194 protein-coding genes, 3 tRNA genes and 5 pseudogenes (1 of these 202 cut by a window edge) are annotated in these 230,686 nt (G+C 44.6%); 101 read left to right on the top strand and 101 right to left on the bottom strand.

The features are described 5' to 3' along the window. The 4 genes from MKHDV_RS03710 to MKHDV_RS03695 form a co-directional block, all read left to right on the top strand. On the top strand, nt 1-341 hold the 3' portion of the coding sequence (locus tag MKHDV_RS03710) for a fumarate hydratase (protein WP_160712384.1). Its footprint begins 496 nt before the window's first position; the window shows 341 of its 837 coding nt (coding positions 497-837); its start codon lies off the left edge, out of view; it ends in the stop codon at nt 339-341. Then, on the top strand, nt 341-886 hold the full coding sequence (locus tag MKHDV_RS03705) for a Fe-S-containing hydro-lyase (protein ID WP_160712382.1): 546 nt from the start codon (nt 341-343) through the stop codon (nt 884-886). The genes MKHDV_RS03710 and MKHDV_RS03705 overlap by 1 nt, the downstream gene beginning before the upstream one ends. Nucleotides 887-909: 23 nt before the next feature. Continuing rightward, nucleotides 910-2,226, top strand: coding sequence for a malic enzyme-like NAD(P)-binding protein (locus tag MKHDV_RS03700; protein WP_160712380.1), 1,317 nt, complete (start codon nt 910-912; stop codon nt 2,224-2,226). 110 nt (nt 2,227-2,336) lie between these two features. Beyond that, nucleotides 2,337-3,689: an SLC13 family permease gene (locus MKHDV_RS03695; protein WP_160712378.1), complete on the top strand. Its 1,353-nt coding sequence runs from the start codon at nt 2,337-2,339 to the stop codon at nt 3,687-3,689. Between the two features lie 168 nt (nt 3,690-3,857). On the opposite strand, the gene MKHDV_RS03690 is transcribed toward MKHDV_RS03695, so the two are convergent. The 3 genes from MKHDV_RS03690 to MKHDV_RS19075 form a co-directional block, all read right to left on the bottom strand. Next, complete coding sequence (locus MKHDV_RS03690) at nt 3,858-4,295, bottom strand: hypothetical protein (protein WP_160712376.1); 438 nt, start codon at nt 4,293-4,295, stop codon at nt 3,858-3,860. A 185-nt stretch (nt 4,296-4,480) separates the two neighbouring features. Then, nucleotides 4,481-4,951 carry a GntR family transcriptional regulator gene (locus tag MKHDV_RS03685; protein WP_160712374.1) on the bottom strand — a complete coding sequence of 157 codons (471 nt, stop codon included), beginning with the start codon at nt 4,949-4,951 and terminating at the stop codon, nt 4,481-4,483. A gap of 37 nt (nt 4,952-4,988) precedes the next feature. Beyond that, nucleotides 4,989-5,111, bottom strand: coding sequence for a hypothetical protein (locus MKHDV_RS19075; RefSeq protein WP_256370002.1), 123 nt, complete (start codon nt 5,109-5,111; stop codon nt 4,989-4,991). A gap of 313 nt (nt 5,112-5,424) precedes the next feature. Here MKHDV_RS19075 and MKHDV_RS03680 point away from each other — a divergent pair, with 313 nt between their 5' ends. From MKHDV_RS03680 to MKHDV_RS03665, 4 genes are all read left to right on the top strand, one after another. Then, nucleotides 5,425-6,306, top strand: a complete 882-nt coding sequence (locus MKHDV_RS03680) for a DMT family transporter (protein ID WP_160712372.1) — start codon at nt 5,425-5,427, stop codon at nt 6,304-6,306. A gap of 110 nt (nt 6,307-6,416) precedes the next feature. Further along, complete coding sequence (locus MKHDV_RS03675) at nt 6,417-8,525, top strand: GAF domain-containing sensor histidine kinase (protein WP_160712370.1); 2,109 nt, start codon at nt 6,417-6,419, stop codon at nt 8,523-8,525. Between the two features lie 11 nt (nt 8,526-8,536). After that, complete coding sequence (locus MKHDV_RS03670; RefSeq protein ID WP_160712368.1) at nt 8,537-9,190, top strand: response regulator transcription factor; 654 nt, start codon at nt 8,537-8,539, stop codon at nt 9,188-9,190. Nucleotides 9,191-9,384: 194 nt separating this feature from the next. Next, nucleotides 9,385-9,948 (top strand): flavin reductase family protein, encoded by a 564-nt coding sequence (locus MKHDV_RS03665; RefSeq protein WP_160712366.1) that lies wholly within the window; start codon nt 9,385-9,387, stop codon nt 9,946-9,948. A 98-nt stretch (nt 9,949-10,046) separates the two neighbouring features. Here the strand turns inward: MKHDV_RS03665 and MKHDV_RS03660 are convergent, their stop codons facing one another. From MKHDV_RS03660 to MKHDV_RS03530, 27 genes and pseudogenes are all read right to left on the bottom strand, one after another. After that, a complete protein-coding gene (locus tag MKHDV_RS03660; protein WP_160712364.1) occupies nt 10,047-10,370 on the bottom strand; it encodes a putative quinol monooxygenase in 324 nt (107 codons plus the stop codon). 380 nt (nt 10,371-10,750) lie between these two features. Then, on the bottom strand, nt 10,751-11,989 hold the full coding sequence (sstT, locus tag MKHDV_RS03655; RefSeq protein ID WP_160712362.1) for a serine/threonine transporter SstT: 1,239 nt from the start codon (nt 11,987-11,989) through the stop codon (nt 10,751-10,753). A 367-nt stretch (nt 11,990-12,356) separates the two neighbouring features. Next, nucleotides 12,357-13,187, bottom strand: a complete 831-nt coding sequence (locus MKHDV_RS03650; protein ID WP_216846847.1) for a MerR family transcriptional regulator — start codon at nt 13,185-13,187, stop codon at nt 12,357-12,359. Nucleotides 13,188-13,665: 478 nt separating this feature from the next. Further along, nucleotides 13,666-13,932 (bottom strand): hypothetical protein, encoded by a 267-nt coding sequence (locus MKHDV_RS03645; protein WP_160712358.1) that lies wholly within the window; start codon nt 13,930-13,932, stop codon nt 13,666-13,668. 1 nt (nt 13,933) lies between these two features. Next, nucleotides 13,934-15,019 carry a hypothetical protein gene (locus tag MKHDV_RS03640; RefSeq protein ID WP_160712356.1) on the bottom strand — a complete coding sequence of 362 codons (1,086 nt, stop codon included), beginning with the start codon at nt 15,017-15,019 and terminating at the stop codon, nt 13,934-13,936. 347 nt (nt 15,020-15,366) lie between these two features. Continuing rightward, the gene (gene eutM / locus MKHDV_RS03635; RefSeq protein ID WP_160712354.1) at nt 15,367-15,657 is read right to left on the bottom strand and encodes an ethanolamine utilization microcompartment protein EutM; all 291 of its coding nucleotides are present in this window, start codon (nt 15,655-15,657) and stop codon (nt 15,367-15,369) included. A gap of 19 nt (nt 15,658-15,676) precedes the next feature. Beyond that, complete coding sequence (locus MKHDV_RS03630; RefSeq protein WP_160712352.1) at nt 15,677-16,321, bottom strand: phosphate propanoyltransferase; 645 nt, start codon at nt 16,319-16,321, stop codon at nt 15,677-15,679. Next, the gene (locus MKHDV_RS03625) at nt 16,322-17,848 is read right to left on the bottom strand and encodes an acetaldehyde dehydrogenase (acetylating) (RefSeq protein ID WP_160712350.1); all 1,527 of its coding nucleotides are present in this window, start codon (nt 17,846-17,848) and stop codon (nt 16,322-16,324) included. A gap of 827 nt (nt 17,849-18,675) precedes the next feature. Beyond that, nucleotides 18,676-18,927, bottom strand: a pseudogene (locus MKHDV_RS18840) (BMC domain-containing protein); the annotation flags it as partial. Between the two features lie 3 nt (nt 18,928-18,930). Next, a complete protein-coding gene (locus MKHDV_RS03615; protein ID WP_160712346.1) occupies nt 18,931-19,578 on the bottom strand; it encodes a cupin domain-containing protein in 648 nt (215 codons plus the stop codon). A gap of 66 nt (nt 19,579-19,644) precedes the next feature. Then, the gene (locus MKHDV_RS03610; protein WP_160712344.1) at nt 19,645-20,193 is read right to left on the bottom strand and encodes a BMC domain-containing protein; all 549 of its coding nucleotides are present in this window, start codon (nt 20,191-20,193) and stop codon (nt 19,645-19,647) included. 1 nt (nt 20,194) lies between these two features. Beyond that, a complete protein-coding gene (locus tag MKHDV_RS03605; RefSeq protein ID WP_254060402.1) occupies nt 20,195-21,529 on the bottom strand; it encodes a 4Fe-4S dicluster domain-containing protein in 1,335 nt (444 codons plus the stop codon). Further along, entirely contained in the window at nt 21,510-21,800 is a 291-nt protein-coding gene (locus tag MKHDV_RS03600) for a EutN/CcmL family microcompartment protein (protein WP_160712340.1), read from the bottom strand. Before MKHDV_RS03600 ends, MKHDV_RS03605 begins: the two co-directional genes overlap by 20 nt. Next, the gene (locus tag MKHDV_RS03595) at nt 21,794-22,099 is read right to left on the bottom strand and encodes a BMC domain-containing protein (RefSeq protein ID WP_160712338.1); all 306 of its coding nucleotides are present in this window, start codon (nt 22,097-22,099) and stop codon (nt 21,794-21,796) included. The genes MKHDV_RS03600 and MKHDV_RS03595 overlap by 7 nt, the downstream gene beginning before the upstream one ends. Before the next feature lie 17 nt (nt 22,100-22,116). Continuing rightward, nucleotides 22,117-22,956 (bottom strand): ethanolamine utilization protein EutJ, encoded by an 840-nt coding sequence (eutJ, locus tag MKHDV_RS03590; RefSeq protein ID WP_160712336.1) that lies wholly within the window; start codon nt 22,954-22,956, stop codon nt 22,117-22,119. Continuing rightward, on the bottom strand, nt 22,938-23,645 hold the full coding sequence (locus tag MKHDV_RS03585; RefSeq protein ID WP_160712334.1) for a hypothetical protein: 708 nt from the start codon (nt 23,643-23,645) through the stop codon (nt 22,938-22,940). Before MKHDV_RS03585 ends, eutJ begins: the two co-directional genes overlap by 19 nt. Nucleotides 23,646-23,657: 12 nt before the next feature. After that, nucleotides 23,658-24,140 carry a EutP/PduV family microcompartment system protein gene (locus tag MKHDV_RS03580; RefSeq protein ID WP_160712332.1) on the bottom strand — a complete coding sequence of 161 codons (483 nt, stop codon included), beginning with the start codon at nt 24,138-24,140 and terminating at the stop codon, nt 23,658-23,660. A 20-nt stretch (nt 24,141-24,160) separates the two neighbouring features. Further along, on the bottom strand, nt 24,161-24,514 hold the full coding sequence (gene eutS, locus MKHDV_RS03575; protein WP_160712330.1) for an ethanolamine utilization microcompartment protein EutS: 354 nt from the start codon (nt 24,512-24,514) through the stop codon (nt 24,161-24,163). A gap of 151 nt (nt 24,515-24,665) precedes the next feature. Continuing rightward, the gene (gene cutD / locus MKHDV_RS03570; protein ID WP_160712328.1) at nt 24,666-25,619 is read right to left on the bottom strand and encodes a choline TMA-lyase-activating enzyme; all 954 of its coding nucleotides are present in this window, start codon (nt 25,617-25,619) and stop codon (nt 24,666-24,668) included. A gap of 21 nt (nt 25,620-25,640) precedes the next feature. After that, nucleotides 25,641-28,193 (bottom strand): choline trimethylamine-lyase, encoded by a 2,553-nt coding sequence (cutC, locus tag MKHDV_RS03565; protein ID WP_160712326.1) that lies wholly within the window; start codon nt 28,191-28,193, stop codon nt 25,641-25,643. A 46-nt stretch (nt 28,194-28,239) separates the two neighbouring features. Continuing rightward, nucleotides 28,240-29,733 carry an aldehyde dehydrogenase family protein gene (locus tag MKHDV_RS03560; RefSeq protein ID WP_160712324.1) on the bottom strand — a complete coding sequence of 498 codons (1,494 nt, stop codon included), beginning with the start codon at nt 29,731-29,733 and terminating at the stop codon, nt 28,240-28,242. 54 nt (nt 29,734-29,787) lie between these two features. Beyond that, nucleotides 29,788-30,090 carry a BMC domain-containing protein gene (locus MKHDV_RS03555; protein ID WP_160712322.1) on the bottom strand — a complete coding sequence of 101 codons (303 nt, stop codon included), beginning with the start codon at nt 30,088-30,090 and terminating at the stop codon, nt 29,788-29,790. Between the two features lie 5 nt (nt 30,091-30,095). Next, nucleotides 30,096-30,395, bottom strand: coding sequence for a BMC domain-containing protein (locus MKHDV_RS03550; RefSeq protein WP_160712320.1), 300 nt, complete (start codon nt 30,393-30,395; stop codon nt 30,096-30,098). Between the two features lie 191 nt (nt 30,396-30,586). Then, the gene (gene eutM, locus MKHDV_RS03545) at nt 30,587-30,874 is read right to left on the bottom strand and encodes an ethanolamine utilization microcompartment protein EutM (RefSeq protein ID WP_160712318.1); all 288 of its coding nucleotides are present in this window, start codon (nt 30,872-30,874) and stop codon (nt 30,587-30,589) included. Nucleotides 30,875-31,843: 969 nt separating this feature from the next. Next, nucleotides 31,844-33,631, bottom strand: coding sequence for a sigma 54-interacting transcriptional regulator (locus MKHDV_RS03540; RefSeq protein WP_160712485.1), 1,788 nt, complete (start codon nt 33,629-33,631; stop codon nt 31,844-31,846). 10 nt (nt 33,632-33,641) lie between these two features. Continuing rightward, nucleotides 33,642-37,325, bottom strand: a complete 3,684-nt coding sequence (locus MKHDV_RS03535; RefSeq protein WP_160712316.1) for an ATP-binding protein — start codon at nt 37,323-37,325, stop codon at nt 33,642-33,644. Between the two features lie 104 nt (nt 37,326-37,429). Then, nucleotides 37,430-38,023: a GDSL-type esterase/lipase family protein gene (locus MKHDV_RS03530; RefSeq protein ID WP_160712314.1), complete on the bottom strand. Its 594-nt coding sequence runs from the start codon at nt 38,021-38,023 to the stop codon at nt 37,430-37,432. 620 nt (nt 38,024-38,643) lie between these two features. Here MKHDV_RS03530 and MKHDV_RS03525 point away from each other — a divergent pair. The 4 genes from MKHDV_RS03525 (at nt 38,644) to ald (ending at nt 44,557) form a co-directional block, all read left to right on the top strand. Beyond that, nucleotides 38,644-40,185, top strand: coding sequence for an aldehyde dehydrogenase family protein (locus MKHDV_RS03525; RefSeq protein WP_160712312.1), 1,542 nt, complete (start codon nt 38,644-38,646; stop codon nt 40,183-40,185). A 319-nt stretch (nt 40,186-40,504) separates the two neighbouring features. Further along, the gene (locus MKHDV_RS03520; protein ID WP_160712483.1) at nt 40,505-41,896 is read left to right on the top strand and encodes an APC family permease; all 1,392 of its coding nucleotides are present in this window, start codon (nt 40,505-40,507) and stop codon (nt 41,894-41,896) included. A gap of 149 nt (nt 41,897-42,045) precedes the next feature. After that, nucleotides 42,046-43,416, top strand: coding sequence for an aspartate aminotransferase family protein (locus MKHDV_RS03515; protein ID WP_160712310.1), 1,371 nt, complete (start codon nt 42,046-42,048; stop codon nt 43,414-43,416). Between the two features lie 28 nt (nt 43,417-43,444). Then, on the top strand, nt 43,445-44,557 hold the full coding sequence (gene ald, locus MKHDV_RS03510) for an alanine dehydrogenase (RefSeq protein WP_160712308.1): 1,113 nt from the start codon (nt 43,445-43,447) through the stop codon (nt 44,555-44,557). Nucleotides 44,558-45,350: 793 nt separating this feature from the next. On the opposite strand, the gene MKHDV_RS03505 is transcribed toward ald, so the two are convergent. From MKHDV_RS03505 to MKHDV_RS03450, 12 genes and pseudogenes are all read right to left on the bottom strand, one after another. Continuing rightward, nucleotides 45,351-45,776, bottom strand: a complete 426-nt coding sequence (locus MKHDV_RS03505) for a MarR family winged helix-turn-helix transcriptional regulator (protein ID WP_160712306.1) — start codon at nt 45,774-45,776, stop codon at nt 45,351-45,353. 271 nt (nt 45,777-46,047) lie between these two features. Beyond that, nucleotides 46,048-47,456, bottom strand: a pseudogene (hydG, locus tag MKHDV_RS03500) ([FeFe] hydrogenase H-cluster radical SAM maturase HydG). A gap of 124 nt (nt 47,457-47,580) precedes the next feature. Next, nucleotides 47,581-49,041, bottom strand: coding sequence for a sigma-54 dependent transcriptional regulator (locus MKHDV_RS03495; protein ID WP_160712304.1), 1,461 nt, complete (start codon nt 49,039-49,041; stop codon nt 47,581-47,583). A 4-nt stretch (nt 49,042-49,045) separates the two neighbouring features. Then, complete coding sequence (locus MKHDV_RS03490; protein WP_160712302.1) at nt 49,046-50,164, bottom strand: ATP-binding protein; 1,119 nt, start codon at nt 50,162-50,164, stop codon at nt 49,046-49,048. A gap of 15 nt (nt 50,165-50,179) precedes the next feature. Further along, nucleotides 50,180-50,695, bottom strand: a complete 516-nt coding sequence (locus MKHDV_RS03485; protein ID WP_160712300.1) for a 4Fe-4S dicluster domain-containing protein — start codon at nt 50,693-50,695, stop codon at nt 50,180-50,182. Further along, the gene (locus MKHDV_RS03480) at nt 50,695-52,086 is read right to left on the bottom strand and encodes a [Fe-Fe] hydrogenase large subunit C-terminal domain-containing protein (protein ID WP_160712298.1); all 1,392 of its coding nucleotides are present in this window, start codon (nt 52,084-52,086) and stop codon (nt 50,695-50,697) included. The genes MKHDV_RS03485 and MKHDV_RS03480 overlap by 1 nt, the downstream gene beginning before the upstream one ends. Next, entirely contained in the window at nt 52,086-52,676 is a 591-nt protein-coding gene (locus MKHDV_RS03475; protein WP_160712296.1) for a 4Fe-4S dicluster domain-containing protein, read from the bottom strand. Before MKHDV_RS03475 ends, MKHDV_RS03480 begins: the two co-directional genes overlap by 1 nt. Next, a pseudogene (fdhF, locus tag MKHDV_RS03470) lies at nt 52,661-54,761 on the bottom strand (formate dehydrogenase subunit alpha). Before fdhF ends, MKHDV_RS03475 begins: the two are co-directional and overlap by 16 nt. Before the next feature lie 520 nt (nt 54,762-55,281). Next, complete coding sequence (locus tag MKHDV_RS03465; protein WP_160712294.1) at nt 55,282-56,235, bottom strand: hypothetical protein; 954 nt, start codon at nt 56,233-56,235, stop codon at nt 55,282-55,284. After that, nucleotides 56,195-56,950, bottom strand: a complete 756-nt coding sequence (modB, locus tag MKHDV_RS03460) for a molybdate ABC transporter permease subunit (protein ID WP_160712292.1) — start codon at nt 56,948-56,950, stop codon at nt 56,195-56,197. The genes MKHDV_RS03465 and modB overlap by 41 nt, the downstream gene beginning before the upstream one ends. Further along, nucleotides 56,943-57,695: a molybdate ABC transporter substrate-binding protein gene (gene modA, locus MKHDV_RS03455; protein WP_160712290.1), complete on the bottom strand. Its 753-nt coding sequence runs from the start codon at nt 57,693-57,695 to the stop codon at nt 56,943-56,945. Before modA ends, modB begins: the two co-directional genes overlap by 8 nt. Before the next feature lie 32 nt (nt 57,696-57,727). Continuing rightward, nucleotides 57,728-58,834, bottom strand: coding sequence for a LeuA family protein (locus tag MKHDV_RS03450; protein ID WP_254060401.1), 1,107 nt, complete (start codon nt 58,832-58,834; stop codon nt 57,728-57,730). A 395-nt stretch (nt 58,835-59,229) separates the two neighbouring features. Here MKHDV_RS03450 and nifH point away from each other — a divergent pair, with 395 nt between their 5' ends. The 10 genes from nifH (at nt 59,230) to MKHDV_RS03400 (ending at nt 68,900) form a co-directional block, all read left to right on the top strand. Beyond that, complete coding sequence (gene nifH / locus MKHDV_RS03445) at nt 59,230-60,060, top strand: nitrogenase iron protein (protein WP_160712288.1); 831 nt, start codon at nt 59,230-59,232, stop codon at nt 60,058-60,060. Between the two features lie 85 nt (nt 60,061-60,145). Next, complete coding sequence (locus MKHDV_RS03440; RefSeq protein WP_160712286.1) at nt 60,146-60,493, top strand: P-II family nitrogen regulator; 348 nt, start codon at nt 60,146-60,148, stop codon at nt 60,491-60,493. A gap of 4 nt (nt 60,494-60,497) precedes the next feature. Next, a complete protein-coding gene (locus MKHDV_RS03435; RefSeq protein WP_160712284.1) occupies nt 60,498-60,872 on the top strand; it encodes a P-II family nitrogen regulator in 375 nt (124 codons plus the stop codon). 17 nt (nt 60,873-60,889) lie between these two features. Further along, nucleotides 60,890-62,527, top strand: a complete 1,638-nt coding sequence (nifD, locus tag MKHDV_RS03430) for a nitrogenase molybdenum-iron protein alpha chain (RefSeq protein WP_160712282.1) — start codon at nt 60,890-60,892, stop codon at nt 62,525-62,527. Between the two features lie 15 nt (nt 62,528-62,542). Further along, nucleotides 62,543-63,916, top strand: coding sequence for a nitrogenase molybdenum-iron protein subunit beta (nifK, locus tag MKHDV_RS03425; RefSeq protein WP_160712280.1), 1,374 nt, complete (start codon nt 62,543-62,545; stop codon nt 63,914-63,916). 82 nt (nt 63,917-63,998) lie between these two features. Then, nucleotides 63,999-64,304: a ferredoxin gene (locus MKHDV_RS03420; RefSeq protein WP_160712278.1), complete on the top strand. Its 306-nt coding sequence runs from the start codon at nt 63,999-64,001 to the stop codon at nt 64,302-64,304. Between the two features lie 3 nt (nt 64,305-64,307). Then, complete coding sequence (locus MKHDV_RS03415; RefSeq protein ID WP_160712276.1) at nt 64,308-64,763, top strand: GNAT family N-acetyltransferase; 456 nt, start codon at nt 64,308-64,310, stop codon at nt 64,761-64,763. Nucleotides 64,764-64,813: 50 nt separating this feature from the next. Beyond that, entirely contained in the window at nt 64,814-66,202 is a 1,389-nt protein-coding gene (gene nifE, locus MKHDV_RS03410) for a nitrogenase iron-molybdenum cofactor biosynthesis protein NifE (RefSeq protein WP_160712274.1), read from the top strand. Then, a complete protein-coding gene (locus MKHDV_RS03405) occupies nt 66,195-67,550 on the top strand; it encodes a nitrogenase component 1 (RefSeq protein WP_160712272.1) in 1,356 nt (451 codons plus the stop codon). Before nifE ends, MKHDV_RS03405 begins: the two co-directional genes overlap by 8 nt. Before the next feature lie 84 nt (nt 67,551-67,634). Beyond that, nucleotides 67,635-68,900: a radical SAM protein gene (locus MKHDV_RS03400; RefSeq protein WP_160712270.1), complete on the top strand. Its 1,266-nt coding sequence runs from the start codon at nt 67,635-67,637 to the stop codon at nt 68,898-68,900. A gap of 202 nt (nt 68,901-69,102) precedes the next feature. Here the strand turns inward: MKHDV_RS03400 and MKHDV_RS03395 are convergent, their stop codons facing one another. After that, nucleotides 69,103-70,701, bottom strand: a complete 1,599-nt coding sequence (locus tag MKHDV_RS03395; RefSeq protein ID WP_160712268.1) for a sigma 54-interacting transcriptional regulator — start codon at nt 70,699-70,701, stop codon at nt 69,103-69,105. An 813-nt stretch (nt 70,702-71,514) separates the two neighbouring features. Here MKHDV_RS03395 and MKHDV_RS03390 point away from each other — a divergent pair. The 7 genes from MKHDV_RS03390 to MKHDV_RS03360 all read left to right on the top strand — a co-directional run bounded on the left by MKHDV_RS03390 (nt 71,515) and on the right by MKHDV_RS03360 (nt 79,474). Then, a complete protein-coding gene (locus MKHDV_RS03390) occupies nt 71,515-72,435 on the top strand; it encodes a helix-turn-helix transcriptional regulator (RefSeq protein ID WP_160712266.1) in 921 nt (306 codons plus the stop codon). 257 nt (nt 72,436-72,692) lie between these two features. Further along, the gene (locus tag MKHDV_RS03385) at nt 72,693-75,380 is read left to right on the top strand and encodes an RND family transporter (RefSeq protein ID WP_160712264.1); all 2,688 of its coding nucleotides are present in this window, start codon (nt 72,693-72,695) and stop codon (nt 75,378-75,380) included. A 133-nt stretch (nt 75,381-75,513) separates the two neighbouring features. Then, a complete protein-coding gene (locus MKHDV_RS03380) occupies nt 75,514-76,344 on the top strand; it encodes an outer membrane lipoprotein-sorting protein (protein ID WP_254060400.1) in 831 nt (276 codons plus the stop codon). A gap of 14 nt (nt 76,345-76,358) precedes the next feature. Further along, complete coding sequence (locus tag MKHDV_RS03375; RefSeq protein ID WP_216846846.1) at nt 76,359-77,618, top strand: hypothetical protein; 1,260 nt, start codon at nt 76,359-76,361, stop codon at nt 77,616-77,618. A gap of 36 nt (nt 77,619-77,654) precedes the next feature. Beyond that, entirely contained in the window at nt 77,655-78,137 is a 483-nt protein-coding gene (locus MKHDV_RS03370) for a MarR family winged helix-turn-helix transcriptional regulator (RefSeq protein ID WP_160712262.1), read from the top strand. Between the two features lie 159 nt (nt 78,138-78,296). Beyond that, a complete protein-coding gene (locus tag MKHDV_RS03365; protein WP_160712260.1) occupies nt 78,297-78,896 on the top strand; it encodes a class I SAM-dependent methyltransferase in 600 nt (199 codons plus the stop codon). Between the two features lie 14 nt (nt 78,897-78,910). Then, on the top strand, nt 78,911-79,474 hold the full coding sequence (locus MKHDV_RS03360; RefSeq protein WP_160712258.1) for a flavodoxin domain-containing protein: 564 nt from the start codon (nt 78,911-78,913) through the stop codon (nt 79,472-79,474). A gap of 154 nt (nt 79,475-79,628) precedes the next feature. On the opposite strand, the gene MKHDV_RS03355 is transcribed toward MKHDV_RS03360, so the two are convergent. Both MKHDV_RS03355 and MKHDV_RS03350 read right to left on the bottom strand, forming a co-directional pair. Beyond that, nucleotides 79,629-79,706, bottom strand: a tRNA-Glu gene (locus MKHDV_RS03355). 133 nt (nt 79,707-79,839) lie between these two features. Further along, nucleotides 79,840-79,914 (bottom strand) — tRNA-Gln (locus MKHDV_RS03350). 339 nt (nt 79,915-80,253) lie between these two features. Between MKHDV_RS03350 and MKHDV_RS03345 the strand changes: the two genes are divergently transcribed. The 9 genes from MKHDV_RS03345 (at nt 80,254) to MKHDV_RS03305 (ending at nt 92,285) form a co-directional block, all read left to right on the top strand. Beyond that, entirely contained in the window at nt 80,254-80,715 is a 462-nt protein-coding gene (locus MKHDV_RS03345; protein ID WP_160712256.1) for a type III secretion system chaperone, read from the top strand. A gap of 536 nt (nt 80,716-81,251) precedes the next feature. Then, complete coding sequence (locus MKHDV_RS03340; protein WP_160712254.1) at nt 81,252-83,282, top strand: methyl-accepting chemotaxis protein; 2,031 nt, start codon at nt 81,252-81,254, stop codon at nt 83,280-83,282. 357 nt (nt 83,283-83,639) lie between these two features. Next, the gene (locus tag MKHDV_RS03335) at nt 83,640-84,155 is read left to right on the top strand and encodes a hypothetical protein (protein WP_371416007.1); all 516 of its coding nucleotides are present in this window, start codon (nt 83,640-83,642) and stop codon (nt 84,153-84,155) included. Nucleotides 84,156-84,427: 272 nt separating this feature from the next. Then, the gene (hydE, locus tag MKHDV_RS03330) at nt 84,428-85,486 is read left to right on the top strand and encodes a [FeFe] hydrogenase H-cluster radical SAM maturase HydE (RefSeq protein ID WP_160712252.1); all 1,059 of its coding nucleotides are present in this window, start codon (nt 84,428-84,430) and stop codon (nt 85,484-85,486) included. 1 nt (nt 85,487) lies between these two features. After that, complete coding sequence (hydF, locus tag MKHDV_RS03325; RefSeq protein WP_160712250.1) at nt 85,488-86,687, top strand: [FeFe] hydrogenase H-cluster maturation GTPase HydF; 1,200 nt, start codon at nt 85,488-85,490, stop codon at nt 86,685-86,687. 362 nt (nt 86,688-87,049) lie between these two features. Then, a complete protein-coding gene (locus MKHDV_RS03320; protein ID WP_160712248.1) occupies nt 87,050-87,637 on the top strand; it encodes a DUF4390 domain-containing protein in 588 nt (195 codons plus the stop codon). Between the two features lie 19 nt (nt 87,638-87,656). Then, on the top strand, nt 87,657-89,864 hold the full coding sequence (locus MKHDV_RS03315) for a PAS domain-containing sensor histidine kinase (RefSeq protein ID WP_160712246.1): 2,208 nt from the start codon (nt 87,657-87,659) through the stop codon (nt 89,862-89,864). 54 nt (nt 89,865-89,918) lie between these two features. After that, nucleotides 89,919-90,857, top strand: a complete 939-nt coding sequence (locus MKHDV_RS03310; RefSeq protein ID WP_160712244.1) for a TIGR01777 family oxidoreductase — start codon at nt 89,919-89,921, stop codon at nt 90,855-90,857. 42 nt (nt 90,858-90,899) lie between these two features. Beyond that, nucleotides 90,900-92,285 (top strand): sigma-54 dependent transcriptional regulator, encoded by a 1,386-nt coding sequence (locus MKHDV_RS03305; protein ID WP_160712242.1) that lies wholly within the window; start codon nt 90,900-90,902, stop codon nt 92,283-92,285. 297 nt (nt 92,286-92,582) lie between these two features. On the opposite strand, the gene MKHDV_RS03300 is transcribed toward MKHDV_RS03305, so the two are convergent. The 11 genes from MKHDV_RS03300 to MKHDV_RS03250 form a co-directional block, all read right to left on the bottom strand. After that, nucleotides 92,583-93,278 carry a hypothetical protein gene (locus MKHDV_RS03300; protein ID WP_216846845.1) on the bottom strand — a complete coding sequence of 232 codons (696 nt, stop codon included), beginning with the start codon at nt 93,276-93,278 and terminating at the stop codon, nt 92,583-92,585. 3 nt (nt 93,279-93,281) lie between these two features. Continuing rightward, on the bottom strand, nt 93,282-94,535 hold the full coding sequence (locus MKHDV_RS03295) for a murein L,D-transpeptidase family protein (protein ID WP_160712238.1): 1,254 nt from the start codon (nt 94,533-94,535) through the stop codon (nt 93,282-93,284). Nucleotides 94,536-94,732: 197 nt separating this feature from the next. Beyond that, nucleotides 94,733-95,305 (bottom strand): orotate phosphoribosyltransferase, encoded by a 573-nt coding sequence (gene pyrE / locus MKHDV_RS03290; protein ID WP_160712236.1) that lies wholly within the window; start codon nt 95,303-95,305, stop codon nt 94,733-94,735. Between the two features lie 30 nt (nt 95,306-95,335). After that, nucleotides 95,336-96,631: an adenylosuccinate lyase gene (gene purB / locus MKHDV_RS03285; RefSeq protein ID WP_160712234.1), complete on the bottom strand. Its 1,296-nt coding sequence runs from the start codon at nt 96,629-96,631 to the stop codon at nt 95,336-95,338. Nucleotides 96,632-96,714: 83 nt separating this feature from the next. Then, nucleotides 96,715-96,984, bottom strand: coding sequence for an FmdB family zinc ribbon protein (locus MKHDV_RS03280; protein ID WP_160712232.1), 270 nt, complete (start codon nt 96,982-96,984; stop codon nt 96,715-96,717). A gap of 363 nt (nt 96,985-97,347) precedes the next feature. Further along, a complete protein-coding gene (gene larE, locus MKHDV_RS03275) occupies nt 97,348-98,154 on the bottom strand; it encodes an ATP-dependent sacrificial sulfur transferase LarE (protein ID WP_160712230.1) in 807 nt (268 codons plus the stop codon). Then, nucleotides 98,148-99,320 (bottom strand): homocysteine biosynthesis protein, encoded by a 1,173-nt coding sequence (locus MKHDV_RS03270; RefSeq protein ID WP_160712228.1) that lies wholly within the window; start codon nt 99,318-99,320, stop codon nt 98,148-98,150. The genes larE and MKHDV_RS03270 overlap by 7 nt, the downstream gene beginning before the upstream one ends. Nucleotides 99,321-99,570: 250 nt before the next feature. Next, complete coding sequence (locus tag MKHDV_RS03265; RefSeq protein ID WP_160712226.1) at nt 99,571-100,926, bottom strand: tetratricopeptide repeat protein; 1,356 nt, start codon at nt 100,924-100,926, stop codon at nt 99,571-99,573. Nucleotides 100,927-101,254: 328 nt separating this feature from the next. Then, nucleotides 101,255-102,019: an ion transporter gene (locus tag MKHDV_RS03260; protein ID WP_256370003.1), complete on the bottom strand. Its 765-nt coding sequence runs from the start codon at nt 102,017-102,019 to the stop codon at nt 101,255-101,257. 401 nt (nt 102,020-102,420) lie between these two features. Next, entirely contained in the window at nt 102,421-103,800 is a 1,380-nt protein-coding gene (locus MKHDV_RS03255) for a sigma-54 dependent transcriptional regulator (protein WP_160712222.1), read from the bottom strand. Further along, nucleotides 103,800-105,659 (bottom strand): ATP-binding protein, encoded by a 1,860-nt coding sequence (locus tag MKHDV_RS03250; RefSeq protein WP_160712220.1) that lies wholly within the window; start codon nt 105,657-105,659, stop codon nt 103,800-103,802. Before MKHDV_RS03250 ends, MKHDV_RS03255 begins: the two co-directional genes overlap by 1 nt. A gap of 426 nt (nt 105,660-106,085) precedes the next feature. On the opposite strand from MKHDV_RS03250, the gene MKHDV_RS03245 reads away from it, so the two are divergent. The 3 genes from MKHDV_RS03245 (at nt 106,086) to MKHDV_RS03235 (ending at nt 107,874) form a co-directional block, all read left to right on the top strand. Beyond that, nucleotides 106,086-106,577, top strand: a complete 492-nt coding sequence (locus MKHDV_RS03245; protein ID WP_160712218.1) for a hypothetical protein — start codon at nt 106,086-106,088, stop codon at nt 106,575-106,577. Between the two features lie 446 nt (nt 106,578-107,023). Further along, entirely contained in the window at nt 107,024-107,176 is a 153-nt protein-coding gene (locus tag MKHDV_RS03240; RefSeq protein ID WP_160712216.1) for a hypothetical protein, read from the top strand. Nucleotides 107,177-107,211: 35 nt separating this feature from the next. Beyond that, entirely contained in the window at nt 107,212-107,874 is a 663-nt protein-coding gene (locus MKHDV_RS03235) for a hypothetical protein (protein ID WP_160712214.1), read from the top strand. A gap of 188 nt (nt 107,875-108,062) precedes the next feature. On the opposite strand, the gene MKHDV_RS03230 is transcribed toward MKHDV_RS03235, so the two are convergent. From MKHDV_RS03230 to pepT, 4 genes are all read right to left on the bottom strand, one after another. Then, nucleotides 108,063-108,665: a methyltransferase domain-containing protein gene (locus MKHDV_RS03230; RefSeq protein WP_160712212.1), complete on the bottom strand. Its 603-nt coding sequence runs from the start codon at nt 108,663-108,665 to the stop codon at nt 108,063-108,065. Nucleotides 108,666-108,882: 217 nt separating this feature from the next. Next, on the bottom strand, nt 108,883-109,851 hold the full coding sequence (locus tag MKHDV_RS03225) for a hypothetical protein (RefSeq protein WP_160712210.1): 969 nt from the start codon (nt 109,849-109,851) through the stop codon (nt 108,883-108,885). A gap of 167 nt (nt 109,852-110,018) precedes the next feature. Further along, nucleotides 110,019-111,332 (bottom strand): NCS2 family permease, encoded by a 1,314-nt coding sequence (locus MKHDV_RS03220; RefSeq protein WP_216846844.1) that lies wholly within the window; start codon nt 111,330-111,332, stop codon nt 110,019-110,021. Nucleotides 111,333-111,716: 384 nt separating this feature from the next. Further along, entirely contained in the window at nt 111,717-112,967 is a 1,251-nt protein-coding gene (gene pepT, locus MKHDV_RS03215) for a peptidase T (RefSeq protein WP_160712206.1), read from the bottom strand. Nucleotides 112,968-113,219: 252 nt separating this feature from the next. Here pepT and MKHDV_RS03210 point away from each other — a divergent pair, with 252 nt between their 5' ends. From MKHDV_RS03210 to MKHDV_RS03140, 15 genes are all read left to right on the top strand, one after another. After that, nucleotides 113,220-114,959, top strand: coding sequence for a sigma-54-dependent Fis family transcriptional regulator (locus tag MKHDV_RS03210; RefSeq protein ID WP_160712204.1), 1,740 nt, complete (start codon nt 113,220-113,222; stop codon nt 114,957-114,959). 198 nt (nt 114,960-115,157) lie between these two features. Further along, nucleotides 115,158-116,369: a diaminopropionate ammonia-lyase gene (gene dpaL / locus MKHDV_RS03205; protein WP_160712202.1), complete on the top strand. Its 1,212-nt coding sequence runs from the start codon at nt 115,158-115,160 to the stop codon at nt 116,367-116,369. A 33-nt stretch (nt 116,370-116,402) separates the two neighbouring features. Then, nucleotides 116,403-117,566 (top strand): Xaa-Pro peptidase family protein, encoded by a 1,164-nt coding sequence (locus tag MKHDV_RS03200; protein ID WP_160712200.1) that lies wholly within the window; start codon nt 116,403-116,405, stop codon nt 117,564-117,566. A gap of 14 nt (nt 117,567-117,580) precedes the next feature. Continuing rightward, nucleotides 117,581-117,751, top strand: coding sequence for a hypothetical protein (locus MKHDV_RS03195; RefSeq protein ID WP_160712198.1), 171 nt, complete (start codon nt 117,581-117,583; stop codon nt 117,749-117,751). A gap of 54 nt (nt 117,752-117,805) precedes the next feature. Then, on the top strand, nt 117,806-118,576 hold the full coding sequence (locus MKHDV_RS03190) for an aspartate/glutamate racemase family protein (protein ID WP_160712196.1): 771 nt from the start codon (nt 117,806-117,808) through the stop codon (nt 118,574-118,576). A gap of 94 nt (nt 118,577-118,670) precedes the next feature. After that, nucleotides 118,671-119,189, top strand: coding sequence for a TRAP transporter small permease (locus MKHDV_RS03185; protein WP_160712194.1), 519 nt, complete (start codon nt 118,671-118,673; stop codon nt 119,187-119,189). Nucleotide 119,190: 1 nt separating this feature from the next. Then, nucleotides 119,191-120,465, top strand: a complete 1,275-nt coding sequence (locus MKHDV_RS03180; RefSeq protein WP_160712192.1) for a TRAP transporter large permease — start codon at nt 119,191-119,193, stop codon at nt 120,463-120,465. Between the two features lie 48 nt (nt 120,466-120,513). Then, entirely contained in the window at nt 120,514-121,524 is a 1,011-nt protein-coding gene (gene dctP, locus MKHDV_RS03175) for a TRAP transporter substrate-binding protein DctP (protein WP_160712190.1), read from the top strand. A 226-nt stretch (nt 121,525-121,750) separates the two neighbouring features. Continuing rightward, nucleotides 121,751-122,953: a YgeY family selenium metabolism-linked hydrolase gene (locus tag MKHDV_RS03170; protein WP_160712188.1), complete on the top strand. Its 1,203-nt coding sequence runs from the start codon at nt 121,751-121,753 to the stop codon at nt 122,951-122,953. A gap of 10 nt (nt 122,954-122,963) precedes the next feature. Next, nucleotides 122,964-123,341, top strand: a complete 378-nt coding sequence (locus tag MKHDV_RS03165; protein WP_160712186.1) for a RidA family protein — start codon at nt 122,964-122,966, stop codon at nt 123,339-123,341. Nucleotides 123,342-123,689: 348 nt separating this feature from the next. Continuing rightward, the gene (wecB, locus tag MKHDV_RS03160; protein ID WP_254060399.1) at nt 123,690-124,859 is read left to right on the top strand and encodes a non-hydrolyzing UDP-N-acetylglucosamine 2-epimerase; all 1,170 of its coding nucleotides are present in this window, start codon (nt 123,690-123,692) and stop codon (nt 124,857-124,859) included. A 92-nt stretch (nt 124,860-124,951) separates the two neighbouring features. Continuing rightward, a complete protein-coding gene (locus tag MKHDV_RS03155) occupies nt 124,952-127,201 on the top strand; it encodes a glycosyl transferase family protein (RefSeq protein WP_160712184.1) in 2,250 nt (749 codons plus the stop codon). Next, nucleotides 127,201-128,943, top strand: a complete 1,743-nt coding sequence (locus MKHDV_RS03150; RefSeq protein WP_160712182.1) for a lipopolysaccharide assembly protein LapB — start codon at nt 127,201-127,203, stop codon at nt 128,941-128,943. The genes MKHDV_RS03155 and MKHDV_RS03150 overlap by 1 nt, the downstream gene beginning before the upstream one ends. Then, nucleotides 128,852-130,879: a tetratricopeptide repeat protein gene (locus MKHDV_RS03145; RefSeq protein WP_216846843.1), complete on the top strand. Its 2,028-nt coding sequence runs from the start codon at nt 128,852-128,854 to the stop codon at nt 130,877-130,879. Before MKHDV_RS03150 ends, MKHDV_RS03145 begins: the two co-directional genes overlap by 92 nt. Before the next feature lie 10 nt (nt 130,880-130,889). Then, nucleotides 130,890-131,924, top strand: coding sequence for a DUF4434 domain-containing protein (locus MKHDV_RS03140; RefSeq protein ID WP_160712178.1), 1,035 nt, complete (start codon nt 130,890-130,892; stop codon nt 131,922-131,924). Between the two features lie 156 nt (nt 131,925-132,080). Here the strand turns inward: MKHDV_RS03140 and MKHDV_RS03135 are convergent. The 3 genes and pseudogenes from MKHDV_RS03135 to MKHDV_RS03120 all read right to left on the bottom strand — a co-directional run. Beyond that, nucleotides 132,081-132,398: pseudogene (locus MKHDV_RS03135) on the bottom strand (5-methyltetrahydropteroyltriglutamate--homocysteine S-methyltransferase); the annotation flags it as partial. Nucleotides 132,399-133,080: 682 nt separating this feature from the next. After that, on the bottom strand, nt 133,081-133,356 hold the full coding sequence (locus MKHDV_RS03125; RefSeq protein ID WP_160712174.1) for a DUF6694 family lipoprotein: 276 nt from the start codon (nt 133,354-133,356) through the stop codon (nt 133,081-133,083). A 1,306-nt stretch (nt 133,357-134,662) separates the two neighbouring features. Beyond that, a complete protein-coding gene (locus tag MKHDV_RS03120; RefSeq protein WP_160712172.1) occupies nt 134,663-135,310 on the bottom strand; it encodes an OmpA family protein in 648 nt (215 codons plus the stop codon). A 248-nt stretch (nt 135,311-135,558) separates the two neighbouring features. On the opposite strand from MKHDV_RS03120, the gene MKHDV_RS03115 reads away from it, so the two are divergent. Next, nucleotides 135,559-135,744, top strand: coding sequence for a hypothetical protein (locus MKHDV_RS03115; protein ID WP_160712170.1), 186 nt, complete (start codon nt 135,559-135,561; stop codon nt 135,742-135,744). A 497-nt stretch (nt 135,745-136,241) separates the two neighbouring features. Here MKHDV_RS03115 and xsc read toward each other — a convergent pair whose 3' ends face one another. From xsc to MKHDV_RS03085, 5 genes are all read right to left on the bottom strand, one after another. Then, nucleotides 136,242-138,008 (bottom strand): sulfoacetaldehyde acetyltransferase, encoded by a 1,767-nt coding sequence (gene xsc, locus MKHDV_RS03110; protein ID WP_160712168.1) that lies wholly within the window; start codon nt 138,006-138,008, stop codon nt 136,242-136,244. 514 nt (nt 138,009-138,522) lie between these two features. After that, the gene (locus MKHDV_RS03105; RefSeq protein WP_160712166.1) at nt 138,523-138,831 is read right to left on the bottom strand and encodes a hypothetical protein; all 309 of its coding nucleotides are present in this window, start codon (nt 138,829-138,831) and stop codon (nt 138,523-138,525) included. Between the two features lie 545 nt (nt 138,832-139,376). Next, the gene (locus MKHDV_RS03100) at nt 139,377-139,763 is read right to left on the bottom strand and encodes a VOC family protein (RefSeq protein ID WP_160712164.1); all 387 of its coding nucleotides are present in this window, start codon (nt 139,761-139,763) and stop codon (nt 139,377-139,379) included. Between the two features lie 774 nt (nt 139,764-140,537). Continuing rightward, entirely contained in the window at nt 140,538-142,016 is a 1,479-nt protein-coding gene (locus MKHDV_RS03090) for an RHS repeat domain-containing protein (RefSeq protein WP_160712160.1), read from the bottom strand. 421 nt (nt 142,017-142,437) lie between these two features. Continuing rightward, a complete protein-coding gene (locus MKHDV_RS03085; RefSeq protein ID WP_371416006.1) occupies nt 142,438-142,740 on the bottom strand; it encodes a hypothetical protein in 303 nt (100 codons plus the stop codon). Between the two features lie 428 nt (nt 142,741-143,168). On the opposite strand from MKHDV_RS03085, the gene MKHDV_RS03080 reads away from it, so the two are divergent. After that, entirely contained in the window at nt 143,169-144,173 is a 1,005-nt protein-coding gene (locus MKHDV_RS03080; RefSeq protein WP_160712158.1) for a hypothetical protein, read from the top strand. Between the two features lie 269 nt (nt 144,174-144,442). Here MKHDV_RS03080 and MKHDV_RS03075 read toward each other — a convergent pair whose 3' ends face one another. Beyond that, a complete protein-coding gene (locus MKHDV_RS03075; RefSeq protein WP_160712156.1) occupies nt 144,443-145,357 on the bottom strand; it encodes a LysR substrate-binding domain-containing protein in 915 nt (304 codons plus the stop codon). A 102-nt stretch (nt 145,358-145,459) separates the two neighbouring features. On the opposite strand from MKHDV_RS03075, the gene MKHDV_RS03070 reads away from it, so the two are divergent. Then, nucleotides 145,460-146,254: a TSUP family transporter gene (locus MKHDV_RS03070; RefSeq protein ID WP_160712154.1), complete on the top strand. Its 795-nt coding sequence runs from the start codon at nt 145,460-145,462 to the stop codon at nt 146,252-146,254. Nucleotides 146,255-146,836: 582 nt separating this feature from the next. Here the strand turns inward: MKHDV_RS03070 and MKHDV_RS03065 are convergent. Then, nucleotides 146,837-147,286 (bottom strand): iron-sulfur cluster assembly scaffold protein, encoded by a 450-nt coding sequence (locus MKHDV_RS03065; RefSeq protein WP_160712152.1) that lies wholly within the window; start codon nt 147,284-147,286, stop codon nt 146,837-146,839. Nucleotides 147,287-147,337: 51 nt separating this feature from the next. On the opposite strand from MKHDV_RS03065, the gene MKHDV_RS03060 reads away from it, so the two are divergent. Further along, nucleotides 147,338-147,640 carry a hypothetical protein gene (locus MKHDV_RS03060; protein ID WP_160712150.1) on the top strand — a complete coding sequence of 101 codons (303 nt, stop codon included), beginning with the start codon at nt 147,338-147,340 and terminating at the stop codon, nt 147,638-147,640. Between the two features lie 185 nt (nt 147,641-147,825). On the opposite strand, the gene MKHDV_RS03055 is transcribed toward MKHDV_RS03060, so the two are convergent. Next, nucleotides 147,826-147,917 (bottom strand) — tRNA-Ser (locus tag MKHDV_RS03055). A 97-nt stretch (nt 147,918-148,014) separates the two neighbouring features. After that, nucleotides 148,015-149,694, bottom strand: a complete 1,680-nt coding sequence (locus tag MKHDV_RS03050; RefSeq protein ID WP_160712148.1) for an ATP-binding protein — start codon at nt 149,692-149,694, stop codon at nt 148,015-148,017. Nucleotides 149,695-150,200: 506 nt separating this feature from the next. Between MKHDV_RS03050 and qrcA the strand changes: the two genes are divergently transcribed. From qrcA to qrcD, 4 genes are read left to right on the top strand one after another with little or no spacing between them, the layout of a single operon-like run. Further along, nucleotides 150,201-150,833, top strand: coding sequence for a menaquinone reductase multiheme cytochrome c subunit QrcA (gene qrcA / locus MKHDV_RS03045; RefSeq protein WP_160712146.1), 633 nt, complete (start codon nt 150,201-150,203; stop codon nt 150,831-150,833). A gap of 14 nt (nt 150,834-150,847) precedes the next feature. Then, nucleotides 150,848-152,920 (top strand): menaquinone reductase molybdopterin-binding-like subunit QrcB, encoded by a 2,073-nt coding sequence (gene qrcB / locus MKHDV_RS03040; RefSeq protein WP_160712144.1) that lies wholly within the window; start codon nt 150,848-150,850, stop codon nt 152,918-152,920. Between the two features lie 12 nt (nt 152,921-152,932). Further along, entirely contained in the window at nt 152,933-153,697 is a 765-nt protein-coding gene (gene qrcC / locus MKHDV_RS03035) for a menaquinone reductase iron-sulfur cluster-binding subunit QrcC (protein WP_160712142.1), read from the top strand. A 5-nt stretch (nt 153,698-153,702) separates the two neighbouring features. Next, the gene (qrcD, locus tag MKHDV_RS03030) at nt 153,703-154,968 is read left to right on the top strand and encodes a menaquinone reductase integral membrane subunit QrcD (protein WP_160712140.1); all 1,266 of its coding nucleotides are present in this window, start codon (nt 153,703-153,705) and stop codon (nt 154,966-154,968) included. Between the two features lie 334 nt (nt 154,969-155,302). Here the strand turns inward: qrcD and MKHDV_RS03025 are convergent, their stop codons facing one another. Together MKHDV_RS03025 and rnhA are read right to left on the bottom strand one after the other, a co-directional pair. Then, nucleotides 155,303-156,280, bottom strand: a complete 978-nt coding sequence (locus MKHDV_RS03025) for a hypothetical protein (RefSeq protein ID WP_160712138.1) — start codon at nt 156,278-156,280, stop codon at nt 155,303-155,305. A gap of 253 nt (nt 156,281-156,533) precedes the next feature. Then, a complete protein-coding gene (rnhA, locus tag MKHDV_RS03020) occupies nt 156,534-157,001 on the bottom strand; it encodes a ribonuclease HI (RefSeq protein WP_160712136.1) in 468 nt (155 codons plus the stop codon). A gap of 304 nt (nt 157,002-157,305) precedes the next feature. Here rnhA and MKHDV_RS03015 point away from each other — a divergent pair, with 304 nt between their 5' ends. Then, a complete protein-coding gene (locus MKHDV_RS03015) occupies nt 157,306-157,788 on the top strand; it encodes a DUF1499 domain-containing protein (RefSeq protein ID WP_160712134.1) in 483 nt (160 codons plus the stop codon). 73 nt (nt 157,789-157,861) lie between these two features. Here MKHDV_RS03015 and MKHDV_RS03010 read toward each other — a convergent pair whose 3' ends face one another. The 3 genes from MKHDV_RS03010 to MKHDV_RS03000 are packed head-to-tail and all read right to left on the bottom strand — an operon-like array spanning nt 157,862 to nt 160,602. Next, nucleotides 157,862-158,368, bottom strand: a complete 507-nt coding sequence (locus MKHDV_RS03010) for a TPM domain-containing protein (RefSeq protein ID WP_160712132.1) — start codon at nt 158,366-158,368, stop codon at nt 157,862-157,864. A 47-nt stretch (nt 158,369-158,415) separates the two neighbouring features. Next, nucleotides 158,416-160,170: an aldehyde ferredoxin oxidoreductase N-terminal domain-containing protein gene (locus MKHDV_RS03005; protein ID WP_160712130.1), complete on the bottom strand. Its 1,755-nt coding sequence runs from the start codon at nt 160,168-160,170 to the stop codon at nt 158,416-158,418. Between the two features lie 12 nt (nt 160,171-160,182). Further along, nucleotides 160,183-160,602, bottom strand: coding sequence for a 4Fe-4S binding protein (locus tag MKHDV_RS03000; protein WP_160712128.1), 420 nt, complete (start codon nt 160,600-160,602; stop codon nt 160,183-160,185). 449 nt (nt 160,603-161,051) lie between these two features. On the opposite strand from MKHDV_RS03000, the gene hflK reads away from it, so the two are divergent. From hflK to MKHDV_RS02970, 6 genes are all read left to right on the top strand, one after another. Beyond that, complete coding sequence (gene hflK / locus MKHDV_RS02995) at nt 161,052-162,140, top strand: FtsH protease activity modulator HflK (RefSeq protein ID WP_160712126.1); 1,089 nt, start codon at nt 161,052-161,054, stop codon at nt 162,138-162,140. Then, entirely contained in the window at nt 162,140-162,988 is an 849-nt protein-coding gene (gene hflC, locus MKHDV_RS02990) for a protease modulator HflC (protein WP_160712124.1), read from the top strand. The genes hflK and hflC overlap by 1 nt, the downstream gene beginning before the upstream one ends. A 480-nt stretch (nt 162,989-163,468) precedes the next feature. Then, nucleotides 163,469-164,176: a LexA family transcriptional regulator gene (locus MKHDV_RS02985; protein ID WP_160712122.1), complete on the top strand. Its 708-nt coding sequence runs from the start codon at nt 163,469-163,471 to the stop codon at nt 164,174-164,176. A gap of 235 nt (nt 164,177-164,411) precedes the next feature. Further along, nucleotides 164,412-166,370 (top strand): response regulator, encoded by a 1,959-nt coding sequence (locus tag MKHDV_RS02980; RefSeq protein ID WP_160712120.1) that lies wholly within the window; start codon nt 164,412-164,414, stop codon nt 166,368-166,370. 22 nt (nt 166,371-166,392) lie between these two features. Then, nucleotides 166,393-168,264, top strand: coding sequence for an ATP-binding protein (locus MKHDV_RS02975; protein ID WP_160712118.1), 1,872 nt, complete (start codon nt 166,393-166,395; stop codon nt 168,262-168,264). Nucleotides 168,265-168,273: 9 nt separating this feature from the next. Then, nucleotides 168,274-169,746, top strand: coding sequence for a sigma-54 dependent transcriptional regulator (locus tag MKHDV_RS02970; protein WP_160712116.1), 1,473 nt, complete (start codon nt 168,274-168,276; stop codon nt 169,744-169,746). Nucleotides 169,747-170,180: 434 nt separating this feature from the next. Here the strand turns inward: MKHDV_RS02970 and MKHDV_RS19165 are convergent, their stop codons facing one another. From MKHDV_RS19165 to murI, 4 genes are all read right to left on the bottom strand, one after another. Next, nucleotides 170,181-170,519 carry a PAS domain-containing protein gene (locus tag MKHDV_RS19165; protein ID WP_371416010.1) on the bottom strand — a complete coding sequence of 113 codons (339 nt, stop codon included), beginning with the start codon at nt 170,517-170,519 and terminating at the stop codon, nt 170,181-170,183. Nucleotides 170,520-171,085: 566 nt separating this feature from the next. Then, nucleotides 171,086-171,244: a rubredoxin gene (locus MKHDV_RS02960; protein ID WP_160712112.1), complete on the bottom strand. Its 159-nt coding sequence runs from the start codon at nt 171,242-171,244 to the stop codon at nt 171,086-171,088. Nucleotides 171,245-171,332: 88 nt separating this feature from the next. Continuing rightward, nucleotides 171,333-172,160 carry an arylesterase gene (locus tag MKHDV_RS02955; RefSeq protein WP_160712110.1) on the bottom strand — a complete coding sequence of 276 codons (828 nt, stop codon included), beginning with the start codon at nt 172,158-172,160 and terminating at the stop codon, nt 171,333-171,335. Nucleotides 172,161-172,525: 365 nt separating this feature from the next. Beyond that, a complete protein-coding gene (gene murI, locus MKHDV_RS02950) occupies nt 172,526-173,356 on the bottom strand; it encodes a glutamate racemase (protein ID WP_160712108.1) in 831 nt (276 codons plus the stop codon). A 272-nt stretch (nt 173,357-173,628) separates the two neighbouring features. Between murI and MKHDV_RS02945 the strand changes: the two genes are divergently transcribed. Continuing rightward, entirely contained in the window at nt 173,629-175,293 is a 1,665-nt protein-coding gene (locus MKHDV_RS02945) for a FapA family protein (RefSeq protein WP_160712106.1), read from the top strand. 1 nt (nt 175,294) lies between these two features. Here MKHDV_RS02945 and MKHDV_RS02940 read toward each other — a convergent pair whose 3' ends face one another. Both MKHDV_RS02940 and MKHDV_RS19160 read right to left on the bottom strand, forming a co-directional pair. Next, nucleotides 175,295-176,251 carry a DUF362 domain-containing protein gene (locus MKHDV_RS02940; RefSeq protein ID WP_160712104.1) on the bottom strand — a complete coding sequence of 319 codons (957 nt, stop codon included), beginning with the start codon at nt 176,249-176,251 and terminating at the stop codon, nt 175,295-175,297. 60 nt (nt 176,252-176,311) lie between these two features. Further along, nucleotides 176,312-176,380: pseudogene (locus MKHDV_RS19160) on the bottom strand (hypothetical protein); the annotation flags it as partial. Nucleotides 176,381-176,631: 251 nt separating this feature from the next. On the opposite strand from MKHDV_RS19160, the gene MKHDV_RS02930 reads away from it, so the two are divergent. Together MKHDV_RS02930 and MKHDV_RS02925 are read left to right on the top strand one after the other, a co-directional pair. Beyond that, a complete protein-coding gene (locus MKHDV_RS02930; protein ID WP_160712102.1) occupies nt 176,632-177,396 on the top strand; it encodes a DUF4198 domain-containing protein in 765 nt (254 codons plus the stop codon). A gap of 1 nt (nt 177,397) precedes the next feature. Further along, complete coding sequence (locus tag MKHDV_RS02925; protein ID WP_160712100.1) at nt 177,398-177,883, top strand: hypothetical protein; 486 nt, start codon at nt 177,398-177,400, stop codon at nt 177,881-177,883. A gap of 211 nt (nt 177,884-178,094) precedes the next feature. Here the strand turns inward: MKHDV_RS02925 and map are convergent, their stop codons facing one another. After that, on the bottom strand, nt 178,095-178,874 hold the full coding sequence (gene map / locus MKHDV_RS02920) for a type I methionyl aminopeptidase (RefSeq protein ID WP_160712098.1): 780 nt from the start codon (nt 178,872-178,874) through the stop codon (nt 178,095-178,097). Between the two features lie 936 nt (nt 178,875-179,810). Here map and MKHDV_RS02915 point away from each other — a divergent pair. The 6 genes from MKHDV_RS02915 (at nt 179,811) to MKHDV_RS02890 (ending at nt 188,124) form a co-directional block, all read left to right on the top strand. Continuing rightward, a complete protein-coding gene (locus tag MKHDV_RS02915; protein WP_216846842.1) occupies nt 179,811-182,042 on the top strand; it encodes an ATP-binding protein in 2,232 nt (743 codons plus the stop codon). 137 nt (nt 182,043-182,179) lie between these two features. Continuing rightward, complete coding sequence (locus MKHDV_RS02910; RefSeq protein WP_160712094.1) at nt 182,180-183,622, top strand: sigma-54 dependent transcriptional regulator; 1,443 nt, start codon at nt 182,180-182,182, stop codon at nt 183,620-183,622. A 265-nt stretch (nt 183,623-183,887) separates the two neighbouring features. Next, nucleotides 183,888-184,865 (top strand): tripartite tricarboxylate transporter substrate binding protein, encoded by a 978-nt coding sequence (locus tag MKHDV_RS02905; protein WP_160712092.1) that lies wholly within the window; start codon nt 183,888-183,890, stop codon nt 184,863-184,865. 59 nt (nt 184,866-184,924) lie between these two features. Next, nucleotides 184,925-185,356 carry a tripartite tricarboxylate transporter TctB family protein gene (locus MKHDV_RS02900; RefSeq protein WP_160712090.1) on the top strand — a complete coding sequence of 144 codons (432 nt, stop codon included), beginning with the start codon at nt 184,925-184,927 and terminating at the stop codon, nt 185,354-185,356. 75 nt (nt 185,357-185,431) lie between these two features. Further along, the gene (locus MKHDV_RS02895; protein WP_160712088.1) at nt 185,432-186,952 is read left to right on the top strand and encodes a tripartite tricarboxylate transporter permease; all 1,521 of its coding nucleotides are present in this window, start codon (nt 185,432-185,434) and stop codon (nt 186,950-186,952) included. Continuing rightward, nucleotides 186,952-188,124, top strand: a complete 1,173-nt coding sequence (locus MKHDV_RS02890; protein WP_160712086.1) for a M20 family metallopeptidase — start codon at nt 186,952-186,954, stop codon at nt 188,122-188,124. Before MKHDV_RS02895 ends, MKHDV_RS02890 begins: the two co-directional genes overlap by 1 nt. Before the next feature lie 192 nt (nt 188,125-188,316). On the opposite strand, the gene MKHDV_RS02885 is transcribed toward MKHDV_RS02890, so the two are convergent. Beyond that, nucleotides 188,317-189,345 carry an ethylbenzene dehydrogenase-related protein gene (locus MKHDV_RS02885; RefSeq protein ID WP_160712084.1) on the bottom strand — a complete coding sequence of 343 codons (1,029 nt, stop codon included), beginning with the start codon at nt 189,343-189,345 and terminating at the stop codon, nt 188,317-188,319. 705 nt (nt 189,346-190,050) lie between these two features. On the opposite strand from MKHDV_RS02885, the gene MKHDV_RS02880 reads away from it, so the two are divergent. Next, complete coding sequence (locus MKHDV_RS02880; RefSeq protein WP_160712082.1) at nt 190,051-190,500, top strand: hypothetical protein; 450 nt, start codon at nt 190,051-190,053, stop codon at nt 190,498-190,500. A 266-nt stretch (nt 190,501-190,766) separates the two neighbouring features. Here MKHDV_RS02880 and MKHDV_RS02875 read toward each other — a convergent pair whose 3' ends face one another. Beyond that, a complete protein-coding gene (locus MKHDV_RS02875) occupies nt 190,767-191,714 on the bottom strand; it encodes a YceI family protein (protein WP_160712080.1) in 948 nt (315 codons plus the stop codon). Between the two features lie 723 nt (nt 191,715-192,437). Here MKHDV_RS02875 and MKHDV_RS02870 point away from each other — a divergent pair. The 3 genes from MKHDV_RS02870 to MKHDV_RS02860 all read left to right on the top strand — a co-directional run bounded on the left by MKHDV_RS02870 (nt 192,438) and on the right by MKHDV_RS02860 (nt 195,203). Beyond that, nucleotides 192,438-193,319 carry a helix-turn-helix transcriptional regulator gene (locus tag MKHDV_RS02870; protein WP_160712078.1) on the top strand — a complete coding sequence of 294 codons (882 nt, stop codon included), beginning with the start codon at nt 192,438-192,440 and terminating at the stop codon, nt 193,317-193,319. Nucleotides 193,320-193,588: 269 nt separating this feature from the next. Continuing rightward, the gene (locus tag MKHDV_RS02865; RefSeq protein ID WP_160712076.1) at nt 193,589-194,431 is read left to right on the top strand and encodes a nuclear transport factor 2 family protein; all 843 of its coding nucleotides are present in this window, start codon (nt 193,589-193,591) and stop codon (nt 194,429-194,431) included. Further along, nucleotides 194,400-195,203, top strand: a complete 804-nt coding sequence (locus tag MKHDV_RS02860; protein ID WP_216846841.1) for a 4Fe-4S binding protein — start codon at nt 194,400-194,402, stop codon at nt 195,201-195,203. The genes MKHDV_RS02865 and MKHDV_RS02860 overlap by 32 nt, the downstream gene beginning before the upstream one ends. A gap of 273 nt (nt 195,204-195,476) precedes the next feature. Here MKHDV_RS02860 and MKHDV_RS02855 read toward each other — a convergent pair whose 3' ends face one another. Together MKHDV_RS02855 and MKHDV_RS02850 are read right to left on the bottom strand one after the other, a co-directional pair. Next, nucleotides 195,477-195,746, bottom strand: a complete 270-nt coding sequence (locus tag MKHDV_RS02855) for a cupin domain-containing protein (RefSeq protein WP_160712074.1) — start codon at nt 195,744-195,746, stop codon at nt 195,477-195,479. Nucleotides 195,747-195,999: 253 nt separating this feature from the next. Continuing rightward, nucleotides 196,000-196,386 carry a VOC family protein gene (locus MKHDV_RS02850; RefSeq protein ID WP_174239227.1) on the bottom strand — a complete coding sequence of 129 codons (387 nt, stop codon included), beginning with the start codon at nt 196,384-196,386 and terminating at the stop codon, nt 196,000-196,002. 274 nt (nt 196,387-196,660) lie between these two features. On the opposite strand from MKHDV_RS02850, the gene MKHDV_RS02845 reads away from it, so the two are divergent. Beyond that, nucleotides 196,661-197,341, top strand: a complete 681-nt coding sequence (locus tag MKHDV_RS02845; RefSeq protein ID WP_216846840.1) for a Crp/Fnr family transcriptional regulator — start codon at nt 196,661-196,663, stop codon at nt 197,339-197,341. A 169-nt stretch (nt 197,342-197,510) separates the two neighbouring features. Here MKHDV_RS02845 and MKHDV_RS02840 read toward each other — a convergent pair whose 3' ends face one another. Then, nucleotides 197,511-198,167 (bottom strand): DUF2959 domain-containing protein, encoded by a 657-nt coding sequence (locus MKHDV_RS02840; protein ID WP_160712070.1) that lies wholly within the window; start codon nt 198,165-198,167, stop codon nt 197,511-197,513. Between the two features lie 466 nt (nt 198,168-198,633). On the opposite strand from MKHDV_RS02840, the gene MKHDV_RS02835 reads away from it, so the two are divergent. The 5 genes from MKHDV_RS02835 (at nt 198,634) to MKHDV_RS02815 (ending at nt 203,898) form a co-directional block, all read left to right on the top strand. Beyond that, a complete protein-coding gene (locus MKHDV_RS02835; protein WP_160712068.1) occupies nt 198,634-199,923 on the top strand; it encodes a hypothetical protein in 1,290 nt (429 codons plus the stop codon). A gap of 241 nt (nt 199,924-200,164) precedes the next feature. Further along, nucleotides 200,165-200,974: a DUF3100 domain-containing protein gene (locus MKHDV_RS02830; RefSeq protein WP_160712066.1), complete on the top strand. Its 810-nt coding sequence runs from the start codon at nt 200,165-200,167 to the stop codon at nt 200,972-200,974. Further along, nucleotides 200,967-201,413: a hypothetical protein gene (locus MKHDV_RS02825; protein ID WP_160712064.1), complete on the top strand. Its 447-nt coding sequence runs from the start codon at nt 200,967-200,969 to the stop codon at nt 201,411-201,413. Before MKHDV_RS02830 ends, MKHDV_RS02825 begins: the two co-directional genes overlap by 8 nt. Further along, the gene (locus tag MKHDV_RS02820; protein ID WP_160712062.1) at nt 201,414-202,568 is read left to right on the top strand and encodes an amidohydrolase; all 1,155 of its coding nucleotides are present in this window, start codon (nt 201,414-201,416) and stop codon (nt 202,566-202,568) included. Between the two features lie 109 nt (nt 202,569-202,677). After that, entirely contained in the window at nt 202,678-203,898 is a 1,221-nt protein-coding gene (locus MKHDV_RS02815; protein ID WP_160712060.1) for an L-serine ammonia-lyase, iron-sulfur-dependent, subunit alpha, read from the top strand. 71 nt (nt 203,899-203,969) lie between these two features. On the opposite strand, the gene rsgA is transcribed toward MKHDV_RS02815, so the two are convergent. Beyond that, nucleotides 203,970-205,079: a ribosome small subunit-dependent GTPase A gene (gene rsgA, locus MKHDV_RS02810; protein ID WP_162859827.1), complete on the bottom strand. Its 1,110-nt coding sequence runs from the start codon at nt 205,077-205,079 to the stop codon at nt 203,970-203,972. Between the two features lie 956 nt (nt 205,080-206,035). On the opposite strand from rsgA, the gene MKHDV_RS02805 reads away from it, so the two are divergent. The 4 genes from MKHDV_RS02805 to MKHDV_RS02790 are packed head-to-tail and all read left to right on the top strand — an operon-like array spanning nt 206,036 to nt 210,038. Continuing rightward, entirely contained in the window at nt 206,036-207,262 is a 1,227-nt protein-coding gene (locus MKHDV_RS02805; RefSeq protein WP_160712058.1) for a paraquat-inducible protein A, read from the top strand. After that, nucleotides 207,263-208,861, top strand: a complete 1,599-nt coding sequence (locus tag MKHDV_RS02800; protein ID WP_160712056.1) for an intermembrane transport protein PqiB — start codon at nt 207,263-207,265, stop codon at nt 208,859-208,861. It begins immediately after the preceding gene. After that, nucleotides 208,861-209,463, top strand: coding sequence for a membrane integrity-associated transporter subunit PqiC (locus MKHDV_RS02795; RefSeq protein WP_160712054.1), 603 nt, complete (start codon nt 208,861-208,863; stop codon nt 209,461-209,463). Before MKHDV_RS02800 ends, MKHDV_RS02795 begins: the two co-directional genes overlap by 1 nt. A gap of 50 nt (nt 209,464-209,513) precedes the next feature. Then, nucleotides 209,514-210,038, top strand: coding sequence for a hypothetical protein (locus tag MKHDV_RS02790; protein WP_160712052.1), 525 nt, complete (start codon nt 209,514-209,516; stop codon nt 210,036-210,038). Nucleotides 210,039-210,094: 56 nt separating this feature from the next. On the opposite strand, the gene MKHDV_RS02785 is transcribed toward MKHDV_RS02790, so the two are convergent. Further along, a complete protein-coding gene (locus MKHDV_RS02785; protein WP_160712050.1) occupies nt 210,095-210,493 on the bottom strand; it encodes a helix-turn-helix domain-containing protein in 399 nt (132 codons plus the stop codon). Between the two features lie 162 nt (nt 210,494-210,655). On the opposite strand from MKHDV_RS02785, the gene MKHDV_RS02780 reads away from it, so the two are divergent. Continuing rightward, nucleotides 210,656-211,273: a flavodoxin family protein gene (locus MKHDV_RS02780; protein WP_160712048.1), complete on the top strand. Its 618-nt coding sequence runs from the start codon at nt 210,656-210,658 to the stop codon at nt 211,271-211,273. A 79-nt stretch (nt 211,274-211,352) separates the two neighbouring features. Here the strand turns inward: MKHDV_RS02780 and sigZ are convergent, their stop codons facing one another. The 6 genes from sigZ to MKHDV_RS02750 form a co-directional block, all read right to left on the bottom strand. Next, nucleotides 211,353-211,901, bottom strand: a complete 549-nt coding sequence (gene sigZ, locus MKHDV_RS02775; protein WP_160712046.1) for an RNA polymerase sigma factor SigZ — start codon at nt 211,899-211,901, stop codon at nt 211,353-211,355. Between the two features lie 147 nt (nt 211,902-212,048). Then, nucleotides 212,049-212,396 (bottom strand): 2Fe-2S iron-sulfur cluster-binding protein, encoded by a 348-nt coding sequence (locus MKHDV_RS02770; protein WP_160712044.1) that lies wholly within the window; start codon nt 212,394-212,396, stop codon nt 212,049-212,051. A gap of 331 nt (nt 212,397-212,727) precedes the next feature. After that, entirely contained in the window at nt 212,728-213,924 is a 1,197-nt protein-coding gene (gene pgk / locus MKHDV_RS02765) for a phosphoglycerate kinase (RefSeq protein WP_160712042.1), read from the bottom strand. A 109-nt stretch (nt 213,925-214,033) separates the two neighbouring features. Next, nucleotides 214,034-215,029 (bottom strand): type I glyceraldehyde-3-phosphate dehydrogenase, encoded by a 996-nt coding sequence (gene gap, locus MKHDV_RS02760; protein ID WP_160712040.1) that lies wholly within the window; start codon nt 215,027-215,029, stop codon nt 214,034-214,036. Between the two features lie 516 nt (nt 215,030-215,545). Continuing rightward, nucleotides 215,546-216,364, bottom strand: coding sequence for an AraC family transcriptional regulator (locus tag MKHDV_RS02755; RefSeq protein WP_160712038.1), 819 nt, complete (start codon nt 216,362-216,364; stop codon nt 215,546-215,548). A 10-nt stretch (nt 216,365-216,374) separates the two neighbouring features. Then, nucleotides 216,375-216,974, bottom strand: a complete 600-nt coding sequence (locus MKHDV_RS02750; RefSeq protein ID WP_174239226.1) for a LysE family translocator — start codon at nt 216,972-216,974, stop codon at nt 216,375-216,377. 94 nt (nt 216,975-217,068) lie between these two features. On the opposite strand from MKHDV_RS02750, the gene MKHDV_RS19070 reads away from it, so the two are divergent. After that, nucleotides 217,069-217,200 carry a hypothetical protein gene (locus MKHDV_RS19070; protein WP_256370001.1) on the top strand — a complete coding sequence of 44 codons (132 nt, stop codon included), beginning with the start codon at nt 217,069-217,071 and terminating at the stop codon, nt 217,198-217,200. Nucleotides 217,201-217,235: 35 nt separating this feature from the next. On the opposite strand, the gene MKHDV_RS02745 is transcribed toward MKHDV_RS19070, so the two are convergent. Beyond that, nucleotides 217,236-218,696: an APC family permease gene (locus tag MKHDV_RS02745; RefSeq protein WP_160712036.1), complete on the bottom strand. Its 1,461-nt coding sequence runs from the start codon at nt 218,694-218,696 to the stop codon at nt 217,236-217,238. Between the two features lie 1,028 nt (nt 218,697-219,724). Here MKHDV_RS02745 and MKHDV_RS18665 point away from each other — a divergent pair. Both MKHDV_RS18665 and MKHDV_RS02735 read left to right on the top strand, forming a co-directional pair. Then, nucleotides 219,725-219,880 (top strand): hypothetical protein, encoded by a 156-nt coding sequence (locus MKHDV_RS18665; protein ID WP_216846839.1) that lies wholly within the window; start codon nt 219,725-219,727, stop codon nt 219,878-219,880. A 477-nt stretch (nt 219,881-220,357) separates the two neighbouring features. Continuing rightward, a complete protein-coding gene (locus tag MKHDV_RS02735; protein WP_160712032.1) occupies nt 220,358-220,894 on the top strand; it encodes a hypothetical protein in 537 nt (178 codons plus the stop codon). A 96-nt stretch (nt 220,895-220,990) separates the two neighbouring features. Here the strand turns inward: MKHDV_RS02735 and MKHDV_RS02730 are convergent, their stop codons facing one another. Both MKHDV_RS02730 and MKHDV_RS02725 read right to left on the bottom strand, forming a co-directional pair. Next, nucleotides 220,991-222,508, bottom strand: a complete 1,518-nt coding sequence (locus MKHDV_RS02730) for an L-lactate permease (protein WP_160712030.1) — start codon at nt 222,506-222,508, stop codon at nt 220,991-220,993. Between the two features lie 995 nt (nt 222,509-223,503). Then, on the bottom strand, nt 223,504-224,259 hold the full coding sequence (locus MKHDV_RS02725) for a sulfite exporter TauE/SafE family protein (RefSeq protein ID WP_160712028.1): 756 nt from the start codon (nt 224,257-224,259) through the stop codon (nt 223,504-223,506). A gap of 637 nt (nt 224,260-224,896) precedes the next feature. On the opposite strand from MKHDV_RS02725, the gene MKHDV_RS02720 reads away from it, so the two are divergent. The 3 genes from MKHDV_RS02720 (at nt 224,897) to MKHDV_RS02710 (ending at nt 228,498) form a co-directional block, all read left to right on the top strand. Then, nucleotides 224,897-225,829 (top strand): diguanylate cyclase, encoded by a 933-nt coding sequence (locus MKHDV_RS02720; protein ID WP_160712026.1) that lies wholly within the window; start codon nt 224,897-224,899, stop codon nt 225,827-225,829. Beyond that, a complete protein-coding gene (locus tag MKHDV_RS02715; protein ID WP_160712024.1) occupies nt 225,814-226,407 on the top strand; it encodes a short chain dehydrogenase in 594 nt (197 codons plus the stop codon). The genes MKHDV_RS02720 and MKHDV_RS02715 overlap by 16 nt, the downstream gene beginning before the upstream one ends. Nucleotides 226,408-226,938: 531 nt before the next feature. Continuing rightward, on the top strand, nt 226,939-228,498 hold the full coding sequence (locus MKHDV_RS02710; RefSeq protein WP_160712022.1) for an HD domain-containing phosphohydrolase: 1,560 nt from the start codon (nt 226,939-226,941) through the stop codon (nt 228,496-228,498). An 88-nt stretch (nt 228,499-228,586) separates the two neighbouring features. On the opposite strand, the gene MKHDV_RS02705 is transcribed toward MKHDV_RS02710, so the two are convergent. Then, nucleotides 228,587-230,173: a methyl-accepting chemotaxis protein gene (locus MKHDV_RS02705; RefSeq protein ID WP_160712020.1), complete on the bottom strand. Its 1,587-nt coding sequence runs from the start codon at nt 230,171-230,173 to the stop codon at nt 228,587-228,589. Between the last annotated feature and the right edge of the window lie 513 nt (nt 230,174-230,686).

Raw genomic sequence — 230,686 nt, 5'->3', positions numbered from 1 at the left:
AAGAGTTTGTTGTACGCCGTATGGCAGAAGCAGGCCCGAACCCTTGTCCTCCAACTATCGTTGGTGTGGGCATTGGCGGCACTTTCGATCTGGCTCCTTCTCTTGCAAAAGAAGCGCTTTTCCGCCCGCTTTCCGGTGAGAACCCAGATCCTGAATTAGCTGCAATGGAAAAAGAGCTGCTTGACGAAATCAACCAGCTTGGCATCGGCCCTATGGGTCTTGGCGGCAAGACAACATGCCTTGGTGTAAAAATCGCCATGCATCCTTGTCACATTGCAAGCCTGCCACTGGCTGTAAACGTTCAGTGTCATTCTTCCAGAATTAAGGAGGTTACACTCTAATGCCTACTTACAACATGACATCACCATTAAAAGATGAAGATGTAGCAAAACTGCGTGCTGGCGACGTAGTTAAGCTTTCCGGCACCATATACACAGCACGTGACGCTGCACATAAGCGTCTGTGCGACATGCTGGACAACAACGAAGAGCTTCCTTTTGAACTGAAAGGCGCTGTTATTTATTACGTTGGTCCTAGTCCAGCTCCAGAAGGTAGACCAATCGGCTCAGCTGGTCCCACCACCAGCTACCGCATGGACACATATGCACCGCGTTTGCACAGCCTTGGCGTTAAAGCAAGCGTTGGTAAAGGTAAACGTAGTCCTGAAGTCCGCAAGGCACTTGAGGAACACACCGGTGTTTACTTTGGCGCAACCGGCGGCGCTGGGGCTCTCCTCTCCCAGTGCATTACAGCAGCTAAAGTAATTGCGTTTGATGAATTAGGCCCTGAGGCAATTCGAGAACTGACTGTTGAAAACTTTCCACTGCTAGTGGTGAACGACAGCCATGGCGGCGAACAGTACGCTAAACCAAACTTCGAATTTTAACTCAACAGAAAAAGGAAAAGATAATGGCATTGTTCACTAAAGAAGAAGCGCTGGACTATCATAAGCTCCCACGTAGAGGTAAAGTTGAAGTTGTCCCTGTGAAGCCTTGTGCATCACAGAAAGACCTTTCCATGGCATATTCACCGGGTGTTGCTGAAGCATGTATGGCAATCCACGCAGACCCATCTGCTGCAGCACTGTACACTGGCAAATCCAACCTCGTTGGCGTTGTTTCCAACGGTACAGCAGTTCTTGGTCTTGGCAACATCGGTCCTCTTGCCGGTAAGCCAGTTATGGAAGGTAAAGGCGTTCTCTTTAAAACTTTCGCAGACATCGATGTATTCGATATTAACCTTGATGTGACTGACTCTGATGAGCTCATCAAAATTGTGAAAGCAATGGAGCCTACTTTCGGTGGTATCAACCTCGAAGACATCAAGGCACCTGAATGTTTCTACATTGAAGAAACATTGAAAAAAATGATGAATATCCCTGTATTCCATGATGATCAGCACGGGACAGCTGTTATCTCCGGTGCAGGTCTCATCAACGCATGTGAAATCACCAACCGCAAACTCGAAGACTTGAAAGTTGTTGTTGTGGGCGCTGGCGCAGCAGGTATTGCTTGCACCAAGTTCTACGTACAGATGGGTATTGACCCTAAAAACATCTTCATGTTCGATTCCCGTGGGCTTATCCATAAAGGCCGTACTGATCTTAATCCGTTCAAAGCAGAATTTGCTCAGGACAAAGATTACGGTTCACTTGAAGAAGTTATTAAAGGTACAGACTGCTTCCTTGGTCTTTCCAAGAAAGGTCTGCTTACTAAAGATATGGTTCGTTCCATGGCTAAAGATCCTGTTATCTTTGCAATGGCTAACCCTGATCCGGAAATCACCTACGATGATGCTAAAGAAGCCAGCCCTAACTGCATTATGGGTACCGGTCGTTCTGACTACCCTAACCAGATTAACAACGTTTCGGGCTTCCCTTACATCTTCCGCGGCGCACTTGATGTAGGTGCAACTATCATTAACGAAGAAATGAAAGTCGCAGCAGCACAGTCACTTGCTGATCTGGCAAAAGAGCCAGTTCCTAGCGAAATTTGTGATGCTTACGGCGTTAAGTCTCTTACCTTCGGTATTGATTACATTATTCCTAAGCCACTCGACCCACGAGTCCTTGAATGGGAAGTCCCAGCTGTTGCTCAAGCAGCTATGGATACCGGCGTTGCTACAATGCCTATCAAAGACATGGAAGCGTACAGAAAAGATCTCAAGCAACGTATCTCCGCTTCACATGCTCGTATCGCCCCATTCGTAGAAAGTTACTATAAATAATCAATGCCACAGAAAACCGCCTGCAGCGGCAACTGCAGGCGGTTCCTGAAAGCGCGAAATGTGTTCATACGATTCGCGCGACATCGTTCCCCCTTAACAGAGGATACGACATGAAAAAGTTTGCTTTTTTTCTCTCTATCGTCGGAGCTGTCCTACTTGTAGGTAGTTCCCTTGCGTTCGCTGCAGCTGCTCCTGCAGAAGCGTCTATGGATGCTTACATCACACTTGGCATTCTGTGTGTTTCTGCTGTGCTTTTCTTCTCTAACATCATCCCGCTCCCTGTAACAGCAATGCTTGTTCCTGTTTCATTGAGCATGTTCAATGTTATCCCTGCAACCGCTGCCTTTGCTAACTTTGGTAACAAATGGGTTGTTATCTTCATGGCAATGTTTATTGTCGGTGAATCTACCTTTATTACCGGTTTCGCAGATAAAATAGGTCAAGCGACAGTAAAACTATCCAAGGGCAGCGAAACTCGCCTGCTCGTATTAGCAATGTGCTCTGTTGGTGTACTCTCTGCGTTTCTTTCCAACACAGGTACAATCGTTGTTGCCATTCCAATGATCATGGGGATGTGTGCTTCTGCAAACATCAGCTCAAGTAAAATTCTTATGCCGGTTGCGTTCGCTGCGTCTCTCGGCGGTACCATGACTCTGGTTGGTACTCCACCTAACGGTCTGGTTAACTCCGTACTAGAAAAAATGGGACCTGCCGGAATCGAGCCATTCGGTTTCTTCGAATTCGCTAAAATTGGCGGCATCTTGTTTGTTGTAGGTATCTTATACTATGTCTTCATCGGACACAAATTCCTTCCTGACAACACAAGCGAATGTGAACAGGCAGAAATTATTAAACCGTCCCGCCCACACAAAATGTGGTGGTCCCTTATTATCTTCTTCTTCGTAGTTGTTGCTATGGCAACAAAAATTATGCCTCTGGTTACCGCAGCTATGCTTGGTGCATGTCTCGTAATCATTACCGGCTGTATCACCATGGAAGAAGCTTACAAAGCTGTTGACTGGACAACCATCTTCCTGTTCGCAGGTATGTTGTCCATGTCCACCGCAATGAAATCTTCCGGTGCTGCTCAGCTCATCGCTGACACAATGGTTCAATATGTAACCAGTCCTTACGCACTTCTAGCAGCGGTCTGCGCTGTTACGGCACTGGTCACAAACTTTATGTCAAACACGGCAACGGCAGCTCTTATGGCTCCGCTTGCTATTCCTATCGCAGTTAACAGTGGTCTTTCTCCACTGCCACTGGTTATGGGCATCGCTATGTCTGCATCTGCCTGTTTCCTTACACCGGTTGCTACCCCACCTAACACCATCGTACTTGGTCCGGGTAAATACACCTTTAGTCAGTATATAAAAGCTGGCTGGCCACTACAGGTCATCAGTTTTGTTATTATCGTCGCAGTTGTTCCATTCTTCTGGCCGTTCTACCCTGCAGCACAGTAATGTGCAGAACAGTTAGAGGAACACATCATAGTTCCAAACATATTAACAGGCTGAAACCTCCATAACGTTCCAAACAAAAAAAAAGCTCATCTTGCAGCAAGGATGAGCTTTTTTTTGTATTTTTTCTTTACGATTTTTTCTTTTCTTCAATCTGGTTAGAGACAGCCTTTAGATAACTGACCTAACCGCAGATTGTTGTATTGAGGCTTGAACAGAAACTGAACCAGTGGCACGAGATGTTGTTACAACTTGATTATGGTCGTTTGGTAATACGCTTGCCGAAGCGGCAGAAGAATAGTGAGAAGAAGCAATGCTTGAAACTGGTTTGCTACCATACATTTGCTGGTACGCTCTGTGCCGTTTCATCACAGCCTGTATTCCATTAGACATCACATAATCTTTTTCATCAAACAGATCAGTACCAGACGTAGTCGTTTCTTCTCTCAGCTCAGAATCTCTGACAGTCGTATATGAAAATGAAAGAGTGGCCTGTCGGTCAAGCGCATCATTTCCATCTACGAACATATTTTGCTGTTCTGCCAGTTGTTCTGCCATTACATCGGCAAACGATTTTTGAGAGCGCGCTGCTAATCCGGTACCTTGCATTTGATCCTCGTATTTACTGTAGGTTCTTACTCCTCATATCGTCTGAATTTCGCTGTTGATTAATAATCTTCAACACTAATTCCCACGCAATGCACAAGAATCAATTTTGTAGATTGCCACATTGGACATAAAAAAAGCTCCTGTGAGTATTCACAGAAGCTTTGTATCTATCTTTTTTTAAAACGCTATTCCCACGTATACGCCCAGTGTATATCCCGAATGTATTCCGCCATTTTTTGAGCATCACCGGCGCGTACAAGATCAATGATCACATTATGTTCATTGTAGTTCGCTTCTCTGAATTTTTCGCCCCAGTCGCGTTCTGTAAAAACAAAAAGACGCTCACGGTTCATATGCAACAAGTACACAAGATAGGGGTTGGGACATGCTTTAAGATACGCATTATGAAAATTCGAGTTGATTGCATTGCAGTCCTCATAGCGTGAACCCTTCGATGACATCATAATTCTGGAATTATACATTTCCATTTCCAGAATATGCTCTTCTGTCAAAAGTGGAAACGTTGAAATCACAGCTTGATATTCCAATCCGCCGCACACTTCAAAAATGTATTTCTTATCTTCATGCGTCAGAGCATTAACCACCACACCACGTTGCGGCAATATGGTTACAAAGCCCTCAACCTGCATCTGCAACAGAGCTTCCCGCAATGGCGTTTTACTGGTTCCAAGCTCATCTGCAAGTTTTTTTTATGCTGATGAGACGACCGGGTTCCAGCTTGCCGCTTTTCATATCTTCAAGAAGTTTTTCATACACAGCGTTTCGTAACAAACCGCCAGAGTCAGCATACATCATACCCAATCCTCTCCATTTATACTCATCTTTTGCCAGTTAACTCTGTAGCCATAAAAGACAAAAGCAGGTTGCATTTTAATTTTCCGTTTGGTAATTGTGAAGAAGATATTCTAGTATTCCAGTTATGGCAAATCGAATTCAGTTTTTTGATTTGCTTGTATATTAGATGGTTACATTTCCAAAATCATCTATTCAAACTGATATACTAGTACATTACTAATGGATCACAACTGATATACTAGCATATCATAAACAATCTTATCGTTGCTCTCCCTCTCGGATTGACTTCATTTGCATCGTAAAAGGAGAAATCATGCTGCGTTCAATTCCCATGCCTCGACAGCTCTCTGTCGGAGTCTTATACACCCTGCTTGGTGCCGTTTGTTTTGGAACAACAGGAACCATACAGGCTTTTGCTCCAGAAGGTTGTCAGCCTCTTGCAGTCGGAACCATGCGTCTTGTTGTCGGCGGACTTGTCATGCTGCTGTGGGTGCGTTGTCGCTCAGGATTCACCCATCATGTCCCATGGCCCAAAAAGGCTACGTTAACTGCGGCGGTAGGTATTATCGTTTTTCAAATTCTTTTTTTTCAAAGTCTTGTGCGAACAGGTGTTGCAGTAGGAACAGTCATTGCTATCGGGTTCGGTCCTATGGCTGGAGGGATTATAGAGTACTTGCTTCGTGGCTCTGTACCATCACGATCATGGTTCACTGCGACTGCTCTTGCCCTTTGCGGATTAGTTACTCTTTCAATAGATGATAAGGCAACTATTGACATGACAGGTGTACTTATGGCTCTTGGTGCAGGGGCGGGATACGCTCTATACGCGGCCAACAGTCAGACTATTTTGGCAGACCGTTCTCCGCAGGAAATGATTGCTGTTCTCTTTACCTTCGGTGGAATCGCCATGAGTCCTATTCTGTTTTTTTATGACATCTCTTGGATGTTTTCCATGCGCGGGTTCATTTCCATTGTGCTGATCGGTGTCATCGGAACAGCAATGGCGTATAGCTTTTTTGCAACAGGCCTAGCCACATTGCCTCTTTCTTCCGGTCTTACACTCGGGCTTGCAGAACCGCTCGTTGCGGCACTTTTCGGAATACTTCTACTCGGTGAACCTTGCTCTTTTCAAACAGTAATGGGCATATGCATCATATTCAGCGGCATGTTTGTCATAGCCCGAAATCCAACGTAACTCTCAGCTCTCCAAATGGGCAAATGCGGGCTGTGGTGTTTCTCTTTGCCAAACTAAGCATTTTGTCTGATGCTGCTCTACGGAAAAAGCAATATACATCTAGAAATAGAATGATACGCTGTATCCTCTTTTTTAAAGACAGGACACATAAACCGGACAGCATGATGGACAATAAGATACTACTACAAAAAGCTGCTGCTGCGATACGCGCGCAAAAGCAATCGGCAGCTATGCAGCTTGCTGAAATGTTTTTGGAACGGCAGCCTCAATGGCATAAAAATGAAAGTTGTACTGAGCTAGCAGCTCATATTTCTCATTTCATAGAACTTATTTGCGACTGTATGCACGACAGCACGCTGGCTCCGCTTGCTAGATTCTTTTCATCTGCTGCCTTAGAAAAAGTTAAACGCGGCATTCAACTTTCCGATGTGCTCGAAAGCGTTATGCTCGGGAAATTATGTCTGTCGACAGCAATTATGCGCGAGCTTCCATCCGGTGAAGAGCGTGATGCCATCCTCACTGCTGTTGAACTGCTCTATATCGACATCAATAAAATTACCGGTGAAAAATACTCCGAGTTGCTCACCCAACAGCGCAATGCAGAACACGAACGCACAAAGCTATTGCTCGAAGCAACACGATCCATCACAAATTTCACAGATTCGCAGGCGGCGCTTGACCATCTGGCGCGCGTCATCAGCGAGACCCTTTCTCAGGGATTCTGCATTATTTTCCTCCGCACCGGCGGTACAAAAGGACTCTCCCCGCTGGCGAGCTGGGGGCATGAATCTGAAGGCTATCAGCGCTGTTTCGATGGTGTCAGACTCTGCACAAAAGGAAGCACGATCACAGCCATTGGCGGGAAAACATTTGGTCTCTGTTCGCTTAATTCCGAAGGCTTTGCTGTTGCACAAGATATTCCAAAGCAAATCAACTCTGAAAGTATGGCAATGTTTCCAATCTATAGTAGTACAAACTGCCTGCACGGTATCGCCATGGTTGGTTCTGCTACGCCGGACTACGTGATCGCTCCTAAACAAAAAGAGCTTATTGAAGGGATCCTGCATACTGTTTCCGCAACCGTGGAACTTGCTGCCAGCGTTAAGGAAAAAGAACGTCAGCTGAAAGAAAGTGAAAGCCTCCGCCGTGTCGCCAACTTACTTCTACAACATCCTGAAACAAAAATTCATGACGTTCATACTGTCATTTGTGATGAAGCGAGAAGCATCGTGCAAGGCACGGGCAGTTCAATCCTTCTTAAAGAAGGGGACTACCTTCATCATTCATGCGGCACAGGCACCCCTCAACCGCCTATTTCTACTTTTCCCATAGCAACCACCAAGTACGGACAAATTCTCCAGCAGAGAAAAGCTGTCATCATTAAAGATGCACAAAAAGAAATTCCTGAAGATCAACGAAGCAATCTGGTACAAGCCATGCTTGTTGTACCACTCATCGAGTGTGGTAACCCAATAGGTTTACTACTTATTTCTAATAAAGAAAACGGATTTGACTTCATCGACAAGAACATAATGGAACTCTTTGCCGGTCAGGCAACGTTGGCTCTGCGAAATGTTACTTTGGCGGAGCAAAGCGATAAGCTCGTAGTTGCAGAAGAACGCCAGCGACTTGGACGTGAGCTGCACGACTCCGTAACACAGGCACTATATGCTGTTACCCTTTGCGCGGATGCAGCAAGCCGTTCCATGGCTCTGGGAAAAGAAAAGGTAGCCACGGAACAATTGCACGCCCTACGCGGAATGGCGCAACAAGCGATGCGAGATATGCGTTCGCTCATCTTCGATCTTCATCCTCCTGAATTGGAAAATGAAGGTCTGGTCGGTGCTATTCAGGCTCGAATGAACTCTGTTGAAATTCGCTCCGGCCTTAACGCCAAAATGTTTGTGAACGGAGAAGAGCGCAGGCTTGCGCATTCAACCGAAGAGGAAATGTTCCGCATTGCTATTGAAGCACTCAGCAACGCAACAAAACATTCACATGCAAATAATGTTTCTGTTACCATTACATACGAACCGGAACTCGTTTCCATGTCCATCAAGGACGACGGAAAAGGCTTTGCAATAGAACAGCTACCTACGGGCGGCATGGGGCTGCGTAACATACGCGAACGCGCCAATAAGTTGCACGCAACGCTGTCAATCGACAGCACAGAAAATGACGGAACAACTATTTGTGTTGTTGTTCCTGTAACCCGCTAGGAGCATTGAGCATGGCTGCACCAATTCGAGTTCTCATTGTAGACGACCACGATATTGTACGCATTGGACTGAAGGGATTTCTTTCAGGCTATGATGATATAGCAATTGCCGGAGAAGCCGCCAACGGACAGGAAGCTGTCGAACGCGTGGCAGAGCTTGCACCGGATGTGATCCTCATGGATATGGTTATGCCTGTCATGGACGGCATTCAGGCCATTCAGGAAATTCGCGACCGCAAATTATCCGGTAAAATTATTGTGCTCACCAGCTTTGCTACAGACGACAAAGTCTTCCCTGCCATCAAGTCCGGCGCGATGGGATACCTGCTAAAAGATTCTGCACCGGAAGACCTCCTCAATGCTATCCGTAAGGTACATAGCGGAGAACCGTCTCTGGCTCCGGATATCGCGCGTAAACTGCTAGCGGAACTCTCGCTACCGGATGCAGCAGAAAAACCGACTCCTGACCCTCTTACGCCGCGTGAAGTTGATATCCTACGTCTTGTGGCACAGGGAATGAGCAACAAAAGCATTGCGGCAGAAGTGTTTGTCAGTGAAGCAACCGTGCGCACTCATATGACCAATATCCTCTCAAAACTGCATCTTGCTAACCGTGTGCAGGCCACTCTCTATGCTTTACGAGAAGGACTAGCCTCCCTTTCATAGACAAAATTATGCAGCAAGGACATTCAGGGAAGTACAACATTTATCGTACATCATACTCTGACTTTAGTTCCGCCTATTTTTAGACCTCTTTCAAACTTCCTTCTGATGAGTAACTGGTGTTTATCACATACTGTTATTTCATCTGGAAGCATTCTTACCCTGCTTCCAGTGAATCATTCAGCAGGAGAATACAGGTGGAAAAAATTAATATCGGGTCACAAGGTTTTGCCCTTCCTATGCCTATGGCCATTTTAGGAACTCAGCATGAAGGCTGTCCAAACTACATGGCGCTTGCTTGGGTTACGCGAGTAAACTTTTCCCCGCCGTTGATCGGCATTGCCGTCAACAATGGGCATGCCTCGCACGAAGCTATCATGGAGACCGGTGAGTTCAGTATTAATTTTCCTTCCACTGAGATGGTCAAAGTTACAGATTACGTAGGTCTGGTTTCCGCAAGGAAGACTGATAAATCAGATCTCTTCGGGCATTTCTACGGTAAACTTCAATCCGCCCCTCTTATAAATGAATGCCCGCTGTCTCTAGAGTGCAAACTCCATAAGACGGTCGAAATGCCGACCAACACATTTTTCATTGGTGAAATTATCGGCACATGGTGTGAAGAACGATTTATGACCGAAGGCGTTCCTGACATCTCGAAAATTAAACCTTTTGTTTTAACCATGCCGGACAGTCGCTTCTGGGAAGTAGGACGTTGTATCGGGCATGCCTGGCGAGACGGAAAAGCGCTTAAACTATAATCCGCTACACACAACAGATTCCACATAAAAAGAGCTCCCGCAGTTACGACTGCAGGAGCTCTTTTTATTAGGCACACATTGTACGGATTCTTTGCTAATTACTGGCAGATTTCCCCAATCCTGGCTGCCATATGCCAAGTTTCAATTTGGGCCTCACCATCCACGAGTTCATTGAAAATAACTTGTGCTTTTTTAAGTTCTTCGCTGGCAAGATGATCTTTGAATGCTTTTTCAGAAAGGTAATGCTCATAGAAAAGGAATGAAGCCGGGTCAGATGCGTCCTGATGTACGCTGTACAACAAAAGCCCAACGTGATGATCACAATCCTGAACGAGTTGTTCAAGTGCTACTCGTAACTCAGTTTCTTTTCCCTGTTTAGCTCGCAGATGAGCTGTCACAACAAGAATATCTTTAAATTCCATGGAGAAATCCTCTAAATGGAGTCTTGGATCTGTCCGCGTGGCGACGTATGCCTTTTCATTGCGCACAGTACTAACTCGCTGTGTAATTAAAATAAAACTGCAGGCACAAACCAGACTCCGGTTGAATTACATTGCGTGACTGTATCCAAACCGCTGCACAGGTTCCATCGTATAAAAGAGGTAATCACAAAGTATAACCTCAGACTATTAGATCAGAACACTTACAACTTATGTCGTACAAAACGATACAATTTCGATCAAAATTCAAAAAAAAAGGGCCACGTAATAATACGTGGCCCTTGTACAAGCTATTGTCAAGACACTCAATTGTTCAAAATACCATCAAGCATTATGCTTGCGGCTTGTTTGAAGACAAAGAGTTACGCAGCAGCTGCGGTGCTTGCTTCAACTGTTTTTTCAGGGGAGGCAGCAATATCTGCAGCAGCGGTAAACAGAACGTCTGTAGAGCTGTTAAGTGCAGTTTCTGCGGAGTCCTGAATTACGCCGATGATAAAGCCAGCAGCTACAACCTGCATGGAGATATCGTTCGGTACACCGAACAGGCTACATGCGAGAGGAATAAGAAGCAGGGAGCCGCCAGCTACACCGGAAGCACCACATGCAGAAATAGAAGCAATCAGACTCAGCAAGAGAGCAGTAGCTAAGTCAACCTGAATGCCAAGAGTGTGAACAGCAGCCAGTGTCATTACAGTAATAGTAATAGCAGCACCGCCCATGTTTACAGTAGCGCCAAGAGGAATGGATACAGAGTAGGTGTCTTCATGAAGGTCAAGACGCTTACAGAGTTCCATGTTTACAGGAATGTTTGCAGCGGAGCTACGGGTGAAGAATGCGGTAATGCCGCTACCCTTCAAGCAGGTAAATACGAGTGGGTACGGATTCTGTTTAGTTTTGAACCATACGATAACCGGGTTCACAACCAGAGCAATAATACCCATGGAGATAAGCAGAACCATGATCAGGTGAGTGTAGCCAGCAAGCGCTTCAAAACCGGTTTCAGCAACAGTGTTAGCAACAAGGCCGAAGATACCGAGAGGTGCAAAGCGGATTACAAGCTTTACAATCCTGGATACACCGTTAGAAAGATCTGAAAGCACTGTCTTAGTTGCTTCACCAGCATGCTGGAAGAAGAAGCCAAGTGCGAGAGCCCATGCAAGAATACCGATAAAGTTACCGGAAGCAAGTGCATTGATTGGGTTATCAACAATTTTGAAGAGCAGTGTGTTAAGAACTTCACCAATACCACTTGGAGGAGTTGCACTGGTAGTAGTAGCAACAAGAGTAAGAGTGGTAGGGGCAACAAAGCTCATTACAACCGCAACTAATGCAGCCATGAATGTGCCGATAAGGTAAAGACTGATAATAGAACGCATGTTTGTATGCGCGCCTTTCTTCTGATTCGCGATAGATGAAGCAACAATAACAAAAACGAGTATTGGTGCCACAGCCTTGAGTGCTTTAACAAAAAGCTGACCCAAGACGTTTACAGATTTAGCAGCATCCGGAGCAAACATTGCTACGAGAACACCGGCACAAATGCCCAACACGATCTGCAGTACTAAACTGCCTGAAGCAATTTTTTTTATGATATCCATCATTTGACTCAATCCTTCCAAAAAATTTAAGAACGCTATACACCTAAAGTATGCCTCTTAGAAGACGCATCACAAATCTGTCAATAGATTATTTTCTACCCAAAATATGTAGATTTATTGGTATATACATAGAAAAAAGCTCTTACTATTTTTAGTAAAAGCTTTTTTTTATTCGAAAAGGTCTGCAATCAATACGTACGGTAATAAAAAAAACGTTTTATTCTCTTTGCCATTCAATAGCCGTACCTTTTTTGCCGAAAATGACAAAATTCGCAAAACTGTTATCGCCAACTTTTGCCCAAAAAAGTTGTACGTCAGCTCTGCATAACAAATTTCGTCAAGCAAGTGGTTTTTGACTGCATCTCAAACCCTATTTTGGGTCAGAAATATTTATGAGAATCTCAGTGACAAACTTATTGCTATCCTGAGTGCTCCAGTAATCCACAACGTATCGCTCATAAACTTCAGGCCCAAGCGTGTAATTATGTTCACTTGCCCAACGAGTTACTCGCTCATACGTATCGTTAATATTTTCGTGCGAACCTATATGATAGGCTGACACCATCATGCATCCACCAAAATGCGTCTCTATTTCCTTTTTGCACGTCTTAAGAGCACGTTGCAAAACAGAGATGTTAACGCAGTTACCATCCATTTTGTCTTTGTAATCAGGGAATTTTATAATTACAGGCCCTGTTATCTCGTTATCAATTGATTCGATAAAATTCGTGAACTCAATATTAATGATTGAGTCTCTGTAATCATATGCAAATTCCTGATCAAGAAAACAGAACGTATCCTCTTCAACAAACTTTACTGATATGTCCTGTACTTTGTAATGCAGTACAGATTCCGCTTCCACCACAAGCTCATACCAGTCTTTAACTGAAGTGAAATTTCGATCCACTTCTTCTTTAACCTGACATAATTCGTCAAGTTTCGACTTAAAAGATGCCCTGAGAGTACGATAGTCTCCGCTCTCCATTACATCTTTCATCTCAGAGAGTTTAAAGCCCATCTGCTTATAATATTTGATAACCGGCACAGCCAACAGCGAAGATCGGGAATAATATCTATAATTATTGCCGCACGATCTATCAGGCGTAATAATGCCTACTTTATCATAATGGCGAAGAGCTTTTTTGGATAAGCCGCATATTTTACTAACTTCTCCGATTGAATAACTACTCTTGGATTTCACAACCATCCTCCCGCTTGAACACAGCGCAAGTAAAACAGAGTATATGACTAAGTTACGTTCCACGTATTATAGTACAACAAAAACGTTGAACAAAACTGTCATAGCAGACTATCGGGCATGCAAAATGTAAAAAAGTAACACGTGCAAAAATATCGGGGGAGCACAGATCACATGCATTTTACAAAACAATTCATCCCTACATCCGGTGTAGTTGAATACCTCTTTGTTTCAGTCTGCGGTAAAAAACATTCAAACAACTTTCTACTTTCTGATAATAGTTTGTTATACTTATACAATTACCAGAAAACTTCAAGAAACACATGCAACACGCTCTTATACACACTTCTGCATCACATGATACTTATCCTCTACCCTAAGTGCATATAAAAAAAAATCCCCCTGATGAGGTTTTTAAACCTTCATCAGGAGGACAAATACACCAATTACTTCGAATCGTTATTGGTGAATCAACAACAAACTAATCACTAATGTAGTAGTTAATTGTTGCTGCACCATCTTCAGGAGCACAATAGTACACCTTCAATTCGTTACCTGAACCCATTTCAAAACGAGTTTCAGCTAACAGACCGTTTGCTTCTGCTGTCATAATGGCAGAAACCATAGAGTCGCGGTCAAATGCCTTAAAGTGACCGTATACACCTTTAAGTGCATCCATCACATCATCAACACATGCATCTTCAACAGTAGTAAAGTACTTCAACATTGCATAGTTAAGTGGCTTCATATTATACCTCTTCTTTCTGTTTGAACAAATCGAGCGGGTTCATTGCAACAGTAAAGATACCCACGATCATCAGAACAGCAGCTGCCCAAGCGATAGGTGCCATGGACCAGCCATCGATACCGAAGATTACACCGAGGATAATCCAGCAACCAAATGGTCCCCAGAAAGAGAATGTGCCGTTACATGACATACCGAGCGCAGCACCACACATGCCGTTACCACGGTACCAGAACATGAAGGTCAAGTATGCGCAAAGGCCACTAATCACGAACCAGTGAATGGAACCACTGTTTGTGAATGCTTCAATTACAAGACCTAAAGAATCCAAGCTACCGGACATAAATGCCATAGCTGGAATGAAAATAAACAGGGTGGACAATGCAGAGGTTGTCTGGCGGATGGTAATAGCAATTTCAGAATCAATCATGGATGTACCGTAACCACAAACACAACCTTCAAAGCCCCAACCAAGAGCAGCGATAAATGCGATACAAATACCGAGGAACTGGCCATCAGGTGCTTCGCCACCAAGACTGGTGCTTGCAATCATAAAACTTGCAAGGAAGCAGATACCGATGCCGAGCATCATGCGTGCATTAAGTTCCTGCTTGAACAGAACACGGCCCAGAATTGCGCCGATAGCAGGACAAAGAGCACTAATTGGAACAACAATAGAACCAGCAAGCTGGAGGCCTACAACGTAAGCGGTGGTAGCAATCGGGCCACCGATTAACGCAGCCAGAACCATTACACGGCCTGGTTTAGTGTTAAGACATCTAAAGAAGTCGCCAATACGGCCACGGGTTGTTGCAAAAAAGAGAGCCCAGATTGCGCTGAAGCTATCGTTAATAGCGGAGCCAACAGCACCAAGAAAATATGTTACAACAAATGCGGACAATCCAGCGGTGTTTGCGCCATACCAATCGCCCCATACACCTTTAGCCATACCAAGGGTAAGGAAACCGGTGTAAAGGCCATAGAAAACAGCTGATAACAACGCAATGACAATACCTTTAGTGCGGAAACTAGCATCAAGCTTTCGTTTCGCGACAACGGCTTCTCTGCTCTGTAAAACTACTTCACTCATAGATAAGAACCTTTTTTATTTAAGTTTCTTAATATCGGTTGTCCAGAATAGACAACACGCCCCTCTTTTCTCTCTCCACATCACTGCGCTCTTAGCGTGTTGCATCAGCCAGTCGAAACCATCGTGAAAGGTGAAGCTTGTAAACCTACAGACGCCTTTTCTCAGGTATACAGAACGTTCAAACTACACATCAGTCATGTAAAGTCCTCTAACGAGGTATGCACACTTTTACAACTGATATTCAGCGTAAGCCGAACGCTAACACCACCTGCCGGAATGGTTACGGAATGTGGAATTAGCAAAACGTGCAAAGAAAACAGATTCATTTGCACGTTTTGCAAAATATATTATTTGGAATCCTTCCGTATTGGAAGAATGGTTTCAACATCACCATGCGGACGCGGAATTACGTGTACGGAAACTACTTCCCCCACACGTTGTGCAGCGGCTGCACCAGCATCAGTTGCAGCCTTTACAGCCCCAACATCACCACGCACCATAACGGTAACAAGCCCGCTACCAATGTGTTCTTTACCCAGCAGGGTCACGTTGGCAGCTTTAACCATCGCATCAGTAGCTTCAATTGCACCGACGAGACCTTTCGTTTCGATCATTCCTAACGCGTCATGTTTAGACATATGTTCTCCTGTTCCGATATTAAATTGCGATATCAACAACGGATGAAGAGGTAAGGTTCATTGCGTTTGCTTCTTCGATATCAACATGAAATTCCAAAGCGGACTCATTGCTGACTCTAATTGCTACGTTATGAAAAATACCGCCTCGTACCCCGTCAAGCTCAATGCCGACTATTTGCCCATCCCGCACGCCATGCTCCGTTGCATCGTTTGAATGCATATGGATATGACGTTGAGCAACAATCAGCCCCTCTTTTGTCTGGACAGATCCTTTCGGACCTATAATTGTAATCCCCGGAGTTCCTTGTAGATCTCCGGATAACCTTGCAGGTGCCTTGACCCCTAATTTAAAGGAATCTCCCGCAAGAATTTCAACCTGGGTTTTACTGCGTACTGGTCCAAGCACTCGAACCTTCTCAATTGCACCCTTTGGGCCGCATATGGTTACAATTTCCTTGCATCCAAACTGCCCGGGTTGGGAGAGGTCTTTTAGCCTTGTCAGTTGGTACCCTTTCCCAAACAGCACATCCAAATCTTCCTGTGAAAGATGTACATGGCGATTGGAGATTCCGACTGCTATGCCCTCTTGGTGCGCTTCCGACTCATCAATTGCTGCTTCAACAGTTTTGAGGAGAAGTTTTAGCACCGCATCGTAGCTACTCATTTACGCTCCCTTGTGAAGAGCGTTAACCAGCGACGTAACCAAATCTATAAGGTGATCGTGTTCTATTGTGCTGCCAGTGTCAGAGCATCCACCCTTAGGAAACATGGTGTCTACAACAGGCTTCTTCGCGGTATATTCCGCGAGTTCAGGATAGTTGAACGTAGGATCATTTTCAGCAATTGTGCTGCAATCATGTAAACCGTACGCCACGCTCTTAATGTTAATAAGGTGCAGTGGTGTTACGTTTTCAGAGATTGAGCTGCCACCCCATGTTCCGCACCCGAGAGTGAAGGAAGGGGTAAGACCAGTGCTCACGCCGGTACCGCCGTGCGTGCCGCCTGTATTCACCAGAATTCTGGATGAAGGCTTTACACTGAATTCTTTTACGATATTTTCGTCTTCAGTATGCAGGCTCATTGTGTGCCCGATACCATTCTGAAGCAGCTTAATGCTCAACTTACATGCTTCGTGCCAGTCCTTAACGGTGTAGAACGCAAGTACTGTGGTGAGCTTTTCAAACGAGAGCGGGAAGCCATCCCCGACATCTTGCTGTTCGCCCATCAAGACTCTTGTTCCTTCCGGAATGGTGATCCCTGCGGCTGAAGCGATAACTTGCGGGGCTCTGCCCACAAATTGTGCATTCATCACATGGCCATTTTTAAACAGCAGTGAACATACTTTTTGTGTCTCTTCAGCAGACATAAAGTACGCACCCTGTTTTTTAAACTCAGCAACAGCAGCGTCTTTATTGCACTCTTCAACGATTACAGACTGTTCTGACGCGCAGATCGTACCGTAATCAAAGGTTTTACTGGCAATAATATTCTTCACGGCCTGAGGAATATTCGCTGTTCTTTCAATGTACGCTGGAGAGTTACCGGCGCCCACACCAAGAGCAGGTTTACCTGCGCTGTATGCGGCTTTGACCATACCGGGACCACCCGTAGCGATAATCATTTTGATTTCTTTAGAATGCATCAGCTCTTTTGTAGCAGGCATTGAAGGCTTGGAGACACAGGAGATAATACCCTGTGGTGCTCCAGCACTGACTGCCGCTTCGCACATGAGCCGTGCTGCTTCCATGGTGCATTTGCATGCAGCTGGATGCGGTGCAAAAACAATGGCGTTACGTGCTTTAATAGCAACCATTGCTTTATAGATTGTTGTGGAGGTAGGGTTTGTTGAAGGTGTAATCCCCATAAGCAAACCAACTGGTTCTGCTATTTCGATAACCTTACGAGCCCTGTCTTCACTAATAACACCGACAGTTTTCATGGGCTTGATTGCGTCATACAACAGCTGTGAAGCCATATGGTTCTTGTATGTCTTATCAGGCACATTGCCGAAGCCGGTTTCTTCAACTGCTAAACGGGCAAGCCGTACCGCATTCTCTCTTGCCACCTGCACCATGCAGCAGAGAATAGAGTCAATTAACTCATCGGTGTAACTTGCAATCTTTTCAGCAGCTATACTGCCCTGGCGGGCTAGATCCCGCGATTCCTGGACAGATAATAGATCGTAGTCCATTTTGTAGCTCCTCTAACATCTCATCATTTATTCAACGAAGCGTAGTAACGCTTGAAAACTTCCACCAGTGTGCGCTTTTTCACTTTGGAAAGTTTTTTGGATTCAATAGGGAGATCGGGATATTCACGAGCTAAGATTCGCAGTTTTGCTAATGTCAGCTTGGTTAATCCGGCAGCTACCCCATCAGCACCCTGCTCTGTCCACAATGCATCCACGTCTTTTTTACGTGCGACTGCACCCTTGGACATAACCGGTGCTTTTACGTTTTCCGGTTTGGAAACCGGAGGTGTCTGCCCAGCGGAAGGAAGGGCAGGCTTTGTTTTTTCAGAATCATTACCAGAATGTTTGCCGTCATTCTCAGCAGTGGTTTCTGTTACAGCAGTCGTTGTCGTATCCTTCGAAGTTGGTGGGAGTTCTGGCGTTACTTCAACAGAATCCTTCTTCGGTTCCGTAGAATCAACTTTCATTGATTCTACTTTTGACAACTCAATTTTTGATTGCTCAATATTTTGAGAATCTACTTTTTTAGATTCAACGTTTACCGTTTCCGGCTTGGTTGATTCAACCTGAGTTGGTGCGATCTTTTTCTGTGCAGCGTTGTTGACTTCAGGCTTACCCTTTTCAGATTTAGCAAGAGTCTCTTTCGCTACAACCGCAGTGCCTTTTGCCTCAGCGACTTCAGTCTTAGTCAGATCGGGTTTGACCAACTCAAATTCTGGTTCCGAGTCATTTACCTGTGCTTCAACAACACCGGACAATTCTGCGTCAGCATTATGTTTATTCTCTTCGCTTCTGCCAATCAGCGCTGAACTAAACATACTGTCGAACACTTCTTCATCCGGACGAGGAATCACATGACTGGAGTACAACGCATTGGCATCCAGCTGTAATAGAGCCGCCTTGGCAGCATCTACAGCAGCCGAAACCGCAGCCACATCACCGGTTACGGAAACAGAAACAAGTCCTGCACCGACGCAAGTTCTACCCAAAAGGCGAACGTTCGCGGCCTTAAGCATTACATCCGCACACTCAATGGCAGGGAGAAGTCCTTTTGTTTCAATCAAACCAAGTGACTTCATCTGTTATCCCTTTGACTGTGGAAATCTGGAGTAAAACAAACGAGCTTTGCCTGCTGCGTCCCAAACTACTTTTGCACCTGCCGGAATATAGAAAACGTCACCGGTTTCTGCTTTCACAGTCTGACCGTTAATGGTGATGTTTACTGTTCCTTCAAGTAAATGGCAGTTTGCTTCACAAGCAAAATCCTGTTCGAATCGGGAATGATCAATTTCAAAAAATCCAGATTGAATTCGACCATCGCCTTTACCGATTACTTCCTGAGAACACGCTTTTGCACCGGCTGTGCCGGTCTCAAACGGTTCCATCTCAATAGAATTACCTCGAACGATTTTTCCGCCGCCAACGGCTTCAGAAGTGAATCCTTTTCGAGTTAAATCTTTCAGAAATGCGTCAAGCATTCCTCGCTCATACATTGCTTTCAATGCTGAATAGATCAGATCACTGCTGATAGCCCCATCACATGATGATGCGGGAGTAGAATCATGTTCACATGCACGTTGCTGTGGTGCACCTACAACAATTTCTACGTCAGCAAGTTTTGCAGCATCTTTCGCAGAGGGGGTCAAAATAGTATTCGCATCGACATACAGTGTTGATTTGCCTTGTTTGATAAGGGTCTCAACGTCCTTTGCACAAACGACTTTTTTCATTTCTTCATACCTCCTTCTCTGTTTCTGCGCCCATAAAATTCAAACACATCTGTCACGGTACTTTGCTTACAGCAGTGCAGGTATCAACTTCTCTGAAGGAGAAGGAATAACCTCTGCATTTACCAGCAAGCCTTTTGTTTTCATTACTTCTTTTGCCTGATCAACGCCTGCACTTACCGCAGCCACATCACCGGTGAAAGTAAAGAATGCCTTGCCGCCCAAGCCTTGACCTAAGCGCAATTCAATAGGCTCTACATTCACAGCTTTAAGGACTGCGTCTGCAGCAATAACCATGGTTGATATGGAGAAAGACTCCACAATACCAATGGCACCCATATGTTCAGGCATTGTCGCGCCTGAAAGTGCAGGAAAAAGCTCCTGAGAAATGTTAGGGATCATGATAAAGTCGACCAGATATTCTCCGGCGTGCTCTTCACCAACCCTCACTGAGTTCTCCACGGAAGCAACGTCACCTGTGACAATGACAAAATATTTACCCGGACAAGTAGAGACTGCGGTAATAACATCAACTTCAGCGACCTTGATCATCTGATCGACGGTGTAGATACCCTTTGCAATACTTGTAAATTCAACCATTCCGATTGCGTTACCCATCTCAACCCCTTCTTATGACGATGTGATTATTCTCAATTCCGATAACGGTTCCGGCAATGCTTGAATGAACCGGAGCGCCGAGTTTGCCCTCAGCAGCAACGCCGATACACTGGCCTGCCTGCACATGGTCTCCAACAGAAACAGTCGGAATAGCAGGTGCACCAACATGGGAATCAATCGGAATGCAAACAGCCTCCGGCGCGCATACAACTTCCTGCAAAGGAGCAGCCTTGTCGTACGTGCTTAATCCCAACCGTGCTGTCAGACGCTTGCTCGGCACCTGACGGTATTCACGATTCTGCCGTGCAGCCGGCTCATTGCCGCTTGCCTGATAGCGAATATTCTGCTCAGCAAGATCACGCCTCAGCGCATCGTTTGCTAGCTTCGGATGCAGTCCGGCAGGACAGGAGAACAATTCGCAAAGGTTACACATGCAGCAAAGTTGCGCATGGCTTTTGCCTTCAACGTCATTAAGCCCATAGTTTTGAATTCGCATGGACTTATGAGGCTCGACATTATGCCCGATAAGGTAACGAGGGCATAAATCTGTACACATGCGACACTGCGCACATGCTGAAATATTAATGTGTCTTGCTTGTTCAATCGTGGTTGTTTTTTTGCGGATAAGAGAATGATCCTTTTTAAGAATCACAAAACCCTTATGCTTTTTACCAACATGACCACTCAGGTCAGTCATGACAGGTCCCATCATAGGGCCGCCGTCAATCACTGCGTAGTCGTCGAATGAATCAAGCCCGCTCTGCTTCAACACGTCCATAATCGGCGTGCCGACCGGAACTTTCACCGTCACTCTGTTCGGGATGTCCCCTGCAACAGTGATGAATTTTTCTGTTACCGGCAGACCTTTCGACGCGTTGAAAATGTTGAGAGCTGTTTCAGAGTTGATAACAACACACCCGACATTCAGCGGTATGCCTGCTTCCGGTACAGAACGTCCGGTCACGGTGTAGACTAAAATTTGTTCGTCGCCTGCAGGGTACACATCAGGAAGCGGTGTCACTTCTACAAACGGAGAGGCATTAAGTGCTTCAATGCGTTCCCGTAAAATGGAAATGACTTTCCCGTGCTTTTCTTTAATACACAGGTACGCTTTCTTTGCCCCTACGGCTTTTCCCGCACTCTGGAATCCCAGAATAATTTCATCAGGGTAGATTTCCATTAACTGCTGATCCACTCGCAATAACGGCTCGCACTCTGCGCCGTTAAGCAAAATGAATTCTGCGGTAGCGGAAAGTTTTACGTGGGTTGGAAATCCAGCACCACCTGCACCAATTACGCCTGCGTTATTAACTTGCTCAATCAGATTCACACGCATCTCCAAAACTTGGCAGCTCACAGTCATCATCGATAATGCCGACAATTACGGCATCCACAGGGATGTTGTCATCTTCCAACATTCTTCGGGCAGAAGATCCGGTTGTAATGATAACCCTGTCTCCGATTCCAGCACCGATGGTATCCACAACCATCATGCGCTCTCCGTTACGACTTCCACCAAGAAGTTCCACAAGCATCAGCTTGAAGCCTTTCAGAGTTTCCGCTTTGCGAGTTGACCAAACGCTGCCTATGAGTTCTGCAACTAGCATGCGTAATGTCCTTCTTTAAGCTTGAACTTAATCTCTGCCATTGCAGCTTCAACGGAAGCCGTGTCGCCCATAATGGCAAGCAGGATCATGTTCTGCGGGCAGTTGCCTTTGATATCTTCAACATCAACCCCAACGCTCTTCTCAGCAATATCCGCAGCAACAACCATATCGATCATTTTGCCCTGAATAAGACCGACCGCGTCGATTGGTTCATCTATTTCTGACTTACCGGAGCCTCTGCGCCGCAACAGAATGCTCAATGCTCCAGGAGACGGTGATTTAATTATGCGAAATTCCATAATGATACCCTTCTGAGCTATGCTTCCGCCTTACAGCTAAGAGCGATTCCTAACGGTGTGACGAACATTGGATTTTTTGGTTTATGCGTGTAGATACCAGTTCGTTTTTCAATGACGTCTTCAATCCCAGCCAAGCAGCATGTACCGCCAACGAGAGAAATTTCCTGAACATCGTACCCTTCGATATGAGTGTTGATGATGGTCGACATTTTTTCGATAACTGGTCGTAAAACTGGGAGAAGCTCTTTATGATTTTTAGCGTCGCGCTTAAAAGCATCAGCTTCATCAAAAGGCATTTTATATGCCCCGGAAATAACAAGGGAGAAATGGGTACCGCCCGTTGCTTCATCAGCAACATAGATAACTTTTCCATCCTTCAGGATGGAGATGCCGGTAGTGCCGCCACCGATATCAACCACGGCTCCATTAGAAATTTTAAGTACTTCGTTCGCTGCGGTCGGCTCATCAAGAAGCTGAGTCAATTCAAAGCCAGCGCTTTCCACAACGTTTCTGATTGCACCGGAATCCAGCCCGTCTGTTCCCGGAGGAATGGCAGAGGCAGCATAGAGTAATTCTGTGCCGAGTTTTTCTTCAACTTCTTCTTTCAACTCGCGGACAAGCTGCACAGCGCCGATATAATCCACAACCATTCCGTCGCGAACTACATCTGCGTATCTGTACGCACCGGCAACAGGTTTGCGGTTCTCATCAAGTACAGAGATAACCACACACGCTGTGCCCAAATCCACTCCTGTGTAATAGACAGAAGAACTATTCTTAATCGGCTTTTCAACTGCGTCTTCAAACTCTTGAACGAGCTGGTCGCAGAATTCAAAATTTACTCTTTTCTCTGACACTCTGTTCCTCCCAGTGCTGTGCATATCATTTGCGACAGAACGTTTCGGATCTGGTTGACCCGAACGCAGAAGTTGTTTTCATCGAGGCGAGTTCCGTAAAGTTCCAATACGGATGCTTCCAGCATGTGCATGGCACAGCGCAATTTATTCAGAAGCAAAATCTCTTTGCCATTGGGTGGACGCATATGTTCCGGAGTAATCTCGAAACAGTCTTCCAACGGGCTGGAAAAATTTTCTTTTGTGATGCCGTTGCACTCTTCAAATTCCAGATCCTGCAACTGTGCATCTTCATCAAGAATGGTCTGCATTGCAGCAACTTCTCGTTCAAGAGCGACAACACTTTGGGAAAGTTCAATATCTCGGCCCTGTAATTCACAGGCAATAAGAAGAAAGGTATTGGCGATGGATTTAAGCTCGCTGCGAAGTCGCTTCTTTTTCCAGTCGGGTTCGGTTTCAGCAGACTCGACAGCCGCAACAGCAGGCTTTTCAGCAGTTGAAGCTTGAAAGTACGTTGAAGAAGAAGATTCAGCGTGCTCAGAAGGAACACCGTCGATAAGGATGGTAATTCTTCTGTCATTCAGGAACTGACGTGCACCGGGAGTGAGTTTCATGTCCTTCGTAACATCGAAGTCCGTGAGGGCTTCTTTTCTATGCAATGCACGAAGGTCGTCTTCGGTAATAAACTTCATCTACTGTTCCTTTCACGTACGAGCATCAAACAGATGCTGTAATAACTCCGGAATCCCGCTTCCATTTGCCACACTGACATTGAAATATGGTTCCGAAACGCCAAAATGCTGTAACTGCTTCAGGCAAAATGCATTGTTTTCCGGCTTTACATCGCACTGGGTCACAACTCCGGTAACTGGGCATCCGAACACTTTTGCAAGTCCCGGAGCACCGGCAACTGAACGCTGTGACTGGCTGACAACAAACACCACATGGGATGCATTGTTCTGCGCTATGGAAATAAGATGGTTGTACATCCACGGGGTATCAAAATATCCACCCGGCACATCCACTGTATGTTTTCCATAAACAACTTCCTGCCCGCAGCGAACAGGTGAGCATCCAGAAAAAGGCACGTCACCGTGAACAGAATCATCATGCTGATTAAGCACGTTGGCGAGTGTCGTTTTACCGCTGCCTGTTGCCCCGATGAGCATGATTCGTCGTCGTATCATTCGCCGTATTACCAAACAGCCTAGGAGCGGGTAACAGTACCGGCGGTAAAGCCAAGATTGCGAGCAAGCACATCAACAACAGCCTGCAATGCAGTTTCCACGCTTTCAACGCTGCCTGTAAGAACAACAGAGCCAGTGAAACGGTCTAAAAAGCCGATCTCCACGTCTGCTGTTTTGGTGGCAATATCAGCGGCAATAATTGCGGTTTCAAAAGGAGACAGGGTCAAAATGCCCAGTGCGCCCTTTTCTTCCACGCCTAATCGCTCGTAAATATCCGGCATCGGAGCCGCGATTACGTGGGCGATTGTTACTTGCTTGCCGGGAACGGTTTCTTGAATGATTCGTTCCAACTCTTGGGATTGATTACTTTGCATCGTGAACTACCCTTAAATTTACCAACAAATTTACTCGCCATCCGGTTTTAAAACCCACCCTCTTTCCACAAATTCGCGGTCAAGGGGGCGTCCCCCTTGCGGGTGCAGGGCAGAGCCCTTGCCCGTCGGAGACTCGCCGAAGGCATGTTGCTTAATGTCGAATTACTGAAACTGGGAAATCGTGTGCTTTAAACTGGTTTTCAATTCTATCCAGATCAGCATCACCAAGGGCGAATTCACCTTTCATCGGGTAATCCCAGCCCAGCTGCTTGTATTTGTTCACGCCCATCTTGTGGTACGGAAGCATATCGACACCTTTGAAATTTTTACGTCCGAGGAATGGCTTTAAGAAGGCAATAAGCGCTTCAATATCCTCTGGTGCATCGTTCACATCTTTCATCAGCGGCAGACGGATTTTAACGTTATGACGCTTTTCAATAAGCGCTGTTACGTTCTCCAGAATGGTTTCGTTGCGCACTCCGGTCAGTTCGTAGTGCTTTTCTGAATTCATATGTTTGATGTCGAAGAGGAACAGGTCCACGAACTCAGCAGCTTTAAGCACTGCTTCTTGTCTTGCGTATCCGCAAGTTTCGATAGCAGTGTTGATGCCCCGCTGCTTACAGGTCATCAGTACGTTTGTAGCGAACTCTGGTTGCATCAGCACTTCTCCACCGCCTAAAGTAACACCACCGCCGGATACATCGTAAAAGGCTCTATCCTCTTCGATAATATCCATCACCTCTGAGGTGGTCTTCTTTTCACCGACGACGGAAAGTGCTGATGCAGCACAGACTTCTTCACATTTACCGCACCCTATGCAGTCAATGCTATCTGACATCTCATGCAGCGTTCCACCTGCCCCCATGGAATGAAGTCCCACAGGGCATACAGAGGCACACATGCCGCAATTGACGCAGAGATCCTGTTTGTAAAGGATCTGAAACTTACGTTTCTGGCCTTCGGGGTTTGAGCACCACTTACAACGCAACGGACATCCCTTGAAAAATACGAGGGTTCTAACTCCCGGACCATCGTACATGTTGTACTTCTGTACGTTGAAAATCAGTCCCTTTCTTTCAATCATGTCTGAATTAGATGTAGTCATGTGTACTCAAACCCCGTCTGGCTATATTTCTGTCAGCATGGTTCTGCTGATAATTTCGTCCTGAACGTCTTTGCAAAGCTCAACAAAGAATGCTGAGTAGCCTGCAACACGAACAACTAAATCACGATAGTTTTCCGGGCTCTTCTGAGCGTCGAGAAGAACATCGTTATCAAGGTAGTTAAACTGCATTTCGCCGTTGCCGAGCATGCTGGCGGTACGGATGAGAGTCAAAATACCCTCTTCACCCTGTGGTGTATCCAACAAGCCGGACATCAGCTTGAAGTTATGAACCATACCGATGTTCATGCTGTCGTTAGGCATTTTGGAAACAGATTTGATGATGGCTGTAGGGCCTTTGAAATCTGCGCCATGGCTTGGGCTGATACCGTCAGAAAGAGGCATCCAAGCTGCACGACCACCAGCAGATGCGCCGGTGAGCTGACCAAATGGGGTGTTGTTGGAAATGGACAGAGTACCGTGGCTCAATACTGAGTAGAGAGTTTTAAACTTGCGGTGTTCTGTTTCAGTAAAGTTAACAAGATCAGCAGCAATAAGGTCTGCGTAATCGTCGTCGTTACCGAACTTAGGAGCAGCAAGACAATCAGCTTTAATCTGCTCAAAACCAACGAAGTCAGCTTTAAGAGCTTCATTCATCTGATGAAGAGTGTATTTTCTTTCATCAAATACGAGGCGTTTGATTGCAGCCATTGAATCTGCGTAGGTAGCAAGACCACTCCAGATTACACCAGGACCAAAGTTGTACATTGCGCCGCCTGCGGAAACATCGCAGCCGTTTTCCATACAACCTTCGTACATGATGGACATGAGCGGCTTAGGAGCAAGCTCTTTATGAACACGCTGAGAGATAACGGTAGCGATGCTACTTTTCTCAGTGATGAATTTAATCTGTGCTTTAACAGCATCGTCGAACTGCTCGAAAGTCTGGAAGCTGCTGAGTTCGCCCATATCCGGACAAACCTGTTTGCCATACCAAAGCGGTACACCGTGGTTGAGAACAAGCTCAATACAAATAGGCCACTGGGTATATGCGGTGGATGTCCACTGGTAGAGACGACCGGATTTCTGCGGTTCTACACAACCCATGAGGCAGTAGTCGCGTGCGTCTTCAATGGAAACACCTTTAGCAAGCATCATCTTGATGTGGGTGTCATCAAAGTGAATTGCAGGGAAGCCCATGCCAGCGCGGATTACGTCAATAATCTTTCTGAGGTACTTCTGAGGGGATTTGTTATGTACGCGAGTTGCGAGTGATGGCTGGTACACTTTAACGTGGCGAACAGCATCCATAAGCAAGTAGGTAAGTTCGTTTGTAGCATCAAGGCCTTCGCGGGTTACACCGCCAACGCACATGTTAACAAACGGCTGGTAACCAGCGAAGAACTTAGAACCGCCTTCGTTAGTAATCCACATCATTTCAGACATTTTGATCAACATACAACCGGCAAGGTCGAATGCTTCATAGTCTGTCATGCGGCCAGCTTCGAGATCAGCTTTGTAGTACGGGTACATGTACTGATCGACTCGACCAATAGACATACCAGTCTGGTTTTCTTCAACAACCAGAAGGGACTCAATAGTCCATACAGACTGAATTGCTTCGCGGAAAGTAGAAGGCTTATGAGCAGGAACACGTGCGTTCACTTCAGAAATCTGCATCAATTCAGCTTTACGCTGAGGATTCATTTCCTGCTGTGCAAGCTGTGCTGCGTATTCTGACATTCTACGTGCGTAGATCATAAGACCTTCTGCAGTATCAATCAGCGATTTGTAGAAGTAAATTTTTTCGATATCTTCAGGGTTCTTGTAGTCCAATGTAGCAAGATGTTCGTTTGCTTCACGCTGAACATCGAGCATACCTTTGTTCATCAGGATAACGTCGTAACCAGGGTTGGAGTCACCACCACCGTTTACTGCGTGGTATGAACAATCGGATACGTAAGATTCGCCTGAAATTTCCCAAAGACCTGCTTCGCGGTACTGATCTTCACAATATTCATCAACGGATTTGCCAGCCCAGTACGGGAACAGCTCTTCACGCATGATTTTTTTGTCTTCTTCAGAGATGAAGAAAGGATCCTGACTACGAGTGCTGATGGTGTCGATTTCATCTGCCACCCAGCGCCATGCGATATCTGGAGAGAAAGCACCGGCACGAGGCGCGCCACAAGGTGCACCAACGATAAGTTCGTCATTCTGGATAACCAGAGGAGCAGTCTCACAACAATGCTTAAAGCATTTTGCACGAAGCAAAATTTTAGGCATGCCCGGATTTTCTTTAGCAATTTTAGTAATTGCACGAGCACGGTGAGTGGTGATGGTTGGAACCTGCTTAAGGAAGTTTTCTCTCAAGCGAACCTGACGATCTGTAGGGCCGTCAGGGATTTCAGTACCATGTGTAGTTGGAGCAAATTGAACAGGGGTGCCGTTGGCAGCCTGACGGTTCAAAATATCTTCAGTTACTTCTTCGAACATTTTTTTCAAAGAAGTACGTTCTTCCGGAGTCATGTTTTTTGTAGCTTCAGCAAGCTGATTTGATAAGTCCCGAATATCCACTACTACCTCACTTATATTTGAAATTTTTCAGAGTTAATTGTCGGCATTAGAGCTCTCCAATAGCCTCTTTCAAAATGCGATGTACTGCCTGCAATGAATTGGAGCTGAAATCACCAGAAGATACAGGTTCGACAAACTTTGCTGCCGGAGTATCTTTATGGAAAACTTCTGCATCCATTGATTCAACACCACGCACGCCGTATCCGACTTTGCGAAGGTAAATCAGGTTCATTGGCGATACGTTATCTGATGTAAAGCCCTTGCCTGCTGAGCCGCTGCCCAGAGTCATGGAAGGGAATAAATTCGTTGTTGCGCCCATGCTGCCAAACGCTGCAGGAGTGTTAACCAACACCCTGCCCACCGGCTTTTTAAGCGCAAACTGAGTAATTACATCTTCATCTTTTGAATGGATAACCAGAGTGTGCCCGCAGCGATCGCTAAGCAGCAGCTCTATGCATTTTTCGCATGCATGCATCCAGTCAGGCTCAATGTAAAAGCCAAGAACAGGACACAATTTTTCGCGAGAATACGGGTCAAATTCAGACACATATTTTCGAGCTGCGACCAATACAGTGGTGTTATCCGGTACTGAAAAACCGGCTTTACGTGCTATTTTGACGGCCGGTATCCCAATCAGATCATGATTTGGTTTTCCGTCGGAATGAAAAAGTAAAGATCCAAGCGTGCTAGCTTCGTTTTCAGACATAAAGTATGCGCCATTGCTTTGCAGTGCGCTTTTTACTTCACCAGCAATGCAACCATCGACAACAATGGACTGCCCTGCTGCTGAAACAACGCCGTAATCAAATGTTTTACTGGCGATAATGTCTTTAGCAGCCTGTTGAATATCTGCCGTGCGTTCAATAAATGCCGGACCATTGCCAGCACCGCCGTAAATAAGCGGCTTGCCGGATTTGCTTGCAGCGTCAAGCATACCGGGAACGCCCGTATTCAGAATGAGAGAGACTTCTTTGTGCTCCATCAGTTCCACGGTTCCGCTGGAAGCCACTGTATGCAAGTACGACAGTGCCCCTTCTGGAAGCCCGTGTTTCTGGGCAGCCTCAATCATAATATCAAGAGTCTTACTGATTGTTTTTTTCGCTCTCGGGTGTGGAGAGAAGACAATGGCATTGCCCGACTTAATTGCAATCAATGCTTTGTAGATTGTTGTTGAAACCGGACTAGTTGCCGGACACAACGCAACAATTACACCTACAGGAACCCCGACGTCTTTTGTCTGTTTCTCTCGGTCTTCACCGATGATACCTACGCAGCGCATTCCTCTCAACGCTCTGCGGGCAAAGCCACAAACGAACTCGTTTTTAATGAGCTTATGTTGCCAGTCGCCATAGTCCGTTTCATCATGGGACATCATAGCGAGAGCTTGTGTATGTTGTTCAAGCTCATCGGCCATACTCTCAACAATAACGTCTAGCTTTTCCTGAGAAAACGCCGCGAGCAGCTTCTGAGCTTCATACGCGTTTTCTGCAAGAATTCTGGCTTCCTGTATCGAGAGCAAATCATTGTCTATAATTGTCATCAAAGGCACTCCCACCAAGCTACAATCGTTCCTGAAAAACCGTATCTGCTGTTACTATGGAAGCAGTTTGTCCAAAGAGTAACGATTTGTAATTTTGTAAATATCCTGATGCGGTGAAGGGATAACAATGGAGCTGTGAACTTCAGCACCAAGTCTCTGCACAGCACCAACGCCAGCTTCTACAGCGGAGTTACAGGCAGAAACATCACCCTGAACCAGTACAGAAATGTAACCGGATGCGGTGTTCTCGTAGCCAACCAACTCAACGTTTGCTGCTTTAAGCATTGCATCTGCTGCTTCCAGCACATACACGAGACCAAAAACTTCAAGTAAACCCAGTGCGCTTGCTCTACTCATTATGCTTACTCCACATCAATATCGTGCACGGAAACAATGTCGCCAACTCGTGGCTCAGGACGTGCCATTACGTTTTTTGCTGTCACTGTTCCAATTTTAGCCGCTGCAGCTGCACCAGCTTCTACAGCTGCCTGAACAGCCGCTACGTCGCCCTTTACCATTACGGTAACGAGGGTAGAACCAATGTTTTCATATGAAATCAGCTCTACGTCTGCTGCTTTAAGCATGCAGTCTGCGCCGTACAACGCTGGAACCATGCCCAGTGTTTCAATGAGACCCAATGCATTTTCACCGTGATAACGCATGAAATGTTCTCCTTTGTTGTGGTTAACTCTGCTGTAATAAGAGTGAGTTATTATAAACTTCCCCTTAGGGCAGACTTTTTGGTAAAAAACAGCGCAAGCTTTCAGGCTGATAACAACGAAGAACATATCTCACGTGGATATTCAGCTATTTCAGGCAGAAGCCTGAACACGACACTGCTTGTGTTTGTTTTTTATTTGGAAGCGCTAGCCGGGAGAACGGTCTCAACATCTGAATGTGGACGAGGGATCACATGAACAGACATAACCTCGCCAACACGCTGGGCAGCAGCAGCTCCGGCATCTGTTGCAGCCTTTACAGCACCAACATCACCTCTAACCATGACAGTCACTAATCCCGCACCAATGGATTCTCTTCCCACTAAGGTAACGTTCGCAGCTTTCACCATGGCATCAGCAGCTTCTATTGACCCAACCAGTCCTTTTGTTTCGACCATGCCTAACGCATCATTCTTACTCATTTGACACTCTCCTTCACTATCCGGTTACATTGTTGTCGGTATGCATCGGCTCTAACTGCTTGATGCACCACCTCTTCAGCATGTCCTAACCACTCAAAATTGTGCGGAGAATACATGCTGAAAGAATAAACCAACTCACTAATTTCATACCAAGCCGTAGCGGGTTCACATTAAAATCGTAAACAAAAAAGGATGTTACGAAGATAAATTTTGAACAGTTACAAATACAGGTACATACATAGAAAGGGGAAACGCGGTATCGAATGCAGTGCCACTTCAGTCGCTTCTACTTTTGATCAAAAAACAATTTGATACATGCAGAAGCCGTTAGTATTCGGCACAATTCTTACGTTTTAAACAAGTAACACTTCAAAATAGTAAAGAAATTTTCGTAAAAGATTCACGAACCTTTTTTGAGTGTGCGTAACCGTAGCCCTGCCCCCTAGGGGGAAGGTCAAGATTTTTCTCTAAAACTTTCTATTTAGACACAATGTTGATTATTTACAGTTAGTTATAATAAAAGTGTTGTTAAAAAAATTTATATTGAGTTTTTTTGGAAAATTGTATGACCTCTTCTGTTTTGCTGCTTCATTCGAGAAAAAAATCTCTATTTACGTGACAAGTAACGCATTGTTTTTAAAACAAAATGAAACTGTTATACGCGAAAATGAAAACAATGATGCATCATGCTGTATAGAGTTTTCGAACAAAGCATAAAATCAGCGTGACGTCAGAGAGCTTCTACATAAACGCAACAAGAATAGTTTGTTACATGCAACGCATTGAACAAAAAAAAAGCTCTTACACTTTCGTGTAAGAGCTCGAATTACTTAGCGTCACTAAACGTGACTAGTATCCCTGCTGCCTACTGCTTGCCATCTGGCTTCTGCCATCCGTTGAGAATAACTCACTAGCTCAACAGATAAACCAGAAAAGGATGCAAACATTCATACTACAAACTTTTCAAACCTACCCATCAACAATCTTAAGAGTACGCATCTTACGAAACAAGGTTTTTCGATCAATCTGAAGCGTGGTAGCTGTTGCCATACGGCGCCAGTCGTTACGCTTAAGCACGTCAACAATGTATTGCCTTTCAAAACGTGCAATGGCTCGGTCTAACGGCTCTTGAGGAATGGAATTCTGTCTGGCTATATCTTTTCCGCTAATTATTTGCTCTCCGCCAAGAATGAGTGTGCCAAGGTGGAGGTATTGATGCAGGGCATTTTGTAGCTCACGAATATTCCCCGGCCAATCGTAGGCAATAAAGGCATTCAGCACCTCGGTTGTAATAGATGGGCAATCGTCCTGACGGGAGAACATACGCATGAAGTGCTCGATAAGCTGCGGAATGTCTTCTTTTCGATCCCGTAATGGCGGAATGTAGATAGGCACAACATGTATCCGGTAATAAAAGTCACTTCGCATGGCTCCGTCACGCACAAGCTCCATCAAATCACGGTTTGTTGCAGCTACAATTCGTGGCTTAACATGCACAACGCCAGTTCCTCCCACAGGAGTAAACCCGCCGCCCTCAATGGCTCGAAGTAGCTTAATTTGCCCAAGATGGCTTATCTCTCCTAGCTCATCAAGAAACAACGTACCGTTATCTGCCTGCTCTAAAAAACCTCTCCGGTTTGCCACAGCACCGGTAAACGCACCTTTTTTATGACCAAAAAATTCACTTTCAAATAAATGCTCTGGAACGGCTCCGCAGTTTACTGGAACAAAATTACCGTTAATTCGTGTGCTGTGATCATGCACAGCGCGCGATACCAGTTCTTTACCGGTTCCGGATTCTCCGTACACAATAACATTGTCATCAGTTCCTGCCGCTTTAAGAATCATTTCATAGAGATTCTGCATCGGTTCAGAATCACCTACGATATTTTCAAAATAATGCGCCTGCATTTTCTTTTTCAGCACAGAGTTTTCTTTACGGATGCCGAGCTCTTGCGTTTTACTTTTTGTAGCATCGGAAATGAAGCCCTCTACGGCATACACAGTGCCGGACTCATCATACAACCCAACGCCCTGCTCACGAACCCACTTGGTTTCGCCACTTTTTAAGGCAATGCGGTATTCACACTCAAAGCGTTCTTTAGCTTTCAATGCCTCCGCGATTCTGTTTCGGATACTCTCCTGATCTTTCTCCAGAACAACGGACATAAAAGGCTTAGCGTTTGTGCCAGTAAAATAGTCCGCAGAATACCCTGTGAGTGACTTTGTACCCACGCTCATAAGCTGCATTGTTCGGTCATTATCCATATGCCCACGGTATGCGATGCCAAACAAGTTATCCATCAATGTTGAGAGCTGTCTGTTTTTTTCAGAAAGCTGCTCACTTATTATGTTCTTCTGTTGTTCTAAAACTTCACGCATATCTTTAAGCTGAAGATGTGTTTGTACCCGCGCCATCACTTCTGTCTGGTGAAAAGGCTTAGTCACATAATCTACACCACCCGCTGCAAAAGCTCGGGTTTTCTGAAGTGGGTCATGCACACTGGAAATAAAAATTATCGGAATAGAGCTTGTTACGTCATTCTGCTGCAACTTTTCGCAAACGGTGAAACCGTCCATATCAGGCAGCATAATATCCAACAAAATGATGTCTGGTGAATGCTTAAACGCGTTTTTCAAAGCGGATTCACCAGTTTTTGAAACCAGCAAATCGTATTCTGTCTGGAGATTTTTTACCAGCACCCGCAAATTAATAGGGTTATCATCAACCACCAGAATAATTGGTTTATCTTTCATAGTACCATCTCTATCCATGTACTTTTGCCTGTTCACACTGCAATAAATACAAGTGTGCTTTATCGTATTCATAATCCATTACTAACGCATCCAACGTCGCAAAATCACAGGATGGCAGCAAAGGCTCTACCTGTGGAAGCAACTCTTCTATTTTTAACGGATTGGTTAGCTCCAAAGCGCTTGCTAGTTCCATAATCAGGGCCTGGTCAGCATCATTCAATATATCTGCTACATCTGTGCGTTCTTCAGGTGTTTCTTTATCAGGAATCATGGTGTGAATTTCTTCTACAACAAATTGTAATTCCCGCTCAAGCGTCGCCAACAATTCATCTACTGCTGACGAATTACCGACGCCGTTTGTCAGCCCGCCCGCGTGTAATTCTATTCTTTTTGCTAATGCCGCACACTCACCGGCTCCAACATTGGCTGCCGCACCTGTCAACGCGTGGGCTTCACTTTCCAGCCTGTTGTAGTCATGTTCAATTCGTGCGCTGTGCATCATGCTGACAGAATTTCCATGCTCTTTGGCAAACTGCTTCAGAAGCACATCATACTCAACCTGTGGAAGCCCGAGACGGCTAACCACCTCACTATCTATAGATGACGGTAAAATAAGACATGAAAGAGGTGCCTCAGGAGAGGCAACATAGTTATCGCCAATACTGGAATTCCCGAGCGCAGCGGTCATAACCGAATACAAAGAATCTTTCCCGAATGGTTTTGTCAGGAAGAACTCCATACCGGCCTTTTGCATACGTTGGCGGCTTCCCTTAATGGCATGTGCCGTCAACGCAACTATCGGAATATCTGTGATGCCGAGCTCATTACGGATGGCGGTAGCGGCCTCACAACCGTCCATCCGAGGCATCTGCACATCCATCAGAATGACATCATATGTATTCTCACGCACAGCTTCCACGGCATCGTACCCGTTCGCCACAAAGGTCAGATCAGCTCCCGTAGGATCTAGCAAAAGCTTTAAGATATCGCGGTTGGTCTGGGTATCCTCTGCAATAAGAACATCTACACCCTTAAATGCACTCTGATCGGAATGCTCGGTAAACGGCGTTGCAACTTCCAACGGCACAAGAGGTTCTGCTCCAAAAATATTACACAGAGCATGTTGCAACATTCTATGTGTTAATATCTCGGTGAATAAATGTACCTGTTTGGGAAGTGATCGTTTTGAAAGGGAAAGTTTGTCATTCTTTGCTGCCAGCATCAGCACTGGAATGTCGTCATTTGTGCCGGAACTGAACAACCGTTCCGGTCTCTCGGATGCAGCAATATTATGTCCGATACAAATAACATCCGGCTTAGGAGCGTCAGACTCCAAGCGCTGTATGGCGGCATCAACGCCGTATGCTATCTCTGCATCAACAGAAGCAAAGTTGAAATGGCGTTTCATGGCCATGCCGGAACGTTCGGATTTTGTAACAAGCAACGCGGTAAGGTCTGCAAGTTCTTCTGGAACAGGTGGTTGTTCCATCGCGTCTTTTTGGAGCAAGACAGGAACGGAGAACACAAACAGCGTCCCCTTGCCTTCCTCAGATTCTACTCGAATTTCACCGCCCATGCTTTCCACAAACCGTTTGCAAATACTCAGCCCCAGCCCTGTTCCGCCATAGCTGTACAAGTCGTTTCCAGAAAGCTGCTGGAACGGAACAAACAGCTGATCAAGGGAATCCTCCGGAATGCCGATGCCTGTATCCTGCACATAGCAACGCAACCAAATTTCCTGCTCACCTTTCATATGGTAATCGAATGACAGTGTAATCGTACCGCCGGAAGGGGTGAACTTGAGAGCGTTACTGGCTATATTCAAAATAATCTGCTGTAACTTTCCAGAATCACCGATCAGTTTTGCCGGAACCGTTGGCGGCAGATCAACAATAAATTCTAAATCCTGCGCAGCTGCACGCGCCAAGACAAGGTTACAAACCCGCTGTACGCAGTGATCAAGCATAAACGGCACGCGTTCCAGCACCACATGTCCTGCTTCAATTTTGGAAAAGTCCAGCAGGTCATTAATGATGTCCAACAGAGTGAAAGACGAATCAAGAATATTGCGCAAATATTTACGCACGACTGATGAGGATTCCAGCGACCGAACGTGTTCTGTAAATGCGATAATGGCATGAAGCGGAGTACGCAGCTCATGGCTGATACTGGTAAGGAACTGGCTTTTTGCTTTTGTTGCTGCGTCTGCATCTTCTTTAGAGCGTTGCAATTCTTCGTTCATACTTTGCAGATCCCGGGTTCGTTCTTCAACACGTGACTCAAGCTCAAGATTCGCCTTACTGAGCATCTCCTCGTACTGCATCCGTGTGGTAACGTTTCGGACTGAACCCACAAATTCCATTGGTTCGCCAAAGCTATTACGTAAATATTTACCTGTCACAGAACAACAAAGCTGCTCTTCTGACGATTGAAATACGAAGGCATAATCTTCTAGCTCACCTTCTTTACGCAGCACAGCCCACATGTCTTCCAGCACGGGCTGTTCAATGAAATCGGAGACAAAAAGACGTTGCGCTTCCTCAGGAGTGCACCCAAAAACGCGCTGCACTGAAGGGCTTATCTCCAGAATTTTTCCATCCAGCGTTGCCTGAAAATACACATCCTGAATATTCTCAAAAATACGCCGGTACCGTTCTTCACTTTTTCGAAGAGCAGCTTCTACACTGTCCCGCTTCGTGAGTTCCCGATTCAGTTCAAACGTCTGTTGCTCCACAATTCGTTTAAGGGAAATATTCCATAGCAACGTAAAGCACGTGGCAACCATTAAACTTAAAAAACAAGCAATCATAACAGCAATTGCACTGTTTGACATGGCACTGTTTTCAGTAACTTTAACCCACTTGCCCGTGATTGCGTTTTGTTCTTCCGGCGTAATGCGCTTCAAGGCTTTATTTAAAATATCGCGCAAAATTTGAAGATCTTTCCGAACTCCCATTGTAATGCCGGAATTTAAGGCAACACCGCCGCCCACCTGCAAGTTAAGAATGCCGCTCTGCTTAATTTTGTGCGTGATGCTGAACTGAAAATCAACCATAGCATCTGCCTGTCCGAAGGAAACGTGCTGCAACCCTTCCTGACTGTCTTCAACCACATCAAGCTTAATATCTTTATTGAATTCTTCCAGATAATCGTGCCAGACATACCGCTTCACTACCGCAACTGTCTTTCCCTTAAGGTCGGACAGCGTCAAATCTTCACCACTGCCGCGTTGCACAACAATGATACCCGGCATGGCAATATATGGTTCGGTAAAGGTAAGAAACTTAGAACGACTGGGGCTCTGGGCAAGGGCTGCAAGCATATCAAGTTTGCCAGCCTTAACTTCGGCAAGGACGCTGGGCCAGTCTCCGGCAACTGAGATATTGAAACTAAGTCCGGTCAATTTTTCGAGAATACGCAAGTAGTCGCTGGCAACTCCGGTATAACGCCCTTTGTCGTCCAGCCCTTCTATGGGAAAGAAGTTTTTATCCACACCAACATTTACAGTGTAGTTTTTGGACAACCAGTCACGTTCTTCGTCTGAATAGTTTGCCCAGACGAATTCTTTATTCTCAATAATCTTTTCTACCGCAGCTTCGCTATCATTAAGATGCTCCAGTACTTTCTGATACGTAAAATGTAACCCTATCAAAAGAAAGATTACGCCAAGAATAAGTAAATACCGCAACCGCATGTTGTTTCTCCTACAATCAATACAATGCCTTCGCCAAACAAGCGTTCTGTAAGCATCCTGAAAAAACGGCGAACAGTATCTGCCGAAGGCATTCTATCCTTCGCTTACAGAATCCAGTCTGTAATAGATGCATCCTGCTGTAAGTAGGCCGCAATAAGCGCACAGCCACTTCCACCCGGATGAATTCCATCACTCAAATCATTCATGTATGCGTCGCTACGCACAAGATGAGAAAAAATATCCACGTACTCCACGCCATACTTGCGACAAACCGCGGCATACGCTGAATTCAGTTCTTCAACACGTCCGCAATGTTCTGCCTGAACTACAGGAAACGGACTTAAAATACGTACGTTTTTCGCAAGGTGCATGGTGGTAACGTCTTCCAACAATGTTTCAAGATTCGCTACAGACTGCCCGAGTGGAATAATTGTCTTGCCTTGCGGAGCCGCCATATCAACAACACCAAAGCAAAACATCATACGCACATCAGCTTCAGGGAGTGCTCTGAGCTGCACTTCATCTTTCCACCGTGAAACAATGGCCTGACTGGTGTGTTTTCGCACTCCCAGATTGTAGAAGGTTGTTGGTGGCACTGGCAGCCCTAAAGTAGAGGCAAAGCGCCCTGTCCAACCCAACATGCTTTTGTCGTTCACACCTAAGGTCAGCGAATCTCCAAAGAAAAAGAAAGTCTTCATAGTGTCTCCTGCTTAGTAAATTGATTCAATTGAACCATACAAAGTAAAGCAAAGATCACACCAACCATTATTCTTCAATGCCTACTGAATTTATTCATTAAATCCTTCACCCACCGTGAAAAACTCACTCTCTTTGGCTCCATTTCACTATCCTTTGCAAGCGCAGCCAAGCGCCATGTGGCTTTTTTGCCCCGCCGTGATTCCCATGTATACGACACATCTTCAAAAATGTTTTTCGAGGGGCAAATATGCCCCGCCACACGTTATTAGAATCCGTGGCTTAGCAGCGGAGTCCCATTTTTCAAGGGGCTTCCTTGCCCCATACGACAGGTAGATAAAAAGAGCCACCTTGCAACGCAAACACAACATACTTCATAAACACTTGTTTTTAATGCAAATATAACGAAAGGGGCAAAGTTGGTCTCAACTTTGCTTTTAGAGAAGTGATTTCAGCATATATCTTCGGGAGCGGCATACGGGCATCATTATGGGATGAAGCTCCTGCCGTTTCCCATAATAATGATCATGGATATCGCGCCTTACATATAAGGCTGAGTGTTTAATTGAATCATAAAAATAGGTGCGGATGCGCCTGATTAGGACATCAAGGAGTCTCTCTCATGGCAAACGAATTTTACACCATCAAGCATTATATAAACGGTGAATGGCTTCAGGAAGAAGGAACAGAATTTACTCCGCTATACAACCCGTCCAACGGTGAAGTAATCGGCGAAGTTCCAATGGGCAGCGATGCACTCGCACAAACTGCTATCGATACTGCTGCTGAAGCTTTTAAAACCTGGAAGAATACCCCGATTGCAAAACGCATGGCGTACATCTTCAAAATGCGTGAATTGATGGAACGTGAGCAGGAAGCTCTTGCATACTCTATCGCAATTGATCAGGCGAAGCATATTTCTGAAGCACGCGGCGAAGTTCGCCGTGTTATCGAAATTCTTGAAGCGACAGCAAGCGTACCGACCCTTCTTCAGGGTGACACCCTCGACAACATTGCTATGAACATCAACGGCAAAGTTGTTAAAAAACCGTTAGGCGTATTTGGCGGCGTTGCGCCGTTTAACTTCCCTGCGCTTGTATTTGGCTGGTTTATCCCTGTTGCAATCGCAACCGGTAACACCTTTATTTACAAGCCATCAACACAATCTCCACTCTTCTTACAAAAGATGATTGAGATTTTCATGGAAATGAAACTCCCAGCAGGCGTTGTTAACGTAATCTATGGTAGCCGCACCGTTGCAGCACCTTGGTATGAAGATCCACGCGTTGCCGGTGTTTGCCTCGTAGGCTCCACACCGACTGCAAAAGCAATGGCTAAAGCAGCCGGTGGCAATGCAAAACGTTCCATGCTGCTTGGCGGCGCTAAAAACATGCTGCTCGTTATGGAAGATACCGACATGGATATCTTCATCGATAACTTCATCAACTCCTGCTACGGCTCCGCTGGCCAGCGTTGTCTCGCAGGTTCCATCATCGGTGTTGTTCCTGAAGTTTACGACGAAGTGTGTGAACGCATTCTGGAAGCTTCCAAAAAAGTTGTTGTGGGTAACGCTATGGACGACGGCGTCTACATGGGTCCACTCATCAGCAAAGCTGCAAAAGAAAACGTTGAAAAATACGTTGATATCGCACTCGAGCACGGCGGCGGTTGTTCCCTGCTTCTCGATGGACGTAATCCAGAAGTGCCGGAAAAAGATAAAAATGGCTTCTATGTAGGCCCTACAGTGCTCAAAGGTGTAACACCTTGTAACCCTGTGTTCTCTACAGAAGTATTCGGCCCGCTTGTATCCATCGTTAAAGTAGCTGACATGGATGACGCTTTGAACCTCATCAGCAGTTCAGAGTTCGGTAACGGCGCTTGTATCTTCACTCAAAACATGCACTACGCAGAAACCTTCAGCCGCGAAGCCGAAGTCGGCATGATCGGCGTAAACGTTGGTATCTGCGCTCCGCACCCATATCTACCTTTTGGTGGCATCAAAGGTTCCCTCATCGGAACCGACAAAGTTCAGGGAAAAGATGCAGTAGATTTCTACACCCAGAACAAGGTTGTCACCGTCCGTACATACCATCCGGATCCAGAAGTCCGCGCTGGTAAAGCAAAACCTGCAAGTTCTAACGTACGAAGCTGCGTAGCCTCGTAGTTACTCATGAACTTCGGGGAAGCCTGTGTATTTTCACAGGCTTCCCCACTCTATTTCTATAGGCGTCTGCCCGTTACCTATGCGTATTACTGTGGATACGATTATCCACTTCTTTTTTTGAAATTGCTTATATTTCAAAGTCATGCCTTGCAACGTAGACGCTTATGAATGTTCGCCATCGGAGGAAGTATCGCGCGAAAGCGCAAACAGTATATCCAAACGGGAGTTATAATGGCTGGAACATCTCAGAACTCAGAACGTGGCACACTAGAAAAAAAGTTTATCCCCGTGGCAGGTAGGAGCGCTCGCTCTTGGCTGTATCGTAGGCTGGGGTTGCTTTGTTCTTCCCGGCATTTCGTTTCTTCCTAATGCCGGTCCGCTCGCCACAATCATAGCGTTCGCAATTGGCGGCATTGTTATGAGCGTCGTAGCACTCAGCTACAGTCACATGATTGAACATTACCCTGTCGCAGGCGGCGAATTCGCATACGCATACGCAGGATTCGGCCCTATAGGTGCTTTTGCCTGTGGTTGGGCACTGGTACTCGGTTACCTTAGTATTGTTGGCATCAACGCCTCTGCTATTGCATTGCTGGCACGTTTCCTTCTGCCGGGTGTATTTGAATTCGGCTATCTGTATACCATCGCAGGATGGGATGTATATGTTGGTGAAGTACTCATCATGACAGCATCTATCCTCATGTTCGGTATCATGAACTACCGCGGAGTAAGCGTAGCTGGCAGCATTCAGCTTGTTCTCGCATTTGCCCTCACCTTTGGTGTTATCGCAATGACATTCGGTGTTGTTACAACAGACACGTTTGCTCTTTCAAACCTTGTCCCACACTTTGCTGAAGGCAAATCCCCGATTGCATCAATCATTACTGTTGTAGCAATTGCTCCGTTCCTGTTTGTTGGTTTTGACACCATCCCACAGGCCGCAGAAGAGTTCTCTTTCTCTCCGAAAAAAGCTCGTGTTCTTATGCTTGGCGCCATTGCCCTCGGCGCTATTCTCTACACAATGGTTACATTCTGTGTCGGCAGTGTAATTCCTTACAAAGAACTTCTTGGTCAGGACCACGCATGGGCTACCGGTGCTGTTGCCCACTTAGCACTTGGTAAATACGGTAGTGTAATTCTTGGTACCGCAGTTCTCGGTGCAGTTTGTACCGGCATGAACGGCTTCTACCTTGCAACAACCCGTCTTATCTTCTCCATTGCCCGTGGTAAATTTCTGCCACAGTGGTTCGGCGAAGTTCATCCGAAGTACCACACTCCGCATAACGCAATCCTCTTTACTATGGCTATCAGTCTTCTCACACCTTGGGCTGGTCGTGCCGTAGTCGGTTGGATTGTAGATATGTGTTCTGTAGGTACCGTTATCGCGTACCTCTTCACCTGCCTTGTCTGCTACAAAATGTTCGCTGCACGCGGTGAGAAAAACATCATCAGCATCCTCGGCGCTATTGCCTCCTTCATTATTCTAGGCATGCTCACCGTTCCTGGCTCCCCGGCCATTATCGGAACAGAGCCTTGGATTCTGATGGTTATCTGGATTGTTATGGGTGTCGGATTCTACATGATCCAAATCCAAACCGTACGAAACACTCCAGAGCTTGAAATTCGTGAAAGTATCTTCGGTGACAGCACTATTCCAGTGTTCTTTGACACAGAAGAAAAATCTGCCGCTCCACGAGCAACAGAAAACTAGCACACACGAAGCAGATCTACTGACTTTGCGACCGGAGAATCTTTAGAGAGGTTCTCCGGTCGTTAACGGTAAAACCTACAAATTTTATTCAGCAAGGTAATTGATGCATTTCACCTTGCTAACATCATGTGCCCACAAGGAAAAATTGTATGACTAATTCATTTGATCCAACCGAAGCTGTTAAGAATGATAAAGAGCGTTGCTGGCATCACATCACCCAGCACAAACCGTTTGAACAGAATGATCCGCCTGTTTTTGTAGAAGGCAAAGGCATGCGTATCACGGATGCTAAGGGAAATGAGTACCTTGATGCAGTTTCCGGCGGTGTATGGACTGTTAACGTAGGCTACGGTCGTGAATCTATTGCCGATGCAGTGCGCGATCAGCTTGTTAAGCTTTGCTACTTTGCAAACAGCGCAGGCAACGTGCCTGCTGCAAACTTTGCAGAACGCTTGGTTGATAAGATGCCCGGCTTCAGCCGCGTCTACTATTCAAACTCCGGCTCTGAGGCGAACGAGAAAGCGTACAAAATGATTCGCCAGCTTGCTCATTTCAATAATGACGGCAAGAAACACAAAATTATCTACCGTGACCGCGACTACCACGGAACAACCATTGCTGCTTTAAGCTCCACTGGTCAGTCCGAGCGTAAGTCACAGTACGGCCCGTTCCTCCCCGGCTTTGCGGAACTGGAACACTGTTGCTGCTACCGTTGCCCGTTCGGCAAAGAATACGGCAGTTGTAATATCGAATGCGCACGTGCTCTGGAAACACTTATCCTTAAAGAAAATCCAGATACCGTAGGCGGCATCATTCTTGAGCCAATCACTGCCGGTGGTGGTGTTATTCCTCCGGTTCCTGAATACTTCCCGATCATCCGCGAAATCTGTGACAAATACGATGTTCTTCTTCACATCGATGAAGTTGTATGCGGCATCGGTCGCACCGGTAAATGGTTCGGCTATCAGCACTACGATTTCACTCCGGACATCGTGACAATGGCAAAAGGCGTTGCCTCCGGTTACGCAGCTATCTCCTGCACAGTGACCACTGAAAAAGTTTTCGATCAGTTCAAAGCCGACCCTTCAGACCGCGAACGCTACTTCCGCGACATTTCCACATTTGGTGGCTGTACCGCTGGCCCTGCTGCTGCTTTGGAAAACATGCGCATTGTTGAAGAAGAAAAACTTCTCGAGAATGTAACCACCATGGGCGCATACATGCAGGATCGTCTCTTTGAATTAAAAGACAAGTACGACGTCATCGGCGATGTACGCGGAGTTGGCCTCTTCCAAGGTATGGAGCTGGTTCAAGACCGAGCAACCAAAGAGCCTGTTGATGAAACAGTGACCATGAAGATTGCCGGACACTGCATGCAAAACGGCGTTATCATCGGCCGTACGAACCGCTCTTTCGAAAAATACAATAACAACTTGTGCTTCAGCCCTGCGTTGATCTCCACAAAAACAGAGATCGATGAAATCGTTACCGCTGTTGATAATGCACTTGCAGCGTTATAAATAAACAAACCAGATTAAGGACATAACGATGATTATTGGTATTCTTAAAGAAATTAAGGTGAAAGAAAATCGCGTCTGCATGACTCCGGCAGGCGTTGTAGCAATGAAAGCTAACGGCCATGATGTGCTTGTTGAAAAAAATGCAGGCATCGGCTCCGGCTTTAGCAATGATGAGTACGTGGCAGCTGGTGCTACCATAATCGATACTCCTGCCGAGATCTGCCAGAAGGCAGAAATGGTCATGCACGTTAAAGAACCACAGCCTTCAGAATACGGCATGCTTCGCAAAGGCCAAATTCTCTTTACCTACCTGCACCTTGCAGCGGACGAGCCACAGACTCAGGGTCTTATCAAATCCGGCGCAACCTGCATTGCGTATGAAACCATTCAGAAAGCAGATAAATCCTTGCCGCTTCTTACCCCAATGTCTGAAGTAGCAGGCCGTATGGCAGTTCAGCAGGGCGCAAAAGTTCTCGAAGCTACCACCGGTGGTCTCGGCAAGCTTCTCGGCGGCGTGCCGGGTGTTGCCCCTGCTAAAGTTATGGTCATCGGCGGCGGCGTTGTTGGTGTTCAGGCAGCTAAAATGGCGTGTGGTCTTGGTGCACAGGTATTCCTTATGGATATCAGCCTTGACCGTCTGCGTTACCTTGATGATGTGATGCCTGCAAACTGCACCACCCTCATGTCTTCTAAAGGCGCTATTCAGAACCTTCTTCCAGAAATGGATCTCGTGATTGGCGCAGTGCTCATCCCGGGTGCAAAAGCTCCGGCAGTTATCACCCGTGACGACTTGAAACTTATGAAAAAAGGTTCTGCATTGGTTGATGTCGCAATCGATCAGGGTGGTTGTTTCGAAACTTCCAAAGCGACCACGCATACAGACCCAACCTATGAAGTGGACGGAATTGTTCATTACTGCGTCGCAAACATTCCGGGTGCAGTTCCAATGACATCCACAATGGCACTCACCAACGCTACACTCCCATACGCTATCGAAATTGCAAACAAGGGTTGGAAACAGGCCTGCATCGATAACAATGAAATCAAACTTGGCCTTAACGTTCACGAAGGCAAAGTTACCTACAAAGCAGTGTGTGATGCCTTTGATCTTACGCACACACCTGTAAACGACGTTTTGTAGTTGCCTATTACAAAGCAGATTATATAGACTGAGTGCCGCTTCACATAAGCCTCGACAATATGAAGCGGCCTCAGTCTTTGTTTAAGGAAAAAACACCCGTTGAGTGCTTTGCAATCAACAAAAAGCCGACTCATACGCAGCAAAATGCGTCTGCTTTCACGTGGATATAGGTACCAAAACTACATCCCCATAGAATCAATAATCATAACCCGTTATTGATTCACAAAAACCCCAACCTGACATTTTTTATTGGGGTGCATATCACAACAGCTCTTACGACACTGTCGCAAGAGCTGTTGTTTTCTAAATAAAACTCAACGTTCCAGAAGGTAAACGAGTTGGGTTGGGCAACACGTTTCATTGAGTAATTATTCAGAATTTTAATTTGTACACTCAAAAACATGCGTAGCTAGCGACTCTCATCACTAGTCAAATTGCTCTGGCGCAAGGTCTAACATATCAAGACCTTCAATCTTCATGGAAGAATTGTGCTGCGAGGATACAAACGTAAAGGTCGTTGAGCTTTTATGATCTTCCCTACATATTTCACATAAAAGCGCTCTACATTCATACTCCTGCTAACTGCAACAACGCCAGAGACAACTGATGAAGATTGGTATGACCAAAACAGATACGCCATCTTGTTTTAACCCGTTATACCTACGCAATCTCATCATTCAGGCGCAAAAAACATGCGCCCTTAAACATCAAAAATTTACGATACCATCAAACCGTCGCATTAAGCAGTCGCATTAAGCAGTCTCATACAAAAACAAGTATCAAGCCGCCTTTCTCATTCGCCGAACTCAATCCTTTCTAATGTAATTCTCTTTAAACAGGCTAATTCCTCATCTGAGAAACTTCCCGCAATCTGCGCCTCTAAAGAACAAGCCAATTCATCAAGGGGAGCTTTCAACGCTTGCCCATTCTCTGTTAAAAAAACGAAAGAAACCCTCCCGTCTTTCGAGGATTTTCTCAGTTTAACTAACTTTTTTTGAAGCAACTTCTTAAGAATCCTATGGACTGTCGGCAAATCTTTATTGCAACATTCAGCCAACGCGGACTGCGCGACTCCGTCCTCCTTCCACAAGCAATACAGCAGCGCCCATTGTTCTGTTGTAACATCGTAGGGTTTTAACCTTGCGTGGAATTCTACTTTAAACATCGCGCCCAATCGAACCATCAGCATACCGACTGACTCTAGACTATTAAATTTCATGAGCTCTACTTATTAAAAAGTTGTCATGACAAGTATCTTTGCAAAAAACATAAGTCAATACTTACATACCTGCATTGGAGCATGCAACCATGTGCAAGAATTTTTCAACTTAGGAAATTTTTTAGCACGCTCCAGTGAGATACATTTTGGGGATTACGTCTCGTAAACAATACGTTACCGTTGCTCTCAATAGGTTTCGCTCAGCTTGAGGTAGCTCATAAAAAAACAGAGCTACCATAAATGGCAGCTCCGTGCGCTAACCCCATTGTTACTACAAATACAAATCCCGTTCACCCTGTTCGATACGCGACAAACGGTCTTCCAAATTCTTTTGGCACGTTCCCGAGCCCTTTTCTACTTCGTCTTGAATAAGCTTGTGTCCAACATCGCGAGTAGCTTCGCTAGCGTAGTCCTGTAAGTACTCGTTGAACGTAAGTAGTGCATTGGGACGACAAAAATTCTGGATAAAGCCGTTTTTAGCCAACTTCATAAATTCTTCGCCCGTTCTTCCCTCGCGGTAGCAAGCAGTACACCATGATGGAGTATATCCGTGCTGCACAATTTCTTGAATAACTTCATCAAGATTACGATTATCACCAACACAAAACTGTTGGACTTCAGGGCGATCAAAATTCGGATCAGAATACGCACCTGGGTATGTGCGGGAACCCGCACTAAGCTGCGAAACACCTATATCAAGAAGCTCGCGTCGCATCTCCTTGTTTTCCCGAGTGCTCAGGATCAGTCCGGTAAAAGGAACCGCAAGACGTAACACAGCCACAAGACGCTTAAACTGGGTGTCTGAAATCGGATATGGAGGATTAAAAGCAATATCTGAATTCAAAGCAGGCTCAAGACGAGGGAAAGACAGCGTATGCGGCCCGACACCAAAACGTTTTTCCAACTCTGCTGCGTGAGCTAGTAATGCAATGATATCGAAACGGTAGTCATACAAACCAAGTAACGCCCCCATGCCTACATCATCAATTCCGGCCTCCATCGCTCTATGCATCGCATGGAGTCTCCACAGGAAATGCTTTTTATGACCTCGTGGATGAAGTTCTGCATATGTCTGGGAATGGTAGGTCTCCTGAAAACATTGGTACGTTCCAATACCCACCTCATGCAATTTACGGAAACCTTCAACGTCCAACGGAGCACAGTTGATGTTAACGCGCCGAATCTCGCCACTCTTTTCAGAAACTGTTTCGTAAACAGTACGCACGGTCTCCGCGATCCAGTCTCCACCAAATTTAGGATGTTCGCCGTACACCAACAACAAACGCTTATGACCGATATCCTCAAGAATGCTGACCTCTTTTTTTATTTCAGCAGGATTGAGAGTTCGGCGAACGAGTTCAGTGTTAGTGTCCTTGAATCCGCAATATGCACAGCGGTTACTACATTCGTTTGTAATGTAGAGAGGGCAAAAAGGACGACACGCTTACCGTAGATGGCTTGCTTGACCTTACCGGCAGTTTCCAGAATTGCCTCATTTAATTCCGGATCTTCAGTCTGTAACAAACAAGCTGTTTCTTCGAGAGTCAGCCCTTTAGCTTCAAGCGCCTTATCGAGGATTTCCTGAACGCGACCTGTGGATGCATCGGCGTTTTGATTTACAATGCCCCATATCGCCTTTTCATCAATAAAATTATCAAGACCCGTTGTATCGAGTTTCATTTTGTAATCTCCATAAAAAAACTGGCTTTTCAAATGCGAAAAACCAGCGTTTCCAAAAATATTGTAGCAGGCTGTGCCCGTCGTTTTTAAGCGTGCAAGCTGCTTTATACGCTAGGGTAGCCGACTATTTATCGTTAATATTATCGTCTTTTCTGTTCGAAATTCTGTAGTAAAGCATTCGAATAGATATTCCGAGCAACAAAGCGGCTTGTGTCTTATTGCCGGAGGTTGCAGCCAGAGCATCGTCTATTTCTTTTTCCGTTGGCTTTTTACGTCTTTTTTTAGACTTCGATGAAGGAATCACAGCAGCTTGCGATGAAGCTACTACGGCATACCCTCGATTATCGGTGAGAATTGTAGCCAGATGTTCTGGAAGCAATTCCGGTGCGTCATGCATAACCGAAACCCACTCTAATGTGTTCTTCAATTCTCGCACGTTCCCAGGCCACGGATGAACCATCAGCAACTGCGCAGCGTTCGGTGATATGTCCGTAAAATTTTTGCCACGCTTTTTAGCAAAATTGGTGAGAAATAGTTTCGCCAGCGGAACAATATCGTCAGGTCGCTCACGCAGGGACGGAACCATGATGGAACCGACTCGCAACCTGTAATACAAATCTTTGCGAAAAAGCCCTTGTTCCATACGCTCGTCTAAATCAAGATTAGTCGCGGCAATAATACGAATATCTGCATGAACTTTCTCCAAGCCGCCAACACGATAAAAACTTTTATCCTCGATGACTCGTAGTAGTTTGGCCTGCAACTCAACGGGGATTTCACCGATTTCATCAAGAAAAAGGGTACCACCTTTGGCAAGGTCGATCTTTCCTTTTGCCCCACGAGCTGCACTGCCTGTAAAAGCACCCGCCTTGTATCCGAATAGTTCACTTTCAAACAACGTGGCAGGCAGCGCAGCGCAGTTGATGGCAACAAATGGAAGAGAGGATTGATCGGGACCATAGTGGATTATCTTTGCCACAATATCTTTCCCGACCCCAGTTTCTCCCTGAATTAAGACCGGAAGTTCCCTGTCTTCATGGTAGCGTTTTGCCTGAGAAACAACCTGCCACATGGGTTCAGAGAAAATGCCTATATTATCAAGACCAGCCTGCTTCTCTAAAAGCTCTTGTAATCTTGTAAGCTCGGCTCTGAAATCGTTTGTTGCTTCGGCTACAACTTCGTCAAATTTTTTGGTCAGGCGGTCATTTTCTGCGAGCAAAGCCTGATGCTCTGCCACTCGATTCAAAATGGAACGAAGTTCTTCCATATTAATCGGCTTCGTCATGTAGTCATAGGCACCAGCACGCAATGCCCCGATTGCCAGTTCTAAATCCGAATGACCTGTGTACAAAACCACATCGGGGAAATATGAGCCGGACATACTCTTAACTTCCCGAACCAATTCAATGCCTGTTTTACCCGGCATCTGTATGTCAGAAAGCACCATTTCAAAACGATGATTGCGGCAGACATCCAAAGCACTTTCGGCATCAGAACATGATGTAACAGCATGACCCAACAGAGTCAGATATTCGGCAAGTGAATGACGAGTTGCCTCGTCATCATCGACAAGAAGAATACGCATGTTCTTATGCACCGCTCCAGCCTGCCGAAGGCAGGGTTACCTTTATCAACGCACCGCCCTCCGGACGATTTGAGGCAGTAATGGAACCACCTGCCGCTTGAACAATAATCCGCACAATAGACAGCCCAAGCCCCATGGAAGTTCCTGAAGATTTTGTAGAGAAAAACGGTTCAAACATTTTCTCAGCCAGTCCCTCATCAAACCCTAGACCATTATCAGACACAGTAAGTTCCACTAAGCCTGACTCGTGTGAAGCCACATCAATCTGAATAATCTTTTGTTCACAGTCTGTTCCATCAAGAGCCTGCATGGCATTCGCCACAAGATTGGTGACAAGCTCCTCAAAACGAATAGCCGTCCCTGTTACAAATGGAAGGTTCGGGGAAATATTTGCATCCAATGCAATCCCCCTCGCACTGATCTGCGCATTAATCAGGGAAAGTGCAGAATGAACAGCATTACCTAAATCACAACTCTCAGAAGTCGTATTCTGACTCTGACGAAGATGTTCACGCAAATGGTTCACAATAGAATCAATTCGATCAACCTGCGAAGCAATGTCCCCTAGCATTCTGGGCAACTCGCTCTCAGCAAATTCGGAGCGCTCTGCAAGTAGTTGGGCAGATGCCGTTAATATTCGGATAGCATTCAAAGGTTGGTTTATTTCGTGTGCAATGCCGCCACCGATCACCGCAAGGGTTGTAACCTTACTCGCTTGAGCCATTGCTATACGGGCTTCTGCGAGCGTTGCTTCTGCTTCGCGTTGAGCAGTCACATCACGCCCTACGGACTGGTATTCAACAATTTTGCCGTGTTCATCAAATATTCCCTTTGTAACGTACTGTACAAAGTGCATTCGACCATCAACACCACGATATCTTGGTTCTGTGACAATTTCTGGATTCTCTGGAGAAATGGAATAGACCAGATGGACAATTGAATCTCGTTCTTCAGGATCAAGAAGATCCTTAAAATTTGAAGCGAGCAACTCTTCAGGCTCTTTACCGTAAAAACGACAAAGGGCACTGTTGACAAAAGTCAGCTTTCCATCTGGACGAAACCGACGGATAAATTCCGTCTGCTCCTCAACGACAGCCTGATAAATAGAGTTCGTACGAGTCATTGCCCAAATATTCCTTTAGTTATGCCCGAAAGATATTTGAAGTGCGCTTTGGCGTCTTTTCGAGCCGGATATGCGTTTAAGCTCTTTCTTGGCTAAAATCCTCAGTGCCCCAGCTGGACACACTGCAACACACGCCGGTCCCCCGTCACGTTCCGTACAAAGGTCGCACTTATGGGCAACAGGCATATCTGAAGTCCCCGGAATATATCCCACCTGCATGGCTCCCACAGGACAAGCTGCCATACAAGCCTTACAGCCGAAACAACGTTCTGAATTCACCCGCACGGTCTTACCATCGGAGAGAATTGCTCCGGCAGGACAAGCCGCGACGCACGGAGCATCTTCACACTGACGACACTGAATTGGAGCTGTGACCTCCGCCTCGTGTACAATGCTTATTCTTGGAGAAAAGGGTAAGCCCTTTTCCCCTGCCTGTCCCATATCCTCATCCATATGAGCGCCGACACAAGCAACTTCGCACGCTCGGCAGCCTATACAGCGTGAAGGATCTGATAACACAAAAGAATGCATTAGTTATGGCTCCCTACATCATCCCCGTAACAGGTATGAAGCAGTTTATGGGAAAGATGTCCGAGCGGTTTTTCTAAATAGTTTTCATACAGAGCTGTCACAGACGGATTCCTATGTGAGGCTCTAACTGGCAGCTCTTTGTCGTGAGTATGCAAACTCTGACGACGACGCGCAATAGCATCTGCAATATCAATATGCGGAAGCAATTTCGGTTGTCCCCCGCCTGCAACACAACCACCTGTGCAACACATAACTTCCATAAAATCAAAATCAGCCTGTCCTGTGCGAACAGTCTCAAGAAGCTTTGCAGCATGGGCTAATCCGGAAACAATGACTGCCCGTACGGTCTTTCCTGCCACCTCTATTGTAGCACGGCGCACACCTTCATCAGTTTGAATAAAAGTAACACCACTTTCGTTAACTTCATTTCCTGTTGTAACTGCAATTGCAGTACGCAGTGCGGCTTCCATTACGCCGCCGGAAGCACCGAAAATAGTTCCCGCTCCAGAATAAAGTCCCAGAGGAGTATCAAACTCTTCTTCCGGAAGTGTGTCCAAGCGGATCCCTTTGCTTTTAAGCATGGCAGCAAGCTCAGTTACGGTCAAAACCGCATCAACATCAGGCGTTCCGGTGGACTGCATTTCAGGACGACCAGCCTCATATTTCTTTGCAGTACAAGGCATAATGGCAACACTGGCAATGTCTTCAGAATTCTTGCCCGCAATATCTGCACCGTATGTTTTAAAAAGTGCACCCGCCATTTGCTGTGGAGATTTGCAACTGGAAAGATGGGATACCTGATCAGACCATGCGGTTTCCATATAGCGAACCCACCCCGGGCAGCATGATGTAAACATAGGCAGATTCTCGCCGGACTCCAGACGTTCAAGCAACTCAGATGCTTCTTCCATAATGGTTACGTCAGCAGCAAAAATAGTGTCATATACAAAATCAAATCCGAGCCTACGCAAAGCTGCCGCAAGCTGCCCCGGAGTCAACGTACCGGGGGCAAATCCGAATTCTTCTGCAATGGAAGCTCGAACAGCAGGTGCACACTGAACCATGGAAACCTTAGCTGGATCGGCAAGCATACCTGCCACGTTTTTCTTATCAATCCGAAAATGTGCAGCAAATAGTATAGAAGTATCGTCTTCAGGCAGCCCGCGATCTTTTCGAATATTCGATAAGTCCTCTGCACAATCATCAAAAGGCGACAAAAAAGCTGAACATCGCTGAACACACTGACCGCATATTACGCAACGGGATGTATCAATAACCTGAGGTTCATACTGTTTCCCGATAATAGCATCTACAGGACACACTTCTACACAGCGACGACAGCCGGTACAAAGTAAAGGATCGATTGAAACGATTTGGGATGAAATAGTCATTAGAATTCTTCTCCAGCTCTGGCACTAAAGCCAGCCAAGGCCAGTGCTGCTTCAACATTGCGGCGGTGTTTAATTTTTGCAGGGTTAATTAAAATTAATGCATCCTTAGGACAAGCCTCGACACACGCGGGTCCAGCTTTACGACCTTTGCAGAGGTCACATTTACTGGCTAGCAAAGCAGGTTCAGTAGTAAAACTTTCAGGGGACTGAGGATCAGTCACTCGGCGCATGACCGGCTTTCCTGTTTCCCAAATTTGCGCCATTTCCATAGCACCTACTGGACAGGTAACCAGACAAGTTTTGCAACCGACGCAGCGGCTTTCATCAATCTGCACACCATTCTCGGTACGATAAATCGCAGCATTAGGGCACACCGCTGCACAAGGAGCATCTTCACAATGCCGACAACCGATCGGAACACGAACATCTCCCGCGCAGGTCAGATAAAGTCGCGGAGTAAGGGGAGCTTGGATACTTCCGACGGAAACTCCGCCCTGAACATGTGCGGCAGCACAGGCCAGTTCACATGCTCGGCAACCTATGCATTTGGAAGCTGTTGCGAGGATGAAGGGATTTAAACGGGTTGGCATGACAAATGTTCCTCTATGTCTACTGAATTCACTGCTTGCACATCATCAGAAATTTTACGGATAGATACAGCGCATACTTTAAGCTGTGGAGTACCGGTCACAGGATCGGCAGCTGATGTAGTAAGTATGTTGGCCGGACTCTCGGAGAAATGAAACGTCATAAAGACTAGTCCCGGCCGAACTCGGCGAGTCACCCAAGCCCTGCCCTTTGCAGCACCACGGCGGGAACAAACTTCAAGCAATTCTCCATCAACAATGCCATACGTTTCCGCGTCGGAAGGATGAACCTCTACCAACTCTTCAGGCCACGTGCCTGCAAGCCCAAAGCATCGTCTGGTCATTGTTGCAGTATGGTAATGCGCAACGACACGGCCTGTTGTAAGCGTCAACGGATATTCAGCGTCTGGAAGTTCAGCAGGTTCTCTATGAGTAAGCGGCACAAACTTGCCCGCGCCACGCATACACTGCCCAACATGCAATATAGGTGTGCCGGGATGCTGTTCATCTGGACACGGCCACTGGAGGCCACCGCTTTCCAGTCTTTTATACGTAATGCCAGTGTGGGTTGGCGTAAGCCTGCTCATTTCGTTAAACACAGCTTCCACATTGGCATATCGTTCCGGTCGCCCGATTCGTTCCAGCAATTCAGCAATTATTTTCCAATCAGGAAGACTGTTACCTACAGGAGAGACTGCTTGTCGTATTCGCTGAACTCTTCTTTCTGTGCTGGTGAATGTTCCATCTTTTTCCGCGAAACTAGCTCCAGGGAGCACAACATCAGCAAGTTTGGCAGTCTCAGTTAGAAAAATATCCTGAACGACCAAAAAAATCTACATGCTTCAGGCAATGTTCCACATGAGTAATATCAGGATCGCTACGCATTGGATTTTCACCAAAAACATACAAGCCTTTAAAGCGATCTTCCTCAATGGCTGTAAACATTTGAGGAATGGTCATTCCAATAGCGGATGGAAGCTCTACGCCCCATTCTTCTTCAAAGGTAGCCCTAACCGCATCGTCTTTCACCGGCCGATAGCCTGTCAGTACGTTGGGCAACGCGCCCATGTCACAAGAACCCTGAACATTATTCTGTCCACGAAGAGGGTTAACACCTGTTTTTGGACGACCAATATTACCAGTCAGAAGAGCGAGGTTTGAGACAGCCAGAACATTGCTTGTTCCGGTGGTATGTTGGGTGATCCCCATCGTGTAATAAAAAGCAGTATTTTTAGATTGAGCGATGCACTGCGCGGCCTTACGGATGCCTGCAACGGATACTTCTGAAACGGATGAGACTATCTCAGCATCAAAATCCCTAAGTCCCTTGCGGAACATTCCGAAACCCTCATTCTCTGCGGCTACGGTTGGGACATCAACCAGACCGGTATTAAGGATTTCGAGAGCAATGGCAGACAATAGCGCAGTATCTGTACCAGGACGAAGTCGCAGCCATACATCTGCCTCACGGGCGAGATCTATCTCACGAGGGTCAATGACAATCAGCTTAGCTCCATTGCGCTTGGCATCCATTATTCCCAGTCCGATTACCGGATGGCATGCCGTGGTATTGGTGCCAATGATGCAAACACAATCCCCCGCCCCCATATCCCACAATTCTCGAATCGAATTCGTCATAGATCCGCTTCCGAGTGATGTGGCCAGACCGGCCACAGTCGGAGCGTGTCAAAGTCGTGCGCAGTGATCGATATTATTAGTGCCGAATCCTGCGCGGAAAAATTTCTGAAAAAGATAGTTCTCTTCATTGGTGCAGCGGGCACTACTGAAACCGCCCAATGCGTCTGAACCATGAGAGGAAGCAATCTGAGAAAACCGCGTTGCAACCAGTTCAAGAGCCTCATCCCATGAAGCTGGAACAAGTTCTCCGTCTTTACGAATCAGCGGTGTTGTCAGCCGATCTTTATGATGAACAAAGTCAAATCCAAACCGCCCCTTTGAACAAAGTGCACCTTGGTTAACTGAAGGCTCTGGTCCCGGAGAAACGCTGACAATGCGCTCATCTTCAACATTCAAAGACAAAGCGCAGCCAACGCCGCAGTAAGGACAGGTAGTAGTAATGTGTTGCATAATTAGGATATCAGCATAATTCATGCCATTCAAAATTTTTACATTATTCAATAATAACAAACAATTAATCAGGTACAGAAAACAGCACTTCTGCAATACAAACAAAATTGCATGCAAAAGTTCTGCAAAGAAACAAATTGCATGCAATGAGTCAAGACTATTTGATCGCTCAAAGAATATGCTGGGCGGGTACAGAACAAAAAAAGCTCTTACACTTTCGTGTAAGAGCTTTAATTACTTGGCATCCCCAAGGGGATTTGCCCCCCTGTCGCCTGCATGAAAGGCAGGGGTAATATCGAACAAAAGCTGCTTATTCCTTTATTTACAAGGCATTAAAAAATGCACAGACAGCATTATCGACATGAAAACCATAGAAATTTACACTTAACTTATACCTGCCAACAACTTTTACCCATTCCAGTTTCAGAAAAAATAGCATTCGGCATTATAGTCATCGTCGACTCCATTCAAAAAGATCAGAATTAAAAATGCCGAAAACTTACACTGTTTACCAAGAAAATTACATCGAACAAGAGCTTGCCAACCCCAAAGCTGTTTCCAACTCAGAATGATATGTTTGTGACGTAATGTCATACTCGTCATAACTAAAGGTTCGCGACGAACCACCGGGCTCGGTTGTTACCCGTATTCCTTTCGATAAAAATTCTATCACCATAGGAACGAACTCTTTATCTTCATTCCCGCATAAACTTTCGCGCGTCGCTGGGGAAACTTCACTTTTCTTTCCGTTTAAAGCTGTAGCAACAACTTTTGTATGCATAGTTGTGATGCTGCGAAGGTCTCCATTTTCAGAGAAAACTAACGAATTATTGTCACCTATAATTCCGACTACATCATTATCGTATGCAGTTACTTTTCCAATTGATGTTTCTACTGAAGTAGGAACGGCAGGCTCTACGGAAAGAATTTTACCAGTATGGCTGAATTTAATCCCTGTACGAATTTGCATTTCCCCAATAGGGGTCTTTAGTAAGACATTTTCCTTAGGCCAAAGAGTAATGCTTTCCACGCTTCCATGCTCATAAAAACTGATATTGATACATCGTGCTGTTAGATTGCTTCCTGCTATCTCTATAGTAAGGTTCTCTGAAAGAGACATCTCGTCGTCCTCTCCCCAATAACCGGAAAGTTTGCCATTAAGGGGGAACACCCTTTTCACTGCGCCACTCTCATAAAAAGTGACTAGTTCAGCAGCTATCTCACCTATCGGAGTGAGTACAGGACTCTGAGTCTCTAACGGTAAGGAGCGCAATGCCCCGCTCCGGTAAAATGAAACCGCTTGAAGAGTTTTCTTACGCAAATCATCTGTTGAATATTGGGGAGTAAGCTTTCCAGCCTGCGTTTCAACTATGCACGGTGCTACAATCGAACACGCGGCAACGCTTCCATTTTCGTACAGCTCAATATTTTCACTAGTCGAAAGTTCTGATGCATACGGTTTGCACGGTGCCATAAGGAAATTCCTTTTTTTTAGTATTGTTGTTGCGAGCCCGCACATGTCCTCCAACCTCACCTGTTGAGCTTTTCCCTATGAAAACTAGCGAGATATAGCTGACAACAAGTAAGACCAAAGAAAGTATCGCCGCCGCCTCGTAGTTAATGCTTTCTGTATGTTCAAAAATAGCGATTGATATCACGCGGGTTTCATGAGGAATAGAACCACCAATCATCAGCGCAACACCAAATTCTCCCACTGTATGGGCAAAAATAAGAGCAGCAGACGCGGCAAGGCCACCACGACTATTAGGAAGCACAACGTAAAAGAACGTTTGAAGATTTGAGAGCCCTAAAGCACGCCCTGCCTCAATGAGGTCATCATCTATTTTTTCGAACGCTGCTTGCATGGGTAAGATCCCAAAGGGCAAACTGTACAATAACGAACCAAGAACAAGTCCGAAAAAAGAGAACGTTAAAGAAGAGCCTGTTAGTGATTTCCAAAAACTGCCAATCACAGAATAAGGTCCCATTACAAACAAAAGCCCGAAACCTAGTACGGTTGGAGGCAATACCATTGGCAAGTTACAGGCGGCCTGAATGTAACGTTTTCCCCGAAACCTGCCTTTTGCCAGCAAGTATGCAATAGGTACACATACCACCAGCAACACAATCATAACAATTGTCGCAAGCTTGAACGTTACCCATAGGGCGCTAATATCTTCACTACTCATAACCGTACCGCCTTAAGATAGAACGAGCTTCTTTACCTTCAATCCATTCAAGAAATTTCTGAGCACCTTCAACATTCCCAGACCGTATGACGCAAGCAGCCTGATTAATTTTTGCAGACTTTGGGATACCCCAATATTTTCCATGCATGCCTTTCTCTGAAAGAGCTTGCGATAATGCAATAAATGTCGCGTCTGCTACACCGGTATATCCATACTGGAATGCCGTGCCGACACTTTTTCCAAAAGCAATTTTCGACTCAACTTTTGAGTACAAACCTGCCGCCCGCAACGAGGCTTCCGCAGTTGCTCCATATGGAGCGGTCTTTGGATTCGAAATCCCTAAATGCATCAGGTCAGAAGAAACAAGCACATCTTCCCATGTAGGCAGCCTCTTCAGCTCTTTTTTCATAGACCATAAGACCGCGGTGCCCTTGGCGTAGATCTTTGGTTCCAGCGCAAGATTTTTATCAAATAACATGGCAGGACGCTTTTCATCCGCTGCTAAGAAAAGGTCATACGCCGCACCATTTATGATTTGTCCGTACAACATCCCTGTCGCCCCGAAGACACACGTAACTTTTGCTCCTGTCTTCTCATACTCAACCTTTAATTTTTTAAGCGTGTCTGTGAAGTTAGCCGAACAAGCTATAGATACGTTATCCACTCTTTCTGCTGCATTTAAGTGCACCGCAGCAATAAGGATCAACATGCATATTGTGTTATAAGTAAGAGCTTGTTTTAGCATAATAGTTCACCTCATCGAATTTTCATTTTGATTTAACAGACAGCCGTTACAGGAGGTTTTGCACGACACATGACACTCTTCCACACATCTCCAACTTCATCTTCAGTTAACGGGCGCTCCAACTTACGGGACAATTGACTCACAGCTTTGGTCACATCTTCAATATCTCTTTGAGCAAGAGAGCCATCGTCAGTCACCAGCCCGTACTCATTAAGAGCTATCAAAACAGCACGTTTGCCACTCTTGCTTCCAACACGCATCTTTCTTGTAATGCCCACTTCCTTTGGATCATATGGCTCAAATAAATCAGGAGACTTACTCAACGCGTGCACATGCAAACCTGATTCACAAGCAAAAACATCTTTCCCCACAATAGACTTTGTGCGCGGAATCGTAACATGCGCTACAGAAGCCACAAATTCACACAGTCCTTTAAGTACCCGTGGTGCATACTCAGTCGCATTTTGTTTTACTGCTAAATATGCCGCCAACTCTTCCGTTGCAGCTATTCCTGAACGCTCACCCACACCTAAAATACTTACATCAGCGTAGTCTGCGCCACTCTGAAGAGCAGTTATCGAATTTGCCGTAGCCATGCCAAAATCGTCATGACAATGAACAGCTATATCTACACTAAGTGCATCACGGAATCTGCTAATCAGTCGCACCATAGCAAGCGGAGTTAGCTGTCCCAAGGAATCTGCAAGCCGTACACGGGATGCTCCGTGTTTTTCTGCAACTAATGCCATGCGTAATGCGAACAATTCGTCAGCTCTCGACACGTCTTCAAGTCCGACGGAAATATAAGAAATGCCGCACTCTTTTGCGATTTCAATATTTTCTGCAAGAGATTGTAATAACGCTTCTCGCTGAGTGGATAATCTTTTTTCTATATGCAGATCAGATGATGGAACACCAATGTTCACTCGATCTACAGACAACTGCGCAGCGGTACGAATGTCTGCCTCTCTGCACGGCGACCATACGCTCAGTTTCGCAGTTACTTTTTTCTTTCGAGCATACGCTACAAAATCCGCCAAATCACTTTGCCCTACCCATCCCAACTCTATTTCATCTACACCGACCTGCAATAAGCCAGAAAATATTTTTTTTTCGTGTATTACTATCGAAATAGGCACCAAAAAGCTGAGCTCCTTCTCTTAAAGTAGTATCTAATAACATAGAACTTCCCTCTATAAGAATACTGAATGCATTTATAGACACGCTAGATAGAAACAACACTACCATTCAACATAAGCATTAATAGTGCCAACGTAGATATTACAGCAGATCATACGCTTATTGCCTATCTACAGAGAACTCATCCCTAATTATGCATACCTTTTTGTAGCTTCCTACATTTTTGAAGACATTTTTGTAGGTTCCTACATATCCAAATCTATCCACAAAAATGTACGTAAAATAGATAACTATCTGCTTTTAAAATACTTTTATTTAAAAAGTCTGTTTGGCACACCTTTCGCTTTATAGAGCACATAGTTGAAACAGGACCCTAACAGACTTGGAGACTAAAATGAGAAAAGTAGCAATCTACGGCAAAGGCGGAATTGGTAAATCCACTACTACCCAGAACACAGTAGCAGGGCTTTCCATGATGGGACGTAAAGTTATGGTTGTCGGCTGTGACCCTAAAGCAGATTCAACCCGCCTTTTGCTCGGAGGCCTCCAGCAGAAATCCGTGTTGGATACACTTCGTGAAGAAGGTGAAGATGTGGAATTGGAAGATATCCGTAAAGGAGGGTTCGGCAACACATGGTGCGTAGAGTCTGGTGGCCCTGAGCCGGGTGTTGGCTGTGCAGGTCGCGGAATCATTACTTCCATCAACATGCTCGAAAACCTCGGTGCTTATGAAGAGTCTGAAGACCTTGATTACGTTTTCTATGATGTTCTTGGTGACGTTGTGTGTGGCGGTTTCGCAATGCCTATTCGAGATGGCAAAGCCGAAGAAATCTACATCGTCTGTTCTGGCGAAATGATGGCCATGTATGCAGCAAACAACATTTGCAAAGGCGTCATGAAATACGCCCAGTCCGGCGGCGTTCGCCTTGGCGGTCTCATTTGTAACTCTCGTAATGTTGATAACGAAAAAGAGATGATTGAAGAATTCGCCCGCAAACTTGGAACACAGATGATTTATTTTGTTCCGCGTGACAACGACGTCCAGCGTGCAGAAATCAACAGAAAAACAGTTCTCGAATGGAACGATGCCGTGCCGCAGGCAGATGCATACCGTGGACTGTCTGATGCCATTGATAAAAACGAAATGTTCGTCATCCCGACTCCTTTAGAAATTGAAGAACTGGAAAGTCTGCTCGTTGACTTTGGCCTTATGGAAATAAGTTAGACGCCAACTCCGCACCACACGCACAACAAACTGGTCTTCAATCAACTGCATTGCACAATGCATAAACTGCATGGGGAGAAAGAATATGATGATTATGGTTAAAGCGATTGTTCGCCCTGAAAAAGTGGATGAGGTGCTCAAGGAGCTTATGGATAAGGGCTTCCCTGCGGTAACAAAATTCTCCGTTGCAGGACGCGGTAAGCAGCGGGGCATTAAAATTGGTGAAGTCACCTATGACGAACTGCCTAAAGTCATGCTGCTTTGCGTTGTCAAAGCTGAAGATAAAGATGATCTGATCGAAACGATTATGGACGCAGCACGCTCTGGCAAAAAAGGCGCATTCGGCGATGGCAAAATATTCGTCACAGCAGTTGAAGACGTATACACGATCAGTTCTGGTATCAAAGAAGCTTCTCCTGCAGCGGAGGGCTAGTCGCATGAAAGAGATTACCGCAATTCTGCGTATGGATATGATGAACCGCACCAAAAAAGCTCTTACAGAGCTTGGGGTGGATGCATTCTATGCATTTGAGGCTCAGGGCAGAGGCAAAGGCTTCGTTAACAAAAAAGTTCTGGCAGGCATGGAAGAAGGATATGAAGAAGCCGCAGCCGTGCTCGGCGAAAAGGGTAAACTCTATCCTAAGCGAGTTTTGGTAGCAGTCGTTCAAGACGTTGAAGTGGACGCCATAGTTCAAACCATTATTGCTACCAATCAGACAGGTAAACCCGGCGATGGCAAAGTTTTTGTCTGTCCTGTTAATGACGCTGTCCGTGTCAGATCAGGCGAACATGGCGAAAAATCCATAGCGTAAGCACCAAGGAGACTAAAATGAGTATCAAACCAAAATTGGTGCAGTGGGAACCTACAGACCTGAAAGAGGAACTTCTTAAAAAGTACCCTCCAAAAGTTGCCCGAAAACGCGCCAAACAGATAATGATCAACGAAGCAACAGAGTGTGAAGCACCGCCGGAAATTGTTGCTAACGTTCGTACCATCCCCGGTATTATCACCATGCGCGGTTGTACCTATGCGGGTTGTAAAGGCGTTATCATGGGGCCTACCCGTGACATTGTGAACATTACTCACGGCCCTATCGGTTGCGGATTCTACTCATGGTTAACACGACGTAACCAGACAGATCCCGGCGCTGATGGTGACAACTACATCCCTTACTGTTTTTCAACAGACATGCAGGATCAGGACATCATTTTTGGCGGTGAAAAAAAACTGGAAGCTGCCATTCAGGAAGCCTACGACCTTTTCCACCCCAAAGCCATCTGCATCTTCTCCACTTGTCCCGTTGGACTTATCGGTGATGATGTTCATGCTGTTTCTCGCAAGATGAAAGAAAAATTCGGTGACTGTAACGTCTTCGGTTTTTCCTGTGAAGGGTACAAAGGGGTATCCCAGTCTGCCGGTCACCATATTGCGAACAACCAGGTTTTCACACACCTCGTTGGTGAAAACAAAAAGCCCAAAGAAGGCAAATACAAAATCAACCTTCTCGGTGAATACAACATCGGCGGGGATGGTTTTGAAATCGACAGACTGCTTAAAAAGTGCAGCATTACAAACATCGCAACGTTTTCCGGTAACTCCACGTACGACCAGTTTGCATCAGCCCAGCACGCAGACCTCAGCTGCGTAATGTGCCACCGCTCCATCAACTATGTGGCGGACATGCTGGAAACCAAATACGGAATTCCGTGGATTAAAGTGAACTTCATTGGCGCAAAAAGCACAGCCGATTCACTAAGAAACATCGCGAAATACTTTGGCGATCCCAAATTAGTGACGAAAGTTAACGACGTCATTGCTGAAGAACTGCCTGAAGTTGAAGCTGTCATTAATGATGTGAAAGAGCGCACCAAAGGCAAAACAGCCATGCTGTTCGTCGGCGGTTCCCGCGCTCACCATTACAACGACCTTTTTGCCGAACTGGGTATGAAAACAATTTCTGCCGGATACGAGTTTGGCCATAGAGATGACTATGAAGGCAGACAAGTCATTCCAGGCATCAAAATTGATGCTGACTCCCGTAACATCGAGGAGCTGGAAATCAAGCCTTCGGCAGATGAATACAAGGCACGAAAAACTCCTGAACAGTTTAAAGCCCTTGAAGATGCAGGATTTAAATTCCGCCATTATGACGGACTCAACCCGGACTTGGACAAAGGTTCCATCATTATTGATGACCTTAACCAGTATGAGGCGGAAAAGCTTGTTGAGCTCTTAAAACCGGATCTGTTCTGCGCTGGAATTAAGGAGAAATTCTCCATCCAGAAGCTTGGTATCCCAATGAAGCAGCTGCACAGCTATGACTCAGGCGGACCATATGCCGGTTTTAAAGGCGCCGTAAACTTCTATGAAGAAATCGACCGCCTCGTGAACAGCAAGGTTTGGAGCTACATGAAAGCGCCTTGGCAGGAAAATCCGGAACTAACCGCTACGTTCGTATGGGAATAAGCAGGGAGAAATAGAATGTTACTCAGACATACACCTACAGAGGTAGCAGAGCGTAAGTCTCTGACTATTAACCCCGCAAAAACATGTCAGCCTATTGGTGCAATGTATGCCGCGCTGGGTATTAAAGGCTGCCTTCCACATAGCCACGGTTCGCAAGGGTGTTGTTCCTACCACCGCTCTACACTGACCCGTCATTACAAAGAGCCTATTTCTGCAGCCACAAGCTCTTTTACAGAAGGTGCATCAGTTTTTGGCGGTCAGGCAAACTTGATTCAGGCCATTAACAACATCTTCACGGTGTACGATCCTGAAGTAATCGCAGTGCACACCACTTGTCTGTCTGAAACCATTGGGGACGATCTTAAACAGATTGCAGCCAAAGCCATTTCCGAAGGCAAGGTGCCTGAAGGCAAAACCATTATCGGTGCTCCAACACCAAGCTATGTTGGCTCTCACGTTACAGGCTTTAGCAACATGGTTAAAGCGATGGCGCAGCTTGCAGAAGAAACAGACAAAAAAAACGGCAAGGTGAACATCATTCCGGGCTGGGTAGAACCTAGCGACATGGAAGAAATTAAGCGCCTTGCAACACTCATCGGTGTTGAAATCACCCTATTTCCGGACACCTCCGGAGTTCTTAACGCCCCTCTTACCGGCGAATACCACATGTTCCCGAATGGTGGTGTCACTGTAGAGGAACTCAAAGAAGCCGGACAGGCAACAGGAACTCTTGCCCTTGGAGAATGGTGCTCGGCTGATGCAGCACGCTGGTTGGATGCAAAACGCAAAGTGCCTTGTACTGTATTGGACATGCCTTTCGGCTTGGCCGCAACAGACCGTTTTATTGATACGTTACGTACCATTGCCGGTGCAAGCATTCCGGAATCCATCACCACAGAACGTGGCCAGCTTGTGGATTTAATTTCGGACATGCACCAGTACTTCTACGGAAAACGGGTAGCCATTTTCGGTGATCCTGATCAGGTAATTTCAATGTGCGAATTCCTCCGCTCCATTGATATGTACCCAGCATATGTTGTGACAGGTACACCGGGGAAAAAATTCGAAAAGCGAATTAAAGCCATCACAGCGGATATGCCATTTGAAGTAAAAGTTAAGGCAAAAGGCGACATGTTCCTCATGCATCAGTGGATGAAGAACGAGCCTGTAGATCTTATTATTGGCAATACCTACGGCAAGTACATGGCTCGTGACGAAGACACCCCGTTCCTTCGTTGGGGATTCCCGATTCTGGACAGACAGGGTCATCAGTATTTCCCGACAGTCGGTTACAAAGGCGGGCTGCGCTTATTAGAAAAAGTTCTCGACCTTCTATTAGCCCGCAAAGACCGCGACGCTCCTCAAGAGACCTTTGAGTTGGTTCTGTAGCATCGCACATAACAAACGTACCTGCACACGCTTCTGTTGTGCAGGATACGTACTCAACATTACGCAAAAAAAGGACAATGCAATGGCCACTCCTGAAAGAATGCTGATATGCTGCCAAAGCTTTCGCGCTGCGGGCAGCCCGAAGGGCATTTGCCACAAGCAGACCGATGGGTTCTTGCAATATATTGAAGAAGAAACTCTCGATCGAGGATTGGACGCCCTTGTTGTTGCAACCACATGTTTAAAACAATGTGAAGCCGGTCCTGTCATGGTTATTCAACCAGAAAACTGGTGGTACAAAGGCGTAGATTCTGAAGAAGCAATTGACGCAATTTTGGACTCTCTCGAAGACGGAAACCCGTGCGAAGAATATCTGATGGAATCGTAAAGAATGAACCTGCCACATGTGACCATACGCGAAGCCACCGAAGGCGATATTCCTCAGCTGTGTGACCTTCTACGGATACTGTTCACCATTGAAGCCGACTTTAAAAGCGATGCGGTGAAACAGCAGAACGGATTAAAACTCCTGCTACATTCGCCTTCCTCATGCGTCCTTGTGGCAGAGTTGAACAATAAAAATGTGGGGATGTGCACAGGGCAATTGCTTGTTTCAACAGCGGAAGGTGGTTTCTCCCTACTCGTTGAAGATGTCGTTGTGCACCCCCATTACCAACATGTTGGAATTGGAAGTTTACTTTTACAGGGCATTAACAGTTTTGCTCAAAAGCACAGAGCAAAACGCTCTCAGCTTTTGGCTGATGCAACCAATGCAACGGCCTTAGGCTTCTATAAAGCAAGAGACTGGAACAAAACGCAGTTAGTGTGCCTCTCAAAACACCACTAACCTAAACATACAAGATGTGATTTTTCGATGTATCAACTAAGGGGAATACAGTGAGTGAAGCCATTTTAGAAGAAAGAAGAAACCAGGTTCATCGTACAGGTCATGGCAATCCTGTTGAAATAGCATGTAACAAAGAATCCCTTGCCGGAGCTGTAAGCCAGCGAGCATGCGTCTTCTGCGGATCAAGAGTTGTGCTCTACCCTATTGCTGATGCATTGCACCTTGTTCATGGCCCTATTGGCTGTGCAGTTTATACGTGGGACATTCGCGGAGCACTGTCGAGTGGTCCGGAACTCCACAGACTTTCGTTTTCAACAGATCTGCAAGAGCTTGATGTTGTTTTCGGCGGTGAAAAAAAACTTACTGCGGCTCTTGATGAGCTTATAGACAGGCACAGTCCAAAAGCTGCTTTTGTTTATTCAACATGCATAGTCGGTATCATTGGCGATGACTTAGAAGCGGTTTGTAAAGCCATGAGCCTGAAAAAAGGTATCCCTGTTTTGCCCGTTATGTCTGAAGGATTTAAAGGCAACAAACGTGCCGGATATCTCGCAGCCTGCAAAGCCATGTTCAAGCTTGTTGGAACTCAAGACATTTCTGACATTCCAAAACTATCAGTCAATATTCTTGGTGACTTCAACTTGGCTGGCGAGATTTGGATTATCAGAAAATATTTTGAACGAATGGGAATTACTGTCGTCGCCAACATCACCGGTGACGGGCGCGTAAAAGATATCGGGCGCTGCCACGGGGCGTCACTCAACCTTGTTCAGTGCTCAGGTGCAACTTTGGATTTAGCGAAAATGATGCAGGAAAAGTACGGAACTCCATTCATACGGGTATCGTACATTGGCATCGAGGACATGGCAGACTCTTTATATCAAGTCTCAGATTTTTTTAAAGATGCCGATCCAAGTATCGTCGAAAAAACACAAACGCTGGTCCGTGAAGAATTGTCTGCACTTATGCCGGAGCTTGCCCGCTATCGTAGAGATTTGGAAGGTAAAAAGGTTGCCATGTATGTTGGTGGATCTTTTAAAGCGTTCTCACTCATTAAAGCATTCCGCCATTTAGGTATGAAGGTTGTAATGTGCGGTTCTCAAACAGGCACAAAAGAGGACTACGCAGAACTGGCGGAAATTTCAGATCCTGACACTATCTTAGTCGATGACGCCAACCCACTAGAACTGGCAGATTTTATTAAGGAAAAGAATGTAGATCTGTTTGTGGGTGGCGTAAAAGAACGTCCCATCGCATACAAGCTTGGTGTGGGCTTTTGTGACCATAACCATGAACGAAAAGAAGCGCTTGGTGGTTTCGAGGGGATGCTAAATTTTGCAAAAGAAGTGCACTCTTCAGTAATGAGCCCTGTGTGGAATTTTGTTCCAAGGCGTGCGAACCACAACAAGAAAGTGAAAAAGGAGGCGGGCAATGTCTAACACCAGTAATTATGTATCCACCACAAATGCTTGCAAGCTGTGCACTCCTTTAGGCGCATCAATGGCTTTCCGTGGAGTAGAAGGCAGCATCCCTTTTCTGCATGGCTCTCAGGGGTGCGCAACATATATGCGCCGCTACATTATCAGCCACTTTCGCGAATCAATAGACATCGCCTCTTCTGCTCTCGGCGAAAAAAACGCTATTTACGGCGGCGGTCCCAACTTAAAAAAAGGCATCCTGAACGTAATGATCAAATACGAACCCAAAGTGGTTGGTATCGCAACAACATGCCTTACAGAAACAATTGGCGACAACGTTCCCATGTTTATTTCAGAATTTAAAAACGAATTTGGAGAATTACCACTGCCGGAAATAGTACACGTTTCCACACCAAGCTATAGCGGTACACATACCGACGGTTGGCACGGTGCAATTCACTCCATAGCTGAGCAGCTATGCCTCGATAAGGCTCCAGAAAAACATTCAGTCAATATTCTTCCTAACATGGTTTCCTGTGAAGACATTCGGCACCTGAAAGATATCTGCGCCGATTTTGAAATAAAGCCGACAATATTACCTGACATTTCAGAAACATTAGATGGGATCACACTGGAAGATTATGCCAAAATTCCATCAGGTGGCACCCCTCTTTCTGAAATCAAAACAATGTCCGGTGCTAAGGCAACTGTTGAGTTCGGTCGCTGTCTCCCTAAAAAAACTGGCGGCATTAGTTTGCGCGACAGATTTAAGACTCCGAATTACCGTATCGGTTTACCAATGGGGTTACGTGAAAATGACGTCTTCTTTGAAACCCTTAGTGCCATATCTGGAAAAACAATGCCTGACCGGTATGTAATGCAACGTGGCAGGCTTGTAGACGCCTTCGTTGACGGACACAAGTACATATTTGGGAAACGTGCCGTCGTATATGGAGAAGAAGATCTCGTGGTCGGACTCAGTTCATTTCTGGCTGAAATAGGCATCGATGTCATTCTGGCAGGAACAGGTTCCCACGGCAAAAAATTAGAAACTCACATAGAAGCCGTCACGAAAGATGTAGCGAGATGCATGCCTGAAGTACATGAAGGTGTAGACTTTTTTGATATTTCAGCGCGAGCAGAAGAATTAAAACCAGATATTCTTATTGGTCATTCCAAAGGATACCAGTACGCAAAAGCTTGGAATATCCCTATGATTCGCGTCGGTTTTCCGATCCATGACAGATTTGGTGGACAAAGAATAAAGCACATTGGATATGAAGGTACTCTTGCTCTGCTTGACCGCATCATAAACGCGTTTATTGAAAAAAAACAGAACGACAGCCCTGTTGGATATGGTTATCTGTAACAATTAAAACTCTATTTAAATAAAATGGTTACCAAATAAATTTGTCAAATAGATTTTAGAAACACGATACATAGGTGCATTGCAATGAAAGATACAACTAACCATCCATGCTTTAATAAGGAAACAGCCGGAAGTTGCGGCAGAGTTCATTTACCAGTAGCACCTAAATGTAATATCCAGTGCAATTACTGTAACAGAAAATACGACTGTGTTAATGAATCCCGCCCCGGCGTAACAAGCAGCATTCTTAAACCATTTCAAGCTGCTGAGTACATGGACGCCGTTTTAGAAAAAGAGCCACGCATCACAGTTGCTGGCATTGCCGGTCCTGGTGATCCCTTTGCTAATCCGGAAGAAGTGCTCGAAACGATGCACCTGCTTAATGAAAAACATCCACAGCTCCTTTTTTGTCTCTCGACAAACGGTATGGGCATCCTGCCGTATCTTGATGACATTGCAGAATTGGGTGTGTCGCATGTAACCATTACGATGAGTGCAGTCGATCCAGAAATTGGTGCTAAAATTTATTCATGGGTACAAGACGGCAACACCATCCACTACGGAGTAGAAGGTGCCAGCATATTATTGGAACGCCAGCTAGAGGCTATTGCGGGTTTAAAAAAACGCAATATCATCGTAAAAGTTAACTCCATTGTTATCCCGGGAATTAACGACGAGCATATTGTAGAAGTTGCAAAAGTAGCATCTGAACTTGGTGCTGATATTCAAAATATCATTCCTCTGAAGCCAACGGCAGACACGCTTTTTGCCGAAATTGCAGAGCCAAAACATAATGTCATCAACCCGCTCCGCAAAGCAGCGAGTCCATATATAGCGCAAATGACACACTGCAAGCGGTGTCGCGCAGATGCCGTCGGACTGCTTTGCAACGACCAGTCGGCTACACTGTGTGGAACTCTACAGTCCTGCTCACAGCTCAAACCTTATCAGAAAGAAGCTCCCCGCCCCTATGTGGCGATATCTTCAAGAGAAGGTTTGCTTATCAACCAGCATTTTGGCGAGTCGAAATCATTCTACATTTGGGGTGAAGATGAAGATGGAAAGTTTAGCCTTGTTGAAGAACGTAATGTTCCACCAAAAGCCTGCGGACCAAAGCGATGGGAAGAGCTGGCACTTCTTCTCAGCGACTGCCGGACAATATTAACAGCAGCCATCGGTGAAGTTCCAAAAACTTACTTAGAAGAACATGGTATCTCTTCACATACAGTAAACGGGTTTATTCAGGATGGACTTGAAGCGGTGTATCACACTGACAACATCGAGTCGTTAAAAGGTCGTCGTTCCGGCATCGCGGGTGGATGTCAGGGAACAGGCACAGCGTGCGGCTAATATCTAACCGCAGTCTTACAATACAAATAAAATAAAAAGCCATCGCATATAGAGGTAACCTCTACGTTGCGATGGCTTTTTGACTTCGTAATTTCACTTGTGAGACCGTCCAAAATAAAATGTAACAAGTTGATTAAGCTAATCCCTTAAGCTGCCGCCCTAAAAGCATTAGCAATTGACACAAATCAGGAACACCACAATATTACTTGTTCCGAAGTCGAGCTCTTCCAACAGCAATAACTTCCTCCAAATGATAGCGCTTTACCCTATACCCCATTTGGCGAGGAGTAAGCCCCAAAGTTGCAGCAGCTTTGTATTGAATCCAGTCATTACTTCTTAAAGCTTGAATTATCTCATGTTGTTCTAATTTCTGTAGAGAAGTATGCTGAGGGGGCAAGGATTCATTAGTCTCTAATTTTTGTGAAACATCAGCTACTTCAACAACACCTGTTTCACTAGCAACCGCAAGCGAGCCCAAAAAAGGCGCAATAAATTCAAATGAAATATAATCAGAGTCTGACATTATTACGAGGCGTTCAATAAGGTTTTCCATTTCACGCACGTTCCCCGGCCAATCGTACTGGATAAGGGCATCCAAAGCACCGGCAGTGAGTGAAACAGTACGCCCATAATTGTTCGCTGCTTTTCGTAAGAAATGATTCAATAGGCCTGTGACATCTTCCCTACGTTCGCAGAGAGCAGGAATGACAATAGGAAAAATATTAAGCCGATAATACAAATCTAGGCGAAATTCATTTTGCTCCACGAGCTTCGCAAGATCTTTGTTCGTTGCTGCAATAATACGAATATCGACTGTACGAGTTTTGTTGGAACCAAGCCGCTCAAACTCTTTTTCCTGTAGTACTCGAAGCAATTTAGCCTGTAAATTTAACGGAAGCTCCCCTATTTCATCCATAAATATGGTTCCGCAATCTGCCTCTTCAAAACGGCCTTGGCGACTCGATGCTGCACCGGTAAAAGCACCTTTCTCATACCCAAAAAATTCTGCTTCCAATAAATTTTCAGGAATGGACGCACAGTTTATCTTCACAAAAGGATGCCCTTTCCGGTCAGAAAGATCATGAATTATACGTGCTATCAATGTCTTACCAACGCCAGATTCACCAAGAAGTAGTACAGTTGCCCGAGTCGGGGAAACCCTCTCCATCTGCCTCTGCACTTCCATCATGGCTGGACTTTTGCCAACAATAAATAATCCCTTGTTCTGCTGAGAAATCTGGTAACGTAGAGAAGCATTTTCACGCTTGAAGACAGCTTCACGTTCCATAACCTTTTTATTAAGGCTCAAAAATTGCCCAATAAGGGTGGCTACAATTTTCAAAAAATCTATATCTTCTTCAATAGAAATATGATCATCAAAAACTCTATCCACATTAAGAACCCCAATAGGATCTCCATGTAAAACAATAGGTACACCAATGAAGGATGTCATTCTTCGTTGGAGTTTTCGCGCACCTGTTTTATCTAAAAAAAGCGGGTTATTACTGATATCCGGAACATAAAATGGTTCGCTTGATCTAAATATTTTTCCGGTAACGCCTTCATCAAGACGATACACACCACGCCTTTTTTCCTCCAACGTTAGGCCATACGATGCATTAATGGCTAACTGTTGAATTTCTGGATCGTATAAGGTTACTGTTGCCCGCTGCATACTTAGTTTTTCAGAAAGCATACAGAGTACTCCATCAAGAGCAGCTTCAAGGTCCAGTGCCTGCTCCATGGTTTCGCAAATCGCAAGTAATGCTGAAAATTTAAGTATATGTATTGGTGAGCGCATACGTTCAATAATGCATATACTGACCCATATAAATTTTACTTAATAAGATAAGATAATTACAAGTAAATCTTTCTAAATTTCTCTTTTTTCAATCTCTAAACACAGTTTTGTTTTACAATTTTGTCATTTTTCTATTTTTTAACATTTTCTTTATTTTTAGTTTTCATAGGCAACACTCTTTTTAATAGCGAAAAAAAGAAATTATGTTCGCTATAGCTTTCGTAAATTTTTCAATTTTGATCTGTTTAAATAGATTTTTTAAATATTTTATAAAAAAATAAAATGCATTTTTAAATCAATAATCTTAGATGAATAAGAATAAAACAGTAGTAAGAGAACTTCATGCAGGCATTCCTTCAACATGAATCTAAGCCGATAATTTACTAGAACACCTTGGCAAAAGCACAATATTTACAATTTTGTTATATTTGGAAATTTTCCAACGAATCAATTTTAAAAACAAATGATCCTGAAAATATGTTTTCTCATGCACGATCAACTGACAATACGAAGTAACAGCAGTTAAGATGTATGCTTTCAAAGGCACTAAAAGAAGGAGATTACACCAAGCAACTTTTTTACCCTACTATGCTAAATAACTACCTCTTTTCACCATTCGTGTTGACATGATACAAAACATTCAGATATTGAGAATCAAAATCAACTTAAAATGCCAATGAGCGAAGAGCAGCGCAAATGAATAGAAGTCTTTTTCCGACTCGTAGTAACAAAGTGTGGAATCTGGCTGAAGCCTCTGCCAACAGTACTGTCAGAACGTTCGCCCCTTGTTGCGATTCTAATTCAAAAGCTGGAATGGAATCAGTATGGCGTGAGATTGAACTTAGACCCGGACTTCGAGTTAGCTCGTTTGAATCCACTCCTTCTTCCGATTTTTCGTTCAGTTACCAGAAAAAGAATAGTTATCTTGATTTTGGATTTTTCCTTGAAGGCGCAATCGTAAATAATCTTTATGAAACGACTACAGGGGCACACAGACTTGAGAACTTTGCGGGGTATGGAGGGTTAGGTTTTTTTCGAGAACTGAGCGGGATGGTTGAGTCTGCCGCACAAGTTAAAGCAAGAATTATTCATTTACACATTAGCCCTGAACTGCTGTATGAGCTGTTGGTTGAAGATATTCATGCCGTGCATGATGATTTAAAGAATTTGCTGGAAAATAAGAGTGATCAGGATTTCTTTCTACATCACACAATGGACCCCATAGTACATGCCGCGGCCAATGAATTGTTTTATGCACTCTCAGGCGGGCAGTGCAGCAGGATGTATCTGGAAGGAAAAGCCCTTGAGCTTATTGGACTGCAGGTTATGAAGCTGGAATCCTATTCAGGCGTGCATAATACTATTTTGACTCCGCGCGAAGTTGAGCAGATTAGAGACGTTCAGGAACATCTTAAAGAAAATTTTGACGTACCCCCAAGTATGGCTGAACTGTCAAAGGCCCACATGATGAGCATAAGTAAGATTCAGTCAGGTTTTCAAGAACTGTTTGGAATGTCTGTCTTTGGATTTTTAAAGGAATACAAACTTCGAAAAGCAAGAATGTTTTTTGAGGACGGTGATATGAATGTCAGTGAGGTGGCATGGGCTCTTGGATATACTAATTTGAGTCATTTCAGTGCAGCGTATAAAAAAAGATATGGCGTGCTTCCTAAACAGTTTTTAAATTCAGTGCGGGAAAGAAGAACAGCCGTTTCTGCTTGCGGATGTTTTTAGACTTGAAGTTATAGAATAGCTCTTCATTTAAAATTTTTTGCTATGAAAGGCGTGTTGCGTATGTATCGCAATACGTCTTTTCTTTTATACTGATTCTTTATCTTGTTCTGTCTTGCTTTGGGGTAAAAAAATTATGTTGTGGGGTAGTTTATCCTGCCATCCCAGTATAAGTCTAACAACAGGTATCCGGGTTAGGACATTTTTTTAAAACAACGGTTAAGCAGCTTAACCAAAATAATAAAATCGAGGTAGGCCGAATGAATAAGATAAAGCAAATGGCAATTTCTTTCGCTACAAAACGAAGTTGGGCAACAATTGTCCTGCTCATGATGCTAGCAATATTTACAGGAGCATTTTTTCCTAACGTGGTTATCGATACCGATCCGGAACACATGCTTCCGGCAGATGAATCATCACGAGTTTTTCATAATGAAGCCAAGGCTAAGTTCGCCCTGTCTGAGATTGTCGTGCTCGGAATTATCAACGAGGAGTCTCCACACGGTGTTTTTAATCCAGACACGTTAGGACGGGTCTATGAACTTGCTGAGTTCGCAAAGACTCTTCGTTGGGATAACCCAGATGATCCGTCGAAGAAAAGTGGTGTGATTGAGGTTGATATGGTTGCACCCTCTATGGTCGAGCATATCAATCAGGAAGAACCGGGAGTTATTTCCTTTGACTGGCTTATGCCGCGTCCACCCCGTACTCAGGCCCAAGCCGACACTGTTCGTGCAAAAACTTTTGCAAACCCAATGCTTTCAGGTCGTATGGCTTCAGAAGATGGCAATGCCATCTGCATCTATCTTCCTTTGACGGACAAATATCAGAGTTACAAAGTTTACTCAGCCCTTCAGGGCAAGATTGAAGAATTAGGTGGAAGTGACGAGTTTTATGTTACCGGATTGCCTGTGGCTCAGGACGCAATCGGCATTGAAATGTTTACGGAAATGATCATCGCCTCCCCTCTTGCCATGGGAACCATCTTTTTGCTGCTCTATTTCTTTTTCCGCAAGCTCTCACTGACCTTTTTACCCATGATTATCGCTACATTGTCAGTAGTTATAACCATGGGATCAATGATCGGTCTGGGATATGAAATCCACATTATGAGCTCAATGATTCCAGTTTTTTTAATGTCCATTGCGGTGGTGGATTCGATACATATTCTATCGGAATTTTTTGATTTGTATTCACCGGAGAAGGGCAGGAAACAAACTATTATAGAGGTTTTGAATTTTTTATTCATGCCCATGCTCTACACTTCGCTGACTTCTGCAGCGGGATTTATCTCGCTTGCTCTCACTCCCATCCCTCCGGTTCAGGTTTTCGGTGTGTTTGTGGGACTGGGCATAATGGTCGCCTGGCTTTTAACCATTATGTTTGTTCCCGCCTACATCATGGTTCTACCTGCTAGCTTTTTTAATAATTTCGGACTTGCCAAGCAAAGTGGCGGAGAAAAAACATTTCTGGATCGTATTCTGGAGAAGACCGGAAGAGTTTCATACCGTTATGCGAAGCCTTTGTTAGGTTTGCTCATGATTCTGCTGGTTCTCTCTGTATGGGGAATTAGCAAAATTCAAATTAATGATAACCCTGTCAAATGGTTTGCCCCCAGTCACCCCATTCGTATGGCTGATACAGCGCTGACCAAGCACTTTGAAGGAACGTATCCCGCGTATCTTATTCTTGAGAGTAAAAAGAATAAAATTTCTTATTCCGAGTCCGAGAAGCGTAAATTTTCTGAAAGATTCATGACTTTTGCCGAGACTCTTATTGCTGAGTCTCCCCACGCTCCCCAATTGGCAGCTTTATTTATGAATGAGCTGAACCACATGCCTGATTCTATTGATACGAGAAAGTCTTTCCTTGACCGTGCGGCAGGTTTGGCGGGTCGTAAAGCTGAAAAGGCCAGTGATGAGGACTTCTATTTGTATGACGAGTTTTCCAGCTTTTTTAATCTTGAAAAAGAAATGCAAAAACCTTTCAAAAACCCTGAAATGCTGAAGTACCTTGCCGGATTACAAAAGGAAATCAAAGCAGCCGGACTGGTTGGCAAAAGCATAGCTCCAACTGATCTTGTTAGTAAAATTAATCAGGAACTGACTGATGGAAAAGACGCCAGCTATAAGGTTCCTGAAAAACTTCAAGGGGTAGCTGAGTGTTACATGCAATTCCAGCAGAGCCACCGTCCTCATGATCTATGGCATTACGTAACTCCAGATTATACTGGAGCCTGCGTTGTTTTCCAGCTCTCTAGTGGTGACAACATGGTGATGGAAGCTGTGGAAACTTTTGTACACAACTACTTTGAACAGAATCCTCCTCCTTGTAACCTCTCCCATAACTGGGCTGGGCTGACTTACATCAATGTCGCGTGGCAGAACCAAATGGTGGAAGGTATGCTGCGTTCATTTCTCGGCAGTTTCGTTATCGTGCTACTCTTAGCAGCATTTTTGTTCAGGTCAGTAAAATGGGGCATGTTGTGCATGGTTCCGCTGACCATGACTATTGCACTCATTTACGGATTCATTGGACTTATCGGCAAGGATTACGACATGCCTGTTGCTGTTCTTGGGGTTCTTACTCTTGGGATGTCTGTCGACTTTGCTATCCATTTTGTGGAGCGCTGCAGGAATATCTATTCAAAAACTGGTTCATGGAGTGAAACCCTGCCCCAAATGTATGGAGCTCCTGCACGGGCCATCAGTCGCAACGTGCTGGTTATTTCTATCGGCTTTCTACCCATGCTTATATCTGCTTTGATCCCTTACCGTACGACAAGTATCCTGCTGTCTTCCATCATGATGCTTTCTGGCATTCTGACTCTTGTAGTCATGCCGGCCATCATTACTCTGGCCTCAAAATGGTTCTTTGTTAGTGAAAAAGTTTCTACTTCCAAGAAAAAGATACCGGCAACAGCCATCCCTTTGGAAGTGCATCGCTAACCCATCGCGCAAAGTCCCTAAAAGAAATTTCACCCCCCCCTTTTTGGTCCTGCTAAAGATGTCTTCGCAAGTCCATTAAAGGCATCTTCAGCTTCATAAAAACGCAATAACGCACAAGTAAAAGAGGTTCAAAATGGAGTATAGAATATTACTGGCTGCGGCCTTAATGCTTACTGTCTCAATAGGAGTTTCCCCAGCACGGGCTAAAACACTAAATGTTGAAGCTATAATTAACCATTCAAACCACATGGCTTTGTATCAGGGAAAAACCTGTAAAGGAAAGGTTCATTTAAAAATAACTGATCGTCAGGGCCGGACTCGGCTTAGAGATCTAAATATCCTTCGTATGGATGTGGGCGAAAATGACGGTAACCAGATGCATATGTCCTATTTCAAAGCTCCTGCTGATGTGCGCAAGATGGTTTTTTTGGTACATAAAACGACCCTTCCGGGCACGGACGATTCTCGCTGGTTGTATCTGCCCAGTCTGGACATGGTCAAAAGAATTGCTGCTGGAGACAAAAGAACCAGTTTTGCCGGATCGGACTTCCTTTATGAGGACATTTCCGGACGCAGTCTGCACGAAGATGTACATGAACTGACCGGGACAAAAAATGGATGTTACCTACTGAAAAACACTCCCAAGAGTCCAAATGATTTGGAATTCTCGCACTATATTGCTCATATTAACCGAGATACATTTATTCCTATGAAGGTTGAGTATTATAAAAATTCCAATGTTCTCTATCGTACTATGGAAGTGGTTAAGGTTGAAAAAATTGTCGCGGATAAAGACGGAGAAGTTGTTTCGTATCCAACGGTCACTTGTTCTAAGGTTAAAAATCATGAAACGGGAAGCGAAACCGTCATGACTTTTTCCGATATCACATACAACCATCCGGTCAAAAAAAGTGTCTTCAGTGAAAGATACCTGCGCAGACCCCCTAGAGAATTGATGCGATGAGATTTAAGGAGCTCATGCGTCTAGCTACGTGGCTTGGGCTGCTTACAACCCTTGCTGCTCCGGCAGCCGCAGCGCAGGAAGGAAGTATATTTGAGCAGTTCGCTCCTATTGAATTCAACGGATACATTGAGGCAAGAACTGGAGTACGTACTCAAAATGATCCCGAAGAGAAACCATTCTCAATGGCTGAAGTCAGGGTGCAGGGAGAAGTATTCACTTATACCGATTGGGCTGATTTTAAATACAAAGGTGATGTCCGTGCGGACGGTGTTATAAACAGAATTTGTTACGAAACTCGTGAATTGTGGATATTTTCCAGACCTACTGATTTCATGGATGTGAAAATCGGGCGACAGGTGCTTACTTGGGGGACTGGCGGACTGGTGTTCCTGAACGATCTTTTCCCCAAGGACTGGCGTTCATTTTTTATAGGTCGGGACGCAGAATATCTGAAAGCTCCTTACAGTTCTGCCAAGGTGAGTTTTTTTACCGAAGCGGTGAATATTGATTTGGTATACAGTCCGAAGTTTGAACCGGATCGGTATATAGATGGTGAATACATCTCCTATTGGAGCGGACTTGAAGACCGTCTTGTGGGGCGGGATGATATTCTTGAAACAGACATACCTAATGAATGGTTTAAGAATGACGAACTTTCAGCCCGCATTTACCGTAATATTAATAATTACGAACTAGCTCTGTACGGTTACTGGGGATACTGGAAACAGCCCGCCGGAATGAATGCCCATGACGAAGCAACCTTTCCTCCACTCAATGTCTACGGGGCCAGTGTCAGGGGGCAGGTCAGTGCGGGGATCGGTAACATTGAAGTTGCGTGGTATGACTCAACCGATAACCGAGGCGGGACTAATGCAGAAGTTGATAACTCGCAGATCCGATATCTCGTTGGGTATGCGCAGGAACTCTGGACCAATAGTAACTGTGAAGTACAGTACTATGTGGAGCAGATGCTGAACTATGAGACTTACAGGAATGTGCATGATCCTAAATATCCCAAGGATGAGTTTAGACATGTCATCACCTTACAATTCACCCAACAGATGATGAATCAGAACCTAACTCTTGGCCTGGATTCGTACTACTCTCCCAGTGATAAGGATGCATATCTGCGGCCCAACGTTCAGTATAAGGTATCGGACCAGACAACTATCGGGATCGGGGCCAACATTTTTATTGGTGCAACAGAGCAGACTTTTTTTGGTCAATTCACCAATAACTCAAACATTTATGCTTCGCTGCGTTACAGTTTTTAGCTTGACTCTTTTAGTTAAGCTGCTTATCGATAATAAATGAACAACAAAGAAGAAACAATCAAATATATGACTGGAAGACTTATACGGATAATCAACAAACACCTGCGTATTGAAGAGCAGCCTATTCCCATAAGCGAAGGGGTTGAACTCACATCCAGTGAGGTTCATTGCTTGCAGGCCATCGGATTAAACGAGGGAACCAATCTTAAATCAATTGCTTCGGTTATGGGTGTTTCTAAAAGTGCTGTTTCTCAAATGGTAAGCAAACTTGAGAAAAAGAAGTTGGTACGTAAAGACCGTGCTCTGGATAACAATAAGGAATTTCTTGCTTTTCTAACTGATTCCGGTTGGGAAGCTTTCAATATCCATCAGGAATTCCACGAACGACACATGCATAACCTACTGGGCAGACTGGATGAATTTTCTGATCCGCAGATTGCTTCCGCGTCCGCAATTCTTGCTGTTGTTGAAACTGTGGTAGATGAACGCATGTCCGAAATTTTCAGCAGACTCAAATAAAAGTTTGTCCAGAATAATACAACGTTACAAGGGGTATTCGTGACAGATTGCCCTTATTTATTTACGATAATGGTTAAGCTTCTTAACTAAAAAGCTAAGGGAAATGTAGAATCAAAATTGATTCATTTTTCCATAATGTCTAACGGTTGGAGAGCACAGATGAATACGAATTGTAAGACAGCGTTGCCTTGTACAGGAGGCCGTGGAGCACGCAAACGCGGTCCAACGAGCTACAAAATGCATGACTCAGACCTTGTTTTTGAGGCGCTGGGACTAGAAAATGGTGACGTATTCCTTGATATGGGTTGCGGCCCGGGAGATTACTCGCTTCATGCTGCAGGAGCTGTTGGAAGCAAGGGAACTGTGTATGCGCTGGATAGCAACATAAATATGCTCAAAGAAGTTGCGAAGCAGACTGCTGAAAATAGCGTATCCAATATCCGTACAATCCATGGAGAGATGTCTGACGTGCTGCCTTTTGAGGACGAAAGCGTGGATACATGCTTCATGAGCACCTCTCTGCATTGTATGGATTTACAGGCGTACGGAACAGCACTCTTTAAGGAAGTTCAGCGCATACTTAAAACTTCAGGGCAGGTTGCTATTCTTGAATGCAAAAAAGAGAAGGCTGATTTCGGACCTCCGCTGCATATGCGTATTTCATCAGAAGATATTAAGTCCTTTGTACTGCCTTTGGAGTTTCATGAGACCGCATATCTGGATCTCGGTTTTAACTATCTGATCAAATTTAAAAAGTAAGTAAAAGATTCTAAATGAATATTCTTAATCTGTACGCATCGTTGAACGGGCAGACTGAAAAGATTGCCCGTGAAATTGAAAAAACAGCACTGATGGGTGAGCATATAGTTACAACAGTTAATGTTAAAAAGCAGGAAGATATTATCGACCTGCTCGCGTATGACTTTATCTTTATCGGTTCCGGTGTGTATACTTGGCTGCCGGGAAAAGCCATGCTGGACTGGATGAAAAGACAAATGGATTACATCCGCAAAAATGATTTAATTCTTCCGGGATCGCCAAGAACTCCCGGAAAGTTTGTCTGCGTGTATTGTACTTACGCCGGACCGCATACTGGTGAGGCCGAAGCGATCCCAGCAATCAAATATATGGGGCAGCTCTTCGATCACTTAGGTATTACCATCGTCGACGAATGGAGTATTGTAGGAGCGTTTATTCCTAAAAAAATGCATCAATTGAATATTAGCGGTCGGCTTGGAAATATCGAAGGACGCCCGAATGATGAAGACTTGCGTCAGGTACGGGAAAGGGTAAAAGGCATGCTCAACTCATTACAGGTTTCTATTTCTTCAACATGATCCTGCTACAAACTTATGGAGACCTAGTTAATCCGTTATCCTGAATCAAAGAAGAGATGAATATGAGTGTCCGAAAGTTTGTAGCAAAATCACATATCTCAGGGGAATATAACAAAAAAAGCTCTTACATTTTCATGTAAGAGCTTAAATTGCTTGGCGTCCCCAAGGGGATTTGAACCCCTGTCGCCTGCGTGAAAGGCAGGTGTCCTGGGCCAGGCTAGACGATGGGGACGCTTGAAAACTTGCATTTTTTTCTAAAACATACGGCATAACCGCAAATGATAATTCAAATCGAACTAGATATAAACCTAAGTATGATTTGATTATCACCTAGCAACTTGGCCAGTTGCTATTTTAAAAAAAAATGGTTGGGCCACAAGGACTTGAACCTTGATTAACGGAATCAGAACCCGTCGTCCTGCCAATTGAACGATAGCCCAACAAGTTGTGAGATGTGTATCTATGGAAAACACAGCCTGCTGTCAACGGAAAAACTTAAAAAACTTTTTCTTAATGGACCTATCTTGATGAGGCTCTGATTATGACCTGAATTAGCAGACTGATAACTGTGTTCTGTCAGTATAGTTTTTTCTCAACCTCATGTTACACTTAACAAACACTTGGCAGTTTTGCTCCTATGGTAGGCTACTCAAAGAACCAATCAATAACTGCCAGTGTATCGAAAATTCATAAGAGATTTTCATTCAACAGATTTCATCCAATGTTATCTATTTTGCTCAAAGAAAAGTGGTTACGGCATATGACGATAAGGAACGATCATGGAATATAAAAACACGCTCCGAAATCTTCTCACTGAATTTGCAGAAAATATCGATCATGGGCCACTCACTTTTGATGAAAGTGGTTACAGCCGCATCACGATCAAAGGCAACTTATCAGTTCGCCTCGATATAGATGAAGCAAATGGGTCGTTGCAACTCGTAACGATTGTTTCGCCTGACAATCCCGAAATTTATGCCGATCTTTTGGAAATTAACGCGTTTCGCAATCAATTAGCAGGTGCCAGATTTGTTCTTTTACGAGAAGAAGGAAACATTGCGTTGCTGAAACACGTTGAAATAGAAGATCTCACCCTGCAAAAATTTGAATTGATATTTACAGAATTCCTAGCCATTGCACAAAAGTGGACAGAAACACTTGCACTAAGAGACCCTGAAGAAATAGACGATTCTGATAAAACTCAGCCTCTTGAAATGGACGATGTTTTTAACAGAGCATAAGCAATACAACACCGAGTGTAAGCACTCACATCTTTATATAAGCTTATTCCTATTTTTTGAAGGGATAAGCTTTTTTATTGCAATGTTAATGCAACAACATTATTAAATCAAACAGTTACAAGGGAAAGAATATTTACTGCTGTATCTGAAATGGGACTAGTACATCATCGTGCTTTAGCAACATCAGTTATTCATGCAAGATAAAATCACCGCATGAATTAACAGTAGTGCTGCAATAAAATAAACTTTTACTGACTATTGCCGATCGTTTTTAAGTGAAACAGCCTTCTATTGTGAGCTGTCACATCTTGCAACGCGAAAGTCAAAACGGCGGACATGCTAAATATTGGATTATTTTTTTCTTTATCGAGGTACTATATATCGGGAATAATATAGTTCTTAAAAGAAGGAACGACCCAATACTTGCGGAGCTATTCTCCGTTTTATTTTCGCTCCTATTGTCTACTTAATAAATAGACAAACGACACAGTCCTTTGTTTCCTACAGCAACGGATGAAATTCTTTGGGGTAATTTCATGTCTATTAAGAAACTTTTATTATTGGGGTTCAGCACGGCTATCGGGTTGTCGCTGCTGATTGGAATAATCGGATATAAATCCGCATTAGATTCCACAGAACAAATTAAAGAACTGGTTTTTTATGATGTAGCGCTTAGAGAACAGGCTTTGGAAATCAAAAATTCTCTGTTGCTCCATCGCCGCTATGAAAAAGACATTTTTCTTAACATTGGAAACAGGCAGAAACAACAAGGGTATCTTCGTAAACTGGAAAATGTAAGTGCCATTACACACAAGCAAATTGCCACCATTGAAGAACTGGAATCCGGGGTTGTTGAGCTCACAAGTCTGGAACGTAATGCAATCAAGACGTTTTCTTCTGCGTATTCACACTACCTAACGGGTGTCCAGAAAATTACACAACAGGCTATCAACTCAAATATCGATCCGGTTGAAGCCAACAAGCTGATGAAGCCCTACAAACAGCCAATACATGAAATGGAGAAGGCACTGAACCAACTCGGTGAATTCAGCCACAACATACTAATTAAAGAGAGTCAGGAATCGTTAGCTCTGCTCAACAATTCTGAAAACTTGATTAAGTTTGCCTGTGCTGTTGCGATTCTGCTCGGTGGGTTGATTGCTTTCATTGTGTTCCGCGCCATAAACAATCCCCTTACTGAGTTGACTATTTTTGCCAACAAAGTGGCAGGTGGTGATCTGAATGCAAAAACAAACAGTACTTTCTCTGGCGAAATGAGCGTTCTCCACGAAGCCATCAACCGCATGGTTCTTGAGCTCAAAGACAAACTCGGCTTTGCAGAAGGAGTTCTGAACGCCATCCCTACTCCATGTGGTATCGTCGGCTCAGACTTCAAAATGCTCTGGGCGAACCAGCAGCTCTGTAGTCTGCTGGAAAAAAAGGGTACCCCAGAAAGCTACAAAGGCGTCAGCTCTGGTGAATTATACTGGGATGACAAGAACAAGGAAACTCTCTCCGATAAAGCGATTAAAGAACGCAAACAACTTCATGTCACTTGCGAACGCCACCTCACCTCCGGACGAACTCTCTTCATCGATGTCACCACAACTCCTGTTTACGATCTAGATAAAAACATCATCGGCTCAGTATCATTCTGGTACAACCTCACCGAACTGAATAACCAGCGAAAAGTTATTGAAGAGCAAAATGAACGCATCAGCCGCGCAGCTCTGGAAGCTACATCTATTGCTGAACAGGTTGCCGAAGAAGCAGGTCAGTTAGAAATACAGATCAACCAGACCACACAAGGTGCTTCTATTCAGAGCGAGCGTATCGGTGAAACAGCAACTGCTGTAGAGCAGATGAATGCCACCACGCTGGAAGTTGCACGCAATGCAGCTCGCGCAGCTGAAGATGCTGATATTGCACAAAGAACAGCTTCCGACGGTGCAGGCATCGTCAAAAACGTTGTGCAGTCTACTGAAGAAGTACAGCAATATGCTGAAGACATGCGAGGCACCATCACAGAACTCGGCACTCAAGCCGATTCGATTGGCAGCATAATCAACGTCATTAACGACATTGCTGACCAAACAAACCTTCTTGCACTCAACGCTGCCATTGAAGCTGCACGCGCTGGCGACGCCGGACGTGGATTTGCAGTAGTAGCAGACGAAGTTCGTAAGCTTGCAGAAAAAACCATGCAGGCAACAAACGAAGTTGAAAGCGTAGTGAATGGAATTCAACAGAGCTCCAAATCGACACTGACTCAAATGGAAAACGTAGCAACACGTATTGGGCAAAACACTGAACTTACAATGAGCGCGGGCACTGCACTTGAGCAAATTGTTGAAGCAGGTACGCAAACAGCAGATAGAGTTCGTTCCATCGCGACCGCGTCAGAAGAACAATCCGCTGCATCAGAACAAATTGCGCGCGCATCTGATGAGGTAAACACCCTCACTCAAGAAGCAGCACAAGGCATGACCGCAGCAGCGGATGCTGTTACCGCACTTGCCGCACTTTCACAAAAACTTGAAGTTGTTATACGAGAAATCCAGCAATAGCTTCATGTTAAACAGAATGTCGCTGAGAACTGCATATCAATCAAAATGCATCAGGCCCGTATCCTGTTACGTTTGACGTAGTCCGGCATCCGTACAACATTCTGTCTTCTCGGAACAGACTCGAACCCGATCGATCTGATTCTATAAACAAAACCTCTGAGCAGCGATGTTCAGAGGTTTTTCATATTTTACGTACCATTCCCCTGCTTTCACCCTGAAATGCTTCTGAATACACATTTTACAGACCGCACTACACAAAGCTATGAAAGCAGGAATCAATATGTAGAAATGGGCACATTATTCGAGCTATGCGCCTATAACCTCATGATATTAAAGTTACTTTGCCATGTTTAAGAATTGGAAAAAGCATACTCTGTAGGCCCGCACACAATCTCTTCTCCACGACTCGAACCAGATCTCAATACAAAAATGGCGTACAATCCCCCATGCCCCATTGACCATATGACCTTCAAACGAATAGTTGCCATCCTGCGCCTTGCCGTGCCATACACTGGTTTGATCTTGAGTACCCGTGAATCAGCCGCGTTACGCCGAGAAATACTTGATATCGGTGTATCGCAAATTAGCGTTGACTCTCGCACCTATCCTGGCGCGTACAGTGACCCTGAATTTGACTGGCCCGAAGTGCAACAATTTTGCATCAGTGACAACCGAAGTTTAGATGAAGTTATCCACGATATCGTGGGTGCAGGATATCTTCCTTCATGGTGTACAGCATGCTATCGCCTTGGCAGAACTGGCGAACACTTCATGGATCTGGCTAAACGGGGATTATTCAGCAATATTGTCTGCCGAATTCACTCCTGCCTTTCAGGAATATTTAGAGGATTACGCGACAGAATCTACCCGTAACGCAGGCAAGGCCTGCATCAATAACGAGGTAGAGAACTGTCCCAAGGACAGACGCTCTGTCGTGGAATCCCGCCTTCAGCGCATCGAACAGGGAAAACGTGACCTCTACCTGTCAGCAACTGACTTTGCTATCTGTTCCAGACGCATAGTACGGCACGTTATTGCTATACGTCCGCAGCACTTCAGTTACATGCTTCAGCCGCCACCTTACATCTTAGGGTGTGGGCAATCCTAGCAGCGCGCAACTGCTATTCTTTAAGGAAGTTTTTTACATGTCTTTAACACGTAATGAGATTATTGAAATTTTGAAGAGCCCAGTCGCACAAGAAGGCACATCCTTCAGCGACACAGACAATTCCCTGTTTACAGCTGCAACAGCCACTGCTCGAGCATTGTTTAACAGTACTGTGTACCAACGGGGAATCATTGAGTTTTCGTCACATTGTAGAAAAAATTGTCACTATTGCGGACTCCGCAACAGCAACACAGACCTTCTACGTTACCGGTTGACCCATGATGAAATAATGCAGGCTGTAGATAATGCCGCCGCCATGGGAATGGGAACAATTGTTCTGCAAGCCGGAGAAGACGAAGACGTAAACCCTCACTTTGTTTACACTGTTGTCCGCGCCATTAAAGAGAAATACAATCTGGCAGTAACACTTTCTCTTGGTGACCATCCAGACGATGTCTACAGACTATGGCGTGACAGCGGCGCAGACAGGTATCTACTTAAAATAGAAACCACCGATACAGATCTCCACAGCCTCTACAGGCCGGGTCAACATCTGTACGATAGACTGAACCGCATTGAATCACTGCAGCGTTTCGGTTATGAAACCGGCTCAGGTATTATTATCGGGCTGCCTGGAATGACAGACGAAACTCTGACTGATGACCTTTTGCTCCTCAGTACAATGGGCCTGGACATGATAGCCTGCGGGCCATTTATTCCGCATCCTCAGACACCATTGCGTCACGCAGAACAAGGCACACTTGTCGAAAGTCTGCGCGTTACCGCAATTCTTCGTCTCTTAGCTCCGGCAACGAATATTCCAGCCACAAGCGCTTTGGACTCCTTGCGTTCAGTTAAAAACAACGATGGTCGTATACTGGGCTTAAATGCAGGCGCCAATGTCATTATGCCTTCCATCACGCCAGACGCTGTTCGAAGTCGCTACGCTATCTACCCCGGTAAAAATGATCCTGCGTTACCGCAAAACTCTACCGTCAAATTGCTTCAGTCCAGAGTTCAGGAAGCAGGGTTTACTCTCAGCACCCAAGCTGGCTCCAGCATGCGACGCACATTCCGGGCTCAACCGGTAATTTAGTATGAATACCAACACTGCTCCCAAAGGCGTACGCCTCATAATTACTCTCACTGGCCGTCGTAATGCCGGTAAGTCTGCTCTCATCAACGCACTTGTAGATCAAGAAGTTGCTATTGTTTCCGGCCACCCCGGCACCACTACAGACCCTGTAGGCAAACATTACGAACTACATCCAATAGGCCCTGTGACATTTTTCGACACAGCCGGACTGGATGACTACGGCACCATCGGTCTGCAACGCATGGCTGCGACACGTAAAGTGCTGCGCCGTACAGACATCGGTATTCTTGTAGTGACAGAACAAGGCATGCAACAGGAAGAAAAACGTTTGCTCAACGAGCTTACTGAAATGAATCTTCCTGTTATTGTTGTCTTCAACAAGTCCGACCTTGCGACACCGTCGCGTGAAGATTTGCGAGCCTGTTCCGGACATTCCATCGTAACAGTTTCAGCGACCACAGGTGAGAACATTGACGAGCTGAAGCGGTTCATTATTGCAACCGCTCCAAAAGAACTCATTGAAGATCCCCTGCTGGTAAGCGACATGATAGCTCCTGCTCAAACAGTACTGCTTGTTGCTCCTATTGATGGAGCTGCGCCCAAAGGGCGTCTCATCTTGCCGCAGGTTCAAGTACTGCGCGATGTGCTGGATGCAAATGCTCTGGCGCTTACAGTTAAAGAAACGGAGTTGTCTGTTGCGCTCAATGCACTTTCAGAACCTCCGGCTCTTGTGGTCACAGATTCACAAGTTATCCATCAGGTAGCAGAGATTGTACCGGACTCCATTCCGCTTACAACCTTTTCGACCCTTTTTGCTCGATACAAGGGCGACCTGCCCAAGCTTGTACACGGGGCAGCGTCGATAGATAACTTGAAAGACGGTGACAAAGTTCTTATGTACGAATCCTGCTCGCACCATGCGGTGGATGATGACATCGGACGCGTTAAAATTCCTAACTGGATAAAACAATACACTGGTAAAAACCTGACCTTCGAACTTTTCGCAGGTAACGACTTACCGGACAATCTAAATGCCTACAGCCTCGCCATTATGTGCGGGGGCTGCATGTCCAACCGATCTGAAATGATGCGCCGCATCCGCGATCTCAACGCACACAATGTACCGGCAACCAACTATGGTATTGCCATTTCAAAAATACAGGGCGTGCTGGAACGAGTGATCCGACCGCTTGGCATTTAGCCATACGTTAATAACATCCCCCGCATGGCGAATAACCATGCGGGGGATGTCTATATTCAACAGTAAAGCTCTACCCTAAGAATGATGTTCCACGTCACACTGATAGCAATAACAGTATTTCTGTAAGTAACTAACGTACTGCCGCCATATTAATACATCCTAAAAAGATGTCTTCTCTACCGTAATAAGATATGTTTTTTCCTATTATTGAACCGGCACCTTTACAAAAAATTTCTACGCTATCACATTGAAATAAATAGTAGTCATTATTCCCTCTGACAGCTTGCAAATAGCTGGACAGTATGCCAAAATCCGGCAGATTCAAATGCGATCAAATTGACCCTAACTCAAGCAGAGACTCTATGACTCGAGTATCATATTCCATACGCACTTTCCTGTTCTCCGCCTTGGCGCTCTGCCTATTCTGTGCGACACTGCCATCCCCTGCTCACGCCACATCTCAGGAAATGCGGCTTACTGCTTTTCGTATTTCTGAAACCGATGGCGCATTGATGCTCAATTTTGGTGTTGGTGTTACTCAGCTTAACCAACTTCGGGTATTGCTCAATGAAGGTGTACAGGTAGAACTTAACTGCCATGTTCGCTTATCCCGACCCCGCTCATATTGGTTTAGAAAGAGTTTAGCCGAAACAACTATTACAAGCACTCTCTACTACGATACTCTCACCAAAGAATATTTTCTCACCCTTCCGGACAACAAAGCACCGCACAGAAACAAAAGCCTGCGCAAATTGCTTGATGGGGCATGGAAATCCATCTCTCTTCCGGTGGGAAGCACGACCTTAATGACTTCCGGTAACGAATATAGAGTTACACTCAACGTCGAGATGGTTAACACCGACGTGCCGGAGTGGCTCACCAAATCATTCTTCTTCTGGTCATGGGATCCTGCACCCCCAATTCAATACTCAACGGATTTTACGTACTAGATAGTACGCAGGAAGATCTATGACCCCTAATGATCAGGGAACAATTATAGTCAACGCAATCGATGCGCGCGAAAAGAAACGTCGTAAGCGCGAACTCATTGTTGCGGCTGTAGTTTTTCTTGTTATTATTACCCTTACATGGATAGAGCTTAAATATCTTGGCGTGGATTCTTACTTTTTCCTCGCCCTGTTCAACTTAAACTTTATCCTCGTGCTGCTTATTCTCTTCATCGTTCTGCGTAACGGGGTAAAACTTATCCTGGAACGCCGCCGTAAGGTACTTGGCTCGCATCTACGAACGCGTCTTGTACTTGTATTCATGTGCCTTTCCCTTATTCCTACAGCGCTTATGTTCGTCATCAGTACGCAGTTTGTACAAACATCTGTGGACTATTGGTTTAAAAACCAAGTTGAAACATCCATGGAGACAGCGCTGGATATTGGACAGGCCTTCTATGCAGACTCCCTGAACGACCTCGAACACTTCAGTACCAATATCATCGGGCAGATCCGCAAGCGCAACTTTGCGTGGGGCGGTAAAGGCATGGACAGTTTCCTTCAGGAAAAACGCTCTGAATACAACCTTACCGTTGTGGGCGTTATGACTCCGAAGCGCACTGAACAGAACTGGCACGGCAGAAAAGATATTGAGAAAGTATGGGACGAAACCAAAAGCCGCATTAACTGGGGCAACTTGGAAAAGAACCCACGCTTCTGGTCACTTATCTGGCCGGGTGCAGCCTCTGACTACGCGGTAGGGGTTATGCCTGTTGATGAAGGCAAAACCGGCTACCTCGTGCTTGTTCGCAGTATCGGTAAAGATACTATGTTCAAGCTCGATCGTATTGTTCGTGGTCTCGACGAATACAAAAAGCTGAGAACCCTCAAGCGTCCGCTTAAAATTACGCTCTATTTCATTCTGGGCGTAGTTACCCTGCTTATTATCCTTGGAGCCATGTGGTTCGGCTTCCGCCTTGCTAAAGAGCTTGTTGAGCCAATCCTCGCCCTTGGTAAAGCTACTGAACGCATCTCTAAAGGTGACTTATCTGTACGTCTTGAAGATACATCAAATGACGAACTTGGTGTTCTTGTGGCCTCGTTTAACCGTATGGCCGGAGATTTGGAGCATAGCCGCAATAGCATCACAGATGCGAATACGAAGCTTGAAAGACAGAACCTCGATAAGGAACAGCGTAACCGCTACATTGAAGCAGTGCTCGATAACACAGCTGCGGGTGTAGTTTCCGTTGATTCTCTTGGACAAATTTCTACAATCAACAAAGCTGCTGCCAGCATGTTTGGCGTGTCTGCTCAGGCACTTATCGGGTGGAACGTCCGTACGCTTCTCCGAAGCCGTGTCGAAGGTGAACTTGTGGGCGAACTTGTTACCCATTTCCAAAAGTCACCTGAAGCACCTTGGAAACGCGAAGTTGCCGTAAACATAGGCGGACGAGAGCTCAAACTGCTGCTCAGTGCTATTGGTCTGCCAGCACACGACAGCGACCAGTTCGGTTTTGTAGCGGTAATTGAAGATATTACTGAGCTTGAAAAAATGCAGCGTATGGCTGCGTGGCGAGAAGTTGCGCGCCGCATTGCGCATGAAATCAAAAATCCGCTCACACCGATCAAGCTTTCAGCTCAGCGTCTGCAACGCAAATACGGCAAGCAAATCGAAGAACCAGCATTCAGCCAGTGTACCAGCCTTATTGTAAAAGAGGTTGAAGAGCTGCAAAACATGGTGCAGGAATTCTCAGCCTTTGCAAAACTGCCGGAAGTAATGCTCGCACCGGGACATATTGATCCGCTACTTCAAGAGCTTGTAACTCTGTACAAAAACTCGCATAGTAAAATCAGCTGGAATTATCAGCGAATGAACGACATTCCGGTCATTCAAATGGACAGCTCAGCTCTGAAGCGCGTGTTCTTGAATGTTATGTCCAATGCGGCAGAGATTCTTACCGACAAGGATAACGCTACTGTTACCGTTACCCTTGAATATAAACAAGATTTAGAGCTTGTACGTATTGATGTGGAAGACAACGGCCCCGGCCTTACTCAGGAAGAACGGTCCCGTTTATTTGAGCCATATTTCTCCCACAAAAAGGGTGGCACAGGTCTCGGTTTAACCATCGTTAAATCTATCATCAGTGACCATCGGGGGTACGTGCGTGCTAACAGTCCTGCACACGGTGGAACCATTGTCACGGTAGAGCTTCCTGTGGTATAACAATAGCGCACTCAAAATTAGAAAACGTTCCAACCCCAGACGGGAGCAAGAAACATGCGTGCTGTACTTCTTGGTGGTTCGGGTTTTATAGGCAGGGCACTTACAAGCCGTCTGCTCGAAAATGATATTCATGTGGTTGTAACATCCCGTAATCCTGAGCATGGTAGATACCTCATCCCAGAGGGACACTCCTTCCATGTTGATTTTGCGTTATGGGACGGAAAAAACCCCGAGCAATTGGCAACACATATTAAAGCAGCCGATGCAGTTATCAACTTAATTGGCTCAAATATTTCAGCAGGGCGCTGGACGGAAGAACGGAAAGCAGAGATCCGCGATTCGCGAATTTCTGCCGGTCATGCCCTATGTAAAGCTGTTTCTATACTTGAAGAGAAGCCGAGAGTTGTTATTCAAAGCTCGGCAATAGGATTTTACGGATCAAAACCGACTTCCCCTGAAGAAAGTTATGTGACTGAAGACAGTCCAGCTGGTCAGGGGTTTCTTGCGTCTGTATGTAAGGAGTGGGAAGATTCCACAGCCTGCATGGATGTGAGCGGAACCAGAAGAGTTATTATCCGAACCGGTCTGGTTCTCGGTAACGGCGGCGTTCTGCAAAAATTTATTCCACCATTCCGATTCGGCGCAGGTGGTCCATTAGGTAGCGGCAAGCAGGTTATGTCATGGATTCACATTCAAGATCAGGTCGACGCCATAATACACATTATGAAGACCCCAAGCTGCACTGGCGCAATTAACCTTACGTCCCCGTATCCAGAAACCATGAATGTTTTTTGTAAAACCCTTGGCGCTGTTATGGGTAAACCGTCATGGTTGCGTGTTCCGGCTCCTGTCTTGCGTATGGCCCTTGGTGAAATGGCAGAAGAACTTATCCTGCAAGGGCAGCGCGTGTTACCAGAAAAACTTCTCGAATCCGGCTTCTGCTTTTCGTACCCGATGCTGGATGAGGCGCTTGCCAATATACTCCGTCGTTAGGCGCACACTTACTTTTCAGTTTAATTACCCCATGGAGCTCTTATGCCTCAGTCCAAGGCTCGAATATTGATTATTGATGATGAAGAGGGAATCCGCTTCTCACTGCGCGGTATTCTGGAAGATGAAAACTACACTGTAGACGAAGCAGAAAGCGGCGAGCTTGGACTCGAAGCCGTTAAAGAACTGGCTCCCGATCTTGTATTTCTCGATATCTGGCTTCCGGGTATGGACGGCATGCAGGTGCTCACGAATATAAAACAGCACGACAAGACACTCCCCGTCATCATGATCTCAGGGCATGGCAATATTGAAACAGCCGTTAATGCCATCAAATACGGCGCGCATGACTTTATCGAAAAGCCGCTCTCTCTGGAAAAAGTTGTTATTGCCGCCGACAAGGCACTCGAATTTCAAAACCTGCGTAAAGAAAACCTCGCTCTCAAGTCACGAATCCGTATCGAACAAACAGTAGAGATTACCGGTGAATCCCCTCCTGTGGTTGATCTACGCGAGCAAATTGAACGTGTGGCACCAACAGACGCATGGGTGCTTATCACCGGTGAGAACGGCACTGGTAAAGAAATTGCCGCGCGTTCCATTCATGCACATTCACGCAGAGCGGATAATCCACTCGTCGCAGTCAACTGCGCAGCAATACCCGAAGAGCTCATCGAGTCTGAACTGTTCGGGCATGAACGAGGCGCATTCACCGGTGCAGACCAGTCTAAAACCGGCAAGTTTGAAATGGCTGACAACGGCACTCTATTCCTTGACGAGATCGGCGACATGAGCATGAAGACGCAGGCTAAAATCCTGCGTATCCTGCAAGAGCAAGCTTTCGAACGTGTTGGTGGCAACAAGACCATCAAGGTAAATGTTCGTGTTATTGCGGCAACAAACAAAACGTTGGAAGACGAAATTCGTGAAGGCAACTTCCGCGAAGATTTGTACTATCGCTTACGTGTATTTCCGATATACGTTCCGCCGCTTCGCGTACGCGGGTCCGACATCACATTGCTTATACAAAATTTCATTACAGCCCTTGTGGCTGAGCATGGCTTTAAGCCTCTCGATTTCGACGAAGACGCAACAACCGCCCTGCTCGAATATGGCTGGCCGGGCAACGTACGCGAGCTTAAAAACTTTGTGGAACGTATGCTCATCATGTACGGTGGACAGACCATTACCACCAAGCTTCTACCGCCGGAATTTCTACAGTTTATGCCGCAACCAGCGTCTGGAGGTGAGCAGCTCATATCTGGTGGTTCAGTAGACTTTAAAGAAGCTCGCAACCACTTTGAATCTGCATTCCTCGAAGCCAAACTTAAAGAATACGACGGGAACATTACACGGCTTGCAGAAGCAATCGGACTCGAACGCAGCTACCTGTACCGTAAACTACGGTCGTACAATATTCAGTCTGAATAACGCCCTTCGCTTTTTTGGGCACTACAGTCCACAAACTTAGACTTTTTCCTGACTCCGACAAGGCAAAGCACTGCCATTTAAGCGCACAGAAGTAAGCCCTCTTGAGCCGTTATGGCATATAGCTAACCATTGTCCTGAATCAACTGTCTTACACATCACGCAAAAAGGGTGGAGTTTTTAACTCCACCCTTTTCTATTCAAATTTTGTGCTTACACAGTAACTCGTTGTTTATGGCTTATATCTCGTCTGCATGACAATCTGTAAGTAAAACAACAAGAAAAGTTTTGTTGGTCAATCTACATGAGCTCTTTCATCGGATAGATTCGTTGCAGCAATGTAGTTTTGTTTTTTGTGATGCTCACTTGCAGCGCATATGCTTCATTCAGGAGCATGGCTTCCGGTACTTCGAAAGTGGTGACGATTCGTTTAAAGCGGTTAATGCTAAAGTTCATATCCTTTTGATTGGCATCAATCACAGTCACTTTGCCCTCTTTAGAGATCAAGGAAAGTACAATGGAGCCACGGATGTTGCCTTTAGCATTTTTATTATCGAGCTTAAGCGACAGACGTATGTTCCCACCTGTAGCTCTTTGCAGCTTCAAGTTGGACACTTCAACAAGGTCTGTATCGACTATTTTTAGAATAGAAGAAAGATCGATTGGGGGTGGTAATTCTGTTGAAGCTGCCACGCTCATAGAAGAAAACAGCGCCTGAAGTTCTTCAGGATCGTTGGACTGTAAAATTTGTTCAATGTTTTCAAGGCGCTCAACATACACTTTCAAATCGCGTAATTCTTTTTGCACGCCATGACGTTGAGTCATGAGGGCGGTATTCTTTTCCCAGAGTGATAAGCTCGTGAAAATTCCGCATGCTGCCACTAACACCACGCAGAACAAAACGACCAAGAGCATTCGTAAGCTAGACGAACTCACCCTGTATCGTCGTACGTTTGTATCATCACGCATTATGAGGACACTATACTTTTCACTCATCTATTAGGATCTCCACTCTTCACTTACAATGACCCAATGGTCACCTTTTGGCAGTAAGACCAGTGTCTTTCGTCCTTGGTCTGAATATCCGGTACTATCTTCATAGTATTGATTTATGCTTACTTCAAGCCCCCGCCGTGACATCTTCATTTTGATGTCAGAAAGCATAATCTTAGCAGGCTTTTTCTGTTCCCATAACACACGTTTTTGCTTTGCTATGGAATCTGAACCTCGCCGCGAACCTTGTACCGCATTGGCCGCATACTTGCTTATATATCCCTCGATTGCCCCGTTTTGCCAGTCGGTGACCCAATCATCAAGAAAGTTATGCACATTTGCAGCCACAGCGTCAAGGTACGCCTTTTCTATACCGATTTTCCTCTCTTTCCACTCCATACCAACGATTTTGAACTCACCGGCATCGTTCTTTTGCCAGTATAAACGGCGAACACCTTGAGAGACAAGGTTTGGAGCCCTATAGTACTGATCGAACCATGTAACCCAGTAGTCAGGTCCTTGAAGTACATTGACATCATTTGCCCATGTAATAACCCAAGGCAGACGAGAAAAAAGACGTTTTTTTCTTTCTGTAAAGGAAGAAAAAGTTTCATTCATACTCTTTGAATACGCCTCGGGAGAGAACATTTGCAGAAATTCAGGAGAACGATTCTGCCATGCGGCGAGCCACTGCTGTGTTTTTGCTTTCAGTTCCACAAATTCAGGACCTGCACGAAAGTACGGTACAACCTGTTCGGCCAAAATCACAGGTGTATTAATTGTTACTTTAGTATTCAGGTCTGCAATGTCCGGATTATTTAACGCAATACATCCTTTTGTCTCTCTTGGAACAATAGGAGCACCTCTTCCATGAATCCAGATACCATACCCATCCTTCTTACGAAGTCGATCTACTGGGTTGGGATAATTGAGAGTATATGCTTCATCACCATACAATGCGTAATCTAACCCGCTTGTACGGCGCTTTTCTACAAAGTAAATGCCTTCAGGAGTTTTTTTATCTCCTTCGCGCTGTTTATCGCCTTTTACCTGTCCGGAACTGCAAGGAACCTTATTGGACGCGAGTTCGCTGGCTTTCTGACCAAAAAATTGAGCAGATTGACTGGATTTATCGACAGTTACGAGCATGGGGAGTTTTGCGGATTCTTGAGAAACATAAGCCTGCCAACCTGCATAAGCAGGGACAACTGGAATGCTAAGACAAATGCATATCAAAAATAAGTACGAAATCAAGCGCATGAACATCCTTATTTCGAAGAAAAGCCCCCGCATACCGTGATTAGTATGAGGACTGTAGGAATTGTAAATTCAAACTGCCAAAGGACATGAGACAAGCAAACTTGTCAAGAAATTGCAGGCTAATGTAACATAAAAAAAGTGTAAAAAAAGAGTGCCCCCATATAGGGGCACTCTATATCATCTATGTAACGAATTCGTTAGCTAGTAGCGAGCGCTACAAGCTCTTTACGATCAAAGATAGATACAAGGTTATAACCGCGCTCTGCAAGCGCTTCACGGCCACCTTCATCGCGATCAAGCACTGCACATACACAAGACACTTTGAGGCCGGAAGCTTCAATGCGTTCAATTGCAGTAATAACAGAACCACCAGTGGTTACTACGTCTTCAAGCATAACAACCACATCGCCTTCTTCAAAGTTGGCAAGCCCTTCAACACCCTGACCGGTACCATGACCTTTAGGCTGTTTACGCACGATAAGTGCTGGAAGGTGTCCGCCCTTTTCATAAGAAATAACAGAAGTAGAGCTTACAAGCGGGTCTGCACCAAGTGTCATACCGCCCACGCCTTTTACTTCCGCAACATTCTCAAGGCTGGAAATCAATTCGTAAAAAAGGTTACCGATCAACCATGCACCTTCAGGGTGCAGAGCGGTCTGACGGCAGTCAAAGTAGTAATCACTCTTCTTACCTGAGGCGAGAGTGAAATCCCCTTCCTTATAAGACTTCTCGAAAAGAAGTTTTGCAAGACGTTGTTTGAGTTCTGCCATTTTCCGCTCCATAATTTTTTATCTATAAATCTAAGAATTGAATACGCGACCGAAAATTAACTCTTCATGACGCAGGTAGTAGCTTGCATCAAAGATTTCATCCATTTTTTCAGATGCAACGCGTGCACTGATTTCTGGATCTTTTCGTACGAGTTCTTCAAACAGCTGCTTAGTATCCCAGCTTTCCATAGCGCATTTCTGCACCATTACATACGCATCCTGACGACCCATGCCGGATTCAACAAGAGCGAGGAGTACACGCTGAGAGAAGAAGAGTCCCATTGAACCAACAAGGTTGCGATCCATGTTTTCTGGGATAACGCGCAGGTTGGAAACAAGGTTGGACAGACGGTTAAGCATGTAGTTCATGAGGATAGTAGTATCCGGCATAATCACACGTTCAACAGAAGAATGACTGATGTCACGCTCGTGCCAGAGAGCCTGGTTTTCCATAGCGGAAACAGAGTTGGTACGAACAAGACGGGAGAGACCAGTCAGGTTTTCAGCAGAAATCGGGTTCTTTTTGTGCGGCATCGCAGAAGAACCTTTCTGACCCTTGCGGAAACCTTCTTCAGCTTCAAGCACTTCGGTGCGCTGCAAGTGACGCAGCTCAACACAAAGACGCTCAATACCACCTGCTGCAACAGCAAGAGTAGTAAAGAAAGCAGCGTAACGATCACGGTTAATTACCTGTGTGGAGATTGGGTCCACAGCAAGGCCAAGTACTTCACATGTGATAGATTCAACTTCCGCCGGAATCATTGCCATAGTACCTACGGCGCCGGAAATTTTACCTACACGAATGCCTTCAACAGCAGCTTTGAAACGTTCATGATGACGTTTGAATTCTGCGTAGAAGCCAGCCATTTTCAGGCCGAAGCTTGTTGGCTCTGCATGAATACCGTGAGTACGTCCCATGCACAGACGACCTTTGTTCTCGTGCGCAATAGTTTTCAGTGTCTCAAGCATTTTTTCAAAGTCTTTGAGAATGATATCACCTGCGCGGGAAAGCAGAACGCCGTTAGCTGTGTCCACGATATCGGAAGAAGTACAACCGAGGTGGATAAAGCGAGCCGCTGGGCCAACTTTTTCTTCTACAGCAGTGAGGAATGCAATCACGTCGTGACGTGTGGTTTCCTCAATCTCAAGAATACGGTCCACGTCAAAATCGGCCTTCTCGCGAATCTGCTTCATACTTTCATCATCGATTTCGCCAAGGCGGTGCCACGCCTCACAAACAGCGATTTCAACTTCGAGCCAGACGCGGAATTTGTTTTCAAGCGTCCAGAGCTGACCCATTTCGGGGCGAGTATAACGATCGATCATTTTAGCGTTCTCTTACATAAGGTTGTGGTTAAAGATTGCTATGCATAAAAAAGGCAGCCAATACAGGCCGCCGAAAAAATCTATCAAGATGCAGAAGAGGATGAGGAATCGGAACATCCGGAAGAGTCGGATGGGACGTCCTTTTTAGTGGGATTCGAAGTCGCACTATTTTTCCCATACTCAGAAACGTACCAACCACCACCTTTAAGCACAAAAGTAGTGTTGGAGATAATACGTCCGGCTTCTCCGCCGCATACAGGACATTTAATGGACTCATCGCTCTCAGAGCAGGATGTAGTCCATTCTTCAAAAATTTGTTCGCAAGCATTACAGCGATATTCATAAATGGGCATGAAACCCTCCATCAACAAAACAAAACTTAAAAAATGCTAAACAGCGGCTTCAATGTTAATAAACATGAAACCGCTGCCAAGAAAAATGCCGTTCTACAGCCTACAAATGTAGCTGGAAAACATTATCGAAGCTGTAAGCAATCGATACTTTATCGTAAAAAAACTATGCTTTCTTAGCAGCAATAGCTTCTTTGATACGAAGTTTTGTTGCTTCTTTACGACGCTTACGACGACGATCGAGTTCTTTCTTACGTTCGTGTTTGTTATGAGCCATTATATTTCTCCTTGCGGTCTTTTCGAAAGTCGGGATGATACAGAAGAAGACCTATGTTGTCTAGTGATGCTATAGATTCGCAAATGATTCTATTTCCGGTCATAAAATCCGCTTATCCGTTCGGAACAGTGTATTTTTGCGAATTCAAATCCCGCGCTGCGCAGGGTTCCTTCAATGGCTTCGTGGTGTTTGAGCAACACGCCTTTTTCAGCGTTTGAAACTTGAAGTAGCTGCGATCCGTCATCTAAAATTCGAACTCTAAAATTTTGCAAGCCATACCGTTTGAGAGCAATCTCGCAGTCTTCTACCTGTTGCAGAAGCTGTTCGTCCGGCGTGGAGCCATACGAAAAACGTGTAAGCAAACACGGTGTCGCCGGTTGGTCAGCATGCTCCATCCCTGTAGCAACCGCCAACGTACGCACCTCGTCTTTCGTAATGGAACACAAAGCAAGCGGACTGACAATACCTAGTTCTTCCAAAGCCTTCAGCCCCGGTCGATATTCACCAAGGTCAGATGCATTTGTTCCATCAATAATTACAGGCTGTTCACCCTCACCGCCGTTAACCTGCGCCATCTCTTTGATGGTTGAAAACAACAGACGCTTGCAGTGATAACAGCGGAATTTATCATTTGCGGCGATCTCCGGAACAGAAAGCGGCGAAAGTCGCAGCGCCTGATACGGGATATCATGGGTTTGCAACCAGTTTAAAGCTTTTGCAGACTCTGCACGCGGCACATGTTCGCCGGTAATATGCACAGCCATAAAATCAATTTCCGCACGATGCATGACATGCGCCAGAAAACGGCTGTCTACACCACCGGAAAAGGCCAGAACGGGAGAAAAAAAGCCCTTGAGTTTAGACTCAAGGGCTTCAAGTTTAGCAGTATTTACCATGCGGGTATTTTTTCCACTGGTTCGCTCAAAAGAAACTCACCCTTTTGAATCCATTCTTTGAGTTTGTCTGCAATTTCAAGTGAAATTGGGTAGCTGGTCATTGGTACAGCTTCAACCTTTTCACCCATGATCTCTACTTCACCGGATTTCAGTTCTTCGTAGGTACAATGTTGCAGTACTCGTGGTAATCCGTTTGGATAATCGTGCCCGTAATCTTTTACCGGCATCTGGATGTCGCTGTCTGCAACACCTGTGTACCACGCCATTTCTTCGTTAAGAATCGGAATCGGAATACCGACACCAACACTCATGGTGTTACCGTACCCTAAGAAACTGAGGCCACGCAAGTATCTTGCATCCATTTGTTTTAAATCGCCTTTCAACTCCAGTGTTCCGGCAGGTGAAAGTGGGATGCCGCGTTCGTTACGTTTAGGGTTAGGCACATGCTGTGTACCTGCACCGATTACGTAGCCGATACCGCCACCAAGGAAGATACGAGTACCAAGCCCGATGGTTTTAAATAAAGGATCATTGAATAATGGTGACAAACACCCTGCAGTCGCAAAGTTCACATTACGCATATTCGGCTTAAGCGGCCCCATGTACGTATAAATGATACGGCTGGTAAGGTTCACAGCAGCATTGTAGTTCTGGTAGCAGTTACGCGGGTTGAACAACTCTGCATGCGGCAAATCTTTTATGGTAATATCTTTTTCATACAGCTTACGCGGATAACAATCCGTCCCGTAGCCTTCAGCACGCAGAGTAACTGCACGTCCGGCAACAAGGTCTTCGATTACGTTACCGCCGCCATAGTTAAACTGACCAGGGTAGACCTTGTTAAGCGGATCATCTTCCCGTGCTTCAGTTGCGCCTAAATACCCATCCACTGCGGCAAGCCCTGCATATGCAGGTACGCCGTTAAGAGTAACTTTGGATGCTTTAATGGTAGGCGGTTCCTGCTGCCCGATGTTGAAAAGAAGTCCGGATGAGCACATTGGCGAAAATGTGCCGGTAGTCACAACGTCTACCTCTTTGGCAGCCTTTTCTTTACCCATTGTACGAACAGCTTCAGTCATTTCTTCAGCGTTAAGTACAACAGCTTTACCGGAACGAATTCGCTCATTAATCTCAGAAATTGTTTTGTTTACTTTAGTGTGTGCCACTTCCGCCCCTCCTCAAGGAAGATATACTTTTTCATGGTGTGATTTGTTCTATATCAATTTTTGCAGATAACCTCAAGTAGTGCTCTTTCAAAAATGTGACTCTTGAATCGTAGTGTTTTTTGAGTACATTTCCCTTTATTTTCAGTAACAAAAAAAGACAGCCCTCGTTTTACCTGTTGTGCTGGTCTATAAAAAACTTTGCAACAACTTTGAAAAAAAGACTGCCTTTCACGTTCTCGAAGAACAAAATTTACATAAGTGATAAAACCTTTTTCGCGCCAGCATGATTCGGGTCCATAGCAAGACATATCTGCAAATGCATTTTAGCCATCACATGGTCGACAGCTTTATAAAAAATGAGTCCCATGTTGTACGCAATGGCTGTTTCTGTCCGCACAAAATCTTCGTTAAGTTGAATAACTTTCTTTAAATACATTGATGACTGTACAAACTCTTTGCCCTCCGCAGAAGCAATGGCAATGTTGTAGTACAAGTTCTCATCTCGACGGGAAACCTGCAATGCCCGCTTGTATTCATAAATAGCCTCACGCCACTTGCCCTGCTTACGCAGCACAATACCGAGGCTGTTGAAAGTTTCCACATCAGCTTTATCGAGGTTATCACCTTTGGCTCGCAATGCCCTACGCAGGTATTGCTCTGCCCGTGCCGGATCACGCTTTTCGTACGCGGAGGCTATCTGCTGGGAAACATTCCCGACATAATCTATTGCCTCTTTGTTAGCCTGTCGAAGCGCGCCTTCAAAATACACATCCGCACTTACATAGTTCCCAAGCTCAACATAAATATGGCCAATGTCCAGCTTGCGTTCCACGTTAAGCGGACTCATCTTATCCAACTTTGTAAGGCAATCCAGCTGCCGTTTTTTCACTCCGGCAACACCGTATAAATCTGCAAGCTTTTTAAGTGGATCAAGAAACAACGGGGCAGAATCTCCTGCTCCAAGATAACACTTGTGCGCAAGCTCGTACTTTTTCAACCCTTTATATGCATCTCCCATAACAAGAAGTGCTGCTGAAAAATTAGGCTTTGCGTTAAGCACTGTCCTGCCGACCTTGGCTGCATCTTCATATGCGCCCTGTTCCAGCATTGTTTTTGCAATATCAATAAGTTGCCCCATCTTACCCTGCGGCTTGATGCTATGTGCAACTTTTTCGATAAAGGTATTGATCGCAATAGGTTTAGTAATAAAGTTATCCGCGCCCAGTTCGTGCAAAAGAATAAACTGTTCACGCGGTGCTTCGGTCATTGTTATGAAGACCTTGCATTGCTTAAAGTCTTTCTTAATCCTGCGGACAAGAAAGGCCATCTCTTTATCTCTATGAATACGCTCAATAAAAACTAACAGTTTCTTACCGGCAGCAAGCTCTTTTCTAATTTGTTTAAGGGCGTCTTCAACTGTACTCACTTGCGAAAAACACTTATTTCGCAAGCCAAGATGCTTGTTGAGTGTTTGCCGCAAAAGTGCTGTAAAGTTGGTGTCTTCAGTCAAGACGATAGCATAGCCATTTTTTTTGGAAAAAAAGTCTACTATGCTAGCCTCGAACTTTCTAAATTCCATTTTAGCTAAAACACTTTCCATCGACATAAGAGCTCCAACCCGGGGCTAATTCTATCTGAATACTGTCACAGTTTAGCAACGGTATTTTATATACAAGACAGATGTAAAAGAAGAGATCACAGCCGCAGTGAATGTAGTTATCGATCATTCTCTATTGATAACATATGCACTGTGACCCCAAAGAAAGGTCGTGGGTGTATATTTTGAATCATTTCCCAGCAATCTAGCAATCTATGTATCTTGCTTCTATGAAAGATGAAATTTTGCTTTTGTGTACTACACGCATGGCATGTTAGTATGTGTCAATTAAAGTATCAACACCTAAAAATTACACTGTTCATCTATAGAAACACTGCTACAGTCGGGCTCCACAATGCTTGCAATATACAGCGTCATGTTCATGACCACTCATTCCACAGGAACCGCATGCCATTCCATGAATTTCCTTTTTCACATCAGAAAACTCTTGTGAAATAACGCCGGCGAGTATCACAATCATACTGTACCCGATCAACATAATAAGTGCTGCAACAGCCTTACCTAATACAGTCTGTGGAGTAATGTCGCCATAGCCTACTGTAGTCAAAGTGACGATTGCCCAATAAATTGAGGTGGGGATGGATGTAAAACCATGCTCCTGACCTTCGATCACGTACATAAGCGTTCCGAAGATAACTACGAGCACCATAATCCATAAAGACAATACGGCAATCCTGCGTCGACTGTTACGTAAAATCTGCACCATTAAATGCGTATCGTTCAAATACTGCAATAACTTTACTAGACGCAGGATACGTAACACGCGGAAAAGACGTAATAAGGCGAGGGAAGGGAAGAGAGGAAAGAGGATTGTTATCCATGTAGGCGCAACAGACAGGAAGTCTATCACACCGAAAGTACTGAATATATATGTTTTCGGCGAAGGTGTGCACCAAATTCGAAAGATGTATTCTATGGTAAAAAGAATCGTGAAAAAAAATTCCAAATAATTTACTGCATACCAATATTCTGCCGCAACAGAGGGGATTGAGTACGCAAGTACAACAAGTACTGACATCACAATACTCGCCACTAGGAGAATATTGAACACCTTGCCTAGAAGAGTATCCTGCAAGTACATCGTATCATATACTATCTGCTTTATTGACCTGCATTTCATATGTTTCCACCGCTCTGTTAAGTAATCTCCTTTAGTAAGACATAAATGCTGTTTTCTTCCAGTATTAACTAGACATATATAGATAAAATGAAAACAGCAGGCATCACAGTGCATATTCTTATAACGTGATGTGCCTATACAGATTCATTTGCCCCGCCCCCTAACCTCAACACAGCGTTAGTACGCACGTGAAATTACTATAAACAACTATTTCATTCTAAATTATACGACACGTTGTACACCATAAAAAAAGAAGGCAAAGCACACCGATCTATCGGAGCATTTTGCCTTCTAAATATTTAAATAACACCATTTGCAATTCATGCTGATATCAGCTGACTGCACAAATTTATCTACAATAATTACTTTTTTTTCTGCTCTTCAAGACAATACTTCTTAATCTTACTATGCAACGTAGCGCGAGTAATTCCAAGCGCACTGGCTGCATCCACTTTCTTTTTATGTTTTTTAAGTGCTGCCTGCACTGCGCGTTTTTCGAGACTCTCAAGCGAAACATCACCTAACGGCAAATCCACGCCGTCACTATTTTCACCATTCTGGTCAAGCAGCGCTTTTCGCAAGTTAGCTGGAAGCTCTTTATCGGTAATATAGTCAGTTGTGGCCATAATAACCGCGCGTTCCATGGTATTTTCCAACTCCCGAATATTTCCCTGCCACGGATTATTCACTAAGGCATCCATAGCCTGCGGGGAAAATCCGACAATTTTTTTGCCGTATTTTTCTGCATAAATATCCATGAAATATTCTGCCAACAATGGAATATCTGCCTGCCGCTCCCGCAACGAAGGAACCTCCAGACCGATAACATTCAGACGGTAATACAGATCTTCACGGAACGTTTTGTTTGCTACCTCGTCCTGCAAATCCCGGTTTGTTGCCGCGATTACTCGAATATCTACATGCAAAATAGCGTCACTACCTACACGCTGCAGTTCCCCCTGCTGCAATACGCGCAACAGTTTCGCCTGCAACGACAACGGAATTTCACCCACTTCATCCATAAAAATGGTGCCGCCGTTTGCTTGCCAGAACAAACCGTCACGACGTTTGTCCGCCCCTGTAAAAGCCCCTTTCTCGTGCCCGAATAATTCAGACTCGAGCAAGTTTTCACTCAAAGCTGCACAGTTAATTGTTACAAAAGGCTGAGTCGAGCGCCCACTAGCGCTGTACACTGCCTTCGCAACGAGTTCCTTACCTGTCCCGGACTCTCCTGTAATGAGGATAGGTGCGTGCGTCGGAGCTACGGTTGTGATGGTTTCCACCAATTCATGCATTCGTTCGCTGCTGCCAACCATGCCGAACTGGTTTTGCCCCGAGCTCTTTTCTTTCAGCGAGCGATTCTCTTCCGCAAGACGAGTATGATCCAGCATTCGTTCAATGGTGAGCTGCAATACATCAAAATCAAGCGGTTTAATAAGATAGTCATATGCGCCCTGTTTCAGGGCTAATACAGCAGTATTAATAGAAGAATACGCTGTCATAATAAGTACAGGAATCGAGGGATTGTGCTTTGCTATATGCTTCTGGGCTGTAATACCGTCCATACCGCCCATGCGGATATCCATAAGCACGCTGTCATACGGACGCTCCAGCGTCATAGCCACTGCTGTTTCTCCATCAGGAGCCTCAGAAACTTCGTATCCCCAGTCTTCAATAATAGTGCGGAGTACCGTGCGGTGCGAACCGTCATCATCAACAATTAGAATATGCGCTGGCATCATTACTCCTTATCTATGCAAGGTAGCTGTATCACGAATCGTGTGCCCTTCCCTTTATGGGAGAACACGCGAATAATTCCATTATGAGCTTCAATAATCTTATGTACTACGGATAACCCAAGCCCCGTGCCATGGGATTTGGTCGTAAAATATGGTTCAAAAATTCGTTCTTTTGTCTCAACATCCATCCCCTCACCGTTATCTTCTACAATAACGCTTATGGAGAGAGCCTCCGGCACCACTGTCACTTGTAAGTCGCCGCCTTCATCCATGGCATCAAGGCTGTTGAGGCATAGATTAAGAATAACCTGCGAAAACCTGTCCGTATCCAGCAAAACATGCGGCGTATCTTTGGGAATATAGACTGAAAGAAGCACGTCGCGCAGTTCAGCTTCCTGCGTAATCAGGGCTGTACAATGCTCAATGACATCCCCGACAGCTACAGGCTTCATCGTTAAATCAGAAGGGCGTGAAAGGCCTATCAAGTCTGTAATAACGCGGTTCAAGCGCTCTACTTCATCAATAACAATAGCGGCTGTTTTTTCTCCGGCACTGCCCTGTGTGAACTGTGACTTAAGATATGTTGCCCCGCCTTTAATGGAGCTGAGCGGGTTGCGGATTTCGTGCGCAACACCAGCGGCAAGAGAGCCGATAGCCGCAAGTTTTCCCTTACGCTCAACTTCTGTTTGCAGGCTATGCATTTCACGTAGATCTCGCATAAGAAAAACAGTGCCGATTATCACATCGTGCTCATCTTTAATAACAGAGCCGGTAACCCCCACAGGCAGTAGCGGCAACGCTTCTGTAGAAAGTTCGATTATCTGCTCACGGCGCAATTCCCCTTCTCGTGCTCTAAGATAGTACGGCACAAGATCAGGCAACAGCACCTGCGCAGCATCAAGCCCTGCGGTTATATCACCGTCACAGTGCAGAAGAATCCTGCTCAATTCGTTCATGTAGACGATCTGATCGTTACTGTCAGTCACAATCAGTCCATCCGGCAGATTGTACATAACTTCCTGAACCATGGCTTGGCTGCGTCCGGCTTTTCGACGTGAGAGCTGGGCACGGTGCGCCCAATATAATGATAGGAATCCCACAATCGCCAATATGAGCACACTGCTGCTGGTAACAACGGTTTGTACTGTGCTGGTACGCTGCAACTCGCGAAGCGGGCGGGCATCCAGTCCCACATAAATGACTGGTTGTTCCTTATCTTCATCTGTTGTTCCGAGAAGAGAACTTACTTCTTTTGCAAGGTTCTGCGTGTCTACCTTTCTCTCCACGGGAGCGACAGCTTGCGGTGAACCTCTTTTCTTCCGAAAGACCCTTAGAAACCGTTCGAGAGGTTTCAGTGTCGGCTCTTTTCGCAGTTTTTTCCAAATTTCTTTGCGAGTTAGCGGAGAGAACTCTCTGTAAGCTAGAAAAATTTGGCGCTCATTCGCGTTATAGACGGTTGAGCGTCCCTTTTCTCCTGCGCGAACTAAGGCGATACGCCGTAAAAATTGCGCCTCCATACGTTGCTGCCCTTTGGTAAAGCTGCTCTGCATGATGGTGCCGTCACTAAATGTGATCGCGATAAAGAAAATTTCAGGCCGGTCTGCCATTTCGTCAAGCAAGAGTTTTAGCCGGATTGTGGAGTTCATGCTCCGCAAATCCGTACGTACTCCCGCCTCTACAGACGTAATAAGTGATGCCCCTTTATCTTCGTACAGGCGCACATACTCTTTCGTATTCTGTTGAATGGAGTTGTAAGTGAGAAAAGCTACGCCCAAGCCCACAAGCAGGATAACGCCTACTATGCAATATGGTGAGAGCAGCCTGCTCGATGAAGTGTCGTTTCGTGTATTTTTTGAACGCATAGCGCCCTGTTCTCCAAGCCTCTTATGCATAAAAACGTATTATTTTATGCTATTATGATTTTATTTGTTCAATTTCTTTACGTTCTGGACAAAACGTAAAGATTTTATACATAGCGTCTCTACCCCGATACACGGGAAATAGCACTACATTTTTTATTTACCCGTAATACATGACAAAATTCAAATCTGTATTTTTTGGCACGCAGGTTGCTAATAGAGAACTGTAAGCAAGCTAGCTCCCCCGACTGGCTGCTGAAGCGTATAGAGCGTAGCGTCACTATAATGAGTTCACCCTCTCATTGTATGGCAACAAAATTGTTTTCAGGAAACGTGACGCTACGCCCTAAAAAATATTCAATGCAAAACCTTTTTTTCCTGCTCATTATCATAACAGTTTTGCATTTTTNACATATGAGGATTTTAACTATGACAATTCGTCTTTTCATTGCATTCATTCTTGTATTCTCAATCGCCAGCGGCACAATAGCCGACGCCACTGAAATTGCTGAGCACGAAAAAGCAATGGCTACTGAAGTAGAGCTATCTGCTACTCGGCAAAAAGAAGTGTACCAACGTAGTAAGGCGTACGCAGAAAAGACCCGCCCGATTCGTGAAGAATTGTGGGCAAAAAAAACTATGCTTCGAGCACTCACTAATAATCCGAATGCCGAAGTTAATGATATTCAAAAGATCGTGAACGCCATGAAGGAACTCCGCGCCAAGCTGCATGCAGAGCGTGTTGTGTTCGAAGAGGGAATGATGAAAAAGTACGGCTTCATCCCCTCCAAAAGCTGGATTGATAAAAACGATGCGTTCCGAACCGCTGACACTGATACTGATACCGCAACAGAAGATTCTCAGAAAACAGATGACAGCACCCCTAAATCGAAGGGCTTCTTCTCGAAGCTCTTCGACTAAAAAAACGGATTGCAGCAACAGCGCAGGCTATGCAACCAGCACGCCTGTTGCTGCACATCTGTGAACCTTAACGGTTCTTTACTACGCTACCTCACTGCAAAGTTGAGCAGGAGTTTTCGATAATACGGTTTGTTCTTCACTCGCGCACCAAAGGTGCATCTCCCTGCGACGGTATTGGTAATCGCACCGCAGCGGGGGGAGAGTGAAGGGCTTGTACAAGCCGATTACCATAATCCACTTTCCCTATTGCCACATACACAATTTCAGTGCCCCTGACTTTCCCGGTCAGGGGTTTTCTGTTTTACAAATCTCCCTGCCTGCGTCTTTATCTGTGCACATGAATACTGGTCTAATATATTCCCAAAGCGCATACTGACAGAGATTCAAACTACTTTTCGAATGATATTACGCAGAAAAATTACGATACCCAGTGCAGGCTGGTTACCATGGAAAAAAACATGCTTGCCGCCATTCTGGAAGGTTCAATACATCCACTGCCAATCACAAAGATTCCTTTTACAGACACAGCCGTTACGCAGGCAATGCACTTGCAACTGGGGGGACACATAACCGGAAAACAGGTTATCGTTATTGAGTAACACAGGCACACAGCCTCTTGATTCAGGAGTGTTTTATGATTCGCACAATACAAGTAATTTTAAGCATAGCTCTTCTTTCATGCGCTGTTTTTTCCAGTGCATATGCAGAAACACAGGTAGCGCTTCCGCCTCCTGTCATAAAAGAGTTGATACATGAATGGCCGGTTTCCCCGACTTGGGAGACAGCGCTTTACACCTTCCACAGAGAAGAATTCATCAACCCCAAAATTGTGGAAGAGATGCAGGGGCCGCTTGCTGACAGCGGACCACAGATAATTTCTATAAACATACATAACGCCAACATCAGCAATCAATTTTTCAGTGAAGTACGAGTGCGCACTACCAAAACGATGCCGTACGTCTACTATCAGGAACAGGACAAGGAGTTTGGCTACTCCCTTGTGGGAATAACAACGACTGGCATTCACATTGTGCACACGCAAAGTACACAGGGTGGCTCCGGCGTATTTCACACGCTTCTATTCTTTATCTATACAGATACGGATTCCATCTCATTCGGGCTGGAGGTAATACCTTCTGCCACGCCAACGCTTACGCTAATCGGATCCCTCCCTCTTGGAGATAGATTTGCCGGGACAATCACCTTTGCAGAGGACTTACTTACTGTGCTTCCACCAAAAGGGGGGACTCAACCTATTCCATTTTACAGTGGCGGCATAATTGTACGATTCGAATAAAAAAAGGATGAGCAATGTGCTCATCCTTTTTAGACTACGTTGTGGTCATATTATTTTACAGCAAAAAACAACATCCCATTTGTTACATCCGAGCTGTTAAAGCCCGTTTCTGCAATCTTTGAGACCTGTTTAAACCCCACCTCTTCAAGCAGTGCCAGAAACTCCGTTTCCGGTATGGCGCCGCCTTGTCATTTAAACCAGCAGTCTACCGCCTGCTCGCTGCACATTGCTGCGCCAACTAAAATCTGATCAGAAACATGAAGCCTACCGCCCTTTTTAAGAACCCGGTACGCCTCTTTAAGAACGCCTGCTTTATCCACTACAAGATTCAACATAGCATTCGTTGTAACAACATCAAACTGTGCATCATCAAACGGCAACGCTGTGTCTTCCAATACTTGAAAAGAAACGTTGGCTGTTTTTGAAAGTTCTTTATTGCTCTGCGCACGCTGGATCATCTCTTCTGAGATATCCACGCCGACAGATGTTCCGGAAGGTTCAACAAGCTTTGCAGCTAAAATCGTATCAACTCCGGCTCCACACCCCAGATCAAGAACATGTTCTCCGGGGAGGATGTCACTCAATGATAACGAATTTCCCACTCCGCAATACCACTTGGCAACATCGTCAGGTAGCAATTCAATCAGTTCTGCAGGATACTGTAAGCCCTGTAATCCTTCTTTTCCTGTCGGATATTGGAACTGATGTGTAAGAGATTCGGCAACATTTTTATATTTTCTTTTTACAACAGAAGTAATTTTCTGCGTAACTTCCGCACTGGGTTTTAGCATGCTCACCGCACTCCAGTTTCTATGCGTTAATGCATCACCACACAATATAGGCGTGGTGCCCTCTTCCATGACAATTAGTGCTTATAATACCTTGTTGAAAACAAATATGTCCATGTTTCTCTACAAAAAACCTTAGATAAGTACTCACTAACAAAAGTGCCCCTACAATATTGTAGGGGCACTTATAACAGTATTACTATTATAATAGAGTCCGGCATTACAAGATTTCAGCAACCTCTTCTATAGAATACAAGCACCTACGATATATTCCGTATCCCATGAAGCGAGAGTGAACAAATTTTACATCAACAGAGTCACGCAACATGCGTATAATGCTATGCAAATGCTTTGAGCTAATCAATTCTGCCAAATGAGAGCCTTCCGGTTCTTGATTCGCCAGATTGATAACCAAATGTGGTTTTTTATTGATAATACTGCGCAAGCCGTTCTTTTCCCCGACCTGACTACCCGGAAGCATCAGCTCTTTACGCTGATAAAAAACATTCTCCACTTCTGCTGCTAATTTTTCCAACGCGTGAGTGCCTTCCACGAGCTTAAACAGCTTTTCCAGAAACGGAACCAGACCATATGGACCGGAAAGGTTCATTGAACCAAAGCGCATTGCAAAAATTGCAAGAGCTGGATCAGGATCAATTACTGCCCCTAGCGCTGTCGGCAAGTATACGCCCAGCATGTCAAAGCGCATGACAAGACCAGAGTCAAACGAGCTCTGACAGTCAATGTCTGTAATATGGTAATCAGTCCGCGGTGCAACCGCCGAATATGTATTCTCCCGCATCGCTGTCTGCAAAAAATCCTTCACAACAACTTGCTCTTCGCAAGTGTACACAGTCTTTTCGTTGCAAGATAAGTACACGTCAATGCACGTCTTCAACTCTGCGAAGATGCCTACCCAGCGCTCTGGATCATCCATCAGTGTGTTATCAACACTCGGCAGCTCTACGTGGTAACTCTTAGTCAAATAATTCTGATTAAACAGCATATCGTACTTACCTGTTCTCAAACGAACAATCAGTAGCGCAATGCCTCTATAGTAAATATGCACCTCATCCGGACGAATTTGCATATCCAGAGAGGTGTCTTTCCGAACAAATTCAAGAAACGGATATAGAGGGCCTTTTTCGTGCAAATCATTCATAAATTTACTGCTCAGTTCACGGGCCATAGCAAACTCCTTTTCATAAAAAAAACCTACTACCACTATCCCAATAACAGCAGATAAAACCTATGATAAGCCTATGTGTCTCTTTGTAATAAGAAACAAAAAAGCCCCTTGCGCTAACACGCAAGGGGCTTTTGATTATCTATCGACTGAAAAATTTGTATGCAGAATTAATGCATCATAAATTTCAAAACAAACAGACCAACAAGGATGTATGCAAGATTAGGAATCTCAGCACGACGGCCTGTGAAGAACTTCAGTACTACGTAAGAAGTAAGACCAAAGATGATACCTTCAGCAATACTGAAAGTGTATGGCATCATAACGATACAGAGAAAAGCAGGAATTGCTTCGGTGTAATCGTCAAGATCGATTTCGCGAATCGGGCTCATCATGAACATACCAACAGTAATAAGAGCAGGCGCAGTTGCCTGAGCAGGAATTACGAGGAAGATAGGAGCAACGAGAAGAGCCAGAGCAAACATTGCCGCAGTAGTAAGCGCGGTAAGACCTGTACGGCCACCTTCAGCAACGCCTGCTGCACTTTCTACGAAAGTAGTAACAGTTGAGGTACCAAGACAAGCACCTGCGGTTGTTGCGATAGCATCTGCGAACAGAGCCTGTTTTGCGTTAGGAACACGACCGCGTTCGTCGAGCATGTTTGCTTTAGCAGTAACACCGATGAGGGTACCTACTGTGTCAAACATGTCTACAAACAGGAAGGTGAACAGAATAATGGCCATGTCCAAAGAGAACACATTGGAGAAGTCCAGTTGCATAAAGAGCGGAGCCAAACTTGGAACACTGAACAAGTGGTCAGTATTAAAAGCACTCAGATCTGTTACGCCAAGTGGAATACCAATAGCAGTTGCTACGAGCATACCGATGAGCAGTGCGCCTTTAACTTTTTTAGAGAAAAGCACGCCGATAACGATAAGACCGATAATACAGACCATAGGGCCTGCAGAGGCAATGTTACCAACAGTAACAAGGGTTGGCTCGTAAGGAACAACAATACCGGCACTCTTGAAACCGATAAGCGCAATAAAGAAGCCGATACCGGCAGAAATAGCGCGCTTTAAGTTTACAGGAATACTGTTAATAATTGCTTCACGGATGTTGGTACCAGTGAGGATAATAAAGATAACACCTTCAAGGAATACTGCTGTAAGAGCAGTCTGCCAAGTGTAGCCCATGGTAAGAACTACGGTGTAGGCGAAAAATGCGTTTAATCCCATGCCCGGCGCTAACGCGAATGGCAGGTTTGCAAAAAGCGCCATAATCAATGTACCAACAGCTGCGGCCACTGCAGATGCAGTAAACACCGCAGCAGGGTCCATTCCAGCAGCTCCCAGAATAGCCGGGTTAACAGCCAGAATGTACGCCATAGTCATAAATGTAGTCAGGCCCGCAGTCACTTCTGTACTTACAGTAGTGCCGTGCTCGGACAGCTTGAACTGACGCTCAAGAAATCCCTTGCTCACAACAAGATCCTCCTTACGTAGCAACCACCGCATTTCCTTTCCTCAACAATCCGTACAGTCCCCGCACGGAATGCCGCACCTTGTCAGAAGGTGCTCCCTGAAATGCGATCCTACTCGTTAACAACAGCAAAGCCGACCATTGGAAGTGGGTCGGCTCGGACTCCATGCACCAAAACGTATAAGAGCGCAAGAAAAGAGCCAACCTTGTCTCAATGTGTTTCACGCCTTGTGTCTCAACGTGTTTCAAAAACTGCACAGATAAAAAAGTTACCTCATTTACTCACAGTTACTATCTAACCACGTCAAGCAACCACCCTATATCTATAGAGCATCGCCTAATTGCACGGCACGAGCCAGCTCATATTTATTTATTGTTCTTTTTTCTTATTGCTGTGCCCACTTTTGACTTAACAGTACGCACACCTGCATTGCCTTTTCCATATCCTGAATACTTACCCATTCGTATGGGCCATGCACGTTCTGCATTCCACAAAAAATATTCGGGGTTGGGATACCTTTTTCGGTAAGTAGCGATCCGTCAGTCCCACCGCGAATAGGCTCTTCCACCACCTGCAAACCGACTTCTTCAAATACCTCACGCGCAATTTCTACAGGACGCATATCATCTTCAAGCCAGTACCGCATATTTCGATACTGTTCACTAAAAGCACATGTAATTTTTGCACGCGGCTCTGTTTTTGCGATCAGATCACACGTCTCGCGAATAAGCTGGCGCTGCTCTTCAAGACCATCCAACTCAAAATGACGTAAATTCATATCCAGCGAGCATACAGCCGCGTTGCCTGAAATTTCATCTACAAAGATAAAGCCTTCGTAGCCGGAAGTGGTTTCTGGCGTCATTCTGTTCTGAGGCAAGGTGTTAATAAGCTTTGCTGCAAGGAACAATGCGTTAACGAGTTTATCCTTGGCTGAACCGGTATGGATTGAAACACCTTCAAAAGTCACTGTGGCTTTGTCCGCAGAAAAACTTTCATAGGTCAGCGTTCCGGGGTCTTCTCCATCAATGGTATAGGCAAAGTCACATGCGAGATCTTTTATAAGCTCATCGCTAACGCCTTCGCCAATCTCTTCATCCGGTGTAAAACATACACAAATATCGCCGTGAGGAAGTTCCGGATGTTCTTTCAGCCAATGAACCAGTCCCATAATGACGGCGATGCCAGCTTTATCATCCGCCCCCAGCAATGTTGTACCGCTTGCAGTAACAATGTCTTCACCCTGCTTGTCTGCAAGCAGCGGGAAAGCGGTAGAGGAAATGACAAGCGCTGGATTATCCGGCAGCACAATGTCACTTCCATCCCAATTGTTATGCAGCAGCGGCTTCACGCCGGTAGCATTAAAAGAGGGAGCAGTATCCGCATGTGCCACAAAAGCAATGGTAGGAACTTTACTTTCTATATTTGAAGGAATGGTAGCCAGCACCGCGCCGTAGTTGGTAACACGCGCATCATCAATGCCCAGTTCGTGCAGTTCATCCGCAAGCATACGAAGCAACACGAGTTGACATTCTGTGCTTGGGCGGGAGGTTGAAGCAGCATCACTTTGGGTATCCACTTCACAATAGCGAAGAAGACGTTCTGTAAGAAACGAACACAAATCTTTATTTGTCTGCATAGCAAATGCCTTTATTAAATAAGTATGAATTAAGAGATCATACTCCACTGCAATATAAAGTAAATACTCTATAAAATATTATTTTCACATCACAACATTGTTCAAGAACGTTCCGTACAAGGAACAACTGACAAGAACAACCATGCGACACTATTGAATCAAACCTATTTTGTAGACTTACGCATCCTTTTGCACTGTGATTTCCCAAATTGAGAATTCTATGCAATACCATTCCCATATTGGGAGGGCTGTATGCTTATTAGTGTAAAGGATCAGATTCAATATTATGCCGATACAATTTCAACAGTTACAGGACTGGATGTTGAAGTTGTAGATACAACACTTGTCCGTATTGCAGGCACAGGGGCTTACGCCCATGGTATTGGCGCCAGTATTAAACAAGCTGGCAACCTGTTAAAGGCTACGCTCAAAGGCTCGAAGCCTCTCTTTATTGAAAATCCGCGAAAAAATGAAATTTGCAAAGGATGTCAGACAAAGGTCAGCTGTAAAGAGCTGCTCTCCATCTGTGCTCCGATTTCCGATGGCAACACAACATACGGCGCCATTGAACTCGTCTGTCTCTCCCCCGATGCACGCGAACGCGTAATCCCTCAACGAGATGTCTACATCAACTTTCTCCTTCTTCTCGCAAACAGTATTGCAGACCGCGTACGCGAAAAGCAGAAATTAGAAGACATCAGCGGATTGCTTGATGCAATGTCTGAAGTCGTTAACATGAACGACAAGGGCACACTTATCTACAATGCGCAAGAAGACGTCGTGTACAATAACCAACGTGCCCAAGAAATTTTGCAGAAGACGCTTGATTCTCAATTTGAGAATTTCTCTATCACGCCAACTGGCATTACCTTCTCCGGCCAAAACGAATATCTTGTAGAACAAGAAGACCGCCAGCAGTTTGTTGTAGGAAAAAAGCTCAACCTAAAATCCGCAACTAGCAGCTTTTCTTCCGTATTTGTTTTCGACACACTCCAGTCTGCCGTTTCTCATACACAGCACGGTATTGATGACGAAAACTGCTCACTGAACCACATCGTTGGCGGCTCACCACTCATTCATATCTTGAAAGAACAAATCCGCGCCACCGCCACCACCAACTCGTCTGTTCTAATCACCGGCGAAAGCGGCACCGGTAAAGAACTTGTCGCCCGTGCCGTCCATGCAACAAGCGACAGAGCAGGTGCTCCATTTATTGCCATCAACTGTGGCGCAATTCCAGACACGTTGCTTGAAAGCGAACTTTTCGGCTATGTTGGCGGCGCGTTTACTGGCGCACTTAGACAAGGCCAGATTGGTAAATTTGAACTGGCAGAGGGCGGCGTACTCTTCCTCGATGAAATCTCATCAATGCCGATCTATCTTCAGGTTAAACTTCTGCGCGTCCTACAGGAGCGCACAATCACACGCCTTGGCGCAACACGCTCCATCTCTGTAGATATCCGTATTATTGCAGCGACAAACGATAATATTCAGGACTTGATGCGCCAGAACATGTTCAGACCTGATCTATTCTACAGGCTCAACGTATTTCCTATCCAGACACCGCCCCTTCGCAATCGCCTTGATGACCTTAATCTACTCATCAACCACTTCACAGCAAAGTACTCTTCATTATTCGGTAAAAAGAAGATCACACTTCCGGCATCCATTATGAATAAAATGCGCAAGTACTGCTGGCCGGGGAATATTCGTGAGCTGGAAAATGCCATTGAATACCTTGTAAACATTACCGAAGATAACGGTAAAATTAACGAGCATGCTTTGTACGATGGCTTCCTGCAATCTCCAGTGGATGCAGAACGCATGGTCTCCGACATAGATTCACGCCCTGTTATTCCCCTCAAGGAACTAGAGAAACAAGCAATACACAGAGCACTGGATATCTACGGGGACAGTACTCAAGGGAAAAGGCAAGTTGCCTCAAGCCTCGGAATCAGTTTGGCGACCCTGTACAGAAAATTGGAACAGTAGATACGCACAGCTTCCACCTCACTTTCGCTATTCTCAAAATAAGAAATTTTCTCATTTTGAGAATAGCCCCTTCCTCTTTCGCATCACTCCAAATTTACACAACAATATGTTTTTACAGACTAAATGTCGTAAAAGCTCTTTTGGCACACTCTCTGCTTTATAAGTAGCAAATTAAATTTTCCACAAGGGAGAACTGAGTTGTCGAAGGTTAGAATTAAATTCAACGAAAATCCAAAAGCACCTACTGCTGGCGCTGATGTTTCTTTAATGAGTAAAGAAGTTGCTGAAAAAGTCCGTACTTTTCATCGCACTTTTCCAGCATATGCTCCTACACCGCTTGCAAGACTTACCAAACTTGCTTCCCATTTAGGCCTTGGTGAAGTGCTAGTAAAAGACGAATCCTACCGTTTTGGACTAAACGCTTTTAAAGTGCTGGGCGGCTCGTACGCCGTTGGTAAAATTCTCGCGGAGAAAATGGGCAAGGACATAAGCGAAGTAAGTTGTGAATACCTTCGCTCCAAAGAAGTCTCTGACGCTGTTGGTGACATTACATTCGCTTCCACTACCGACGGTAACCACGGACGAGGGCTTGCATGGGCTGCTGAGCAGTTCAATAAAAAAGCCATCATCTACATGCCTAAAGGTTCTGCACCTGTCCGACGCGACAACATCCAAGCACACGGAGCAGAATGTACCATCACCGAGTTAAACTATGATGACTGCGTACGTATGGCATGGGATGAAGCACAAAAAAATGGTTGGGTAACTGTGCAAGATACCGCGTGGGAAGGATACACAGAAATCCCTAACGCGATCATGCAGGGCTACACAACGCTTGCCCTCGAAGCACTGGAACAGATGCAGGACGTTGGCGTAGAACGCCCGACTCACATCCTGCTTCAAGCTGGTGTCGGTTGCTTTGCCGGCGCAATGCTTGGCTTCTTTATGTCCACATTTGGAAAAGACTGCCCAAAATTCATCATTGTTGAGCCTGATGCAGCAAACTGCTTCTACGTTTCAGCATGCGAAAACGACGGCAACCCTCACGCAGTTGAAGGCGACCTTCTTACCCTTATGGCTGGTCTCGCCTGCGGCGAACCAAACCTCACAAGCTGGGAAATGCTCCGCGACTACCCAGTAGCTTACGCCACATGTTCTGATGATGTTGCAGCCGTTGGCATGCGTATTCTCGGTGCCCCTATTAAAGGCGATTCACCTGTCACTTCCGGCGAATCCGGTGCTGCCACCGCAGGTTTCCTCCAGTGGATCATGCAAGACGAAGAAGGCCGTGAAGCTCGTGAACAGGTTGGCCTTGATGAGAACGCTAAAGTGCTGTGCATCAGCACAGAAGGTGACACTTCTCCTGAGTTATACCGTGATGTTCTTTGGTTTGGTCGGGATTACTTGTAGCCCCTGCATTCAGTTGCCCTAATGAGGTTAGATATGACTATTCAAGAATCTGGTTTTGTGAATGAAGAATTTGAGTCCAGAACTGCGCGCATGCAGAAATTAATGCGCGAGCGCAAGCTGGATGCAGTCTTTCTTACAACCGAACCGAACATCCGCTATTACACAGGATACTATACTCAGTTCTGGGAAAGCCCGACCCGCCCGTGGTTTTTGGTAATACCTGCTGAAGGTAAGCCTATCGCTGTAATTCCAGGCATCGGTGAAAGTGGTATGCGCGGTACTTGGATTGAAGATATCCACACTTGGTCATCCCCTGCACCGGACGACGACGGCATCTCACTTGTTGCCGGAGTTATTAACGCGCTCCCAACCCGCTTCGGTCGTATTGGAGCCACTCTTGGCTTGCAGTCCTATCTGCGTATGCCGACAGCAGATTATATTGATCTGTGCGGTCGCGTTAAAGGTAAAGAGTTCGTGGATATTGCAGAAGACATGCACTACCTGCGCTCTATCAAAACTCCGGCTGAAGTCGCAAAAATCCGCAGAGCATGCCAGATCACCAACGATGCGTTTGACGCAATTCCGTCCCACGCAAAAGTTGGTCAGACAGAACGTGACATCTGCACCCAGATGCGCATCAACATGCTCAAGGGCGGCGCTGAGTTTGTAAAATACCTCATCTCCGGCTCAGGACCTGACGGCTACAAAAGCATCATCATGGGACCTACATCTCGAGAAATCGAAGACGGCGACGTACTGATCATCGACACCGGTGCAGTATTCGACGGCTACTTCTCCGACTTTGACCGCAACTTTGCGTTCGGCAATTGCAGTGACGAAACCCAGCGTGTTTACGACTGCGTTTACGAAGCAACCACCGCAGGCTTCAACGCTGCACGTCCAGGTGCAACGACTACAGATGTCTACAACGCAATGTGGTCCATCATGGAAGCAGGCGGCGCACTCGGCAACGGTGTTGGTCGTCTTGGTCACGGTCTTGGTATCCAGCTTACAGAGTGGCCTTCTAACACCGCCACAGACAACACCACACTTGAGCCGGGTATGGTTATCACCCTTGAACCGGGTATGACCTATGAAGATGGCAAAGAGATGGTGCACGAAGAGAATATTGTGATCACAGAAGACGGTGCTGAATGGTTGTCACGTAGAGCTGACGAACACATTCTCGTAATTTAACAGCCGTGAACAACGTGGCAAAAGTCATCGTTGTTCTTACTAACCTTGCTGATGGCCTTGTTGGCAGCTGTATGTATAGCGAAGTTCGTAGTGAGCCATTCCCAGCCGGTAGCGCATTTCAGGCTGCTGTACTACCTTTGATGCGAGTGTTGAAACAGAACCAGTTGTTATTGTGGATTAACTGAATTTTCCAATAAGTAAGCACGCCAGACGTGCGCTAGCGGCATAAGGAGTGGTGCATGCTCACCCAATTAGACTACGAGGCAAGCGAACTTTTTCTTAAACATTCTAAGGCACCACGACCTGACAAAGTACACATTGGGCTTGTGCAGCTTTCTACAGATCATTCAATTGAAGCGGATTTGAATATGCTTGTCGGTTCATCCGCAATGATCTTCAGTAATCGAGTCTACTATTCAAGCTCGATGACGAAAGAAGCGCTTGCAGAAATATCCCGAGGCATAACTCAGTCTGCCAGCTTGATCGCAACAGGCCTCCCTATGGATGTTATGGCCTTCGGCTGCACCTCTGCCTCCATTGTTATCGGCAATGAGAAGATTAGAGAGTTGCTTACCGTTGATAATCCGGGAATTCCTGCAACAAACCCATGGATGGGAGCACTAGCCACTTTTAAACATTTAAAAGCCAAACGGGTTTCCATTTTTTCACCCTACCCTACAGAGGTGAACTACCCGCTGTATCAGCAGCTTGTTGCAGAAGGATTTGATGTACCGACGATTGGAGCTTTGCGAATAGAAAAAGACACTGACATTACAACGGTTTCTTTTGATTCCATGCTTGAAGGGGCTAAACGCATTTTAGCTCAGGCACCAACAGACGCAATTTTTATGTCTTGTACGAATTTACGAGCACTTGAACATATTGAAAAAATAGAGGCTGAATTAGGGGTTCCTATCGTTACAAGCACACAGGCAATGTTTTGGCATGCCATGATGCTTGTAGGAAAACAGCCGAGAATTGAGGGGTTTGGGCAACTGCTTGCAGGATAAATGAAGTGTGGTCTTTTATACTGCCTAGTCTACGTCTTTTAGAAAGATTGCATATTGAAAGCTCCCCCCCGGGGATGGGTAAAGAAGGGATAGCATGAAGCTTTTTTGGAAAATTGATGACCTAATTTCTCTTATAACGGAGTGGGTTTTGGCCAGTGGGATTCTTCTCATGGCCGTGCTCCTTATTTGCAATGTTGTTTCTCGAAAAATATTTGCTAAAAGTATGGCCTCGGCCGACGAACTTGGTGGCACGCTGCTCATTCTTGTCACCTTTGCTGGTATTGGCTACGCCGCTCGTAAAGGCCGCCATATCAGAATGACAGCTATTTTTGATGCGCTTCCTCCCAAGGTGCAAAAACGACTTATGATTTTCATCTCTTTTGTCACCATGATTACATACGTTTACGTATGCTTTATTGCCCTTGAATATATTGAATACACTAAAATGTTGGGCAAAGTGACCTCTGCGTTGGAAATGCCGGATTGGATTCGTGCCGTAGTTGTTCCCGTTGGTTTCGGGCTGGGCGCTATTCAATATTTTATGAATATTATTATCAATATTAAAGAGCCTGAGCTTTATATTGGTACGGAAAAAACTGCGGGGGGCGAATAGAATGCTAGTTCTTTTCGGCGTAATGATTCTTTTGCTCATCATGGGCTTCCCTATGATGATGACAATGCTGCTTGCCACGCTTACCTATGTGACCATGTACGCACCAATGGTTCAGCCATTTATTACCGTACAGCAAATGATTCTGGGCGTTCAGGCTCCTGTATTGATGGCTATTCCAATGTTCATCCTTGCCGCAGATATTATGAGCATGGGCCAAACCTCGGAACGTCTGCTTGATTTTGTTGAAAGCCTTGTTGGCCACTTAAATGGTGGTCTTGCTTCTACAACATCAATTACCTGTGCACTTTTTGGGGCGGTTTCCGGTTCCACACAGGCTACTGTCGTAGCTGTCGGCACACCGGTAAGGAAAAAGCTTCTCGCTAGAGGCTATAGTGATAGTGAGGCTATGGCGCTTATCATCAACTCAAGTAACTTGGCCTATCTTATTCCGCCAAGCCTAGGGATGATTGTATACGGCGTAGCAAGTGGAGCTTCCATTGGCGATCTTTTCATCGCCGGTATCGGTCCAGCTGTTGTTATCATTCTTCTGTTCTCTGCATACAACGTGTTCTACGCAAAAAAGAACAATATCCCTCGGTTGCCAAAAGCAAGCACTGCTGAGCGCTTACTGGCAACAAAACGATGCCTTTTACCTTTTGGTTTCCCAATAATCATCATGGGCGGCATTTACTCCGGCATCTTTAGCCCTACTGAAGCTGCGGCTGTAAGTGTTTTGTATGCGGCAATCATCGAAATGTGCATATACAAATCGGTTAAGGTCAAAGACCTTTACAAGATCGCACTTTCCACCGGCGTACTTACTACCGTCGTATTTATTCTGGTTGCTGTTGGTCAGGGTTTCTCATGGGTTATTTCATACGACCGTATTCCTCAAATGCTTACGCAAGGTTTGCTTGGGGATTCAGCATCTGTCTTCCTTATTCTGCTCACCGTTAACATTGTCTTCTTCATTGGCTGTATGTTTGTAGAAGCCATTGTTGTTATTCTTATTCTTGCTCCAATCTTTGCTCCTATCGCCCAGAATGCTGGTATCGACTTGGTGCATTTGGGGATCTTAATTACGCTGCAAGTTGCCATTGGCTCTGGAACACCGCCCTTTGGTACCAGTATTTTCACATGCTGTGCCATCTTCGATAAACCGTACATTGAGGTTATTCGAAACGAAGGGCCATATATTGCCATATTACTGTTTGCCTGTTTGTTGATTTCAGCATTTCCTGAAATCTCATTATTCCTGGGAGGATTGATGAAGTAATCCATCAACGATTACCCCATCAATACACAAACTATTTAGGAGAAAAAGATGAAAAAGTTCTGTTCACTTTCTTTAGCGTTGCTGATCATATTTGCCGGTGTGTTGTCTGCATCTGCCCAAGACACATATACTTTTAAAGTTACTCACGAAGAATACACAGACACAGTACCAGACCTGTATGCAAAAGAATTTGCACGTCGTGTTACAGAAAAAAGTAACGGTAGAATCAAGTTTGAAATCTTTCAGGTTGGCCAGCTTGGTGTAGGCGTTGATTTAGTAGAGCACCTGCTTACTGGCTCTACCCAGATGGCTATTGTTAGCCCTGGTAACGTTGCTACCATTATTCCTGAAGGCCAGATGTTTGCACTGCATTACCTACTGCCTTCCAGCGTAGAAAAAACATACAAATTCTTAGCTCAGAGCCAAGTTGTAAAAAAAGACCTCGCTGCTGTTTACGCAGAAAAAAATCTGCGTCTTATGGATCTGTGGCCGTTGGGCGCAAGCGACTGGCTTAGTGATAAAAAAATCACAACTCCAGCCGACTTTAAAGGTTTGCCTTTCCGTACCATGGATACCCCGCTGATTATCAAAAACTACGAAGCATACAACGCTAACCCGACTCCTGTTGCGTACACCGATGTATACAGTGCTCTCCAGTTGAACATGGTTGACGGCGTAGAAAACCCACTCGGCGCTCTTAGAGATATGAAATGGTACGAAGTACAGAATTACCTTATTATGTCTAACCACATCATGTACTTGGAAGGCGTGTTCTTCAACGATCGCTTCTTCAAATCTTTGCCTGAAGATCTGCAGAATATCCTTACTGAGACCGTTGCTGAAATGCATCAGTACGCTTACGAACTCCAGAAAAAAGCAAACGCTGATGCAGCTGAGCTTCTTGCTAAGCATACAGAAGTAGTTGAACTGACCGACGAACAGGTTGCTGCATTCAAAAAAGCTGCTCTGCCTGTTAGAACATACTACAAAGAAACACTTAGCAGCCGCTGTGCTAGCATGCTGGAAAAATTAGAAAAAGAACTCGCTTCTTTTAACTAGACACTCCTCAAAAAAAACGGGGCATGGAAACATGCCCCGACATACTATTACACAATTTCCTTTTACTCTGAGTTGCTTTACTCAACACGAGAAAAAGACCCAACAAGCACAGATAAAAGAGAAATAGCAAGAAACGGATTCCTCATTAATCCAAATTGATACCCCAAAACACAGCTGGCATGGAACTTCCGCCCATGCCAGCTGTAAAATAAAATGGTAACATAGCATGTTTGAAAAAATCACCGCTCGGACAAAGCACTACGCGCAAGATATTTACGATTTCGCCAGTACGCTAATTCAAATTGAAAGCCTTTCCGGTGACGAAGAACGCGTTGCGAAATGCGTAGAAGCGAAGATGCATGAACTTGGTTTTGATTCCGTATTTCTCGATGAAATGGGCAATGTTTGTGGAACAATCGGCCACGGCAAAAAGCTTGTATGCGTAGACGGACATATGGATGTTGTCGGCAACGGCGACGAAAGCCAGTGGTCACGCGCTCCACTATCCGGCGATCAGGATGCAGAACGCATCTTCGGACGAGGCGCAGCTGATATGAAGTCCGCCATTGCTGCCATGGTCTATGCAGGCAAAGTCATCAAAGATCTCGAACTCACAGATGATCTTACATACATGGCGTGCGCAAGCGTGCAGGAAGAACCATGCGAAGGACTCGCATGGGAATACATGATCGAAGAACGCAACCTTCAGCCGGATTTCGTTATTCTTGCAGAGCCAAGCAACGACGAAATCTCTCTGGCACAGAAGGGACGTCTCGAACTCAAAATTTTTGTTTCGGGTAAAAGCGCCCACGCCTCTACCCCGCATCTTGGTGACAACGCAATCTACAAGATGGCTTCTATCATTAAAGAGCTGGAAGAACTCAGCCATAATTTTGAAGTTGAGGATCCAGAGCTTGGAAAAGGCTGCCTTGTAGTTTCCGAAGTTACTTCAAAGACCGCTTCCCGTTGTTCCGTTGCCGATTACTGCGAAATTTCCATAGACAGACGCCTTACATGGGGAGAATCCCCTGAATACGCACTTGGACAAATTACAGATCTTCCTGCTGTTAAGGCTGCTGGCGCACGCATCGAACTCTATACGTTCACAGACCCTTCCTACACAGGAAAGACGTGCAACAAAGAATGCATTTTCCCTGCATGGAAGCTGGAAAAAGACCACGACGTCACAACAGCATCCGTTCAGGCATATGAAGAATTATTCGGCAAAAAAGCAACGCTTACCACATGGCCGTTCTCGACAAACGGTGTTGCCATCATGGGCAAACACAATATTCCAGTCATCGGATACGGCCCGGGCACACTTGATGCCTGCCATGTAGCTGATGAATACGTCAGCAAAGAACAGGTGCTTCATGCAGCCATGATGTATGCTGCTATTGCCACAACCTACACTAAAAATACTTTGTAAGGATCATATGATGAAAACAGAAATTTACACTGAAAAATCTCCAGCTCCAGTAGGCCCATATTCTCAGGCAATCAAACACGGCGACACCTTGTATGTTTCCGGCCAGCTTCCAATTGATCCGGAAACCGGAAAGATATGCGAAGGCTCTATTCAGGAATGCGCTCGCCAATCTCTTGAAAACCTCAAAGCTGTTGTCGAAGCCGCAGGCGCAACCATGGATCAGATTGTTAAAACCACTGTTCTCATGGCAAATCTTGAAGATTTTGCAGACGCAAACACCGTCTACGCTGAATACTTCAACAAGCCATACCCTAGCCGTAGCGCCTATCAGGTAGCCAAGCTTCCACTCAATGTTCGCATTGAAATTGAAGCTGTTGTTGCTTTATAGCTAACTTCCCCAAAGTCCCAAAAAAAGAGTCCTGACAAATGTTAGGGCTCTTTTTTTATGTTCCTTCCGCACACACAAGTTGTAGTTAGTACAAACAGCTCTTCGTCATCAAGCTTTCAAGAATAAGTGTGGATTAAAAAAATCTTTCCCTTAGCTCTCCCCAACACGTATATCATTATAAACTCATCACCATAGCCCCAAGGGCAAATCATATCCGGAACCTTCTTCAAAAGAGGTAAAACCAACAAGCTGTTATGGCATCTATAATAGAAAAACATAGCGATAATTGTATGTTACAATATCGCGAGTGATATTGCTGCACCCGGTTTTATAAAAAATGTGATAGGTATGATGCCCGATAAAAAATTACGAATATCTGCTGTCATCGGCACCCGACCCGAGGCCATAAAAATGGCACCGGTTCTGCGAAGTATTGCTGCCAGAACTGACATGGAAATTTCCCTCATTTCTACAGGGCAACACCACTCCCAACTCGATCAAGTTTTTTCTTTCTTCGACCTGACACCAGACGTTGATCTGGAGCTTATGAACGTTACTAAAAATCTTAACGAACTTTCATCAAAAGCATTGATGGGTATGGATTCGATTTTAGAAGCTACTTCGCCAGATCTCCTTTTAGTGCAAGGAGATACCACCACAGCCTTTACAGGAGCGCTGGCTGCTTTTCACCGACAGATTCCTGTTGGGCACATTGAAGCCGGATTACGTAGCGGCAACATCATGAATCCATATCCTGAAGAAGCGAATCGTAAGCTTATCAGCACATTCTCAACGCTTAATTTTACTCCGACACTCTCAGCACAGAAAAACCTTTTGGCTGAAGGCGCCACGCCATCAAGTATTGTTGTCACCGGCAACACTGTTGTTGATGCACTGAACAGCATTTCCAGCAAGGTCACAAAACTTCCTACTGCTGTCGCAAAGGTTATCCAATCCGAAAATCGTCTTGTTCTGGTTACGGCGCACCGTCGCGAATCATGGGGTGAGCCACTAAAAAACATCTGTGCTTCCATCAATAAAATAGTCCGCGCTTACGATGATATTGAAATTGTGTTTCCGATACACAAAAACCCGAAAGTGCGTGAAATCGCATTCGATAATATCAAAGAACATCAACGCGTGCACATCATTGAACCACAAGACTACTTCGATTTTATCTCAACCATGAAACATGCATCGTTAATTTTGAGTGATTCCGGAGGTGTGCAGGAAGAGGCACCTACTTTTGGAGTACCCGTATTGGTTATGCGCAAGACAACAGAGCGCACAGAAGCGCTCGATGCCAAACTGTCCAAACTTGTAGGCACAGATACTGATAAAATAGTCAAAGAAGCATTCGCTATCCTTAACAATAAGCAAAAGGCAACCAAGCCGATCTCACCGACTAATCCCTTTGGAGACGGCTTAGCTTCTAAGCGCATTGTACAAGCTATTTCTGCTTGGAGCAGTGGACAGCATCCATATCTTAACGAACAAGACTCTTTTCGTTTTCCATAACTCTGAAAACTCCAATGGAACAACACTAGATCCAGAATTACATAGGCGCAACGCACCCAGTTTCTTGAAAATTAAACAATTATGGGACTCATATGTTAAACGAAGTGGGCATAATTCTTTTTTTAATACTCAAGATCGTTTTTCTTGGTGTTGCATTCATCTTTGTTATCAGTGGCATCGACGAGTTCTTCATAGACCTCTGCTATTTTTTTCGGGAAACCTATCGCAAGTTATTCATAACAAGACACAATAAGCGCCTGACAGAAGAACAACTGCTGGCTAAGCCTGAACAAGCAATTGCCATTATGATTCCTTGCTGGGATGAATCTGCTATCATTCGGCAAATGCTCGAAAACACCATAAAAACAATTAATTACTCAAATTATGTTATATTTATAGGCACGTACCCTAACGATCCCGCTACTCAGCGAGAAGTAAATTTAATACGCGAAAAATATGGCAACGTAGAACGCATTGTTACGCCCAACGACGGACCTACAAACAAAGCTGATTGCCTTAACTGGCTTTACGAAGGCATTCTAGTTTTTGAAAAAGATAACAATAAAGAATTCGAGATCTTCATCATGGAAGACTCCGAAGACATTATCCATCCACTCATGTTGAAGCTGTGTAATTACGTTATTCCTAAACTTGATATGATTCAGATTCCGGTACACCCTGTACCGCGTCACTGGACAAATTTCACTGGTAACCACTACCTTGATGAATTTGCAGAAAACCATACACGTGATCTTATTGTACGCGAAGCCCTTACAGGAGCCGTACCATCTGCCGGAGTGGGAACAGCACTCAGCCGCAAGACACTTAAAACTGTTGCAGCTGCAAGAAACCATCAGCCTTTCAACACAAACTCCCTTACTGAAGACTATGAATTCGGTCTTCAGCTAAAAGAATTCGGCCTCAAGCAGGCATTTGTACGCCAATGGATTTGGCGCAACAAAATGGTCAAAGGCTTCTTTTCTCGCACCCCGAAGCAAAAACAAGTTAAAGAATTTATCTCCATCCGCGAATTTTTTCCCAACACACTTCACACGGCAATCCGTCAGAAAACTCGATGGGTTATGGGTATAGCACTTCAAGGATGGAGTACCATGGGCTGGCATGGCAACCTTGCGTATCGCTACATGCTGTGGCGAGATCGCAAAACATTAGTAACCAACCTTGCGAACTTTACTGGTAACTTTTTGTTCGTCTTCATTTTAGGACTGATTATCTACAACGTCCTTTCAAAAGAATATAACCTGCCACCATTGGTAGATGATTCTCCATGGTCAACTGCGCTTATTTCGACCTGTCTCTTTTTCCTCGTCTGGCGAATTCTCATGCGCGTCCTTTTTGTTGTACGCACATACGACTGGTTCCAAGGCTTGTTGTCTATCCCACGTTTATTTTGGGCTAACATCATCAACTTCATCGCCACTACTAAAGCAATCGCCATATACACAAAACTGCGTGCCACAGGGCAAAAAGCTGCATGGGACAAAACAGATCATGTATATCCTTCAGAAGATGAATTGCGTGCCTACCGTCGTAAATTGGGTGATCTGCTTTTAGACCGCAGATTCTTAACCATTGAGCAGCTTGATTCCGCCTTAGAAGTAAAAAACAAATCGAGCAAGCGCCTTGGTGAAGTGCTTATTGATCTTGGCTACATAACGGAAGACCAACTTATTCAGGCATTAGGCATTCAGTTTACAGTCGAAACGCAGGATATTGATCCTTACAGTACGCCACTTGAATTACTCGATATGGTTCCGTTTAAATCTGCCGTTACATACAACGTCTACCCATTAGCAATTGAAAATGATCAGCTCATCATGGCTACAAACGAGATGCTTGACGAAAAGTCGTTGCGCGATATTGAAAAGAGTGTCGGACGCTACATTGCATTACGCATTGCAGCAAAAAGCGACATCGCCTTCGCTATCCGTAGAGGCTACGAACGCCGTTTTACCTTAAAAGAATCGAATTTTCTGGGTAAAGCACTTGTAGAAAAAAGCGAGATTTCCTCCGAAGATCTTTCCGAAGCCCTTCGGACTCAAAGACGCCGTTACCTCCCTCTGGGCGAAATCTTAATCCGGCAGGGTGTTCTCACTGAAGAGACATTTGCAAAAGCAAACAAAGAATTTTTAGAGCAAAAAGAAATTAAGAGAACAGGAGAGTTCCTGTTAGCCCAAAAACATATCACTCCAAAACAATTGAATATTGCCCTTGTTGAACAAGCACGAAACTGCCCATTATTGGGCGAAGTACTTATCGAGCAAGGGGTAATTACACCGGAGAATCTTGAGCATTTCCTAAGTGCTTGGGAGACCAAGTAATGTACCGAATTATCGCTATATTCAGTCTGACACTATGCTTTTCCATCACTGGTGTACTCTACCCGCAGTCAGCTGTTGCTGAAAGAAACTGGTTTGAGCAACAGATTATTGAACTTAAAGTCTACCCTTACAAAGACAAAGCATACGAGCATCTCAAAGAGGGGAAACTGAGTGAAGCAGCTGTAGAGTTTGCCAAAGTTCTTGAAATTGATCCCACCGACACAAACGTACGTTTAGATTATTGTCAGGTATTATATGACCAGAGAGACTATACTCAGGCCAAAGCTCAAGCTTTAGAGGTTCTTAAAAGTCATCCTGATAATGCCAGCGCCTTGATGCTTGCAACAAGTTCGCTACAGAAACTTGGGCGTAACGCTGAAGCATTAGATCTGTTGTTAGATACGATACAAAAAAAAATTCTTACAAAACTCGCACAAGAGAATGCCTTTGTCAGTGCAGTTCACTTGCTTATAAAGCAGAAAGAATATGCCCTGCTACTAAATATCCTTGATACCGAGGGCTCTACTCTTTCCCCCGCAAAGCACGCATACATTCTTGGGTTAGCCTACAAAGGAGCTAATCGTCTCAATGAAGCGCTGAAAGCCTATAAAGAAGCGCTCGCCTTTACAGATTCAGACGCCCTCTCACAGAAAGATCGTTTAATCGCCTTAAGCGATATCGCAGATATTTATATGAAGGTTCGTAAGTTTGATGAAGCTCAAGAGATATTACTTAAAGCTCACAACATAGCGCCAACAGTAACGTCCATTACCTATCGACTGGCGGAACTTTCTTACGAAACAAAGCAATACGACAAGGCTCTGGAATGGATTAACCTTTCCCTAAAGAATAGACAGGAATCAACTCAGTTACTGCTTAAAGCATTTATTCTTGAAGAGCTGGGAAGAGGCAATGAATCCATCGAACTCTTTGATAAGCTGACCAAAACAGCCGCAACAATGGATGAAAAAGCTGAGCTATTCACGAAAAAAGGGTTCGTAGCTGTAAGGCTTGGCAATATAGATATGGCCATCGAAGCTTTTGAGCAGTCCTTAGCCATCGTACCAACTGCTGAAACTATGGAGGCATTAGCCACGGCTCAGGGGCTTAAAGGCGATTGGACGAAAGCTATTGAAACATACAAATTACTTATTTCAACATTGGAGTTAGGTGCGGATCAGGCTCGCGCCCATATGGAACTTGGCACTGCCTATATGAGAGAGGGAAATAGCTCCAAAGCAATTGCTGAATTATCTAAGGCTCTCGATTCCGGATTCCTCTCATCAGAAAATCAGGTAAGCGCACTGCAAAACCTCGGCTTCCTATATTATGGTTCAAAGCAATATTCTGAAGCAAAGGATGCATTCCTCGCAGCGTTGGCGAGACACCCCGATAACGACCAAACACTGCTGGCCTTAGGACGAACTCAGCTTTACGCGGGGGAATACAAGGACGCCATTGCAACATTCCAAAAACTTGATTCAGCGAATCACGATTTCGCTACTTCCATGTTGCTGGCTTACGCTTATGAAAAAAACGGACAGCATGAACAGGCTATCAAAATCTACAAAACTATTTTGAATTCTGACCAGTTACATGGTGACAATGCTATGGTTGTTTTTGAACGCTTAGCGACTCTAGAAACTCGACATGGCAAGCCTGAAACCGCAGGCGAACTCTACCTTAAAGCATATGAAGCTGCTGAGAAAAAAAAAGCCATCCCTGCTCCTTCGCGCTGGTGAATCTTTCTATTCAGCCCAAAAATATGACAAAACATTAAAGACTCTCAGTAGATACCTTCGCGTATCATCTGATGCGCATAATTTTGAAGCATTAAGCATGATGGGAACCATATACTCCAAACGTGGACATGCAAGCAAAGCAGCAGAGGTTTATGTTAGAGCACTTACCCATTCCACACTTTCACCAAAACAGCGTCAAACTCTTCTTATCAATCTTGGTTACCTCTATATCGCAATGGATAAAACCGATGTAGGGATACGCTACATGCGGCAAGCCATCGCTGCGGGTGGAGAAACTCCACGCCTTCGGATGGACATGGGGCTGGCTCTATATAAGGCGGAAAAATACCAAGAAGCTATTAAGGAACTTAGACGCGCAAGAAACCTTGGCATCAAATACGAGGCTGATTCAGCACTGAGTTTCTGTTTTCAAAAACTCAACAAACCCGGTCTGGCTCTGTATTATCTGAAAGAAGCTAAAAAATGTGCACCTGCGTCTGTGCTCCAAGGCTCTGCTAAAATCTACGACCAGCTAGGGTATCTTTACACCAGCGAGGGAAGCTATACCGAATCTATTGCTAATTATAAAATTGCATTATGTATTACGCCTACTTCGCTAGGGGCATACAAGCTTGGTCAGGCACAGCGCCTAGCGGGAAATCTGGAAGCTGCTGAATCTACCTTGCTGACGGTAAACCCGGAACAATTGGATACGCCGGAAATCCGTGTACTGTACTACGAAGAATTGGGTCGTACGTATAAAGAGTCACAACAATTTGAAAAGGCTCAAGCAGCGTTCAGTAAAGGCATTGCAGAAAAACCAAATGCCGAAGGATACTACCTTCTAGGACAAGTTCAAGAAAGTTCTGAAGACCTTGAAGGAGCCATCAAATCCTTTCAAACGGCTGTAGAACTGGAACCTGCCAACGCATATAGAATATCGCTCGGGTACGCGTATTATAAAAATGAAGAGCTTGAAAAGGCTGAAGTAATTTTTGTAGATCTTCAGAAAAAAGATCCTGATTACATAAATCTTGTAGAAAATCTCGCGTACATAACCAAGCAACTGTACGACAATGACGCATCCGTGGCTTGGTTTAAAAAGTCCATTGATAATGCCCCGTACTATCCTGAAGAAACGAAAAAATCACTCAGGAAAAAAATCTACGATTTTAAAGAAGAAGTCCGACACATAACGAATCGCTGGGATGTTACAGCATTCTATGCGTATTCACCGGATGACGATAATTTCGTTTCCGATGCACAGGGCATTCAGGTTGGCGTTCTTGATAATACTGCCGGTGTTGAAGTTGGATATATTCCAAAAAAATTCGGCTTCAGAAACGGAAAAATCTTTTCACTCATTGGTCGAGTCAGTGCGAACCGGCTAGAAAACGGTGTCTTCGACTTTTCTGCTGAATCAACTCAGGGTGCCGCCGGAGTTCGATACAAACCTTTTTCCGAAGCAAACATTGCCCTTGGTGTAGAACGCCTATTTAAAATAGGGGAAGACGCTGAAGACAATACTCTCTTGCGGCTTATGGGTTCCGTGGATGACGGCTGGGCAATGCAAGCCGCAGAATCCAGTTGGAACTACAGCTTCCTCTACGCTGAGCTGGATGAGTATATTCAAGATGAAAAACGTACTGTGTTCTTAATTCATGGACGTCAGGGATGGACATGGAACATAGATGATGCGTGGCTTATTACCCCTCACCTCTTTGCTACATATAATGAAGTTTCTCCAGACAGAAATAATTTTAGTAGAATAGAAGGCGGACCGGCAATTTCTTTCCGCTGGCTTGAGGGAGAAGATCAGTATCTCGCCTACAAACGCGATTGGGAAGTCTTGATCCGGTATCTGTATGGCAAATACACAAAAGAAAATAGCGACGACTACAATGGATTAGGCGTTACCCTAAGACTTAACTTCTAGAGAGAGCAATATGATAAGCCGTCTTCGTACCTTTCTGGCCACTTCTATTTTAGTTTCGATCTTCCTTTTGCCGTCTTCCGGCTTTGGTATGCAGGGTATTGCAGGAACCTTTTTACAACCCACCAAGACCATGGAAACATGGGACGGTAAGAAGTGGGATACTCTTTTCGATACATACCGAAGACTGGGTATCCGCGAAATAATAGTGCAGTGGGTAGTGTTTGAAGAAAGCGCGGGAACAACAGAAGGCCCCCAAAAGCCCGAGGCTCTCGAAGAGCCAAGTGAACCAATTCAATCCGTTCCTATATATAATCTATCCGTCATCAGCAAAATATTAGAGTGCGCTGAGTGCAATGGTATGCTCGTTACCCTTGGCGGTGTTTTTTATAATTCGTACTGGGAGCGAGTAAAATCCGAGCCTGAACTTATACAAGTTCACTTTATGCGGATACGCAAAGCAACCATGGACGCCATTAAACCAATTGCTCAGCAGCTCCAACGCTCCCCAGTTTTTGCCGGGTGGTATATTTCTCAAGAAATTGATGACCGGACGTGGTTGAGCGAAGAATATAGATCTATCCTTTGTGATTTCATCAAAGATAGCCACGGAGACCTCAGCACGTTAGTTCCAAACAAACCCATGTCCATCTCCGCTTTCTCAAACGGATGGGCTTCACCGGAAAAACTGGGACAATTCTGGAGGGCTGTTGCCGATGAGTCTGGGATTGAACGCGTCCTATTTCAGGATGGGGTCGGCGTAAAAAAATTAGGCATTAAAGATGTGCCCATTTATCTAAGTATCATGCAGCAGAAAATGCAGGGATCGTGTTGTATCATCCAGCCTGTACTCGAAATATTCACTCAATTAGAGAGTGACACCTTTAAAGCAGAACCTGCATCGTTAAAACGCATCCAAGAACAAATGCGAGAAGAGCTACCGTACGCTCCACATGGAGTTATGATATTTAGCGTTGCCGAATATATGAGCCCGCTGGGTGGCGAAAAAGCAAATGCTCTTCTCCAAGAAGTTCTTCACGGCAGTTAGCCAACTCACTGCGGAGCCATCCCTTTGAAATTCACGACTCCCGAACATCCCGTAAAATTTGACAGTTTATTTGTTACAACAGAAAGATCTTTAAAGAATATGGTCAGGAAAAGCCCTTGCAGCAAAATCTGTAAGGGCTTAATTTTAAAAAAAGTTTTATGCGCGCTTACGCATTTCGTATGCGGCTTCGACCATGTTTTTCAAAGAAGCAATACACTCCGGCCAATCACGAGTTTTAAGACCGCAATCTGGATTTATCCACAACCGTTCTTCTGGGATATACGCTTTCGCATCTTCAAAGAATTGTACCATCTCCTCTTTGAATGGAACACGCGGGCTGTGGATATCATAGATCCCCGGGCCGATCTCATTCGGGTAATCAAAGCTCTTGAACGCATCCAATAACTCCATTTTGCTACGGCTTGCTTCAATGCTGATAATATCTGCATCCATTGTAGCGATAGCACCAAATATAAAACTCGTAAGTGTCAGTACTGCAAAAAAGCAAACAGTTAATGTTAAAATTTAGCTAATTTTCATCTTCATCCTGTCACCGATTCAACGCATCAAAGAAGTAAGGAAAAATTCAACACTAACTTGATAGGCTATGACACGAAAATTGAACCTGACATGATTTGATTAGCCTACCTGTTTAAGAATTAACCCAAAATCAATCTTCGAGAACAAAAAAAGACGACCTAAAAGATCGTCTTTTTATTTATACCATACGTTACTCACATGATTAACATACTTTTTTATAAATAATAGTTTTTAGTTTAAGCCTATTACCACTTCAAAGATTTTTTTTTGGCCTTCATTTCTTGCTCGTACATCATGTGAATTGTCGCGTAATTACACATTCCAATCCCACAACACTGGTTGATGACACGCGCTAATACGTTGTTATCTTGTGCACTAAGCAACTGTTTAAACGCTTCCAAGTTCTGCTCTTCCATCATCCGCAATGTACTCTCAGAATCCATACCAACCTTGGAGCATTCCTGTTTAACATTCTGTTTAATATACTCGATGACAGCTTTTTTNATTTTCTGAAGTCGGATTAAACCCAATCGGATTAACGAAATTAGCAGCAAGCGCCGGGACTGTTAGCAGCAAGCAAAGGAAAAGAAGTGATATTATCTTCATCGCATCACTCTTACTGTTTTACTCTATTACGAAACTCTTGCGCCTTCTCCATGATGTCATTATACGTCATCCCATCAAAGAACTTTCGAACTTCCTCTTCGTTCCCTTTCTTGGCAATGAACAGCAAGGCTCCCATCCCAGTGAGGGTTTCGTTAAACTTTTGCTGTTCATTTTCAGGTACAGACTTGTAGATTTCCTGAATTGATTGCTTAAAAGCAGTTTTAGATGAAGCGTCTACCGTTGGCTCAGATGAACATCCTACTCCAACAAAAATAAATGCTAACAATAAAAAAACAATAAAAAAACTTAGAACAAATTTTGATCATACCCACTCCTTTTCTCCCACAGAACACACACACAGAAAAGTGTCAATAAAGAGTAAAAAATATGAATAATTGAGGATAGCTACTACAAAAAAAACAGCTCAAAGAAATGTTGCTTGTTGCTACACGCAGCAACTCATCTTTACTAGTGGCAATAGCATTTAAAGAAACCATTCAGTGTATTTTCACTCAATGACCGTGCAAAACTTAAATCTCATTCTACACAACTAGTTGAGGTAAATATTTTATCAGCAAAGATTAAAGAACTCCTTCACCAATAATCCCTTCTTAAATACGTTGAAGTAATCAATTCAGGCTTCAGAACAATGTAACCACTAATCATCGTGGAGGTAATGATCACGATGCTAACAAAGCCCACAGCATGTAAAAGTAGAGAAAAAAAGATCACGGTACTCTCGGTAAAATAAACAAAAAAACTCAGACTAGATTTTAGAACTAAAGCCAACTGATACTCTTTTATCATGCAGACGAGCACCCGGATGCTACGAAACAAGCAGACGATCATAATCAATACTCTCTGCCTACTATTTCTGAACCACTACCACATCCCATCGTTGAACATATCGCTGCCTCTAGGCACTTGCCTTCATCATACTTGCGTGTTTACCAAAAATTGTGTGCATTCCATCTGAATCAGCCATAGTTGCTCCAACAGCGCGACTTTGCCACACTACGTCTAATGACATTTGGACTTAGCCATCAAAGAGCTATAGAGCAAAGATACAGCCCCCCGTGCAGTGGCTGACGTTGCAGTTCACTCACGCCCCGACTTTACCATCACTAGATATCACCATGTCAGAATAGATTCTAAGCCATTGATTCCTTGATTCAAGACATCAAACTAGTTGTTATAGAGCACCAGCCATTCTTTGCTGAACTCTCAGAAGAAATGGGTAAATCCAAGTCAGCAGCCCAACGACTGAAGAACAAAGTGTAAAAGTGTCCCGCCTACAAAAGAAAGGGACAGTGAATCATTAAATGAGGTTCAAGGGGAGCGCCCCCCTATATCTGCATCTCCTACTTCACAGCTCCGAAGATGGGGCAGACCAGTCTACAAAACTATAGTGATTCAACTCATTATGACTAGATAACTATCTTTTTTTACAATAGTGTCCCTCACCCTTTCGCTTGCTGCCTACAAAGAAATAGGTCCGATAAAAAAATGGGAAAGAAGCTTGATCAAGATTTCAAGTCCACAAAAAAAGGGAGTGAGTCACTCCCTTTTTTTACATTTTACATCCAGATATATTAGCCCTGTCGTACAGGCACGATAAGTATCTCAACCCTACGGTTTGCAGCATCCGAAGAGGATATTGGACGGGTCTCGCCATACCCGACAGCACGGATTCTTTGAGGAGCAACTCCATTACGAATTAACTCGTCTTTTACAGCCATTGCCCGACGTTCAGACAACTGTTGGTTATAAGAAGCTGAACCTTTAGCATCCGTATGCCCCCCAACTTCTATTGTTGTTTGCGGATAGTTATTTAAAACATCAGCTATCCGCGTTAACTCATAATAAGCCCCGGGCTTGAGTTTGCTCTTATCAAAATCGAAATACGCTTCACCCTTGAAGGTCGCACGCAAAACATCCTGCTCTCTTCGAATACTAGCAGTTTCAGAAGCAGCAATCGCATTACGAAGATCCTGCTCCTGACTATCCATATATCTTCCAATCTGGTTGCCAGCCAAGCCACCTACTAAAGCCCCGATGCCGGCACCAATAAGAGTTCCTTTTGTATCCTTGCCAATTGCTTGTCCAACAATAGCACCTACGCCAGCACCAATACCTGCTCCATATGCAGTGCCCTTTTGTTGCCGTGTCTGCATACTCGCACAGCCAAACATAGCAACACACAACACACACACAAAGAGCACTCTACAATATCGAACCATTTCGCGCCTCTCCTTACCACCTGTTTTATTAATAGTTAGTACTTGCACGATTAATATCACCCCGACGTGCAAAGAGTTACACCCATTTCTGTTGTATGGCGCTTGAAGCAGTATGGCGCATCTAGTCATGCGCCGTGAGCAACCCTAGACTGGAAGAAGGAAATCTGCCAACTGAAAATGCTGACTCATGAACTGAATTACTATGAGCAGGCGCCCACAGGCTTATCCCACAGGCCGCTGAAGCCGCAATGCCAACACTTCCTAAAGAGTATTCAGAGCTTCAGTTTGAAGATAGAAGACAACCACTTGTACTTGCTTGCCACCTTTCTAAAAGGAATATTCAGCAGGTAGTAGCGCCTTCCAAGCACTCAAGATACACAATCAAAGCAGGCATGGAATTAAGTTCACAAGATCGTTACTTCCAACGTACTTGAAACGTACGAAGAGTCGTGAGGAACTACATCCCTGACCATACTCACTCAGTAGTTCAACCGAAGATTTCCAAGAATCCCTATCAAATCTTTTTGGAGAAAATGCATTAAGGATCAAGTTAAAACTAGATAAAACTTGTCGAAAATATCTGCTTTTGCTTTCTTACAAACACAACCCTCAGCATAACATCTTGATATAAAAGTTATCTTAAAACCAACTGTATGGAATTCAAGGAGCGTGAGTTCAAAACGCGTCATCCCGACCAGAGGAATAAAAGGGTTTAGATCGAATTGATCTAAACCCTTTTTTAATGTGGCTGAACACCTGAGGCAGGTACTTGAATACATTCCAGATATAGCCTGTTACATCAAAATCCCCTGCCTTATTACTAAGACAGGGGATTGTCAGCAGTTTGAGGTTCATGGATGAACATCTATGAGCCTTTTTTCGTAAAAATACTTAGCACGTTCAGAGTCGCATCGCCCGATCAGCCATCATATTATGACTGCATGTCATCCTTGTTGATACCAGCAACAGACACGGGCTTTTTCATAGCGTCACGACGGAAAGGCTCGCCTAGTTCCTGATTGTTTAGGATCTCCACAAAAGTAGTTTTGCCGTCCTCCATCTGCGCTTTAATAGCTGCAGAGAGTTTCTCGCGAAGTTCTTCCATGGTAGCAGCCTGACAGCCTTCAACACCACATGCTTTAGCAATGCTAGCGTACGAGACGTTTTGGTTCAACTCAGTACCCACAAAGTTATCGTCGTACCACAACGTGGTGTTACGTTTTTCAGCACCCCACTGATAGTTACGGAATACTACCATTGTAATTGCAGGCCAATCATCGCGACCACAAGCAACCATTTCGTTCATGGAAATACCGAATGCACCGTCACCGGCAAAACCGATAACTGGTACTTCAGGTTTAGCAATTTTTGCACCGAGAATAGCTGGAAAACCATACCCGCATGGGCCAAACATACCCGGAGCAAGGTATTTGCGGCCTTCTTCAAATGTTGGATATGCGTTACCGATAGCGCAGTTGTTACCGATGTCAGTAGAGATAATGGAACCTTCAGGCATTACTTCTTTAATAACACGCCATGCCATACGAGAAGTTAGTTTTTCTGGCTCACGAGAACGTGCACGTTCGTTCCAAGTAGTACCCGGATCGTCTTGCTCATGATCCATAGAAGCAAGCTCTTTTTCCCATGCAGCTTTGGTTTCAAATATCATTTCCTTACGCGTTTCACGGCCTACGTCGCCAGCGCTAGGAGCCAGTTTAGCAAGAATACTCTGGGCAACCTTCTTAACGTCACCCACAATTCCTACGCTAACAGGCTTAGTCAGCCCGATACGATCTGCGTTGATGTCTACCTGAAGAATCGCAGCATTGCTTGGCCAGTAATCAATGCCGTATCCCGGGAGAGTTGAGAACGGATTCAAACGAGTACCAAGTGCAAGCACAGCGTCTGCCTTCGAAATAAGTTCCATTGCTGCCTTAGATCCGTTGTAACCAAGAGGCCCTCCATAAAGTGGATGGCTACCAGGGAACGCATCATTATGTTGGTAACCGCAGCACACAGGAGCATCAAGACGCTCTGCTAACGCCATGGAGTCTTCAATCGCACCACCGATGACCACACCACCGCCGTTAAGAATCACAGGAAACTTAGCATTAGACAGAATATCTGCAGCACGAGAAATAGCATCCTCACCGCCGGAAGGTAGTTCAAACTCTACGATGGCTGGCAGTTCAATATCAATAACCTGAGTCCAAAAATCTCGCGGGACGTTAATCTGTGCTGGTGCAGAAGCACGTTTAGCTTTTAGGATTACACGGTTAAGCACTTCTGCAACACGGGAAGGATCAAGAACTTCTTCCTGATATGCAACCATGTCTTCAAATACAGACAGTTGAGGAACTTCTTGAAAGCCACCCTGTCCCATGGTTTTGTTTGCTGCCTGTGGAGTGACAAGCAACAGTGGAGTATGGTTCCAGTAGGCAGTTTTTACTGGTGTAACAAAGTTAGTAATACCAGGGCCATTTTGCGCAATCATCATGGACATTTTACCCGATGCACGAGTGAAGCCGTCTGCCATCATGCCAGCGTTGGTTTCATGGGCGCAATCCCAGAAGGTAATTCCTGCTTTAGGGAAAAGATCAGAAATAGGCATCATTGCAGAGCCGATGATACCGAACGCATTATCAATACCATGCATTTGAAGTACTTTTACAAAAGCTTCTTCTGTAGTCATTTTCATGATGTGTCTCCTTGCTATGGATTACTAGATTGCGACGCTGGCACTATCTGAATGCCGCACTATACGTCGACCATGAACAACACCTTATTTGCTAGCTTGCTGCTTCATTCAATACTCAACTAATTCTCAATTCAAAGTATACAAGCCCCAGCTAACCGACTTAAACCATTACATTACTCTTCAAAGCAAAGCTAACAATCTGTAGAGTTAGAGCTATAACACAAAACAACGGTTAAACAAAACTGTATATAACGCCCAATGGAATAGTTTTTATTTAAGCGGCAGGCTCAGTTATGCCCACCCCCATCGCAATACTGGCTGCTCAACATAATTGAAATATTGCGTAATAGCCTCTCTAGTTCATTGAATCACGTAAGCAAGCAATTCTAGCACCAACAGAGCTTGTTTAAAAAATAAAGGCTCCGAATCATCTTGGTTCAGAGCCTTTCGCTTTCGTGTCAGGAAGCCAATTCCATCACCCCTCAAGGGACTACGGAATTTTTTTAACGGCCTGTTAAGACAATCCTCGCTTGGATGCCTTAAGCGGGTTAATTTTTTTCGTTTTAGTGCTCACGAGTTTGATTTTATCACTATTGGCTTCAAACATTTCTAAAGGAGAGAAACCGAGTTTTTCCAATCTATCTAAAAATTTTCTGCGATCCACTGCATAACGGTTAGTATCTGCAAGACCTGAATCTACTCTATCATTCGTGGTAAAATACAATCCATTCGAGTCAATAACTACAAGAAACGAGTTATCACCTTCTTCAATTTCCTGAATGACCATATCTTTCGTAGTTCCAAATCTATTAATTCCTGCCATATCTTTCTCCGGTTTTTCTGTTTTTGAAAGAATATTGAAATTGATAATCAAAGTCAACTATCTGTTCAAAAACAGCAAACGAAGTTTTTGATCCTGCTACAAACGTATGGACACATAGTTTACCTACAAACAACAACGTGATTAATTCGTATCTGGATGAACTATGCGCCATTTTTTTCAACTGGCTATGGATAAGGCATCAACCTTGTAACAAAGTATTATAAACAACAGGTTGAACGTCCGTATCAAAGTTTTTGCAGGTGGTGAACGCACTATGGAANCTCTGCTTTTAAAAACTTTCGTTGAACTAATTTCGTCGGGGTCTATCGGAAAACATCTACTTATAAGATCACAATGACCTAGCAAGATATGATACAAAAAGAATCAACAAAGAGACTAACTGCATTGGCCTCAAGGGATGTGAGTTCAAATCTCGTCATCCCGTCCAAAGAAAACTACACGAGGAAGGACTGGAGAAATATTGTCCCTCCTCGTGTTAACTTATTTCATTACTGATAATTACATCCAAGAACCGTCTCCGTGAGTTATAGATAGGTAATCAAATTGAAGCCTACCCCCTGTGGATCCAAAATAACGCAAAAACGCCCTACTCCAGGTATTTCCGTAGGTGGTAACATTATTTGCCCCCCCGCTTTCTCAACCTTCTGGACCGAGGCATCAACGTCATCAACCGTAACATAGTTATCCCATTGAAGAGGAACATCTTCAGGCATGTTCCCCTCTCTGAGCAACATACCAGCGACGGCCTTATCTCCTATCATGGCAATGATGTATTGGTTACCGTATATAGTTTCCACTTCCTTGAATTCCCATCCGAATAAATCCCCATAGAACTTTTTCGCCGATTCTAGATCCGAGGTAATCAACTCGTTCCAACTGAAAATTCCGTGTTCTCTTGATGCCCCTTGCATATTGCCTCCAATAGATTAAAATTATTACTCTTCAGCGCACAATCGTATAAAAATACATACACTTGCATGCTTACTTTGGAAACACATTATACTTTTGAAACTGTTAAAATGTACAAGATCGCTAAACGAGTAGCCTACACGTTAACAATCTCATAGAAGATAGCAACGCTCTCTCATGGAAAAAGCGGGACATCGAAGAGACTGAACTGTGACAGCTTGAAAAACACCTCGAAAACGGCCTCTCAATCCGAGAAATCGCAAAAGAAATGGGTAAATCCAAGTCAGCAGCCCAACGACTGAATAACAAAATATGAAAATGTCCCGCTGTCCCATCTGCTAGAGAGAGGGACAGTGGGACACTTTAGGTTAATACAGCATTAGGTTATGATAACACCGTTTGCATATACAGATACCAACTTGCGCTCACAATACACTTATAGCAAAACTAAAGAGCCCCAGCAGCACATATACCGACAACATAAGTGTTCCCGATATGCGAAAAATTTTCTCAGACCGTTCTCGCAAAAAGCCTGCAACGCATATACACGCAACACTAAGCCCAATAATAACTGTATGAGTAAGTAACACATCATACATGCTTCCAGGCCATTTAAGACCTGCCAGCAACCAACCAAAAGGGTTTACAGCAACGGTCATTCCATAAATGAATTGGTATAGCCTCCCCGTAGAGGACACCATACTTTCCACTTGTACCCCTATCTCAAAAAGACAATTTACTACTAAAGCCAATAGAAAATATTTCTTCATTCTCTCCTACTCACCTTCAAATAATTGCCCAACACTTTCAGAAAGCCCGTTAAAGTACGACGCTGGAGTTCGAAACTGGCTCCACCATGGAGTATCTACTCCGCCAGCTTCTAAAGCATCATCCACTGCATCAACACAATTTTCTGTCGGCAGATTGTATCTCACAGCACTCTTATCTCCCGTAACTGTTTCCAAATATTGTTGAATAGCTGCTTCTTGCTCTGGAGTCGTTACAATCTCTAAGATCTCTAAAGGAGGTCTCTCTTCAATACGATATTCGCCATCTCCCCAAAATGCATCTTTCGCCCCTTCTTTAGGATACTTTCCGATAGCTACACCCGTTCCAGGGTCTATTGAAACATGTCCAGGAACACCACCATATCTATGAATACGTGTCTTTAACCCTAAAGGGTCAACCAAGTTCACTGGATCATCCAAACAGTAGCCGTACACATCCACATCACCACCGCGCACCCCAAGCGGATCTTTTTGAATAAAGAGTCCTGTTGTCGGGTCGTAATCACGGAACAAAAAATGAACCAGACCAGTATCCTCATCAAGCTGCCCACCGCCGAAACTAAGCATGGCAACAGTCGCGAGTTTATGGTTCGACAATCTTCTTCCGAAACTATCTGTCTCTTCCACGTGCACAATCAAGCCAGTTTCATCAGAAAGGGCTAAAATAGTTCCAACATGGTCATATGCTAAGAAATATTCTTTCCCTTTGCATGTAAGGAAGGTCGGTTGCAACGCATTTTTTTCTGATTGTGCGTATTTAAACACAACATGATCTTCATCCTCCCCTGTGCAGGCTGCTTGCAAGCGAAGCATATCTTTCCAACAATACTTTTCAGTTATCTTTCCATTCACAGCCTTAAAAGAGCGTCTCCCCAACGGATCATACGTATATTTAATAAAACGCCCGTCAGGAGTACAAACCTGCTCAAGAAGGCCATATTTAATATAATGATATGATGTTTCTCCACCTGCGCCACGTCTTACAATACGCCTTCCTTGTTGATCGTAGGCAAAAGCAATATTACCATTTGGCGTTCTTACCTGCTCAAGCTGCGAAGAATAGTTGTACACATAGCGAGCACCATTCAGCTCTTGAAGCCGTTCCCCACGCGCGCCGTAGTTATACTGTTCTGTAAGAAAACCGTTCATTCGGACTGCTGTCAGGCGCCCCTGTTCATCATACCCGTATTCAACAATGTTTTTCTTCTTTCCAAACAAAGCATTACGCTGTGTAATCTGCCCTTCTGCATTTCGAAAAAGTTCCATCACACCAAAGACAACACCCTGTCTGGTTCTAAACTCTGTCTTCTGATACTTAGGTGCACTATCTGGCGTCATGTCCATCCGGTCATCTGCCCCCCTTTGAGGAACAGCGCCTTTTCCAACACCTGCAGTACGCTTGGTCGGCTGACGAAAAACTTCGTTACGTAAAAACTCTTCTGTACTCATCGCTCTAACTTGCTGCATTACTTTTCTCCTTCAAAAAGTTTGCAGCAAACATAGCATATATAAAATCAACAAAACGCTCTAACAGCGCTTCCACCAGTATGTCCGTATGATCACAACAGCACGTTGCACCAGTGGACAACTTGGCTGGCATCTAGCAAACGGCCTCTCAATCCGAGAAATCGCAGAAGGAATGGATAAATCCAAGTAAGCAGTCCAACGACCGAAGAACAAAACATGAAAATGTCCCGCTGTCCCGTCTACTAAAGAGAGGGACAGCGGGACATTTTAATGAAATTCGAAACTCACTCCACAACCAAAGGCTAAAACTGTCAAAGTTACCATATTGCGCATTCCGCGCTAAAAAAANGTAAATTTGTAGTTCAAAAATATCTACAAAACTAGGGGCGATTCAGTCGATGGAGCATTGAGCAATGGGGTGTCAGCCTCGGTTCTTAATGTCCTTGCGCCAATCATTGAGCGGCGCATAGCAGCCTTGCCCTTCATGCTGAGATTTGCGCACCTGTTCACTAAACTTGGGATCAAGCATAAGCTTACAAATATAGCGGGTAATTTTTTCGTCCCACAACAGTTCAGGACACCGCTTTGTGTATCCGTACTTCTGATGGGATTCGGAACAAGGATCACGCAGACAGCACCAGCCACAACCAACACACGGCTCATTCTCCTTAGTAAGCGGATCCATCTGCTGAACATCCGAAAAAAAATCAAACTCGTCGAACATGGCTAAGCCCTAATTTCTTGTGCAGTTAGCTTCACATCAGCTCCAGCGTTAGTTTGCCCATGCTAGTTCTTACAATGACGACTTTCAAGTAAACCTTGCTGGTTACCCTCAATATCTTGGTCTCGAATGAATTATGATCAAATATAACAGGTGGGCTAGTCGAATCACCAGTTCTGACATCTTGATATGAATCACCACTAATTTAGTAGCCACTCTTTGCCGAACCGGTAGAGATAAAAAGAGTAAAGGAATAAAAATTCACAGATGGATTATGGTTGACGTGAGAAAACTATCAGATATGTCCTAGTAACATTTGTTAATATTACTTTAAGGAGGGTGAAGTGCTTAAATTCATTTCTGTTTTCATTCTGGTCTGTTCTGTTGTGTCTTGTACCCCAAAAACTTCACCTTCTGTACCCTGTGAACACATGCAGACTGCTGCACCTGACGTAATACCAACAAACTCTGTGGCGACTGAACAGATTGAAGGAAAAAAGACAGAATTTAAGATTAAATCCGTAGAGAAATATACCCCAAATGGTCGTCGTGAAATTATCCTAGTACATGATCAAAAGTATGAATATATCGGAAATGCTTTTCGGGACAGCGTAGAAAATTCACAGGTAAGTAACGCTGATCAATATTCGATGATGCGCGGCTATCTTCTTAGTAAGCAACCGGAGGTAGACAAGGGGTTTGCATACTATGCATTTAAAATGGAAAATGGGAATACTCTTTATTACCAGACGGTTAAAAATGAAAAGATTGATAAAAGCTTTGGAGCGAAATACAGTGTTTTTTGGTATAAAGATTATCAGAAGTATGCCAGTAAGTGCGGAAAACCTTTTGTTGTAGGTAGTTCCATTACATATGTTTCCTATCACTACAGATTCAACTGTTACAGACTGAGTAATGGGAAAGTAAAATATGTTTCAACGCTTAATTCTCTAGATGAACTGCTTTCCCAGCTTAAAAAGAACAAAACCAAGATTGCAGAGATCCTACTCGACTGGAAGATTCGTCATGACGAGCTTGATGACTCTTTCCGCTTTAGTCATGGCACCTTTAACGGCTCTGATCTTGTTATGTATGTAACAAAAAAGAAGAATCATACGAAAGCAAACCTATTTTTCACTTACAATGGCCGCAACTGGCTGTTTGTAGATAGTATTGTTCCGCTTGTAGATGGAAAAAAGTATGCACCTTTCCATGGTGAAGCCTATAGAGATAGTAACGATATGGTATGGGAAGTTATGACTTTTCCATACAACGATCGTATGAGCAAACTGATCAATGAAATTTCCACGTCAAAGAAAGCTATTCTCAGATTTCATGGTTCTCGTGGATATGAAGATTTTCTCGTTCCAGAAGAACAAAAAGAAGCCCTCCTGAAAGCAATCAACTTATATACCCTCCTGAAGGCATCTACGTAATAATAAAAATTTACTAAACTTCGGGGCATCGGTAGAACCTCAGACTGTCGACAATGTTTCGCCGCCCAGCGATATAACTTATCTTATCCGCACAAAATAAATAAATCCTCTTCCATGTTATGGAGGAGGACTTTTTTTTTGGTTTTGTCTGATACAGATTCTTGTTTCGCAATGAGGTTCGGCACATGTGCTATGACTTCAATAAACCACAAGGTCGAAGCCTCAGGGGAGGTGGACCTACCAAGCCTCCTCGTTTCATACTTTCATACCTAGGTTAAAGATATCAGTCGCTCTGCCAAACGTTTTTTTAAGAAATCTAGGAACGCAGTCACCTTTTTTGACCTATTAAAGCGCTCGGAAGACAATAATGCGACGACATCGGCTGTTGCGAGTTGGTAGGAGGGAAGAACTTCTACTAATTTCCCGCTCTTCAGTTCTGATTGTACATCCCATTCAGAACGCTGAATTATCCCCTCTCCTTCAACACACCAATTTTTTATTACCTGACCAACATTGCTTGATAACACGGGAGAAATTCTTACGCTTGTAACACCCCCTGTAGCCACTTCAGTAAAACGCCACATGGTTGCATCTTCATCGTTTTCTCTAAGCGCAATGCACCTGTGGTTATCCAAATCTATCGGGTGGATTAATGATGGTGCAGACTGAAGGTATTCTGGGGATGCCAGTAATAGTCTCCGGTTTTTTGCCAAAATGACTCTCTTCAATGTCGAGTCCTGCAAGTGACCGACGTAGAACATAATATCGAGGTTATCATGCACCGCCCATTTAGGGATGTCAGATAAATTAAGTTCAATAGTTGTCTGCGGGTATAGGTTTTGAAACTCAGCCACTATAGGACCAATGTGTTTTACTCCTAACCCTATTGGGGACATTAATCTGATTTCACCTGAAATAGATAATTTTTTGTCAGAGATATCTTGTTCTAAATTCTCTAAATCTTGCAGTAGACCGCGTCCCTTCTTTGCAAATATTTCGCCTTCATTCGTTAATGATATGGAGCGAGCACCCCTTTCTACTAATTTTACTCCTAACTTGCGCTCAATATTCTGAAGACGCTGAGAAACGCTTGGAGGCGTAACGTTGAGCTTTCTCGCAGCAGCAGCCAAAGAACGACTCGCCGCAATAGTAATGAAAAACTCAATATCCAGTGATGACAGCATTAGGTCTAACCTTAATTAAAGAGTAAGTGCCCTTTAGTTTTACTACACACTTCTTGATGCTACAAATGCCACTTAGAGCAAAAACTAAAGTCGGAGTAATAAATGGAAAGTGGATTTGTTTTAAGTTCTGGAGAGTGGATCTACTCATTTTTGTTCGCAGTCTCCATTTTCGCGGGCATTGTAGATGCTATAGCAGGTGGTGGTGGATTAATTACTATCCCGTGTCTAATGTTATCAGGTTTACCCCTCATGACTGTTCTAGGTACAAATAAGCTTCAGGCTGTAATAGGAGAGTTAACAACGTCAGTTATGTTTTTTGCTAGTAAGGAAATGCCCCTTAAAGGCTTAACTTTAGGCATAATATGTACATCTCTTGGTGCGCTATCCGGTGCTTGTGCTGTAAATCTTTTTGAAAAGGAAGCATTAGAAATCCTTCTTCCTGTATTGATGCTAGGGATCACAATTTATTCCGTTACATCTAAAAGGCTGGAGGCAACAGAGCCATCTAAAGCAAAATTGACACCTAAGAAGTTTATGGTGATGTGCGGGGTGCTCATTGGTTTCTACAATGGTTTTTTTGGACCAGGCACTGGTTCATTTTGGATGCTAGCATTTGTAGTTCTACTTGGATATACAATCAAACAAGCAACAATGACAACTAAGCCACTAAATTTAATAGGTAATCTTGCTTCTCTTATATTATTTATCATATTAGGACAAGTGGACTACACTTTGGGGCTGATTATGGGAGTTGGGCAAATCACTGGCTCTATCATAGGAAGTAAATTTGTGATTTCACATGGCACTCGGCTGGTGCGTCCAGTGTTCATATCAGTAACCATGATAATGACTGCGAAGCTAATCTACGAGAATGTATTTATGGGCTGGCTCGTTTAACTATCACTTTAATGAATAGCTTGTCTTTGATGATCCTGCCACAAGCTTGTGGAAAACCAGTTAAGCTACAAAAAACAAGGCGACTATTTAGTACCCGAACGAGTCCTGCGTCATTTTTGTTAGCTCACTATCTGGCAGAATATGATCTTCCAATGGACATGTTGGAAAAGAAATAGCTGAATGCCCGTGCAAAGTGGTTACAGGTGGTGAAAGCACGATGCACGCTCTGTTCCTCGAGTCTCTCGCTGAACTAATCGCATCGAATATATCGTGAAATGGTTATTTGCAAACCCAAGAAAAACTGTAACATGCTGATTGGAAAAATCTTATTAAAGAAACCAACTGCATGGGGTTCAAAGGGGGTGTGAGTTCAAATCTAGCCATCCCGACCAGAGAATACAAGGGTTTCCAATGAGTTGCTGTGAACCCTTTTTTAATGTGGCTGAATAGCTAAACTATGCTTGCTTGAAACTTACCCTAAGTCTTTATTACGAGATAAAAAAGAAGCTCCAAAGGTACTACCTATGGAGCTTCTTTTTGCTTACGCAATATTCTATTGTTAGCTTCTTGAATCTGATAATCTTATTTTTCACGTTTCACAGTTTGCTTGTAGTAGTCTCCCACAGCCTCGTGTAACGCGTTGGCTGCTAGCCAAGCGCAATGCTGGTCATCAGCAGGCAGACCGTCTGCCCCGCCTAAACCTTCAAGAACGGTCTCTCCCGTTATTGCAGCAAGGTCATCACAAGACTTGCCCACGGCCAGCTCCGCAGCCATGGAACCGCTGATCGTGCTGGAGCCACAGCCATCAGTAGCGAATCCGGCATCACAGACTCTATCGTCTTCAATATACAAAAATAATCGTATAGTATCACCGCACCCACCAGTGGATACACCCTCGTAGTTGGCCTTGGCAGGTTTTCCCCTATGCGGTGGATTGCGCCAACGCTTAAATCCTGCCTCCCCAAAGGCATCAATGGCTTCACTATTAATTTTGCCCTGCAATTCATTCACTATTTCATCAAAACTGAGCACTTTCACGTCCGTTTGTTAAACATTTACACTTTGCCTCAATACAAAGCTCGTATGATTTTAACACTCAGCTCTTTGTTCTTCAATAACAATTGGTTATCTGTTTACAAAGTCTACTCTGACGGGAGGAAACGTTCATTTGGTCTTATAAAGAAGCCACACAACTCGCTTAACAAGCTTCCAGATGCCGAATTTGATGGATTTGAAGGTGGTCTTACGACCAAAAAGTATACGAGCATGGCTAAAGCAGTCTATGCGACTGGGACTCATTACCTTCTTGATCTTCTTGAAAAGAAAATGCTTGTTAAAACAGCAGGTGACAGAAGTTCGAAATATGCCATCAAGTGGGATGATTAACACAACGGCTTTCAACATCTTACTGAACTAATTAGATCGGAAAACATCGTAAAATGTCTACACGCAAAAATAGAACAACACTCAAAACATAAGAAGTTGGACAAAGTTTGAACAAACTCCTTAAGTTCAGTCGTTGGACACAAAAAAAGCCCTCACAGTTTGCACTGTAAGGGCTTCAATCTCAATGGCGGAGAGGGAGGGATTCGAACCCCCGGAAGCCGCAAAGCTTCAACGGTTTTCAAGACCGTCGCATTCGACCGGACTCTGCCACCTCTCCGTGTTGATGTCTCTGCGAAGCAGAGGTGGACTGTATAGAGAATTACAATTCAAAGCGCAAGTACTTAATGCATTTTTTTTATTTTTTTATATATGCACTAATTCCGCGCAGATTCTGAAGATTCAAGCAATCCAAACAAAACCCTGAGCAAGTCATCAGGATTAATAGGCTTTCCTACATATTCATTCATCCCTGCCGCAATAAAGGCTTCTCTGTCCCCTTTCAAGGCATGTGCCGTCATTGCCACCACAGGCACATCAGGACGTACACTAAATGATGTCGACTCACGAATTCTACGCGTCGCTTCGATACCATCCATCTGAGGCATGGCAATATCCATCAGCACTAAGTCATACGCTTCTTCTTTTACAGCTTCCAAGGCCTCAATACCATTGGTTGCCAAATCGACCTCAAAACCCTGCTTCTTCAAGAAGATATTCATGTACTTCAGATTTACGGCATTATCGTCAACTACCAAAACTTTTTTAGAACTGCCGAGTATTGGCTTAGCCATAGCTGTTTCGCGCGTTGCCACCTCGCCCCGCTCGTTCAACTTTCCAAGCTGGAACGGAAGGGTAAAATAGAACTCTGCCCCTTCACCCGGTGCACTGGATACCTCCAACGTACCACCCATTAATTCGACAAGTTTCCGGCAAATGGCCAAACCAAGCCCAGTACCTTGATATTGTCGGGATACAGAACTGTCTGACTGTACAAAACGTTCAAAAATTGCATCCTGATGCTCTTTAAGAATGCCAATTCCGTTATCTCTCACTGAAAATCGTAATTGAGCTCTGTCGCTTTCCAATTCAACCAGATCAACAGATAAATGGACGCTTCCGCCATCTGTAAACTTTAATGCGTTATCGAGTAAGTTAACGATAACCTGTCTGATCCGTGGAAAATCGCCTATTAACACATCCGGAACATCATCTGGAACAGTGAATACCAAACTCAAGCAACGCTCTTCTGCACGATGAAAGAACATAGTACGCAACGCAGAAAGGCGTTTTCGAAGCCTGAAGGCCTGCTTGTCGACGACCAAAACACCTGCTTCGATCTTTGAAAAATCTAAAATTTGATTAATGAGTACGAGTAATGACTCCGCTGAGTTTTCCACCGCCTCAAGATATTCCCGTTGCTCTGCATCAAGTTCGGTATCCAGTGCCAAATCAAGCATGCCAAGCAACCCGTTCATTGGCGTACGAATTTCATGACTCATTGTTGTAAGAAATTCACTTTTAGCTTTATCTGCGGCCTCTGCTGCATCCTTAGCAGCCTTTAACTCGTGTGCCATTTCCTGCTCACGCGTTGCTACATTAGTATACTTAAGAACCATCGGTTCCCCTTGCTCCAAATGCAAAGGTATATACTGAACCGTACGGTGTGCCCCTGTATCCTGATGCCTTTCTGTCATGGTGTGACTCCCACCCTCAGCAATGGCAGTCTGAATAGTATGTATGCGGTCACTATCGCACAAACAAAGCCCATTAATTACGGGCGCCCATAACAGATCACTTGCAGACGCAGTTGTATACACCACACATTCATCGGCAGTGTACACAGTGGCATCAGCAGGTATTGCGCATAGAATATCCTTCAACAACAATGCTTCACGCTTTGCTGCTGCTGCTTCACGTTCAAGCTTTGCAGAATGTGCTTCAAGCTCAACAATCCGCTCTATGGCTGTGGTAACATCAACCGGTTTTGACATATTTCGACCCTTGCCCGCTTCGGCGCTCAACAACGAACGGTCATCTCTAATATTCTTATCCATATGCGCCCCCAGTTCTTGCACACATACATGAAATCACACTCCTCAGTACCACAGCTTCGCGGAAAAATCTTCATATTATACATCATTTGCAGATAAATTTTCCAGGAGACTCCCTGTCGAGTTATATGGGCTGGCACATGTCCAAATTCTTCTTTCATTCTTCAGAGTTCAGCACGGGCTTAATATTTTTTGCACAAGCCATAAAAAACTACTAAATTACTCTAATTTAGAAACTAACTATTTATATTATTTCACATTTTACCTTTGTTTGGATTTTCAAACAGTGATGTTTCAACGGTTTTTTTAGTATCAAAAACTTTATTTTTATGTTTTAGAAACACAGTTAATGGATATGCCCCACCCGCGGAAAATCTACGTTTCAGAAGGGTTAGTTACCGCTCGTGAAATATTTCACCTTGACGCAACTACCCCTGCAAAGTAGACACTAAACAGTGGCAATGTGGGCTTTTTTTCAATATTTTAAACCAGCTATGAGGCGAAGGGTTATGGAGGAGAGACTATTACATCCTGCCGACGGGAACAGTACGTCACGCCAATTTGGCGGCGCGGCCCCGTTCTTCGTAGGTCTGGTAGTGGCACTCATCTTTGGTTGGTGGGCGTTCCCTGGACTGCTTTTTTCAGAACAGGAACAGCCTATTAATTTCAGCCATAAGGTGCATATTCAAGACGCAGAAATGGAATGTTCTGCGTGCCATTATTTCCGTGAAGACGGCACTTTTGCCGGCCTTCCGACAACTGAAAGCTGTGCCGAATGTCACAGCGACGAACCACTCGGGGAAGATCCGGAAGAAGCACGCTTCATTAAGGAGTATGTTGAGACCGGTAAAGAAGTTAAATGGCATGTTTATCAAGCACAGCCAGATAACGTCTTCTTCAGTCATGCTGCTCATTCTATGGAATCATGCAATTCTTGCCATGACTTCACAGAAACCGAGCTCTGCTCCCAGTGTCACATTGATGTGGCCAATATGGACAAGGCCCCGACTTACTATGAAAACAAGCTGACCAAGTACAGCAAACAGACCATGAAGATGTGGCAATGTGAACGCTGCCATGCTCATCCAGAGCACTACGGCGTTACTCGTTCCAGCAACGCATGCTTCGTCTGTCATAAGTAAAAGGGGAGTATCCAATGGCAGTAGATAGACGAGGATTCCTTAAGTTTGTTGCAGGCGCCACGACTGGCGTTCTGGCTACTCCCGTTCCTTGGAAGCTCCTTGATGACGCGAGTATCTGGACTCAGAACTGGTCCTGGATTCCACGAAACGTAGACGGTGAAAACTCCTACGTTTCAACCATCAGTAAACTGTGTCCTTCCGCTGCGGGCATGAAAGTTCGTTTGGTTGGCGAGCGTCCAGTACGCGTGCTTCCAGATGATAACCACCCTCTTTCTATGGGTGGCATCACTGCTCTCGCTGCAGCAGAAGTTCAACTAATGTACTCTCCTTCCCGTGTGAAACGTCCTCTTAAGCATGCTGGCGACGGCGCTTATGTTGCGATTTCATGGGAAGAAGCAGAGAAAATGCTCAAAGAAAATCTCAGAAGAGCTGGTTCCAAAGTTGCTTATGTATCTGGTGATGAAACCGGTACTATCAACGAACTTCTTTCCGCTATGGCGAAAGAAAGTGGTTCCGATGACTTCTACGTCATGCCTTCAGAGATTCAGCCAGCAGCACTTGCTTTTGCCAATATGAACGGCAAAGGTCAGCTTGGCTATGACATCGAAAACAGCGACTACGTGTTTGCTATCGGTGCCAACATCCTTGAGTCATGGGGTACTGTGCTTCGCAACCGCGCAGCATTTAAAAAGTCCCACCCTGCTGCAGAGAAACCAACTGTTAAATTCGTCTACGCAGGCCCTGTGCAGAATAACACTGCTGCAGGTGCAGACGAATGGTTACCAGCAAAATCCGGTGCGGAAGCAATCGTTGCAATGGGCATTGCAAACCTGCTTATCAAATCCGGCGCTTCAGTTAATGCACCAGACTTTGCAGAGTTCAAAGCGCTTGCCGCTATGTACACTCCGCAAAAGGTTGCTGCACTCGCTGGCGTTGCTCCTGCTAGGCTTAAAGCTATCACGGCAGAGCTTTCAAAAGCTCAGCGTCCTATTGTTCTTACCGGTTCTGAATTCGGTCAAGGCACAGGCGTTGCAACTGTTCTCGCTGGTACCGCGGTTAACATGCTGCTCGGTAGCTTTGGTCGCGAAGGCGGCGTAAAAGCTCTTCCTTTGGCACCGAAAGTTATTGCTTCCGGTATGGATCGTTCTGAAAGCGCTCAAAAAGACCTTGTAGCTTACCTTTCCCGCATTAGCGCAGGTAAAGTTCCAATGCCTCGTGCAATGGTCTTCTACGAAGCAAACCCAGTATACGGTCTGCCACAGCCTGCAGCTATGGCTAAAGTTATGGATAAGGTTCCCTTCAGAGTAGCTTTCACAAGCTTCCTTGATGAAACAGCGAAAGCTTGTGACCTTATCCTGCCTACTCCGCTCGGTCTTGAACGCTTCGATGACGTGGAAACACCATACGGCATCGGTCAGGCATTCTATGGTCTTGCTCGTCCAGTTGCGCCTTGCGTAATTGACGGCAAACCAGCTGCTGACGTTCTCCTGAGTGTTGCTGGTCAGCTCAACATGGACCTCGGCTTTGCTACGTTTGAAGAAATTCTTCAGGCAAAAGCAGAAGCTGCGGGTGCTGATTGGGAAAGCCTGATGGAAGGCGAATTCTTCACAAGCAATGCTGTTGCAGAACAGTCTGGTCTGCGGCTTGCCGCAGGTGTAATAGGTAAAGCACTTGCTGCTGCACCTAAGGCTGCAAAACTGAGCATTGCCCCTGTGCAGAAGCTTAACATCGGTACCCCAAACACCGCTATTCCACCTTACAACAACAAAACAATTCGTCGCTGGGAACTCCAGAAAAACGAAATGTATGTTGCGATGAACGGTGCTACGGCGCGTGAGCTTGGCGTTATGAAACACGAACGCATCAAGCTCAGCAATTCCAGTGGCAGCATCCAGGCCCGTGTGAACATCTTTGAAGGCGTTATGCCAAATACCATTGCAGTGTTAATGGGCTTTGGTCACACCGCATTTGACGAGTTCAGTAAAGGCAAAGGCGAAAACGTCATGGAGCTGCTGACTGTTGGTTATGAAGCCGGCACCGGACAGTCTGTCTGGAACGTTGCTGGTGTAAACGTCAGCAAGGCATAAGGGACGAGCGTCATGGAAACTAAAGAATTCACTATCAAATGGGGCATGGCGATTGACCTCGACAAATGTACCGGTTGTGGTGCTTGCATGGTTGCATGTCAGGCAGAAAACAACTTGGCGCCAGTCGCTGATGCTTCCAATAAAATCAAAGTAATGAACTGGATCACGGTCTACGAACTGTCCAACGGTAAACCTTACCCTGAACACGACGTAGCCTATCTGCCTCGCCCTTGTCAGCAGTGTGGTCATCCGCCTTGCGTTTCTGTTTGTCCGGTTATCGCGACAGAGAAAAACGAAGAAGGCGGAATCGTCAGCCAGGTAACTCCTCGTTGCATCGGCTGTCGTTACTGCATGGCTGCCTGCCCTTACCACGCACGCTACTTTAACTGGCGTGACCCGGTATGGCCTGGTGGACTTGAAAAAGCTCTTACTCCTGACGTATCTGTACGTCCTCGTGGTGTTGTGGAGAAATGTACTTTCTGTCACCACCGCTGGATGGCTGCAAAAGACAAAGCTATTGTTGAAGGTCGCGATCCTATGGATCTGGCTGAAGACGAATACGTTACTTCTTGTACCGAGGCATGTCCTAACGGTGCAATTACCTTCGGTGACCTTAATAACGAAGAACATGAAGTAGCTAAGCTTGCCAGCTCCAAACACGCTCACAGATTGCTCGAACGTCTCGGTGCCGACACTCAGGTTTACTATGTAAGCCGCCGTGAATGGGTACTGCGTCAGCTCGATAACTATCTGGAAGACGAAAAGGTTAAGGGGTAACAGTCATGGGAAAGAACTACTCTCTTCCTGCAGATCATGAACTCTTCCCGGAAGGCGCATCACGTTGCTCTCTGACGAAGTTTTCAATCTGGATGGGACTTGTCGGTGCTGTAGCTCTTTGGGGTCTTTACGCTGCATTTAGAGTGCTCGCGGAAGGACTTGGCGTTACAGGCCTTGATGACTACTTCGGCTTTGGTCTCTGGATTACCTTTGACCTTGCTGTTATTGCTCTCGGTGCTGGTGCGTTCTTCACCGGTCTGCTCAGATACATCCTGAACATTGACCCTCTGAAGAACATCATTAACCTCACCGTGATTATTGGTTTTATTTGCTACTCCGGTGCTATGCTCATTCTCGTGCTCGACGTTGGTCAGCCGATTCGTGCATGGTTCGGGTACTGGCATGCGAACGTACACTCCATGCTTACAGAAGTTATTTTCTGTATTACTTGTTACCTGATTGTTCTGATCATTGAATATGTACCTCTGGTACTTGAGCAGAAACAGCTTAACAAGATTCCAGTACTGCATCATCTCGCGCATAACCTGCACGTTTGGATGCCTCTGTTTGCTGGTATCGGTGCGTTCCTTTCCACTTTCCACCAGGGTTCACTCGGTGGTATGTACGGCGTTCTTTTTGGTCGTCCTTACGTACTCCGTGATGGTTTCTTCATCTGGCCTTGGACATTCTTCCTCTTCGTTATTTCCGCAGTTGCTTCCGGTCCGGTATTTACCGTTCTTATCGCAACACTCATGGAAAAAATGACTGGCAAGAAACTGGTTAGCTGGGAAATCAAATCCCTTATGGGTAAAATTGCCGGTGCCATGCTGCTTGTATACCTCGTATTCAAGTTCGCAGACACCTACGCATGGGCAGTGGATGTACTGCCTCGTTCCGGTCTTACTTTTGACCAGAACTTTTACCAAACAATCTACGGCAAGTGGCTCCTGTGGTCAGAGCTGTTCCTGTGCGGCATAGTTCCGTGTGTGATTTTACTTACACCGAAACTGCGCAACACTCCTGCTCTTTTCTACTCTGCTGCTCTGCTCGATTGTGCAGGCATTACTATCAACCGTTATGTATTTACGGTTCAGGCTCTCGCGATGCCGGTAATGCCTTTCGATAGTTGGGAAATATATGCACCAAACTGGGCAGAATGGGGTGCAACCGCACTCGTTGTTGCCTATGGCGCTATTATTCTCAGCTTGTCATATCGTTACCTGCCGGTTTTCCCGCAGGAACGCGCACTGAATGCGACTAAGTCCAGCTAGGATTTAGTTACAGATAAGTAAGCTCAAAGTCAGTTGAACCCCGGCCGGTCCCCACCCGTGCCGGGGTTCTTCGTTTTCTAAGCTGCCACCAACAGCGCACAATACCTGCACTGAAACTTCAGTAGAGCTATCCCCCGTAGTACTAGGGATACGGTAAAAAAATTTCTTAGCCCTCATAATCTCACGGATTTGTTCCGCTGACGTGAATAATAAAAAAAGAGCTGCCCTATCTATGTAGATAGGGCAGCTCTTTTTCATTTCAAACAAGACAGCAGGTATTAGCGGTGAGACAAGGTAACAAACGAGCTTACCAAATGCGCCGCATAAAAACTCGTTATACCCACAGATAGAAAATGAAGGTAAACAAAATAAGCGAGCAGGCACGAATGCTCTGGTTGCAGACGACAAGCCAGAAGGCGATGCGCGACGGAAATATTCCCATGTAAATCGGAATTTGATGCCGGATAGCACGCATTGGCGATGAAAGAATATTGCCAGCGAGTAAAGCCAGCACAACATCTTTTGCTTGAATCGTGCCTTCAGTAAGCAGTGCACCAGCGGCCGCCATAGACGCTGTCATCTCGGCAGCGAGACTAAGAATAAGTACACCTGCGGCTTCTGGTTTAATAAATGGTAACAGCCCGTTATTACCACCAACCACGTCATTCAACACCTGAAACACACCCAATCTGTTTAAAACAAATACGACGGTATACACAGGGATTGTGACAAGCAGGACTCTCCGGATTCTACGAATAAAAAGAGAAATCACCCGCTGGATCACTTCTTGTGTGCCTTTTGGAGCATTGTCATCAAGCTCACATGTGACGCATCCCTCAGGTGTCGGCGGAAGGACAAACCGTCCGGCAATAACCGTCACCAAAGTTCGAAACAACGCCGCTGAAACAACTACGCCGACATACCAGAATGCCGCTTGCCCCAAAAAAGGAACCGCGAGAAAAAAGAGTGATGGAAGATGCAGGAACAAGACTGGCGTGCTGTTCAGCAAATTGGAAAAATAAAGTTCTTTTCGAACAATTTTCCCCTGCTCATATTGTTCTGCCAGATACGTATTTGCCGTGATGCTTGAAAAGAATGCCATGGTAAATGCAGCACCTGAAACATCCTGCAAATGTGCCATTCGCACCAATGGAGCCGATATTTTTGTAAGGAAACGTCCCCAGTGCAGGGCTTCGATAATATTGCCGATAGCCAGACCAAGTGAGATCGAAACGATGAGCCTCAACAGCGGACGAAAAAGTCCGTTCCAAAGTACGTCGAAGTCCATAAACGAGAGAAATTCTGTGTGCATACTCCATTCCTACCACAGTTTGCGGCAATAACAAATCCACCAAAAAGCTGAATCGCTTTGTATTACTTGCTTTCTATCTGCCTGAAGTCTTTTTCTTCCATGGTTGGAGAACACTTTCTACAGACAATTATCTACGAGCCCCGCATGTTGTTTATCAATTCATACGGCAGAATATTACATACTACGTTCTATAAAAAAAAGGCTATCCCAACTCTGTGTTGAGACAGCCTTTACTAGTTATTCAAATCAGCAATTAAGCTGCTTCGTGACCTACATCGCGAGGCAGATTAGGCTTGGACGCTTCAGCGCGCGCAAGATCATCACATCGCTCGTTTTCAGGATGTCCACTGTGTCCGCGAACCCAGTGCAAACTCACGTCGTGCTTTTCGAGATACGGGAGCAGTCGCAGCCAAAGATCTTTGTTTTTGACTGGCTTCTTCGCAGCATTCTTCCAACCATTTTTCTGCCAGTTTACGAGCCACTTTTTCTCTACGGCGTTACGCACGTACTGAGAATCTGTGTAAAGATCGACTTTGCATCGCTCTGTGAGCGCGGCAAGCCCTTCGATTACTGCAAGAAGTTCCATCCTGTTGTTGGTGGTCAACGCAAAGCCACCTGAAAGTTCTTTGTCTGTATCACCAAAACGCAGAACGGTTGCCCAACCACCGGGGCCGGGGTTACCGAGGCATGAGCCGTCTGTATAAAGGAAAATATGTTTCATAATACAATTACTCGCATACGATATTGATTGAAGAAATGGACACGTAATAACCATATGCTTTTGAAACACGGGTCAACGTATGTCCAGTATGGAACATAAAAAATGACGTTCGGCTAGCTTTTTTCATTATGAACGCGACCCCTTACACGGAAAAAGATTATATAGATTTAACTGCTATCTATGAAAAAAATGCTTACACCACGGTGAGTTCCGGTTATACTAACGTCGACTTACTCAGACAAAGCGTTCGGATGCGTCAATATAATGCATGGCACCAACATACCGTAATTTTACAAGGAAAAATATGATCAATACAACAGGTCTCATTAAATGGGTGTTCATCATATTCTGTGCACTGGTCCTTGCCGGCTTCCTCTTTTTTAGACAGCTTGGCTCAAAATCTGCTGATATGACAGAGACACTCGGCGTCACAAACGGGCAACTTGCTGCTATGCCGGAAACACCGAATGCCGTGTCCAGCCAGACAGATATTGCATCTAAATATGTTGCGCCGCTGCCTATGACTGGTTCAGTGCAGCAAACAAAAGCGAAAATTTTAGAGTGCTTGCAAGAGATGGGGCATAACTCTGTGCTCTCTCAAAATGATGATTATATTCATGCGGTCTTTGTTACGCCGTTTATGCAATATCATGATGATGTTGAATTCTATATTGATACAGCAACTCACCTCGTGCAATTTCGATCTGCTTCACGCGTCGGTAAATCTGACTTCGGAGCAAACAAGGCGCGGTATGAGACCTTTAAGGAACTCTATCTTCCGCAATAATCTCAGGTAAAAAAAGAAAAGCGGCAAGCCAAATGGCTTGCCGCTTTTTTATATTTGTTGTGTGGATAAAGGGCTATTGTCCGCCCATGTCATCCCATAATTGTTGGAGTGCCGACGCTAAACCGTGTTGCCACTGGTTCTTTTCAAAATACGGTGTGAAATATACATTTTGTAAATTGTACATGTACTCTGCCCCCAACGCTTTTCGAAGCAAAGGAGGGAATTCAACCAGAACCTGACGAGTGTATGGGTTAATCCCGATAAACACAGTCTTAGTGTCCAGCTCTGCTGGCAGAACGACCGGAGTATTGCGCACCTGCACACGCAACTTTAGCCCATGTGTTTCGCGCATTGCTGAAGCAAATTCACGTAACGCAGTTTGCTGGGCAGAAGTCAGCGTCTCTGTCTGATCGTACACAGATCCACGAGAACGAATCTCTTTGTAACTATGTTCGGTCTGATACCAAAATGCTGCGGCTACTGCTGCGAATACCGCCAGCAGCAACATGGCACGCAAAAAGAATTCACCAGAAGAGTTGGCTCGGATTAACGGCCCACGTCTATTTCTAAAAAATCCCATCTGCTCTCCGGTTCTACTGCAGTGCTATCCGCGCCGCAGGCTGTTATCTACTCTCCACACTGAGCCATTTCTTTAATGGCTGTGGCGTAACGCTTTGCTACTTCGTCCATGTACTCGGTGTCAATTCCGCCTTTCCATGTAACCACTTCTGTAAAGCGTTTTGGAATTGTAACGGCATCCACATCAAATCCGGTTTTGCACTTCAACTGCCAACGCAATTTCTGAATATATTTACCGGCCTCTTCAAGGTTATCGGCAATTTTTCCAAAACCTGCTGCTGTAAGAGCTTCTTTTAATTTTTCCGGCCCGTATGTGCCGCGAGCAAAAAGACAGCCCATCATGCAATTGATGTAAATTCGACCTCGCTCGTCTTCGAGCATAAAGTCGATTGCTTTTTCTGCATTCTTCTCAGTGTTGTTCTGATCAAATGCGTACCCGCCAGTATCAAGGTGAGAATGGCGGAAGCCGTAAGCTGAAGCTACAAAAAAGACTTCACCAGTTGCATAGCCCGCCATTTCCTGACCAAGAACACAGGCGAAATCTTCGCCACCGTACAACTTCGCAGCGACCATAGAGCCACGGGAAAGAGCCTGATAAAATGCATTCTCACCAGAGGCAATAAATTTAAGCCCTTCAAGGAACCCTTTCATCTCGCCGAACTTGAGATCAGCAATGGTTTCCTCTTTGGAGATAATGCCCTTTTCTGTTGCTTCTGCTGCCCATGCAAGGGCAACACCCGCGCTCATGCAATCAAGTCCGAGCTTCTCTGTTTCATCCAGCAGAGCCAGCACATCTTCGGCAGTTGTAATACCAAGCATACTACCCTGCGCAAAAATCGGCTCATAGTCATACGATACTTGTTTGTAGAGGAACTCATGCTCGCTTGCAAACTGCTGACGTAACAAACCAATATGAATACACCCGACAGGACAGCCTGCACATGCCGCCTGACGAAGCAAGAGCCTTTTCGCAAACGTTTCACCTGAAATATCTTCAACGCGTTCATCGTGCGTCTTCTGCAAATTGTTCCACGGCAAAGCTTGCAGTTCGTTCAACGGAATCAAGTTCTGAGGAGTACCTAAGTCATGGTACTTTTTCATCTTACCTGTTTCAGTGATATCTTGATAAATATCTTTCATCATATCGGTATAGGCTTTTCCTTCCGGTAAATCGAAAGAGCCGTCACCGGAAACAATAATCCCTTTAAGATTTTTAAAGCCCATTGCTGCACCGGAGCCGAGCCGCCCAAAATGACGGAAGGAGTCTACGTTGATACAGGCATACGCCACACCACGTTCTCCAGCTAAACCGATACGGATAGAGGAACGGTGTCCTGCATTCTTTTTCCCGAATCGGCGCAAAAATTTACCTGTGGCAAAAACGTCTTTTCCACGAAGATACGTAACGTTTTCCACTTCGCAGGAACGCGAGCCTACAACAAGAGCGCTCAACTTCTTTGCCTTTCCGGTAATCATCAAAGCATCGTAACCGGCAAAGCGGATAGATAGAGCAAACCGCCCACCTGCGTGGCTTTCTGCCCACTCTCCAGTGTAAGGTGAGCGGAACCCGCACACGACCTTACTCATAAGTGGATAGAAACCTGTAAGAGGGCCTACTGCAAATATTAACGGCTGGCGCGGATCATCTGCCGGAGCATCAAAAACGCCGTACCGTTCGTATAAAACTGCCGCAAGACCACTGCCACCGATATGCATGTGGCGGTCTTCGATCATTAACGTTTCACTTTTGCCGGTATCAAGATTTACATGCAATACGCGTGAGAAGTTTGGATCCATTTTCATAATCAGGCTCCCTTATTCTTCTTCGTGCGTCGGAATTTCACGCAGCTCTATACAGTTGTGCGGGCAAAACGGCACGCAACGTCCACAATGAATACAAAGATACGGCAGATCGCTTTCTGTCTCGTAATAAATCGCATCCACAGGGCACACTTCCGCGCATTTTCCACATTTAATACACTTGTCGTGCTTTACGATAACCCCGCCGCCCTTTCGCTGTTTAAGGGCTTGAGTCGGACATACTTCTGCGCATGGTGCCGGATCACATGCCACACAAAGCCGTGCTTCAAAGCCGGTGGTCAAGCCGCCTGCGGAGGAAATACGGATTCCTGCAGTATTCCATGACAGTTTTTTATGAACAAGCCGCGCACAGGCCAGTGAACAGGAGTGACATCCAATACACTGTTCCATACGAACCGCTTCTAGTCTTTTCATACTAAGTACCTGCTGTTTATCCTCTAAAGAAAAGGGTTACCATGTTCCTCTATTATTACTGTGCCGCTCATTCAAATCCTTGATATTTTCACAGACGGGATACTCAACATACGTACATTTTTCTATTTGTGCCTATTCTCATGCGAAGAACACAAACCATACGCGTTGTGCAGTCGAGTTTATGCCAACTCCCGTCTATTCTCCGGCACAGTTAAGGAACCATCCTTGTAGGTTACCACATTTATCACGAAGCTGTGTTTGCGCATTCATGATCTGCCTATGTTGGATTATATCACAGCTATGGCTCACTTTTAGACCTTTTTTCTTAAACACATTCCCCTATATCTTCACAAACGTGAATTCTATAGTGAAATTTATACAGGGACTTATAATAGTTACGACGAATGCAGCTTGACCTATTCAGACAACTACCCTAGATTTCATATATTATGAATTGGGATTGGGAAAAACTGCAAGAAAAGCGGCAGAGGCAATCGGGGCAAGGGCCTAACTGGGGTGGAACACCTCCAGAAGGCAATGATTCTGACCCGATCGGCGATGGCCTAAAGAAACTCCGAGGAATTAACTTTCCTGCGGGCAAGCTCGTTCTTGCCCTAGTAGTTCTTTTTTGGCTCGCATCCGGCATTTACATTGTGCAACCTGATGAAGAAGGTGTTGTCCTCCAGTTCGGCAAATATGTTGCCACAACTGGTCCTGGACCACATTACCATCTTCCTTACCCTGTTGAGACAGTTTATAAACCTAAAGTGTCTCAAATCCGCCGTATTGAGGTCGGGTTCCGATCTACTGGTAAAGCATCGTCTTTCCAGCAGGGACAGTCCCGTACTGTAAAGGCGGAGTCACTCATGCTTACTGGTGATGAGAACATCGTTGATGTTCAGTTCATTGTTCAGTACCGCATCAGCAACGCTGTGGACTACCTGTTTAATGTTACCCAGCAGGCTGTCACTGTTAAAAGTGCTGCCGAAGCCGCCATGCGCGAAGTTATCGGCCACAACCAGATTGACAATGCTCTGACTGAAGGGAAACTGAAAATTCAGAACGACTGCCGCCAACTGCTGCAGGATATTCTGAATCGTTACAAAGCAGGCATTCAGATTGTTGCGGTGCAAATGCAGGACGTTCATCCTCCGAAAGAGGTTGTTGACGCATTTAAAGACGTTGCAAGTGCCCGTGAAGACCGCAGCCGTATTATCAACGAAGCTGAGGCCTACAGTAACGACATTCTGCCAAAAGCACGTGGTGCCGCAGCAGAAATCGTTAACAAAGCAGAGGCATACAAAGAGTCTACCGTTAGCAAAGCTCAGGGTGATGCATCAAGATTCCTTGCAATCCTTGCTGAGTATAATCAGGCTAAATCCATTACCAGAAAGAGAATGTATTTAGAAGCTATGGAAAACGTTTTCAGTGGTTCCGGAGTGAACAAAGTGATTGTACCTAACAAAGGCGTTACTCCAACCATTCCATTTTTACCGCTCAACGACAGCAGTAACAGCATGATGAAGGGGAGTAAGTAATGAAAAAAACAACTACTCCTATTCTTATTCTGCTGGTTCTTATTGTCGCTGTAGTATTCCAGTCTGCCTTTATTGTTCAGCAGACTGAAAAGGCTATTGTTCTCCAGCTTGGTAAACCGGACAATAATGTTTATGGACCTGGTCTGCACTTCAAAATCCCGTTCATCCAGAACGTCATCTACTTTGATGCCCGTCTTCTGGAGTACGATGCACAGCCTGCGGAAGCCCTTACAAAAGACAAAAAAGCTCTTGTATTGGACAACTACGCTCGTTGGAGCATTGTGAACCCTCTCCTCTTCTACCAGACCGTCCGTACAATTCCGGGTGCTCAGGCACGCCTTGATGATATTGTATACTCCCAGTTGCGTGCAGCGCTTGGTCACTACACGCTTACTGAAATTGTTTCGACTGAACGTGACAACATCATGCAAATGGTTACCAAACGTTCATCAGAATTAATTTCTGCATACGGTATCAAGATTGTTGATGTGCGTATTAAACGCACCGACCTTCCACCGGAGAACCAGCGTGCTATTTTCGGACGTATGCGTGCAGAACGTGAACGTCAGGCAAAGCAGTACCGCTCCGAAGGCCAACAGCAGTCTATTACTATTAAGTCTCTGGCAAACAGAGAACGTACAATCATTCTTGCGAAAGCAAACAAAGAGTCCGAGATCATTCGTGGTCTGGGCGACGCTAGCGCAACTAAGATTTACGCAGAATCGCTTGGTAAAGATGAAGAGTTCTACAACTTCCAGCGTTCACTGGAAGCATACCAGGACAGCTTCAGAAACAATACTCGCATCATCGTGACACCGGACAATAAGTTCCTTCAAGAAATGCAGTAGAAAAAACAATGCATAAGAGCGTAGCAGCATCATTTAAAAATGCCGCTACGCTCTTTTTTATGTTTACATTTTTTCTGATGAAATTTTCAGCAATTTACACTACTCTCTCATACAATGATGATGCCTTGAACTTCCCGCACAACGAAGAGTAAAGGGCATCACACAGCAATACTCACAGCATTGATTTACAATTTTTAATGAATATCCATACGCCGTGATATTGACAAAGCATTGCAAATCCGTCCACAAAGAGTGTTTGCATATACTAAGAGTTTAAAAACTTTTAGTCATCTTGAGACCTACTATCGGGGTTTTTTGATGTTTTTTGCATGAGAACAATGTTTCTATTGTTTCGCAGACTGCGTTGATTGTTTCATACAATCATGCCGCAGCACTACTCACAATACCCAGCAATTTTCAACGACAAGACTAGCCCCCGTAAGCTTGAGCTTATTCTAACGTCTTGGCGGGAGAGACACCGTGTCCACCTTTGATGAAGTTTTTGAACGTATAAAACTTGCTACAAACACCAGAACTCAGGTTGAATTGGCGGAAGTTCTTGATATTCGCCAATCAAGTATCTCTGACGCAAAGCGTCGTGATTCTGTTCCATCTGACTGGTACATGAAGCTATTTGAAAAGTTTGGTCTTAATCCGGACTGGCTTAAAAAAGGCGTCGGCCCTATGTACTTGCGTACAGAGGAAGACGGCTACCAGCCTGTTGAAGGCCCTGCTGCGGGACGGGTTTTTGAAAACCCTGCTAAATTTGGTGATCCAGATGCACGCAGCGCTGTCGTAACAATTCACTCCATGCAGAATGTTGAAGTTACCAACGAAAGTGAAGAGACTCGTCGCTTCACTAGTGTTGGCAAACTTTCCATCCCACAATCTTTTGCTGGTGCTACTATTCAAATTTTCCGTGTTGATGCTTGCAGCATGGAACCTCTTATTAAAAAAGGGGCTTATGTTGGTCTTGATACTGCTCAAACCAACATCCTTTCAGGTGAAATTTACGGTGTATACGTTCCGTACGAAGGTATCTCCATTAAACGCATCTTCTTGGATGCAGCAAATCAGCGTTTCATTCTGCGCAGTGAAAACCCTGCTCACCCTGAGCAGTACTTGCCAATGGACCGCTGTACAGAAGACGTTGTAGGCCGCGTTGTCTGGAATCTCCAGACCATGTAGTCACGCAAATTTCGGTTGCAAAAGGCGGTCATCTTGATCGCCTTTTTTTTGTATTTTTACTAAAAAATTCCCCATACTCCGCCTAGACAACCACATGCATTTATTGCATATACATCAAGAGCTTTACGTATTCACATCTTCATAATAGCAAACCATTGCTGTTTGAAATCTCATACGCCGCATGCGCTCAAACGTGTTTCCGCATGCCAGCACGTGCGGCAGAGCGGAGAAAGACATGGCCTCTATAAGTATACTTGTGGTTGATGACGAACGCATTGTTGCGCTTGATATTAAAGGTACACTGGAAACCCTCGGGTACAGTGTCTGTGCTGTTGCCAATACGGCAGAAAGCGCACTACAGGCAGCTGAAAAACATTCCCCAGATTTAGTTCTTATGGATATTAACCTTAAGGGCGAAATGGACGGGATTGCTATTGCGCATCTGTTCAACGCTAAGTATGCAATTCCAGTTGTCTTTCTCACCGCTTATTCAGATAGAGGCACTTTCGACCGCGCCAAGTCTTCCAACCCTTATGGGTTCATTCTCAAGCCTTTTGATGCAAGAAAACTCCATTCTGCCATCGAGATTGCGCTTATTAAACATTCCGAAGAAGCACGCCTGACAGAAGCTAGGCAAAAGGCAGAATTGGAAAATAGTGCTAAATCCAGCTTTTTTGCAAATATGAGCCATGAAATCCGCAATTCACTCAACGGAATTGTAGGTATGACAGACCTCGCCTTAGAGACAGCGCTGGACAAAGACCAGAAAGAATACATGACTACGGTGCTGGATTCAGCAGAAAATTTACTCGATATTTTGAATGACATCCTCGACCTCTCCCGTATCGAAGCACGAAAAATGTCGCTGACTCCAAAACGGTTTGATCTTGAAAAACTTATCAACAAAATTATTCGCACACAGACACCGAAAGCTCACCAGAAAAACCTTACCATTACCTACGATATTCCTGCCTTTGTTCCTACACTCTTAAAGGGCGACCCCACCCGTGTCTCGCAAATTATTACCAACCTGCTTTCCAACGCTATCAAATTTACAGAGCAAGGAAGCATTTCCCTTGAGATCTCTGACCTTGCAACACTGGGTACCTATACCGAACAACAGCATGTGCCCGCTCCCAAATACCGCATGCTTCTCTTCTCTGTTCGCGACACGGGCGTCGGCATTACAGAAGAAGAGCAAAACTACATTTTTGAACCATACAAACAGGTACTTGCAGAAGGGACAATCCCTATCCGTGGAACAGGACTGGGGCTTGCCATTTGTCGTGACCTTGTAGAACTCATGAATGGAACGATATGGGTGCGAAGTAAGGCTGGCGCAGGAAGTACATTCCATTTCACCGCTCAGTTTGAACACGGCGAGACGGAAGAACAAGTAATCGAACCGGGCCCGATTCCAGAATTCCCTATGGGGCTTCAGGTGGCCATTGCCGATAATAATGTTGTCGGACAAAAGTTGCTTCTTGAGCTCTTGGAGAAGAAAGGTTTTACATGCCATGTAACATCAAACGGAGCAGAGCTGCTTGAATTGCTTGCCTCCGAATCCATTGATCTAGTCATTACTGAGATCAAGCTCCCTTTCCTTACCGGCTTGGAAGCTATGCACCATATCCGTTCTGGAACTATTCCGGAAACCCCGACAGATTTACCGATTATCGCAGTAACAGCATTTGCCCTTAAAGGTGATAAAGAACGATTTATTGAGGCTGGTATGAACGGGTATGTAGCGAAACCGATACATGCTTCTGAATTTTATCGTGAGATTGCACGAGTACTTCAACCGGAAGAACTACCGGCACAGCCCGAACCTGAGATTGAAGAAACAGACATGACGCAGCTTCTGGACGTGGAAGGAACATTAGTGCGCCTTGAAGACGACACAGAGCTTATATGCAGGCTCTACTCTCTCTTTGTAGACGAAGTGGCGGAACGTCTGTATGGATTGAAACTCTTTTTACAGGAAAACGCCTATGATAATGCAGCACTGCATAGTCAGGCCTTTGCAGCGGCAGCATTTAATATCGGCGCAAATAGTTTGGGCAATGCCCTCATACAAGTCCACAACGCGATAACCAATGAAAAGAAAATTCCTATTGAGCAGTTGCAGCAGCTCGAAGCACTCACCATTAAGACCACAAAAGAAATTACGCGCAATATAGAGAAGCTCTCTTAATATTACTTAGTCGGGAGACCTCATGGCTCAGCTACTGCCAACTGCTACATTATCATACTCGACCTCCCAATTGCCGGAAGCAGTTTCCAGCCTGTTGCGTCAGTTAAGCGATACGTGCGCTTCTGACCAGAGTCTCGATCTCGACTATGTACGAAATTTTTTTTCATCATCATTAGGGTGGGAACGCAAAGACGTTCTTCAAAACCTTAAAGGGCAACTCCTTGAGCCGGAGAACCTCTCAACGCTTTCTCATCACATCCAGCTACAGATGGCAGGAAAAGTCAGCTCGTTTCCTTTATTTTTTCTCGACACATACGGTCAGCGAGTAACAATTCTCGTACATCCACGCCCGCTGCGTCTTGCTGACGGAAGTAAGCAGATAAGTAGCACGCTGTCTTTGGGCTCAGACATCTACCCGACGCAAAAACAATCTGACCGCCAACGTCTTAACTTGCTCGCTATACTTGATAAGCTTCCAGAATTCGTAGCATTAGTTACACCCCAATTTACGTTACGGTACATCAACAAACCGTTCCGTGAACAAGTGCAGCTAACAACAGGGGACTCCTGTTACTACGCATTCACCGGAAATGCAGAACTTTCCGGCACACCAACGCATCCATATTTGCCACCGTTTGATGTATTCGAAACAGGCTCTCCATCATTTTCTGCATGGAAAAGTCCACGTTCTGGACGTTCGTACCGCTTTTTAAGCTACCCATTCACCGATACGGACGGGGAACAGCTTATTCTGCTTATGGGGCTTGATATTACACAGCTGACCCGTTTTCAAGAAAAGCTCGCCATCACAGAGCGTCAGTATCATCTGATCACCAACAACCTTTCGCTGGCAATCGCGGTTGTGGATGGTCAACGGAACATTACGGCAGCAAACCGGCAGTTCCGCAAATGGTTTAAGTTGCAAAACGAATCGTACCCTGTCAGTTGCCCTCCCATTCTCACGACGCTCGATGAAGATGGAGAATGCCTGCTCGACAAAACCACAAGTCTCACAATTTCAGATGGAAAAGAGCATGAGTGTGAATTCTCTACTGCACTTGATGGAGCAGAAACCACATTCCGGATCACGGCATGTCCGCTGCATCGAACCAAATTATTTTCGTCAGCGATTATTCTTCTGGAAGATATTACCGAAAAGAAAAAGATAGCTCAGCGCACCCAGCAGATGCGTAAACTGGAAGCCATGAGCACTCTTGCTGCCGGTATCGCCCATGAAATCAACCAGCCATTGTCGGCACTGCGCCTTTATGCCAGTGGACTGGATTTAATGGTCGAACAGCGTGGCAGCGTACCAACCGAAATTTTGCAGGAACGTCTTGGGTGGATTTTACGAGAAACCGGAACCATTGAAGACATAATTACACACATGCGCTCACTTGTACGCCATCAGGGCTCATTCCCGCTTCAGCGATCGGATGTGAACTATGCCGTCGTGCAATCCCTCACATTACTGCAAAGCAAGCTGGAAACCCGAAATGTCAGCATACACGAAGAACTACAGGACAACCTGCCCCCTGTACTCGCGTTGCCGATCCAGCTGGAACAGATTGTCATCAATATTGTGATGAACGCTGCTCATGCATTAGAAGATGAAGAGGGACGGCGCAGTATTACAATTACTACCCGCGAAACAGATGACGGTTACGTCCAACTCAGTATCAGGGATAACGGCCCCGGTCTGAAGGGACTTGGCGAAAAGATATTTGATCCTTTCTTTACCACAAAAGAATCCGGGAAAAATATGGGACTGGGACTTGCTCTGGTGCACACGTTTGTTACCAGCTGGGAAGGAACTATCACGGCTAAGTCCCCGTTATCCGATAACCACGGGACATTAATTAAAATTTTACTTCCACAGGCTCCGGCTGCTTAAGAGATCTGTATGCGAATACTCATAGTTGATGACAATTCCACAAGCCTGCAAAGTCTGAGCGTTGTGCTCACAGACTTAGGGCATCAGCCAAGCACATTCAGCGATCCTGTAGCAGCGCTGAATCATGCAAAAGAAAGCTACTACCCGCTTATTATTACAGACATAAAAATGCCGACACTGGACGGCCTTTCTATGCTTGCAGAACTGAAAGCATGCAAAACCAGCAAGCGCAGTGATGTAATAATTATCACCGGTCATGGGGACATGGACACAGCCATTACAGCGCTGAGAAACGGTGCGTATGACTACTTGAATAAGCCGATAAATGCACGGGAGCTTGCAGCTGCGGTTGAACGCAGTTCCGAACACCAGATTCTGCTTTTTGAAAATACAGACCTGAAGCAGAATATGGAAGAAAGGGTTGCTGAGGCCAAAGAATCTTTACAGGAAGATTTAGAAAAGATGCGCTCTCAACTGCGCAATGTATCGGGTATTGGAGAAGTTATTTCCGGATCATCGCGAATGCAGGAAATAATCCGCGATGCCACAATTTTTCACCATGAACCCGACGTCCCTGTTCTTATTGAAGGGGAAACCGGTACGGGTAAAGAGGTCATCGCGCGGCTTGTTCACCACGGGGAAACCCATTGTGATTCCCCGTTTGTTGCCCTTAACTGCTCTGCCATTGCTGAATCACTGTTTGAAAGTGAACTCTTCGGATATGAAGCAGGAGCCTACACCGGTTCTCGTGCCGGTGGTTCTGCCGGTAAACTCGAACTGGCAGGCAACGGTACACTATTTTTAGATGAAATTGCTGAAATGCCTCTGAACTTACAGCCCAAACTGCTGCGTGTACTGGAAGAGAGAACCTTTTATAGGGTCGGCGGCTTGCAGAAAAAGCACTTTGCTGCCCGCATCATTGGTGCTGGTAACAAAAACATCGAATTGATGGTGGAAGAAGGTCTTTTCCGCCGCGATTTGTATCACAGGCTCACTGTAGGACACTTACGTCTTCCGCCATTACGGGAACGTCAAAATGACATTACGGAAATGGCTTCTTTGTTCCTGCGCAAGCAAGTTAAACGCAAGGGAAAGCGTTTTGCCTCCATTGCTCCTGAAACTCATACCCTGCTCAGGGATTATCCGTGGCCGGGGAACGTGCGCGAACTGGAAAATACTATAGAACGTGCTGTTCTTATTCATGACGACATCGTGCTCCGTCCGGAACACTTGGAATTTATCACATCATCCTATGCAGCAAGAGCAGTTCAGGAAATATCTTCATCACTGCCATCGGCACCGCATCTGCCATCTATTGATATAGCGTCTTCCACTATTATTTTACCGGATACGCCATTCAAGCTGGAAGATGTAACCCAATCGGTCATTCGCAAAGCACTGTCGAAATTTGACGGAAACAAAACAAAAGCAGCTGAGTATCTGGGTATTTCCAGATATGCACTCTATCGAAAGATTTCATAACGTGTTCGATTCCGCACAACGTGCGTTTCCGCACGTTCGATTTCGCACTTTTTTGCTCATTATTCTGTAGTTAGAACCAGCCGAACAACAGCAAATACGTAACATGTTGTTTTATAGATTCTTTTTTAGCAAGACAAAACTTAACTTTTTGGCATGATAGATGCTATAAGACAACCAGACGGTTGGATTGCCAGCGATTAGGCGTCCCCCCCCCAACGTACCAACCGTCGTGCTTAGGATCTGAATACGGTACGGACTATAACTGACTTCCCCCCCCTACAGTTATAGTTCTATTTCCGAGGCGTAGATTCAGACCAACCTATCTTGCCCCCTGTAATCATCCCCCCCCCGATTACAGGGGGCTATCTTATGGACGCAGCAAAGCGCTCAACGCCAATGGCGAGAGTCGCATTCCAGCCCTGTCCAAGACAGCCCTAGGTTCCGTATAATCTGGTGACGTCTGCTTTAACTACTTCAGAAATATCAAGACGGGATTCAATAGCAGCCGCAAGTTGCCCCATGGAATCAAATACTGGGGAAACACTCACAAGCCATAGCGCAGCCGTTCCATCAGGGTATATCCCTTCTTCAGTCACGACCACTGGTTCCTTCGAAATAAAGACTTTTGCCACAGGACAATTGCCTCCGGGAAATTCACGGGTGCAAACATGCCGACAGGAACGTCCTTCAGCAATGGCAAAAGTTTCCATAAATGCATTGTTAGCATGAACAATGGTGAAGGAGGTATCGACTACAGATACATAGCCCGGCATACCTTTGAAAAGGGATTCGAAATACGAACGACGCTCCGTGGCATTCTGCATTCGTCTGCTGAATACTTCACCGGAACGAACAAGCGCCATGGTCAACGCATCAAGTTCGAGTTCTTTGGGGATTTCGGTAGGAAGAGGTGCGCTACCAAGCTCTGTTGCAGTATGGGTAAGCGCTTCAAGGGGACGACACACCAGCCCTCTGCATAACTTATTAAACATGTAATAGAAGCAGGGAACAGTAATGGCGGCACAGCAAGCCATGAGCCATAAAATGTCCAAAGGCGTAAGGGGAGAGCTCGCAGCAAGCGTAAGCAATGCACAAAGCACGACCAGCCNTGAGCAGCTAAAAAAAATTGCAGCTGCAACAGCAAACTTTGTTGCTATAGAAAATTTTGCATTACGGAATAGTAACAAGAATCACCCCCCTATGTATTCGTTGCAACATACTAGCACACAGCGGGTCAGGTGCAAAATCATCATTATACTGTTAAATATCAGGATATTAAAAAAGCGACTTCAATCTGTAATCTCAGATTAAAATCGCTTCTTGTCGTTTTTTGAATCAATTACTCAACAGCTTCAAAAAATTCCTTTTCTGCGCCGCAAAGTGGACAAACCCAGTCTTCAGGCAAATTTTCAAATGATGTTTCAGGTGGAATATTGCTTTCTATATCGCCAAGTTCAGGGTCATACACATAACCACATGGGCATTCGTATTTTTTCATTCGTTCCTCCAGGGGGAAAATCTTTTACTTAGGCGCATACTATGCACAGAACAAATTACCTTAGCAAGGGAATTATCTACGATCATTATTAGAGCTTTTCCGTACAAATTGATTCAATCTGTTTAACAACATAGGGAAGAATATTACGTACGAGAACCTTAACACCCGCGGCATTAGGATGATGCCCGTCTTTCTGATTCAGTGAATGGTCCAGCGCAACCCCTTCAAGGAAAAACGGATAAAATGCTACATTATATTTAGCGGCAAGATCTGGAAATGCTGCATCAAATTTATCCACGTATTTCTTCCCGAAATGGGGAAGCGAATACATTCCGGTAAACAGCAACCGAATCTTCACATCCTGAATTTCACAAATCATTTCTGCCAGATTACTCTTCATGCGCGGCACACTCCGATGCTGCAACATATCGTTCGCCCCTAACTCCAAAATTATGATGTCCGGTCTGGTCAATAATATTCTTGGTAAACGGGCAAGCCCCTGCGCAGTTGTATTTCCTTCAACACCATCATTTTCTACAACAACAGAATATCCCAGTTCCCGCAGTGTATTCTGCAACACAACAGGAAACGAATTCATTGCGTTATCGAGTCCGAATCCGGAAATCAGACTGTCGCCAAAAGCGGAAATGAAAAATATTTTACCGGGTGGGCACACAAAACCCTGCGCTTCCGGCGTGAAATGCGCCAATCCTGTTTTTGGATACACTCTCGAATGACTAGGAATAGGGGTATACTTAGCATGTAAACGAAGTGGAGAAGCATCCGCAGGCACCGCCACAGCAACCAACGGTGAAGATAGTTGAGCACAATTTCCCCAGCTGCACGCGGCAAACAAAAAAAGTACCAATACACCTGCATAGATGCGTCCGCACCGCATCAGTCGATCATATCTCATCATCTTCTCCATAATGCCGTATTACGTGTTGAGTGTTGTCTGTCTCAACCAGTATACACCGGACACTACATAAAAAAATGATATGAATGGTATACCTTTAGCCACTCTCCGAGGGGCGGGCTCTGCCCTGCACCCGCAAGGGGGACGCCCCCTTGACCGCGAAGCTGGACTACCTTTCTATGCGATTTATTTAGGAATATAAGAGATCGTAATCAATTTTGGAGGATAGAAAGAAAAGAATAAAAGGCAAATAACAGGCTGAAAGAACACTCTTTTTGACGCGTTAGTTGTTCTCAAGTCATGAGAAGTTACAAGTACGACAAATAAAATATTCCCTCAGCCTTTAAAGACATATGCTTTGTTGATTACAAATCGATCAACTCAACGTCATCAACTTCGATAGGCAGCCCCAGAAACCAGCTACCAGTTCGAGCAAAGCGTGAAATATCGTCTGTGGTAAGAAAATGTGTTCTTCCACAAGATGTTTCTTTACGAAGCAGTCCGCGTGCTGAAAGCATTTTCTTCACTTCCTGCGCTGTGGTTTCTGCTGAATCAACAATGTGGATAGAATCTCCCACGACATTGCGAATAGATGGCGCAAGCAGAGGGAAATGGGTGCAACCGAGCACAACTGTGTCCGGTGCTTTTTTTTGTGCAGATTCAAGCGGGGAAGCAAACAAAGGATCTAGATAACGCGCCACAATACCTTCCACGAGATCGCCATCAGTCCACCCTTCTTCTGCAAGAGGAACAAACAACGGACACGGAAGTCCTGTAACCTGAATATCTGGACGCAGCGCAAAAATTTCCCGCTGGTAGGCATTACCGCGAATGGTTGATTCTGTAGCAAGCACGACAATACTACCATTCTCTGTTGCTGCACAACTTGCAGCAGCACCGGGTTTTACAACGCCCAGCACAGGAATATCTGGAAACGCCTTCTGCAATGGTTCAATAGCTACAGAGCTTGCAGTATTGCAGGCGATAACAAGCATTTTAACACCACGTTCCACTAATTTTCCTGCGGCCTGCACGGCATAGCGGACAATGGTTTCCTGACTTTTAGTTCCGTAAGGCAAGCGTGCTGTATCACCAAGATACAATATTTCTTCGCACGGCAAGGTAGAACGTAATGCTTTAAGCACAGTTAACCCGCCAACACCGGAATCAAACAGTCCAATAGGAAGAGAAGTCATTCTATTATCTCCAACCTCTATTCATCATTATATCTGGCCACCCTGTATGGCTGCGCTGAACCTACTCCTGCTGCTAAAAAAGGCAAGTACAGCACGTATCATCTCCAGCATCCTACAAATCCACACTATTTCTTTTATTATCAATCAATATTAGTCACATATATACCACAGCTACATAGAATCGGGGAGTAAAATAGCGCATACTTTAACATCCACTAGTCACTCTTATTCTTGCTTATTTTAGCAAAATGCCTTGCGGGCCGGAGGATAGTATGCCGCAGAACAACAAACCCGTTCTCACTGAAGAAGAATCCATATTTTCCCGATACATAGAGCTTGCCGGAAACCCATCATTGCCTGTAACTCCAGGAACTTGCATAGGCAAAGTATTACGCCTTGAACATTTCCATCTCACATCAGAAGTTGGAAACAGTGAGGAAGAACTGGATCAACTGCATAATTATTCGATAGATACGGCAACAGATAAAATATACGCAACAGCTCTTGGGGTCCTCCATGTTGATAACAACAAGATTGTTGTGCGCCCAATTTTGTATCCGGCAAACGACGGCATGACTGTCTATGGTGACATCTACCATAAAGACTTTTCAGGAAACTCTCTTCTGCTCAGTAACTATGCAGCAGCTCTCTGGCAATTAGACGTTAACGCTCCCATAGATACAGCTCGGTTTAACGCCGCGTTGCGTAAGGCTATTTCAAATGGTTTGCCTGTTTGTATGGTACCAATTTGCAAAGGTAGACCTGCCATACATGAAGAGCCATCCGTAATTTTACCGCTATTACCGGAACGGGTATTACGCACTATGCAGGAATCATCCGAGCCAATAGATTTTAAGGATCAGGGCTTTTTTGCTGAAGTTCCTGCGCATACACCGGTTGCTATCGAAATGCCCACACCGGAATCATCTAATGGCTTTGATGTATACGGCAACGCATTACCCGTCATGGAACAAACCGCTCCCGTCAGTATAGGAAAAGAGAAGCCAGTATTAAGCATTGGAGATAATTTATTCGGCATTCCTCAGCATGGTGGGCACACCGTATACTATTCCGAACGCAAAGGTCTCATGAGTATCCGCGACGATATTTTATCCATCACCGACGTTTTGCGCATTGAGGGTGATGTGAACATGAAGACTGGCAATATCGTTGTGAAACGAGGCTCTGTGCATATTACAGGCTCAATCACAGCAGGCTTTACAGTAGAAGCACCGCAACACGTTATTGTAGACGGTAATGTGGATCAGGGAAATATCACCTGTGGTGGCGATGTGTTTGTTTCCGGTGCGATTATTATGAACAAATCCAGCAGCGTAACCTCAAAAGGTTCTGTTTATGCCAATCACATGCATAATGCAGATGTTGTTGCGGCACATAGCATTGTGACCTCCGGTTCTATTGTGAATTCTGAACTCACAGCCGGAAGTGCCATCCGAACCTGTACAGACAAAGGGACAGTGCTTGGCAGCACGCTAATAGCAGGAAGTGAAATTAATATTGCCGGAGCTGGCGGCGAAAACGGTACTCCACCCATTCTTATTATTACAAATGAAGCAGACTCACCGAACGCTTTACGCAGAATAACATCTGAGGCTGAAACAGTTTTAGCGCAATCAATTTCAAAGCTGGATGACTGGATTAAAAAAAGTCAGGAAAAAGAGCTTACCGGCTCCATGCGTCAACGGGCAGACAAGTTGCTTCAAAAAGCCAAACGAATTCGTAAATCCATCGTCAACCGTGTTACCCCACGCGCCACACATCCTATTCATCGCGTCATGATACGCGGTTCCGTAGCGGCAGGTACACTTGTGACCATGCACGGGCAAACGCTGACGATTGAACATCCGCTCCCAAAACTTTCTATGGAACTGGAAAACCACCAGCGAGCAGTTAAATCTCAACATTTAACTCATTAGGCTACGGACACAAGTACCGTTTCCATAAACGTTTTACGCTGCTCCGCAGTAACCGGACTGGATGAAATGTTTCCGGCGTAAGCTGATACGGAAGTATGAATCCACCAGCATCAAACTCGTATGGCGATGCAAGTACGTACTCAAGTTGTTCCTCAAAAGCGCCGCGTAGATTTTTGCGTTGTAGCTCGCCCCATAACGGCATTTCGTCAACTGTGCATCCCAAGACAGAATACAACGCAGTATCCAAAGAGACGGGATCACCAGCCGCGCCAATGAGTCCCAAAGAATACGGTGCTCCGCCGCTGGGTCCTGTTTTATGCATACAGACAATACCGTCCGCAACACTCACAGCTGGCGGCAATGCCAAAGCAACATCCACAAGCAATTCTCTAAAAGCGTTTGCCTTATCCCCGTGCGTAGAATGCGCAATAGCTTTACGAACCCCGCTCACACAGCCAAATAAATTTTTCACCGCAAAAGTTGTCCGCATTTGCGTGTGGGCTTTCATCCGCGGCACATTGAACAACATATCGCATTCAAGCGCGCTACGGGATATACCGATAGAAGTGCCGCTTTCAAACTTCACGCACGTTGGAGAATCTAACGTAATAAGTGGAACAGTTAGACGCTCCAACCCTTCCAGCAAGCCGATACTCCGAGCAACAGACGCAGCAGAACCAAAGGCGGGGGAATCGCCCACTGTAACTGAGCATCCGTATTCAAGCAGTGTTTCGCACACGGCTTCCACAACAACAGGATGCGTACAACAAAGCCCGTTGCTATCGACCTTCAGAAAATTAGGCTTCACCAAAACCTTTGCCCCTGTCGAAGGTGCAAAGTGAATAGCCTGCAAACAATCCCTTACAGCCTCATGCACAGCGCGATATTCATACTCTACGCAATGCGTCAATGCCACTGGAATCAATCCTTCAGCCGTTTGCTGCTCTAATTTCGTCAATACATTCTCCATTGCTACACCGTCATACACACATCTTTTGCGCCTTCTCTAATGACACAGCTACCCCACACAGACACTACAAAATACGGCTGAAGATCCCTCCAGAAAAGACAACCAACGCATGCATAGAGTGCAAAAATATTATTATCCTCACCACCTGTTCCTTGTCATCAAAAAAGCACGCACCAACCTCATAGAACTCCCATGAATTCATGCCATCCGGCTAAATAATGTCAGTCTTTAAAGCAGATACCCCATCAACCTCAAAAACAGTTCAACAATAACACACCAGACATATTGCAGATATCTCTATTGACTTCCATATTAGCGGCTGCTAGCTGTATACCAAATTAAATTTCGTGTTACCAAAGGAGAACGTAATGAAAAAAAATGCTATCTTTATGTGTATGGTCTTGTTACTCGCCACAACCTCTCTTGCGTACGGTCATGAATTCATCCTTGTTCCACAGCAGTGGCAATCCTATCATGAAGGCCAAAAACTCCCGTTCAGCCTCGCTTCCTCACATTCATTTATGCGAAGTGAAGAGCTTGAAGCAGCCGAAAGTGTTGTTGCATCCTACGACGATTCCGGCGTTACTCTCCACCCTAACAAACCATACCTGACATGGGATGGCAGCGTAACACTCAAAGCCGGAGAAGCAGCAGTACTATCTGCCCACCGTAAAGGCGAAGTATGGAGCAAAACCACACAGGGCTGGAAAAAAGGCGATAAATCCACACTGAAGGGTGTTATCCTCACAAAGAAATTTGAAAAATTTGCAAAATCCATTCTTCCTGTAGACGGTAAGACTGCAAAATTTGACCGCACTGTTGGGCATACATTGGAAATTGTTCCCATTGATAACCCACTCACAGCTCATGTCGGCGATGACATCCGCATCAAGGTACTCTTCAACGGAAAAACAGTAGCACCTGAAAATATTTTTGCCACATACAAAGGCTTTACCGACACTGAAAACACCTACGCATACACCACTGAGCCTTACGGTGATGGCATCGCAAAAATTCATATTTCAAATTCAGGATTATGGATGATCCGCGTACAGCATGTTGCAGAAGGTAACGGTCAAAAATACCAGAGCCACGTACTCCGCGCTACCCTAACCTTCCCGATTGCGAAGTAACATGCGTAGACATCTGGATCTACTGACGCTCGTTTTGACAGTAATGTGTGTATTCGCAGCCGAATCAGCATTTGCGCACGGGGTAACGGCCAACAGCATTTCAAGCAAAACTGTAGCAGTACGCTTTGGATACGCAGGGGGCGACCCTATGTCATACGCGGAAGTCCTTGTCTTTGCACCGACGGCAAAAGAGGGGGATGCTGAGTTTCAAAACGGTCGAACCGACGCTCTTGGTAACTTCGCCTTTGTGCCGAACATCCCAGGAACATGGCGTATATCCTCATCCGACATGGGGCACAGGGCAGAAATGCGGATCAAAGTTGCAGAGCAAGGAATCATACAGGCTAACGCCCCAACAGGGCTTTCTTCGCAAGCGCTGCGCATTGCGCTCGGCTTAAGTCTGATCATCAATCTACTCGCTGCATGCCTATTCTTAAAACGATCATCTCGAAAAAAACGTGTGCACCAGACACCATGTGAAGAATAAAAAAGAAGCTCCATAGACAACTTGTCTATGGAGCTTCTTTTACAATTCAAATCGAATTTATTGTCCGAGGATGGAACGAGTACGTTGCTGGAAATTCATAAAAACCCAGCACTCCTTCTCACTCCTCTTTCTAGCACGGTACGGCCTCGAATTCGAAGATATGGGTATACGACTTGCTTCGAGGTGGTACTTACTAAGGGTTAATTCCCACCTACATAGCCCAACCTTCACCGTTAGCGCCGCAGGTCAAAACCTCTGATCCAGTCGAGGTAACTACGATGCAATGCTCAAAATGAGCAGACGGCTTGTTATCTTTGGTAACAATTGTCCAATGATCTTTGAGGGTTTTGTTTTCTTTAACCCCAGCATTGATCATTGGCTCCACTGCAATAACAAGCCCTTGTTTGAGTTTAAAATCTTTAAGCTCTCTTGAGTAATAATTGGGCACTTCAGGTGATTCCCAAAGTCCTTCACCGATGCCATGTCCCACGAGATTTTCGACAACAGAAAATCCGGCATTACGAGCATTTTTTGCCATCTTTTTAGCAATAACACTCCATTTTACACCAGGCTTTATTTCCTTAATTGCTATCCGCAAACAATCTTCTGTTACGGTCATAAGATTAGATTTTTCTGTATTAATTTTGCCGACAGCGTGAGTGCATGCACAATCTGCGCACCAACCATTTAAGCGCACACCAATATCAATGCTCAGAATATCCCCATCCACAAGTTTGCGAGCAGAAGGGATACCGTGAACAACCTCTTCATTGGTAGACATGCAGCATCCCGCCGGAAAAGGAACAATACCGGGAACTCCCTTAAAGAGGGGAATTGCATTATTTGTAGTAATAAATTTTTCCACTTCCGCATTAATTTCTGCAGTGGATACTCCCGGCTCAACCATGTCCTTAGCAACCATGTGAGCTTGATGCAGCAACAGGCCAGACTTACGCATAAGCTCAATTTGTTTAGTATTCTTCAAGATCATTTGAGTAGCTCCAAATGGATATTTTATGCAGCTAGGCTACTCTTAACATTGGACATGTCAACTACATTGAGCAACCACTCGAAAAATACACTGTCACAAATTTACTGAACAAATCTAGACGAATTAAGTCGGAAAAATGCACTTAAGTCATCAGTCTTACCCACAACATGTTGAATGAAGAAGGCAAAACAAGAACTAATTACATGGGATTCAATTGGGTATGAGTTCGTACTTCGCCAGCCCAATTAGAGAAAAATAAAAGCAACAAGTTATTAAAAATTACTTGTCGCTTTGGGAATGTAATAAGCTTTCATCTTAAACCAATACCCGAGACATACGCTGCTTCACTATTTTGTACGTTTTTCATTACTAAACTAGTTTTTTTCAATCTATGAATCTTGCCTTTTTTTAGCCCGCTCACCTATTCTTTTAACAAACTTTCAATACTAAATTTATGTCAAACAAAAAACTGAAGAGCAAAATCGTAAAAAAATACGATATTGATACTTACAAAAAACAAAACGCATTGTTTTTCAAGCACTAACGACACAAAACCCAACTCATAATTGTGAAACAGCCAATTAGAGCATGGTTGAGCAATCAAAAAATTATTGAATCAAATCTCAGCGTAGTTAGACCCTCTAACAATACCCTATGCCGTTATAAATTTAATTTAATTTTAAAATAAACCTGCATTTTTCCCAAATATTCTCTAGATAAACACCGTCACATAAGAATACCTTTATCGTTTTACTTATTTAGACATCATGAAAAACAGGTTGTGTGACCAGAGAGTATTCAATTGGAAATACCACTTCTTGAAATGAACTACGTAAATCAGGTATGAGAAATTATGTAGTTAATTTTATCTACATCAAGGGCAATGAACACCTTCTTCACCTAAGCCTTCACGCCCTATTATCAGCAGGATCTATTATGACCCAACGTAGGAAAGCCTTTGTTATTGGTCTTTTTACCCTCATTATAGCAGGGTCTTGTCTGCTGTTCTTTTACATAAACCAACAACAAAAAGACTCACTCGCTCCTACGATTTCTACAAAAGAGTGGCTCTGGCTTAATCAACACTACGATGTTTTAACTCTTACTCAAGAAAGCGAATTGCCCCCCTTCAGCTATCTGAACCCCAAAGGCCATTGGACTGGATTAACTGAAGACTATTTGGAAATAATCGAAAGAAGGCTTGGGTTTGAATTTATTCGCAAACAATATGGAACACAACTCCAGCCTGCAACACGACAGCCCAAACGTCCTGCTAGCATCAGAGTAGTTTACCAGCTCCCTTCAAAGCTCAAAGCAGAAGATTTAGTTACGACCAGCTATGTTTCTGTCCCACATGCAGTTTTCGTTAATACTAAAAATCGAACTCGCAAAACCTATGTTTTACAAAATATGGAAGGACTATGCATTGCTGTTGTCATCAACAGCAGCATTCACAATTATATCAAAGAATTTTATCCAGAACTAAACTTAACCCCCACAGATTCGGAACTTAATGCGTTACTAGCGCTTTCTAATGGAAGATGTGATGTAGCATTGGTCAATGAAGCAACAGCTTACTATAAAATCCATGAGTTCAATCTGGTTGGCTTACGCAAAGTAGGTTCAGCAGGGCCAGCCTTACGTCTCGCATTCAAAATTCAAGGAGATCAACCACAACTTCACTCTATTTTACAAAAGATGTTGCTATCAATCCCAGAAAAAACTCACGAAAAACTGGCTGCACGCTGGCTCAAAGGAGGACGCTTTGCAAATATTGCCCTCAAACGTATGAGGCAAAACTTTATTACATTTCTCGCGCTTGCAACTTGTGGTGCCTTACTCTTTTTTGTATGGGTTACAGTTTTACGCAGACAAATTAACCAAAAAACAGCCGCCCTCCAACACGAACTACAACTACGTAAAAACGTAGAAAAACAGTTATTCCAAGGAACAAAAATCAACAGCCTTGGGGCACTTGCCTGCGGTTTTGTGCACGACGTGAACAACATCCTCACAGCAGTATTGGGATATGCAACATTGAATCGGCATGCTCAAAAAAACAATACAACTCAACTTCAGTACAACTTAGACAAAATTCATCTCGCTGCCAGTCGCGCACAGGATATGGCGCAAAATATTCTAAATCACTCCCGCGACCAAGATAGCCATTCAACGTTATTGCCTGCATGTAATGTAGTTCGTGACAGCATTTTGTTTCTGAAGGGGCTACTTCCGCCTAAAATCATATTACACAGCAAGCTAAATGGACAACAATGCATCATTAACACAAGCACATCTCAAATAGCTCAGCTACTCCTCAATCTATGCTGGAATGCTTGTGATGCTATGCAGGGTAAGGGAAATTTATTCATCACTACCCAACGAGTCATTATCACTGAAAATGATCTTCCTCCAAAAGACTCAAAGTACCTTTTAAGCTGTCCTGCTGGAGAGTTTTTTGAAATCACCGTGCGCGACACAGGGCCGGGAATCCCAGACGACAAGCTTGGTCAAATTTTTACCCCCTTTTACACCACAAAACCTATGGTGCAAGGGACTGGAATTGGACTTTTTATTGTCCGTGAAACAATAAAGCGACTGCGGGGCACCTTACGGATCGCGTCTAGCTCACACGGCACAGTTTTCCATCTACTTATTCCTTTAGCTTGCGGTACTGATGCAGCAACCATGGATTCTACCCCAGATTCAGAATCTGCAACAAGCTGGCAGCACGATACCTGTTCGCACCCCACACCTCATTCTCAAGACCGGATAACTAAAGAAAAAAACTCTGAACAGCTCACTATTCTTTTAGTGTCCTCTGACAAAGCGGTTCTAGATTTTGCCAAACGCTTGTATCTGCGCCTTGGACATATTGTACATCAAGCTACAGCAGAAAATGATGCTTTAAACTTCATAAATACATTGGATGAGCTTAGTCTTTCTCTCATTATAATAAATGAAGCTCATGCAGATGAAGCTTCAGGACTGAGTTTCGCGCAACGCGTTAGCGACATCGATAAGACCCTCCCTATCGTTCTTTGTACAAATCAAGAAAAAGATAACTGTGCCGATCTCACAGATCAACACAACATTTTAGAAGTTGTATATGAACCTATAATGTTAAGAGATTATGTAAAAATGACTTCTTTAGCCCGCAAGAAGTAAGTTTCTCGCGGCGTTAAATTTCAGCTAGTGATTCTAGAAAACAATCCGATTTTGCCTACTTTTCTACATCAGCTATGGGCAAGTATTTTGCATATACCACCGTAAGTGACATAACGTTAAAGACAACGGGAAAAACAATGGCACGCATTCTTATCGTAGATGATGCAGAAGAAGTTCGATCTTTTTTAAACGATTTGCTGAAACAGAATGAACACACCGTAAGAACAGCAAAAACTCTTTCCGAGGCGCGCCAAGAACTTACACGGGGGCACTTTGATGTGGTGCTTCTTGATGTGATGCTTCCTGATGGCAACGGCATTGATAATATGCCCAAACTATTAGGTGAAACAAATCCAGCTCCAAATGTCATTGTCATTACAGGTGCAGCAGACAAACATGATGCAATAAGAGCTTTACGAAACGGGGCTTGGGACTATCTGCAAAAGCCACTGACTGCCAGCGCGTTGCTCACCATGCTGGAACGACTTATTGATTACAGATCCACCGCCCAGCTATTATTTGAACCAAGTCTACGAGGCAGAGAAGAAGTGATCGGGAAAAGTCCTGCCTGGCTTAATGCGTTGCAACAAGCGAGTATCGCCTCAAAAGGTGACGCGAACATCCACATCACAGGGGAAACAGGAACCGGCAAGGAAGTTATGTCCTTACTGATTCATAAAAACAGCTCCCGCGCGGATTTTCCTTTTGTAACGGTTGACTGCGCAGCCCTCTCTGAAACTCTTGGGACAAGCACATTATTTGGACACAAACGAGGGGCCTTCACCGGTGCAGAAGCATCCCGCGAGGGACTTATTGCACAAGCAAATGGTGGCACACTTTTTCTGGATGAAATTGGCGATCTATCTTTAGATCTTCAAAAAATGCTTCTGCGTGTTCTTCAAGAACGTCGTTATCGCCCACTCGGTGGTAAAAAAGAAAGAGACAGCAATTTTCGGCTTATTTCTGCCACAAACCGTAATTTGTTACAGATGGTAACTGCCGGAACATTCCGTGCCGACCTCTATTATCGCCTTCACGGCATATCCATCACCCTTCCCCCTCTACGCCAACGCGGAGATGACATTTGTCTCTTGGCAGAATTTCATTGCACAACCTATTGCCACGACATGAATATTCTTCCAAAAAAACCATCCCCGGACTGCCTTGAAACGTTGGAGAGCTACACTTGGCCTGGCAATGTTCGTGAACTATTTAATGCTATTGAAGCTGGAGTTCAACGGTCAGGAGAATCGCCTCTGGTACTGTCACAACATCTACCCACAATGTTAAGAGCAGAACGTTTCAACGATGCACACAACACAGAAGACTACACATCTCATCACATCGCGGATGAGGTAAATACCATATTGCTTCCCAATGCCGCGGGCGAACTTCCTTCACTAAAAACAGCCCGTGATGCCGTAACGGAAGAAATGGAATACACGTACCTTGTTGAACTAATGGAACTAACGATGGGAAACATCGACGAGGCATGCGAGATTTCCAGACTAAGCCGCAGTAGGCTATATAAATACCTCCAGCAGCACGGCATTCGTCGTTCTGGATGGAAACGCCAATAACTCATTCAGCAATTTTCTCGAAAAGCAGGACACAAGTCCTGCTTTTCGTTTTTTAGCTTCTTACATAAGAGGATTACCAATCCTCAACCTTAAAGAAAACTGTGTTCCATTCCTTAAGATCACCACTCTGTAAAATAAAACTCAATAATTTAAAGCAAATAATAAAAAATAGCATTCCACATATCAAGAACGGAACACACCTTGCTTTATAACGACAAAGAAGATCATGGAACTCACCTTTATTTTACAGAGAGGAATTATGTACATGAAAACGAGCCACATTTACTCGCTTATACTGGCGCTGTGCCTTACCTTCTCCGGACTTGCTTATGCTCAGGCAGGACAAGAGGCCATTGATAACTACCCAAACAGATCGGTAACTATCATTAACCCATTTTCCCCGGGTGGCAGCTCTGACATTCAGGCACGCATCATCTCCGAAGCGTTACAACGCAATATGGGACAGGCGTTTAATGTCATCAGCAAAAAAGGCGGCGCCGGGGCCGTTGCTATGCTGGCAGCTAAAAATGCCAAGCCCGATGGCTACACGATGATTCTCACCTGCTTGGGTCCTTGTAGCCTTACTCCCAACCGGGCAAACGTAGGCTACAATACTCCTAAAGATTTCCGCGCCATTGCACGTATTTCTCTTTTCCCATTTGCTGTCGCAGTACTTGCCGATTCAGGCATAGAAAATTTCAATCAACTCCTTGAATACGCTCAGAGAAATCCCAATACGACTTTTGGGACTTGTGGCGCAGGGTTAATGCAGCATGTGCTCTTCTCCGATTTCCTCTCAAGACAACCTGACGCCTCCATGCAACACATTCCTTTCAACGGTGGCGCAGAAGCAACCAGTGCGCTGCTTGGCGGACACGTTGCTGCCACAGTTCAGACAGCTTCCGAATATCTCCCACACTACAAGTCAGGCACCCTACGCCTGCTTGCTATTACTGGGGATGAACGCTCCCCAGTATACCCAGACGTCCCTACTTTCAAAGAGTTAGGATACGAAACTATCACTGGTGGCACATGGTTTGGCTTTGCCGTTCCTAAAGACACACCAGAAGGCATCATACTTAAACTCCAAAACGCCATAAAAGATGCCTTAAATGATTCTGAAGTACAGAGTCGTTTTGAAAAAGCCGCTATTCCCGCAAGATTCCTAAGCGGTCCAGAGCTAGATGTCATTATTAGTTCTGAATACAAAAGTTTCGGTAAAATTCTAAAAAGTAGCGACTAACTAAACATGCTTCCTGCCTGTGCGGCAGGCAGGAAGCACTAGTCTCTGGAGTGTTACACATGAAAAACGTAACTGACCTGCTATCCGGCATGACTTTTCTGGCACTTGTATTCTTCGGTTTTTCGCTCACAGCCAGTCTCCCAAAACCACTCCCCGGAGCTTCTTTCGGCCCGGCTTCTTTTCCCAATCTGCTCTTGATACTTATTGCAGTTGGAGCCTGCGGGCTCATTGGTAAGGCATTGTTAACGAAAGCTTCAACAGCCAATTCACTATACATTTCCCCTCAAGCTTTTTGTTTCATCTTACTGTTCTTTGCTTATCTGGTTGGCTTTCTGACATTCGGATTTCTCATTGCGACGGTTCCATTTCTTATTGGTGCACAATATCTTTTTGGTCGCAGAAAAATAGTCGGGATGTGTTTTACAGCAGTTTGCGGCACAGCCGGCATATATACCTTCATAACCTTGGTCTTCAAGGTGCCTCTTCCTTAATTTATCGCGTGGCTTTGCATTAAATCTATCACCCGAGCCCTGCACAAAAAATAAGTAAAACACATAGGAATCAATATGTTTGAGCATATCATTCTAGGACTCGGCAATGCTGTTGCACCGGCTGCTATCGTTGCAACGTTCTTAGGAACAGCCATGGGAATCGCCTTTGGAGCTCTTCCCGGTCTTACTGCAACAATGGGCATTGCCCTCCTCATTCCAATGACATTCGATCTGGCTCCAGTTGTTGCCTTTGGCGCCATGCTCGGAATCTATGTTGGTGGAGTATATGGTGGAGCGATAACAGCCATCCTAGTCAGCACACCGGGTACCGCCATGGCCGCTGCAACACTCATGGAAGGGCCGCAAATGACGGCAAAGGGAGAGTCAGGAAAGGCACTCTCCATGACCACGATTGCTTCCACAATCGGCGGTCTGTTCAGTGCGTTAGCCTTAATGCTCGTAGCACCTCAGTTAGCAAAAATCGCATTGTCCTTTGGTCCCCCAGAGTACTTTGCATTGGCTGTATTCGGTCTTTCTGTTGTCTCTGGAATTTCCTCTGGCTCAATGCTCAAAGGTTGTCTTGCTGCCTTGCTTGGCCTGCTCCTTGCCACAATCGGAGTTGATCCGGTTTCGGGAGATATTCGAAACACCTTCGGCATACCGGCCCTGCTTACCGGAATCTCTTTTGTTCCTGCTCTTATTGGCTTTTTTGCTGTCTCACAGGTAATTGTTCGCCTTGAAGAAATTTTGGGTGGAAAAGATTTAAGTCAAATGAAAGGAGCTGTAGCTTCAGCGATTGTCAGTGCTAAAGAGATTCGGGACAATAAAGTAAACTTACTTAGATCGTCTATTATCGGAACCTTTGTAGGAATAATCCCTGCATGCGGAGCGGGTATTGCCTCCTTTATTGCCTACAATAAAGCAAAGCAGGCATCCAAAACTCCTGAAAAATTCGGCACCGGGCACCTTGAAGGTCTGGCAGCAACAGAGTCGGCTAACAATGCTGTAACCGGTGGGGCACTGGTTCCCCTGTTAACATTAGGTATTCCCGGTGATGTTGTTACCGCAATTATGCTTGGCGGTCTTATGGTACAGGGACTTACACCCGGACCGCTTCTTTTCACAGACCACCCTGATGTTGTTTATGGCATTTTCTTTTCTCTTATTATTGCCAATATTTTCATGCTGATTCTTGGAATGGGTGCGGTTAAACTCTTCGCCAAACTTATCCAAATTCCACAAGGCATTTTAATGCCTATAGTTATAGCCCTTTGTGTTGTTGGATCATACTCCATCAACAACTCGGAATTTGACGTCATCATTATGGCTTGCTTCGGGGTCCTTGGTTACTTGATGGAAAAAACGGGATTCCCTCTACCGCCACTCTTGCTAGCACTAATCCTGTCCCCACTCGTTGAATCCAACTTTAGGCGTGCGATGCTTATGTCCAGCAATGACGCAACAATCTTCCTGACACGCCCCATCAGTTGCATCATTCTTCTGTTGGCAATTGGTATGGTTGTTCAAAACATTCTCAATGAACGCAAACGCAAAAGAAATCTTGCACTTGCGAACAAAAACAAGAGGATAGCGTAATGATTAGTTCTAGAACTCATCAAGTTCTCGCATACCTTGAAGATCACGAATCAAATCTTTTTCAATTTCTTGAGCAACTTGTAAACACAGATAGCTACTCATGGGACAAAGCTGACAACGATATTGTTGGAGAGATCATTATTAGCCGTCTAGCTCAAAAGAAAATACCCACGCAGATCTTTACGCAAGAGCAATTTGGCAACCAAATTCTTGCAACGCTGAATGGCAACGCAAAACAACGTCCCATCTTATTAATGGGACATCGCGATACGGTTTTTCCTGCCGGAACAACTAAAAAACGCCCCTTTGTTAACGACCCGAAAACCAATAGATGCTACGGCCCAGGCGTTGCAGATATGAAAGGCGGAATTGCCTTAATGGTTTTTGTACTTGAAGCGTTGCATGAAGCAGGCATCACCGATGTACCTGTTCAAGCTCTCTTCACTGCGGACGAAGAAATCGGTTCTCCAACTTCAAAAGCTATTATCAAAGAAATTGTAAGCAACGCAGAAGCTGTTTTCAACATGGAGGCAGGTAGAGCCGACGGCTCTGTTGTTATAGAACGAAAAGGGTCAGGCCACCTGCATCTAAAAATAGCAGGAAAATCTGCTCATGCCGGACTTGCCTTTGAACATGGTATTTCGGCAAATACTGAACTTGCGCACAAAATGATTTCCATTCAGAAACTCATCGATATGGCAGCAGGCAACACCGTTAACGTCGGCTTCATTCAGGGAGGAGACAACGGTAATGTTGTTTCTGAACACGCTGAGGCACGTATTCAATTCTCCTTTGCAGACTTAGAATCTGCAGACACCCTAGTGGAAGGATTGAAAAGCATAGCCGAACAATCTTTTGTTGCTGGTACAACATCAACACTAACAGGTGGAGTAAGCTTCCTACCCATGACAGAATCAGTTGGAAACACGCACCTGTATGAAACCGTAAAATCCTGTGGTGAAGCACTTCAAACTCCTGTGCAAGGTACCGCCACTCGAGGCGCAGCTGACGCAGGGCTTCCTTCCTCCATGGGCATTCCAACGATTTGTGGAATGGGCCCTGTAGGCGGCAACTACCATACTCCTGAAGAATACATCGAAACCCACACGCTTCTAGAACGAGGCAAGTTGCTTGCAGCATCAATTCTAGCAGTGACAAAAAACAATAGTTAATAAGAAAATCGACTGCCACTAACTCCTAATTTTATGAGTCTTCTGAGCTCACTTAGTGGATTCATAAATAAAAAAACGGCAAATCAGCGTAGAGCTAATTTGCCGTTTTTATTGAAAAACATTCACATAATAGATCCTGCTTCTACTCAAAGAAACAAAATTACCCACCTATTATGAGGCTGGTTGACTACACTATTTAAACTTCAACTCAAGTGTTTCAGTATGGAAAAGGTGATTGATCTGAGAATTGTCAAACACTGCGATACCGAAAGGATAAGACTTTGACTTATCTACAAACTGCACATCCTGAGTCTCTGCGTTTTCGCCCACAGTCTTCAATGCGCGCTTTACTTCAAGCGTCCATCGTCCATCCTTGTATTCAATTCGTGAAAGAATATCAGCTCTACCACCCTGCATTGGCGCAATGGAGATACCTGGAACGACATCACCAGCTTTGAATGTATCGACGAAAGGAACCTTTTTGCTTGGAGTTACATAATATCGCTCATCAGCAGTTGGATTAAGGTTCATGAATGCCGGTGTATTGCTATTGGTGTTATCATTATTTACGTAGCCACCTTTCCCTGTGTCGCCCTTTCTGCCCCAGCCTTTGTTCTTCTTTGGATCAGTATTGTTGTCTACATACTGATCATCAAACATCCCCATAGGCATAGATCTCACATACTTTGCGTGCCACATATCGATGGTTTCACCTTCTGACTCCGTGAACTTTCTTCCAGCAGATTTATCACCTTTTATATCGAGATGGCAGGAAGTCATGCATCCCTCTTTTTCAAATCCCGTTGTATTGATATTCCAATAGATTGAAAATTTGTCTTCGTAATACGTATTATCGTGTCCGGTATCGTCTTTGTTGGACAATTTTTTCCAGCTACCATCTGTCTGCTTCACCCATGGAAAACGCTCCAAACTTTTGGTCGGATCTTTATAGGAAATAAGAAAGTAGATGTTTTTGTCATCATGAAGTGATTTGATAGTTACATCAGTCTCCTGCATCCCCTTGTAACCATTGTTCGGTTCATAAACCAAATTATCAACAGTGATCACCAGTTCTTTTGTGCCATTCCAAGCATTATCAGCTTTTCCATCAAGTACGATTGGCGAGTTTGTTTTGGTACTAAAAAGAGTCTGGTCGGCAGCTAATGCTGAAGTGCTTACAGCAAGCAGAATTACGGCAAATAACATCGCTAAATTTTTCATCAGTTCTCCATTTGAAGATTTATTGGCAGGTTTCCAATTCCATTGTGCACCGCCAACTCACGGTTAACGGCCCCCTCACAATGATATTGAGTTTCAAAATCAAAGACGGATACCTAGCAATAAAATAGTAAGATCTTCAAGTGAAAATATGCACACTTATTCATATTTGAATTCAATGCGCTAATTTCGTAGAATATTTTTGCCAAAATTTTTTGAAAGACAAAGCTTATCGAACACAGCGCTTACCTTTCTTCAGTGCGGTAAGCGCAGATTTACCCATGATGCTTTTCTTTAAAAAGTTAAATCCTTAACAGTACTTTTCATTGTATTTTAACGCATTACGACTTCAAATCTCACCATTCTTACATAAGAAATACAAAAAGCCCCCTCGAGTTTTTATTCGAGGGGGCTTTTTACAATCTAACCACTTCACAAATGAACGGTCATTCCATCAACACTAATGCCAAACTTCATGCAATGCTTACCGATTCAGCCCTAAAAAGGACACTTTCCAACGCAAGCTTCCCCATCAAATTGACAGATCAAATTAGAGTTCGAAATCTTGATGAAAAGAAGCTCTGGTGAAGAAAAATATTAAAAAAAGGCTCACCATCTAACCTCAGTTCTATCATTGTAAAAACATCTTTGAGGAATACTCTTTCTAGATATTTCAACCACGAGAAACAACATATCCTAGGAAATAGTATGCAGAATCTCACTTCCTTTTTTACAAGCAAGGAATACGTTCGCGTCTTTGTAGAAGTCGCTTACGGTGCATCCTTTGTTAAGAACTATCTAACAAATTTTGATGCAAAATTAGAATACGCATTCAACATGCCAAACTTAAATGATTTGCAGGTAGTTGCGCTTCTATCACCATATGGGAATATTTCTGCTGTAATTACGGACTCTCTGGAAGGATTTCCCGAGTATCTTGCGCGCACCAAAACTTTGTATTGGACTGATGATATGGAATCCACACTAAAATTCACAAATTCAATAGGAATGAAAGTGTTACAACCCAAGACTCCTGTCCCAATAGGTTTTCAAGGAAGATTTGAAACCCCTGGGGGCTACGTGGTCGAATTAGCAGAGTTAAGTGAAGAGGGTAAACAATACTTTAATCCAGACCCAGCTAAGCTTGGATTTGCTTAATTACATAGCTACAAGTTTGAAACAACCCCATTTTCTAACAAAACACAGCTCCCACATTCAGTGGTTATCTTGTTACTATGCTGAAGGTAACTCATCAGTTGAGGGAGCATCAAATGCAACGCAAACTTTACATTCTGCTTCAAATACCTTCACTCGTTACAATGCCCAAGAAGCTCCGGCAAACTTGGGCATTGTAACGAGTGAACTATTCTCTGAGATCAACGTATCTCTCAATTAGCTTTGCAGATCACCCTACTCTTCAAAGATTATTTTTGAGGGGTGGCACTGACCCCGTACAGCTGGCACTGCGCTGAAATGATATCAAAAACCTTGTGATACATGAGGTGCCTAAAGAAACGTGATGACCCGTAAATTATTCCCCATCGCGTTCTGTCGATATCAAAATGCATTTCGATTGAAATGGTCGTTTCGTCAAGCTCATTGATGAGTAACGGAACTTCTACAGAGTGACTTACACCTCGAATTGACAAGATACCTTTCGCTACAACCTGTGGGCACGTAAGGGTCTGAACTTTAGTATTTTTTGTTTCGACTATCTCAAATTTCGCAGTAGGAAAAAGTTGCGTGAAAAAGAAATCATCTGAGTTTAAATGAGATTCCAACACTGTCTTTAACGGATCTCCTTCTAAATCAAGATCCTGAATTGATTTCATATCTGCAACAATATTTCCGCGTAATTCGCCATTACTTTCATAAAGATGACCGGAAACTTTAATTGTCCCACGATGAGATCCTGTATTTTTTCGCCCTCGCCATTCTAGGATGCTTTTTTCTGTATCTATTTCCCAGCATCGTCCTTCTGTTATCGAAAGCGGACGCTCTTCTTTCTGTATTTTTTTCTCCGAACCATCCACAGGATACCCTGCTACCAACCACCCTTCTACCCCTGCCTTTAGAACAGACAGATTAGTATACCCGGCATGATGCAATTTCTTCCAAGCAACAGACCAATCATAAGATTCTTGCCCAGCACCATATATAACAATTGGATCATCCAAAGTTGTAAAAAGGTCTCGGGTCAAATCCAAAAATTTTGCATCGAAGATACAAGCATTTACTGCAGATGGTAACCTGACCTTTGAATAATGTTCTGGTGGGAGGATATCTAAGACAATAGGAGGGCTCTCGTTTATTAACAGAGTATTGAGTTCAGAGCAGCTTAATTCCCGAGCATCACGAGCCTGACCTTTCATAACCTCAACCTCCTATCATTTGACCAAATCACGATCAATTTTATTCTTAAATATGCCACTTAGAGTGGATACAAATTGCATGGAATCAATGTTACCCACAAATCACAATTTAGAACTTGATAGACTTAGATATAAATAAAGTAACTAACTCAACAGAACCTTACGACATACAAGCTCTGATACTGAATAAATTCAGCCACAATATGTCAGAGAAAATGCAACCGCTGAAGGTGACTACAAGCATAACAAGCTGAATCTAAAAAACAGTTCATTCAAAACAGCAACATGGGATTCGAGGAATCGAGAATTCAAATCTCCTTATCTTGATCATAACAAATCATAACAGCTCCCTTGATTCTTAGATTCAAGGGAGCTGCTTTTTGCAATATGAAGCACTTTACAAAAAAAGTTCACTCCACCAACACTACGCTGGACTTCATCCTATGCTTCCCAAGTCAGCCTCTAAAAAAACTCTCTCCAGCCAAGCAAAGTCCCTTGTATTTATTTACTGGAGCCCCGTGGCAAAACTCATCTATTCAGGAAGAGCAAATCAGGCTATTTCTACTGACACGACACAACGTAACAATCTCCAACAGCAGTGTAAGGCATCCCTTCACAAACAATCTGTCAGATGTTCTAAAAAAAAGAATTCTCACTACGTGCAGCTCACTTTTGTAACCAACGCATTCGTTTTTTCTTAGCTCTCAACAATTGGAATTTGTTATGAATAAAATCCCTCAAATATCATTTCGCAAGCCAACAAAATCCACCCTTGAATTTGAGATCTTTACACTGCAAAAACTCTTTTCCAGACGACCTAGTCTTAAGCCATCAATAGAAAATCCACATAGAGTAAATTTCTACCACATTCTATTTATAACGAAAGGAACAGGACAGCATCAAATCGATTTCACCACATACAATTACCAAAAAGGAAGCATCATATTTATTGCACCAAGCCAAGTGCATGCCTTTACAATAAAAAAAGATGTTGAAGGGTTCATTATCATTTTTACAGAATCATTCATTTTAAAAAACTTGGGGCAGGCAGAACTGCTTCATTTTGCCCGCAGTTATAATTACCACTCCAATTACCCCATTGTGGAAGGAACAAGCTCAGAAAAAAACATGCTCTTACAGTCAATTAACGAGATGTATGAAGAATACTGCCAGCCAATTGGCTTAATGACAGAAGAAATTCTCCGGTTGCAGCTCAAGCTGCTTTTACTGAAAATTGAACGAATTAAGAATACTGATCCTAAAAACAAAAATAGCTCAGAGTGGGAAAACCTGTTCGCAGCATTTCGAAAGAATCTTGAATTGAACTATACCGAAACTCGAAACGCAACAGACTATGCAGCGATGCTAAACATCTCATACAAGCATTTAAATACCGTATGTAAGGCTATGTCAGGCTGTACCGCCAAGGAATTCATTGATGCATACATTGTTTTAGAAATTAAAAGACATATTGCAATGTTTACACTGTCAACCAAGGAACTTGCATTCAATATTGGGTTTGATGAGCCAACAAATCTTATAAAATTTTTCAAACGCCACGCGCATCAAACACCACAACAGTTTAAATCAACTCTGCTAGGGTAACCCCCTGGCAACACACACGCACCTCTATTAAACAAAAAAATCAGACAAAACTTCGTACGAAATATTTCCGACATTCTTTCCCCTTTCCCGACCAGTTCCCCGCTCCCCNATCTCCATTTTGTTTTCCCGCCCAAACTTCACTTGCCTACTTTTTTTTTAGAACAAAGCTAAGATACTTGGTTCGATATTTACCATCATTAATCATAAATCAACCTATGCGTTTTCTTTTTTNAGTTGGCATTTCAAGGCTACAACTTCTGGAGGAAATTATGAAACGTTTAGTACTGATTTGTGCTTTGGTATTGCTATGCTCAGCATGTTATCCAAAAAACCAGCACGCGACTCAAGACACCCTCTCTCAAAAAAATAAAGCCACTGCTTTACTTGAAAGCATTGAGACGGGAAACCCTACTCCGGTGTCATATATTAACCCTGAAAAATATATTCAGCATAACTTGATGGTAAAAGATGGCTTGGCAGGCTTTGGAGAACTTCTAAAGCAACTTCCTGAAGGAAGCGCCAAAGTTAATGTTGTGCGCGCATTTCAAGATGAGGAATACGTTTTTACTCATACTGAATACGATATTTTCGGCCCAAAAATCGGCTTCGATATTTTCAAATTCGAAAATGGAAAAATCGTTGAGCACTGGGACAATCTTCAAGTTGCTGCTGGGCCATCACCAAGTGGACACAGTATGATCGACGGTGCCACTGTCATTACCGGCAGAACGCTTACCGACGCGAACAAGGCACTTGTCCACTCCTTTGTTCAAGACATTTTACGTGATGGAAAAATGGAAAGGCTGACCTCATACTTTGATGATGACAACTACATCCAACATAATCCTAACATCGGCGATGGGCTTTCCGGTTTAGGCAAGGCGCTTGAAGCAATGTCCAAAGCAGGCATTGTTATGAAGTATGACCGAATCCATACAGTACTTGGGGAAGGTAATTTTGTTCTTACCGTCAGCGAAGGTTCTTTTGCTGGCAAGCCTACAGCTTTCTATGACCTGTTCCGAGTGGAAAATGGCAAAATAGCAGAACACTGGGATGTGATTGAAACAATAGCTGCACCCCATGACCGGAAGAACAACAACGGAAAATTCTAGTTCTATCTCAGGTAATAAGACTCGTGCAAATTTTGCTGGCAATGCTGTGGCTCAGAACATGCCGCAGCAATATAAATATGACCTAAAATTACAAGAAGAAAGCACAATGAATATTTCTGAAATATACAATAAGTTTGATCAAATAGGATGTTTAACGTTCGCAACTGTCGAAAAAGGGGTTCCTCACACTCGGATCGCACATCTTTTTGCGCATGATAGTGAAGGGCTATATTTTAGAACGATGGTGACAAAGCCATTTTTCAGACAATTAAGCGAATCAAAAACAGTATCAATCTGTGGAATGTCTCCAACGACAACAGTGAGTCATAACGAGCAGGGAATGCCTTACTTTCCTCCCGGATATACCATCCGAGTAACAGGAGACGTAGAGGAAGTGGATTTTGACACGCTCAAAAGAAAAGCTGAAAACAATACTATGTTTTCCCTTGGCGTGAAAGATATCGAACAGTATCCAGCAATGACAACATTCTGCCTTCATAAAGCATGGGGCGAAGTCTTTGATTTTGACTTTGAAATGGAAAAGCGACCTCACAAACTATTGCGCACCGCTTTTTCATTCGGCGGGCATAAAAACCCAGCTAAAGGAATGCGCATTACAGAGAATTGTATCTCGTGTGGTAAATGCTTTAAAAAATGTTCATTTAAAGCAATCACTAAGCACGAAGATACATATAAGATCAATTTCGATAAATGTGATGTCTGCGGAGATTGCTATATTACATGTCCAGCTAACGCCATTGAGTACATGTAAAGTTAATAAGATTTAGACAGTTAGATTGAAGCCGTGCTTGATCATTTCAAAAAACAGAACTTCAAATCTCGTCATCACACAGAGAAGTCAAAGGGTTTAGATCGCATAGATCTGAACCCTTTTTTCGTACGGCTGGTAGCAGTCTGCTCACAACCAACAAATAATAACGAGCTGGATGACCATGCTCATCTTGCTAGAATACAAACCCCGCACGACTTCACCGGACACTACGTACTTCAGACAGAAGCGCCCAACACATCACAACAGTAAAATTTATTCGTTGCCGTCCACGACCGGAACCAGCAGTGCTGTAACAAAAAGCTCTTCATCACTTCTAAGTGAATGCATTACTCCCGCTGGCACAACAAACGTATCTCCTACATTCATCATCAGTTCGCTATCCTCCAACACTCCAAAACCAGACCCTTTTATACAATAAAATATCTCATCAAGGTCATCGTGCTTATGCATAGGGACATTTTTATCTGACGGAATATGGTACACATGCACCTTCAGTGCTTCTTTAATTGAATCTAAATTCATAACCTCAAACCTTCGTTAAATATTTTCAAGAAACTACTGGCAGTAGCCAACATTGTCGAAAAAAGTAAGCATACTGCAGCAGGCATCTTCTTGCTTCGCCGATTACAGTCACCAAATACCACCTTACTCTTAAACGTGTTGGGGACTGTTGCTACTCAATGTCACCGCTGCCTGAAGTTAGTTTATCTTTTCATGCTGAATACAGGCTGCCCTAACAAGTTCCCTCAAAAGCAGTTAGTCTCTACCACTCAAACTACTTCCATTGTCGGAGTTCAATCACCAGACCATCCGGATCTCTGATCTCGCCACGAAATGAATCACCTAAATCTACTGGCTCTAGAGCCATAGTTATGCCTTTACCCGACAGATATTCTACCGCCTCGGTCATATTCTCAACCTCAAGAGCAAGCCCTCTATAACCTACTTCCCAAATGGCTTCTGATTTCGGTTTTGGGTTATCTACGGATATGATTTCAATGACCGTATCTCCTAACTCAAGATATATTACCTCTTTCATAGGCGGCATTTTCACTTCATTCCGACTCTTAATTTTAAACCCAATAATAGAAATATAAAAATCAAGAGTTTTGTCTGGATTCGTGGGTACAATTTCCACGTGATCAACTTTCTTAAAAATCATTCGAACTCCTTTATGATTTAGCGTTAACTTTCAATTTTTAGTTAGAACTTATATTAGGCTAGATAATGAGAAGAAAAATAACATTTGTTGTTTTTTTGAAGAAAAATATTTTTTAGAACCTACGGTGCGATTCACCTCTCTATTAAAACAGAGAATTCCATGCAGTGGACACATGGGGATATCTAAGAAAACAGGGCTGGAGAGCCTCATAGTCGGAATGCAGACTAGAAGAACTTGATAGGTAAACAGGGCAGGGAAAAAAGAGGGAAGCCTGATGATTGATACTTGTTACAATTTTTCTGAAAAACAAAAGAACATGAACTTCGTTATAGAAGAGATGAATGCATGCTGGAACGATGTTATTCATCTGGCAAAATCCCATTCGTTTTCTAAGGGACAAGTCGTAGATCAGGCTGACGACGCAGTATATCTGATAACTAAAGGGTATATTAGTTATAGTTGCTACTTACACAGTGGCGAAAAACGCATTTTGTATTTTGTTGGTCCCAATGCTCTATTCAATGAAGCTGGATGCATGATCAAACATAAGGGTCGTATTTCATTTGAATTTTTGACAGACACTCAAGTATATGCTTTCCCCTCAGATTTGTTTACTGATGTCGACTTTGTCCGTTCATACCCTGAATTGTCTATTAACCTCTCTCAATACATAATTTTTAAACGTACATACTTCAGTCACTTCACCGCAAATCTTTTCAACCGCAAACCTATTGCACGAGTGGCTGAGATTCTTTTCCAATTACATGAAAGAAAAAACGGAATTATCATTAGTCAGCAAGACATTGGTAATTTTTTCGGTCTCCACCAGATGACTGTATCCAGAGCTTTATCCCAGCTTCGTGACGAAAATATTATTGGCAAGATAACTAAGAATAATTTTGAAGTCTTTTCTCCAGAACGACTTGCCGAGTATGCGCATTGGGAAAAGATTTAAAAAAAAGAGCTCAGATCACATTGAGTTGAACCCTTTTTTGTTCACCAAAAAATTCACCGTTAACATACTGTCACTCACAAAAGACCATACTCTCTGCCCAGATGTATAAAAAAACAGGCCGGATTTTCGAAAAAATCGGCCTGTCGGAATGCTGTATATAAATACACCGTTATCTTATGGTGCTGATAAACTGATTGGCTTCGTCAATAGAGGCTTCCATGCGCTTAACCAATGAAGCAACATCGGTTTTTATTTCCCCAAGATCTTCCTTCAGTGAAGAAATGGCCTGAGCATTTAGGTTATGCTTCAAATACAGTACCTGATCATGCAAGGTGGTCAGTACAGGGTGCATAGATTTCTCAGCACGCCGCATGGCTGTAATCATAGTCTTATACTGAGATCTAGTGTGAATCAGCTTTCTTCGGCTCTTTGATGCCAGCTTCTTGCTGGAGTATTCCGTTATTTCCTGCTCCCATTCATCAAACAGAGCCAGAGATACGTCTTCAACAGAATCTATCCGATCTTTCACCTCTTCTGCCAGTTCTTTACTTTCCTCGTATTCGTCATTTAATTGCTCATACTTATCCTGTAGCTCTCCGCCGTCCTTACCCAGCACAACTTGGAATCGCTCCAACGCAGAATTGAATTGTTCCTTGGCTTCAGTCTGTGTATCGCGAGCCTTTTCCACCCGCTCCACCATTAAATCACGTTTATGAACGCCAACAGACTCCAAAGCCGAATAATACGCCTTCTGGCAACCGGTTAGTAGCGTTGCACCGGCCAGCATTAGCAAGATGGCTGTAATACGAATCGTCCTTGCATGCATAAAATAACACTCCCTTTGAATAAATAACGCAAACACGCGCAGGTAGCGTGAAATCTACTACTGCTTCAATGTTCAGGTCGCAGCGTTAGTTGCAGTAGTGGCTCCAAAGGCAGATGAAGTGCGTCTCACTTAACCCCAAATACTGTATAGAGCTTGACTAGATGACACTCCCCCGAGTTCTAAGACCATAGAGGATGGCAATTTTTATCGTACTTCATCTTTGGTGAAAAGCATTGAAACGTCATTCTGTGTTCTGAATCTCTTCTTAGTCCAGCCCCTCCATATAAAGGAACTAAAAAGGTAACCTATTAATTTTAAAAGCCTCCTTGACACTATTAAATTTCGATGGCAAAAATAGCTCAATTAAGGACACTTTTTTGACATGTCCGTAACTGCCATGACAGATTAATATTTCACAAAAATAGTACAGATACCATAGAGAGCTTTCTGAAAGTTTAGGACATATATGAAAGAAACCATCGCTCTTATAGGCCCCTCCGACTCGGTAGAGATCATGCAGGAATCAATGAATCGATTCTTCCCTGATCTTGCGTCCAAAGCATATATCCGAGAGCGCACTGAAGATACCCATGAGGTGCTGGAGCAAAGCCAGAGTGAGTGTGATGGTCTGCTTTTTTCAGGTATCGGAGTTCAGGAATCTGCCAAGGCGAAAGGGGTTGTCACTAAACCATTCGCCCATATCGAACGCGGTGCTTACAGCCTTCTTCGCGTATTTTCTGAAATTTACCGCAGAGGACTCTCTTTCGACCGCATCAGCATTGATGTTGTTACCCAACCCATACTCAATGAAGTCGTCCGCGAGTTTGATATGCCTTTCGGCGAGGTGCATTCCATGCCCTTCGAAGCACAATACCCCGAGCAGCAATATCAAGACTGGCATCGCAACCTTCTGGAATCCGGTAAAGTTGATTTAGCCATCTCCGGTTTTGGTTCCGTATATCAAGAACTGAGCGGACTCGGTCATCACGTATTCCGTATGCTGCCAAGCACACTTCAAGTTCGTGAAACTGTCGAACATCTTCGGGCAAACATAGCGGCTTGCGACCTGCGTTCCGCTGGCATAGCCATCCAGATAGTCCGACTCCATCGCAATGAAGAACACGCGATGAACCAATACGATCAGATGAAGGACGAAGGTCGCTTCTTTCTCGAACTGCTCGACTACGTTCGCGCCATTCAAGGCAGTCTGTTTGACATAGGTAAACGCGAGTACGTCATTTATTCCACACGCGGGGTTATCGAAAGCCCAGTGCATCTGGATATGTTCACTCGCCTTTTGAATTGGGGTCGAGACAACAATATCCGCGTATCTTCCGGTATCGGCATCGGCTCCACAGCCTTCGAAGCAGAAAAATCCGCACAAAAAGCACTTTCCCACGGCAGCAAACTACCCGCTGGCGGCTTGTTTTTAATTCATGAAGACCATATTCGCGGCCCGCTTGGTGAAGACGGCGAACTGAAATACCGCACCCGTATAGAGGACAGCACTCTGCTGCGCATCGCGAGTGAAATAGGTATCAGCCCCAGCTACGTAGACCGCGTTCAAGCCATTATGGACAAAACCGGCAAGAGTGTTTTCGACTCTGGAGACCTTGCCGCATGTCTGGGGATCAGTGACCGCAGCGCACGAAGAGTGCTTAAGAAATTTTTAGATAGTGGGCACGCCACGATGGTTGGAAAGGAAAATTCCCACCAGTCCGGCAGACCAAAAAATTTAGTAAAAATTACTATTTAAGGGGTTGGTATTTTTTGCGGACAATTACGGACATATTTGGGACATGTCCTAATAGTCAAAAATACTGCTGCCTTCGAACAAAAAAGGAGGGTGTTCTGATTCGAAACGGGAAAGAGGTTCTGACGAAATTTTGTTCAGGAGAGCTGCATCAGGGCATTACCGCACCTGCTTCCTTACGAGGAGTGCAATACGCACTGATGACAATTAAGATCAACTTATTTCAAACTGTAGGAAACATACCATGTTAAACGCAATCAAGAACGTAAAGGTACACTTGCTCGTTCTCGCGCTGGTGGCCGTCTCCGAGGCCGTGGGTATTCTGAAATTTAGCATCGGCCCGGGCATGCTTGTCCTTCTGCCAATGCTCTATGCTGTAATGATCGGTGTCTTTCTGGGCCCAAAATTCCTGAAAATTGTCAGCGACAAAGATATGAATCACGCAAGTGCTCTTGTAAGTCTGACTCTTATGCTACTTATGGCACGTTACGGCACACTTGTAGGACCAAAGTTCTTTGAAATTCTTAAAGCTGGCCCTGCTCTCATTTTACAGGAATTCGGCAACATCGGTACCATCTTCATTGGTATTCCTATTGCTATGTTCCTTGGCCTTAAACGCGAATCCGTTGGCGCTGCTCACTCCATCGCTCGTGAACCTAACGTAGCCCTTATCGGCGACATTTACGGACTGGATTCTGCTGAAGGACGCGGCGTAATGGGCGTCTACATCTGTGGTACAGTTTTCGGCACAATCTTCTTTGGTCTGGCTGCATCATTCCTGAGCATCCTGAACTGGTTCCACCCTTATGCACTTGCAATGGCTTCCGGTGTTGGTTCCGCCAGCATGATGACCGCCACAGTGGGGAGTCTTTCCGCAATCTATCCGGAAATGGCAGAAAAAATTCAGGCGTTCGGCGTTGCCAGTAACACCCTGTCCGGACTGGATGGCGTTTACATGTCCATGCTCATCGCCCTGCCTATGTCCAACAGACTCTATTCATTTCTGTACCGCATCAAGTTCGGCACCACTCAGGAGGTTTTAACTAATGAATAAGATCACTGAATCTGCAATCGTTCTTGTTATTGTGGCCGCCATCACCCTGCTCGGTAACTGGATAGGTTATGGCTACACCCTCGTCGAAGCTCTGCCCGGCATGGCTGTACTCGTAAGCATATGCATCCTCGGCGTGCTGGCTAACAAGTTTATCTACAATCTTCCTACTGTACTCTACGTAATCACCTTCGGCATGATCATCACCATGCCGGGTGTTCCCGGCAACGCACTGTTTGCTGGCTGGGTATCCAAGGTCAACTTTCTAGCACTTACCACTCCTATCCTTGCGTACGCTGGTGTAGGAATCGGCAAAGACCTTCCGGCACTGAAAAGAACCGGCTGGCGCATTGTAGTTGTTAGTTTGTTCGTTATGACCGGAACCTACGTGGCTTCTGCTGCTATTGCCCATGTTGTGCTCAAAATGCTTGGAGAAATCTAAATGAACCTGAAGCCTGAAATCGAAGCCTGTTTTGCAGAGTTGAAAGACATTCGCCAGTATCTGCATTCCTGTCCGGAAGTTGGGCTGGAAACTGTCGAAACCGTGGCCTTTGTCAAAAACAAGCTAGACGACTTCGGTATCAGCTACGAGAACATTGGTGTCAATTCGCTCTTAGCGAAGGTCGATGGAAGCGAAGCAGGCAAAACTATTGCCTTCCGCGCTGACATGGACGCTCTTGAGACCACTGAAGAAACAGGACTACCTTACGAATCCAAAGTTGTTGGCCGCATGCATGCATGCGGCCACGACGGTCACACCACTACCATGCTGGCATTCGCCCGTTATCTGGCAGACCATCGCAACTTCAAGGGTACTGTGCTTCTTCTTTTCCAGTCCGGTGAAGAAGGATTCGGTGGCGCGCTGAAAGTTATTGAAGACGGCTTATTCGAGAAATACGACATCGACTCTATGTTCGGGCTGCACAACTGGCCGGGCTACGCAGAGAATCAGATTGTAATCCATCACGGAGCATGCATGGCTTCCGAGGATCGATTCGATCTGGTCATCCGCGGCAAGAGTGGGCACGCTTCTGTGCCGCATCTCTGTGTTGAGCCGTTCGCTGCTGTAGCTGACTTTATAAAAGGTGCGCAGACCATCATCCCACGCAAGATATCGGCTCATGACAAAGCCGTTATCAGCATCACGCAAGTGCATGGCGGCAGTGCCTACAACATTATTCCGGATGAAGTTATCGTTCGGGGTAACGTACGCACCACTGCTGATGATGTTCAGGACACAATTGAAGAGTCGCTGGGGCAGCTGGCAAAAGGCATCGCCACAACATACGGAGTGGAAGCCGAGTTCACTTACAACCGTAAGCATCCTGTGCTGATAAACTCCACGCCAGAGCCTGCCATAAAGGCTGCAGCCAGAATAGTTGGTGAGGAAAACGTGCTCACCAATGAACTGCCAGCGATGGGGAGCGAGGACTACGCCTTTTATATGCAAAAAACCAAAGGGTGCTTTGCATGGATTGGTAACGGTAAGGACTCAGCCGTTATCCACAACAGTAAATATGATTTCAATGATGATATCATCCTCGTGGGAGCAACCTTCTTTGCAGAGATCTTTGAAGAGGTCATGCAGCAGGTATAACCCCGAGCTAGTGAGCGATATAGAACGCATCCCTCACACACAGCACTAGAGGCTGTTCGGCTTACGGTCACTCGGAGCCGGACAGCCTCTTTTATTATACGGAGATAACATGGATTCCCTTCAAGAACTTTACAAAGTGGGTAACGGTCCATCCAGCAGCCACACCATGGGTCCACAAAAAGCTGCCAAGCAATTTATGGAACGCACACCTGCTGCCACTCGGTACAGAGTAACTCTGCTTGGCAGTCTGGCTGCAACGGGCAAAGGCCACCTAACTGACTGGATAATCGAGAATACCTTAGGGGCAAAACGCACCGAAATTATCTGGAAACCAAATGAAGTCAGACCATTTCACACCAACGGGATGGTATTCGAAGCCTTAAATAAAGAAGATAATCTGGAAGCTTCGTGGGAAGTGTACAGCGTTGGCGGTGGTACCATAGCCGAAGCTGACTCCGCGACAAGAGGCACGAAGCCCTTTTACCCGCACACAACACTCACTGCGATTACAGAGTACTGTCGGGAAGAAGATATAGAACTTTGGCAGTATGTAGAAAGGCAGGAAGGTTCAGAAATATGGTCGTTCCTTGCAGAACTATGGCAGACTATGAAGGATTCCATTGAACGTGGACTTAAAGGCACGGGCGTACTTCCTGGAACCTTGCGCTACCCTCGTAAAGCCAGTGCCTTTTTCAAAAAAGCACGTACCCAGACAAAACGCCTGCGCAGCACTGGCAACACTTTTGCCTATGCCTTAGCTGTATCCGAAGAAAATGCCTCTGGCGGAACAGTTGTCACAGCCCCCACATGTGGTTCAGCTGGACTTGTTCCCGCAGTGTTGCGGTCATTGCAGGAAGATTACAACCTTGGCGAACAAGAAATTTTACACGCCCTCGCTGTTGGTGGTCTCATCGGCAATCTGGTTAAAGAAAATGCCTCAATATCTGGAGCCGAAGTGGGCTGTCAGGGGGAAATAGGCACAGCGTGCGCCATGGCAGGAGCTATGACGGCATTTCTGTTTGGTGGAACCCTTCCTCAAATCGACTACGCAGCCGAAATGGCGCTTGAGCATCACCTTGGCATGACTTGCGATCCTGTGTGCGGCTACGTTCAGGTGCCGTGCATCGAACGCAATGCTGTCTCTGCAATCCGAGCCATCAACGCTGCGGAGTACACCCTGTTTACGAACGGTGAACACCACATCAGCTTTGATCAAGTAGTGCAGACCATGAATGAGACAGGCCACGACCTAAAATGCGGGTATCGCGAAACGTCTCAAGCAGGGCTGGCAAAACACTGGAACATGAAAGACAACAGTTCATGTTGCTAAAATAATATGGATAAAAAAACGGCAAGCTAGCACTCACACTAACTTGCCGTTTTGTTTTATCTATTCACTAGCTATTTATTTTTCTTTAGCGATTTTGCATAAATTGCAATATCCTTCCAGCGCTCTTTTTCCAGCCGATCCGCGCTCTTGTGTTGCCTTTCAGCCACGTAAGATAATTCACGCATCATCTTATGGTAACTGACAAGACGCTCCTTTTTAACATCTCCCGTTGCAATCGCTGCCAGTACATTACATCCAGGCTCCGAAGTATGGGAACAATCCTGAAATTTGCACCTAACGGCTAATCCTTCAATGTCTGTGAATGACATTGATACGCCGTCGCCTGCATCCCAGAATGCAATTTCTCTGATACCCGGATTATCTATAATCATCCCCCCATCCGGAAAGATGATCAGATCGCGTTCTGTCGTTGTGTGCTTTCCTTTCACGACGGCTGTGCTTATCGCACCGGTCCGTTGAAGGTCTTTTCCTGCAAGACGGTTCAGTAACGTAGATTTTCCGGCACCGGATGAGCCGATCATTGCTGCTGTTTTTGAGCTGTCAGCAAAGTACGCTTTAATCTCATTCAATCCCGAATCGTCTTGAAATCCAAGCAAGTGGACAGATACACCGAAAGCCACGGCTTCTACCTCGTACATAAAGCTTTCCGGTGCTTCGTGCGTATCAGCCTTTGTAAGCACTACAACAGGGGTTAAACCGCAGTTAAAAACAAGGGTTATGTACCTTTCTATTCGGCGTAAATTAAAATCCCGATCCAGCCCGCACACGATGAATACAGAATCAAGATTAGCCGCAATAACCTGCTGTTGCTTTGCGGTATCTGCATGCTTTCCACGCCCGCCAGAAGCACCACGGGATAACGTTTTTTCACGCGGTAGTACTTCAGTAATCACGAGGTCATTAACCAGAACCCAGTCGCCAACGGCCGGAAACAGACCCTGATTTTGATACAATAACCTACCGGATATTGTGGTGAGCCATTCTTCTTGCCCATTCGTGACAAGAAACGAATTTTTCCTCACGCCGCTCACTCTTACGGGATTTCCCGAAGGATTTTCTAACCCGTCGTAAGAAGCCTGAAAAAATTCATTCCAACCTAAAAGGACTAAGTTTGACATGGAACAATCGATGTTGTTCTCAACACTACTTTTTTTATTCATTGTTTTCTCATCGGTAAGGAAACACAACCTCGACTTATTCAATCGTTTCACCGGTTCAAGCTTACGCTTAGCCACGGCATATGACTACAGACTAGGAACAATACTGTGCCGTAAAATCGCAGCCAACCGAGAGTTGTGCATATAATAGGAATGAGAAGTCGTTAGCGGTCGTTGTTAGACACAACAAAAGACTCCACATATGTGATTATTATCGTAGTGGAGAGTGGCTGCTGATGAGAAAGCAAGCCTTAAGACGTACATCTGAACAGATGCACGGGCATAGCATAATGCTATGTTCTGTTACGTTGCCCCGCATAAACCAGAGCATGACGATTCAGTATGTAACCGGCTTGTTTCTAATCAACAGCCAGAAATACATTATCCATCGTACCTGTAAACACAAAAACTCCTTTAGTTACGTGTTGAACTAACCTGTTCGATACCTACACATACACAGGCTGTCAAACCATCCTATGCATCATAATTTCTATAACACGTTTTTCAAAAAGCTTTTTAAGCAACTTGAACCATTGATCATTCTAATTTACACAGTCTACCATAACGTATTCTAAAAGATACTTGTGTCATCTATTAGTTTATTGCTGTGTCGCATTATTTGAATAAAATTCTGCTCCAAATAGATTGTAAAACTCCAGCTACCTTTCGTTATGCGTAACCGGTAGCCTTATCTCATCAAAATGTGATTAGAATATCCGACCATTCAAATCACATTTCTTTCCCATGGAGTTGTACTACACAACAACTTTCATATCCCATGCTTAATCATCCAATATCTATAGAATATTTTCTGTATTGCCGTGACCTCTTGCATCAGGTAAGCGTTACTGAGAAAAACCAACGAAAACACTACTACGGTATTGAGTATGCGATCACTTTTACACAACTAACCACATCGCATAATACCTCGAAATTGTAAGGAATACTATTCACCTCACATGGACATAACTACCCAACTATCAACGACTTGCCACGATTGCGGATTAACGCAAACACTCCCCGAAATGCCGGAAGGGACAAAAGCAATCTGTACTCGTTGCGGGTCTGTACTTTTTCAAAAAACCAAAGATACTACCCAGCGCACATTAGCGCTTTCTATTGCCGGTCTCATTCTGTTTGCCATTGCCAATGCGTATCCATTTATTTCCATGCAAGTGGAAGGAAGAATACAGGAAACTACCCTTGTCACCGGTGTTATCTGGTTATTTACCAACGGAATGCAGGGACTATCCGCCCTTGTTCTGTTCACAAGTATTCTCGTGCCGCTGCTTCAATTAATTGCGCTTATTTTCATACTCACTCCTATTCAATTCGGACAGCTGGCACCACGCACTGGAAAAATTTTTAGAACCGTCCGACACCTTATGCCATGGAGCATGATGGAAGTGTTTTTACTGGGTATTCTGGTCTCCATGATCAAGCTCGGGAAAATGGCTACCATTATCCCCGGTACTGCAATGTGGGCGTATACGGCACTAATCCTTGTTATCATTACTGCTTTTTCAGGATTAAACCCCTATGACATATGGAAAAGGCTCCCTATAAACTCTTCAGAAAAAGAGCCTGAATCATGCACTCAGCCTGCCACGTGTCACAGCTGTTCACTTGTATGCGGCATACCTGAAGCACACCATGCAGCCTGCCCCCGCTGCGGATCCAGTCTGCATCTGCGCAAACCTAACAGTCTTCAACGGACAACGGCTCTAGTCGTTGCTGCCATACTTTTATACCTGCCTGCCAACCTGCTGCCCATAACAGTAACGCAGGTATTCGGTAGCACACAGGCAGATACCATTATGAGCGGTGTCGTATATTTCATGTTCTCAGGATCATGGCATATTGCACTCGTCATCTTTATTGCCAGCATTTTTATTCCACTTTTAAAACTCATCACGCTGGTATATTTGCTTATATCTGTAAAATTTCAACATCAATGGAAACCGGTAACCCGCACTAGAATGTACCGATTAACAGAAGCTGTCGGCCGTTGGTCTATGGTTGATGTGTATGTGGTAACAGTGCTTGTTGCGCTGGTTCAGTTAGACCCGTTTGCTGCCATTCAGGCAGGGCCGGGTGCTGTATATTTTGCTGCTGTTGTGGTTATCACCATGTTCGCAGCAGAAAGCTTTGACCCCAGACTTATCTGGGATCAGAAGGAAGATTAAATGTCAGAAGAAACCACTGCTCCATCATCGCCCGAAACTCTGCCGCAAGCCTCAGTCTGCAAGAAAAAAAGCTTTTCTTTAATCTGGATTGTTCCACTTATTGCCATGATCATCGGCATGGGTCTTGTCTACACATCGATAATGGAAAAAGGCCCTACAGTTACCATCACATTTGCATCTGCGGATGGACTTGAAGCTGGAAAAACTAAAGTTAAATATAAAGACGTTGAAATCGGCAAGGTTGAAGCTGTTAAACTTACCGAAGATTTTGAACACGTTGAAGTTACTGTTTCGCTCGTAAAAAGAGCTGATGACTATATAAATGATCAGACCCGCTTCTGGGTTGTCCGTCCAAGATTAAGCGGCGGAACAGTTACAGGGCTGGGAACGCTCCTCTCCGGTGCATATATAGCGGTTGATCCGGGAAAAGATGGTGATTCTCAATCTGAATTCATAGGACTTGAGATCCCGCCAGTCGTCACAGAAGATACCCCCGGAAAGCTCTTTACGCTTAAAGCTCGCGACCTCGGCTCTCTCGACTACGGTTCCCCTATCTATTACCGAGGCATTAAAATCGGGCAGGTTGTTGGATACGGGTTACAGAACACTGGCGAAGGCGTGAACATTACAGTCTTTGTCGATGCGCCGTATGACGACTACGTAAAAGACTCTTCCCGCTTCTGGCTGGCATCCGGTATGGATTTGGAAATGGATGCAGACGGCATCCGTTTTGATACAGAATCTCTAGTAAGCTTACTTATTGGCGGCATTTCTCTAACGAACCCTGAGCATATCAAGGGCACACCGATTGCTGATGCCGGCGATATGTTCCAACTGTTCCCGACGCGGGATGCAGCCATGAAAGAACAGTTCGTTCAAAAGGAATACTACATCCTCAAGTTCGCTCAGTCTGTTCGTGGACTTTCAATCGGTGCTCCTGTCGAATTTAAAGGATTTCCAGTGGGACGCGTTGCCGACATAGGCATCGAATTCGATTGGAAAAGTAAAGAAGTTCTGGTTCCCGTTCGCATCGAAGTTGAAAAAGAGCGCTTAGCACGTATTGCATCCCAGACAGGGGAAGCTGATACAGACTCCATGCTGGAACTGCTTGTTAAGCAAGGCATGCGCGGACAGGTTCGCACAGGCAACCTGCTCACAGGAAAACTCTACGTTGCTTTGGACTTCTTTAAAGCAGTTGAACCGGCAAAAATTGTTTCGGATGGTGGCGTACTCGAAATTCCAACAACGCCGACACCAATTGAAGAACTTACAAGCAACATGTCTGCCCTGTTTGAAAAACTACAAAAAATTCCAATGGAAAAAATTGGGAACAATGCTGTAGAAACATTGCAGAGCATTAAAAAGGCAAGTGAAAAATTAGAAAAACTTGCAGATTCCAACGAACTCCGCCTCGCATTCCAGGAGACCCGCGAAACAATGGAAGGGGCAAACAACCTGTTATCTAAAGACTCTGCAACGATAGTAGAATTACAACGAGCCATGCGTGAAATGAGTGAAGCTGCCCGAGCCGTTCGTTCGCTTGCCGACCAACTGGAACGCCATCCTGAATCATTACTTCGAGGAAAAGAGAGAAAATAATGCGTAGAACCGTATCAAACGCCCTGCTGCTGGCGGGTCTGTGTATCGTTTTGACAGGTTGCGGAACAATGTCTCCGCCTTCATCATACTACATTCTCACAAGCTCAAATCAGATGACCTCACAGATTCAGCCACTCAATGACATTAGTGTCGGCGTGGGGCCTGTTACTGTTCCAGGACATCTTGATCGTTCCCAGATTGTGACGACCACAGGCCAAAACAGCATCACCATCCACGAATACCAACGCTGGGGTGATTCCTTCAAAACACAGGTGGAAGAAACTCTCGCGGAAAACATTTCAAGCCTTCTCCAAACGCCAAAAGTTTCCGTGTATCCGTGGGAACGGGCACAACGACCAAAATATCAGGTATATGTCACGGTCCGCCGTTTTGAAGGCAAAGCGGGCATGAATGTAACGCTGGATACCATATGGCAGATTGTGGATGTAAACACAGACAGATCGTTACTTACACGCCACTTTGTTCAGACATTCCCAGTCGCCGGTTCAGACATGAGCGCATATGTTCAAACACAAAGCGATGCGCTGGAAACTCTAAGTCAGGAAATTGCAAAAGGGCTGCACACGGTAGCAAGGCAATAAAAGACCTCTCAAGAGTACCCTGACAATAACAAAAGCGTGGAGTAATCATCATGGGACGATTCTTTGAAGTTATACCACTTGCAACATTTCTAATAATCATGCGTAACAGTAATCCATCAAGTGAAAACTACTGGCTACTGACATATGGCATCAGCGCACTTGCGGCTATCGGGTGTATCAGTTTCAACGTCTTTACCCATGGATTCCAAAACAAAATCTTTCTTGGAATCAATTGCTATTTAATATCCGGTGCCGTGGGAATTGTTACTAATCAAGCATGGCTGATGAACTTGTACAGTTCAATGCAATCCGCTGCCATGCTCATGTGGATAATGGGAATTGGCATTTTTGCGCTTCTGTTTTCCAGCTGGTTTCCAGTACAACTGCGCCAAAGCGCACGCGTACGATTATACGAAAGTTTTATGACTCTGCTAACCATCGGAGCATTTGGACTCGCGTATAGCTATCCGGAAAGCAAACTGCTTTCGGAAACAGTTCCCTTCCTTGCCTTACTCATCATCTACTATATGCTCACATTCCGGCTGGAATCAAAGCAGGCCATACGACCCGCATAAAAAAAGGCAGATTGAATACATCAATCTGCCTTTTTCATTTCCATCGTTAGTTTGTACTATTCCGGATCATCTACAGACTCGTAGGTATCACCCGTAATAACTTCACCCGCGATACATTCCTCATAACGGATGCCCCATTTCTTCATTTCCAGAAAAATGGGAATCAGTGACTCGCCTAACTCAGTGAGAGAATACTCCACTTTGGGCGGAACCTCATTAAAGACCGTACGCGTAACAATTCTATCAGCCTCCAGCTCCCGCAATTGCTTTGTAAGCATCCTTTGCGTTATGCCGTATAGCGATTTTTTCAGAGCACCGAAGCGCAGCACTTTTTCCTGTGATAAATGATACAAAATGACAGGTTTCCATTTTCCACCGATAACCTGCATGGTCAGCTCGAAAAAGCACCTATAGCTCTTACCGCCCACCTCTTTTACGTCACATCTTCGAATCATTTTATCTCCAACGGTACCCTGCATGATACTTAGGCACAAAAAAAACCGTACTTGTACATTCTCAAAAATATGTCACTATCTCTCAATCTAGCCATCATCTTCTAATTGTCGAGGCTGGATATCTAATAAGCCATCATACAAACACTAATAAGGATATATTCCATGTACGTACTCGCCATTAACGGCAGTCCGCGTAAAGGCGGCAATACCGAAATTTTATTACAGGAAACACTGGCTCCTTTAGCCGCAAATGGCTGGGAAACAGAACTTGTTCAAGTTGGCGGTAAAAAACTTAGAGGCTGTATTGCGTGCTACAAATGTTTTGAGACCAAGGATAATTCCTGCATAGTCAAAAATGATATTTTCAACGACTTGTTTGAAAAAATCCTTCGTGCAGACGCGATTATTCTTGGTACCCCAACATATTTCACTGATGTTTCCGCCGAACTGAAAGGTCTTATTGACCGTGCAGGCTTAGTTGCCATCGCCAACGGTCGAGCCTTAGCCGGAAAAATTGGTGCAGCAGTTGTTGCGGTTCGACGTGGCGGCGCGACCCACGCTTTTGACAGCATCAATCACATGTACCTCATGTCACAGATGATCGTTCCCGGTTCAATCTACTGGAACATCGGTGTCGGCCTTGCACCGGGTGATGTAAGAAAAGATGCGGAAGCCATGGCGAACATGGAAAACCTCGGGCAGACCATTCACTGGCTCGGCTCCGCAATGCAGCCACATCAAAAATCCTTCCCTGTTTCTACTTTTGGTAGAAGAGAATAACGCCATCATTGTTGCCACAAAAAAGCCCTGCCGGTATTCACACCAGCAGGGCTTTTTTTGATTTGTATGGCAGTACTTATCAACAATACTTACAGGTCTTGTGGCGCGGACTCCAGTCTACAACCTGACTTTCCCTGTCCACTTCAAAAGAACAACAGTCAAACATCATATCCCGCAAAAGCTTACGTCCACGCTGAACTCTAGATTTTGCACCGGAAAGAGAAATGTTTTCCAGACTTGCGACATCCAGCTGCGGCTGCCCTTCCAAATCTGCAAGTTGTACAGCAACACGATATTTTCTCGGCAACCGAAGCACCATTTTCTCCACGCAGGTGGAGAGTGCCTGCTGCACTTTTTCTTCTTTAGAGGCAGATTCAGCTTCCAGATATTCCGGCAAGGCAACGGTAAATGTGCGGGTACGATAGTGATCAATAATCACGTTACGGGTTACCTGAAACAGCCAGCTACGAATCCTTGTATGATCTGTGATAGTTGCAAAATGAGCATGAAATTTCAAAAAGACGTCATGCAGCATATCTTCAGCAGTTTCTTTGCTACCGACACGCTTTTTAATAAACCCTAACAGGCTATCCTGATGCTCCAGCCACATTGCTTCTAACTGTTCCATATATTCTCCGACACGCTTTTCTGGCTCAGAATCAAACCCGAACTCTAGCTCTGTTTCTATGCGATACAAAGTAAGGCTGTTGCGCCTGTTGTCAAAATGACGGATTACGCTCCAAGAATATCTTTAGCCGACGTTGCCACTTCTATCTTAGCAGCAACGTAACTCCGAAGAACGGTCATCAACTTCAGCACAGTCACATTCACAACGTAACGAAGGATCATTCTTTGCTTTACTGTATGCAACAATACGCTCTTTACGCAGAGTATTCAGATCATCGCGATCAAAAACAATCTGCATCCCTTCCTGCGGTTTCGTTACACAAGCATACTTTTCTTCGCCGTTTACTTCGATCACACACACCTTACAGCAACCGTGTTTACGATTGGCAAGGTAACACGGTGCCGGAATGCAAATGTCGCTCCTGCCTGCTACTTCCACAATATTTGTATCTTCAGCCGAAAACTCTACCTGAATTCCATCAATAGTAATATTCATACGCCTCTCCTTTTATGAAACGAGCAGGGTTACTGCTCCAATTGCTGCCTGCTCTATGCAGACAGTTCGAAAAGGTAGACGATTCGCAAGTCAAAAAGACGCAAACTTTTTTCTACATTTTATTTTTCTTTGACAACGCGCTGGAATATCAATGGAGATGAAATAAAAAAAGCGGCATGTTGAATATTCAACATGCCGCTTTATCTTTTACTAAACTAGCCGTTCTTTTGCCGGAAACAGCACTGCCGTGCGTTATCTCCAGCTTTATGAACTAGGCTCCAACTTTATGAACTAGGCTCCAACTTTGTGAACTATGCTCGAACTTTGTGAACTATGCTTCGGTAAGAGCTTCTACACCCGGAAGAGTTTTTCCTTCGAGAAATTCGAGGGAAGCACCGCCGCCTGTAGAAACGTGGGAAACTGCTTCAGAAAGACCAGCTTTCTCAATAGCAGATGCTGAGTCACCACCACCGATAACGGTGATGCTGCCCTTTGTTGTTGCTTCTGCAAGAGCTTCTGCCACAGCAAAAGTACCTTTGGCAGAGGCATCAATTTCAAATACACCCATCGGGCCGTTCCAAACAACAGTGCCGGATTTTTCGATGATGTTTTTGAAAGTCTCCATGGTGTCAGGACCAATGTCCACAGCCATAAGACCTTCAGTAATGGCATCTTCTGCTACGATGGCTTCGCTGCCGATCTCGCGTGCATCAAAATCAAGCTTGTCGGTTACAAGGTAATCTGTAGGGAGAAGAATTTTGTCTTCGCCAAGTTCAAGAAGTTCTTTTGCGAGTGGCAATTTATCTTCTTCACAAAGAGAATTACCGATTTCGCATCCCTTGGCTTTAAGGAACGTACACGCCATGCCGCCGCCGATAATCAAGTTATCTACTTTTGGCAAAAGCGCTTTAATTACGTCAATTTTACCGGAAATTTTTGCACCGCCGATGATAGCGGTAAATGGACGCTTAGGTTCTGCAAGTGCACTACCGAGGAAGTCGAGTTCCTTTTTAAGCAGGTAACCACATGCACAGGTGTCCATGTAATGTGTAATACCTTCGGTGGAAGCATGTGCGCGATGCGCGGTGCCGAACGCGTCGTTAACGTACAGTTCTGCAAGCTCAGCAAGCTGTTTTGCAAATTCTGGATCGTTGTCAGTTTCAGCTTTGTGGAAACGAAGGTTCTCAAGAAGAAGTACTTCACCGGCTGCAAGCTTAGCTACAGCTTTTTTAGCCACGTCACCAATGCAGTCATCTGCAAACGCAACAGGTTTTCCCAAAAGCTCTGCAAGACGTTCCGCAACAGGTTTAAGACTTAATGCCTCAACACGCTGTCCCTTAGGACGTCCAAGGTGAGACATAAGAATAACTTTTGCGCCCTCATCTACCAAGTGAGTGATGGTTGGAAGAGCTGCACGGATTCGCTTGTCATTATCAACAGCGCCATCTTTAAGAGGCACGTTGAAGTCTACACGTACGATTACAGTTTTCTCTTCGCAATTGAGATCGTTAATAAAAAGTTTGTTCATATGTTTATGCCTCGTAAGGTGTGATAATTTTTGTTGTAAAAACTCCCAGCACAAAATCACTGCGCTTACCTAATACATGGTAAGCCGCAGTGTAAACTTCATTCTGGAACTAGTTTGCAGCTACGTGTGCAAGCAGGTCGAGAACTTTACAGGAGTAACCCCATTCGTTGTCGTACCATGCCACAAGCTTAACAAAATTATCATTAAGAGCAATACCAGCTTGTGCGTCAAAAATAGAGGTGCAAGATTCGCCGACAAAGTCGGTGGAAACTACAGCATCTTCTGTGTACGCAAGCACGCCTTTAAGCTCATTTTCGGAAGCTTCTTTAAGAACAGCTTTAATTTCTTCGTAGGTAGCAGACTTTTCAAGACGACAGGTAAGGTCGACTACAGAAACATCCGGAGTAGGAACGCGGAACGCCATACCGGTGAGCTTACCGTTAAGGGAAGGAATAACCTTGCCTACTGCTTTAGCAGCACCGGTTGAGCTAGGGATGATGTTCTGAGCTGCGCCACGTCCGCCACGCCAGTCTTTACAAGAAGGGCCGTCAACGGTCTTCTGAGTAGCTGTGGTTGCGTGTACAGTGGTCATAAGACCTTCCACGATACCGAATGCGTTATGTACAACATGCGCAAGCGGAGCAAGGCAGTTAGTAGTACAGGAAGCGTTGGAAACGATGTCCTGACCTGCGTATTCTTTGTGGTTAACACCCATAACAAACATTGGAGTCGCATCTTTGGACGGTGCAGACAAAATAACTTTTTTAGCACCAGCTCTAATGTGACCACGGGCAGCTTCGTCAGTAAGGAAGAATCCTGTAGACTCTACTACGTACTCAGCACCGATTTCGTCCCATGCAAGTTTGTCCGGACAGCATTCGCAAGATACGCGGATTGTTTTGCCGTTAACAACAAGGTGACCATTTTCCACTTCTACTGTGCCGTCGAAACGACCGTGAGTGGAGTCATATTTAAGGAGGTACGCGATGTAATCAACGTCTATAAGGTCGTTAATACCAACAACTTCAATATCATTACGCTGTGTAGCAGCCCTGAAAACAAGGCGGCCTATGCGGCCAAAGCCGTTAATACCGATTTTAATCATGGTGTTCTTTTACTTGTGCTAAATGGTTACTTTCATACCGAGACGGGTGTTGCCTCTTTGCATTCTGCAACATCACTGTAAAACGAATGGGCGAAGACGTTTTACCTCGGCACCTATGCCATACGTAGCTTCTTCATCATTGGAATTGCTAACTGCACACACTCAAATGAACTTCTACTGATACATGACTTAGGTCGCTTGAAAAGAATAGTTCTAGAGAAATTTATAGGGCATTTTTGAAAACTTTTACAACACAAAATAATGTAAACGGTCTTACAATAGTGGAGTGTTCACGACTTGGAACAATCTTCGTAAAGCCTTTACTGACAACACTTTTAGACACATATAGGCGCACAATGTAAACGGTTTTACATTCAACGCACAAAATGTAAAAAACAACGCTGTAACCGATGTAATTTGTCAATTTTATTGAATTTTTATGTTATTTTAATTTTTTTTTTGCTTTGTGCCGTATGAAACCGTTTCATAATGCCAGTTACATGCGGGCACGGCAAACTATATAAAGAAAGACTGGTACTGTTTTGGTGTGATGGCCAAGCGTTTTTTGAAATTACGCTGGAAATGAGCCTGGTCTGCAAAACCAAGCTGGGTGGAAGCTTCAGCAATGGTTGTGCCCTGCTTAAGCAATTCTTTTGCACGTTTTATGCGTTCATCAATCTGTAAGGCATGCGGAGAAAGCCCGTAGACCGATTTAAATTTTCTAATGAGATGATAGCGACTTAAACCTGCATCCAACGCTAAATCATGTAACGAATGATTTGTTTCGAGCTGATCGAACAACCTTTCTCGCACCCTGCCGACAACAGAAGAAGACATTTTGCGACATACGTCCCCCGCATTCTCTTCCCGATCGAAGTTACGAACAATGTATTGCAGCAAAAAACTTTCCGAAGCCAACGGATTCGTACCCTGCATCAATGCATTATACAGCACCTCGAAACAAGAATAGAGCCCGTGGTCTGTCTTATGCGCTCTTAGGAAACCGTTATAATCGGCACTATACATGTCGAAAGTTTCTTCCTGCGCAGCCCCTATCCAACCTGCATCGACAAACAACATCCTGTATGACCACGATTCTGAATCCGGATTGCACGAATGAATATCGCCCGGATTAATCGTTACCGTATCCAATTTATAGATCCGGTTAGTTGTCTTCAAGTTCTGGTACCTCGCGGTACCATTATCAATCACGCCGAATGAAAACTCATCATGCGAATGAGCATGATAGCAGACAGCAGAGTTCAGCGCCGTCCGTACTTCAACAAACGGCAACCCTTTGCATTTACGCAAAAAAACTGTGCTGTCCTGCTTCATTCTTGCTCCGTTATCCCGCCAGCATGTATAGAACCGTCACACTAAGCAGGGTTCCCATTGTGTAGTTAAAGCCAATCTGCCGCTTTGGAGTCGCCAGAAATTGTCTTATATAGCTGCCCAATGCGCCCCATACCGAGACACCGGCAAAACACATCACAAAAGAAGTAATACTAAAATTGATGAGATACATCATGGCAGGGTTTCGCCCAAGCGTAAACAAACTTACACCGGACATTGCAACAAGCCATGCTTTAGGATTAAGCACCTGCACCAACGCCCCTTCCCAAAATCCCGGGAGCGAGACACCTTCACCATTTTGAGCTGATGCAAATCCTTTTGACATCGCTATCTTGTACGCCACGAAAAGCAAAAATATTGCACCCAAAATTTTAAGAAGCCAAGTAATCTGTGGCACAACAAAAGCTACCTGTTCAAGACTTACACCACTAATTACAACAACAAGAGTGTACGAAACACTGGCTCCAAAAACATACGGCGTGGTTTTTTTGTACCCTGCTCTGGCTCCGGAACTTGCAGCAATAACATTAACCGGCCCCGGTGAAATTGCCCCCACCAACGTGAAAGCCACCATAGAAAGATAAATGGACACGTAAAACCCTCCTTAAAGAATAAGGAGAAATCATACACAATAGTGTGACGTGAATATTGAACGATATTGCTCATGGAGAACACATGAGAATGGAATGGAAAAAGAGAAAGGAAGTAGAATGAATCAAAAAGCTATGGTCGTTCTTTTTTTCAACTCCATAAAAAAACAGCAGCATAATATTTCTATTATGCTGCTGAATAAAACCAAAGAGCGTTCTGTTACGTAGAGCTCCTTGCACATGGAGCTAACAAGTATCAGTGTCTATTTAAAAAATACCGGACGAGATGAGCAACCCAAAATCAATTCTGTCTGTTCTTTGCGGCTCATTGATGTAAAGTCACCAATTTTTGTTTTGTAGAAGATGAAGCCAAGGCCACACCAAACTAACAATGCCATCCAAGATTCAGAACCGATTGCACCAGGTGAACCTGGAATGGTAAGAAGACAGAGGCAGATCACAGAACTTAATGATCCGAGTGCTGCACAAATTTTACCTTTTTTGGAGCCTTCATCAAATGGGTGTGCAGCCATATATTTATACGCTGCGAGACAGGAGTAGAGATACGCCACTACTGTTCCGATTGCAGACATGTCTACAACCCAGTTGAGTACTTCACGACCGAAGAATGGCGCAGAAATTGCGATAACAAGTACGAATAAAATAGCATTGTGCGGAGTCTGATGCTTAGGATGGATCTGTGCAAACCATGCTGGAAGCACTTTTGCACGTCCCATACTGAAAAGCAGACGGGAAGAAGCAATAAAGAAGCCGTTAATACCGGTAAAGATTGCAGCGGATACGGCAGTAGCCAAAATCACACTACCTGCATTACCAAGGCTAATTTTTGCGATTGTTCCGGTTGCCCATGGCACGTCCATGCCAAGCAACTCCGGATACGGCATAACAACTGCTACAGCAATCGTTACCAGTGCGTACAAAAGTACACCCCATGTAATTGCTGAAAGCATCAAGCGCTGAGCGTCTTTATGTGGAAAGTCAAACTCTTCTGCCGCTTGTGGAATGGTATCAAAGCCAACATACAGCCAAGGTGCAATAGCTGTAATCGCCATAACGCTAGCGATTGGCCCTTTATTTTCCGCGTATAACGGAAACAGGTTTGAAATAGATGCAGTCTCCGTCAGGCAGGAACCTGCGAAGAGGGCAAATACTCCAGAAACCAAAGCAAATGCTAAGAAAACTTGTATCTTACCTACAAGATCGGCACCACAGTAGTTCAAAAAGCCACAGCCAGCGAGAATAGCAATAAGCATTGCCAATTCACCTGCGTAAACTTTCCAACCAACAATAGTATACAGGTACCCGATTTCAAATACACCCGGTAATAAAAAGCGCGATAGTAACGCGAGGGCAGTTGCGTTAAGCGCAATAATACAGATGTATCCAAGCACGAGAGCCCAACCACAGATAAACGCTGCAGTCGGCCCGAAACCGATGTAAGCAAAAGTAAATGCGCCTCCTGCTACAGGATACTTGCTCACCATGTTACCATAACTAATGGCTACAAAGAATAACATCCCTCCACCTAAAACAAATCCGATGCAAGCTGCCAGTGGCCCTGCGGAAGGCAAAAAGCGCAATGCAGGCAGGACAAATGCACCCCACCCAAGAATAGCCCCTAATGCAAGAGCCCATGCTTGAGATGGCTTAATAGATTTCTTTAGCGATGGAGTTTCGTCAGAATTCGTTGATATACCACTCATAGTAAGCCTCTCCTAAATTAAGAAAATGACCGAAGTCACTTTTATGTTTACCTTTTAACCATAGCGTCGTTACTGGCAGGAGAACTAAATCTTGGGGACAGGTTACATACCACCCAATAGCAACGATGAGATTACTCATGCAGAGGGACGTCTGTTCTTCCAAAAAGGTAGCACAGGCCCATGCCTAAGGTTTTGGCACTCTTTAGGAGCACTCACCCTAATGCATCTCGCGTGCCAAAAAAATGCAAAAACGTAACTCTCTGTTTTTAAAGCACTAATAAAAAAAACCCTGTTTCCACACTCAATAGCAATTCATTTATGCATCAGTTTTTATTCTTTTTAAGTCGCTTTAGACTTAGACTGGCTTATATTGCCAACAATGGGATAAGAACGCCCCACAATAGTACTAAAAAGACGACTGAGGAGTTTTTCACGAACCTTACTCTCCGAATAATAAAGCTGAATATCCGCGCACTCCAAGTGTTAGTATGCGCTGGCTCATATCTTGACCTTCGAACAATTCATGATTGCATTAGCCCTCTTATTTTGTTGGATGATCAAGCTAAGTAATTAATAATTTTAAACAAACACCCTTTCCCACTAAACACACAACATCCTGTTTTTTTAAAGTTTATATCTAAAAATGGCCGAACACTTTAATTTATAACCCCATGAAACTTATTTATGAGAGTGCAGAGCTTGAAATTACAGAAAAAACGTATTTGCTATATCGTAAAGAATGTTTTTACGCTTTCCCCTCATTTTCCAACCACAAACTTGCTCCCAATGAAAAAACTTCTAACCTTGAACCTAAAAAGCCATTCACTCATATAGACACAAACAAGCTTACCACTTCACAGCTAGTCTTCAGCAAGCTTTTCTCTCAAACATCAACAGCCTTGCGGCTTGTAACAAAAATCTTCAAAAACCCGATTTACCACTTTACAACGTTAGCCTTTTTGTTATTGTTTGGTCGCTCAATCAAAACAATTTTATTCAACCTCTTTTGCGGAACAAAAGGGAATACAATGAATCTGTTTTTCAACGTTGACGACTCAAAATACACTAGCGGCTCTGCAAAACACGCAACACTGCTCACTATGGCAATTCTTCTCACTGCTTTCTCCATCAAAGCCCATGCCGTAGGCGCAAATGTTTTACAGGTAGCTCAGTACATTAAGTAAGATAGCGCTTGCTTAATCTGGCAGACTGGCCATTCCACCAGACAGGTCTTGCCAACATCCTCCTTCATACATGAAAGGCCCTGCATAACAGGGCCTTGTAATGTATGTTCTCAGTACCATCCATACCAGCATGTTGCGCAAAACAACAAAAAACACTCTGCAGAATAGGCATAGCCTGCTCCACAGAGTGAATACTTACGTCCAAAATGGATATGTGTTCTTTCAATTTTCTTTAATTACTCAAAGAAAATGAAAAAATTCATTTTAGTTAACATTTTAAAATAGATGTGCTTTGCAGGAACTCACCAATCCAAACTGTTTGAAAGCACAATTAAGAAATAGAACTTGTAAACATAAAAAATAATCTGCAATACTTATTCTCAGCATTGTACATAACGTGTTTGCTCGTCCTTACTTTTACTTGCTTGATGTCATGCGCAAGGGACGATTCAGCACACAGTACCAAGGGGAAACGCTATGAACCGCTGGTTACGGATTCTGCTCGAGTTGCTACCGCTTCAGGTATTTGCATTTTCTTTTCGATATGTTGATGTTTCTCAACCGGACAGCTGGATGATGCCATTTTATGTGGCAGCAGGCACCGCGTTGGTCACTCTTGGTATTTTCCTGATAAAAAAAGCTATTCCAGATCCCGTAATTGTCGGGATTAATATGTATATTTTACTAAGCGCTGCATTGCTTAGTGGAGGCACACCTGGATTTCCGGTTCTGCTTGCGGATTTAAAAGCTGCTGGAATTCTAGGCGCAATTTTTCTGGTTTCTCTCTTTTTATATGGAACCAAGCCGCAATGGCTGCTTGTATCCCATAGTGCAGTTCCAGAAAAATTTGCTCAAATTCAGCTTGCAGTAACAGCCGTATGTTTTGTTGTTTCTTTTGCCTTCCGGACAAACGTTTTCGTTTCCGGATTACTCATGCTCGGTGTTTTGTATCTTGCACGGCAAGTGCTGTGCGACCAGCTTTCAAAGTTTGGTTTTGCAGAACAGACACTGTAGCGACGGCAAAAACAGCAAAGCATTGCTGAATGCGTAATAGGCAGGATTTTTTCAATGCGGGGAGGCGCAAAGCGCCTCCGTCGCACTGCGAATTATCTAGTAGATTACGTGCAGGTACGGAATAAGTCCGTACACAAGTGTACCTAAAATGAGCACATAGCCACAGCAAATAACGATGGTCTTATTCATAATACGACCTTCGCTACCGGTAATACCGGTTGCTGCTGTTGCAATAGCAATAGACTGTGGAGAGATCATTTTACCTGCTGTGGCACCAGCTGCGGAAGCTGAAACCAGCCAGGCCTGATCTACCCCGATCTTTGCTGCAACCTGCATCTGCAATTGCCCGAAGAGCACATTTGAAGATGTATCGGAGCCAGTGACAAAGGTACCAAGCGCGCCCACCATTGGTGAGATGAATGGGTAGAAGGAGCCGGTTAACTCGGCGATGACTAACGCAATGGTATTAATCATACCACTGTAGGACATCACCTTCGCAAGCGCGACAATGGCCACTACTGTAATAGCAGACTTGGTGAGCTGCTTTGCAGTATTGGCCAGAACTTTTGTGATTTCTGCGAAAGAAACACCCTGAATCATACCGCCGATATATGTAGCGAGAATGATGAGGACACCCGGAGTGGCAACCCATTTAATAGTAAACGGCTTATCACCATAAATAGTGATAACTGACTTAAGGGAGCCAACCACTTCTTTAATCGCAGGAAACAAGTTACTGCAAAGAACGATAAACGTGAGAATAAGCATGTAAGGAACCCACGCGAGGAACTTACTTTTTGCAGTAACAACTTCTTCCGCTTCAGCAGCTGTGCTGCGATGTACCATGCGGGTGTATGCAATGGTTGCCGCCATACTACAGATACTACCAACAAGACATGGAAGTTCTGCACCCATATACTTGGCTACATACAATTGCGGAAGAGCAAAGCTAAACCCGGAAACAAGACAAGCACCAACAACGCCTTTCAGACCTTTAAAGCCATCTACAAGGCCGACAACAAGAAAGGTAATGAGAACGATGAATGTAGAAAGCTGGAACGCTGTAAGGTAGCTTACTACCTCAACAGGGATACCGGTTACGCTTGCCATTGTAGAAATGGGAATTCCGATTGCGCCAAACGCAGTCGGTACGGTATTAGCTACAAGACAAATTACGGCTGCATGCATTGGGGCAAAACCCATAGCAGCAAGAATACTTGCAGGAATAGCCACGGCAGTACCATAGCCAGCTACACCTTCAAGAAAACCGCCAAAGCCCCATGCGACAATAAGCACGAGCAAACGGCGGTCGGTGGTAATGCCGGAAAGCATTTTTGTGATTACGTTCATGCTGCCAGTCTGTGTAGACAGATTGTATGTAAATACAGCAGCGATGATAACAATCATGATAGGCCAAAGTGCCAATACACCGCCCTCTGCAGCAGCAGAAGCAGCTTCAAGTGCAGGCATTTGCCATTTACCGAATACGGCGATCGCAAGTGTGACAACTAAGGTTGCAGTACAAGTTTTATGTGCTGGGAGCTTGAGAACAACAAGCGAAAAGATAAGCCACGCGATTGGCAAGAGCGCCAATAAAAAAGACAAGTATTCCATCACAGGTCCTAGTTCAGGTATGTGTAGGTAGAGACCAGGCCAACGGAACGCTACCTACATGTGTCTAACTCTCTGTCATACTGCCTGGCTGTACCAGAGCGCAGGCAGTATGACAGTCCACCACCCTATTCATGCAGAGAACGGCAACGTCCTGCATAAGGGCCCACAGAGTTGAAGCTCAACGCAGTTGGTTGAGCAATCAACCGGAAGAATTATCACGATGTAAAATTTTAGCAAAGTCCTTTAGCACCACACATCACAAGAGTGATCTGTCGATTTAAAAATGCGCTAGATATAACTACAAGCACCTATGCTCACTTTTTTGAAGCTACTAATATATTTTTCGCGAAGCCACTTCTAAAAAAAAACTCAACACTCACGTGCTTATCTCATGCTATTTTACACATTAAGATATCAAAAATATTAAATATTATCGTATTTCTTCTCTGCTTTTTTCTTCATTCACGCTTCCTTTTTCAAGCACATCATTAGAAAACAAGCTGTAAATTTATTTTACTAAGCTGCATCTGTTGTACAGTTATTCGTGCAATCTTTTTTTAATGAAAAAAATATCTTGGACCAACCAATTTCCTGTTTTGTGCTCAATTTGAACAATAACAATTTTCTTTCTACTCCCTCTTCAAGAGACAGCTATCTAATTTTATTAACTTTATTTTAAAAAATCTGTCATCTGATTAAACTATTAGTAACTTTCTCTTTTTTTTACATTGACACAGAGAGCATGAAAATTTAAAAAACTACTTATTGATTGAGCAATCAATTTGTTCTGGTACCAAAGTAACTATTCCGCAGGTTACTTTCATGCACCACCATTCATGCTGGTACCTTCTAAAAAATTTTAGAATTAGAACGCTCTTCTTTGTGTGCCTCCCCCTCACCAGGGGAGGTTCACTTATTTCTACATCCCCTCAGATATCCCCAAAAAAAAGAGACCATAACTATGGTCTCTTTTTTTATTACTCATCTATTTTTATCTATGTGAAAATCATGTCTAAAAGGATGCGAAGTCCCACAAGAAAGAGAATGCAACCAAGGAATTTTTTTACCGCGGAAGGCTGCATTCGTTTATGCATAACACTTGTTCCGAGATACCCGCCAATACATGCCGCAACACCCGCAACTATCCAAATTTTCCAAGCAACCGAGCCCATAAGAGCATATGTAATAAATCCGGCTAGAGAAGAAAAAGGCACGGCAAACGCCGTAATGGCAGCAATCTTTTTGGGATTGAAACCCTGCAGAATCAACAGTGGAGAAATAAGCGCACCGCCTCCTACTCCAAGCAGGCCGGAAAAAAAGCCAGCAAGAACACCCACAAAAGCAGGACCTACAAACGGATGATCATCCCGATAAACGACTTCACCCTTCAGTCCCTTGAAGAAAAGCATCATGCATGATGCAAACATCAGGAAAACTACAAGCGCAATCAGAATATATTGCGTAGGAAAAAAGTGTCCGCTCCACGCGCCTATGGGAGCCATAACTAATGAAGTCACAATTACCGGCAAACCTAATTTAAAATCGAGCCTGCCACCTTTAATATTAGAATAAGTAGCGCCGCCCATGCTTAACGTGTTGATGAATAACCCTGTCGGACGCGCTATATTAAAGGGAACACCGACCCATGTGAGTACTGGAATAATCGCGGCAGCCGACCCGATACCACCGAGAGCAAATATAAAACTGAAACTGAATGACAAACCGAATATGAGAACAGTAAGTGAATCCATAAGCACACGTCCTACTTATATTTTTCGAGACCATATCACGGCTTTATTTGTAATGCACTGCCTCTAAAGCCTACCAAACCAGTTATAATAAAAGAGAAAACAGCAAAGCATTAAGCCTTACTGTTCTAATTCCTTCCGTCCAACAAGAGCACAATTACGCTCCGTCACTCATCTATCACTGACGAAGCTTTATTCCTTTTACTGGCGAAACAAGTCGTACTTACAGCCAGTATCAATGGGGTAACAGGAATAAAAAGCGAGCAACTCTTTTGTCTAATCCTTCGAACCCACCACGATAACAGTGTTTTTCTGATTATATATAAAAATATTAATTATTCTCAAGAATTGATTATCATCACATTAAGCAGCCACCTTTCATTGTCCAAAAAAACAGACAGACCTGAAACACTCTCAACCAGTTGTTTTTACGACACAAACAGTGTATGTATAGATATATTTCTTTTGTTTGCGCAAAGTATCTTACTTTACTCCAGCAAAATGAATCTCGTTGATTACTTCGCCACTGATCATACAGACGCCTGGTCTTACTTTGCGCTTTGCCAGCTAATGCAACACTATTCCAGTTATCGGGGAGAATATGTTGTGCGTGCTGTACTCTTTTCGGGGGAGTTTCTTTATGGATCAAATGTTTTATCAAACTCTGCTCAACTCAGTGACTGATGGTATCTATTTTGTAGATGCAGAACGTCGCATTACGTATTGGAATAAGGCAGCAGAACGGCTTAGCGGATACACCGCAGCTGAAATGGTGGGGAAAATTTGTTCAGAAAATCTTCTACGGCATGAAGATGAAAGTGGCTGTGCCCTCTGTGAAAAGGGCTGCCCGCTTGCTGCGACTCTGTGTGACGGAAAAGAAAAACACCATAGCGTCTTCATGCGTCATAAGCTTGGACACAAAGTCCCAGTTACGGTTCAGGCATCACCTATGCTTGACTCCGGCGGGAAAATCGTAGGTGCAGTAGAAGTCTTTGCGGAGAACAGTGAGTCACTCAATATTCGTCGAGAAATGGAACTGCTTCGCAAAGAGGTTTTAACTGACAAACTCACCGGTATCGGCAATCGCCGTTATGCCGAAATAACCATGCGAAATCTTGACCACGCAATGGAGCAAAACCTTGCCCCGTTTGGTGTTCTCTTCATTGATATTGATGATTTTAAAGCTGTAAATGACACGTTCGGGCACTACATAGGAGACCAAGTCATCCACATGGTTGCACAAACGCTGATGAGCTCGTTACGCTTTCTTGATGTCATATGCCGATGGGGCGGAGAAGAATTTGTTGTATTTGTGCCCAACACAACCATAGAAAATCTCACCGGAATGGCAGAACGATTACGTAAGATTGTTCAAAACGCGTGGCTTATGCACGATGGTGAAAAAGTCAGCGTTACTGCATCATTTGGCGGTGCCATGTCTCAACATAATGAATACAGCATCGCAGTCCTTACACGGGCAGACAAGCAGCTATACCACTGCAAAAATTCTGGACGAAACCGCACAGTCATTGACAATACAGAAGAAAAGAGATTGCTATGCCCCAACGCGTAATCGTTATTGGTGCTAGCGGCTTAATTGGATCGCATGTTGTGCAGGCCGCACGTCCTAAATTCATTGTTATCGAAGCTTCAAGACATACTTCTCCTGCGATCGACATGACCGATCCCGCATCAGTATCTACGTTTTTCAAAAGGATTGGAGCATTTGACCATGTAGTCGTTACCGCTGGTGATGCTTCATTTGCCCCCTTAACTGAACTGGATGAAGATAAACTCATGTACAGCGTCCGCAGCAAAATGCTCGGTCAGATACATATAGCTCTTGAAGCCCGCAACTACCTGCCACCGCGTGGTTCTATCACACTTACCAGTGGTATTTTAGCCAGACACCCAATCACAGGGACAGCTGGCGCCGCATTTGCCAGCGGAGCAATAAATTCCTTTGTATACGCAGCCGCCCTAGAATTAGGAAAAGACCAACGCATAAATGCTGTCAGCCCCGGATGGATTCAGGAAACAATGGAAAAAATGGGAATGCATGCAGAAAACACTGTATCTGTAAAAGATGTTGCGCAATCTTATCTGGACATTATTGAATGCGATATTACCGGACAAATTATTGATATTTAGTTCTTCCAAATATATCTGTCTCTAAAAATAGAACTATTACATTACAACATATTTTCAACATTACTTCTTTTCAATATTCATCATACTGTATTCAAAACATACTGTAGAAAATAGTGCATCCATAAAACATGCTCTTTACTTTCTTCTAATAAATGTAATGAATACCTCTTTTCGTTAAAAATATCATTTTTTACTGCCATAGAATACACAGCTAATAATTACCTCTGTGATCATGACGTGAAATAATATTTCATGCGTATTGATATCGAGGAAATTAATCCTTCCATACATATCTTTTTTTCACAACGGGTTGCACAACTTTGTTTAATACTTTGTGCAACTCTCTTTCTTATTATCTATTGTATTATATCCAGCGCAGTTCCTGCACACAGTATCCCTATCTGTGCACCAAAAACTATTCTCATCATACATTCTTTTTCTCCCACCGACACATGGACGGTTAACACAAACAAAGCGATCATAGATACATTTAAGAGGCAATCACCCGCCACACGGCTTCGCTTTGAATTTATGGATAGTAAGAATTTTTCTGACCCAAGCTATCTAAGTTCATTAGCTCTCATGTATGCAAATAAATATGCATTCACGTTGCCAGACGGAATTATCGCTACAGATAACGATGCCTTACGTTTCATGCAAACATACGGCGTTGATATTTTTCCGAATGTTCCTGTAGTCGCAAGCGGCATTAATAACGCGCAACTACCTTCCGCAGATTCCAACATACGCTCGATCATTGCAGAAAAAGCCGATCATCTCGGAACAATCCGTCAAGCCATCCGAATGCGTCCCTACATACGTATAGTGCATATCATTGGAGACGAAAGTCCTACATGTCATTCCATGATTGAAGAAATCAGCAGCATTGCGTCAAAACTTCCTCAGCAAATCAATCTCAAACTAACTCCGGTCATGACTCTTGAAGAGCTTAAGGTCTTCGTAAAATCCAGAAAATCCCACGAAATCATATATCTGCTCCCGCATTTCAAAACTGCTGACGATAAATTTTACACACAGGGATCTATTGAAAAAGAGCTCGCAAAAATTTCATCAGTTCCCATTCTCGTATCCTGGTCTTTTCAATTAGAAACAGGTGTACTCGGGGGTAAAGTCCTTTCCGCTGACAGTCTGGGTAAACAGGCTGCCTTTTCTATCATCCGCCTGTTGGCAGGACAGCCAGTCATCCCTCTTCAACTCGATGCGAACGTACATAAAAGTATTTATGACTACCAACGCCTTAAAAAATTCAACATTGCTCTCGACACACTTCCTATCGAGGCCTCACTTATCAACAAGCCAGAATCTTTTTTTATTAAACACAACAAAGCTCTCATTCCTGCACTTGCAATCATTTTTATATTATCTCTCATACTCTTTCTCACCTACAATAACCTGCAAAAACAAATCATTTTGCGCCAAAGCAAAGAACGCATAATCATTCTGGATAAAGAAGTGATAGAAACACAAAAAGTTATTGTTTCAACTCTGGGCGAGGTTATTGAGGCTCGATCAAAAGAGACAGGCGGGCACGTGCAACGGGTCGCGAAAATATCTCGTTTCATTGGTAACCACATAGGAATGAAAGAAAAAGACCTCGACTTGCTCGAAGCCGCATCTCCTATGCACGATGTTGGAAAGATAGGGATTCCTGAAGCTATTCTGCATAAACCCGGAAAGCTTACTGTAGAAGAATTTGAGATTATTAAAACACACACTTCCATCGGAAAAGATATTTTGGATGGTTCCAGTAGAGAGTTATTAAAGATCGCATGTGAAATTGCACATCAGCATCATGAAAGGTGGGACGGGAACGGGTACCCGAATGGATTGCGTGAAGACGGAATCAGTATTTTTGCACGAGTGACTATGCTGGCCGACGTGTACGACGCACTCTGCTCAAAGCGTTGTTACAAAGAAGCATGGCCTCGGGATCGCGTTGTTTCCTACATAGCTTCAGAACGCGCCAAAGCCTTTGATCCACAGCTCGTAGATATCTTCACCAAATACGAAGAAGAAATACGACAAATACGGGAACAATATCTGGATAAAAACGAATCGTCCCCAGCATAACAACAAAAAAAGGCTGAGAAACGACATTTGCGTTCCTCAGCCTTTTTTATTTCACAATACCTATCTACTAAACACCACCCATGTGAAGTTAAGACCCTATAGACTGGATAATTTTTCGCAGTTTCCCAGCCATAACAGACAATTCACGAACACCGTCTGAAGCGGTCACAATATCGTCTGCTGATTGTTCCGAGATTGTCCGGACTTCATCTACAGAACGATTAATATGGTCACTGGTAGCTGCCTGTTCGTCGGCTGCTGTGGCAATGGCCTGCACTTGATCTGTTGAATCGGTCACAAGTTCCACAATACTACTCAGCACTTCACCTGAAGCGCCGGAAAGCTCTCTGGAACGAGCCACGGCAGTGGTCGCAGCCTCAACGCTTTCCAGATTGCGCTGGGCGCCTGACTGAATAGCATCAATGGCGTCACCCACCTCTTTTGTTGCCTGCATTGTTTTCTCTGCAAGCTTACGAACTTCATCCGCAACAACAGCAAACCCGCGTCCAGCATCGCCTGCTCGGGCAGCTTCAATAGCTGCGTTCAGTGCAAGCAAGTTGGTCTGGTCTGCAATATCGGTAATAACATTCATGACGGTACCGATACCTTCAGCCTGCTGACCCAACGAGGCCATATCTGTGTGCAACTGGTGTGATAACCGAGCCACATCGTCAATAGCATCAATGGCTTCACCAACGACTTTTGAACCCTGCTCTGCTTTATCACGGGCAGACGTTGCCTGTTCTGCAGCGCTGGAGGCGCTCTGCGCAACTTCTGTAACGGCAACATTCATCTGTTCCATTGCTGTCGCTGTTTCCATTGCACGCTCAGTCTGACGAGAAACAGCAAGGCTCGTTTCTTCCATCTGCGCAGAAATCTCATGCGCCACGCGTGCAACATCATCGGAAACATCTTCAGAATCGCGCACAGCAGAGGCAATCTGCTCATTCTTATTCAGTATTTCTTCCTCACGCTGACGCAAGGCTGTTAAGTCCTGATAAATACAAAGCGCACCCATTAGCTCGCCATTCAAATCGAACAACGGAGACGCGTTAATGTAAATCTTTCGCTGTCCACCCTTACGACCTGTAAGGACAACTTCGCGTTTAGTTACAATATGCTTCTCAAGACTATCTGCTAAAACCGTACGGCGGGACGCATCACCATAAAAGAAATACGCGACATTCTGTCCGTAGTAATCTTCCGGCTTCCCGTTCTGTTCAAGAATAGTGAGAAGAGAATCGTTGGTATACGTCAACACTTCGTCTGTATCGACAACAACAAACGGCGTATCAATGCCCGTAAGCACCCCCTGAGCAAAGCCAAGGCGATGTTTCATACTGGCAAACATAGCTTCAATATCCAGCTCTACTGCGGCAATGTCTACTGCCGGAGATGAAGGAAACGTAACCGTAAAATCGCCCCCGCAAACACGTTTGCTTTTTTCACAAATAACACTGGTAGCTGTGCGTAGAGTGCTTAATGTAATAAATACCAGTGGCAACACCAGTAAGGTAAATAGCCCGACTGTTACAAGCAACGCTGTATCGAGCGTTCCCATTGAAATAGTCGCGCCATCAGAACCTGTATACAAAAAGCCATACCCAACCCCAAGCGACAAGAGCGCACTTGCGGCAATCAAGACCACTTGCATCTTTAGGGAAAATTTTCCCATTTTTCCACTCCTTACAATATCAATACACAGCGGATGCATTACATCCTACTACGAATGCAATATCCCCAACGTCTACACCCATTGTGTATTAAATTTAATCGTTGCGTAGCGGAAGAGGGCACTCAGGAATGATGCCCCTACGCAAGTGTCTTTTCGGTCAATTACCATAATTCAATATGTATTACTGTAAATTATAAGAGGGTTAACAAACTCTTTTTCTAGTACGACACCCCCCTTTCATGTAGTACGACTCTAAAAAAATGAGTACCCAGAGCCTTCAAGCTAGCATTCAGCTACAATAAATAATGTTTTACATTCTATACTACTAGCATCAAAAGCAATGTCAGAACATATAAAAAAAGCAATATTCGGGTGGAAAGTCCTTTATCTGTTCCGTAGTATACAAACCATCGGGACATGAAGCATACGAGGATACCCATGACCACGCGCCAAAATGAAATTCATGATTACAAACGGATAGAAACAGCTATCCGCTACATTGAACAGAATGCA

This window comes from Halodesulfovibrio sp. MK-HDV, assembly GCF_009914765.1.
Taxonomy (GTDB): domain Bacteria; phylum Desulfobacterota; class Desulfovibrionia; order Desulfovibrionales; family Desulfovibrionaceae; genus Halodesulfovibrio.
Note: the sequence above shows the minus strand (reverse complement) of the source record. Positions and strands in the feature narration are given on the sequence as shown.

What these genes read in the sequence shown, in the direction of transcription:
- MKHDV_RS03705 (WP_160712382.1), top strand. Translation starts at nt 341, where the DNA reads ATGCCTACTTACAACATGACATCACCATTAAAAGATGAAGATGTAGCA.
- MKHDV_RS03700 (WP_160712380.1), top strand. Translation starts at nt 910, where the DNA reads ATGGCATTGTTCACTAAAGAAGAAGCGCTGGACTATCATAAGCTCCCA.
- MKHDV_RS03695 (WP_160712378.1), top strand. Translation starts at nt 2,337, where the DNA reads ATGAAAAAGTTTGCTTTTTTTCTCTCTATCGTCGGAGCTGTCCTACTT.
- MKHDV_RS03690 (WP_160712376.1), bottom strand. Translation starts at nt 4,295, where the DNA reads ATGCAAGGTACCGGATTAGCAGCGCGCTCTCAAAAATCGTTTGCCGAT.
- MKHDV_RS19075 (WP_256370002.1), bottom strand. Translation starts at nt 5,111, where the DNA reads ATGATGTATGCTGACTCTGGCGGTTTGTTACGAAACGCTGTGTATGAA.
- MKHDV_RS03680 (WP_160712372.1), top strand. Translation starts at nt 5,425, where the DNA reads ATGCTGCGTTCAATTCCCATGCCTCGACAGCTCTCTGTCGGAGTCTTA.
- MKHDV_RS03675 (WP_160712370.1), top strand. Translation starts at nt 6,417, where the DNA reads ATGATACGCTGTATCCTCTTTTTTAAAGACAGGACACATAAACCGGAC.
- MKHDV_RS03670 (WP_160712368.1), top strand. Translation starts at nt 8,537, where the DNA reads ATGGCTGCACCAATTCGAGTTCTCATTGTAGACGACCACGATATTGTA.
- MKHDV_RS03660 (WP_160712364.1), bottom strand. Translation starts at nt 10,370, where the DNA reads ATGGAATTTAAAGATATTCTTGTTGTGACAGCTCATCTGCGAGCTAAA.
- sstT (WP_160712362.1), bottom strand. Translation starts at nt 11,989, where the DNA reads ATGATGGATATCATAAAAAAAATTGCTTCAGGCAGTTTAGTACTGCAG.
- MKHDV_RS03645 (WP_160712358.1), bottom strand. Translation starts at nt 13,932, where the DNA reads ATGAAGCCACTTAACTATGCAATGTTGAAGTACTTTACTACTGTTGAA.
- MKHDV_RS03640 (WP_160712356.1), bottom strand. Translation starts at nt 15,019, where the DNA reads ATGAGTGAAGTAGTTTTACAGAGCAGAGAAGCCGTTGTCGCGAAACGA.
- eutM (WP_160712354.1), bottom strand. Translation starts at nt 15,657, where the DNA reads ATGTCTAAACATGACGCGTTAGGAATGATCGAAACGAAAGGTCTCGTC.
- MKHDV_RS03630 (WP_160712352.1), bottom strand. Translation starts at nt 16,321, where the DNA reads ATGAGTAGCTACGATGCGGTGCTAAAACTTCTCCTCAAAACTGTTGAA.
- MKHDV_RS03625 (WP_160712350.1), bottom strand. Translation starts at nt 17,848, where the DNA reads ATGGACTACGATCTATTATCTGTCCAGGAATCGCGGGATCTAGCCCGC.
- MKHDV_RS03615 (WP_160712346.1), bottom strand. Translation starts at nt 19,578, where the DNA reads ATGAAAAAAGTCGTTTGTGCAAAGGACGTTGAGACCCTTATCAAACAA.
- MKHDV_RS03610 (WP_160712344.1), bottom strand. Translation starts at nt 20,193, where the DNA reads ATGGGTAACGCAATCGGAATGGTTGAATTTACAAGTATTGCAAAGGGT.
- MKHDV_RS03605 (WP_254060402.1), bottom strand. Translation starts at nt 21,529, where the DNA reads ATGCGTGTGAATCTGATTGAGCAAGTTAATAACGCAGGCGTAATTGGT.
- MKHDV_RS03600 (WP_160712340.1), bottom strand. Translation starts at nt 21,800, where the DNA reads ATGCTAGTTGCAGAACTCATAGGCAGCGTTTGGTCAACTCGCAAAGCG.
- MKHDV_RS03595 (WP_160712338.1), bottom strand. Translation starts at nt 22,099, where the DNA reads ATGGAATTTCGCATAATTAAATCACCGTCTCCTGGAGCATTGAGCATT.
- MKHDV_RS03585 (WP_160712334.1), bottom strand. Translation starts at nt 23,645, where the DNA reads ATGAAGTTTATTACCGAAGACGACCTTCGTGCATTGCATAGAAAAGAA.
- MKHDV_RS03580 (WP_160712332.1), bottom strand. Translation starts at nt 24,140, where the DNA reads ATGATACGACGACGAATCATGCTCATCGGGGCAACAGGCAGCGGTAAA.
- eutS (WP_160712330.1), bottom strand. Translation starts at nt 24,514, where the DNA reads ATGCAAAGTAATCAATCCCAAGAGTTGGAACGAATCATTCAAGAAACC.
- cutD (WP_160712328.1), bottom strand. Translation starts at nt 25,619, where the DNA reads ATGACTACATCTAATTCAGACATGATTGAAAGAAAGGGACTGATTTTC.
- MKHDV_RS03560 (WP_160712324.1), bottom strand. Translation starts at nt 29,733, where the DNA reads ATGACAATTATAGACAATGATTTGCTCTCGATACAGGAAGCCAGAATT.
- MKHDV_RS03555 (WP_160712322.1), bottom strand. Translation starts at nt 30,090, where the DNA reads ATGAGTAGAGCAAGCGCACTGGGTTTACTTGAAGTTTTTGGTCTCGTG.
- MKHDV_RS03550 (WP_160712320.1), bottom strand. Translation starts at nt 30,395, where the DNA reads ATGCGTTATCACGGTGAAAATGCATTGGGTCTCATTGAAACACTGGGC.
- eutM (WP_160712318.1), bottom strand. Translation starts at nt 30,874, where the DNA reads ATGAGTAAGAATGATGCGTTAGGCATGGTCGAAACAAAAGGACTGGTT.
- MKHDV_RS03540 (WP_160712485.1), bottom strand. Translation starts at nt 33,631, where the DNA reads ATGAAAGATAAACCAATTATTCTGGTGGTTGATGATAACCCTATTAAT.
- MKHDV_RS03535 (WP_160712316.1), bottom strand. Translation starts at nt 37,325, where the DNA reads ATGCGGTTGCGGTATTTACTTATTCTTGGCGTAATCTTTCTTTTGATA.
- MKHDV_RS03530 (WP_160712314.1), bottom strand. Translation starts at nt 38,023, where the DNA reads ATGAAGACTTTCTTTTTCTTTGGAGATTCGCTGACCTTAGGTGTGAAC.
- MKHDV_RS03525 (WP_160712312.1), top strand. Translation starts at nt 38,644, where the DNA reads ATGGCAAACGAATTTTACACCATCAAGCATTATATAAACGGTGAATGG.
- MKHDV_RS03515 (WP_160712310.1), top strand. Translation starts at nt 42,046, where the DNA reads ATGACTAATTCATTTGATCCAACCGAAGCTGTTAAGAATGATAAAGAG.
- ald (WP_160712308.1), top strand. Translation starts at nt 43,445, where the DNA reads ATGATTATTGGTATTCTTAAAGAAATTAAGGTGAAAGAAAATCGCGTC.
- MKHDV_RS03505 (WP_160712306.1), bottom strand. Translation starts at nt 45,776, where the DNA reads ATGAAATTTAATAGTCTAGAGTCAGTCGGTATGCTGATGGTTCGATTG.
- MKHDV_RS03495 (WP_160712304.1), bottom strand. Translation starts at nt 49,041, where the DNA reads ATGCGTATTCTTCTTGTCGATGATGACGAGGCAACTCGTCATTCACTT.
- MKHDV_RS03490 (WP_160712302.1), bottom strand. Translation starts at nt 50,164, where the DNA reads ATGACTCGTACGAACTCTATTTATCAGGCTGTCGTTGAGGAGCAGACG.
- MKHDV_RS03485 (WP_160712300.1), bottom strand. Translation starts at nt 50,695, where the DNA reads ATGCATTCTTTTGTGTTATCAGATCCTTCACGCTGTATAGGCTGCCGA.
- MKHDV_RS03480 (WP_160712298.1), bottom strand. Translation starts at nt 52,086, where the DNA reads ATGACTATTTCATCCCAAATCGTTTCAATCGATCCTTTACTTTGTACC.
- MKHDV_RS03475 (WP_160712296.1), bottom strand. Translation starts at nt 52,676, where the DNA reads ATGCCAACCCGTTTAAATCCCTTCATCCTCGCAACAGCTTCCAAATGC.
- MKHDV_RS03465 (WP_160712294.1), bottom strand. Translation starts at nt 56,235, where the DNA reads ATGGCACCGTGCAAACCGTATGCATCAGAACTTTCGACTAGTGAAAAT.
- modB (WP_160712292.1), bottom strand. Translation starts at nt 56,950, where the DNA reads ATGAGTAGTGAAGATATTAGCGCCCTATGGGTAACGTTCAAGCTTGCG.
- modA (WP_160712290.1), bottom strand. Translation starts at nt 57,695, where the DNA reads ATGCTAAAACAAGCTCTTACTTATAACACAATATGCATGTTGATCCTT.
- nifH (WP_160712288.1), top strand. Translation starts at nt 59,230, where the DNA reads ATGAGAAAAGTAGCAATCTACGGCAAAGGCGGAATTGGTAAATCCACT.
- MKHDV_RS03440 (WP_160712286.1), top strand. Translation starts at nt 60,146, where the DNA reads ATGATGATTATGGTTAAAGCGATTGTTCGCCCTGAAAAAGTGGATGAG.
- MKHDV_RS03435 (WP_160712284.1), top strand. Translation starts at nt 60,498, where the DNA reads ATGAAAGAGATTACCGCAATTCTGCGTATGGATATGATGAACCGCACC.
- nifD (WP_160712282.1), top strand. Translation starts at nt 60,890, where the DNA reads ATGAGTATCAAACCAAAATTGGTGCAGTGGGAACCTACAGACCTGAAA.
- nifK (WP_160712280.1), top strand. Translation starts at nt 62,543, where the DNA reads ATGTTACTCAGACATACACCTACAGAGGTAGCAGAGCGTAAGTCTCTG.
- MKHDV_RS03420 (WP_160712278.1), top strand. Translation starts at nt 63,999, where the DNA reads ATGGCCACTCCTGAAAGAATGCTGATATGCTGCCAAAGCTTTCGCGCT.
- MKHDV_RS03415 (WP_160712276.1), top strand. Translation starts at nt 64,308, where the DNA reads ATGAACCTGCCACATGTGACCATACGCGAAGCCACCGAAGGCGATATT.
- MKHDV_RS03405 (WP_160712272.1), top strand. Translation starts at nt 66,195, where the DNA reads ATGTCTAACACCAGTAATTATGTATCCACCACAAATGCTTGCAAGCTG.
- MKHDV_RS03400 (WP_160712270.1), top strand. Translation starts at nt 67,635, where the DNA reads ATGAAAGATACAACTAACCATCCATGCTTTAATAAGGAAACAGCCGGA.
- MKHDV_RS03395 (WP_160712268.1), bottom strand. Translation starts at nt 70,701, where the DNA reads ATGCGCTCACCAATACATATACTTAAATTTTCAGCATTACTTGCGATT.
- MKHDV_RS03390 (WP_160712266.1), top strand. Translation starts at nt 71,515, where the DNA reads ATGGAATCAGTATGGCGTGAGATTGAACTTAGACCCGGACTTCGAGTT.
- MKHDV_RS03385 (WP_160712264.1), top strand. Translation starts at nt 72,693, where the DNA reads ATGAATAAGATAAAGCAAATGGCAATTTCTTTCGCTACAAAACGAAGT.
- MKHDV_RS03380 (WP_254060400.1), top strand. Translation starts at nt 75,514, where the DNA reads ATGGAGTATAGAATATTACTGGCTGCGGCCTTAATGCTTACTGTCTCA.
- MKHDV_RS03375 (WP_216846846.1), top strand. Translation starts at nt 76,359, where the DNA reads ATGCGTCTAGCTACGTGGCTTGGGCTGCTTACAACCCTTGCTGCTCCG.
- MKHDV_RS03370 (WP_160712262.1), top strand. Translation starts at nt 77,655, where the DNA reads ATGAACAACAAAGAAGAAACAATCAAATATATGACTGGAAGACTTATA.
- MKHDV_RS03365 (WP_160712260.1), top strand. Translation starts at nt 78,297, where the DNA reads ATGAATACGAATTGTAAGACAGCGTTGCCTTGTACAGGAGGCCGTGGA.
- MKHDV_RS03360 (WP_160712258.1), top strand. Translation starts at nt 78,911, where the DNA reads ATGAATATTCTTAATCTGTACGCATCGTTGAACGGGCAGACTGAAAAG.
- MKHDV_RS03345 (WP_160712256.1), top strand. Translation starts at nt 80,254, where the DNA reads ATGGAATATAAAAACACGCTCCGAAATCTTCTCACTGAATTTGCAGAA.
- MKHDV_RS03340 (WP_160712254.1), top strand. Translation starts at nt 81,252, where the DNA reads ATGTCTATTAAGAAACTTTTATTATTGGGGTTCAGCACGGCTATCGGG.
- hydE (WP_160712252.1), top strand. Translation starts at nt 84,428, where the DNA reads ATGTCTTTAACACGTAATGAGATTATTGAAATTTTGAAGAGCCCAGTC.
- hydF (WP_160712250.1), top strand. Translation starts at nt 85,488, where the DNA reads ATGAATACCAACACTGCTCCCAAAGGCGTACGCCTCATAATTACTCTC.
- MKHDV_RS03320 (WP_160712248.1), top strand. Translation starts at nt 87,050, where the DNA reads ATGACTCGAGTATCATATTCCATACGCACTTTCCTGTTCTCCGCCTTG.
- MKHDV_RS03315 (WP_160712246.1), top strand. Translation starts at nt 87,657, where the DNA reads ATGACCCCTAATGATCAGGGAACAATTATAGTCAACGCAATCGATGCG.
- MKHDV_RS03310 (WP_160712244.1), top strand. Translation starts at nt 89,919, where the DNA reads ATGCGTGCTGTACTTCTTGGTGGTTCGGGTTTTATAGGCAGGGCACTT.
- MKHDV_RS03305 (WP_160712242.1), top strand. Translation starts at nt 90,900, where the DNA reads ATGCCTCAGTCCAAGGCTCGAATATTGATTATTGATGATGAAGAGGGA.
- MKHDV_RS03300 (WP_216846845.1), bottom strand. Translation starts at nt 93,278, where the DNA reads ATGAGTGAAAAGTATAGTGTCCTCATAATGCGTGATGATACAAACGTA.
- MKHDV_RS03295 (WP_160712238.1), bottom strand. Translation starts at nt 94,535, where the DNA reads ATGCGCTTGATTTCGTACTTATTTTTGATATGCATTTGTCTTAGCATT.
- pyrE (WP_160712236.1), bottom strand. Translation starts at nt 95,305, where the DNA reads ATGGCAGAACTCAAACAACGTCTTGCAAAACTTCTTTTCGAGAAGTCT.
- purB (WP_160712234.1), bottom strand. Translation starts at nt 96,631, where the DNA reads ATGATCGATCGTTATACTCGCCCCGAAATGGGTCAGCTCTGGACGCTT.
- MKHDV_RS03280 (WP_160712232.1), bottom strand. Translation starts at nt 96,984, where the DNA reads ATGCCCATTTATGAATATCGCTGTAATGCTTGCGAACAAATTTTTGAA.
- larE (WP_160712230.1), bottom strand. Translation starts at nt 98,154, where the DNA reads ATGGTAAATACTGCTAAACTTGAAGCCCTTGAGTCTAAACTCAAGGGC.
- MKHDV_RS03265 (WP_160712226.1), bottom strand. Translation starts at nt 100,926, where the DNA reads ATGTCGATGGAAAGTGTTTTAGCTAAAATGGAATTTAGAAAGTTCGAG.
- MKHDV_RS03260 (WP_256370003.1), bottom strand. Translation starts at nt 102,019, where the DNA reads ATGTACTTGCAGGATACTCTTCTAGGCAAGGTGTTCAATATTCTCCTA.
- MKHDV_RS03255 (WP_160712222.1), bottom strand. Translation starts at nt 103,800, where the DNA reads ATGATGCCAGCGCATATTCTAATTGTTGATGATGACGGTTCGCACCGC.
- MKHDV_RS03250 (WP_160712220.1), bottom strand. Translation starts at nt 105,659, where the DNA reads ATGCGTTCAAAAAATACACGAAACGACACTTCATCGAGCAGGCTGCTC.
- MKHDV_RS03245 (WP_160712218.1), top strand. Translation starts at nt 106,086, where the DNA reads ATGACAATTCGTCTTTTCATTGCATTCATTCTTGTATTCTCAATCGCC.
- MKHDV_RS03240 (WP_160712216.1), top strand. Translation starts at nt 107,024, where the DNA reads ATGGAAAAAAACATGCTTGCCGCCATTCTGGAAGGTTCAATACATCCA.
- MKHDV_RS03235 (WP_160712214.1), top strand. Translation starts at nt 107,212, where the DNA reads ATGATTCGCACAATACAAGTAATTTTAAGCATAGCTCTTCTTTCATGC.
- MKHDV_RS03230 (WP_160712212.1), bottom strand. Translation starts at nt 108,665, where the DNA reads ATGCTAAAACCCAGTGCGGAAGTTACGCAGAAAATTACTTCTGTTGTA.
- MKHDV_RS03225 (WP_160712210.1), bottom strand. Translation starts at nt 109,851, where the DNA reads ATGGCCCGTGAACTGAGCAGTAAATTTATGAATGATTTGCACGAAAAA.
- pepT (WP_160712206.1), bottom strand. Translation starts at nt 112,967, where the DNA reads ATGCAGACAAATAAAGATTTGTGTTCGTTTCTTACAGAACGTCTTCTT.
- MKHDV_RS03210 (WP_160712204.1), top strand. Translation starts at nt 113,220, where the DNA reads ATGCTTATTAGTGTAAAGGATCAGATTCAATATTATGCCGATACAATT.
- MKHDV_RS03200 (WP_160712200.1), top strand. Translation starts at nt 116,403, where the DNA reads ATGACTATTCAAGAATCTGGTTTTGTGAATGAAGAATTTGAGTCCAGA.
- MKHDV_RS03190 (WP_160712196.1), top strand. Translation starts at nt 117,806, where the DNA reads ATGCTCACCCAATTAGACTACGAGGCAAGCGAACTTTTTCTTAAACAT.
- MKHDV_RS03185 (WP_160712194.1), top strand. Translation starts at nt 118,671, where the DNA reads ATGAAGCTTTTTTGGAAAATTGATGACCTAATTTCTCTTATAACGGAG.
- MKHDV_RS03180 (WP_160712192.1), top strand. Translation starts at nt 119,191, where the DNA reads ATGCTAGTTCTTTTCGGCGTAATGATTCTTTTGCTCATCATGGGCTTC.
- dctP (WP_160712190.1), top strand. Translation starts at nt 120,514, where the DNA reads ATGAAAAAGTTCTGTTCACTTTCTTTAGCGTTGCTGATCATATTTGCC.
- MKHDV_RS03170 (WP_160712188.1), top strand. Translation starts at nt 121,751, where the DNA reads ATGTTTGAAAAAATCACCGCTCGGACAAAGCACTACGCGCAAGATATT.
- MKHDV_RS03165 (WP_160712186.1), top strand. Translation starts at nt 122,964, where the DNA reads ATGAAAACAGAAATTTACACTGAAAAATCTCCAGCTCCAGTAGGCCCA.
- wecB (WP_254060399.1), top strand. Translation starts at nt 123,690, where the DNA reads ATGATGCCCGATAAAAAATTACGAATATCTGCTGTCATCGGCACCCGA.
- MKHDV_RS03155 (WP_160712184.1), top strand. Translation starts at nt 124,952, where the DNA reads ATGTTAAACGAAGTGGGCATAATTCTTTTTTTAATACTCAAGATCGTT.
- MKHDV_RS03150 (WP_160712182.1), top strand. Translation starts at nt 127,201, where the DNA reads ATGTACCGAATTATCGCTATATTCAGTCTGACACTATGCTTTTCCATC.
- MKHDV_RS03145 (WP_216846843.1), top strand. Translation starts at nt 128,852, where the DNA reads ATGGCAAGCCTGAAACCGCAGGCGAACTCTACCTTAAAGCATATGAAG.
- MKHDV_RS03140 (WP_160712178.1), top strand. Translation starts at nt 130,890, where the DNA reads ATGATAAGCCGTCTTCGTACCTTTCTGGCCACTTCTATTTTAGTTTCG.
- MKHDV_RS03120 (WP_160712172.1), bottom strand. Translation starts at nt 135,310, where the DNA reads ATGGTTCGATATTGTAGAGTGCTCTTTGTGTGTGTGTTGTGTGTTGCT.
- MKHDV_RS03115 (WP_160712170.1), top strand. Translation starts at nt 135,559, where the DNA reads ATGCCAACACTTCCTAAAGAGTATTCAGAGCTTCAGTTTGAAGATAGA.
- xsc (WP_160712168.1), bottom strand. Translation starts at nt 138,008, where the DNA reads ATGAAAATGACTACAGAAGAAGCTTTTGTAAAAGTACTTCAAATGCAT.
- MKHDV_RS03105 (WP_160712166.1), bottom strand. Translation starts at nt 138,831, where the DNA reads ATGGCAGGAATTAATAGATTTGGAACTACGAAAGATATGGTCATTCAG.
- MKHDV_RS03100 (WP_160712164.1), bottom strand. Translation starts at nt 139,763, where the DNA reads ATGCAAGGGGCATCAAGAGAACACGGAATTTTCAGTTGGAACGAGTTG.
- MKHDV_RS03090 (WP_160712160.1), bottom strand. Translation starts at nt 142,016, where the DNA reads ATGCAGCAAGTTAGAGCGATGAGTACAGAAGAGTTTTTACGTAACGAA.
- MKHDV_RS03085 (WP_371416006.1), bottom strand. Translation starts at nt 142,740, where the DNA reads ATGTTCGACGAGTTTGATTTTTTTTCGGATGTTCAGCAGATGGATCCG.
- MKHDV_RS03080 (WP_160712158.1), top strand. Translation starts at nt 143,169, where the DNA reads ATGCAGACTGCTGCACCTGACGTAATACCAACAAACTCTGTGGCGACT.
- MKHDV_RS03075 (WP_160712156.1), bottom strand. Translation starts at nt 145,357, where the DNA reads ATGCTGTCATCACTGGATATTGAGTTTTTCATTACTATTGCGGCGAGT.
- MKHDV_RS03070 (WP_160712154.1), top strand. Translation starts at nt 145,460, where the DNA reads ATGGAAAGTGGATTTGTTTTAAGTTCTGGAGAGTGGATCTACTCATTT.
- MKHDV_RS03060 (WP_160712150.1), top strand. Translation starts at nt 147,338, where the DNA reads ATGATTTTAACACTCAGCTCTTTGTTCTTCAATAACAATTGGTTATCT.
- MKHDV_RS03050 (WP_160712148.1), bottom strand. Translation starts at nt 149,694, where the DNA reads ATGGATAAGAATATTAGAGATGACCGTTCGTTGTTGAGCGCCGAAGCG.
- qrcA (WP_160712146.1), top strand. Translation starts at nt 150,201, where the DNA reads ATGGAGGAGAGACTATTACATCCTGCCGACGGGAACAGTACGTCACGC.
- qrcB (WP_160712144.1), top strand. Translation starts at nt 150,848, where the DNA reads ATGGCAGTAGATAGACGAGGATTCCTTAAGTTTGTTGCAGGCGCCACG.
- qrcC (WP_160712142.1), top strand. Translation starts at nt 152,933, where the DNA reads ATGGAAACTAAAGAATTCACTATCAAATGGGGCATGGCGATTGACCTC.
- qrcD (WP_160712140.1), top strand. Translation starts at nt 153,703, where the DNA reads ATGGGAAAGAACTACTCTCTTCCTGCAGATCATGAACTCTTCCCGGAA.
- MKHDV_RS03025 (WP_160712138.1), bottom strand. Translation starts at nt 156,280, where the DNA reads ATGCACACAGAATTTCTCTCGTTTATGGACTTCGACGTACTTTGGAAC.
- rnhA (WP_160712136.1), bottom strand. Translation starts at nt 157,001, where the DNA reads ATGAAACATATTTTCCTTTATACAGACGGCTCATGCCTCGGTAACCCC.
- MKHDV_RS03015 (WP_160712134.1), top strand. Translation starts at nt 157,306, where the DNA reads ATGATCAATACAACAGGTCTCATTAAATGGGTGTTCATCATATTCTGT.
- MKHDV_RS03010 (WP_160712132.1), bottom strand. Translation starts at nt 158,368, where the DNA reads ATGGGATTTTTTAGAAATAGACGTGGGCCGTTAATCCGAGCCAACTCT.
- MKHDV_RS03005 (WP_160712130.1), bottom strand. Translation starts at nt 160,170, where the DNA reads ATGAAAATGGATCCAAACTTCTCACGCGTATTGCATGTAAATCTTGAT.
- MKHDV_RS03000 (WP_160712128.1), bottom strand. Translation starts at nt 160,602, where the DNA reads ATGAAAAGACTAGAAGCGGTTCGTATGGAACAGTGTATTGGATGTCAC.
- hflK (WP_160712126.1), top strand. Translation starts at nt 161,052, where the DNA reads ATGAATTGGGATTGGGAAAAACTGCAAGAAAAGCGGCAGAGGCAATCG.
- hflC (WP_160712124.1), top strand. Translation starts at nt 162,140, where the DNA reads ATGAAAAAAACAACTACTCCTATTCTTATTCTGCTGGTTCTTATTGTC.
- MKHDV_RS02980 (WP_160712120.1), top strand. Translation starts at nt 164,412, where the DNA reads ATGGCCTCTATAAGTATACTTGTGGTTGATGACGAACGCATTGTTGCG.
- MKHDV_RS02975 (WP_160712118.1), top strand. Translation starts at nt 166,393, where the DNA reads ATGGCTCAGCTACTGCCAACTGCTACATTATCATACTCGACCTCCCAA.
- MKHDV_RS02970 (WP_160712116.1), top strand. Translation starts at nt 168,274, where the DNA reads ATGCGAATACTCATAGTTGATGACAATTCCACAAGCCTGCAAAGTCTG.
- MKHDV_RS19165 (WP_371416010.1), bottom strand. Translation starts at nt 170,519, where the DNA reads ATGCCGGGCTATGTATCTGTAGTCGATACCTCCTTCACCATTGTTCAT.
- MKHDV_RS02960 (WP_160712112.1), bottom strand. Translation starts at nt 171,244, where the DNA reads ATGAAAAAATACGAATGCCCATGTGGTTATGTGTATGACCCTGAACTT.
- MKHDV_RS02955 (WP_160712110.1), bottom strand. Translation starts at nt 172,160, where the DNA reads ATGAGATATGATCGACTGATGCGGTGCGGACGCATCTATGCAGGTGTA.
- murI (WP_160712108.1), bottom strand. Translation starts at nt 173,356, where the DNA reads ATGACTTCTCTTCCTATTGGACTGTTTGATTCCGGTGTTGGCGGGTTA.
- MKHDV_RS02945 (WP_160712106.1), top strand. Translation starts at nt 173,629, where the DNA reads ATGCCGCAGAACAACAAACCCGTTCTCACTGAAGAAGAATCCATATTT.
- MKHDV_RS02930 (WP_160712102.1), top strand. Translation starts at nt 176,632, where the DNA reads ATGAAAAAAAATGCTATCTTTATGTGTATGGTCTTGTTACTCGCCACA.
- MKHDV_RS02925 (WP_160712100.1), top strand. Translation starts at nt 177,398, where the DNA reads ATGCGTAGACATCTGGATCTACTGACGCTCGTTTTGACAGTAATGTGT.
- map (WP_160712098.1), bottom strand. Translation starts at nt 178,874, where the DNA reads ATGATCTTGAAGAATACTAAACAAATTGAGCTTATGCGTAAGTCTGGC.
- MKHDV_RS02915 (WP_216846842.1), top strand. Translation starts at nt 179,811, where the DNA reads ATGACCCAACGTAGGAAAGCCTTTGTTATTGGTCTTTTTACCCTCATT.
- MKHDV_RS02910 (WP_160712094.1), top strand. Translation starts at nt 182,180, where the DNA reads ATGGCACGCATTCTTATCGTAGATGATGCAGAAGAAGTTCGATCTTTT.
- MKHDV_RS02905 (WP_160712092.1), top strand. Translation starts at nt 183,888, where the DNA reads ATGAAAACGAGCCACATTTACTCGCTTATACTGGCGCTGTGCCTTACC.
- MKHDV_RS02900 (WP_160712090.1), top strand. Translation starts at nt 184,925, where the DNA reads ATGAAAAACGTAACTGACCTGCTATCCGGCATGACTTTTCTGGCACTT.
- MKHDV_RS02895 (WP_160712088.1), top strand. Translation starts at nt 185,432, where the DNA reads ATGTTTGAGCATATCATTCTAGGACTCGGCAATGCTGTTGCACCGGCT.
- MKHDV_RS02890 (WP_160712086.1), top strand. Translation starts at nt 186,952, where the DNA reads ATGATTAGTTCTAGAACTCATCAAGTTCTCGCATACCTTGAAGATCAC.
- MKHDV_RS02885 (WP_160712084.1), bottom strand. Translation starts at nt 189,345, where the DNA reads ATGAAAAATTTAGCGATGTTATTTGCCGTAATTCTGCTTGCTGTAAGC.
- MKHDV_RS02880 (WP_160712082.1), top strand. Translation starts at nt 190,051, where the DNA reads ATGCAGAATCTCACTTCCTTTTTTACAAGCAAGGAATACGTTCGCGTC.
- MKHDV_RS02875 (WP_160712080.1), bottom strand. Translation starts at nt 191,714, where the DNA reads ATGAAAGGTCAGGCTCGTGATGCTCGGGAATTAAGCTGCTCTGAACTC.
- MKHDV_RS02870 (WP_160712078.1), top strand. Translation starts at nt 192,438, where the DNA reads ATGAATAAAATCCCTCAAATATCATTTCGCAAGCCAACAAAATCCACC.
- MKHDV_RS02865 (WP_160712076.1), top strand. Translation starts at nt 193,589, where the DNA reads ATGAAACGTTTAGTACTGATTTGTGCTTTGGTATTGCTATGCTCAGCA.
- MKHDV_RS02860 (WP_216846841.1), top strand. Translation starts at nt 194,400, where the DNA reads ATGACCGGAAGAACAACAACGGAAAATTCTAGTTCTATCTCAGGTAAT.
- MKHDV_RS02855 (WP_160712074.1), bottom strand. Translation starts at nt 195,746, where the DNA reads ATGAATTTAGATTCAATTAAAGAAGCACTGAAGGTGCATGTGTACCAT.
- MKHDV_RS02850 (WP_174239227.1), bottom strand. Translation starts at nt 196,386, where the DNA reads ATGATTTTTAAGAAAGTTGATCACGTGGAAATTGTACCCACGAATCCA.
- MKHDV_RS02845 (WP_216846840.1), top strand. Translation starts at nt 196,661, where the DNA reads ATGATTGATACTTGTTACAATTTTTCTGAAAAACAAAAGAACATGAAC.
- MKHDV_RS02840 (WP_160712070.1), bottom strand. Translation starts at nt 198,167, where the DNA reads ATGCATGCAAGGACGATTCGTATTACAGCCATCTTGCTAATGCTGGCC.
- MKHDV_RS02835 (WP_160712068.1), top strand. Translation starts at nt 198,634, where the DNA reads ATGAAAGAAACCATCGCTCTTATAGGCCCCTCCGACTCGGTAGAGATC.
- MKHDV_RS02830 (WP_160712066.1), top strand. Translation starts at nt 200,165, where the DNA reads ATGTTAAACGCAATCAAGAACGTAAAGGTACACTTGCTCGTTCTCGCG.
- MKHDV_RS02825 (WP_160712064.1), top strand. Translation starts at nt 200,967, where the DNA reads ATGAATAAGATCACTGAATCTGCAATCGTTCTTGTTATTGTGGCCGCC.
- MKHDV_RS02820 (WP_160712062.1), top strand. Translation starts at nt 201,414, where the DNA reads ATGAACCTGAAGCCTGAAATCGAAGCCTGTTTTGCAGAGTTGAAAGAC.
- MKHDV_RS02815 (WP_160712060.1), top strand. Translation starts at nt 202,678, where the DNA reads ATGGATTCCCTTCAAGAACTTTACAAAGTGGGTAACGGTCCATCCAGC.
- rsgA (WP_162859827.1), bottom strand. Translation starts at nt 205,079, where the DNA reads ATGAATAAAAAAAGTAGTGTTGAGAACAACATCGATTGTTCCATGTCA.
- MKHDV_RS02805 (WP_160712058.1), top strand. Translation starts at nt 206,036, where the DNA reads ATGGACATAACTACCCAACTATCAACGACTTGCCACGATTGCGGATTA.
- MKHDV_RS02800 (WP_160712056.1), top strand. Translation starts at nt 207,263, where the DNA reads ATGTCAGAAGAAACCACTGCTCCATCATCGCCCGAAACTCTGCCGCAA.
- MKHDV_RS02795 (WP_160712054.1), top strand. Translation starts at nt 208,861, where the DNA reads ATGCGTAGAACCGTATCAAACGCCCTGCTGCTGGCGGGTCTGTGTATC.
- MKHDV_RS02790 (WP_160712052.1), top strand. Translation starts at nt 209,514, where the DNA reads ATGGGACGATTCTTTGAAGTTATACCACTTGCAACATTTCTAATAATC.
- MKHDV_RS02785 (WP_160712050.1), bottom strand. Translation starts at nt 210,493, where the DNA reads ATGATTCGAAGATGTGACGTAAAAGAGGTGGGCGGTAAGAGCTATAGG.
- MKHDV_RS02780 (WP_160712048.1), top strand. Translation starts at nt 210,656, where the DNA reads ATGTACGTACTCGCCATTAACGGCAGTCCGCGTAAAGGCGGCAATACC.
- sigZ (WP_160712046.1), bottom strand. Translation starts at nt 211,901, where the DNA reads ATGGAACAGTTAGAAGCAATGTGGCTGGAGCATCAGGATAGCCTGTTA.
- MKHDV_RS02770 (WP_160712044.1), bottom strand. Translation starts at nt 212,396, where the DNA reads ATGAATATTACTATTGATGGAATTCAGGTAGAGTTTTCGGCTGAAGAT.
- pgk (WP_160712042.1), bottom strand. Translation starts at nt 213,924, where the DNA reads ATGAACAAACTTTTTATTAACGATCTCAATTGCGAAGAGAAAACTGTA.
- gap (WP_160712040.1), bottom strand. Translation starts at nt 215,029, where the DNA reads ATGATTAAAATCGGTATTAACGGCTTTGGCCGCATAGGCCGCCTTGTT.
- MKHDV_RS02755 (WP_160712038.1), bottom strand. Translation starts at nt 216,364, where the DNA reads ATGAAGCAGGACAGCACAGTTTTTTTGCGTAAATGCAAAGGGTTGCCG.
- MKHDV_RS19070 (WP_256370001.1), top strand. Translation starts at nt 217,069, where the DNA reads ATGGAAAAAGAGAAAGGAAGTAGAATGAATCAAAAAGCTATGGTCGTT.
- MKHDV_RS02745 (WP_160712036.1), bottom strand. Translation starts at nt 218,696, where the DNA reads ATGAGTGGTATATCAACGAATTCTGACGAAACTCCATCGCTAAAGAAA.
- MKHDV_RS18665 (WP_216846839.1), top strand. Translation starts at nt 219,725, where the DNA reads ATGAATCTGTTTTTCAACGTTGACGACTCAAAATACACTAGCGGCTCT.
- MKHDV_RS02735 (WP_160712032.1), top strand. Translation starts at nt 220,358, where the DNA reads ATGAACCGCTGGTTACGGATTCTGCTCGAGTTGCTACCGCTTCAGGTA.
- MKHDV_RS02730 (WP_160712030.1), bottom strand. Translation starts at nt 222,508, where the DNA reads ATGGAATACTTGTCTTTTTTATTGGCGCTCTTGCCAATCGCGTGGCTT.
- MKHDV_RS02725 (WP_160712028.1), bottom strand. Translation starts at nt 224,259, where the DNA reads ATGGATTCACTTACTGTTCTCATATTCGGTTTGTCATTCAGTTTCAGT.
- MKHDV_RS02720 (WP_160712026.1), top strand. Translation starts at nt 224,897, where the DNA reads ATGGATCAAATGTTTTATCAAACTCTGCTCAACTCAGTGACTGATGGT.
- MKHDV_RS02715 (WP_160712024.1), top strand. Translation starts at nt 225,814, where the DNA reads ATGCCCCAACGCGTAATCGTTATTGGTGCTAGCGGCTTAATTGGATCG.
- MKHDV_RS02710 (WP_160712022.1), top strand. Translation starts at nt 226,939, where the DNA reads ATGGATAGTAAGAATTTTTCTGACCCAAGCTATCTAAGTTCATTAGCT.
- MKHDV_RS02705 (WP_160712020.1), bottom strand. Translation starts at nt 230,173, where the DNA reads ATGGGAAAATTTTCCCTAAAGATGCAAGTGGTCTTGATTGCCGCAAGT.